Source organism: Shewanella sp. BC20, from assembly GCF_003129585.1.
In the GTDB taxonomy this organism is placed as follows: Bacteria; Pseudomonadota; Gammaproteobacteria; order Enterobacterales; family Shewanellaceae; genus Shewanella; species Shewanella seohaensis.
In genome coordinates this window covers 1-209,793 of record NZ_NHRI01000005.1, presented here as the reverse complement: position 1 = coordinate 209,793, position 209,793 = coordinate 1, and the positions used below count along the sequence as shown (strand labels likewise).

At 48.1% G+C, this 209,793-nt stretch carries 176 protein-coding genes, 1 other RNA gene, 2 pseudogenes and 2 riboswitches; of the genes and pseudogenes, 90 read left to right on the top strand and 89 right to left on the bottom strand.

Translation table 11 applies throughout. The features are described 5' to 3' along the window. Nucleotides 1–223, top strand: a 223-nt coding sequence (locus tag CBX96_RS21600; RefSeq protein WP_219930416.1) for a hypothetical protein, incomplete at its 5' end; no start/stop codon positions are given. Here CBX96_RS21600 and pepB read toward each other — a convergent pair. Next, a complete protein-coding gene (gene pepB / locus CBX96_RS07955; protein ID WP_109286313.1) occupies nucleotides 213–1,505 on the bottom strand; it encodes an aminopeptidase PepB in 1,293 nt (430 codons plus the stop codon). The two genes, CBX96_RS21600 and pepB, sit on opposite strands and share 11 nt — an antisense overlap. Nucleotides 1,506–1,735: 230 nt before the next feature. Between pepB and sfsA the strand changes: the two genes are divergently transcribed. From sfsA to CBX96_RS07915, 8 genes are all read left to right on the top strand, one after another. Beyond that, nucleotides 1,736–2,440, top strand: a complete 705-nt coding sequence (gene sfsA, locus CBX96_RS07950) for a DNA/RNA nuclease SfsA (RefSeq protein ID WP_089067024.1) — start codon at nucleotides 1,736–1,738, stop codon at nucleotides 2,438–2,440. A gap of 162 nt (nucleotides 2,441–2,602) precedes the next feature. Further along, nucleotides 2,603–3,046 (top strand): RNA polymerase-binding protein DksA, encoded by a 444-nt coding sequence (gene dksA, locus CBX96_RS07945; protein ID WP_011718198.1) that lies wholly within the window; start codon nucleotides 2,603–2,605, stop codon nucleotides 3,044–3,046. Nucleotides 3,047–3,185: 139 nt separating this feature from the next. Continuing rightward, a complete protein-coding gene (gluQRS, locus tag CBX96_RS07940; protein WP_109286319.1) occupies nucleotides 3,186–4,082 on the top strand; it encodes a tRNA glutamyl-Q(34) synthetase GluQRS in 897 nt (298 codons plus the stop codon). A 281-nt stretch (nucleotides 4,083–4,363) separates the two neighbouring features. Continuing rightward, a complete protein-coding gene (locus tag CBX96_RS07935; protein WP_258294297.1) occupies nucleotides 4,364–5,671 on the top strand; it encodes a polynucleotide adenylyltransferase PcnB in 1,308 nt (435 codons plus the stop codon). Further along, complete coding sequence (folK, locus tag CBX96_RS07930; protein WP_109286311.1) at nucleotides 5,671–6,159, top strand: 2-amino-4-hydroxy-6-hydroxymethyldihydropteridine diphosphokinase; 489 nt, start codon at nucleotides 5,671–5,673, stop codon at nucleotides 6,157–6,159. Before CBX96_RS07935 ends, folK begins: the two co-directional genes overlap by 1 nt. 56 nt (nucleotides 6,160–6,215) lie before the next feature. Next, nucleotides 6,216–7,010, top strand: a complete 795-nt coding sequence (panB, locus tag CBX96_RS07925) for a 3-methyl-2-oxobutanoate hydroxymethyltransferase (protein WP_011627154.1) — start codon at nucleotides 6,216–6,218, stop codon at nucleotides 7,008–7,010. Between the two features lie 51 nt (nucleotides 7,011–7,061). Beyond that, complete coding sequence (gene panC, locus CBX96_RS07920; RefSeq protein WP_109286310.1) at nucleotides 7,062–7,907, top strand: pantoate--beta-alanine ligase; 846 nt, start codon at nucleotides 7,062–7,064, stop codon at nucleotides 7,905–7,907. A gap of 289 nt (nucleotides 7,908–8,196) precedes the next feature. Continuing rightward, on the top strand, nucleotides 8,197–8,718 hold the full coding sequence (locus tag CBX96_RS07915; protein ID WP_109286309.1) for a hypothetical protein: 522 nt from the start codon (nucleotides 8,197–8,199) through the stop codon (nucleotides 8,716–8,718). A gap of 359 nt (nucleotides 8,719–9,077) precedes the next feature. Here CBX96_RS07915 and CBX96_RS07910 read toward each other — a convergent pair whose 3' ends face one another. Next, the gene (locus CBX96_RS07910; protein ID WP_109286308.1) at nucleotides 9,078–9,686 is read right to left on the bottom strand and encodes a DUF2238 domain-containing protein; all 609 of its coding nucleotides are present in this window, start codon (nucleotides 9,684–9,686) and stop codon (nucleotides 9,078–9,080) included. A 155-nt stretch (nucleotides 9,687–9,841) separates the two neighbouring features. Here CBX96_RS07910 and serA point away from each other — a divergent pair, with 155 nt between their 5' ends. Together serA and ygfZ are read left to right on the top strand one after the other, a co-directional pair. Then, a complete protein-coding gene (serA, locus tag CBX96_RS07905) occupies nucleotides 9,842–11,071 on the top strand; it encodes a phosphoglycerate dehydrogenase (protein WP_086903786.1) in 1,230 nt (409 codons plus the stop codon). Between the two features lie 137 nt (nucleotides 11,072–11,208). Then, a complete protein-coding gene (ygfZ, locus tag CBX96_RS07900; protein ID WP_109286307.1) occupies nucleotides 11,209–12,165 on the top strand; it encodes a tRNA-modifying protein YgfZ in 957 nt (318 codons plus the stop codon). Between the two features lie 59 nt (nucleotides 12,166–12,224). On the opposite strand, the gene CBX96_RS07895 is transcribed toward ygfZ, so the two are convergent. The 3 genes from CBX96_RS07895 to CBX96_RS07885 all read right to left on the bottom strand — a co-directional run bounded on the left by CBX96_RS07895 (nucleotide 12,225) and on the right by CBX96_RS07885 (nucleotide 20,097). Next, on the bottom strand, nucleotides 12,225–13,241 hold the full coding sequence (locus CBX96_RS07895) for a two-component system response regulator (protein ID WP_011718212.1): 1,017 nt from the start codon (nucleotides 13,239–13,241) through the stop codon (nucleotides 12,225–12,227). Nucleotides 13,242–13,305: 64 nt separating this feature from the next. Then, entirely contained in the window at nucleotides 13,306–18,609 is a 5,304-nt protein-coding gene (locus tag CBX96_RS07890) for a PAS domain S-box protein (RefSeq protein ID WP_109286306.1), read from the bottom strand. Nucleotides 18,610–18,738: 129 nt separating this feature from the next. Beyond that, nucleotides 18,739–20,097, bottom strand: a complete 1,359-nt coding sequence (locus tag CBX96_RS07885; RefSeq protein ID WP_109286305.1) for a sodium:alanine symporter family protein — start codon at nucleotides 20,095–20,097, stop codon at nucleotides 18,739–18,741. 151 nt (nucleotides 20,098–20,248) lie between these two features. Next, nucleotides 20,249–20,374, bottom strand: a riboswitch (glycine riboswitch). A gap of 376 nt (nucleotides 20,375–20,750) precedes the next feature. Between CBX96_RS07885 and CBX96_RS07880 the strand changes: the two are divergent. The 13 genes and pseudogenes from CBX96_RS07880 to napB form a co-directional block, all read left to right on the top strand. Then, nucleotides 20,751–21,272, top strand: a pseudogene (locus CBX96_RS07880) (ABC transporter ATP-binding protein); the annotation flags it as partial. A 154-nt stretch (nucleotides 21,273–21,426) separates the two neighbouring features. Continuing rightward, nucleotides 21,427–24,090, top strand: a complete 2,664-nt coding sequence (locus tag CBX96_RS07875; protein WP_109286304.1) for an ABC transporter permease — start codon at nucleotides 21,427–21,429, stop codon at nucleotides 24,088–24,090. Then, nucleotides 24,087–25,337: a lipocalin-like domain-containing protein gene (locus CBX96_RS07870; protein WP_109286303.1), complete on the top strand. Its 1,251-nt coding sequence runs from the start codon at nucleotides 24,087–24,089 to the stop codon at nucleotides 25,335–25,337. Before CBX96_RS07875 ends, CBX96_RS07870 begins: the two co-directional genes overlap by 4 nt. A gap of 230 nt (nucleotides 25,338–25,567) precedes the next feature. After that, a complete protein-coding gene (locus CBX96_RS07865; RefSeq protein ID WP_109286302.1) occupies nucleotides 25,568–25,939 on the top strand; it encodes a type IV pilin protein in 372 nt (123 codons plus the stop codon). A gap of 1 nt (nucleotide 25,940) precedes the next feature. After that, the gene (locus CBX96_RS07860) at nucleotides 25,941–26,375 is read left to right on the top strand and encodes a GspH/FimT family pseudopilin (protein WP_109286301.1); all 435 of its coding nucleotides are present in this window, start codon (nucleotides 25,941–25,943) and stop codon (nucleotides 26,373–26,375) included. Further along, nucleotides 26,366–26,773 carry a prepilin-type N-terminal cleavage/methylation domain-containing protein gene (locus tag CBX96_RS07855; RefSeq protein ID WP_086902833.1) on the top strand — a complete coding sequence of 136 codons (408 nt, stop codon included), beginning with the start codon at nucleotides 26,366–26,368 and terminating at the stop codon, nucleotides 26,771–26,773. Before CBX96_RS07860 ends, CBX96_RS07855 begins: the two co-directional genes overlap by 10 nt. 2 nt (nucleotides 26,774–26,775) lie before the next feature. Continuing rightward, nucleotides 26,776–27,318, top strand: coding sequence for a PilW family protein (locus CBX96_RS07850; RefSeq protein WP_109286300.1), 543 nt, complete (start codon nucleotides 26,776–26,778; stop codon nucleotides 27,316–27,318). A gap of 15 nt (nucleotides 27,319–27,333) precedes the next feature. Next, nucleotides 27,334–28,959, top strand: a complete 1,626-nt coding sequence (locus CBX96_RS07845; protein ID WP_109286299.1) for a collagen-binding domain-containing protein — start codon at nucleotides 27,334–27,336, stop codon at nucleotides 28,957–28,959. A gap of 242 nt (nucleotides 28,960–29,201) precedes the next feature. After that, nucleotides 29,202–29,486: a chaperone NapD gene (locus CBX96_RS07840; RefSeq protein ID WP_023266838.1), complete on the top strand. Its 285-nt coding sequence runs from the start codon at nucleotides 29,202–29,204 to the stop codon at nucleotides 29,484–29,486. After that, complete coding sequence (napA, locus tag CBX96_RS07835; protein ID WP_109286298.1) at nucleotides 29,483–31,963, top strand: nitrate reductase catalytic subunit NapA; 2,481 nt, start codon at nucleotides 29,483–29,485, stop codon at nucleotides 31,961–31,963. The genes CBX96_RS07840 and napA overlap by 4 nt, the downstream gene beginning before the upstream one ends. 51 nt (nucleotides 31,964–32,014) lie before the next feature. Continuing rightward, the gene (napG, locus tag CBX96_RS07830) at nucleotides 32,015–32,749 is read left to right on the top strand and encodes a ferredoxin-type protein NapG (protein ID WP_109286297.1); all 735 of its coding nucleotides are present in this window, start codon (nucleotides 32,015–32,017) and stop codon (nucleotides 32,747–32,749) included. Beyond that, entirely contained in the window at nucleotides 32,746–33,729 is a 984-nt protein-coding gene (napH, locus tag CBX96_RS07825) for a quinol dehydrogenase ferredoxin subunit NapH (protein WP_109286296.1), read from the top strand. The genes napG and napH overlap by 4 nt, the downstream gene beginning before the upstream one ends. Continuing rightward, a complete protein-coding gene (gene napB / locus CBX96_RS07820) occupies nucleotides 33,726–34,157 on the top strand; it encodes a nitrate reductase cytochrome c-type subunit NapB (protein ID WP_109286295.1) in 432 nt (143 codons plus the stop codon). The genes napH and napB overlap by 4 nt, the downstream gene beginning before the upstream one ends. Nucleotides 34,158–34,409: 252 nt before the next feature. Here the strand turns inward: napB and CBX96_RS07815 are convergent, their stop codons facing one another. Then, the gene (locus CBX96_RS07815) at nucleotides 34,410–34,562 is read right to left on the bottom strand and encodes a hypothetical protein (protein ID WP_011627178.1); all 153 of its coding nucleotides are present in this window, start codon (nucleotides 34,560–34,562) and stop codon (nucleotides 34,410–34,412) included. 94 nt (nucleotides 34,563–34,656) lie between these two features. On the opposite strand from CBX96_RS07815, the gene CBX96_RS07810 reads away from it, so the two are divergent. Beyond that, complete coding sequence (locus tag CBX96_RS07810; protein WP_011718228.1) at nucleotides 34,657–35,544, top strand: LysR family transcriptional regulator; 888 nt, start codon at nucleotides 34,657–34,659, stop codon at nucleotides 35,542–35,544. Nucleotides 35,545–35,705: 161 nt separating this feature from the next. Here the strand turns inward: CBX96_RS07810 and fusA are convergent, their stop codons facing one another. The 3 genes from fusA to CBX96_RS07795 all read right to left on the bottom strand — a co-directional run bounded on the left by fusA (nucleotide 35,706) and on the right by CBX96_RS07795 (nucleotide 44,430). Further along, on the bottom strand, nucleotides 35,706–37,799 hold the full coding sequence (fusA, locus tag CBX96_RS07805) for an elongation factor G (protein ID WP_109286294.1): 2,094 nt from the start codon (nucleotides 37,797–37,799) through the stop codon (nucleotides 35,706–35,708). A 440-nt stretch (nucleotides 37,800–38,239) separates the two neighbouring features. Then, entirely contained in the window at nucleotides 38,240–39,688 is a 1,449-nt protein-coding gene (locus CBX96_RS07800) for a diguanylate cyclase (RefSeq protein WP_109286293.1), read from the bottom strand. A gap of 188 nt (nucleotides 39,689–39,876) precedes the next feature. Then, nucleotides 39,877–44,430 carry a biotin carboxylase N-terminal domain-containing protein gene (locus CBX96_RS07795; protein ID WP_109286292.1) on the bottom strand — a complete coding sequence of 1,518 codons (4,554 nt, stop codon included), beginning with the start codon at nucleotides 44,428–44,430 and terminating at the stop codon, nucleotides 39,877–39,879. Between the two features lie 122 nt (nucleotides 44,431–44,552). On the opposite strand from CBX96_RS07795, the gene CBX96_RS07790 reads away from it, so the two are divergent. Next, nucleotides 44,553–45,464 carry a LysR family transcriptional regulator gene (locus CBX96_RS07790; RefSeq protein WP_011621492.1) on the top strand — a complete coding sequence of 304 codons (912 nt, stop codon included), beginning with the start codon at nucleotides 44,553–44,555 and terminating at the stop codon, nucleotides 45,462–45,464. A 302-nt stretch (nucleotides 45,465–45,766) separates the two neighbouring features. On the opposite strand, the gene CBX96_RS07785 is transcribed toward CBX96_RS07790, so the two are convergent. Then, complete coding sequence (locus CBX96_RS07785) at nucleotides 45,767–46,564, bottom strand: OXA-48 family carbapenem-hydrolyzing class D beta-lactamase OXA-436 (protein ID WP_058842180.1); 798 nt, start codon at nucleotides 46,562–46,564, stop codon at nucleotides 45,767–45,769. Between the two features lie 348 nt (nucleotides 46,565–46,912). Between CBX96_RS07785 and CBX96_RS07780 the strand changes: the two genes are divergently transcribed. The 12 genes from CBX96_RS07780 (at nucleotide 46,913) to CBX96_RS07725 (ending at nucleotide 60,936) form a co-directional block, all read left to right on the top strand. Next, on the top strand, nucleotides 46,913–48,067 hold the full coding sequence (locus CBX96_RS07780) for a hypothetical protein (RefSeq protein WP_109286291.1): 1,155 nt from the start codon (nucleotides 46,913–46,915) through the stop codon (nucleotides 48,065–48,067). 178 nt (nucleotides 48,068–48,245) lie between these two features. Further along, nucleotides 48,246–48,851, top strand: a complete 606-nt coding sequence (locus tag CBX96_RS07775; protein ID WP_109286290.1) for a SprT family zinc-dependent metalloprotease — start codon at nucleotides 48,246–48,248, stop codon at nucleotides 48,849–48,851. Between the two features lie 126 nt (nucleotides 48,852–48,977). Beyond that, a complete protein-coding gene (endA, locus tag CBX96_RS07770; protein WP_109286289.1) occupies nucleotides 48,978–49,754 on the top strand; it encodes an endonuclease EndA in 777 nt (258 codons plus the stop codon). Nucleotides 49,755–49,762: 8 nt separating this feature from the next. After that, on the top strand, nucleotides 49,763–50,494 hold the full coding sequence (gene rsmE / locus CBX96_RS07765) for a 16S rRNA (uracil(1498)-N(3))-methyltransferase (RefSeq protein WP_055648161.1): 732 nt from the start codon (nucleotides 49,763–49,765) through the stop codon (nucleotides 50,492–50,494). A 106-nt stretch (nucleotides 50,495–50,600) separates the two neighbouring features. Next, the gene (gshB, locus tag CBX96_RS07760) at nucleotides 50,601–51,548 is read left to right on the top strand and encodes a glutathione synthase (RefSeq protein ID WP_109286288.1); all 948 of its coding nucleotides are present in this window, start codon (nucleotides 50,601–50,603) and stop codon (nucleotides 51,546–51,548) included. Between the two features lie 73 nt (nucleotides 51,549–51,621). Beyond that, entirely contained in the window at nucleotides 51,622–53,016 is a 1,395-nt protein-coding gene (locus CBX96_RS07755) for an alkaline phosphatase (RefSeq protein WP_109286287.1), read from the top strand. A gap of 219 nt (nucleotides 53,017–53,235) precedes the next feature. Continuing rightward, a complete protein-coding gene (locus CBX96_RS07750) occupies nucleotides 53,236–54,264 on the top strand; it encodes a methyltransferase (protein WP_109286318.1) in 1,029 nt (342 codons plus the stop codon). A gap of 650 nt (nucleotides 54,265–54,914) precedes the next feature. Next, complete coding sequence (locus CBX96_RS07745; RefSeq protein ID WP_109286286.1) at nucleotides 54,915–56,204, top strand: hypothetical protein; 1,290 nt, start codon at nucleotides 54,915–54,917, stop codon at nucleotides 56,202–56,204. A 126-nt stretch (nucleotides 56,205–56,330) separates the two neighbouring features. Further along, a complete protein-coding gene (locus CBX96_RS07740; protein ID WP_109286285.1) occupies nucleotides 56,331–56,729 on the top strand; it encodes a hypothetical protein in 399 nt (132 codons plus the stop codon). 585 nt (nucleotides 56,730–57,314) lie between these two features. Beyond that, a complete protein-coding gene (locus tag CBX96_RS07735; RefSeq protein WP_109286284.1) occupies nucleotides 57,315–59,006 on the top strand; it encodes a DUF342 domain-containing protein in 1,692 nt (563 codons plus the stop codon). A gap of 238 nt (nucleotides 59,007–59,244) precedes the next feature. Next, nucleotides 59,245–59,622, top strand: coding sequence for a DUF4144 domain-containing protein (locus CBX96_RS07730; RefSeq protein WP_011718244.1), 378 nt, complete (start codon nucleotides 59,245–59,247; stop codon nucleotides 59,620–59,622). A gap of 189 nt (nucleotides 59,623–59,811) precedes the next feature. Further along, nucleotides 59,812–60,936 carry a site-2 protease family protein gene (locus CBX96_RS07725; RefSeq protein WP_086902809.1) on the top strand — a complete coding sequence of 375 codons (1,125 nt, stop codon included), beginning with the start codon at nucleotides 59,812–59,814 and terminating at the stop codon, nucleotides 60,934–60,936. Between the two features lie 85 nt (nucleotides 60,937–61,021). On the opposite strand, the gene CBX96_RS07720 is transcribed toward CBX96_RS07725, so the two are convergent. The 3 genes from CBX96_RS07720 to CBX96_RS07710 are packed head-to-tail and all read right to left on the bottom strand — an operon-like array spanning nucleotide 61,022 to nucleotide 65,644. Further along, nucleotides 61,022–62,455: an efflux transporter outer membrane subunit gene (locus tag CBX96_RS07720; protein WP_109286283.1), complete on the bottom strand. Its 1,434-nt coding sequence runs from the start codon at nucleotides 62,453–62,455 to the stop codon at nucleotides 61,022–61,024. A 4-nt stretch (nucleotides 62,456–62,459) separates the two neighbouring features. Further along, nucleotides 62,460–64,430 (bottom strand): MacB family efflux pump subunit, encoded by a 1,971-nt coding sequence (locus CBX96_RS07715; protein ID WP_109286282.1) that lies wholly within the window; start codon nucleotides 64,428–64,430, stop codon nucleotides 62,460–62,462. Nucleotides 64,431–64,432: 2 nt separating this feature from the next. Further along, nucleotides 64,433–65,644 (bottom strand): efflux RND transporter periplasmic adaptor subunit, encoded by a 1,212-nt coding sequence (locus CBX96_RS07710; RefSeq protein ID WP_109286317.1) that lies wholly within the window; start codon nucleotides 65,642–65,644, stop codon nucleotides 64,433–64,435. A gap of 351 nt (nucleotides 65,645–65,995) precedes the next feature. Between CBX96_RS07710 and CBX96_RS07705 the strand changes: the two genes are divergently transcribed. The 3 genes from CBX96_RS07705 to CBX96_RS07695 all read left to right on the top strand — a co-directional run bounded on the left by CBX96_RS07705 (nucleotide 65,996) and on the right by CBX96_RS07695 (nucleotide 70,193). Further along, a complete protein-coding gene (locus CBX96_RS07705; RefSeq protein WP_109286281.1) occupies nucleotides 65,996–66,922 on the top strand; it encodes a PHB depolymerase family esterase in 927 nt (308 codons plus the stop codon). A gap of 192 nt (nucleotides 66,923–67,114) precedes the next feature. Then, the gene (locus CBX96_RS07700; protein ID WP_109286280.1) at nucleotides 67,115–69,391 is read left to right on the top strand and encodes a TonB-dependent receptor; all 2,277 of its coding nucleotides are present in this window, start codon (nucleotides 67,115–67,117) and stop codon (nucleotides 69,389–69,391) included. A gap of 130 nt (nucleotides 69,392–69,521) precedes the next feature. Then, the gene (locus CBX96_RS07695; protein WP_109286279.1) at nucleotides 69,522–70,193 is read left to right on the top strand and encodes a response regulator transcription factor; all 672 of its coding nucleotides are present in this window, start codon (nucleotides 69,522–69,524) and stop codon (nucleotides 70,191–70,193) included. 102 nt (nucleotides 70,194–70,295) lie between these two features. Here CBX96_RS07695 and CBX96_RS07690 read toward each other — a convergent pair whose 3' ends face one another. Beyond that, nucleotides 70,296–73,802, bottom strand: a complete 3,507-nt coding sequence (locus CBX96_RS07690; RefSeq protein ID WP_109286278.1) for a PAS domain-containing hybrid sensor histidine kinase/response regulator — start codon at nucleotides 73,800–73,802, stop codon at nucleotides 70,296–70,298. Nucleotides 73,803–73,959: 157 nt separating this feature from the next. On the opposite strand from CBX96_RS07690, the gene CBX96_RS07685 reads away from it, so the two are divergent. Then, the gene (locus CBX96_RS07685) at nucleotides 73,960–75,135 is read left to right on the top strand and encodes a CynX/NimT family MFS transporter (RefSeq protein WP_109286277.1); all 1,176 of its coding nucleotides are present in this window, start codon (nucleotides 73,960–73,962) and stop codon (nucleotides 75,133–75,135) included. A gap of 2 nt (nucleotides 75,136–75,137) precedes the next feature. Beyond that, the gene (locus CBX96_RS07680) at nucleotides 75,138–76,127 is read left to right on the top strand and encodes an alpha/beta hydrolase (protein ID WP_109286276.1); all 990 of its coding nucleotides are present in this window, start codon (nucleotides 75,138–75,140) and stop codon (nucleotides 76,125–76,127) included. 178 nt (nucleotides 76,128–76,305) lie between these two features. Here CBX96_RS07680 and CBX96_RS07675 read toward each other — a convergent pair whose 3' ends face one another. The 4 genes from CBX96_RS07675 to CBX96_RS21555 all read right to left on the bottom strand — a co-directional run bounded on the left by CBX96_RS07675 (nucleotide 76,306) and on the right by CBX96_RS21555 (nucleotide 80,589). Next, nucleotides 76,306–78,012, bottom strand: a complete 1,707-nt coding sequence (locus CBX96_RS07675; RefSeq protein WP_109286316.1) for an amidase — start codon at nucleotides 78,010–78,012, stop codon at nucleotides 76,306–76,308. 77 nt (nucleotides 78,013–78,089) lie between these two features. Beyond that, nucleotides 78,090–79,202 carry an agmatine deiminase gene (aguA, locus tag CBX96_RS07670; protein WP_109286275.1) on the bottom strand — a complete coding sequence of 371 codons (1,113 nt, stop codon included), beginning with the start codon at nucleotides 79,200–79,202 and terminating at the stop codon, nucleotides 78,090–78,092. Nucleotides 79,203–79,598: 396 nt separating this feature from the next. Next, a complete protein-coding gene (locus CBX96_RS07665; protein ID WP_109286274.1) occupies nucleotides 79,599–80,477 on the bottom strand; it encodes a 3-hydroxybutyrate dehydrogenase in 879 nt (292 codons plus the stop codon). Beyond that, nucleotides 80,431–80,589: a hypothetical protein gene (locus tag CBX96_RS21555; RefSeq protein WP_181382162.1), complete on the bottom strand. Its 159-nt coding sequence runs from the start codon at nucleotides 80,587–80,589 to the stop codon at nucleotides 80,431–80,433. The genes CBX96_RS07665 and CBX96_RS21555 overlap by 47 nt, the downstream gene beginning before the upstream one ends. Nucleotides 80,590–80,617: 28 nt before the next feature. Between CBX96_RS21555 and CBX96_RS07660 the strand changes: the two genes are divergently transcribed. Then, nucleotides 80,618–81,325, top strand: coding sequence for a CoA transferase subunit A (locus CBX96_RS07660; protein WP_011624026.1), 708 nt, complete (start codon nucleotides 80,618–80,620; stop codon nucleotides 81,323–81,325). Between the two features lie 9 nt (nucleotides 81,326–81,334). Next, entirely contained in the window at nucleotides 81,335–81,994 is a 660-nt protein-coding gene (locus CBX96_RS07655) for a 3-oxoacid CoA-transferase subunit B (RefSeq protein ID WP_109286273.1), read from the top strand. 194 nt (nucleotides 81,995–82,188) lie between these two features. On the opposite strand, the gene CBX96_RS07650 is transcribed toward CBX96_RS07655, so the two are convergent. The 4 genes from CBX96_RS07650 to CBX96_RS07635 form a co-directional block, all read right to left on the bottom strand. Beyond that, a complete protein-coding gene (locus CBX96_RS07650) occupies nucleotides 82,189–82,623 on the bottom strand; it encodes a hypothetical protein (RefSeq protein WP_109286272.1) in 435 nt (144 codons plus the stop codon). 9 nt (nucleotides 82,624–82,632) lie between these two features. Next, nucleotides 82,633–83,040, bottom strand: a complete 408-nt coding sequence (locus tag CBX96_RS07645) for a hypothetical protein (RefSeq protein WP_011624029.1) — start codon at nucleotides 83,038–83,040, stop codon at nucleotides 82,633–82,635. Nucleotides 83,041–83,570: 530 nt separating this feature from the next. Then, nucleotides 83,571–84,281 carry a hypothetical protein gene (locus CBX96_RS07640; RefSeq protein ID WP_109286271.1) on the bottom strand — a complete coding sequence of 237 codons (711 nt, stop codon included), beginning with the start codon at nucleotides 84,279–84,281 and terminating at the stop codon, nucleotides 83,571–83,573. A gap of 157 nt (nucleotides 84,282–84,438) precedes the next feature. Then, nucleotides 84,439–84,960: a type II secretion system protein gene (locus CBX96_RS07635; protein ID WP_109286270.1), complete on the bottom strand. Its 522-nt coding sequence runs from the start codon at nucleotides 84,958–84,960 to the stop codon at nucleotides 84,439–84,441. A gap of 326 nt (nucleotides 84,961–85,286) precedes the next feature. On the opposite strand from CBX96_RS07635, the gene CBX96_RS07630 reads away from it, so the two are divergent. Continuing rightward, nucleotides 85,287–86,138 carry a hypothetical protein gene (locus CBX96_RS07630; protein ID WP_109286269.1) on the top strand — a complete coding sequence of 284 codons (852 nt, stop codon included), beginning with the start codon at nucleotides 85,287–85,289 and terminating at the stop codon, nucleotides 86,136–86,138. A 58-nt stretch (nucleotides 86,139–86,196) separates the two neighbouring features. Then, nucleotides 86,197–86,913, top strand: coding sequence for a CPBP family intramembrane glutamic endopeptidase (locus tag CBX96_RS07625; protein WP_181382161.1), 717 nt, complete (start codon nucleotides 86,197–86,199; stop codon nucleotides 86,911–86,913). A 99-nt stretch (nucleotides 86,914–87,012) separates the two neighbouring features. On the opposite strand, the gene metE is transcribed toward CBX96_RS07625, so the two are convergent. Beyond that, entirely contained in the window at nucleotides 87,013–89,295 is a 2,283-nt protein-coding gene (metE, locus tag CBX96_RS07620) for a 5-methyltetrahydropteroyltriglutamate--homocysteine S-methyltransferase (RefSeq protein ID WP_109286267.1), read from the bottom strand. A gap of 200 nt (nucleotides 89,296–89,495) precedes the next feature. Here metE and CBX96_RS07615 point away from each other — a divergent pair, with 200 nt between their 5' ends. Beyond that, entirely contained in the window at nucleotides 89,496–90,401 is a 906-nt protein-coding gene (locus CBX96_RS07615; protein ID WP_011624035.1) for a LysR family transcriptional regulator, read from the top strand. Nucleotides 90,402–90,461: 60 nt separating this feature from the next. On the opposite strand, the gene CBX96_RS07610 is transcribed toward CBX96_RS07615, so the two are convergent. The 5 genes from CBX96_RS07610 to CBX96_RS07590 all read right to left on the bottom strand — a co-directional run bounded on the left by CBX96_RS07610 (nucleotide 90,462) and on the right by CBX96_RS07590 (nucleotide 97,616). Continuing rightward, nucleotides 90,462–91,190: an HDOD domain-containing protein gene (locus CBX96_RS07610; protein ID WP_011624036.1), complete on the bottom strand. Its 729-nt coding sequence runs from the start codon at nucleotides 91,188–91,190 to the stop codon at nucleotides 90,462–90,464. Nucleotides 91,191–91,470: 280 nt separating this feature from the next. After that, nucleotides 91,471–93,432, bottom strand: a complete 1,962-nt coding sequence (locus CBX96_RS07605) for a TonB-dependent receptor (RefSeq protein ID WP_109286266.1) — start codon at nucleotides 93,430–93,432, stop codon at nucleotides 91,471–91,473. A gap of 108 nt (nucleotides 93,433–93,540) precedes the next feature. Then, nucleotides 93,541–93,775, bottom strand: a riboswitch (cobalamin riboswitch). A gap of 125 nt (nucleotides 93,776–93,900) precedes the next feature. Then, on the bottom strand, nucleotides 93,901–94,569 hold the full coding sequence (locus CBX96_RS07600) for a hypothetical protein (RefSeq protein ID WP_258294280.1): 669 nt from the start codon (nucleotides 94,567–94,569) through the stop codon (nucleotides 93,901–93,903). 245 nt (nucleotides 94,570–94,814) lie between these two features. Continuing rightward, complete coding sequence (locus CBX96_RS07595) at nucleotides 94,815–96,251, bottom strand: hypothetical protein (RefSeq protein ID WP_109286264.1); 1,437 nt, start codon at nucleotides 96,249–96,251, stop codon at nucleotides 94,815–94,817. Nucleotides 96,252–96,254: 3 nt separating this feature from the next. Further along, nucleotides 96,255–97,616, bottom strand: coding sequence for a hypothetical protein (locus tag CBX96_RS07590; protein ID WP_258294296.1), 1,362 nt, complete (start codon nucleotides 97,614–97,616; stop codon nucleotides 96,255–96,257). 207 nt (nucleotides 97,617–97,823) lie between these two features. Here CBX96_RS07590 and rihA point away from each other — a divergent pair, with 207 nt between their 5' ends. The 3 genes from rihA to azu all read left to right on the top strand — a co-directional run bounded on the left by rihA (nucleotide 97,824) and on the right by azu (nucleotide 100,358). Beyond that, nucleotides 97,824–98,780, top strand: a complete 957-nt coding sequence (gene rihA / locus CBX96_RS07585; RefSeq protein ID WP_109286262.1) for a pyrimidine-specific ribonucleoside hydrolase RihA — start codon at nucleotides 97,824–97,826, stop codon at nucleotides 98,778–98,780. 18 nt (nucleotides 98,781–98,798) lie between these two features. Beyond that, nucleotides 98,799–99,710, top strand: a complete 912-nt coding sequence (rbsK, locus tag CBX96_RS07580) for a ribokinase (protein ID WP_109286261.1) — start codon at nucleotides 98,799–98,801, stop codon at nucleotides 99,708–99,710. Nucleotides 99,711–99,881: 171 nt separating this feature from the next. After that, the gene (azu, locus tag CBX96_RS07575) at nucleotides 99,882–100,358 is read left to right on the top strand and encodes an azurin (RefSeq protein ID WP_109286260.1); all 477 of its coding nucleotides are present in this window, start codon (nucleotides 99,882–99,884) and stop codon (nucleotides 100,356–100,358) included. Between the two features lie 148 nt (nucleotides 100,359–100,506). Here azu and CBX96_RS07570 read toward each other — a convergent pair whose 3' ends face one another. Continuing rightward, nucleotides 100,507–100,812, bottom strand: a complete 306-nt coding sequence (locus CBX96_RS07570; protein ID WP_011625141.1) for a DUF3622 domain-containing protein — start codon at nucleotides 100,810–100,812, stop codon at nucleotides 100,507–100,509. A gap of 352 nt (nucleotides 100,813–101,164) precedes the next feature. On the opposite strand from CBX96_RS07570, the gene CBX96_RS07565 reads away from it, so the two are divergent. Further along, a complete protein-coding gene (locus tag CBX96_RS07565; protein ID WP_109286259.1) occupies nucleotides 101,165–102,433 on the top strand; it encodes a glycerophosphodiester phosphodiesterase family protein in 1,269 nt (422 codons plus the stop codon). 86 nt (nucleotides 102,434–102,519) lie between these two features. On the opposite strand, the gene CBX96_RS07560 is transcribed toward CBX96_RS07565, so the two are convergent. Both CBX96_RS07560 and CBX96_RS07555 read right to left on the bottom strand, forming a co-directional pair. Beyond that, nucleotides 102,520–103,086, bottom strand: coding sequence for a phosphoribosyltransferase (locus tag CBX96_RS07560; RefSeq protein ID WP_011624046.1), 567 nt, complete (start codon nucleotides 103,084–103,086; stop codon nucleotides 102,520–102,522). A gap of 346 nt (nucleotides 103,087–103,432) precedes the next feature. Continuing rightward, on the bottom strand, nucleotides 103,433–105,199 hold the full coding sequence (locus tag CBX96_RS07555; RefSeq protein WP_109286258.1) for an alkaline phosphatase: 1,767 nt from the start codon (nucleotides 105,197–105,199) through the stop codon (nucleotides 103,433–103,435). A gap of 270 nt (nucleotides 105,200–105,469) precedes the next feature. Between CBX96_RS07555 and CBX96_RS07550 the strand changes: the two genes are divergently transcribed. After that, entirely contained in the window at nucleotides 105,470–105,895 is a 426-nt protein-coding gene (locus CBX96_RS07550; protein ID WP_011624048.1) for an HPP family protein, read from the top strand. Between the two features lie 83 nt (nucleotides 105,896–105,978). Beyond that, nucleotides 105,979–106,584, top strand: coding sequence for a DUF4274 domain-containing protein (locus tag CBX96_RS07545; protein ID WP_109286257.1), 606 nt, complete (start codon nucleotides 105,979–105,981; stop codon nucleotides 106,582–106,584). 41 nt (nucleotides 106,585–106,625) lie between these two features. Here the strand turns inward: CBX96_RS07545 and CBX96_RS07540 are convergent, their stop codons facing one another. Further along, on the bottom strand, nucleotides 106,626–107,996 hold the full coding sequence (locus CBX96_RS07540) for an MATE family efflux transporter (RefSeq protein WP_109286256.1): 1,371 nt from the start codon (nucleotides 107,994–107,996) through the stop codon (nucleotides 106,626–106,628). Between the two features lie 304 nt (nucleotides 107,997–108,300). On the opposite strand from CBX96_RS07540, the gene CBX96_RS07535 reads away from it, so the two are divergent. Beyond that, nucleotides 108,301–109,215 carry an alpha/beta hydrolase gene (locus CBX96_RS07535; protein WP_109286255.1) on the top strand — a complete coding sequence of 305 codons (915 nt, stop codon included), beginning with the start codon at nucleotides 108,301–108,303 and terminating at the stop codon, nucleotides 109,213–109,215. A gap of 94 nt (nucleotides 109,216–109,309) precedes the next feature. On the opposite strand, the gene CBX96_RS07530 is transcribed toward CBX96_RS07535, so the two are convergent. After that, nucleotides 109,310–109,792, bottom strand: coding sequence for a cupin domain-containing protein (locus CBX96_RS07530; protein WP_109286254.1), 483 nt, complete (start codon nucleotides 109,790–109,792; stop codon nucleotides 109,310–109,312). A gap of 144 nt (nucleotides 109,793–109,936) precedes the next feature. Here CBX96_RS07530 and CBX96_RS07525 point away from each other — a divergent pair, with 144 nt between their 5' ends. From CBX96_RS07525 to CBX96_RS07515, 3 genes are all read left to right on the top strand, one after another. Further along, the gene (locus CBX96_RS07525; RefSeq protein ID WP_109286253.1) at nucleotides 109,937–112,099 is read left to right on the top strand and encodes a TonB-dependent siderophore receptor; all 2,163 of its coding nucleotides are present in this window, start codon (nucleotides 109,937–109,939) and stop codon (nucleotides 112,097–112,099) included. Next, entirely contained in the window at nucleotides 112,099–112,560 is a 462-nt protein-coding gene (locus CBX96_RS07520; protein WP_109286252.1) for a thioredoxin family protein, read from the top strand. Before CBX96_RS07525 ends, CBX96_RS07520 begins: the two co-directional genes overlap by 1 nt. 290 nt (nucleotides 112,561–112,850) lie before the next feature. Continuing rightward, complete coding sequence (locus CBX96_RS07515) at nucleotides 112,851–113,759, top strand: GGDEF domain-containing protein (protein ID WP_109286251.1); 909 nt, start codon at nucleotides 112,851–112,853, stop codon at nucleotides 113,757–113,759. Between the two features lie 83 nt (nucleotides 113,760–113,842). On the opposite strand, the gene CBX96_RS07510 is transcribed toward CBX96_RS07515, so the two are convergent. Both CBX96_RS07510 and CBX96_RS07505 read right to left on the bottom strand, forming a co-directional pair. Then, nucleotides 113,843–116,029: an OsmC domain/YcaO domain-containing protein gene (locus CBX96_RS07510; RefSeq protein ID WP_109286250.1), complete on the bottom strand. Its 2,187-nt coding sequence runs from the start codon at nucleotides 116,027–116,029 to the stop codon at nucleotides 113,843–113,845. A 217-nt stretch (nucleotides 116,030–116,246) separates the two neighbouring features. After that, the gene (locus CBX96_RS07505; protein WP_109286249.1) at nucleotides 116,247–116,444 is read right to left on the bottom strand and encodes a hypothetical protein; all 198 of its coding nucleotides are present in this window, start codon (nucleotides 116,442–116,444) and stop codon (nucleotides 116,247–116,249) included. Between the two features lie 601 nt (nucleotides 116,445–117,045). Between CBX96_RS07505 and CBX96_RS07495 the strand changes: the two genes are divergently transcribed. Then, nucleotides 117,046–118,710, top strand: a complete 1,665-nt coding sequence (locus CBX96_RS07495; RefSeq protein ID WP_011624057.1) for a methyl-accepting chemotaxis protein — start codon at nucleotides 117,046–117,048, stop codon at nucleotides 118,708–118,710. Nucleotides 118,711–118,934: 224 nt separating this feature from the next. On the opposite strand, the gene CBX96_RS07490 is transcribed toward CBX96_RS07495, so the two are convergent. Continuing rightward, nucleotides 118,935–119,324 carry a ribosome recycling factor family protein gene (locus tag CBX96_RS07490; RefSeq protein ID WP_109286248.1) on the bottom strand — a complete coding sequence of 130 codons (390 nt, stop codon included), beginning with the start codon at nucleotides 119,322–119,324 and terminating at the stop codon, nucleotides 118,935–118,937. Between the two features lie 323 nt (nucleotides 119,325–119,647). Here CBX96_RS07490 and CBX96_RS07485 point away from each other — a divergent pair, with 323 nt between their 5' ends. The 3 genes from CBX96_RS07485 to CBX96_RS07475 all read left to right on the top strand — a co-directional run bounded on the left by CBX96_RS07485 (nucleotide 119,648) and on the right by CBX96_RS07475 (nucleotide 122,212). Then, nucleotides 119,648–119,893: a DUF3297 family protein gene (locus CBX96_RS07485; RefSeq protein ID WP_011624059.1), complete on the top strand. Its 246-nt coding sequence runs from the start codon at nucleotides 119,648–119,650 to the stop codon at nucleotides 119,891–119,893. A gap of 359 nt (nucleotides 119,894–120,252) precedes the next feature. Continuing rightward, nucleotides 120,253–121,185, top strand: coding sequence for a nuclease-related domain-containing protein (locus CBX96_RS21550; protein ID WP_181382160.1), 933 nt, complete (start codon nucleotides 120,253–120,255; stop codon nucleotides 121,183–121,185). 106 nt (nucleotides 121,186–121,291) lie between these two features. Next, a complete protein-coding gene (locus tag CBX96_RS07475) occupies nucleotides 121,292–122,212 on the top strand; it encodes a hypothetical protein (RefSeq protein ID WP_109286247.1) in 921 nt (306 codons plus the stop codon). A gap of 249 nt (nucleotides 122,213–122,461) precedes the next feature. On the opposite strand, the gene CBX96_RS07470 is transcribed toward CBX96_RS07475, so the two are convergent. The 9 genes from CBX96_RS07470 to CBX96_RS07430 form a co-directional block, all read right to left on the bottom strand. After that, nucleotides 122,462–123,094 (bottom strand): response regulator, encoded by a 633-nt coding sequence (locus tag CBX96_RS07470; protein WP_109286246.1) that lies wholly within the window; start codon nucleotides 123,092–123,094, stop codon nucleotides 122,462–122,464. Further along, entirely contained in the window at nucleotides 123,091–123,552 is a 462-nt protein-coding gene (locus tag CBX96_RS07465; RefSeq protein WP_109286245.1) for a response regulator, read from the bottom strand. Before CBX96_RS07465 ends, CBX96_RS07470 begins: the two co-directional genes overlap by 4 nt. Beyond that, nucleotides 123,549–126,983 carry a hypothetical protein gene (locus tag CBX96_RS07460; protein ID WP_109286244.1) on the bottom strand — a complete coding sequence of 1,145 codons (3,435 nt, stop codon included), beginning with the start codon at nucleotides 126,981–126,983 and terminating at the stop codon, nucleotides 123,549–123,551. The genes CBX96_RS07465 and CBX96_RS07460 overlap by 4 nt, the downstream gene beginning before the upstream one ends. Before the next feature lie 562 nt (nucleotides 126,984–127,545). Then, entirely contained in the window at nucleotides 127,546–130,434 is a 2,889-nt protein-coding gene (gene gcvP, locus CBX96_RS07455) for an aminomethyl-transferring glycine dehydrogenase (protein WP_011718287.1), read from the bottom strand. Between the two features lie 122 nt (nucleotides 130,435–130,556). Then, nucleotides 130,557–130,946 carry a glycine cleavage system protein GcvH gene (gcvH, locus tag CBX96_RS07450; protein WP_011071083.1) on the bottom strand — a complete coding sequence of 130 codons (390 nt, stop codon included), beginning with the start codon at nucleotides 130,944–130,946 and terminating at the stop codon, nucleotides 130,557–130,559. A gap of 25 nt (nucleotides 130,947–130,971) precedes the next feature. Continuing rightward, nucleotides 130,972–132,066, bottom strand: coding sequence for a glycine cleavage system aminomethyltransferase GcvT (gcvT, locus tag CBX96_RS07445; protein WP_088210157.1), 1,095 nt, complete (start codon nucleotides 132,064–132,066; stop codon nucleotides 130,972–130,974). Nucleotides 132,067–132,465: 399 nt separating this feature from the next. Continuing rightward, the gene (locus tag CBX96_RS07440; protein WP_109286243.1) at nucleotides 132,466–133,689 is read right to left on the bottom strand and encodes an FAD-dependent oxidoreductase; all 1,224 of its coding nucleotides are present in this window, start codon (nucleotides 133,687–133,689) and stop codon (nucleotides 132,466–132,468) included. A gap of 36 nt (nucleotides 133,690–133,725) precedes the next feature. After that, nucleotides 133,726–134,949 (bottom strand): 2-octaprenyl-6-methoxyphenyl hydroxylase, encoded by a 1,224-nt coding sequence (gene ubiH / locus CBX96_RS07435; protein ID WP_109286242.1) that lies wholly within the window; start codon nucleotides 134,947–134,949, stop codon nucleotides 133,726–133,728. 122 nt (nucleotides 134,950–135,071) lie between these two features. Next, nucleotides 135,072–135,647 (bottom strand): UPF0149 family protein, encoded by a 576-nt coding sequence (locus CBX96_RS07430; protein WP_089066962.1) that lies wholly within the window; start codon nucleotides 135,645–135,647, stop codon nucleotides 135,072–135,074. Nucleotides 135,648–135,872: 225 nt separating this feature from the next. On the opposite strand from CBX96_RS07430, the gene CBX96_RS07425 reads away from it, so the two are divergent. The 3 genes from CBX96_RS07425 (at nucleotide 135,873) to CBX96_RS07415 (ending at nucleotide 137,183) form a co-directional block, all read left to right on the top strand. Then, nucleotides 135,873–136,175 (top strand): cell division protein ZapA, encoded by a 303-nt coding sequence (locus tag CBX96_RS07425; protein ID WP_089066961.1) that lies wholly within the window; start codon nucleotides 135,873–135,875, stop codon nucleotides 136,173–136,175. A 115-nt stretch (nucleotides 136,176–136,290) separates the two neighbouring features. Continuing rightward, nucleotides 136,291–136,471, top strand: a non-coding RNA gene (gene ssrS / locus CBX96_RS07420) — 6S RNA. Nucleotides 136,472–136,478: 7 nt separating this feature from the next. Further along, nucleotides 136,479–137,183: a 5-formyltetrahydrofolate cyclo-ligase gene (locus tag CBX96_RS07415; RefSeq protein ID WP_086902766.1), complete on the top strand. Its 705-nt coding sequence runs from the start codon at nucleotides 136,479–136,481 to the stop codon at nucleotides 137,181–137,183. A 146-nt stretch (nucleotides 137,184–137,329) separates the two neighbouring features. On the opposite strand, the gene folM is transcribed toward CBX96_RS07415, so the two are convergent. Next, a complete protein-coding gene (gene folM, locus CBX96_RS07410; RefSeq protein WP_086902765.1) occupies nucleotides 137,330–138,049 on the bottom strand; it encodes a dihydromonapterin reductase in 720 nt (239 codons plus the stop codon). Between the two features lie 210 nt (nucleotides 138,050–138,259). Here folM and CBX96_RS07405 point away from each other — a divergent pair, with 210 nt between their 5' ends. Beyond that, nucleotides 138,260–138,649, top strand: a complete 390-nt coding sequence (locus CBX96_RS07405) for a thiol-disulfide oxidoreductase DCC family protein (RefSeq protein WP_109286241.1) — start codon at nucleotides 138,260–138,262, stop codon at nucleotides 138,647–138,649. Between the two features lie 79 nt (nucleotides 138,650–138,728). Here CBX96_RS07405 and mdh read toward each other — a convergent pair whose 3' ends face one another. Further along, a complete protein-coding gene (gene mdh / locus CBX96_RS07400) occupies nucleotides 138,729–139,664 on the bottom strand; it encodes a malate dehydrogenase (protein WP_011718296.1) in 936 nt (311 codons plus the stop codon). A gap of 290 nt (nucleotides 139,665–139,954) precedes the next feature. Here mdh and argR point away from each other — a divergent pair, with 290 nt between their 5' ends. Then, complete coding sequence (gene argR / locus CBX96_RS07395) at nucleotides 139,955–140,425, top strand: transcriptional regulator ArgR (RefSeq protein WP_011624073.1); 471 nt, start codon at nucleotides 139,955–139,957, stop codon at nucleotides 140,423–140,425. A gap of 239 nt (nucleotides 140,426–140,664) precedes the next feature. On the opposite strand, the gene CBX96_RS07390 is transcribed toward argR, so the two are convergent. Further along, entirely contained in the window at nucleotides 140,665–141,297 is a 633-nt protein-coding gene (locus CBX96_RS07390) for an NAD(P)-dependent oxidoreductase (protein WP_109286240.1), read from the bottom strand. Nucleotides 141,298–141,400: 103 nt separating this feature from the next. On the opposite strand from CBX96_RS07390, the gene CBX96_RS07385 reads away from it, so the two are divergent. Continuing rightward, nucleotides 141,401–142,303 carry a LysR family transcriptional regulator gene (locus CBX96_RS07385; protein ID WP_109286239.1) on the top strand — a complete coding sequence of 301 codons (903 nt, stop codon included), beginning with the start codon at nucleotides 141,401–141,403 and terminating at the stop codon, nucleotides 142,301–142,303. A 64-nt stretch (nucleotides 142,304–142,367) separates the two neighbouring features. On the opposite strand, the gene CBX96_RS07380 is transcribed toward CBX96_RS07385, so the two are convergent. The 5 genes from CBX96_RS07380 to CBX96_RS07360 form a co-directional block, all read right to left on the bottom strand. Next, complete coding sequence (locus CBX96_RS07380; RefSeq protein WP_109286238.1) at nucleotides 142,368–143,309, bottom strand: Dyp-type peroxidase; 942 nt, start codon at nucleotides 143,307–143,309, stop codon at nucleotides 142,368–142,370. Between the two features lie 206 nt (nucleotides 143,310–143,515). Further along, nucleotides 143,516–145,228, bottom strand: a complete 1,713-nt coding sequence (ggt, locus tag CBX96_RS07375; RefSeq protein WP_011624077.1) for a gamma-glutamyltransferase — start codon at nucleotides 145,226–145,228, stop codon at nucleotides 143,516–143,518. 139 nt (nucleotides 145,229–145,367) lie between these two features. Next, a complete protein-coding gene (locus CBX96_RS07370) occupies nucleotides 145,368–146,417 on the bottom strand; it encodes an ABC transporter ATP-binding protein (protein ID WP_109286237.1) in 1,050 nt (349 codons plus the stop codon). Beyond that, entirely contained in the window at nucleotides 146,414–148,048 is a 1,635-nt protein-coding gene (locus CBX96_RS07365; protein WP_109286236.1) for an iron ABC transporter permease, read from the bottom strand. The genes CBX96_RS07370 and CBX96_RS07365 overlap by 4 nt, the downstream gene beginning before the upstream one ends. A gap of 77 nt (nucleotides 148,049–148,125) precedes the next feature. Continuing rightward, nucleotides 148,126–149,133 (bottom strand): Fe(3+) ABC transporter substrate-binding protein, encoded by a 1,008-nt coding sequence (locus CBX96_RS07360; RefSeq protein ID WP_109286235.1) that lies wholly within the window; start codon nucleotides 149,131–149,133, stop codon nucleotides 148,126–148,128. A gap of 218 nt (nucleotides 149,134–149,351) precedes the next feature. Here CBX96_RS07360 and CBX96_RS07355 point away from each other — a divergent pair, with 218 nt between their 5' ends. Then, a complete protein-coding gene (locus CBX96_RS07355) occupies nucleotides 149,352–149,774 on the top strand; it encodes a hypothetical protein (RefSeq protein ID WP_109286234.1) in 423 nt (140 codons plus the stop codon). A 7-nt stretch (nucleotides 149,775–149,781) separates the two neighbouring features. On the opposite strand, the gene CBX96_RS07350 is transcribed toward CBX96_RS07355, so the two are convergent. The 3 genes from CBX96_RS07350 to CBX96_RS07340 all read right to left on the bottom strand — a co-directional run bounded on the left by CBX96_RS07350 (nucleotide 149,782) and on the right by CBX96_RS07340 (nucleotide 151,936). Next, a complete protein-coding gene (locus tag CBX96_RS07350) occupies nucleotides 149,782–150,378 on the bottom strand; it encodes a glutathione S-transferase (protein WP_011718305.1) in 597 nt (198 codons plus the stop codon). A 70-nt stretch (nucleotides 150,379–150,448) separates the two neighbouring features. Continuing rightward, nucleotides 150,449–151,198, bottom strand: a complete 750-nt coding sequence (locus tag CBX96_RS07345) for a ferredoxin--NADP reductase (RefSeq protein ID WP_109286233.1) — start codon at nucleotides 151,196–151,198, stop codon at nucleotides 150,449–150,451. Between the two features lie 129 nt (nucleotides 151,199–151,327). Beyond that, a complete protein-coding gene (locus CBX96_RS07340; protein ID WP_109286232.1) occupies nucleotides 151,328–151,936 on the bottom strand; it encodes a DUF5610 domain-containing protein in 609 nt (202 codons plus the stop codon). Nucleotides 151,937–152,105: 169 nt separating this feature from the next. On the opposite strand from CBX96_RS07340, the gene CBX96_RS07335 reads away from it, so the two are divergent. The 3 genes from CBX96_RS07335 (at nucleotide 152,106) to CBX96_RS07325 (ending at nucleotide 154,552) form a co-directional block, all read left to right on the top strand. Further along, entirely contained in the window at nucleotides 152,106–152,699 is a 594-nt protein-coding gene (locus CBX96_RS07335; protein WP_109286231.1) for a phosphoglycerate mutase family protein, read from the top strand. An 11-nt stretch (nucleotides 152,700–152,710) separates the two neighbouring features. After that, the gene (locus tag CBX96_RS07330; protein ID WP_109286230.1) at nucleotides 152,711–154,201 is read left to right on the top strand and encodes an FMN-binding glutamate synthase family protein; all 1,491 of its coding nucleotides are present in this window, start codon (nucleotides 152,711–152,713) and stop codon (nucleotides 154,199–154,201) included. Nucleotides 154,202–154,345: 144 nt separating this feature from the next. Next, nucleotides 154,346–154,552 (top strand): hypothetical protein, encoded by a 207-nt coding sequence (locus CBX96_RS07325; RefSeq protein WP_086902751.1) that lies wholly within the window; start codon nucleotides 154,346–154,348, stop codon nucleotides 154,550–154,552. A 40-nt stretch (nucleotides 154,553–154,592) separates the two neighbouring features. On the opposite strand, the gene CBX96_RS07320 is transcribed toward CBX96_RS07325, so the two are convergent. Beyond that, complete coding sequence (locus tag CBX96_RS07320) at nucleotides 154,593–154,850, bottom strand: hypothetical protein (RefSeq protein ID WP_109286229.1); 258 nt, start codon at nucleotides 154,848–154,850, stop codon at nucleotides 154,593–154,595. A 110-nt stretch (nucleotides 154,851–154,960) separates the two neighbouring features. Then, nucleotides 154,961–156,751, bottom strand: a complete 1,791-nt coding sequence (locus CBX96_RS07315) for an ABC transporter ATP-binding protein/permease (protein WP_109286228.1) — start codon at nucleotides 156,749–156,751, stop codon at nucleotides 154,961–154,963. 448 nt (nucleotides 156,752–157,199) lie between these two features. On the opposite strand from CBX96_RS07315, the gene CBX96_RS07310 reads away from it, so the two are divergent. Together CBX96_RS07310 and CBX96_RS07305 are read left to right on the top strand one after the other, a co-directional pair. Beyond that, complete coding sequence (locus CBX96_RS07310; protein ID WP_011624090.1) at nucleotides 157,200–157,376, top strand: hypothetical protein; 177 nt, start codon at nucleotides 157,200–157,202, stop codon at nucleotides 157,374–157,376. A gap of 93 nt (nucleotides 157,377–157,469) precedes the next feature. After that, a protein-coding gene (locus CBX96_RS07305) for an IS3 family transposase (RefSeq protein ID WP_109286227.1) occupies nucleotides 157,470–158,686 on the top strand; the annotation gives its coding sequence in 2 pieces (ribosomal slippage) (nucleotides 157,470–157,818 and nucleotides 157,818–158,686; 1,218 coding nt in all). Between the two features lie 47 nt (nucleotides 158,687–158,733). On the opposite strand, the gene aroG is transcribed toward CBX96_RS07305, so the two are convergent. From aroG to CBX96_RS07280, 5 genes are all read right to left on the bottom strand, one after another. After that, the gene (aroG, locus tag CBX96_RS07300) at nucleotides 158,734–159,792 is read right to left on the bottom strand and encodes a 3-deoxy-7-phosphoheptulonate synthase AroG (protein WP_109286226.1); all 1,059 of its coding nucleotides are present in this window, start codon (nucleotides 159,790–159,792) and stop codon (nucleotides 158,734–158,736) included. Nucleotides 159,793–160,099: 307 nt separating this feature from the next. Beyond that, the gene (locus CBX96_RS07295; RefSeq protein WP_109286225.1) at nucleotides 160,100–161,287 is read right to left on the bottom strand and encodes a lipopolysaccharide assembly protein LapB; all 1,188 of its coding nucleotides are present in this window, start codon (nucleotides 161,285–161,287) and stop codon (nucleotides 160,100–160,102) included. Between the two features lie 118 nt (nucleotides 161,288–161,405). Next, entirely contained in the window at nucleotides 161,406–161,753 is a 348-nt protein-coding gene (locus CBX96_RS07290; protein WP_109286224.1) for a hypothetical protein, read from the bottom strand. A gap of 116 nt (nucleotides 161,754–161,869) precedes the next feature. Further along, nucleotides 161,870–163,120, bottom strand: coding sequence for an ammonium transporter (locus CBX96_RS07285; RefSeq protein ID WP_011624094.1), 1,251 nt, complete (start codon nucleotides 163,118–163,120; stop codon nucleotides 161,870–161,872). Nucleotides 163,121–163,130: 10 nt separating this feature from the next. Continuing rightward, a complete protein-coding gene (locus CBX96_RS07280; protein WP_011624095.1) occupies nucleotides 163,131–163,469 on the bottom strand; it encodes a P-II family nitrogen regulator in 339 nt (112 codons plus the stop codon). A 324-nt stretch (nucleotides 163,470–163,793) separates the two neighbouring features. Between CBX96_RS07280 and CBX96_RS07275 the strand changes: the two genes are divergently transcribed. Then, nucleotides 163,794–164,336, top strand: coding sequence for a hydrolase (locus CBX96_RS07275; protein ID WP_011624096.1), 543 nt, complete (start codon nucleotides 163,794–163,796; stop codon nucleotides 164,334–164,336). A 50-nt stretch (nucleotides 164,337–164,386) separates the two neighbouring features. Here CBX96_RS07275 and CBX96_RS07270 read toward each other — a convergent pair whose 3' ends face one another. The 8 genes from CBX96_RS07270 to CBX96_RS07235 all read right to left on the bottom strand — a co-directional run bounded on the left by CBX96_RS07270 (nucleotide 164,387) and on the right by CBX96_RS07235 (nucleotide 174,276). Continuing rightward, nucleotides 164,387–165,121 (bottom strand): DUF1566 domain-containing protein, encoded by a 735-nt coding sequence (locus CBX96_RS07270; protein ID WP_109286223.1) that lies wholly within the window; start codon nucleotides 165,119–165,121, stop codon nucleotides 164,387–164,389. 99 nt (nucleotides 165,122–165,220) lie between these two features. Continuing rightward, nucleotides 165,221–166,030, bottom strand: a complete 810-nt coding sequence (locus CBX96_RS07265; protein ID WP_109286222.1) for a hypothetical protein — start codon at nucleotides 166,028–166,030, stop codon at nucleotides 165,221–165,223. 133 nt (nucleotides 166,031–166,163) lie between these two features. Next, nucleotides 166,164–166,868 (bottom strand): LysE family translocator, encoded by a 705-nt coding sequence (locus CBX96_RS07260; RefSeq protein WP_109286221.1) that lies wholly within the window; start codon nucleotides 166,866–166,868, stop codon nucleotides 166,164–166,166. A gap of 90 nt (nucleotides 166,869–166,958) precedes the next feature. Beyond that, a complete protein-coding gene (locus CBX96_RS07255) occupies nucleotides 166,959–167,789 on the bottom strand; it encodes an AraC family transcriptional regulator (RefSeq protein WP_109286220.1) in 831 nt (276 codons plus the stop codon). 152 nt (nucleotides 167,790–167,941) lie between these two features. Next, entirely contained in the window at nucleotides 167,942–168,688 is a 747-nt protein-coding gene (locus CBX96_RS07250; protein ID WP_109286219.1) for a hypothetical protein, read from the bottom strand. A 108-nt stretch (nucleotides 168,689–168,796) separates the two neighbouring features. Further along, nucleotides 168,797–170,437: an alkaline phosphatase gene (locus CBX96_RS07245; protein ID WP_011624102.1), complete on the bottom strand. Its 1,641-nt coding sequence runs from the start codon at nucleotides 170,435–170,437 to the stop codon at nucleotides 168,797–168,799. Nucleotides 170,438–170,479: 42 nt separating this feature from the next. After that, a complete protein-coding gene (locus CBX96_RS07240) occupies nucleotides 170,480–171,976 on the bottom strand; it encodes an alkaline phosphatase (protein WP_086902838.1) in 1,497 nt (498 codons plus the stop codon). Between the two features lie 221 nt (nucleotides 171,977–172,197). Next, entirely contained in the window at nucleotides 172,198–174,276 is a 2,079-nt protein-coding gene (locus tag CBX96_RS07235) for a TonB-dependent receptor (RefSeq protein WP_109286218.1), read from the bottom strand. A gap of 292 nt (nucleotides 174,277–174,568) precedes the next feature. Here CBX96_RS07235 and CBX96_RS07230 point away from each other — a divergent pair, with 292 nt between their 5' ends. The 7 genes from CBX96_RS07230 (at nucleotide 174,569) to CBX96_RS07195 (ending at nucleotide 181,438) form a co-directional block, all read left to right on the top strand. Further along, nucleotides 174,569–175,417 carry a hypothetical protein gene (locus tag CBX96_RS07230; protein ID WP_109286217.1) on the top strand — a complete coding sequence of 283 codons (849 nt, stop codon included), beginning with the start codon at nucleotides 174,569–174,571 and terminating at the stop codon, nucleotides 175,415–175,417. Between the two features lie 241 nt (nucleotides 175,418–175,658). After that, nucleotides 175,659–177,650, top strand: coding sequence for a diguanylate cyclase domain-containing protein (locus CBX96_RS07225; RefSeq protein WP_086902738.1), 1,992 nt, complete (start codon nucleotides 175,659–175,661; stop codon nucleotides 177,648–177,650). A 73-nt stretch (nucleotides 177,651–177,723) separates the two neighbouring features. Then, nucleotides 177,724–178,290 (top strand): excalibur calcium-binding domain-containing protein, encoded by a 567-nt coding sequence (locus tag CBX96_RS07220; RefSeq protein WP_086902737.1) that lies wholly within the window; start codon nucleotides 177,724–177,726, stop codon nucleotides 178,288–178,290. Nucleotides 178,291–178,475: 185 nt separating this feature from the next. Then, a complete protein-coding gene (locus CBX96_RS07215; RefSeq protein ID WP_086902736.1) occupies nucleotides 178,476–178,823 on the top strand; it encodes a co-chaperone YbbN in 348 nt (115 codons plus the stop codon). Nucleotides 178,824–179,908: 1,085 nt separating this feature from the next. After that, nucleotides 179,909–180,430, top strand: a complete 522-nt coding sequence (locus CBX96_RS07205; protein ID WP_181382159.1) for a hypothetical protein — start codon at nucleotides 179,909–179,911, stop codon at nucleotides 180,428–180,430. A gap of 151 nt (nucleotides 180,431–180,581) precedes the next feature. Continuing rightward, entirely contained in the window at nucleotides 180,582–181,052 is a 471-nt protein-coding gene (locus CBX96_RS07200; RefSeq protein ID WP_181382158.1) for a DUF3916 domain-containing protein, read from the top strand. 98 nt (nucleotides 181,053–181,150) lie between these two features. After that, on the top strand, nucleotides 181,151–181,438 hold the full coding sequence (locus tag CBX96_RS07195) for a hypothetical protein (RefSeq protein ID WP_069535322.1): 288 nt from the start codon (nucleotides 181,151–181,153) through the stop codon (nucleotides 181,436–181,438). Nucleotides 181,439–181,727: 289 nt separating this feature from the next. On the opposite strand, the gene CBX96_RS21545 is transcribed toward CBX96_RS07195, so the two are convergent. The 6 genes from CBX96_RS21545 to katG form a co-directional block, all read right to left on the bottom strand. Further along, a complete protein-coding gene (locus tag CBX96_RS21545; RefSeq protein WP_181382157.1) occupies nucleotides 181,728–181,886 on the bottom strand; it encodes a hypothetical protein in 159 nt (52 codons plus the stop codon). Nucleotides 181,887–182,075: 189 nt separating this feature from the next. Then, complete coding sequence (locus CBX96_RS07185) at nucleotides 182,076–182,579, bottom strand: NifB/NifX family molybdenum-iron cluster-binding protein (RefSeq protein WP_109286213.1); 504 nt, start codon at nucleotides 182,577–182,579, stop codon at nucleotides 182,076–182,078. Next, nucleotides 182,576–182,872 (bottom strand): DUF134 domain-containing protein, encoded by a 297-nt coding sequence (locus tag CBX96_RS07180; protein ID WP_109286212.1) that lies wholly within the window; start codon nucleotides 182,870–182,872, stop codon nucleotides 182,576–182,578. The genes CBX96_RS07185 and CBX96_RS07180 overlap by 4 nt, the downstream gene beginning before the upstream one ends. A gap of 176 nt (nucleotides 182,873–183,048) precedes the next feature. Next, entirely contained in the window at nucleotides 183,049–184,539 is a 1,491-nt protein-coding gene (locus CBX96_RS07175) for an ATP-binding cassette domain-containing protein (RefSeq protein ID WP_109286211.1), read from the bottom strand. Between the two features lie 96 nt (nucleotides 184,540–184,635). Next, the gene (locus tag CBX96_RS07170; protein WP_109286210.1) at nucleotides 184,636–185,376 is read right to left on the bottom strand and encodes an arginine N-succinyltransferase; all 741 of its coding nucleotides are present in this window, start codon (nucleotides 185,374–185,376) and stop codon (nucleotides 184,636–184,638) included. A 205-nt stretch (nucleotides 185,377–185,581) separates the two neighbouring features. After that, a complete protein-coding gene (katG, locus tag CBX96_RS07165) occupies nucleotides 185,582–187,801 on the bottom strand; it encodes a catalase/peroxidase HPI (RefSeq protein WP_109286209.1) in 2,220 nt (739 codons plus the stop codon). Nucleotides 187,802–188,169: 368 nt separating this feature from the next. On the opposite strand from katG, the gene CBX96_RS07160 reads away from it, so the two are divergent. Both CBX96_RS07160 and CBX96_RS07155 read left to right on the top strand, forming a co-directional pair. Beyond that, nucleotides 188,170–188,421 carry a DUF2999 family protein gene (locus CBX96_RS07160; protein ID WP_007650566.1) on the top strand — a complete coding sequence of 84 codons (252 nt, stop codon included), beginning with the start codon at nucleotides 188,170–188,172 and terminating at the stop codon, nucleotides 188,419–188,421. Nucleotides 188,422–188,576: 155 nt separating this feature from the next. Beyond that, nucleotides 188,577–189,110: a hypothetical protein gene (locus tag CBX96_RS07155; protein WP_109286208.1), complete on the top strand. Its 534-nt coding sequence runs from the start codon at nucleotides 188,577–188,579 to the stop codon at nucleotides 189,108–189,110. A 198-nt stretch (nucleotides 189,111–189,308) separates the two neighbouring features. On the opposite strand, the gene CBX96_RS07150 is transcribed toward CBX96_RS07155, so the two are convergent. Next, nucleotides 189,309–189,713 (bottom strand): carboxymuconolactone decarboxylase family protein, encoded by a 405-nt coding sequence (locus tag CBX96_RS07150; RefSeq protein WP_089066927.1) that lies wholly within the window; start codon nucleotides 189,711–189,713, stop codon nucleotides 189,309–189,311. Nucleotides 189,714–190,094: 381 nt separating this feature from the next. Here CBX96_RS07150 and fliB point away from each other — a divergent pair, with 381 nt between their 5' ends. Then, a complete protein-coding gene (gene fliB, locus CBX96_RS07145) occupies nucleotides 190,095–191,375 on the top strand; it encodes a flagellin lysine-N-methylase (protein WP_109286207.1) in 1,281 nt (426 codons plus the stop codon). A gap of 379 nt (nucleotides 191,376–191,754) precedes the next feature. Here fliB and CBX96_RS07140 read toward each other — a convergent pair whose 3' ends face one another. From CBX96_RS07140 to CBX96_RS07100, 9 genes are all read right to left on the bottom strand, one after another. Then, the gene (locus tag CBX96_RS07140) at nucleotides 191,755–192,738 is read right to left on the bottom strand and encodes an HAD family phosphatase (protein WP_109286206.1); all 984 of its coding nucleotides are present in this window, start codon (nucleotides 192,736–192,738) and stop codon (nucleotides 191,755–191,757) included. A 34-nt stretch (nucleotides 192,739–192,772) separates the two neighbouring features. Continuing rightward, nucleotides 192,773–194,197: a BatD family protein gene (locus CBX96_RS07135; protein WP_109286205.1), complete on the bottom strand. Its 1,425-nt coding sequence runs from the start codon at nucleotides 194,195–194,197 to the stop codon at nucleotides 192,773–192,775. Then, nucleotides 194,194–195,915: a VWA domain-containing protein gene (locus tag CBX96_RS07130; protein WP_109286204.1), complete on the bottom strand. Its 1,722-nt coding sequence runs from the start codon at nucleotides 195,913–195,915 to the stop codon at nucleotides 194,194–194,196. The genes CBX96_RS07135 and CBX96_RS07130 overlap by 4 nt, the downstream gene beginning before the upstream one ends. After that, complete coding sequence (locus CBX96_RS07125; protein ID WP_109286203.1) at nucleotides 195,908–196,915, bottom strand: VWA domain-containing protein; 1,008 nt, start codon at nucleotides 196,913–196,915, stop codon at nucleotides 195,908–195,910. Before CBX96_RS07125 ends, CBX96_RS07130 begins: the two co-directional genes overlap by 8 nt. After that, complete coding sequence (locus tag CBX96_RS07120; RefSeq protein ID WP_109286202.1) at nucleotides 196,902–197,420, bottom strand: DUF4381 domain-containing protein; 519 nt, start codon at nucleotides 197,418–197,420, stop codon at nucleotides 196,902–196,904. Before CBX96_RS07120 ends, CBX96_RS07125 begins: the two co-directional genes overlap by 14 nt. Next, nucleotides 197,417–198,409: a DUF58 domain-containing protein gene (locus tag CBX96_RS07115; protein WP_109286201.1), complete on the bottom strand. Its 993-nt coding sequence runs from the start codon at nucleotides 198,407–198,409 to the stop codon at nucleotides 197,417–197,419. The genes CBX96_RS07120 and CBX96_RS07115 overlap by 4 nt, the downstream gene beginning before the upstream one ends. A 5-nt stretch (nucleotides 198,410–198,414) precedes the next feature. Next, on the bottom strand, nucleotides 198,415–199,416 hold the full coding sequence (locus tag CBX96_RS07110; RefSeq protein ID WP_109286200.1) for a MoxR family ATPase: 1,002 nt from the start codon (nucleotides 199,414–199,416) through the stop codon (nucleotides 198,415–198,417). Further along, nucleotides 199,400–200,707 carry an anaerobic sulfatase maturase gene (locus CBX96_RS07105; protein ID WP_011624122.1) on the bottom strand — a complete coding sequence of 436 codons (1,308 nt, stop codon included), beginning with the start codon at nucleotides 200,705–200,707 and terminating at the stop codon, nucleotides 199,400–199,402. The genes CBX96_RS07110 and CBX96_RS07105 overlap by 17 nt, the downstream gene beginning before the upstream one ends. Nucleotides 200,708–200,775: 68 nt before the next feature. Beyond that, entirely contained in the window at nucleotides 200,776–202,293 is a 1,518-nt protein-coding gene (locus CBX96_RS07100; RefSeq protein ID WP_109286199.1) for an arylsulfatase, read from the bottom strand. A 154-nt stretch (nucleotides 202,294–202,447) separates the two neighbouring features. Here CBX96_RS07100 and CBX96_RS07095 point away from each other — a divergent pair, with 154 nt between their 5' ends. From CBX96_RS07095 to CBX96_RS21665, 5 genes and pseudogenes are all read left to right on the top strand, one after another. Then, nucleotides 202,448–203,293, top strand: coding sequence for a LysR family transcriptional regulator (locus CBX96_RS07095; RefSeq protein WP_109286198.1), 846 nt, complete (start codon nucleotides 202,448–202,450; stop codon nucleotides 203,291–203,293). Nucleotides 203,294–203,635: 342 nt separating this feature from the next. Then, entirely contained in the window at nucleotides 203,636–204,922 is a 1,287-nt protein-coding gene (locus CBX96_RS07090) for a hypothetical protein (protein WP_086904756.1), read from the top strand. Between the two features lie 584 nt (nucleotides 204,923–205,506). Further along, entirely contained in the window at nucleotides 205,507–206,313 is an 807-nt protein-coding gene (locus CBX96_RS07085; RefSeq protein ID WP_109286197.1) for an NYN domain-containing protein, read from the top strand. Between the two features lie 150 nt (nucleotides 206,314–206,463). Continuing rightward, nucleotides 206,464–206,697 (top strand): annotated as a pseudogene (locus CBX96_RS21670) (DUF1289 domain-containing protein); the annotation flags it as partial. A 123-nt stretch (nucleotides 206,698–206,820) separates the two neighbouring features. Next, nucleotides 206,821–207,183: an SH3 domain-containing protein gene (locus tag CBX96_RS21665; RefSeq protein ID WP_258294295.1), complete on the top strand. Its 363-nt coding sequence runs from the start codon at nucleotides 206,821–206,823 to the stop codon at nucleotides 207,181–207,183. Between the two features lie 287 nt (nucleotides 207,184–207,470). Here CBX96_RS21665 and CBX96_RS07075 read toward each other — a convergent pair whose 3' ends face one another. Continuing rightward, a complete protein-coding gene (locus CBX96_RS07075; protein WP_109286195.1) occupies nucleotides 207,471–208,412 on the bottom strand; it encodes a sce7725 family protein in 942 nt (313 codons plus the stop codon). A gap of 21 nt (nucleotides 208,413–208,433) precedes the next feature. Beyond that, nucleotides 208,434–209,303: a sce7726 family protein gene (locus tag CBX96_RS07070; RefSeq protein WP_181382156.1), complete on the bottom strand. Its 870-nt coding sequence runs from the start codon at nucleotides 209,301–209,303 to the stop codon at nucleotides 208,434–208,436. Between the last annotated feature and the right edge of the window lie 490 nt (nucleotides 209,304–209,793).

The following is a 209,793-nucleotide window of genomic DNA, read 5'->3' as shown; positions in this document are numbered from 1 at the left end:
CCATGTTTCTCGTTTCCTCTTACTTGTGGTGAATAAGAAGGTCTCTTTTAACATGGGCGTTATTCAGGCTATAGCCTTAAGGGACAATCACCACCGCCAGAGGCGGTGGTTTTGGGATGACAATAAAAAACCGCCCGAAGGCGGTTTTAATACAATAAGAAGCGCTACTCGTAAGCTAAGCCAACTGCCAAGCTGCAGTCGCAAAGGCAAACTTAGCCTTTAATCAGCTCACTGATGGTCAGCACGCCATGGGTGGTCGCGCCAGCACCCCAGAGTGCAGAAGCCGAATCTTCGAAGGCCGCCGCTAAATCCACGTGTAACCACTTGGCTTCTGGCGAAACGAAACGCCACAGGAAGCCCGCCGCATTAGAAGCGCCGCCAGCACCACCGCCTTTTACAGGGCGGCTGTTTGCGGTGTCAGCATAGGCCGATGGACACATGTCTTTGTGCCAAGGGTCCAGTGGCAATGGCCATACACGCTCGGCCACTGTCGAGGCTTTTTGCTGCGCCAGTTGTAACACTTCGGTCTGTGGCGAGAAAATCGCGTTGTAGTTAGAGCCCACCGCCATCACAGCTGCGCCAGTTAAGGTTGCCGCGTCGATAATAAAAGGAGCACCCGTCGCAGAAGCCGCTTGCAGGCCATCGGCCAGCACTAAGCGTCCTTCGGCATCGGTGTTAACCACTTCAACTGTCACGCCATTTTTGTAGGTGAGGATATCCCCCAGCTTATAGGCACGGCCGCTGATCAGGTTTTCAGCGCAGCAGAGGAATAACTTAACGCGTTTGTTCAGACCCGATTTAATCGCTAAACCTAAAGCGGCCGTCACGGTGGCGGCGCCGCCCATATCGCACTTCATACCCAGCATGCCTTCAGAGGCTTTAATGCTGTAACCGCCAGAGTCGAAGGTAATCCCTTTACCCACTAAGGCAACAGATACAGGGGCATCGGCTGACAGCGGGTTAAAGTCTAGCTCTAACATCGCTGGTGGACGCTCACTGCCACGGCCTACGGCATGGATCCCAATCCACTGCTCTTCTAATAATGCTTCGCCTTCAATAATACGGTAGCTCACCTTAGCGCCACCGAGTTCGGCTAACCATTTGGCTGCTTGCTGCGCCAGTTTCACCGGAGACAGATTTTCAGGAGTATCGTTGATCAGTTGGCGGGCAAATGTCGCCACTTCTAAACGACGTTGTAACTCGGCTTGTACAGCTTCATCGCCGCACCATTGGATCTTGTAACCGGGTTTGGCTGTGGCAAAACCTTGGGCGAATACCCATTGGCTATTCAGATCCCAAAGAGATCCAGCTAAGGCAACAGTGCTGATCCCTTGATTACGTAACTTACGCGCCGCCATTTGAATTTGGCGCAGCTCGTCACCACCACCTAAGTGGACTAATGCGCCTTCGGCATTGAAGGTCACATCGGCTTTGCCCCAATGGGCGGCAGGGGTATCTTTGGTTAACTCAACTCTCATCACTTCAGTCACTTTAAGTTCACTCATGAGGGGTCCTTATTTTAATTTGTTCTTGCGCTTATACCCATGCAACTTGAGGTGAGAGGTCCTGCATCCTCAGGCTTTTGGAGTATACAAAGTACAACGGGGTTGGCGGCAGTTTACTGCCAGCGGCCAAGGACTGAAAGCCATCGGCGTAAGTTACCGAGGTAAAATCTGTAAACATTTGCGAAATTTGTTAGTCTTGGGCGCAAAAATCACTCGCTACAGGTTATAGCATGCACTTTAGTCCAGCACTGAAATCGGGAAAATTGCTCCAGCGCTACAAACGTTTTCTCGCCGATGTTCAACTCGAAGACGGCACTGAAATCACCCTGCATTGCCCCAATACTGGTTCAATGCGTAACTGCCTGTTCCCCGGTGAAACCGTATGGTTTTCGACTTCTAACAATCCTAAACGTAAATATGCCCATACATGGGAGTTAATGACCACGCCAACGGGTGGCCTTATCGGCATTCATTCGGGGAATGCCAACGCCCTAGTCGAGGAGGCGCTTAATAAAGGTGTCATCACCGAACTCACAGGCTACGACAGCTTAAGCCGCGAAGTGAAGTACGGCGATGAAAACAGCCGCATCGATATCTTGCTTCAGGCAGCTCAAAAACCCGCCTGTTATATTGAAGTCAAAAGTTGTACTTTGCTTGAGGATGGCCAAGGTTATTTCCCCGATGCTGTGAGTCTTCGCGGCCAAAAACATCTGCGGGAATTAATGCACATGGCCAGCCTTGGCCATAGAGCCGTCTTGCTATTTGTGGTGCAACACACAGACATCCACAGCGTGGCCCCCGCGGCACATATCGACCCAGAATATGCTAACCTGTTGAAAAAGGCTGTTTTATCAGGAGTAGAAGTCTTAGCTTATCGCTGTGAGATTTCTGCGAGTGAGATACATCTAGCCCACGCTTGTCCAGTCCGAGTATGATGTTAAGATTCAGTAAAATGCATTTTCATTTCAATTAGCGAAGGCAATCAAAAAATTCTGCCAAGGTGAAATGAAAAATTTGCCTCAATGTGAAGATTCTGATATAGATAGCGGCCGTTCTTAAGGACGCCCTACAACGCAAATGATGACAGGAGATGCGTTATGCCTGAAGGCACCAAAAAACTTGGCGTACTCGCTATCGCAGGTGTAAGTCCCTACCAGGAAAAGCCGGGTGAGGAGTATATGAACGCTAAGCAACTGGGTCACTTCAAGATCATTCTTGAAGCTTGGCGCAATCAGTTGCGTGAGGAAGTCGACCGTACTCTGAGTCACATGCAGGACGAAGCAGCAAACTTTCCTGATCCTGTAGACCGTGCAGCGCAAGAGGAAGAGTTCAGTCTCGAACTGCGTGCCCGTGACAGAGAACGTAAACTGATCAAGAAGATCGAGAAAACCCTACAAAAAATCGAAGAAGACGATTTTGGCTTCTGTGAAACCTGCGGTATCGAAATCGGTATTCGCCGTCTCGAAGCGCGTCCAACGGCCGATCAATGTATCGACTGTAAAACGCTTGCAGAGATCAAAGAGAAGCAAATGGCGGGTTAATCGGCCATCTCGGGCGGGGATTTCCCCGCCTACTTGTTTGTGCGTCTTGCATTAACATCCTCTCGTTTCACTTCGCTTTTTTGTTCGTATCCCCCTAAAATACAGCCACTTTGACTGGTTATTCCTGCACATTCCTATGATGGCGACTCACTCTTCCAACACTTCTGCTTTGCAACCCTATGTTGGCCGTTTTGCCCCTTCGCCCTCGGGCGCGCTGCATTTTGGCTCACTGATCGCCGCCCTTGGCAGTTATCTGCGGGCGCGCTCATTAGGGGGAAAGTGGTTAATTCGCGTTGAAGATATTGATCCACCGCGGGAAGTTGCGGGCGCAGCCGATGATATTTTACGTACCTTAGAAGCCTACGGTTTCGAATGGGATAACACTGTGCTGTACCAGAGTGCGCGCACCGAGGCCTATCAAGCCAAGCTCGACGAGTTACTCGCCGAAGATAATGCCTACTTTTGCCAGTGTAGTCGTAAACAGATCCAAGCCATGGGCGGGATTTACGATGGTCGCTGCCATCAGTTAGCCACACCACATCAATCGGGTGCAATCCGCATTGTCAATCGACAACAAGTCGCCGAATTTAGCGATAACCTGATGGGAAAAGTCGTCGTGGACCATGCCTTTGCCGCCGAAGATTTTATTATCAAACGCAGCGATGGCCTGTACGCCTATCAACTGGCCGTGGTGTTGGATGATGCCTATCAAGGCATTACCGAAGTGGTACGGGGCTATGATTTAATCGAAGCAAGTTGTCGCCAATTGAGCCTGTATCAAACCTTTGGCCTAAGCGCGCCGCTGTGGTTGCACTTACCCTTAGCCTGTTTGACACCGGGATTTAAGCTGTCGAAACAAAACCATGCGCAGGCTATCGATAAACAGCATCCACAGGCGAGCCTTAATGCCGCCCTCACCTTTTTAGGCCAAGCGCCAGTGGAGCCGACAACGGCGCCGCAAATGCTGGCCCAAGCGGTGGCGCAGTTTCAACTGTCGGCCATTCCGAAGCAGCGGGAAATCTTGATAGCACCTTAACCCCGTGGGGCGAGTTGCGGCCAAAAAGCATCATTTTAGCAGTGCTAAGTCGTGGCATAGCTCAAAAATCGCGATATACCCATCGGTGCTCAATTGGTATATCATAGCCGCCAGATTTTTAATCACATAACAGATACATTCCGAGGTGTCCCATTTTTCGCCGTATCAGCCAATTCTGCAAGCAGCTATTTGAAGACGCGCCTAAAACGACCGCTCCGACTCCAGCTCAGATTGAACCCCAAACGCCAGAACTCACTTCAGGCGGCTTAAGCTTGTCGCTCGTGCCTCGGGATGCGCATTCGATTTCCCGTAAGCAGATCAGCGAAAACGCACTTAAAGTATTATACCGATTGAATAAATCAGGTTTTCAGGCCTATTTAGTCGGTGGGGGCGTACGGGATTTACTCCTCGGACTCGAACCGAAAGATTTCGACGTTGTGACCAATGCGACGCCGGAAGAAATTAAAAAGCTGTTTCGCAATTGCCGCGTAGTCGGACGCCGGTTCCGCCTCGCCCATATTGTGTTTGGCCGCGATGTGATTGAAGTTGCCACCTTCCGTGGCCACCACGGCGACAGCAATGAAAAGATTTCCAAAGCCAATGCCGAAGGGCGTTTGCTCAGGGATAACGTGTATGGCGAAATCGATGAAGACGCAGAGCGCCGCGATTTTACCGTCAACGCCCTTTACTACGATATCAGCGACTACTCTATCCGCAGCTATGGCGGCGGTATGGAAGATCTTAAGGCTGGCACCTTAAGGCTGATTGGCGATCCCGAAACCCGTTACCGTGAAGATCCAGTGCGTATGCTCAGGGCTGTGCGTTTTGCCACTAAGCTCAGCATGGCGATTGATGAAGTGACCGCTAAACCTATCAAACAGTTAGCGCCACTGCTCAAGGATATTCCAGCCGCCCGCATGTATGAAGAAGTGCTCAAACTCTTCTTCGCCGGCAAAGCCATGGCCAACTTTGAGATGATGCAGGAATATAAGCTGTTCGCGCCGCTCTTCCCGCAAGTCGATGCCCAATTAAAAGATGCGCCTAAGGGCCCTGCGATGAAGATGGTGCAAGCCATCATGAAGAGCACGGACGCGCGTGTGAACGAAGATAAACCTGTTACCCCGTCCTTCTTCTATGCGGCGATCCTCTGGTATCCACTGCGCCAACGCGCCGAAGATATCGCGGTCGAGAGCGGCCTGACCTTATACGATGCGTTTTTTGCCGCCATGGGTGATGTGATTGAGCAGCAATGCCAAACTATCAGCATTCCGCGTCGGTTTAGCACGCCTGCCAAAGACATTTGGCAATTGCAATTACGTTTCGATCGCAGCCAAGGCACTCGCGCCTTTAAACTACTAGAGCACCCTAAATTTAGAGCGGCCTACGACTTGCTGTTACTGCGCGGTGAAGTCGAAGGTGGCAATGTCGCCAAGAGTGCTGCTTGGTGGCAACAATTTGTTGAAGCGGATGAGACCGAGCGTTTGAATATCGCCCGCAGTGGTAACAAAGCGGCGGGTAACCGTAACCGCAATTCACCACAGCGCCGTCGCCGTCGCCCGAGTGCCGCGAAAGCCAAAGCCGCCGAATAATGACTCAGGTTTTTGTCGCCCTCGGGGCTAATCTTGAAGATCCTAAAGCTCAGTTGGACAATGCCGTTGCGGCCTTGTCCGCCTTGGCTGAAAATCAAAGTCTTAAGTTATCGCCCTATTACGGCTCCGCCCCCATGGGGGACGTAGTGCAACCCGACTATATCAATGCCGTTGCCAGCTTTGAGACCTCTCTGGCGCCCATCGCCCTGTTAGATGCACTGCAAGAGATTGAAAACACTCAGGGCCGCGTCCGTAAAGAACGTTGGGGCCCCAGAACCTTAGATCTCGACTTACTCTTATATGGCGATACCATTATCGATGAGCCCAGACTCAAAGTGCCGCACTACGGCATGAAGGAGCGTAGTTTTGTGCTAGTGCCCTTGGCAGCCATTGCACCCGATTTAGTGTTGCCCTGTAAAACGCCGCTACGCAGCCTTATCAGTGAAAAATTCTTGGCCGAGTTACAACTACTGGGCAATGATCATTGAAGTCAGTCCCCAGTTAGCTTATAACACCACTTCCATTTGGTTTGAAGATCACCCATATGTCTAAAGTTACTAGCTCAACCCTGTTGAAATACAAACAGGAAGGTAGAAAATTCACCGCTCTGACAGCCTATGATGCCAGCTTTGCCAGTGCGTTCGACGGCGAAGGCATCGATGTGCTACTGGTCGGCGATTCTTTGGGAATGGTTCTGCAAGGCCACGATGATACGCTGCCTGTCACGACAGCCGAAATCGCCTACCACACCCGTTGTGTGCGTCGCGGTATCGAGCGTTCACTGCTGATCGCCGACATGCCATTTATGAGTTACGCCACGCCAGAACAAGCCATGGAAAACGCCACTGCACTGATGCAGGCGGGTGCCAATATGGTGAAGCTGGAAGGCGGTCACTGGTTACTCGAAACCGTGACTAAACTGACCGAGCGCGGTATTCCTGTCTGCGCCCACTTGGGCCTTACCCCGCAATCGGTACACGTTTTTGGTGGCTTTAAAGTACAAGGCCGCGATGCTGAAAATGCCCAGCGCATTCTCGATGAAGCCAAAGCCTTAGAAGCCGCTGGCGCACAACTCTTAGTGGTTGAATGTATTCCGGAATCTCTCGCCACCGCCATCACTCAAGCATTAACTATCCCAGTGATCGGCATCGGCGCTGGCGCCACCACAGATGGTCAGATCCTAGTGATGCACGATGTGCTCGGTATTTCGAGTGGTTATATTCCACGTTTTTCAAAGAACTACCTCAAGCAAACGGGTGAAATCCGCTCGGCGGTACGTGCTTATATTGAAGAAGTGGCCAATGGCACCTTCCCAAGTTCAGAGCACACATTTAGCTAAGAGTCAGAGCACAGGTTCAACTAATTTCAAGTTTTAGCAAGGTAAGAGTTAATGATCACTAGCGCCCATATCGATGATATTCGTACTCAAGTGCGGGCATGGCGTGCCCAGGGCGAGACCGTCGCCTTTGTGCCGACCATGGGCAATCTCCATCAGGGACACATCACCTTAGTGAAAGAAGCAGCGAAGAAGTGCGACCATGTGGTCGTATCAATCTTCGTGAATCCCATGCAGTTTGGACAGAACGAAGATCTCGATGCCTACCCGCGCACCTTAGAGGCCGATAGCCAAGCGCTGACCGCTGCGGGTGCCGAGCTGCTGTTCACCCCAACGCCAGCGATTATTTATCCCAAAGGCTTGGCGCAGCAAACCTATGTCGAAGTACCGGGAATTTCCGATGTACTCTGCGGCGCCAGTCGTCCCGGTCATTTCCGCGGCGTGGCAACTATCGTCTGCAAACTGTTCAACATAGTGCAGCCCGATGTCGCTTTCTTTGGTAATAAGGATTATCAACAACTGTTAGTGATCCGCACTATGGTTGAAGACTTGTCACTGCCGATTGAAATTATTGGTGTAGATACCATTCGTGAAGCCTCGGGCTTAGCCATGAGTTCACGCAATGGCTACCTGACGGCGGAAGAAAAAGCTGCTGCGCCGGCGTTGAAAAAAGCCATCGATGCCATGGCGCAAGGCATCAAACAAGGCGTGAGTATCGAACAAGTCACAGAGGAAGCCAAAGCGAGCCTTATCGCCGCAGGCTTCACGCCTGATTACTTGGAAGTTCGTCATGCAACCACACTGGCGAATGCCGAGCCACAGGATCAAGCACTAGTTATTTTGGCCGCCGCTTACTTAGGTAAGGCGCGTCTTATTGATAATCTACGCTTCGATCGCTAAGGGTTTTAAGCATGAGAAAAAGGAGCTTAGGCTCCTTTTTTGTTTGTGCGGTTCTGCGCAGACGCGTCTCAATCTATTGAGTGTCAAAAAAATTCCATCGTCAAAAAACTGGTTTTATTCTTTGAGTTACGCCATAGTATTCACGGTTGTTAATGCTAAGTAACAAGTATTTCTACCCCTCGGATATATAGCTGCTAGAGTTTAAAGAGCACGCAGACTCGGCTTTAATCTGGCACAGTAGCAATACGTATTTTATTCATCATCGCGGATACAAAGGATCTGTCGTCGAATGACAAGACTCATAGTGACTCTTATTTGCGTGCTACTTCCTACAACTGCACTTGCAAATACCGTCTATAAATGTCGCAAGGACGATAAGGTCGTCTTTAGCCAAACCGCCTGCCCGCAGGAATATAGCCAACATAAGATTGAGTATCAGCTAGGGATCACCACGGAAACCGATTCAGACAAACGTGAGACGCCTGTCGACCCGCTGCAATCCTTGCTCAATAGCCAAACGATTTCTAAGGAAAAATTGCTGCAACTGCTCGATGCCGAGCTTTATAGGCTAAAGCAGGAAAACAGCTATTTCGAAATCCTAAGGGCCAGTGAATTACAAAAACTAGAGCGGCAGCGTTACTGGCAACATAAGGAAAAGGATGACCCTGAATACATCAGCCAGCTCAATAAAATTAACGACCATTTTAATGGCTTAACCTCAAATAACACTCAGGCAATACAACAGTTATCCGACAGGAAAACACAAATTTCCGCCGAAACCGAACCTGAGGAAGCGAAAGAAAAACCTTAGCTTTCGAGTCTAGAGAGAACAGAAACAACCTTAATCCCCAAGCATCATATAATCGCTTTCACTTTCAGCTCTAGGAATGACAATTGACATATAACAAGCGACCAAGGCTTAACAGATAAGATGTGAATTCCTTTATTGTTAAAGTACTGCCTTTCTAAAAACTTCACAAAATAGTGTCATTCTCTGAGTTTCCCAATCTCTTAAACATAATAAACATAGCTGTTTCAATTAGATAAACACATTCAGCAATCACTAAATAGCCTGATACACCAATATAGAAGATGACAGTTTAAGGAATAAAAAATCCCTCCTAAGGCAGTCTTAGGAGGGATTTATCTGTGAGCAGAGAACTATCGCGCTTAAGCCTGGCCGGTAAGTTTCGCGATTTGCTTATCCTGCACACGGGATAAACTGATTAGCGCGACAATGGCACCTATCAAGGCTAAAAACATATCCGATTGGGTATCCCACACATAACCTTGAGTGCCTAAGAAAGCCTCGGCGCCTTCGCCCGTCGCGGCGGCCACCCACCATTCAATCAGTTCGTAGAAGGCACTAAAGGCCAACACAAAGCAGGTGACTAAAAAGGCACACCATGCACCAGGTTTAACGGCTTGATTACGTAGCATAATTTCACGAGCTAACATGGCAGGAATAAAACCTTGGGCGAAATGCCCGACCTTGTCGTAGTTGTTACGTTCTGTGCCCATCCACTGGGCAATCGTATCGAACAGTGGCACTTCGGCATAGGTATAGTGCGCGCCAACAAACAACACACAGCAATGCACCAGCACCAAAAAATACACTAAGGGCGTCAGCGGAAAACCCTTACGGGTAAAAAAGAGCAAGGGCACGGCCACTAATGCGGGCAAGGCTTCGAGCCACCAAGTAAATGGATCTGCGGGTTTTATCGCCGACCATATTAAAACTGAGAGGTAAATACCGCACCAAATGATTTTGTTATTCAATGTTCCTTCCTCTTATGCGATATTGTTCTAATTCTAGAATATTAACTTTAGCCATCTAGCCCTCCACAGTGAGCAAAAAAAGTGCTACTTTGGAAGGCCAAGGCTGTCAGCATATCACACAGAACTATTTCAATTAATTAGAGGGTACCCATATCATGGCGAAACATTCGCTGGACAAGGATAAGATCAAGATCCTGTTGTTGGAAGGCGTCCACCAATCTGCGGTCGATGTATTTGAACGTGCTGGATACACCAATATCGAGTATCACAAAGCCTCCTTAGGTGATGAAGCCCTGCTCGAGTCCATCAAAGATGCTCACTTTGTTGGTATTCGTTCCCGTACCCAATTAACGGCTGATGTATTGAAGCGTGCCGAAAAACTGATTGCGATTGGTTGTTTCTGTATCGGTACTAACCAAGTGGATCTGGCGACTGCCGAATTACTCGGTATCCCCGTCTTTAACGCACCGTTTTCCAATACCCGCAGCGTGGCTGAACTGGTATTAGGCGAAATCATCATGCTGATGCGCGGCATTCCTGAACGTAATGCCATCGCCCACCGTGGTGGCTGGATGAAAACGGCCGCCGGCAGTTACGAAGTCCGTGGCAAAACCTTAGGTGTGATAGGTTATGGCCATATTGGTACTCAGCTCGGGATCCTGGCTGAAACCTTAGGCATGCGCGTGGTGTTTTTCGATATCGAAGACAAACTGCCATTAGGCAATGCCCAACAAATCCATTCGATGGAACAATTACTGGCACAATCCGATGTGATCAGTTTGCACGTCCCTGAGACAGCGCAAACCAAAGATATGATCAGCACCGCGGAATTTGCCGCCATGCGTAAAGGCAGTATCTTTATCAATGCCTCACGCGGCACTGTGGTTGATATCGATGCACTAACTGTTGCCCTTAAAGAACGTCACCTTGCAGGCGCGGCAATCGACGTATTCCCAGTCGAGCCACAATCGAATGATGATGAATTTATCAGCCCATTACGTGGCTTAGACAATGTGCTGTTGACCCCGCACGTGGGTGGCAGCACTGCCGAAGCCCAGGAAAACATCGGTATCGAAGTGGCTGGTAAGTTAGCCAAATACTCAGACAACGGTTCGACCGTTTCCGCGGTTAACTTCCCTGAAGTGTCGCTGCCAATGCACAAAGGCATTTCGCGCTTACTGCACATTCACCAAAACCGTCCTGGCGTGCTGATCAAAATCAACAAAGCTTTCTCTGAAAAAGGCATCAACATTGCCGCTCAGTATCTGCAAACCACAGCTGAAATCGGTTATGTGGTAATGGAAGTCGATACTCACCAAGCCGAGGAAGCACTGGTCGAACTTAAGGCCATTGAAGGCACACTGCGCACCCGCGTATTGTTCTAAGGCTTTACGCACTCAGCTTGAGTGTATTTATAAGGCGCACATTTCATTCAAGATATGTGCGCCTTATGCTTTTGAGCGCCGCTTAATTCCGCTACAATCTAGCCTCTTGCATCGTCTTCATTTTCAGGATCTCCGCTATGACTATTGCAGTTTCGACACCCACTTGGGATCTGGACGCCTCAATGCCTCCACTTATGCTCGCCAACCTATCCCACCTCGGCCTCATCAAAGTGGTCGGCGAACAGGGTCGCAGTTTTATCCATGGTCAAGTCACCACGGATATCAGCTCACTCGAAGCCAACCAATGGCGCTGGGGCGCACATTGCGATCCTAAGGGTAAGATGCTCGCCAGCTTCCGCACCTTCGCCATCCAAGATGCGCTGTTGATGCTGATGCCAAAGGACACCCTTGAGCTCGACCTGCCACAGCTGCAAAAATATGCCGTATTTAGCAAGGCAACCCTGACAAATGCGACGGCTGAGTGGACATTACTCGGTGTGGCGGGCGAACAGGCAGTACCGTTTGTGACGCAACACTTCGGTGAAATCACTGAAGAACTCACACTGGTTGAACATGGCGCCATCCTAAAGGATGCGGACCGTTTTATTCTGGTGCTGCAGCCAGAAGCGGCAACGGCCTTAGTGGGCGAGCACACAGTGTTTGATGCAAGCGCTTGGCAAGCCTTAGAAATCGCAGCGGGCTACCCTAATCTAGCCCCAAGCCATGCTAACCAATATGTGCCGCAGATGTGTAACCTGCAGGCCATTAATGGCATTAGCTTCAACAAGGGCTGCTATATGGGCCAAGAAACCGTTGCCCGCACTAAATACCGTGGTGGTAACAAGCGCGCACTCTATATTCTTCAGGGCACCACAGCATTAACGATTAATTTAGAAAGCGTTATCGAGATTGCATTAGAAGATGGCTACCGCAAGGGCGGACAAATTATTGAGTTCGTGCAGCGTGGCAATCAAGTGTTACTGACCGCCGTTCTCGCTAACGATACCGCAAATGATGCCAAGCTGCGTTTCGCTGATGACGAGCAATCCAGCTTAGGGATCCAAGCTCTGCCCTACTCGCTCGAAGAGGAATAGTTGGCCGCGAGCTAACAAAGAGTTGCTATTGAAAAAGGCGCCCTAGGCGCCTTTTTTGTTTAATGCTCGATGTAAGTATCTCGAATAGCCACGACTTCCGGCAGAATTTGCTTAAACTCCTCCACCAGCTTAGGGTCAAAGTGTTTTCCCGCTTGGCTTTCGAGCAACTCGACCGTGGCTTCAATTGTCCACGGCTCCTTGTAAGGACGGCGCGAAGTCAAGGCATCGAAGACGTCCGCTATCGCCACAATTCGGCCTTCAATCGGAATATTTTCCCCAGACAAACCATTAGGATAACCCGAACCATCCCACTTTTCGTGGTGAGTTAAGGCGATGCGCCGCGCCATTTGCAGCAGTGGATCGCCATGTTCGCCAATGATCTCAGCGCCAATGGCGGCATGTTGTTGCATGATTTCCCACTCATCGGCATCAAGCTTACCGGGCTTTTTCAGCACCGCATCGGGAGTGCCGATTTTCCCGATGTCGTGCATCGGCGCAGCGTTATATAACAGCTCGCAGAAGGTGCTAGGCAAGCCTAGTTTCACGGCCAACATCCGTGCATAGTGGCTCATACGCACAACATGCAGGCCTGTCTCGTTGTCTTTGTATTCGGCGGCGCGGCCTAAGCGGCGGATAATTTCGAAGCGGGTTTCTTCTAACTCTTGGGTACGCTCTTTAACCTGTTGCTCTAGTAGGCGCTTTTGATCGTACAGCGCTAGATGGGTTCGCACCCGCGCTTTTACCACGGGGGCACTCACAGGCTTAGTAATGTAATCGACGGCGCCTAACTCAAACCCTTGGGTCTCGTCGGCCACCTCAGACAAGGCGGTCACAAAAATCACTGGAATATGGCAAGTTAGGGGTTCCTGCTTAAGCAACTTACACACTTCATAGCCATTCATGCCGGGCATCATTACGTCGAGTAAAATCAAATCTGGCAGGGTTTTGGCAACAAGGGCGAGTGCTCTTGGCCCATCAATCGCCACCTTGACCTTATAATCCTCACCGAGGATACCCACTAAAATATCAATATTCTCCGGTGTATCATCGACGACCAATATCGTTGCCTTATCCATCAACACTTTCACCTTATCCTGTGGCTTTATTTATGGTCAACTACCGCACCTCATTGACCGGTTGTCACGCTAATTCCGCAAGCACGTCATCTATCAAATCCACGGCTTCATCAAATTGGTATTGATTAATCATAGTCAGCGCAGGACTGAGCTGCTGCCATAACTTGCTACTCACTTGGGGTTTTAATGCATCAATTTGTGTCACCGCATCGGAATCGGCATCCTCCAAGCTTTGACGCAATTGGTTTAAGGCACTCACCAGCGCCTCCTGGGACAGATGCTCCGCTGTCGAGGGCGCGGATTCCTCAAACTGTGGTTTGACTCGCTCAATGGCATCACAAATCGACGCCACTAAGGTTTGGATTTGGTCTAACTCAGTTTGATATTCGCTCTTCTCACTAAGATGCAGTTCTAGTTGACGCGCTAATTCCACCAGCTTGCTAGAACTTAAGTTCCCCGCGAGTCCCTTCAAGGTATGCGCCATCCGCACGGCATCGTCACGCTTGTCGTTGGCGAGCGCTTTATTAATCAACTCAACCACATTACGTTGACTGGTCACAAAACGATCGAATATCCGCTGATAGAGGCGGGTTGAGTTTTGAACTAACTGTAACCCCCTATCGATATCTAATTCTGGATGTTCAGGCCATTTTACGACGGACTTTGAATCCAGATTGATAGGTTTAACGGGGATTTCAACCAATTGATTAAGAGAAACATCTTCGGTCGGTAGCACACCGCCACCTAAGTATTTAAGCAGGGTTTGATACAGCAAGTTGACCTCTATCGGCTTAGCGATATGGTCATTCATCCCTGCTTTTAAACACATTTCCTTATCACCCGCCATCGCATTAGCCGTCATCGCAATCACGGGTAACTCGTTAAGTTCTGGCCGTTTTCTAATCGCCTGAGTGGCCTGATAACCGTCCATCACTGGCATCTGGCAATCCATCAATACCAAATCGAAACTCTGCTGCGCCAGCTTATCGAGCGCTATCTGACCGTTAGTCGCGATGGATAAGATAATCCCCACTTGCTCTAAAAACTCAGTGGCTACCTCAAGGTTCATCTCATTATCCTCCACCAAGAGGATACGTTTGCCCTTAAGCGGCTGAAGGAGTTTAGGATCTATGCTCTCACTATTACGTCTGACAGGCAGAACGCCAGCTCGGCCAAGGGAATTCATAATGCCATCGAGTAACCGCGAGGCGCTGATGGGTTTACTGATATAGCCCGCTAAGCCCAACGCTTCGATTTGGCTTAAGAACTCTTGGGTCGCATGGGCCGACACCATCAAGATCCGCGGCGCCTTCTTCGCCTGTTGTTTGATTTGCTTAGCCGTTTCGAGCCCATCGAGATTCGGCATCTTCCAGTCTATCAGGGCGACGGCATATTCCTGCTGGCTACAACGCGTTACAGCCTCTTCACCGGAGCGCACCGTATCCACCCTAAAGCCCATGCTCTCTAATGTGGTGCGCATAATGTCACGGGCGGTGGCATTATCATCGGCAACCAGAATTGACATACCTTCTAGTTCTTGCGCAACCATCAGCTTTTGACCGCTAGAAATCTGCAACTTAACGGTAAAGTAGAAGGTACTACCGTGGCCGAATTGACTCTCAACCCCAATGGTGCCACCCATCAGCTCGACTAACTGCTTACAAATCGCCAGCCCTAAGCCTGTGCCGCCATATTTACGGGTTGTCGAGGTGTCGGCCTGACTGAAGGATTTAAACAGTTTGGCCTGCTGCTCGGCGGTTAAGCCGATGCCGCTGTCGCGCACACTAAAGCGCAGCACCACATCATCATTTTGCTGCTCAACCAAGTTAAGCGATAACAACACTTCGCCCCGCTCAGTAAACTTAATCGCGTTGTTCATCAAGTTGATAAGCACTTGTCCTAGGCGCAGCGAATCACCAAATAAGTGCCTAGGCACATTCGGCGCTACCGCAAACAGCAGTTCAAGCTGTTTATGGGCCGCCTTCTCGGAGAACATATCGCTGAGATCTTCCAGCATGGTATCGAGCTGGAAGGGAACCGATTCGATATCTAACTTACCGGCTTCAATTTTGGAGAAGTCGAGGATGTCGTTAATGATGGAGAGCAAGGATTTTGAGGCGCGCTCAATTTTCTCCACATAATTTTTCTGCTTCTTATCGAGCTCGGTCTGCAAACAAAGCTGCGACATACCGATAATCGCATTCATAGGTGTACGGATTTCGTGGGACATGTTGGCCAAGAAGTCACCCTTAGCTTTACTCGCCGCATCGGCCTCCTCTTTAGCGACTAACAGCTCGTTAGATAAGAGTTTTAACTCGGTCATATCGACCATACTGACCACGGCCGATTCGAACTGTTTCTGGCTATTGAACAGCGCCGACACATTGACCGTCATCCACAGCGGCTCACCATTGGGGCGAATAAAGCTGCGCTCGCCACGATAATGGTCGACTCGACCTTCGGCTAACTCCTTAAATTGCGCCTTAGCCGCTTCTTTATCCTGTAGGCTTAAGACCTCGAAAATCGACATGCCACAGAGGGACTCACGGGATTGGCCCATGTCTTCACAATATTGGTCGTTACAGTCGAGGATCACCCCTTTGGCATCGACGTTCACAATACCTATGGTAGAACCATCGAATAGCGCCTTAAAGTGCGCTTCGCTGACCGCAAGCTCTTCTTCCATGGCTTTGCGTTCAGTAATATCCATCACATAGCCATTCCAGATAATGGCACCGTCGTCGCCGATATGGCCGCTCGCCCCGGCCTCCATCCAACGAACGCTGCCATTAGGGTGGCGATAACGGAACTCGCGTACCCATTGCAATTTGTCCTCACTCTTGCCCGCTAAGGCGCGCACAACTTCGGGGCGTTCTTCTTCAAAAATCCGCTCGGCGATAATATTAAAGTCGTTCAGTAAGTCTTCGCGGTGTAGCCCTAACATATGGAACGCTGCGCCGGAGAGGAAGGTAAAAGTGCGATCCGCAGGGGAAACCCAACGTAATTGGTACACGGTACAAGGGATGGATTCGGTGATGTTGGTTAGCTGCTGACGCGAACTCTCCAACTCAACCAATGCCAGCTTGCTCTCGGTAATATCATCGATACTGCCGTCGAACCACAGTGGGAAGCCCTCATCGGTGTAACTCGCCTTACCCTTTTCATGTACCCAGCGCACGCTGCCATCGCGGTGGCGAATGCGGTATTCCACCTCAAAGGTTTCCTGCTGCGCCAGCGCCCTATCGATATGCTGATGGCAGAGCTCACGATCTTCTTCCAAGATCAGCGAGGCGAAGGTTCGTTGGCGGCTCTCAATAAACTGGCTTGCGGCATAACCTGTAATCTCGGCAATATTTTCACTGATATATTCCATCACCCACACATCGCCGATGCGAGTACGGTAGACGGCGCCGGGAATATTGGTCACCAGGCCGCGGAACCTTAATTCGCTGTCACGGATTTTTTGCTCCACCGCTAACTTCTGGGTCATATCCCGAATCGATGCAGCCACTTGGCGGCGGCCTTCATGATCGGCAGGTAAAATACTTAAGGCGATTTCAGCGACAAACTCCCCGCCATCGGCTTTGAGCGCCCTCACATGTCGCGCATTGGCCATAGGGCGATCGCGGCCTTCGCGTAAAAATTGCAGGCGGTCGCGGGCATGGTTGCTGCGCATAGTTTCGGGCAAAAGCGACTCAACCTGTAACCCCAACATGCTGTTAGCATCGTAACCAAAGAGGAGCTGACAACGAGTGTTACTGAAGACAATAACTCCCATTTGATCCACGATTAACATGGCCTCAGGCGCCGCTTCGAGCACAGCATTAGACCAAGCGGCGGCGGAGAACTGCTCCGTCACATCGGTAAATAACATCTCCACCGACATCAGCTCGCCCGTTTCCGAAACCAAGGGTTGCATAAAGAGATCGAGCATACGTGGATGGCCATTGGCATCCTGCAATTCCACTTGGTGGGAGGGAACGTTTTGTCCCTTCAGGGCCAAGTCTGTGTATTCCCAATTCTTTTCATTTAAGGGATTGGCGGTAAAGAGTCGTTGGTACTTACGCTTGAGCAGCTCGGGCGACATACCTAAGACCTTAGTAACGCCCTCACTCACCTGCGCCAATTGCCCTGAAGGGGCGAGCGAGCAGTAGAAGGACTTATCGCTCATGCCATCAATCAGCCGAGCGAAGCGGTTACCCCGGGAGTCTAAAATCGCCTGTTCACGCTCGGCGAGGAGTTCCGCCATCTGATTAAAGGTGCTGCTTAAGGTGACTATTTCACTGACGGCTCCGTTAGGGATCGCTAACTGTTGGGCCTTCCCCTGACCGAAGGCCAAAATGCCCGATTCCAACGCCTCAAGCGGCCGAGTCAAACGTTTAGCGGCGATATAACAGGTCAATATCAATAACAGCGTGAGCAAGCTGAGGTTAAGTACCACGGCAGCCACATCATCTAATAGCGTCGTAAACAGTTGATGCTCGGGCACCATGACAATGACGCGCCATTTGAGCTTAGCGACCGAAGCCACACTGGCGAGGTAGACAATATTCTTGTCATCCACAAACCGGGCTTGGCCATTCACACCCTTATCCAATAGCGCCCAAAAGTCACTATTGCGGCGGGTGTTTCTATCGAGCCATTCGGCTGAGGTCACGGCGAGCACTTTCTCTTTATCGTTATGGAAAATAAGCCGCCCTTGATCATCCAGCACCACTAACTCACTTGGCTGAACCCCTAATTGCTCGGGCAACTTATCGAGGGCTAAGTCGACCGTCGCCACGCCAAAGTAATCGTTTTCAGGACCAAAAGGGACGGAATAGGTCACCATCAAGGTGTTACCCGCACCTTCGTCAAAGTAGGCTTTAGACCAATAGCCCCCCGGTTGATTAATGGCCTTAGACCACCAATCCCAAGAGCCGTCAGTGTAGTCATAACCTTCGGCGCCAATATCTAGATAATGGAAACTGTCACCATCGCGGTAAACATAGGGGGAAAAGAGTTTTTTATCGGGGAAGGTATAAGGTTTAAAGGCGACGGCGGAGCCGTAGAAATCGGGGTTACGTTCGAGGCGATTAGTGAGCACTCGTTTGATTTTCTCACTATTATTGATGCCCTCCTTATTGGAGATGAAACCAATAAAATCCGCAACACCTTGTGTATTGGCCTGCGCGTGCTCAAGCAGTAGCTGTAAGCGATAGGCGGAATGATTCGACTCCTGTGCTAAGGAGTCGTATAGCTTGCGTTCGGCAGACAGGTAATTAAACCAAGAATTAATGCCATAAACGGCTGCCATGATTAAGATCAGTGGCAGTGCGATATGGGATAGGATCTTGCTGCGAAAGGTGCGGAGTTTACTTCTGTCCATGGCGTCGCCTCAAAGTTCTCGTCTCAATGTGCTATTTTTTCGAACAGCATCTATTAAAGTAAACGAAGAACCCTGCGGCGACAATCTCAAAGTTAAAATAATGTGAAGTAATATATTGTTTTCACAACATTAATAAATTGGGTCTAATGTACGGTTTGCGAATGTCCGAACAAAATAGCTTTGGGTTTCGGCAATAATGACGTGCCTTAATCCAATAATCGCAATCAGGTTAGGTATCGCCATTAAACCGTTTACCGTATCGGCCAATAACCAGATCACATCCAGCTTGATAAAAGCCCCCACGGCAATCAAACCTAAAAATAGCACTTGGTAAGCTCGCAGCCCACGCTCGCCCACTAAGTAATACCAGCAGCGCTCGCCATAGTAGTGCCAGCCTAAAATCGTGGTAAACGCAAAGCAGACTAAGGCGATGGTCACTAAATACTGACCAACGACCGCCGAGCCGCCTAGGCTGAAGGCCGCGCTGGTCATGGCAGCGCCAGCTGTATCACCGCTCCAAACGCCAGTGATAATCAGTACCAGCCCTGTCATAGTGCAGATGATGATGGTATCGAAAAAAGTGCCCGTCATGCTGACTAAGCCCTGCTCGACCGGCTCATTGGTTTTCGCCGCCGCGGCAGCGATGGGCGCGCTACCGAGGCCAGATTCGTTGGAAAACACCCCGCGGGCAATCCCCATTTGAATCGCCTGCGCTACAGTTGCGCCTAAGAATCCCCCCACCGCCGAGACAGGCGTAAAGGCCGACTCCACCACTAATTGCAAGGCGGGTAAAATCGATTCGGCAAAACTCACTAAAATCCATACACAAGCCAGCACATAACCAATCGACATCGCAGGTACTAACTTTTGCGCCACGTTGGAAATCCGCTTCACCCCACCTAAGGTCACCGCCGCGACTAACAGGGTAAGCACCAATGCCGTGGCCCAAGTGGGCACCTCAAAGGCAATGGTCAGGGCATCGCTAATCGCATTCACTTGGGCGAAAGTACCAATCCCGAAAAACGCCACTCCCACACCAAACAGGGCAAACAACTTTGCCATCCAATGCATGCCCAAACCCCGCTCGATGTAATACATAGGGCCGCCCGCAATTTGTCCGCGCGCATCGGTAGTGCGGTATTTTACCGCCAACATACATTCGGCATATTTGGTCGCCATGCCAAAGAAGGCCGCCAGCCACATCCAAAATAATGCCCCAGGGCCGCCCATCTTAATCGCGGTTGCCACCCCGACAATATTGCCCGTACCAATGGTGGCGGAGAGTGCCGTGCACAGGGCGGCGAAGGAAGAAAGATCCCCATGCCCTTTGGCGGGTTTAAATAATAAGCCGAGGGCCATTGGCAGACGAAACACTTGGATAAGCCGCAAACGCAAGGTGAGATAGATGCCCGTACCGACGAGTAAACACAGGGTAACGGGTCCCCAAACGATACCGTTCAGGCTGCTGAGTAAAGCTTGAAAACTCATGATATTCCTCAATTATTAAACAACTAAATTAATAAAGGAGGAGGAAAAGAAATGGCTGTGACACACCGCTGCCAGCCTAAAGAAAGACTATCACCCAACCAATAAAGGCAGGGAAAGAGTCCAAAAGACAAACGACAGGGACCGTGCAGTCATCCTCTCCTCTGTCCTTTTGCCTGAGCGTTTCGCAGAATGCATCCATCGACGCACCTACTTTCGCCTTCGGCGCCACCTATTATCGCGACTTAACGCAATCGGTAGTCTCTCCAGAGGCTCGTCCAGTAACAGTCCACGCCTTGCGGCACCTGAAAGAGTGCTTTGGTTCGGGAAAGATCCCAAAACAAAGTTGCCTCGTCGGTGTGGGGTTAATTCCCCACTCTCCTGCTACCTTCATCCGAACGGATTGTTAAATCGATAGTCCGCTATCGATTTAACAGGGCGCACAGCATGCAACAAACACAAAAATAGCTCAAGCCCATTTGCTCACAGAATGGGGTTCTAAAACCACAATTGCAGAAAATTTAAACAGCATAAAACCTAAGTCTGAATCCATGCAAAGTGAACCTTAAGGACCAAATAGCAGTATCTATCAGAAGATAAAATGTTTTATCTTTAGTCGGGCGTCTAGGTTGGGGAAATCCCTAGTGGAAGGATAAATGTCAGAAGTAGCCAAACTTATCCAAGTGAGTAAAAGTTTTCGCGACGGCGAGCAGCGCCATACCGTACTGCAAGCCGTCGATTTAACCTTGCATCGCGGTGAGACCATCGCACTCACGGGCCCCAGCGGCAGCGGTAAAAGCACACTGCTAAATTTGATCGCAGGCTTTGAAACGCCAGACAGCGGCCAGATAGTGTTGAATCATCAATCCACCCAAGATTGGCAAGACAAACACTGGAGCGAGTTCAGACGCAACCATTTGGGCGTGGTGTTTCAACAATTTAATCTGCTGACGCCGCTCAATGTGAGAAACAACATAGGTTTTTCACTCAACCTCAATGGCACCAGTTGGAATCCTTGGTGCGATTATCTCGTCGACAAATTGGGGCTGGCTTCGCTGCTCAATCGGCAGGTCGAGGCACTTTCAGGCGGGCAACAGCAAAGGGTCGCTATCGCCAGAGCCTTAGCCCACAACCCGAGTTTACTGCTTGCTGACGAACCCACGGGCAACCTCGATGATGAATCGGGTAAACAGGTGATGTCACTGCTGTGCGAACTGGCCAAAGAAAGCCAAACCAGCATATTAATGGTCACCCACAGTGAAGAATGCGCCGCTTTTATGCACAAACGCTGGCATCTTTCCCACGCCGCTGTGTCAATCTCCGGTTAACTAGATGATGAGTCCAGCATTAACCCCTAAGGCAAATCACAGCCAAACCAGAAACCGCCCATGGCTGCGGATCTATTGGGTATTAAAGGTCTTTCTCGCCCATTATCGCCACGCGCCGCTGCAAGCGGGCGCGATTTTGCTTGGGCTTGCCCTCGCCGTGACTTTACTTATCGGGGTTAAAGCCACCAATGATAATGCCATTCGTAGCTACAGTGAGGCCACAGAACTCTTGAGCCAGCGAGCCGATGTGCTCTTAAGCGCGCCGATTGGCCAAGAAACCCTAGACGAATCCGTGTATTTCAGCCTGCGCCAAGCGGGCATAAGCCAAAGCCTTGCGGTTGTCAGCGGTAGAGTGGCGGGCCTGAACGGCCAGTTCTGGCAAATTGAAGGCAGCGATATCGTCGCCGCACTGACAGCGAGCCTAAGCTCAAAAGAAGGGCAAAAGCACAACGCCAGCACAAAGCAAGCAGCCAATCCTAGAATGTCGATGGGAGCGCTGCCGCTCGCCGATTTAATGAGTGGTGAGCCGATAGTGGTTATGAGTCAGAGCCTTGCCAATAAGATCGCGCCCAATGGCCAACTCGCCCTCGCGCCCGCTTCTTATGCGCCAGACAAGCTTAAGGTCATCAGTATCGATGATAGCTGGGGGCTGGGCAGTGCGATTCTGACCGATATTTCCCTCGCCCAAACGTTACTCGGGATGCAAGGTAAACTCAGCTATATCGCCCTATTCAGTGAAAGAGATAAGCTCCCCGCCTTAAAGCAGCAGCTCGAAACCTTAGGTATTACGCCGCTTCGCGCCAGTTACAGTCAACAGGATCAAGGCCAAGCCTTGATGGCGCTTACCCGCAGTTTTCATTTAAACCTCAATGCGATGAGCATGTTAGCCTTTGTGGTCGGACTGTTTATTGCCTATAACGGTGTGCGTTACAGCCTGATGAAACGCCAACGTCTATTAATCCAATTACTGCAACAGGGCTTAGCACGGCGCGAAGTTATGCTTGCCCTGCTTGGCGAGTTACTGCTGTTGGTGGTGTTGGGCTCGTTAATGGGATTTATCTTAGGATTACAGCTGAGTCACTGGTTGCAACCTATGGTCGCTATGACCTTAGAGCAGCTCTACGGCGCCCACTTGTTGCCGGGGATTTGGCAATGGCGTTGGTTGGCCGAAGCGATAACCCTCACCTTAGTCGCCGCCCTAGCCGCCTGTTTACCCTTGTATTTTGACTTAACCCGCCAATCCCTTGCCCAAGGCGCTAATCGTTATCAACAAACGCAGGCCCACAACAAAACCCATGGCGGGCAGTTTATCTTAGCCTGCAGCCTGCTCGCGCTCGCCGCAATACTCATGCCCTTCAGCCAAAGCTATAACACCAGTTTGGTATTGTTGGGCATGGTTGCCGTTGCGATTCCATTGTTATTACCGCAAGTATTGCATTGGGGTGTTAGCTTACTTTTGCCATTGACTCGCCCCGGACTTAAGCACTATCTCCTCGCCGAAACCCGCGAGCTTATCGCACCATTGTCCCTCGCCATGATGGCGATACTGCTGGCACTGAGCGCCAATGTGTCGATGAATACCTTAGTCGGTAGCTTCGAGCAAACCTTAAGAAGCTGGTTAGAAACCCGCTTGCATGCCGATTTGTACCTGCGCCCCAGCGCCAACCATATGGCCGAAGTGCGTGATAAATTGAGCCAAGATCCTCGCCTGAGCGGCCTGTATCAGCAATGGCAAGTGGAGGCCGAAGTGTCACTCCAAGGGGCGGCGCAAACGATTCCCGTCAACCTGATTAGCCGCGATGATGCATCGATTCAACACACCAGTACACTCAAAGAAAGCTTGCCGGATCTCTGGCAAACCTACTTTGAAGGGCGCTACGTGTTAGTCAGCGAACCCATGGCTATTAAGTATCAGCTGCAACTCGGCGATAGTTTGGCGTTAAATGTGCTAGACAAAACCGCCAATAATCCCGTGGTGATCGCGGGGATTTATTATGACCATGGCAATACCCGTAATGAGCTCATCATCAGCCATGAGCTATGGCAACGGGCGCAGCTACCCGTGTTACCCATTAGCCTTGCGGCCAGTTTCCACTCTATCGAGCCAGAAGAGCAAACCACAGCGACTCAGCGCAAACTCAGCGAGGCTGAGCTAGATGAACTGCAAGGGCAATTGGCCGTCACATTGGGCTTAGCGCAGGCGCAAATTTACAGCCAAGCCAAGATCAAGGCTCAGGCCATTGCCATGTTTAAACGCACCTTCTCAATCACCTTAGTGCTCAATAGCTTAACTTTATTGGTGGCGGCCATAGGGCTATTTAGCGCCTGCTTGATGTTAACTCAATCTCGGCAAGCGCCATTGGCGAGGCTGTATTCCCTCGGGGTGAGTCGTAACAAATTGCGGACTATGGTGTTCAGCCAAATGCTGCTAGTCGTGGTCATCACTTGCCTGATGGCTATGCCCACAGGTGCGCTGCTCGGCTATTTATTGATTGATAAAATCACCCTGCAGGCCTTCGGCTGGACAATCAAGATGATCTGGGATTGGTTTGCCTATGGAAAAGCCATCCTCATTGCCCTAGTGACCTGCACCTTAGCCGTACTCTTACCGCTTTACTGGCAAACCCGCAGGCCCTTAATCGCCAGTTTGCAGCAGGAAACCCTATGAGCCCACGCGTACCTCAAACCAAGGCTTGGCACCTTAATTCATTAGCGTGTGCAACACGATTTAAGATCGGCACAACCGCAGGCTTTATTATGAAGAGTGCCATAGGTGGCTTACTGCTTGCGACAATAAGCGGCTGCGATAATGCGCCTTCAACGGCCGAACCTCAATCCATGGGGTCTTTACTGGGGCAAGCAAGCGCAGATAGCCAAAGCTTTGCCAAGGTGACGCCAGGAAACCACTTTCAATTTCCTCAAGATCACCTCGCCCATCAGGATTTTCGTCAGGAATGGTGGTATCTCACAGCTAATTTAACCACTGAGAATGGTGAGCAACTTGGCGCCCAATGGACGCAATTTAGAGTAGCGCTAAAACCTAAGCACACTGAACCGCAAAACGTGGAAGCGACGCCTAAGACAACTTGGGCGACGGAGCAGCTTTATTTTGCCCATAGCGCACTCACCTCCAGTACTTCTCACCTCGCCCATGAAAAATGGTCGCGGGCGCATCCATCACTTGCAGGGGTAAGCGCAGATCCCTACCAAATTCGCCTCGATAACTGGCAATGGCGCAGTCAATCGAATGAGTTATTCCCTGCAACCTTGAGCGTTGCAACCGACGACTTTAGTTATCAACTCGAGCTTAACAGCCAAGCGCCACTGCAATATCAAGGGGATAAGGGTTACAGCATTAAGAGTCGCGACGGCAAAGTCGCCTCTTACTACTACAGCCAACCCTTTATCACGATTCATGGCGAAATCACCCGCCATATCAAGATTAATGGCCAAGTGGAAAACCGCGCCGAGAAAGTCACAGGCCAAGGCTGGCTAGATAGAGAATGGAGCTCGCAGTTTTTAAATAAGAGCCAGCAGGGCTGGGATTGGTTTGCCCTTAGGTTAGATGATGGTTCGGCGTTGATGCTATTTCAGCTCAGGGAACAATCCTCCGATAAAGCGCAATCGGCCTTTTACAGCGCCAGACGAATGTTTGCCGATGGTACCGGACGCAACATCAATTCCCGCGACACCCCAGATGGGATAAAAATGACGCCACTCGAGTGGCAAACCACCAGCACGGGGAAATACCCGATCCGCTGGCAAGTACAAATCCCAAGCGAGCAAATCGACATCCGCATTTCCCCCTTAAATCCCAATAGTGCCATGGCGTTATCCACCTCCTATTGGGAAGGCCCAATTGAGCTTAAAGGCAGCCATAGCGGCACAGGTTATATGGAGCTGACGGGCTATTAATCTCCACAACAGACTTAGCTCAAATGTGATCTCCATATCAAATACAGCGACTTAACACGCATTATTCTCATACTATCGATTGCAAATGCTGTTGAATTTTCACTCAGTGATTGCATTTCGATGAAAATCCCAATAAATTAATATGACAACGTTGTCAAATAGTTAAAACAACAAGATAGCCATCGTAATCACGGACGATTCTATTCAGTTCAATAACACAGGGAGGGGGGATGAGCACTTTACGTAAAGGGTTTACCCTGATTGAACTGATGATCGCCGTCGCCATTATTGGCATTCTTGCCGCCATTGCGATTCCTTCGTTTAATGAGTACTTAAAACAAGGTCGACGCTTCGATGCGCAGCAATATCTCGTCAGTAGCGCCCAAGCGCTAGAGCGCCATTATTCCCGCAATGGTCTGTATCCCGCTTCGCAGAGTTTAACCAACAGTGCCTACTACAGTTTCAGCTACACGCCCACGGCGGATAAATTAGGTTTTAGCCTCAAGGCCGTCCCCACCAGTCGTCAGTCGGATTCCTGCGGCACCTTAAGCCTCGACCATAAAGGTGTACGCGCTCCCGCAACCCATTGCTGGACCCACTAAGATGGCAAAGCGCACTAAAGCTGGGTTCACCTTAGTCGAATTGCTGGTCGCTATTGCCATCATAGGCATCTTGGCGAGCATCGCCCTGCCTTCCTATCGGAATTTGATCGCCAGAGAAAGCCTCACCAGCACGGCGAATGAACTGATCTCCAGTTATAAATTCGCCCGTGGCGAAGCCATCAAGCGCAATCAGGCGGTGACACTCGAAGCGACAGAAGATGGACGCTGGCTAGTTATCAGCAATCAGGAACAACTTAAGGTCTTTAGCCCATCTAACCGCGGCGTCAGCATCGATGGCTTTAACACCCTCAATATCAATGCGACAGGCAACACCACTAAAACCCAGATGAGCCTCGAAAACACCCAAGGCGAAACGCTCAATCTATGCATATTGCCAAGCGGGCAAAGTTATTTACAGGAGGCGGTATGCGCATAAAGGTGCTGAGTGAGAAACAACAAGGATTTACCATGACCGAAGTGCTGATTTCGTTAGTGGTTTCGGTCACTTCGCTACTGGCGCTCGGCAAAGCTCAGCTATCTTCATTGCAGCATGCGACCAATAGCTTCCAGTATACGGTCGCCACCATTCAAGCGCAGAATGCCATTGAAAGGATCTGGCCGAGGATCTGCGATATTCAGCGCCAACCCGCACGCTTTGAGGATGTCAATTTTAGGGCCAGCCTCAGCCAAGATATGCCCAGCGGTTACACCTTAGTGTTACCGAACACTTATCAAGACACTATGCCCATCACTGTGACTTGGCAGGACGGCCGCATTGAGGACAATAACAGTGTGAGCCTCAACGCCAGCTTTCCGCACTTATGTCAGGTGTAGCTATGTCCTTAAGCACGAAAAAACAGCAAGCGGGCTTTAGCTTATCAGAGCTAATGATCGCTATGGTGCTTGGGCTGATTATTATGCTGGCCGTGGTCAACTTTTTCGCCCCGCTCAAGGCCACGGTTGAAGAAAGTAAACGCCTCGAAAACGCTGCCGATGCGCTGAGATACGCCACCCTTAGCCTCAGCAAGAGCGTCAAACGTGCATCAAATATCGTATCCCTCAGCGCGAATGAGTTAGTGCTCGCAGTTGCAGCATCCCCAGCCCAACCGAGTTTAACTTGCCTAGGAACCAGCAAAACCAGTGATTACAACGAAACCTACCGTTTTGACGCCCCCAATTTGAGCTGCGACGACGGCGATGGCGCTCAGGTGTTACTCACAGGGCTAGAATCGACCCGTTTTGCACTGAATGGCGAACTGGTGACTGTAGTACTCAAGCCCGAAAAACTCCCCGCGCAATATGGCCAAGGGATCCAGCTCGATATCGCCCTGCGTAAGCCCCTATGGCAACAAGCCCTCAACAGCCAACAGAACCCATAAAGCAAGGAAGCCATAATGGACAATCTAAGACCAGCTCTAGGCAATAAGGAACACGGTGCGGTACTGCTTATCGTCTTAGTCTTCAGTCTGTTAGCGAGTTTGCTGGTGGTCACGTCGCTCAGGGATAATCTCGTGCAAGAGCGACTGAGCGGTAACTTTCAAAAACAGGTCAATGCACAGCTACTCGCCGAACAGGGAATGCACGAGAGTTACAACCAACTTAAGACTCAGCTGCAGCGCGCGCCCAATCAAGGCCTGCAAACCCTTTATGAGCAACTCCCCGCCGAAGCCGATGGCAGTCTCGAAGGCAGCAGCTATGCCCTCGAAAACGGCCAAATCGCCGGGGCCGATCTTAGCCTCGACAGTCGTGGCAATCATCTAGAGGGTGAGGCCAAACTCAACGCCCAGTTCACACTGCAGGGCAGTCACGGAAATACGATTTTCAATGATGCGATTGTGTCCTGCGAAAGCTTAAACCTTACCGGCAGCAGTAGCATCGATGGCTACGATTCCCGCAAAGGCGCCTATGGCGACAGCATCAGTAATGGCCAAGGTGGCAGTGAGCTTAATCAACACGGCAAAGGCAATGTCACCACCATTGAGCCCAATGCCAATATTACGCTCACGGGCAACGCGCCAATTTACGGCGATGTTAGCGCCACGGGCAGCGTCACCCTCACCGGCTCGTCGGATATCCACGGCAGCATTCAAGCCAATAATGATGTCACCCTAGGCACAGGGACCATAAGCGGGAATGTCGCGGCGGGCAATAACTTTAACTTGGCCAATAGCGGCACGGTGGAAGGTTCGGTCAAAGCCAATAATAATGCCGCCACGGCGCCCAAAGCCCAAGTGAATGGCACACTGCAATATGGCGGCGACGGTAACTTTCATCAGGACAGCCAGATTGGCAACTTAGTCAACGCACGCCCTAATGTGCCGCCCGTGCCGACAAAATCCTGTGACCCATTAGATATTGGCGCTGTGATGGGCGGCTTTAAGATGCCAAATAACGGCGCGCGCAGAATTGATTCCAACGCTAATGTCACTATCACGCCATCGGGGTCGAGTAAGACCGAACTTGGCTGGAAAGGTGATTATTTCCCGAGCCTAACTCCCACGTCAGAAAACATCTTCGGCAGTGACACCCCGGTATTTAACCTCGACAGCTTAGTCATGAGTGCCGATGGGGTGCTCAATATCAGTGGCGGCGATGTCACCCTGATAGTCAAAGGTGACTTTAAGATGAGTGGCTCGAATCAGCTGAATATTGCCCCAGGTTCCAGCCTTACGCTGTTTGTGGGCGGTGAAGTCGCCTTTACGGCGGGGACAAACAACGGTAACAATATTAAGGGACAAACCCTAACCGACAGTAACAAGCCACCACTGTCTATTTTTTCTGGCTCGGATAAGGATGTCACCGTCAGCGGTAATGTGCCAATTTATGCCGCGCTCTACGCCCCCAAATCTAAGGTCCATCTCCCTGGCGGCCCTGAGATTTTCGGCTCGGTTAGGGGCAAATCCATCACAGCAACGGGTAATGGAAAAATCCACTATGACAACGCATTAGGTGCCGCCGACTTAGGTGAGGACAATGCTAAACCCGCGGTCATCCTGCTCAAACAATGGCAATATTTATAGGCTAAATCCCCCCGCAGAACTCACTTGCAGTCTCCCTCTCCAAAGGGATAGGAATTGTGTAAATTTCAAACTGAGAGTTAGATCACGCGCAAAACTTTGATCCCGATCGACTATCCCCTCCAATACCTCTTGTGAGGTATACCCACATTTTTTATCAGGTCTAGACTCGCAGTTATCCACATTTAGTTGTAGCGATTTGTTGCTGGAACAACTGAGTGAATCTCAAGATAAAGGTTACCGCTATGAGTCAGGAATACCATGTCACCAGCCTCGTGGTACATGCCGCCCCTAATGCCTTGCAACAGGTTGAGACCGATATTGCTGCGTTAAAAGGCTGCGATATCCACGCCATTTCACCCGAGGGCAAGTTTGTTATTACCCTCGAAGGGAATAGCCAAAAAGCCATTCTAGACAATGTTGAAGCCATCAATGCCCTGTCCGGCGTGTTATCCGCCAGTTTGATTTACCACCAAGTAGAACCCCTAGAACAAGAACTGTTAGAAAAAAAGAGTGAGGAAACACTATGAGCATTAGCCGCCGCGAGTTTCTCAAGGCTAACGCAGCGGTTGCCGCTGCCACGGCCGTTGGCGTCACGCTTCCCGTGAAAATGGTCGAAGCCGCCGAGTCAGATAGCATTAAGTGGGATAAAGCCCCCTGCCGTTTTTGCGGTGTGGGTTGTAGCGTATTAGTCGGTACCAAAGCCGGTAAAGTCGTCGCGACTAAGGGCGATCCCGAAAGCCCTGTTAACCGTGGTTTGAACTGTATTAAGGGTTACTTCCTGTCGAAAATCATGTACGGCAAGGACAGATTAACCACGCCGCTGCTGCGGATGAAAGACGGCAAATACCACAAAGAAGGCGAGTTTACCCCAGTAAGCTGGGATGTTGCCTTCGATACTATGGCCGCTAAGTGGAAAAACAGCATCGCCACTAAGGGCCCAACCGCAGTCGGTATGTTCGGTTCTGGCCAATGGACCATCTGGGAAGGTTATGCCGCCTCTAAATTACATAAGGCCGGATTCTTAACCAACAATATCGACCCTAACGCCCGCCACTGTATGGCATCGGCCGTAGGTGGCTTTATGCGTACCTTCGGTATCGACGAGCCTATGGGTTGTTACGATGACTTAGAAGCCGCCGACCAATTTGTGCTCTGGGGCGCTAACATGGCCGAGATGCACCCGATCCTGTGGGCACGCTTATCCGACCGTCGTTTAAGCCACAAAGACTGCCGCGTACATGTGCTATCCACCTTCGAGAACCGCAGTTTCGACTTAGCAGACAACCCTATGGTGTTCCGTCCACAGTCAGACTTAGTGATCCTCAACTTTATCGCGAACTACATCATCCAACACAAAGCCGTGAATACCGACTTTGTGACTAAACATACTAAGTTTGCCCTTGGTGTGGATGATATCGGTTATGGTCTGCGTCCAGATCATCCGTTAGAGAAGAAAGCCAAAAACCCAGGCAATGGTAAATCCAGCCCTATCAGCTTCGACGAATACGCTAAGTTCGTCAGCACTTATACGCTGGAATATGCGGCGAAAATGAGTGGTGTAGAGCCTGAAAAATTAGAAAACTTAGCTAAGGCCTATGCCGATCCTAAGGTCAAAGTCATGAGTCTGTGGACCATGGGGATCAACCAGCACGTACGTGGCGTATGGGCAAACAACATGCTCTACAACATCCACTTACTCACAGGCAAAATCGCCACCCCAGGTAACAGCCCATTCTCATTAACGGGTCAGCCATCGGCCTGTGGTACCGCCCGTGAAGTCGGCACCTTCGCCCATCGCTTACCCGCAGATATGGTAGTGGCCAACGATAAACACCGCGCCATCACAGAAAAAGTGTGGCAGGTACCAGAAGGCACCATTCCGCCAAAACCTGGCTTCCATGCCGTGCTGCAAAGCCGCATGCTCAAAGACGGTAAACTCAACTGCTATTGGACCATGTGTACCAACAATATGCAGGCGGGTCCGAATATCAACGATGAAATTTACCCCGGTTTCCGTAACCCAGAAAACTTTATCGTGGTATCCGATCCATACCCAACCGTTACCGCCATGGCCGCCGACTTAATTCTGCCCACCGCCATGTGGGTTGAAAAAGAAGGAGCCTATGGTAACGCCGAGCGCCGCACCCATATGTGGCATCAACAGGTCAAAGCGCCAGAAGGGGCTAAGTCAGATCTCTGGCAATTAGTCGAGTTCTCAAAACGCTTTAAAGTGTCTGAAGTGTGGCCTGCTGAGCTTATCGCCAAGCAACCTGAATACGCTGACAAAACGCTTTATGAAGTGCTGTTTGCCAACGGCGTCATCAACAAGTTCCCGACCACAGATTGTAAGGGCGACTTAAACGATGAAAGCGCGCACTTTGGCTTCTATCTACAGAAAGGCATTTTCGAAGAATACGCTGCCTTCGGTCGCGGCCATGGCCATGACTTAGCCGACTTCGACCGTTACCACGAAACCCGCGGCCTACGCTGGCCTGTGGTTGAGGGCAAAGAAACCCTGCGCCGCTTCGTTGAAGGTAGCGATCCTTATGTGAAGGCGGGTGAAGGCTATAAGTTCTACGGCAAACCCGATGGCAAAGCGGTGATTTTCGCCCTGCCCTACGAGCCTGCGGCAGAAGAGCCAAATGAAGAATACGATCTGTGGATGTCTACCGGCCGTGTACTCGAACACTGGCATACAGGTTCTATGACCGCCCGTGTACCTGAGCTGTACCGCGCTTACCCCGATGCACAAATCTTTATGCATCCTGAAGACGCTAAGGCCCGTGGTCTACAACGTGGTGATGAAGTGCTAGTCGCATCCCCCCGTGGTGAGGTCAAAACCCGTGTCGAAACCAAAGGCCGTAACAAACCGCCACGCGGCGTGGTGTTTATGCCCTTCTTCGATGCGCGTCAGTTAGTTAACAAGTTGATTCTGGATGCAACCGATCCACTGTCAAAAGAAACTGACTTTAAGAAGTGTCCCGTTAAAGTGATGAAGGCCTAAGCCTCATTTGATAGCGATAAGCGTATTTGAAAGCGATTAAGGAGTGCTAAGGTGAGCCAGCAAGTGAAGAGTCCATTCACAGTCAAGCAAGTCAACCGTCGTCAGTTTTTGGCAACGACGGCTAAGGCTGGCTGCGTGATGGGGCTCGTGGGATTAGGCTTGACGGCCACGGCAAAAAGCCAAGGCCAACTCGCCCCCCATGCTTGCAGACCGCCGGGCGCCCTTGAAGAAAGCGATTTTCTCTCCGCCTGTGTGCGTTGCGGTTTGTGTGTCGAGGCTTGTCCCTACGACACCCTATCACTGGCACGCTGGTTTGATGGCGCCGCCACTGGCACGCCATTCTTTACCGCAAGACGCATTCCCTGCGAAATGTGTGAGGATATTCCCTGCATCAAAGCCTGCCCTTCGGGCGCGCTTGATCCTCAACTTGAGCAAATTAGCGATGCTAAGATGGGTGTTGCGGTACTGATAGATGAGAAAAACTGCCTAAACTTTAAGGGATTACGTTGTGATGTTTGTTATCGGGTTTGTCCGTTAATCGACAATGCCATCACCTTAGAACGCCAACGCAATCAACATAGCGATCACCACGCCATGTTTTTACCCACAGTCAACAGCGATACCTGCACGGGTTGCGGTAAATGCGAGCATGCCTGCGTGCTCGACACGGCCGCGATTAAGGTGTTACCGACCGCTCTGGCGCTCGGTAAAGCGGCGGCGCATGACACTTATATCAACACCGAGGAAACCACCTTAGAGATGTTGAATAAGGGGCTAACGCTATGAGTAACAAGTCTATGAATAACCAGACAATGAACTCAAAAGCCCGCATGCAAGGCGAGCATGCCGCAGCCATTGCAGAACTCGGTTGGTTTGGCGCACACAAATATTTGCTACTACGCCGCGCGGTGCAATTCGGCTTATTAGGCTTATTTGCACTTGGGCCATTACTGGGAATTTGGCTATTTAAGGGTAATTTATCGGCCAGTTTACTGCTCGATACCATTCCCTTTGCCGATCCGCTCGTGAGCTTACAAATGCTCATTAGTGGGCATATTCCCGAACTTAGCCTACTGATAGGCGCCGCCTTGGTCATACTGTTTTATGCCCTCAGCGGTGGCCGGGTGTTTTGCAGTTGGGTGTGTCCGGTCAATCTGGTTACCGATGCAGCAAGCTGGCTCAGACGTAAATTGAACCTCCCTCGCACCAGCGAGTTACCGCGCAATTTACGTTATTACCTGCTGGCTCTCGTGCTGTTATTGCCACTGCTCACGGGCAACTTGATTTGGGAATGGGTTAACCCTGTGCCCTTAGTCTATCGCGCCGTGTTATTTGGCAGTCTCAGTGGTTTATGGATCTTAGCGGCGATATTTCTGCTGGATCTGTTTATCGCCGAGCGCGCTTGGTGTGGTCACCTGTGTCCAACAGGCGCCCTGTTTGGCTTAATCGGCAAATGGAGCCCGGTCAAGATCGTTGCCAGCAAAGCCAGTGCCTGTGATAACTGCATGGACTGCTTTAGTGTTTGCCCTGAACGCCAAGTATTAAAGCCGGCGTTAAAAGGGCAAAACCCGGTGATCACTAGCCCAGACTGCACCCAATGCGGCCGCTGTATCGATGTCTGCGCACAACGCGTATTTCGCTATCAAACACGCTTTACGGCCACTCAGGCTCAACTTAGTAAAGGCGATTCGACCGATTGTCAGTCGCCATCAACCACTTCACCAATTCGTCAACACATTGCCCCCAAGGCGGAGAATGACCAATGAAAAAAATACTCACCTTAGCTGCGATTGTATTAGCCATCGGCGGCTGCTCAGGCCAACAAGCAGACACACAAACCACACCCGTAAGCATTAAATCCCTTGCTGGCGATAGCACGGTAACGGATATTCGCCCAGCCGATGCAATGCCCGTCTACCCAAGCCGTGGCAAGGCGTTAGAGCGCAGCTTTACCGACCAACCGCCACTCATTCCCCATAAGGATGATTACAAAATCACCTTGGATAAGAATGGCTGTTTAACTTGCCACAGCTGGGATAAAGCCCCACGGATGAAGGCCACGCCAGTGGCGAAGTCCCACGTAATCGACGATAAAGGCACGCTCAATGGCCATAACTATTTCTGCACCCAGTGCCACGTTGCGCAGGCAGAAAACAAGGCGCCTTTAGTCGAGAACAAGTTCTCAAATCAATAACACAGCACTTCCCTGCCCACAAAAGCCACTGCTAACCCAGTGGCTTTTTTATTTTCAGCAATAAAATCTCAGCGCTAAGCTTTGCCCGTATTGTGTTCAAAGTACTGTGTTAATAGCGCAGCTCAGACTGAAGATTAAAACGCAGAGAATGAAAGACAGAGCGTTAAACGGCCGTGCACAATGAAGGTAGGAGAGCAGAGAAAGAAAACGGGTGGGAAGAGAGCGCAAACTATTGAAAAGTAAAAACCCAGCCTAGGCTGGGTTTACTTGTTGTTTTGCTTTATGCAAATCACCCGCTGGAGCTGTTAATCTGGTTTGCACCGCTTTAGCTGTTTGCACATTCTTTGCTTCAGGCATAGCCGCCTGCCACAAAGCACCGACCCATAAACTTGATGTGGATTTCATTGGTTATTCCCCTGTTCTGTTAACGAGCTCAAAGTAATACTTAGGCCATCATCAGTAAAATGAATTAACGCCATACAATGGATTCCATTTAAGCATGAACATCCCAATCAAGACCTTGCAATGTTTTCTGACCTTAGTCGAAACGGAAAACTTCACCCGTGCCGCGGAAAAATGCTTTATCACCCAGCCCACGCTGAGCAAGATCATCCAAAGGCTCGAAGAGAGTTTAGGCGAGACGCTGCTTATCCGTAACAATCAGAAGGTCGAGCTGACCCAAGCAGGGCAACTGTTTGAACACAGCGCGCGGGAAATACTCGGGCAATGGCATAGATTGCAGGAGGACATGAGCAACTTAAGCGGACTTAAAACAGGACGGTTAAGATTAGGTGTCTGCCCTATGATGAGCAGTCTAATTATCGGGCTACTGACCAGTTACCGAAAACGTTATCCCGGCGTTGAGCTGCAAATGTATGAATACGGCGGATTTGGTTGTGAACAGGCACTGCTGAATAACAGCTTAGACATCGCCTTTACCGCACTGCCAACCACCCATGAGACCGAGCTGGTGAATCAACCGCTCACTAAGTATCCCCTGCTAGCTTGCTTACCCGATGGGCATCCGCTCGCCAGTCAATCTCACCTCAGCTGGCAGGATTTTGAACCCTATCCCTTTATTCTCTATAACGAAGATTTTTCCTTGGCGAAGCTAATCAATCGCCTGAGTCGTAAGGCGGGAGTGCAACTGAATATCGCGTTTCGAAGCGGCCAATGGGATTTTCTCGCCGCCATGGTCGAGGCCGATATGGGCCTAGCGATTTTACCCGAACCTATTTGCCAAAAACTCAGCACCAGCAAGCTAGTGTTTAGACCTATGCAACCGGCGATGACCTGGGATTTAGCCCTCATCTGGCGGCAAAATCTACCTTTAACCCCTGCGGCCAATGCGTTACTGGAACTGAGTAAACAGAAAGCACTGCGTTAAACAGCTCCTTCAAGGCTTGGGCTTAGACTAAGCCTTAGACTGGGCTTGAACTAAGCCTTAGGCTGCAACACTCAAGCTATGTGTATCCTTAAATTTCACCCATAAAAAAACCGCTGCAAGCCTTGGCTTAGCAGCGGTTTCTATTTAGAGGAAGTTAAGAATTACTTCTTAGCTTCAGCAGCTTTACGCTCTTTAACTTGCTCAACAACTTTGTCCGCAACGCTGTTTGGACATGGGCTGTAGTGTGAGAACTCCATAGAGAACTGACCACGGCCTGAAGTCATTGTACGCAGAGTACCGATGTAACCGAACATTTCTGATAACGGAACGTCAGCCTTAACGCGAACACCAGTTACACCAGCAACTTGGTCTTTGATCATACCGCGACGACGGTTTAAGTCACCGATTACGTCACCTACGTTGTCTTCTGGGCTGAACACGTCAACTTTCATGATTGGCTCAAGCAGTTGTGGTTTAGCTTTAGCAATAGACTGACGGAATGCCGCTTTAGCAGCGATTTCGAACGCGATTGCTGAAGAGTCAACTGCGTGGTAAGCACCGTCAGTCAGTTCGAACTCAACGTCTAACACTGGGAAGCCAGCGATAGTACCAGTGTTCATCATGCTCGCGAAGCCTTTCTCAACTGCTGGCCAGTATTCCTTAGGAACGTTACCACCAACAACTGAAGACTTGAACACGAAGCCAGAGTTTGGCTCACCTGGGCGGATGATGTATTCGATCTTACCGAATTGACCAGAACCACCAGATTGTTTCTTGTGGGTGTATTGGTCTTCAACCATTTGAGTAATGGTTTCACGGTATGCTACTTGTGGTTCACCCACGATCAGCTCAACACCGTAAGTACGCTTCAGGATGTCCACTTTAATGTCTAAGTGCAGTTCACCCATACCTTTAAGGATGGTTTCACCTGAATCTTCGTCAGTTTCTACGCGGAATGATGGATCTTCTGCGATCATCTTACCGATAGCGATAGCCATCTTCTCGCTGCCGCCTTTATCTTTTGGCGCTACTGCGATAGAGATAACTGGCTCTGGGAACACCATGGCTTCCAGAGTACATGGGTGTTTAACATCACACAGAGTGTGACCAGTTTGTACGTTCTTCATACCCACGATAGCGATAATGTCACCAGCTTCTGCTGATTCAATTTCGATACGATCGTTTGCATACATTTCGCACATACGGCCGATACGCTCAGTCTTACCAGTTGCACTGTTAAGAATGGTGTCACCTTTCTTCAGGCGGCCAGCATAGATACGTACGAAAGTCAGGGCGCCGAAACGGTCGTCCATGATCTTGAACGCTAATGCTTTTAATGACTCGTCAGCAGAAACGATAGCGTATTCGCCAGTTTCGTTACCTTCTTCGTCAGTTAAAGGTTGTGGATCAACTTCGTCTGGTGCTGGCAAGTAGTCAACAACAGCGTCTAGAACCAGTTGCATACCTTTGTTCTTGAACGCAGAACCACAGAATGTTGGGAAGAATGCCATAGTACGAGTACCCTTACGGATACAACGCTTCAGGTCTTCAATAGATGGCTCTTCGCCTTCCATGTAAGCTTCTAACAGGTCGTCATCTTGCTCAACAGCAGATTCGATCAGCATTTCACGGTATTCTTCAACTTGGTCAACCATGTCTGCTGGAACGTCAGTTACAGTGAAGTTTTCTGGAATACCAGAATCATCCCACACGTAAGCTTTACGAGTTAACAGGTCAACAACACCAGTGAACTCATCTTCGATACCGATTGGCAGAACCATAACCAGTGGGTTAGCAGCTAAAACGTCTTTAGTTTGCTTAACAACACGTAAGAAGTCAGCACCCATACGGTCTAACTTGTTTACGAAGATGATACGAGCAACTTCAGATTCGTTAGCATAACGCCAGTTAGTTTCTGATTGAGGCTCAACACCACCAGAACCACAGAATACAGCGATACCGCCGTCAAGAACCTTCAGAGAACGGTAAACTTCAACTGTGAAGTCAACGTGTCCTGGGGTGTCAATAACGTTGAAACGGTGGTCTTTCCAGAAACAGCTTACAGCAGCTGATTGAATGGTAATACCGCGCTCAGCTTCCTGAACCATGAAGTCTGTTGTTGATTCACCGTCGTGAACTTCACCTAACTTATGGATTTTACCGGTTAGCTTAAGAATACGCTCGGTGGTCGTGGTTTTACCCGCGTCAACGTGAGCGAAGATACCAATGTTTCTGTATTTGGATAATTCGGTCATGATTCAACTTTAATGATTAGTTTAAGAAGTAGACGGAGTATGCGACAAACCACCGACACACCGCACATCAGATTATTTTAGGCGCATATTGTAAATTGGAACCCCGCTGCGCGCAAATGGCTCTTGCAATTTTTCACGATAAAGTCGCGGAAAAAATTAAAAAAAAATCAGAAAAATATGTGAAAACAATTAAATAAAAATTTTTAGTTCGTTTATCAATCAATTACTAAAAACCTTAAAAATAAGCGTGTTTTTACTGATATTGATGTTTTTCCATGCTTTAACGGTTCATTAATCGCAAAAACCCAACCCTCAGACGGTGCGCCTATGGGCAATACTCCCGTTAAAATCGGTTCGATGACGCAGGTTTTCTAGGATAAATAGCCGATTTCTGAATAAAATCCGCTATGTACTGAGGAATACCGTCTATTCGGCACGCACTAGAGGTGCGTCTCATCCACACAAATTTGGTCCCGTCCCAACGCTTTTGCCTGATATAGCGCCTTATCTGCCCGTTCAAAACATGACTGCATGGGCTCATTGACCGCAAGTTTGGCAATCCCAAAACTACAGGTAAGCCGCACATCACCACTGAAATGATAATCTTTGATGGCGTGAGCTATCCGCTGACACAATGATTTAACGGCATCGAGCGATGTTTGATGGCAGAGGATCACAAACTCTTCCCCGCCCCAGCGCGCCACCACATCGCTTTCGCGCACGCAGTGCTGCAACACCGAGGACAACTCCATCAAAATTTTATCCCCAATCGCATGGCCTAAGGTGTCATTGATCTCTTTAAAAAAATCGATATCTAACATCACCAAGCAAATAGCGCCATCCATGGAGACAGCGGCGCGATGTTCGTGAACAAACTGGCGGTTAAAATAATGTCGATTATAAAGTTTAGTCAGCGGATCATGGGTGGATAAAAACTCAAGCTCGGCATTACTCTGCTCTAATTGCAAACGTAAAACCTCAAGTTGCTGGTTTTTATCGGTTAAACGGCGGTTGTAACGACTGATAGTATAAGTACGGATTGCAAGTAAGAAGATCACCAACAAGGTTGCAGCAATCACTTGATAAATAAGTAAATAATTCGTCTCATCTATGATCGCAATATTATTCCATTTTTGATAAATCCTAATCCGCTCAAGCTCGTCAACATTATCTAGGACTTGATTAATAATCGGCAGCAGCCCCTCATGACCTAAGCCCACCCCCACACGCAGTTCATCTTCTGGCCCGCCCCATCCCGCAATTTTAAGATGGTTAAATCCCGTTTGCTGAATATAGGCGTTTACCGAAAACATTGACCCAACAAAAAGATCGACTCTTTTATCTAAAACGGCTTCAAGTCCTGCAGGCTCACTCGCAACCGTTATGGTGCGGACGCTGGGGTAGTAATGCTGAATATATTCTGCCAAACGATACCCCTTAGGCACAGCGAGTGTGCGCGAGCCTATATTTTCAAATCCTTGTAAAAAGGGTTGATCCTTAAGGGAAACGAGTACATTGGGAGAGCGAAAATATACATGACTAAAATGCAGGAACTGCTCCCGGGAAACCGTTTTATTCAGTAATGGAGTTAAATCACAACGCCCTGATTGCAAAAAACTTAGGGTTTCGGTCCATGAGGAGGTAGGAACCAAACTGAATTTTAGTGATGAATGTGATTCAAGATAACGAATATAGTCCGATGAAATCCCAACATGCTTCCCTTCACGGATGGCTTCATAGGGTAGCCAATTGGGATCGACGCAATAGCGAACTAATTGAGTACTATTAAGTGAATCATCGGCTTTTAAATTACTTGCGGCCAAACGATTTGCACTCACAGATAAAGGTGAGCATATACAGAGGAAAATAATCCAGAATCTGTAACCCATGTAACGTCTCAAAGACCCGCAGTCATTTGCCTAGTTAAGGTAAAAAAATTGTATACGTGATATTAAGATAATACCAATACACCAAACTTATACGTGTAAATAATCCAAGACTCGAACTTTGGCTCTAGGGCGCAAAAAAATACCCGCCGATTGGCGGGTATTTCGATTCTGTTATCGCTTAAGCAAGATTAATCTTCAACTGGCGACACCACGAAGAGTAAGTCACCTTGCGATACTTGCTGACCATTGCTGTTCAGAATACGCTCGATGCGGTACTTCTTATCTTCAGGGTACAACACAGCGCCTTGACGGTTGAAGCCGGCTAAGTTGACCTGAGAGAACATCTTCATCGCTTCAGTTAACGCAAGCGTCTGGTCTGCAGTCACAATATCGCCTTCTTTCACGAAGTCAGGTTCGCCAGGGGCTGGAGAGGTATAGAAGATACCTGCGCCTTGGGCTAATACTTTCAGTTCATTACTTTCACCGACACGCAGTGACTCAGTCTCTACACCCACGGTTTCGGCAGCGGCTTCCATTTCAGCGATCAGTGCTGGAATGTCGAGCTCAGCCATGAAACGTGGCAGGTAGTTAGTGTCGTATACGCCTTCTTTGAAGGTGCCATCGCTTAGGATCAGTTTCAGCAATGGAATGTTAGTCGCGATACCTTTAAGCACTACGCTGTCTAAGTAAGCGTGCAGTTTCGCGATAACGTCTTCACGGTTTTCACCGCGCATAATCACCTGAGCGATCAAGCTGTCGTAGTATGGCGATACTTCTTTACCCGCTGCGGCAATCGAGATGATTTCCACATCTGGATGATCTGGGAATACACATTCGGTGATCTTGCCAGGATTTGGGATCAGTTGGAGTACACCATGGCTGTCCAGTGCTGCTTTTTCTGCAGTCACACGCACTTCCATCGCATAACCGATTTCTTTCGGCTCTAGGTTCTCGATTGAACGGCCCGCAGCAATATCAAACTGCGCGCTCACAATATCGATACCAGAAGTCGCTTCAGTTACTGGATGCTCAACCTGCAGACGGGTGTTCATTTCCATGAAGTACACTTCGTTCGCATCTAGGTTATAGATGAACTCAACTGTACCTGCGCCCATGTAATCGGTCGCATCACCTAAAGCACGGGTGTAATCCAGCACTTGTTTCTTCAGTTCTTCTGGCAGCATAGTTGAGCCAGACTCTTCAACCACTTTTTGGTTGTTACGTTGTACAGAACAGTCGCGTAAACCCAGAACCTTAGCGTTGCCAAACTTGTCACGCAGTAACTGCACTTCGATGTGACGTAGTGATGTTACATATTTCTCTAAGTACAAGTCGCCGTTACCAAAGGCCGCAGCCGCTTCGGTAGAGGTCTTTTGGAATAAACCAATCATATCTTCAGGACGTTTAACGACCTGGATACCTTTACCGCCACCACCTTGTACCGCTTTGAGCAGCACTGGGTAACCAATTTCATTGGCCACGTTCACCGCTTGCTCAGCGTTCGTCAAAATACCGTGAGAACCTGGTACTACTGGTACGTTTTGGCTTTGTGACGTCTTAATCGCGTTCGACTTGTTACCCATAGTCGTCATTGAATGCACACTAGGACCAACGAAGTTAACCCCATTGTTCACACACAATGCCGCAAATTGTGGGCTTTCAGACAGGAAGCCGATACCTGGGTGCAGTGCATCAACTTGCTCGTATTCGGCCACTTTGAGTACTGAGTAAGCATTCAGGTAACTTTCGTCAGAGGTGTTACCCCCTAAGCAGACTAACTTGTCTGAGTCTTTCAGCATATCCGCAGGTACGGCGGTCATGTCAGGATCTGACGCCACTAATACTACGTTGATATCGTTATCGTGGGCCTTACGGATCAACTTAACAGCGGTACAACCACGGGCATGAACCAATACTTTGTTAATTGGTTTCATTAACTTACGTGGATCGTTTTGGACAATCACTTCTTCTTCAACAGGCGCTTCAACAACCAGTGTTGATAGGGCGTTGATGATCACGTCATTGATCTTCGCCGTTGGCATTGGCATCAGCGGATCGATGCTCGCCAATTGGTTATCTAAGGTTTCGCTGAATGGGTTGTGGACTAAGCCCGCCATTGCACCTGGTACTTTCGACAAGTAGTTAGACAGTGTCGAAGTCGAAGGCAAGTAAGCTGGAACCACCATTTGACCTGCGAATGGCATGTTAGTACCAGACAGGTAATAGGTTTGCACTAATGGGTGAGTCACGAAACTCGCCTGCGCACCACCGGTACAGTCACCAAAACCGAACATCAGTACTGGCAATTCGTTATCACGGATGAAACGAGTGATACGGTCGTTCACAACAGCCATAGAGAACAGTGCCGCAGCACCTTCTTTAGTCTGCATACCGCCTGAGCTGATAAAGCAAACAACAGGTAGCTTACGCTTAGCACACTCGATCAGCAGCGCAGAGAATTTCTCAGCACTCGCCATATCGAAGGCACCCGCTTGGAATGCAGTGTTAGACACAGCCACACCCACACGGACTTTTTGACCTTTTTCTTTAAAGTCAGCAATACCTGTGATCAGACCGCAAGGACGAATGCCTTTGTCTAACGCATCTTCGATTGAGAGACGGAAACCAGGGAAGTTAAGCAAGTTGGCCGACATTTTGTCGCCATTGATCTCTTCAAAATGAGTGAAGAATTGCTTAATCACATTTTCCCACGTCATCTTGCCGGTACGTTTTTCGTCACGTAATACTTTTTGGATCAGTAAGTCCTGATAACCCATGGTCAAGCGGTTCCAGAAGTCCTTACGACGACCGATACGCACAGGGTTAATCGCGCCAGTGTACTTGCTGTTATCGCTTTCACTGTCGAAGTATTCAGGCAGTAAACGCTCGAAGAAGTAAGTCAGGATAACGAATAAACTGTCGTTAAGTTGTGGGAAGCCCACACTCTTCCACTGCTCTACACGCACCAATAAGTCAGCACGGTTAGATTGGCCCATAAAGTACTTAAGCCACTTGTAGAATTTCGCCTTGTCGTTAGCGGTATCCTGAGTCGACAGCGCATGGTCAATTGACTTGTGCAGCAGGTTGTTCACTGAGTTACGCGACAGGCTCTTAGACATCATGGCTTCTTTCGCGATAGACGCTAAGCTGCCCACAACGTTGTCGTACAGTGAGTTAAAGATCAGGATGTTATGACATTGCCAAATGAAGTCTTCACGCAGTTCGTCGTTCACAACCACATCGAGCACAGTCAGTTGATTCAGTTCAGGCCACTTGGCTTGAGTCACTGATTTTGGCAGATTTTCAAGGTGCTGGATTAAGCCCTTGAAGTTGTTTGCCGCGTTGCTCTTCCAGCGGTGATATAAAGACCAACCGATGTTAAATAACAACGCCTTACGTGCTTTTTTGTAGTTCTCTTTTGGTTCACCCAAAATCAAACGAGTCAGCATGTTACGCTCGGTAGACACTTCATCACGCTTAGCAATAAAGTTCGCCCACAACTTGTTTAGATCTTCATCGTAAACCAGCTTATCAGGGCTTGATAACCAAGCTTGGAATACACGGTCTTGCTCTTGCTGGATACGAGCTAACAAGTCACCTTCAGGCACGCTAACACGTGACAAACGTCCGTATTGCTCCTGAGAGATTGAATGAATGCGGCTACGCAGCGTTAAATAACGCAGGTAACGGTAGGCACTACCAAACAGGTTGTGATGGTTGGTCGGGCTAGTTGCCACGGCCAACTCGGCGTTTAACTCTAACGCCATCAGGTTTTTAGATGGGTTAAGGAAACGCGCTAAACTGCGGTCATAGTGCTCACGTAAATCTTTAGATTCACGCACAAAGTTGATCGCTGCACGTTCAACAGCTTCGATACTGCTGATGATAGCGCGGCGTAAATTGTGCTGACGCTCGTCACGGTCACCAGGAGAGAAATCGATAATGCCATCGATACAACCCGCGGTGTAAAGCTCTTCTGGAGACACGCCCACAGACTTAGCACATTCCTGCCATGACAGGTTGTACTTACGCGCAATACTCTGCAGACCTTGCGGCTGAATCGTGTTGAAAATACCATCGCGCAGCGATAACAGAATGTTGGCCGCCGCTAATGGAATCGCGCCACCCGAGTAACCCGCACCGATAACGATACCGACTGTTGGCACGTCAACGTTGGCACTCTCAGCGATCGCCTTAGAAATAGAATGGGCTTGATTTTGGCTGTTGGCCACTTCGCCCGCATCGGCCCCTGGGGTGTCGATGAGGTAAACGATAGGCATAGACAATTCGGCGAAATGACGAATCGCTTTACAGGCCGCATAGTGATGCTCAGGCATCCACGCGCCGTTAGCCGTAGTACGCTCTTGGGCAATAAAACCGATACGACGAGTGCGTGAACCGAAATTCAGCTCGACCTCAGCGCTGTAGAAAGAACCCAAGTGAGTTTCGGTAATCAAGCGACCTTTTAGGTCAGCAATGATACGTTTTGCACCAGGACGACCTTTATCTTGGGTCGGCTGGATCACTTTTGCGACGTAACCATCGACATCTAACGATGCCAAGTCTTTTAAATTTGCCTGAATGGCGTCATCGTTTAAAAGACCTTTAATTTCATCTGATAAGCTCTGTTTACTGTGTTTAGGAAACAGAGAAAAATCTTTTGCCAAATGCTCGGCTTGTAAAAAAAGCGGATCGGGCGTTTGGGCTTGAGTCATGTGTGTGGGCTGATTATTGCTGGTCATCAAAAGATCCTCTGCTTTAGCCTCTGAAAATTTTTAGCCAATAAATATAACTTTGTTATCCCGCCAAATGCCATTAAACTGCATAAGACGCTATGTTCCAAATATGAGACAGTGGGAAAAACATGCCAGATTTAAACGGTATGATGCTATTTGCAGCCGTAGTTAGAGCGAAGGGATTCTCCCAAGCTGCACGTGAAACCGGCCACCCAAAATCCACCATAAGTCGCAAAATCGCGCAGCTCGAAGAAGAACTTGGCGTGCGATTATTACAACGCGACACCCGCAACTTAAGCCTTACTCAAGTCGGGGCCCTCTTTTATCAACACTGTGATTCCATTCGCAATGAGGTGGAAGCGGCCAAGGCTGTTATCGAGAGTACCCATGATGATGTGTCAGGATCATTACGGATAGCTATTCCAGTCTCTTTTAGCCAAGAATTAATCGCTAACCTCTGTAGCGGATTCATGCGTTTATATCCCAATGTGGAATTAGATGTCCAGTTTACCGACAACGATATCGGTTTAGTGGGTGAAGGATATGACATAGCTATCAAATATGGGCCACTACAATCCTCTGATCTTGTTGCAAGATTACTGTTCGAGCGCCAGCCCATTCTCGTGGCAAGCCCAGCCTATTTAAAAGCCCGAGGCACGCCTGCTACACCCAAGGAATTAAGTGAACACAGTGGTATCTTACTCGGGACATCACGTTCAGCGCCCATTTGGCCCCTCGGTAAAGGCGCGCGTAAGACCATGGTGAATTTTCAACGTAAGGTTAGGGTTAATAGCCCTATTATGGTCAAGCAGTTAGCCCTCGATGACTTTGGCATTGCCATGCTATCCAACTCCGCATGCAAAACGGAATTAGCGAATGGTCAACTAGTTCCCATACTACAAGAATGGCCAATCGAACCCTTTAAGGTCTATGGGGTGTATTCCAGTCGTCGCCAATTAGCCACCAATATCAGTGCCTTCTTGGACTTTTTCGTCAAACGCTTTAGTAGCCAAGAAAGCCTGCAATCCTTGATGGGCTAAGCACTTTATCGCAGCGATATTCCCCTTTGCCTATATCGCCACTCCTTGATTCACATCCCTACGTTGAGTGACCATGCCGTTGAGATAACAAAAAAGCCTAGCGAATTGACTAGGCTTTTTGCGTTTAGGAATAAGGTACGACTGCTCAGACTAACTGGTAGCGCACTGAGTATAAGTCTATTGTGTCTGACCGAATTAAACATGAGCCATTAGCGATAAGCGCATCGACTATAAGTATTTTGTCCATATAACTTTACAGCTTATATGACGGCTATTTTACACAAATGCGCCGCTAACCACTTCTAAGGAATAATTTTTTCCTGTTTCAGCACTGCTTTCGTAATGGTTTGACGCAACCCTAAGCCCTCAGCGGTGGGCATATCCATATTTGTCGCGAAGAACCACACATTGTCATCCAGTTCGATCCAGCCAACCCACCAACCGATTTTCGGTTCAATTCTGACCGAATAGCCAGTTTTCGCCCGGATAATATAGTCGGCATTTGCCTCGGTCAGCATGGCTTGTTTCACGATGCGCTGACTACGCTCAGAAACGTGCAGCTTGTTGTGGTACAGCTTGCGTAAAAAAGCGATTTGCTGGGTAGCCGAAATGCGAATACCACCATCGAGCCAAAAGCTGTCTAAATTGCCCGAGATATCCTCATTGCCATAATCGAAGGCGTGCAGCATTTTACTCATACGTGCCTCACCAATTTGGCGGGCAAATTCTTGATAAACAGGCACAACCGAGTACTTCATCGCGGTGATTAAATCATGGTCACGATTCCACGCGGCGATATCTCGCGTCTGTCCATCCCATTTAAAGACTTGATGCTCATCCTTAACCACACCTAAGTCCAAGGCAATTAAACTGTTTGGGATCTTAAAAGTCGATGCCGGTAAAAATGCTTGGTTTGCCCGTTTAAGATCGTTGGTAAACCCCTGCTGTGTATTCTCGTTCCAGAGCACAACCACGCCTTGGGTTTTATGTTCGCTAAAGTGAGCATTCCAGCTCTTGTTCTCTTGCCACTCCTTTGCCACCGCAGGCATGCCAATCATCGTTGTCACCATCAACACAGCCGATAAGGCTAACGCACGCATAATGTCCCCTTGCCTAATGCAATAAATCCATAAAAATGAGGCGCTAAGAGTAGCACCGTCTTGGCGGGCTTTCCCTAGCAAACTGCTGACCAATTGTGGCAAAAATAAGGCAGGCGCTTATGCCGCGTTTCTCGCCACTCAACGCTGATTAACGCCCGCGCACCGACCTCAATATGCAAAACAGGAATAAGATCCTCGAATCACTCTAGGTAAACTCTTATACTCAAAACAATCATTGTGACTTTTTGGCATAAGTTACATCCTCTATAGGATGAAGCAAACCCAAACGCCTTAGGAACATCGCCCTTTTCCAGCAAAATAAGTGATTAAAATAAAAAGGAAACGCCAATGTTAAAGCCCAGCCTCGTTTTTATCCTCGCCAGCACAGTGGCGCAAACCGCAGGTGCAGTACAACTCCTAGGAGATGTGGAAGTGTCCCGCATTCCCACTGCAGAAAAAACCATGGCAGAAGTGGTCAACCGCTATCAAGCCTTGGACGAAGGCTTGGCGACTCAGCTTTCCGCACAGAAGAATGAACGCGATGCAACCCAACTTGCCGCTCGTCAGGGGCATAGACTGTGGCAACAGGCGGTGCGTGATGTGCAGTCAGGGCACTTTGACGACAGATCCCTCTACTGGGCTCGGCTCTCAATGTTAAATAGCATCAAGAGCAATAGCGCCAATTTCAAAATGGCCGATTGGCAACAAAATATTTTAGCCAGCGCCGTCGAAAAGGCATCACGCGGTTTTAGCGATATCCAATACGGCGACGATGTGCAGATAAAAATCTTCCTAACGGGATTCGACCCTTTCTTCCTCGATAAAGACATCAGCCAGAGCAATCCTTCAGGCTTGGTCGCCCTCGCCCTCGATGGTTTTAGGTTTGATATCAACGGCAAAAAAGCCCAAATCGAAACCGCGATGATCCCAGTGCGCTTCGAGGATTTTGACCAAGGCATTATCGAATCCTTACTCAGCCCGATTTATCGCGATCCTAAAACCCAGTTTGTCTTTACCGTCAGCATGGGCCGCAGCGACTTTGATATTGAACGCTTCCCAGGCCGTAACCGTAGTGCAGCAGCGCCCGATAACCAAAATCTATACACAGGCGGAAGCAAAACCGCGCCTGTCGCCCCCAAACTCAATGGTAAAGACTTTATCGGCCCTGAGTTTGTTGAGTTTTCACTGCCCGTCGCCGCCATGCAGGTCAAAGACGGCCAATGGAAAGTCAACGACAACCATACAGTGACCACACTAGCGCGCGGCGAATTTAATGCCAGCTCCCTAAGCGAGCTGCAAAATGAAACCTCGGTCGAAGGTTCTGGCGGTGGGTATCTCTCAAACGAGATTTCTTATCGCGCCATTGTGTTACAGCAAAAGTTCAACAGCCCTGCCAAGGTCGGCCATATCCACACTCCAAGGGTGAAGGGCTACGACAATGCCACTGAACAAGCCATCGTCGAGCAAGTGCGTACTATGGTGATGCAGGCAGCGAGCCTGTAACAGTCGCAATACTGGCATTGTCGGCAAGCGTTCGTTATGATGCGAACGCTTGCCAAAACGCTTGTCGAGCCACCTTGAATAAGGGTTTTGGACTCGTGAAATTCTAATAGATGCCTTGCGATAGTTAGAGATATTGTTTAATTGATGCTTTGCAAAATAAGAGTTAACGCCTAAGTCTATGTTTAACCCGAGATCCCTACTCAATAGCCTGCGCCGTAAAGCCATCTCATCCACGAGTATCACCTCAGCAACGGCGGCTAACTCGGCCACGTCACAACGCCAGCCAAAGCCGCTGACACCTCTGCAGCAACAAATCTTGGTACGCATCGAAGACTGTTACCAGCAGGCGGAAATCTACTTCAAGCGTCCATTTGCGCGGCCGCTAACCCAATTTACCCTGCGGGGACGGAGTGCGGGCACAGCCCATTTGCAACAGAATCGCCTGCGCTTTAATCCCGTATTGCTCAGGGAAAATAGCGAAGCCTTTTTAGCTGAAGTGGTGCCCCACGAAATAAGCCATTTGCTCTGTTTCCAACTCTTTGGCAAAACCAAGCCCCATGGCCGCGAGTGGCAATCCATCATGCTCAAGCTGTTTAAGGTGAGCCCCAATACCACCCACAGTTTCGATACTCAGTCGGTTAAAGGGAAAGACTTTGAGTACCGCTGTGCCTGCGGTCCGGTTAGGCTGAGCATCCGTCGCCATAATAAAGTATTGCGTGGTGAAACCCGTTATCTATGCAAACGCTGCCATACCCACCTCACCTTTATCGAAGCCGCCGAATAATCCGCCATACACCAAATCCTCCGCCCAAAGTACGAGCGATTTGCATAAGGCGCGGTATTTCCCTTACCATTCAGGCATAAGAGACGAGCCATAGGCTCGCGTAGTACAGATTACTTTTTGGGATAAATATTGAACAACACCAAGATAGCCTTAAGGTCTCGGCAAGCCTTGCTGTGCCTATTCAGTTGGCTGGCGGTTTCGACCTCAGTCCATGCCTCTCCTTCACACCCCAATAGTTTTAGTCAAGCCAAGGTCTTGTCCCAATCTTTATATCAAGGCAGCCGTCAGGGCACCTTGCCAGCGGTCAGTTTTTATTGTGGCTGTGATATCCAAATAAAGGGCAAATCCTGGAAGCCAGATCTCAACAGCTGCGGCTATCAAGTGCGTAAACAAGAGACCCGCGCCAACCGCATCGAATGGGAGCATATAGTCCCTGCATGGGAATTTGGCCATCAATTACAATGCTGGCAAAAGGGCGGCCGTAAAAACTGCGCCGATAACAGTCAAGAATTCAATAAAATGGAAGCGGACATGCACAATCTGGTGCCCGCGATTGGTGAAGTGAACGGCGATCGCAGCAACTTCCGTTTTAGCCAATGGAACGGTAAGGCCGACCAATATGGTCAATGCACTATGGTCATCGACTTTAAGAATCGCCAAGCCCAGCCGCCCGTCAATGCGCGTGGCAAGATTGCCCGTACTTACCTGTATATGCAGCAAACCTACGGCCTTAAAATCGCCTCGCAGCAATTAAAATTGTTCAAAGCATGGGATAAAAGCTATCCAGTTGATACTATTGAATGCAAACGCGATAACGCCATAGCGCAGATCCAAGGTAATCATAATCCCTTTGTGCAGAATGCCTGCAATGCGCCGCCACTGCGCCAACAATTAGCCGAATAAGGTCGACAATGAGAGTTCCAAGAATTTATCAACCTCAACCATTAGCCGTAAATCAACAGCTGAATTTAGATGAGGATGGCGCAGCCCATATTGGCAAAGTGTTGCGTATGGGCAGTGGCGAACACATTAGCCTGTTTAATGGCGATGGTCATGATTATCTTGCCGAAATTGTCGATGCGGGAAAAAAATCGGTCACGGTAAAAGTGCTCTCCAGTGAGGCTAATCCATCGGAATCGCCCCTCAACCTGCATTTAGGCCAAGTGATTTCCCGTGGCGATCGGATGGAGTTCACCATTCAAAAATCCGTTGAGCTAGGGGTGAATACCATTACACCACTGTTTTCTGACCGCTGCGGCGTCAAGCTCACGGGTGAGCGTCTCGAAAAGAAAATCCAGCAGTGGCAAAAGATTGTGATCAGCGCCTGTGAGCAATCTGGCCGTAGCCAAGTGCCCATCGTTCGCCCCGCCATGGAATTACAGGAATGGTGCAGCGAACCGACCAGCGCACTCAAACTCAACTTGCACCCAAGGGCGGCACACGGTATCAATGGCTTAGACTTATCCCATACCCGTGTACGCCTGCTGATCGGCCCCGAAGGGGGATTATCGGCGGAAGAAATCGCCATGACGGAAACCTACCAGTTTACCGATGTGTTACTCGGCCCCCGAGTGCTGCGCACCGAAACCGCCTCACTCACGGCGATTACCGCGCTGCAACTTAGATTTGGTGACTTAGGTTAAATCTAAAACGGTTAAACGTCAGCGGGTAACACTGGCTGGCGAATCGATTACTGGCTAATCCATAAATGCTTTTTGCCTGCGACGGCAATCAATAAGGAACAGATTAATGATAAAACTCGGCATAGTGATGGACCCCATCAGTGAGATCAACATTAAGAAAGACTCCAGTTTTGCCATGCTAATGGCGGCGCAGGAAAGGGGTTACCAACTGTTTTATATGGAAATGGCCGACCTCGCTATGGTCAACGGTGTTGCCATGGGCAATATGCGTCCATTAACGGTTATCAACGATGCCAATAAATGGTTCGAACTGGGCGAGGCCAAAGACACGCCGCTGAGCGAGCTGAACGTGGTGTTAATGCGTAAAGACCCGCCGTTCGATACCGAATTTATCTACGCCACTTACATGCTAGAGCGCGCCGAAGAGCAAGGCGTACTGATTGTGAATAAACCGCAAAGCTTGCGCGATGCCAACGAAAAACTATTCACCGCATGGTTTAGCGAATTTACGCCAGAAACCATAGTGACCCGCGATGCCAATCGCATCCGCGCGTTCCACCAAGCTAAGGGCGATATCATCCTCAAGCCATTAGACGGGATGGGTGGCACCTCGATTTTCCGCGTGAAGCAGGACGACCCTAACCTTGGGGTGATCATCGAAACCTTGACCCAATATGGCAACCAATACGCCATGGCGCAGGCTTTTATTCCTGAAATCACCAAGGGCGACAAGCGTATTCTGGTGGTGGACGGTGAGCCCGTGCCCTACGCCTTAGCGCGTATTCCGAAAAAAGGCGAAACCCGCGGTAACTTGGCCGCAGGCGGCAGCGGTGTTGCCCAGCCGTTATCGGACTCAGATTGGAAAATCGCCCGTGCCATTGGCCCTGAGCTGAAAAAACGCGGCCTGATTTTTGTGGGTCTGGATGTGATTGGTGACAAGCTGACCGAGATTAACGTCACTAGCCCAACCTGTATCCGTGAAATCCAAGCGGCATTCGATGTGGACATTACTGGCATGCTGTTCGATGCCATCGAAGCCCGTCTTGCCCAGTAAGCTTGTACACCTACAAGATAATATTATTCATTGAAGGCGCCCACAGAGCGCCTACGACTTCTAGGGATCTGATATGAGTTTCACCAAAGCGCCACTGTTATTGCTTGGTATGAGTTTATGGCTCTCCACCTCCGCACTGGCAGTTGAAGCAGGAGCGAATGAGACTGGCCCAGTAAAAGCCCCCTCACGCCCGAAAAATATTGTGATCATGATTGGCGACGGCATGGGGCCTTCCTATACCAGTGCCTATCGTTATTACAAGGACAATCCAGATACCGAAGAAGTCGAACAAACCGTCTTCGACCGTTTATTGGTTGGCATGGCGAGCACTTATCCCGCCAGCGTCAGTGGTTATGTCACCGACTCGGCCGCCGCCGCGACTGCCCTCGCGACAGGAGTCAAATCCTATAACGGCGCCATTTCGGTCGATACACAAAAACAGCCACTGCCTACCATTTTTGAAAAGGCCAAAACCTTAGGCTTGAGCACGGGTGTGGCGGTCACGTCGCAAATCAACCATGCCACGCCAGCGGCCTTTTTATCCCATAACGAGAGCCGTAAAAACTACGACGCACTGGCATTAAGTTATCTCGAAACCAACGCCGATGTGTTTTTAGGTGGCGGGCAAAAGTACTTTCCTCCAGAGCTGTTAGCCCAGTTCACCGCCAAGGGTTATCAACACATTGCCCGCTTTGACGATCTGGCCAGCATTACCCAGCCTAAGGTCTTAGGTTTGTTTGCCGAGGTGCAACTGCCCTGGGCGATTGATGAAAAAGATGCTAAAAAACTCAGCACCTTGACTCAAAAAGCCCTGAGTTTACTGTCGCAAAATGAGCAAGGCTTTGTGCTGCTGGTCGAAGGTAGCCTTATCGACTGGGCTGGACACAACAATGATATCGCCGCCGCCATGGGCGAAATGGATGAATTTGCCAATGCAATTGAAGTCGTCGAACAATTCGTACGCCAAAATCCCGATACCTTAATGGTGATCACCGCCGACCATAATACTGGCGGGTTATCGATTGGCGCCGATGGTAACTACAACTGGAATCCCGAGATCCTACGTAATATCTCGGCAAGCTCAGATACCTTAGCCCAAGCCGCTCTTGGCGGTGACACTTGGCAAGCAGACCTATCCCGCGGTTTAGGCTTTGAATTGACCGAAGAAGAAGTGACTAAGTTAAATGTTGCCAGAATGCAGGGCTTAGAAACCATGGCCGTTGCGATTCGCCATGTGATTGATAAACGTACCGATACGGGTTGGACGACCGGCGGCCACACAGGGACTGACGTGCAAGTCTTTGCCGCAGGCCCAGCCTCTGAGTTGTTTAACGGTCATCAAGACAACACAGATATCGCCAATAAGATTTTTAGCCTGTTACCTAAGCCTAAAAAGCCAAAAGCCACCGCACAGGTATCGACTCCAGCTCCAGCACCAGAACTAGCACCAGTGCAGTCTCAGGGCTAATTTGATGCTATTTACAAAAAATAGCCTAAGCGAATATCGCGCCGGCTAACAGATAAAAGGCAACCGTGTTAACACAGTTGCCTTTTTTATTGGCTTTCATTCCACACCGTTTCGAGTGAGCGCTGTTTTGCTGCATCCCTTAAGTCGGCGGCTTGCAGGCTGGCTCGTAGCCGAATAAGGGGTATAATGCCCGCACTTATTTTTTACGGTAGCCATGCAGTGTTAACAAATCCATCGCAAGTCATTATCCGCAATCAGGAAACCCTGAGCCAACATAAAGTCTTAGTGCTAAACCATGAGGCAGACTCTCTGCCCAAAGCACTGCTCGATGTCGCCCAGTCCGTCGATGCCCTCGCCTTGGATTACCACCATTACCTGCATTTAGCGCCGCAGGCTAATGCCAAACTGCGCTGCTATTTTGGCCATCACCTGCCCCACCAGGATAAGTACGACACTGTGGTTGTGTACTTTCCTAAGGCTAAGCCGTTAGCGCCCTACTTGTTTAATCTGGCCGCTCAGCATTTAGTGGCAGATGGTCAACTCTTAGTCGTGGGTGAGAACAAAGGCGGGGTTAAATCCTTAGTCAAACTGCTGCCGAAATACTTTGCCACTGGCGTCAAACTCGATAACGCGCGCCATTGCCTACTCTTTGGCAGCAGCCTAATCGATACCGCCCCCGAGATTAAACTCAGCGATTGGACTAGCCAGTATCAACTCGCCACCCCGCAGGGCAATATCACCATCTGCAACTTAGTCGGTGTGTTCAGCGAGAAGCATTTAGACCAAGGCACAGAGCTATTGCTGTCGCATCTGCCAACGCTCTCTGGGCGAGTACTGGATTTTGGCTGCGGCGCCGGTGTGATTGCCGCTGCACTGTTAAAGGCACAACCGACACTGTCGCTAGAATGTATTGATATCAATGCCATGGCACTGGCGTCTTGCGAACTTACGCTGGCAGCAAACGGCATGACGGCCAAGGTCTATCCCTCCGATGGATTGGCGCAAACCAGTGGAAAATTCGACGGTATTATCTCCAATCCCCCGTTCCACGATGGCCTTGCCAGCACGACCAGCATTGCCCAAGGTTTTGTCGCCGATAGTGCCAAGCAATTACAATCTAAAGGCATTTGGCAAATTGTCGCTAACCGCCACCTACCCTATTCGGACACCATCGCCGCCGAGTTCGGCCAATTAACCGTGCCAGCAGAGAACAACAAGTACAAACTCTATTCCTTCCAACAGGCCTAATCTTTCGCCCCGCTCGCTTGTGAGTGGGGCATCCTTAATTTGACTCTAGGATGCACCAAGGAATAAAGGCTCGTTAAGAATGACGAAGATAACGCCGTCCCTATCAAATACGCCCATTTTGAAATCAAAAATACCCCAACAAATAAGTTAACGCAGCCATCTCTTAAATAGCATTTATTACCATTGAACGGTTCATCTGACTAAAAAGCTAATGCTCCATTCCGTGCTTCGGCTCGTTAGCTCAATCGAAAATTCTCACTCCTGTTGCGATACAATTCTTTTCTATTTGCCTATGTTTGGCCCTGCGATAAATCGACTGACAATGTATGGGTATATTCATATTTAAATTGAGGTATTTTTGAATAATTTGAAGACAATATCAGTGCGCATTAACCCCATTCGCAACAAATAAAACGTTATAAAATCAATTGACTATAGTAGCTGGCTTTTAGTTAATAGGTTTGGAAAACGCGCATGCGCGTTTTTCCAGATGGATTACTTATATGAAAAGCGGCAGAAAGCTGATAAGTTCTTTTCATACAGATAGTTAACTGTGCGCGCTTTCACTGGTCCAACGAGGTAAACGCGCATGCGCATGAATAAAATGTTATGCATTCAATTAACCATATGAGCAATTTTAAGGAATTATTATGTGGAGCGAATTAGGGTTTAGAGACAATCCGTATAGCCCTCGTCCTATACAGGCCAATGAGGAAGGTGTAGAGCTGCTTGTTGGTCGAGAATCAGAACTGCGCAGGTTGATGACTTATATCCGATCATCAGACACTCATCCTACTCTAGAAGGCCCTAATGGGGTTGGTAAAACAAGTTTGGTTTCTGTCGCAGGTTATAAACTCTTTAGGGAATTCGTCGATAAAAATGGGCCTGCGTTCATACCTATCGAACCGCCTTTTCAGCTTACAAGTGAAGATAATCTTAAAAATTTTAAGCAAAAAGTTCTTTTTTCCGTTGCTCAAAACTTTGTGACTCACAATCAAATTCTCAAAGAAAAAGGGTATGAGATTCCACATGTTGACGATATCAATCGGTGGTTGAACTCTCCTCTATTTCATTTAAATGGCGGTGGTGCAAGTATTGCTGGATTTGGAGGAAATGTGACCCATTCTACAACACCAAACAGCGGAACGGGGTTTACTGAATCAGGATTCGTAGCAACTATTCAGGCATGGTTAAAATCATGCTTTCCATCAAACACGTCAGGCGGTTTCATTTGTTTAATTGACAATCTTGAGCTATTGGAAACATCTAAAGGAGCAAGAGAATTATTAGAGGCTATGCGGGACGAGTTGTTGAATATTGTTGGGTTACGATGGGTGCTCTGTGGCGCAAGAGGAATAATAAGAAGCTCTGCCTCTTCTCCGAGGCTACAGGGATTATTATCTGATCCTATTGATGTTAACCCAATTAATGATGTTAATGCTGAACTAGCATTACAGAAGCGTTTGGAAATATTTTCAATTAAAGAGGCAAATGCACCAGTGGAGTCCGATGGTTTTAGTCATATTTATAAAATAGGTAACAGAAACTTAAGAAATTCGCTCAAGTACTGCGAAGACTTTGCGTTTTGGGCTTATCTCTCAAATAGCATACCTACAAACTCAAAAGATAAGCTTGATCTTATTGAGGTGTGGATGGCAGAAATAGCTGATAAATATGAAAAAGATACAAGTGGAGTTGGCAACAGAGCGTGGAAAGTATTCGATGATCTAATAGCTGAGGGCGGTAGTGCATCTCCAAGTGATTATGAAAATTTCGGTTACGATTCGCAGCAGTCGATGAGGCCACAATTAAAACTGCTAGAAGATGCGCATTTAATTGAAAGTGCCATTGATGAAACAGATAAGCGCAGGCGAACTATTGTTGTTACATCACGAGGATGGATTGTGCATTACAAAAGATCTGGGTTCGTAACTGCATAACAAAAAGCTACACGCGGAAACATTTTACTACGTTCATTTTTGTGAATTCAGCTTCGCTTCATTTTTCCACAAAAACGCTCTTCGTAAAATGTTCCGGTGAGCTTGGTGTTAACCTCTAAGGCAAGTATGAAGCATATTATTAGTAAAAATATCGACATTGAAGAATTTAAAAAGAGATTCTCAGAAATCAGAGAATCCTTTCTGGATTCATTAACAGCAGCTAGCGAAGGTTATGAGAACGTAAGATACCTTGCTTGTGATGAAGATGGAGCACCTATCCACTGGGTGTGGGACGACGAAACCTTCAGCCATAACAAGGAAGAAGGCTCTCTTGAAGAGGCGATTCAATTTGCCAATAACATGATAAATAGCGGCATGTGTTTTTCCTACATGGGGTGTTTATCAGGCTCCGGTGAGCTTGAAGTTTGGCTGACAACTTTTGAGTCCCCCATAGAAAAACCGACATGGCCAAGCAATAAAGCCCCCCTATTTGAACTGACTCATGGGGGTGTAACGCAAGAATAAAAAAGGGGGAGTCAAATGTTACACCATAGAGTTTTGAATCCTAACCCTGCGATTTAATCCTAACCCACGAATGGAAGCAAAGCACCTAGCTCACTTTTGCCTCTAAGTTAGATTACTCGAAGATTTTAACGCGCCGCCCCATCTGGATAGAAACCTTCCCCCTTAAGAACACCCTCAATAAAGTCGTGCTCCCAAGCCGAGCACTAGCGGCTATATAGATAAGATTTTTATGGTTTTGTGAACGCTATCAAATGCAGTAAGCGCTAAATTATCGAGGGTTTTACCCCTGTGGTGTTGTCCCTAACATACGGGGCAGCGTTGTAAAGTTTAATTTTTTGTTACATACAAAAATTACGCAGCTTTAGGCTCATGCTGGCGCACAGGCAAAAAACCAAAGATAACACTAAGTTACCGTCCATAACTCCGATAAAAATCTATTTAAAAATCAACACATAGACTATAAGCAACAAAACGCCAACATTTACATCTTTTCGTGCCGAAAAGGCTTCTTTGAGCAAAGTTTCTACTGTTATACTCAGGTTAGCTACTAAAACAAAAATAAAACAAATGGATAGGAAGTGCTCTATGTTGGCCCCTGAACTTCTTGAGCTAAGCAGCGATAAAACCAAGGCGGAATTACGCTTAATTCCGAATGAACACGGTCCCATTACCCGTGATGATGTGATGCGTTTATTGTCCGTGCCTGAGTTCGCCACCCTATTCCCCCTCGAGCCTGCGATAGATAAAGTTATCGCGCAAACCAATTCCCTATGCCATCAAGAAGATGGTAAATACGAGCTATTTGCCGTATTGGCAGAGCGCCGCGATGGCAGCGTAAAAATTGAGCTCAGCCAAGATAAAATGCAAGCCACCATGATCTTAACCGCCCCTTGGGGAGGTAAAGCCGTCGATTTACCCGAAATCCTCACGCAGCTTAAAAAAGACAATGTTTGCATGGGCTTAAGTAAGCTTAAGATCCAAACCTTGCTGCAAAAAATGACCAAGTTAAAACCGGGTGAAAGCTGCCAGAGTGAAATCGCTCAAGGTAAGGCCGCGATCAATGGTCAAAATGCGGTGCTGGAGCGTAAAGTTTCCCTCGCCCGTGAACGCCTATTGCAGCCGCAGGAGCGGGAAGACGGCACTGTGGATATGCGTAATCTCGGGGCGATGATCATGGTCAAGCCCAACGATCTGCTAATGATTAAGCATCCCGCGACCGAAGGTTCTCCCGGCTATAACATTAAAGGCGAAGTCCTTAAGCAAAAACCGGGGAAAGATCTGGTGCTACAACCCGGTACTGGTACTGACTTCCACCCAAAAGATCCCAACAAACTCATCGCCACAGTGGCAGGCCAACCCGTTGAAACCCGTACTGGCATGAATGTCGACGATGTGTTGCAGCTTAAAGATGTGGATATCAGTACCGGCCATATCAACTTTAAAGGCAGTATTTTAATCACGGGCGATGTGCACGAAGGCATGATGGTTAAAAGCTCAGGCGATATTACCGTGATGGGCTTTGTCGATTCGGCGACCCTTGAGGCCGATGGCGATATTACGGTGAGCAAGGGCGTGATTGGCCGCCAAGTCAGAGTGAATGAGTTCTCCACCAATATCACGGCTCAGGGGCAGATCAGCGCCCAATTTGTGCAATATTCCCAGTTAACAGCCAAGGGTAATATTCTGATCACTAAGCAATTACTCCACAGTAATACCAAAACCGCTGGCACGCTCACAGTAAGCGATCAAAGCGGCCGCCGTGGTGACTTAGTGGGTGGTGTCGTGCATGCCGAAAAAGGCCTCACCGCCGTCGTGATTGGCGCAACCGCAGGCACCAAAACCGAAGTGTACTGCGCCATGGAACAGGGCGAACTCAAGCAAAACCTCAAGCAGTTGGAGGAGAGCGTGCATGCAATGGTGGTAGCGACGCTGGATATCGAGGCTCGCCTGAAAAAACTGCCGCCAAAATCCGAATGGCAGAGCGACCCTATCATGATCGAACAGATCAAGATGATGCTCGATGAGAAGAATCGCATCTTAGCTGAACGTTCCCGCGAAGAATTAGAGTTCGATAGCCTCAAGCAAGAAGTCGAAACCTATTACGATAAGTACCGTATCGATGTGATTAAGCACGTATTCCTCAATGCCGAGTTCCATATTGGTCAAGCCAATCACAGAACCACCCGCGAACACGGTACTTGCTCAATCACCAATCTGAATCAAGAGATTAACTTCGATTACAACGCCAAACCTAAGGCGCAAGCAGCAAGCCATTAACGGGGCAATCATCAACACCCGCTAAGGGTTCATTCCATTGAGTGAACTCTTAGCGTGAATGCTTAGCCTGAATGCTTAGCCACTCGCCGTGGCCCCCATTTACGCAGACTTGTCAGAGAAAATCCCCCAACGCCTTTCATCTTCGCCTAGGTCGGTGGCATACTGACCTCAATACGCCCTTTAGCGCAGACTCTGTCGGCTAAAAGGCTAAGCACATAAAAAGCCTACGGGATTGCGCATGACTCAAGTGAAAATGGCAGACATTGAATGGCCTGCGGTAGTCAAACTCACTCAAAATGACGAACTACTCTACCTCGCCCATCAACGGGATTGGTTAGAACTTGCCTGCCTGTATCAGCATCAATTTGTCGACACGGATTTATTACTCGACAGTCTCGGTAACCAATATTTGATCCGCGCCACTCCAAGCACCATTCATGAAGATCCCATAGGCGAGCTGCCTAAGCTCCTCAAACAAGAGCAAAAATTGCCGCTTACCGACTTTATCAAATGGGTACAAAAGCACGCCAATGCCATAGGCCAGTGCTGCGTCGCCAAGTTAGCCTTCACCACCTTGGCCCAAGGGATGGAAATCGTTCGCAGCTTAGATGACTAACCCAACTCAAAGAAATCGCGAGCGATCACAATAAAAATTAAGATGATCCTAAAAGCTAATATCCTCAGTCACATTTCACAGGCATAATTTGTCATACACGGCTCAGGCCGTTTTGCCCAAAGCGATTGATATTTATATGCCAAATTATCGCTGGGCATCATTCGGATACACATACAAACGGACCCTAAATTGGAACTACTTAAGATTGACTGCTTAGGCAAATCGCTGCGTTTGGAAGGCTCACTCGCAGGTTGGCAACAACTCTTTTGGGACAACACCTTAGTCTCACAAAAAGCCGCATCGGTCGAAAATGGCGGCCTCAAAGTCCATGAATTTGAACTCACCCAGCACCAGAGCCAATTGGCCAGCGATACCGGCGAAACACAGGTTTTAGAACACAAAATCCAAGTACGCCTCGAGACCGATGTGGTTTGGCAGCCGTTTCGATTCGATTACCGCCTGCTGGTCGATGAGGAAGTGATTGCTCAAGGCACTCGCACCGAGAAAGATATCGAGCGTCAAACCCCAGAAGTCCCCGTGACTAATCCACAAAAAATCAGTTTTGTCGGCTTAGCCTCCCTCGGCTTTAAGCTGCTCAAGAGTGCCAAAGTGATTAAAGTGGTGCTCGCGGGCGCGAGTGTGGCGGCCTATTCTTGGCTGTTTTCCTTCCAATTTGCCTTGGCGCTTATCGCCTGTTTGGTCTTCCACGAATACGGCCATATCCGCGCGATGAAGTATTTTGGGATGAAAACCAAAGGGATATATCTCATCCCCTTTATGGGCGGACTCGCGCTGAGCGATGAAAAAATTAACACCCGCTGGCAGGATGTGGTCATCTCGATTATGGGGCCAACCTTTGGCCTATTGATGTCGGTAGGCTCGCTTATCGCTTACCACATGACGGACAATGTCTTCTTTGCGGGGCTTGCGGCCTTTAACGCGCTACTTAACCTGTTTAATTTATTGCCGATTTTACCCCTCGATGGCGGCCATATTTTAAAGAGTATTAGCTTCTCGATGAACAGCATCATGGGCTTAATCGCCTGTGTGATTGGCGCCGCCTTTGGGGTCTATATCAGTTATACCTTGGGACTTGCCCTGCTCGGTTTCCTATTGCTTATCGGTAGCTTAGAGATAGTGTTCGAGTGGCGTACCCGCCATCAAAGCCACCTATTGCCGCTAGACAGATATGGGCAGATTTTCTCAACCATTTGGTATCTGGTCACTGTTGCCGCCCTAGTCGGCATTATCTGGCACTTAGCGGGCACGGGCGATGATATGTTAAGCCTGCCACTGCATATTCTGCGCAGCTAATCACGACTCGCATTAAGATAAAAGCGAGATAATAAAAAACCGCGAGAGCCTTAGGCATCGCGGTTTTTATTTATTAACTATTCAATTAGTTATCCGCTAATGGCGGCGCGATATCGCTCCCCCCCAAGGCTTGGTAGAGTGTCGCTTGGGCCGTTAATTGGTTATAGCGATTCTCCAGCAATGCGGCTTCGGCGCTACGGCGATTCTCCTGCGCATCGATCCAATTTTGAATGCCGATAGCACCGTGTCGATATTGGCTCTCATAAATGGCTTCGGCCTGGGCGGCGGCGCTAAATTGCTGCTCAAGCTTCTCACCTTGGTAGGCATATTGCTGTTTGGCCGAGATGGCGTTATCGACATCCTCGAAGGCGCTGTAGAGGGTTTTACGATAGCTCACTATGGCCGATTGATAGTCGATATCGGCAATATCATTGTTGATTTGCATTTGATTCCATTGCAAAAAAGGCAGCACTAAGCCAGCGCCTAAACTCCCCACGGGATTGCGCAATAACTCTTTTAGCTCTGAGGTCGACTCCCCTACGCTGCCAGTCAAACTCAAGCTTGGGAAGTAACTGGCATAGGTCGCATCCTTACTGGCCAGCGCCGAGCGCAATTGATACAGGGCCGCCTTCACATCGGGACGACGGCCGACTAAGTCGGCGGGAATGCCGACGCCAACCTCAGGCACCGCACTGTCCGGCAATTGCTTGATCTCAACCGCCACTTGCCCCGGGGCGCGATTGAGTAAGATCGCAAGCGCATTTTCGGCCTCAACCAACTGTTGCAGCAATTGACTGTGGGAGGCCTCTTGCCCCGCTAAACTGCGTTGGGATTCGAGCATATTCAGCTCAGTCACGGCGCCCGAGACAAATTGGCGCTGGGTTAACGCCAGCGTTTGCCGACTGTGTTCAATACTCTTATTGCTCAGTTCAATCCGTTGATGCAAATAGCCAATTTGCCAATAGAGCGACGCCGTCGTCGCGACGAGACTCTGCGCCGTGCTCTCCCTATCTTCGAGACTTGCCAGCGCCGTCCATTGGGCTTGGTCGATATTGGCCGACACTTTGCCCCAGAGATCCACCTCATAGCTTACCGACAGGTTCGCCTGAAATGCCTTGCTCGAACTGCCGCCCTCCAGCGGTTTATTCACAGACGCCGTATTATTGGAGCTGAGCTGTGGATACAGAGCATCCCGCGCTAACCCCGCCTGTAAACGCGCCTTTTGCAAGGTTAAGGTGGCGAGCGTCAGGTCATTATTGCTGCTGAGCACTTGGCTAATCAGCTGATTCAATTCGGGTTGATTAAACTTCTGCCACCAAGGGTCTAGGCTGACCTGACCATTCACTTGGGTGTGCTGCCACTGCTCAGGCACCTGTAAAGCAGGCGGCTCAAAGTCGGAGCGCATTAGCGCGCCACACCCCGAGAGCAGCGCAATGCTGATGGCAATCACGCTGAGCTTGAGCGTTGAACCGACACGGCGGCTTAATTCGTTTTGATGCGTTAAAACTCGATTATTCATTCAGTTACTCTCTCGCTAGGGCATCAACAGGGTCTAAACGCGCCGCATTACGAGCGGGCAGGAAGCCAAACAACACCCCGATTAAGGTAGAGCAGGCGAAGGCGGCAACAATAGAAGTCGTCGAATAAATCATCTGGAAACTGCCTCCCGCTTGGGCAAACACCACGCCAATCAGATAGGCCAAGGCCACCCCAAGCGCGCCGCCACACAGGCAAACCAGCACGGCCTCAATTAAAAACTGCCGCAGAATATCGCTCTGGCGCGCCCCGACCGCCATGCGAACCCCAATCTCGCGGGTGCGCTCGGTCACCGACACTAGCATAATATTCATAACCCCAATGCCGCCCACTACGAGGGATATCACCGCAATCGCCGAGATTAATAGCGTCATGGTCGCGGTGGTTTTTTCGATATTCTGGCGAATGGTATCCGTGTTAATGGTGAAGAAATCCTGGGTGCCGTGGCGCATCTTCAGCAGACTAATAATGCCCTGCTCCGCCGCATTGCTCGGCACGGACTCATCGAGCCGCACGGTAATGCCATCTAAGTATTTTTTGCCCACCATACGGCCAGAAACCGTCGTGTATGGCACCCACACATTGAGGGCATCACTATTACCAAAGGCGCTTTCCTTAGGCTGAGTCACACCAATAATCCGCACCGGTAAATCCCCGAGGAAGATGACTTCCCCGATGGCAGAGCCCATGGCGCCGCTACTGTTAGGGAACAACTGTTTACGGGTGTTCTCGTCGATCACCGCATCTTGGGCTAACGCATTAACACTGTCATCGTCCCAAAACTGTCCTTGGGCAAGCTCATAGCCTCGAACGCGGAAGAACTCAGTCCCTACGCCATTCACAGTCGCCGTGACCGCCTTATTGCCATAACGCACAGTCGCACTCGAGCCAATGCTCGGGGTGACGCTATCGACATAAGGCAAGTTTTTCAGTGCATTAGCATCGCTTGCGGTCAAAGTTCGCACCCTTGCCGAGCGCCTATCACCAAAGCCTGATCCGGGGCGAATGTCTATGGTATTGGTGCCCATCGAACTAATGCTCTTTAAGATCTCCCGCTGCGAGCCTTCACCCAGCGCCACCACTGACACCACGGAGGCGATACCGATAATAATCCCGAGCATAGTTAAAAAGGTGCGCAATCTATGGGTCGACATCGCCAGCAGCGCCATTTTCAGGGCTTCGGCATATCTGTCCCATGCCGCCACGCGAGCACGAGCCTTAGCCTTGGCGGGGATCACTTCGGTCTTAGGCACTAGCGCAATATTGGAGGCGGGATTAGGCTCATCGCTGATAATCACCCCGTCCTTAATCTCAATAATGCGGTCGGCATGCTGGGCCACATGCATATCGTGGGTCACGATAATGATGGTCTGGCCCTCGCGGTGCAGTTCCTGCAACAGCCGCATCATTTCTTCGCCGCTGTGACTATCTAAGGCGCCCGTCGGTTCGTCGGCGAGGATCACATCGCCGCCATTCATCAGCGCCCGCGCCACACTCACCCTTTGCTGCTGGCCGCCGCTGAGCTGATTCGGCTTATGGTCGAGGCGCTCACCTAAACCCAAGCGCGATAACAAACTTTCCGCCCGCTCGCGACGCTCGAGACGATCTTTACCCGCATACACGGCAGGCACCTCGACGTTACCCACGGCATTAAGATCGCCAAGCAAATGATATCGCTGGAAAATAAAGCCAAAATGCTCGCGCCTCAGCTTTGCCAGTTCATCCACATCCATCTGCGAGGTATCTTGGCCATCGATAAAGTACGAGCCCTTTGAGGGTTTATCTAAACAGCCCAAGATATTCATCAGGGTCGACTTACCCGAACCCGAGGCACCGACAATCGCCACCATCTCACCGCGGGCGATGGAAAGATTAATATCTTTGAGTACAGTCAGTTGTTGCTCACCCGCCTGAAAACTGCGGTAGCAAGCTGACACTTCCAGTAATGGCTTACTCACGCTTAAAACCTCATTGGTGGGCCACGGAACTTCATGGTCGAACCGTCGGCGGGCATTCCGAGCACCACTTGGTCGCCTTCGTTCAGGCCAGACAGGATTTCGGCGTTGATTTTGTTATTAATACCAACAGTCACGTCCACATATTGCACTTGGTTATTTACCAGCACTGGCACTTGATATTGCGGCCCGCGGGATTGGCGATCGCTTGCCGATGCCGCTTTATTCCGCGGTTTAGCTCGCAGCACCTGCGATGGCACTAACAGCGCATCATCGGCTTTGGCGAGCACAATCGAGATCTGCGCCGTCATGCCAATACGTAGGGTACGGTCGGGGTTTTCGACATCGAATAAGCCGTGGTAGTAGATGGCGTCCGAATCGCTGGAACTCATATTACTATCGTCACCATCCATGGAGGTGGGGCCGGGTTCAATCGCCCTGAGGGTGCCGCGATAAGGATGGTTGGGACGACCGAGAATCGTAAAGTACACCGCCTGCCCCGGATGCACATTGACTATATCCGCCTCGGAGATCTGTGCCTTGACTGTCATGGTATCGAGCTGTGCCATCTCGACTATGGTTGGCGTAGTTTGATTGGCGTTAACGGTTTGGCCCACTTCAACCGCAGAGTAAACGACTGTGCCATCCATGGGCGCGGTGATCTTGGTATAACCTAAATCGATTCTGGCACTGTCGACATTAATCTCAGCCTGTTGTTTTTGCGCCTGTAACTGCTCAAGCTCAGCTTGATAAACCGTCAGCGTAGCTTCGGCGGCTTCAAAGTCTGCGCGGGAGCTGGCTTTGTCGGCGAGCATTTCCTGCTGACGGGTATATTCGAGTTTTGCCTGACGAATTTGCGCCTGCTTAGCGCGGTACTGGGCATTGATGCTTTTTAGGGAAGCCAGCGCATTTTGCAGGTTGTTTTGCTGGGCAAGGCTGTCGATTTGCGCGATAAGGTCGCCCTTCTTCACCTCTTGGCCAAGATCCACAGGCAGACTCTGAATTTGCCCCGAGACTTGCGCGCCCACACTCACCAACTTGGAAGCCTGTAACATACCGTTGGCAAGCACCGAGTTTTCAATGTCGCCGCGCTTAACGGGCTCAGTCACATAGCTTGGGGCCGCCTCGGGTTTATGCAGCAGAAAATAAGCGCCCCCCCCGAGGAGGACTAAGCCGCTTAAGATCAATATCAGTTTACGCTTTGAGGATTTTTTCATCTGAATCTGGGTGTCCATCAATGCCAATGGGCGCAAGCGTGTATCTTGCGGGAGGAAAAATAGTGCAGTCAGTATATAGAGTTAGCTCAGCGCAGTAGACGAAGGAAATGTCGATATCAGGTAAAGATTTGCAAATATCTGTGTAGAAGTTTGAAACAGAGATCACGGCCGTAACAATTCCCGCAAACGAGTCCTGATTAGTTTGCGATGGGTTATTGCCTCAACCTTATTGGCATTCGCCATAACACGCTAATGAACGCAGGGCAGCATCAGGCTCTGGAACTAAAGTGCCATTGTCAGGCGCCGCAAAATTCAGCAAGTTCTCACTATCATGAACTTGGAAGCACTCCTATGCGCAAATTGACACTCATCGCCACTTGCCTCAGCGCACTGTTATTCACCCCCGCCTATGCCCAGAGTGAGTATCAGGCATTTAGCGAATTTGGCGCCAATCCCGGTGAGTTAACCGCCTCCTATTTATCGCCCGAAGGCCCAGGCCAAGATGCGCTCGTAGTGCTGCTGCACGGCTGTGTGCAGGATGGGGTCGAACTGGCCAACAATAGCGGTTTAACCGCCCTCGCCCAAGAGAAAAAGTTTAGCTTACTGGTGCCACAACAGAGTTTTGAGAACAATGTAAAGCGTTGTTATAACTGGTTTTCAGCGCAGGATACTCAGGTGGATAGCGGCGAGATGCTATCGCTGAAAAACATGATAGCCAAAGCCCAATCCCAATCCGGCGCAAAGCGAGTTTATGTGATTGGCCTGTCCGCCGGTGGCGCTATGGCCAGCGCCGCACTGGTTAACTATCCCGATTTATTCACCGCAGGCGCGGTGATCGCAGGCCTGCCTTACCCCTGCGCCGATAACCTGACCAAAGCCATTTCCTGCATGAAAAAGGGTCCAGCAGAGTCTGTTGAAGAATTAGTGAGTTTCGCCAAACAGGTGCATCCGAACCAACAACACTGGCCCGCCTTAACCGTGTGGACCGGGCAAAATGATGTGGTGGTGAATCCTGAAAATGCCAAACAACTCTCGGCACAGTGGGTCGCACTGACCCAAGCGAATAAAACACCAAGAGTCGAGCAATATGCCGACTATAGTGTTAGCACTTGGTCCGATACGAGTGGCAATAACCTTATTTCGTTAGTCGAAATAAATAATATGGGCCATGGCATTGCCGTTAATCCGGAAATTAAAAACGGCGGCAACACGGGAGACTTTTTACTAAAAGCACCTATCAGCAGCATGCCAGAAATAATCAATCTTTGGGGAATATAGGGTTTAATAATAAATAAACCCTGAGTATCGATATTCAACGTATCGGTATAAAAATAAAAACAATGAGTTAAAAACACATACTACTATAGTACCGATTTAAATTTTAAATAATTACTATAGAGTCAATGTGAATCAGAAAAATAGTAGTAAGTACCAACCTTTAAAAAATAAATACTACAACGGGAAATCTGTATGAAACAGAATACTATCAAAATGAGTTGCATTGCTTTAGCTATCTCATCTGCATTGGCAGCACAATATGCTGTTGCCGAGGATGAAAATAGCACCGGGGAGAAGCAAGCCACCTTAGAACGCATTGAAGTCACCGCCCGTAAGTCCATTGAGAGCCTGCAAAACGTACCAGTCGCAGTGACCTCGGTCAGTGCTGACGATTTGGCGGAAAATGGCATCAGCGTGATGACTGAAATCCAGCAATTTTCACCCAACACGACGCTGCAAACCAGTCGCGGAACTAACTCTACCCTCACGGCCTTTATTCGCGGTGTCGGCCAAGAAGATCCACTCTGGGGCTATGAGCCCGGCGTCGGTATCTATATCGACGATGTGTATATCGCCCGCCCACAGGGCGCGGTGCTCGATATCCTCGATGTGCAACGCATCGAAGTACTGCGTGGTCCACAGGGCACCCTCTATGGTAAAAATACCATCGGCGGCGCAGTCAAATACGTGACCAAGAAGATGAGCGGTGACGCTGAGTTAAACCTCAATGCCACCATCGGCAGCTACAACCAGCAAGACTACAAAATAGCAGGTCAATTACCTTTAATTGATAACAAGCTGTATATTGGCGGCGCCTTCGCAAGCTTAAATCGCGATGGTTATGGTGACTTCATTACCTCTGCATTGCCAGACCAAGATACTGAAAACTATAACAAAGATGTTATGGCGGGCCGTGTGAGCTTAGAATACACGCCAACCGACGATCTGTTTATGCGCCTCAACTACGACAAAACCACAGATGAGTCGAATTCAAAGGGGGGCTACCGTATGCTCCCCAGTGTCCTGACCGATGCCCCAGTACCAGACAGCAAATACGACTCTTACACCAGTATGCCAACCTGGAACAAAGTAGAAACCGAAGGTTGGGGGCTAACCATAGAATACGGCTTGAACGATGATTGGACACTGAAATCCGTGACCTCATCCCGCGAGAGCTATTCGCCCACCAACATCGACTTTGACAACACCAGTATGCGTATTTTGGACGTTCCAGCCATCTACGATGACGAGCAATTCAGCCAAGAATTCCAAGCTAACTACGACGGCGATAATTTGAAACTCGTCTCAGGCCTTTATTACTTTAAAGGCGATTCCTGCGGGATGTTCGATTCCATCCTGTATGAATATTACAAAGCTTACGGTGGTCTCACTCGTGAAGTTCGTGGTTGCAACAACAGTGAAAGCTATGCCGCCTACGCTCAGGGCTCTTACGACATCACTGATAAATTGTCGATGACCGCCGGTTTGCGTTATACCCGCGAAACGAAGGATGCCACTGTCTATAACGGCATCATGTTTACGACGCTTTATCCCGAAACAGGTTGGATCCCAGGATATGTTCGCGATGAAGATGCCATCAACGCCAGTATTCCTAAGGTGTTAGATGATGAAGAAACCTGGTCGAAACTCAATCCACGCTTAGGTTTAGAGTACCAACTCAGCGACGATATGATGCTCTTTACCAGCTATTCACAGGGCTTCAAGTCGGGCACCTTTAACCCAAGGGCAACGGGTCCAGAACCCGCAGTAGACCCAGAAGTCGTTGATTCCTATGAGCTGGGTATGAAGAGTGAATGGTTTGACAGGCTGCGAGTTAACGCAACCGCCTTCTACTTAGACCATAAAGACAGACAGTTCGTGACCGTATTACCCGGTGAAAACGCGTCCGATCTTAACCAACGTCTAGGCAACATTGGTAAATCGACGGCCACGGGTCTAGAACTCGAAGTGGAATACGCCGCGACTGAGTCATTGAATCTGTTCGCGACTCTGGGCTTAATCGATGCCAGCTTCGAGGAAGTAATCTCCTACGATAGCGATGGAAACCGCATCGATATCAGCGACACTTACACTATCACCAACACCCCAGATACCACGGCAAACGTTGGATTTAGCTACAATATCGATACGGATATCGGCAGCTTTGTGGCCAATGGTAACTACTACTATCGCAGCGACTACGACTTAGCCGTAGTAAATAACCTGTTGAGCCAAGACGGTTATGGCCTGCTAAACCTCGGCTTGAACTGGTACAGCAACGACGGTCACTGGCAAGCGGGTCTGCATTGGAAAAACGTTACTAACGAAGAATATCTGGTCGGTAACTACGCCTTCGTCACCCCTGATGGTAATGGCGGATATATTCCAGGTTTAGGCGGTGACAATACATTAATTGGTTATTATGGCGATCCAGAGACTATCTCTCTCACCGTTGGCTATAATTTCTAGAATATAATGTTATTGACGCATAATAATAACCGACTCCCATGAGTCGGTTATTAATTTAACGGCTTTAAATATTATCTAGCATTAATTTCCAATAGGATTAAACTGGGTTAAAAAATAAAGGGAACGGATTATGTCTCAGATAAAAGTCGCCATTGCTGATGATCATCCATTATTTCGTACAGCCTTAACGCAAGCTGTTCTCAAGAATGTGAATACAGCGGAAGTATTGGAAGCGGAAAACTTTCAAGAATTAATTACGCTCGTTGAGAATAATCCTGATATTGAACTGATCTTTCTCGATTTACATATGCCCGGTAATGAGGGCTTTACCGGCTTAACCCTGCTACAGAATCATTTTCCCGATATCGCAGTGATCATGGTGTCCTCCGATGATCAGCCCGAGATTATCCGTAAGGCCATTAACTTTGGCGCCAGTGCGTTTATCCCCAAATCCGCCAGCTTAACCCAGATCTCCACCGCGATTGCTACTGTGTTCGAAGGGGAAGTCTGGCTACCGGAACACACGGATATCAATGTCGATCAGCAAACCGCAGCCGAACATCAACGTTTAGCGAAGCAACTGGCGCAATTAACCCCGCAGCAATACACAGTGCTGGCCAGCATTGCCAATGGACGCTTAAACAAGCAGATCGCCTATGATCTTGATATTAAAGAGACCACAGTTAAGAAACACGTGTCGGCGATACTGGTTAAACTCGAAGTCTACAACCGCACTCAGGCGGGCTTAGTCTTCCAACAGTTGATGATAACCAGCAACGATAAACCGCCGATCAGCGCCTAACTAACCTAGGCTCCAGAATTCAAACCTAAAGAAAAACAGTGGCACTAAGCCACTGTTTTTTTTATCCGCATTTATTAATGCCAGAACCACGATAGTGCAGAGTTAAGACAATTGCTTAATCAATCGTTTTAAGGCGGTGGCTTTAACGGGTTTACGCACAAAACTGAACTGTGCACTGCTGGTATGTTGTCGCACGGATTCAGACGGATCTGCCGAGCAGATAATGCAGGTCGGACGCTGACTACTAAACACAGGATGGGTGAGTAAGCTTTGCACCAGATCGACACCGTTTTGGTCATCATCCAAGTGGTAATCGGCAATGATAAGCTTCGGCAACACCTGCTGCGTCAGTTGCAGCTCGGCGCTGGCTTTATCCCGTGCAGTGAGTACATGGCAGCCCCAACCTAACAGCAATGAGGAGATGGCCTTTAGCATTAACTCATCGTTATCTATGACTAAAACGCTGATATTAAAGCTATCGTTTACGCCTTCCTCTTCGCTGCGTAGCTTTACCACATTACAGGGTTTGGTCTGGGCAAATACGCGCGGTACTTCAACACTAAAACAGGTGCCCTTACCCACCTCTGAGTACAAGCTAATCTTAAGTCCGAGTAACTTCGCGATGCGATCGCAAATCGCCAGTCCAAGCCCAAGCCCTGGGATCTCCCGCGTTTGTTCGAGGCGCTCAAACTCGCCGAAAATCGCCAGCTGTTTATCTTGAGGAATGCCCGGGCCATTGTCCCACACTTGGATAAGCAGGCTGTGTTCGAGTCGCCTCACTCCCAACAACACCTTAGGCACAAAATCGGCTTGTGATAGCTTAGGCAGAGCCGCGCTGGCATTGAGCGACAACGGCGTTTGCCGATTCACCGCGCCAGCTGGGGAATAATGGAATGCATTGGAGAGGAAGTTTTGAATAATCCGTCGCAGCAAACGTTGGTCGCTCTGCACTAGGCAAGAGGAAAACTGATAGGAAAAATCGATGCCCTGCTCGGCAGAAAGCACTTTAAACTCATTCACTAAGGTCAAGAGTAAGTCATTGAGCGCAAACTGGCTCTGCTCAGTTTTAAGGCTGCTGCTATCGAGGCGAGAGATTTCCACCAGATCGGATAACAGGCTCTCCACCACATTTAAGGAAGCTTCAATATGGGTGGCGAGATCCTTGAGTTCGGTCGACGTCACCCGCTGTTTGAGCATCTCGGTAAACAGGGTGAGCGCGTTAAAGGGCTGCATTAAATCGTGGCTCGCCGCCGCTAAAAAACGTGTCTTACTGCTATTGGCCGCCTCGGCTTCGGCCTTGGCTTTCGCGAGTTCCCTTGTGCGGCTTTCGACCCGCTTTTCGAGGGTTTCGTTAGCCAGTTGCAGGGCTTTTTCGGCCTGAATATGGGCGGTAATGTCGGTAAAGGTACTGACAAAGCCGCCCCCCGGCATGGCTTGACCACGGATCTCCAGCACCTTGCCATCGAGCATAGTGCGCTGAAAATGGTGTGGGCTACCGCTACGCATATGGGCGAGGCGTTTTTCCACCAGCTCATGGGCTTCATCGCCCACAATAATGCCGCGCTCGATATTAAACCTAAGCAGCGTCTCTATCGGTATGCCTGCTTTGACGTAATCTTTAGGATAATCAAGCAATTCAATATAGCGTTTGTTCCATGCAACTAGGCGCATATCGGCATCGACCACGCTGATCCCCTGCTCGATGTTTTCGACCCCAGATTGCAGCAACTCGCGGTTAAACTCGAAGATCTGGTTAGCCTCATCAACTATGCTGACCACATCCTCCAGCGGCACTTGCTGGGAGCGTGAGGCGGCATTCATCACCATCCGCGTCGAGGCAGACCCTAGCACTCCCGACAGCTTAAGGCGGGTGTAATCCACCAGCTCCTCGCGCCGTGTGGCTAATTGCAATTCCGAACCAAGTACTTTCGCCCTAGCCTGCAGGGCATCGGCTTCTTCCTTATTGATAAAGCGGTGTAGTAGGCTCGCCAGATCCTCAACCGAGAGGTGCCTTTCCAGCGCCACCTGTTTACGGTTTACAAACACATCGGCTTGAAGCACTTCCCCCACACTCTGCTCTTTCAGTAACGAAATCAGCACAAAACAACCGACGTTCGCGAGCAAACTATACAGTAGGCCGTGGCTGATATTATCCAGCCCCGTCAGGCCAAATAGCGCGGTTGGAGTTAACCATGGAATATTCAACAAGCCTTGGGTGACCCAGAGTGCATCGGGAAAGGTCGCGGGCAACAGCAAGGTATAGAGCCAGACTAAACTGCCCATCAACATGCCCCAAAAGGCACCTTGGGTGGTGGCGCGGCGCCAATAGAGCGCGCCCACGGCGGCGGGGAAAAACTGCGACAACAGCACAAAGGATAACAAGCCGATACTAGCCAAGTGATTCTGCTGGTCGATATAACGCTCGAAGGCAAAGGCCGATAACAGAATCGCCGCTATTGATATCCGCCGTAAATTGAGCAATATCCCCGCGAGCTGCGGCGTCTGCTGCGAGCTAAACTTCGGTAATCTCAGCAGCAATGGAGTCAAAATCTCGGTCGAAATCATGGTGCTGAGTACAATCGCCGCCACAATGACCATGGCCGTTGCCGCCGCAAGGCCGCCAATATACACCAAGATCCCAAGCCAAGCTTGCTGATAGAAAAGTGGTAAGGTCAGCACATAGGTGTCGGCATCGACACTGCCACCGGGGAAGCTAATCTGCCCCGCAAGCGCGATAGGCAATACAAAGGCATTAATCAGCAGCAGATACAGTGGCACCATCCAACGGGCGGCTTTTAACTCTTTGGCATGATGATTTTCAATCATCATCATGTGGAATTCCTGTGGCAGCGCATAGATGGTAATGGCGCCCAGCAGAATTTGTGACAGCACAAAATAGAGTGAATTCCCCTCAGAGCTCGGCGGTAAATGCTGACCTCGAGCGAGCAAATCACTGAAACCATCAAACACATAGAAAGTAGCGAACAACCCAACCGTGGTGAGCGCAAACAGCTTAACGATTGAGCTAAAGGCAATCGCCAGTACCAAACCTTGATTTTGTTTACTGGCCGAAAGCTGCCGTGTACCAAATAAGATACTAAAGATAATCAACACGATAGTAACGATAAACGCCGTGCTGATCCCTGACTGAAAGGTGCCAGTTAAGAGGTCGAAACTGGTGCTTATCGCCCTCAGTTGCAGCGCGATATAGGGAATAGTGCCAAAGAGGGACACCATGGCAACGCTGGCGGCAATTTTAGGCGAGCGGTCGAAGCGGCAGGCGATAAAGTCAGCAATCGAGGTCAGGTTTTGGCTTTTGATGATCTGCAATGTGCGCATCAACATAGGCCACGCCAGCACTAGGCAGATTATCGAACCTATGTAGATGGGCGCTAACCAAGCGCCCGTGGTAGCCGCTTGCCCAACCGTGCCGTAAAACGCCCACGAAGTGCAACATACTCCCAAGGATAAACTGTACACCCAAGGCCGTTTACGCCATTGATCTATCGCCTGATTTTGCCCCCACTGGGCGACAATAAACAGCACAGCCAAATAGGCAATCGATATAACGCTGATCCACCAAGTATCAACAGACAACCACGCCAGCAAGATATTCCCCAATCAACCTGTATACACCCAGCCAAACTACACTAGACAAACAAATTGTTAAACACTTGATAACAGCACGGTGCACTAAGGTAGTACTTATTTATCCCCCCCCATCGGCTAACCTACGGCCAATATTGACTCGAGGTTTTAAACAACTATGCCGATAAAAATTACCCATAAATATCTCGTAGAAGGCTTGGTTTTTACCAGTTACGTCTTATTTGCAATGGCATGGGTCGGCGGCACCGCGAGTATGAATAACATCATGGCCTCGATGCATATCGAGAGTTATGCCTCCGCCAGTTTACTGAGCGGCGCTGTCACCTTAGCCAAAATTGTCGGCACCTTTGCTGCGGCCTATCTCACCCTCAAATTTGGGGTGAAGTATGCGTTTTTAGTCGCTGCATTATTGATAGTCACGGGCATCATGACACCCTTCGCCCCAAACTATGAGTTACTGCTGGTGAGCCGCTTTTTAATGGGACTGGGCGGCGCCTTTATGATTGTCTATTTCAACCCGATTGTGATGCACTGGTTCGCCCCGGAAGAACGCCCTGTGATCAATGGATTAAACGCAGTGGCCTTTAATGTGGGCACGGCTATCGTGCTTTGGGGTATGCCGAGCATCAACGCCATCAGCGGCGGTTGGCAACAAAGCCTGTTGGTGTTTTCCATTGCCAGTCTGGTACTGGCGCTACTGTGGTTATTGGTGAAGTTCGAACAAGCCCCTAGCCATCAAGCCCATGCACAACAAGACGACACTCACTCATACTCCTATCTCGATGGCTTAAAAGACGGCTTTAACTGGGCCTATGCCCTCACCTACTCGGGATTATTATCCTTTTATATTTGCCTATTCACCTTTTATCCGCAGGCGGGCATCAGCCAGAGTAAGTGGGTGATTGGCTTTGGGATTGTCGGCACCATAGCGGGGATACTCTACAGCCGTAAACAGCCCCTGCGCTTGCCAATTATTCGCCTCAGCGGCCTGCTTATTTTCTTAACCGTGTTAGGGCTCTCCTTTGGCTCGGCGCCTTGGCTGCAAACCCTGTGCGCCATCGTCTTAGGCTTTTGCATCTTTTTACCCGTCACCGCTTTAGTCTCGATTCCCCACGAGCTACCTAAGATGACCAGTCAAAAAATCACGGTGATTTTTAGCCTGTTTTGGTCCATCAGCTATCTGATTTCGACCTTAGTGCTATGGCTGTTTGGCAAGCTCGTGGATATCAACCAAGGCAGTTACTTCGCCTCGTTTGTGCTGATCACCCTATTAAGCGCAACAGTGTTTATTGGCAGCTATTTTCTCCCCGAAACCGGACAAGCTAAGGAGTAAGCATGCAAGTTTCCCCACGCGGTACCGCTTCAGCAAAGCTGACGGATTTTCTTGAGTTAGCGAACCAGAATATCGCCCTCGCGAAACAGCAAAATATTCAATACAGCCCACAGCTGCTGCGGGAAAACTTGAACAAACTCGCGGCCCTGATGAGTGCTAAGCCTGAGGTGAGTTATATCGCCGATAAGGCATGGCAAGTTAAGGATGCGCAGCATGGCGACAGGGAAATTGGTTGCCGAGTTTATAGCCCTGCGCCCAACAAAGCGCTGCCCGTGGTATTACATTTTCACGGCGGCGGCCATATGTGCGGCAGTGTGGAGCTGTACGACCCTATCTGTCGTCACCTGGCCAGTATCGCTCAATGTGTGGTGATCAGTGTTGAGTATCGCCTCGCGCCCGAATATCCCTATCCGGCGGGACTTGAAGACTGCGAATACGCCCTGCGCCACTATCAAAGCGTGCTGACTGAGGTGCAATACCAACAAGGTGTTAGCATCATGGGTGACAGTGCCGGTGGCGCGCTATGCACTAGCCTTAGCCAACGCAGCCTCAGCGACAGCACACTTAACATCGCCAAACAGATCTTGGTGTATCCCAGCGTGGATTACACTATGGCGAGCGCTTCCTATCAGAGTAATGGTGCAGGTTTCTTGCTCGAAACCCCGAGGGTTCAATGGTACTTCGAGCAATATTTTCAGGAAGTGGCTAAGGATGCCGAGCGAGTCAAACAAGCTTCCCCCTTACATGGCGAGTTCAACGCCAAACTGCCCAGCACCTTGATATTTACCGCGGGCTGCGACCCTCTGCGAGATGAAGGCATTGCCTATGCAAACGCCTTAACAGCAGCTGGCGTGCAGGTGCAACACCATCAATTTGAAGACATGATCCACGCCTATATGCTGCTGCAGGATTTGGTTTCGCAAGAATGCCTTGCGACCTACCGCATGATTGCCGCATTTTTAGCAGAGCCCGTAACCGCAGCCACTCGCTAGCTCGCCTATTCAAACTCTCCCTCGAAGCACCTACACCCAAGATATGCTTGTAGGTGCTTATTTTTTAAGTCGGTAATGATGAAAGAAGCGATTTAAAATAATGGAGTCACACAATAAAAAACGGGATGGGTATTGTTACCCATCCCGTTTTGTATTTCTCAGTCTTACGGCTTAGAGCTTATTGACTCAGCGGCGGTGTACGCGGCGGAACCATACGCTTATTGCCCGTCGACTCGAACGCGCTAGCAAACTTCAGCAGGTTGTTATCATCGTAGGCACGGCCCGCAAAGGTTAATCCTACAGGCATGCCAATATCGGCCATTACGCCCATAGGCACAGTCACAGTCGGTACGCCTAAATGGCGAATCGCAAGGTTACCGTTTGCCACCCAAACCCCGTTGCTCCAAGCGATATCGGCTGAGGCCGGATTCACATGGGCATCGGCGGGGCCGACATCGGCCACAGTCGGGAACAGCACGGCATCCAGCTTAAGTCCGTCCATCCAGTCTTCGAGATCCAGCTTACGGGTCTTCTCTAAACCACGCAGACCATCGGGAATACTGTCGATCTGGTCATAGGATTTCAGGCCGCGTTTGGCCATGTTGACATACTCTTCCATGCCCGCCGCTAAATCACCCTCACGGTTTGGCAAGGTGCCGAGGTCATGGGGGAATATCAAATGTCCCACCACATCTTCAAGCTTGTTGAGTTTAGGGTCGTTGTTCGCCCGCAGGAATTCATCGAACGCCCAACCCGAAAGCTCCCATAATTCATCATGGAGGAATTGGGGCGTCACTATGCCACGGTTAAACACGGTCGGCGCACCTGGGCGGTCGCCTTCGCAGTTAGACACCAGCGGAAAATCGACTTCAATCACTTCCGCACCAGCGGCTTCTAGGGCTTTACGCGCCGCTTCCCACAAATCGATAACCGATTGGCGAGTATGGATACGTTGTCCCGTTGGCCCACCGATACCTGGGTTTTCGCTGGTACCTGCTAGTTCATCTTTGTTGATGTACATGCGTGGTACGCCAAAACGCTTCCCCTTCAGGGTGTCGGCGCTAGCGGCGAGCGCCAGATAGGATTCTGGGCGAACGCTAGAAGCTTTAGGGATTTGAACCCAAGGTTGCAGGCGCCAGAGATCGCCACGGGTGATTGGGTCATCGGCCACAATCACATCCAGCACTTCGAGCATATCCGCCATAGTGCGGGTATAAGGCACGACCACGTCCATGGTTGGGGTTAATGGCCAGTTGCCGCGCACCGAAATCACCCCGCGAGACGGCGTATAGGCACACAAACCGTTGTTGGACGCAGGGCCACGGCCACTCGACCATGTCTCTTCGGCAAGACCGAACGCCGAGTAGCTTGCCGCCGTTCCGGTGCCCGCACCGTTGGAAGAACCCGAAGCAAAGGGCGCCGTCAGATAGTTCGCATTGTAGGGGCTTTCGGCGCGGCCATAGTGACCACGCTGCATGCCGCCATTCGCCATCGGTGGCATATTGGTTTTGCCTAAGCAAATAGCACCCGCGGCACGAAGACGCTCCACCGCGAAGGCATCGTACTGGGCCACTAAATCTTTAAATGCTGGGCTACCAGACGCCGCCGTCAGTCCCTTCACTAAATAGCTGTCCTTAGCGGTGTAAGGAATACCATCGAGCGGGCTTAAGGTTTCGCCACGGGCACGGCGCGCATCGGAAGCCTCGGCTTCTTTGAGCGCATCGGGATTGTGCACCACTAACGCATTCAACTTAGTCTCAGTGGCAGGACCATCGTAAGCCGCCACTCGAGCCAAATAGGATTTCACCAACTCAACCGCAGTTGTGCGGCCAGATTCGAGCGCTTCACGCAGCTCGGCAATGGAAACTTCAGTCACTTCAAACATTTTACGCCCTCCCGCAGAAAGCCAATTGTGGTGCAATAACAGTGACATCAAGCGTCATACTGTTCTCCTTGGTGTACTTACTTTCCAGAAGGGATCTGCTGAGTAATACAATGGATATTGCCGCCACCTAATAAAATCTCCCGCGCAGGCACACCCACAATCTTGTGCTCAGGGAAAATCTCCTGCAGTTTTTGCGCAGCGATATCGTCGGTGGCAGGGTCAAGCAGTGGGAATACGATACGATCGTTAGTGATTAAAAAGTTCACATAAGAGCCGGCTAAGCGCTCGCCCGCAGTGCGTGGTACGCCAGTGCCTTCTGTTACGCCTTTTGATTCTTCTTCGGTGCAATACAGAGGACCCGGTTGTGGCAGCAGGTGAATTTTTAACTTGCGACCTTGGGCGTCAACTGTGTTTTGCAACACATCCAGCGCGGCCTTCGAGCGTGGATATTGTGGATCGGTTTCATCGTCGGTCCAGTGCAAGATCACTTCACCTGGGCGGGCGAAACAGCACATGTTATCGATATGGCCGTCGGTTTCGTCCATATAAACGCCCTCTTCCAACCAGATAAACTGTTTAACATTTAAATAGTCGCGCAGTAAGGCTTCGATCTGCTCTTTCGTCAGGTCTGGGTTACGGTTGGCGTTCAGTAAACATTCGGCCGTGGTCATACAGGTGCCTTCACCATCGACATGGATGGAGCCACCTTCGAGGATCAAGGGTGCACTATAACGGGCAAAACCATGTTGCTTGAGCATTTGTGCGGCAACCTGTTCGTCTTTATCCCATGGGAAATACAGACCACCGTTGTGACCACCCCAAGCATTGAAGCCCCAATCCACACCACGGCATTCGCCCTCGGCATTAACCACCACAGTAGGTCCTGTATCGCGAGCCCAGCAGTCGTTGCTGTCGATTTCGACTAGAGTCACGTGTGAAGGCATCACTTTTTGGGCTTCTGCTAAAAAGGCCTGAGGTACACCCATATAAACGGGAGTTGCCCCACCAATGGCATCGGCCACCTTAGCAAAGGTCGCTTGAGCATAAGCACCTGCAGAACGCCAGTTATCAGGACGATATGGCCAAATCATCCATACGGCTTGCTGCGCCGCCCATTCGGCGGGCATATAAAAACCATCTTGTGATGGCTTAGTCGTTAACTGCGTGGCATCCACATTTGCGTTTGTCATGAGTTTTGTCTCCAGTAATGCTCAAATCTATAAGGGTGTACGCCCCGTTTAGGACGACATAATAGAAATACACCTAACATAATCAAATAAATAAATCGAATAACCGCATTCTTCACGCGGCGCGTTAGGTCAAAATTGCCACGTCTTCACTAGGTGAGTTTTCACCTCATAAAAATTCTGGCGCCTATCTTATCATTTAAGACGGCTTTCGCTGAATAGTGCTATGCAGGGCATTGGTGAGAATTTACTGGATAATGCGCTATTTGCTGTCAGTATCCGCGCCCGCCATCCCACCCAAGCCAATGCAAAAAGGCGAACCATAAGGTTCGCCTTTGTTATTAACGTCTTAACAAGCAAGTGAAAATGAATGTTGGACTGTCGCAGTCAATACCAAACCTATTGCGCGGTCCAGGCGCCGTCCATGGCCAGCGATGCGCCGGTAATCCCCCGCGCCGCGCTGCTACATAAAAACAGTACAAACTCACCAATCTGACGCGGGTCGAGCATCTCTGGCAGGGGTTGTTTTGCCGTGACGAGTTGATACTTAGCCTCGTCGTAACTTAAGCCCTTATTGCTAGCGATAGCCTCAATCTGCTTGTTGATCAGCGGTGTATCCACCCAGCCAGGGCAAATCGCATTGACGGTAATCCCCTGCTCGGCGCACTCGATGGCCACGACTTTGGTTAGGCCGACAATCCCGTGTTTAGCCGCACAATAGGCCGCCTTATTGACCGAGGCCACTAAACCATGCACAGAGGCGATATTGATAATGCGACCCCAACGCTTTTCGGCCATCGCAGGCACGACTTGTTGAATGGTATGAAAGGCCGAGGACAGGTTAATGGCGATAATGTCATTCCATTTATCAATCGGGAAATGAGCAACATTTTCAGTGTGTTGAATACCGGCGTTATTCACCAAAATATCAATACTGCCCAGAGCATTAACGCCTGCATCCATAAAGGCATGAATGCTCTCGGGATCCCGCAGATCGGCGTTACTGAAGAAAGTATTAATGTGATATTGCTCGGCAAAATCCGCCGCCAAGCGTTGCCCCTCGGCTTCGGGCATTAAGCCGTGCAGGATAAGATGACAACCTTGCTCCGCCAGCACATGGGCCGTTGCTAAACCAATTCCACTGGTGGAGCCGGTGATCAGCCCTACCTTACCCTTTAAGCTTGAGTGTTCAACCGCCATATTGCTTGTCTCCCGATGCTTTAAAATCCAGTCACAGTCCTTTATCCATGCCTTGAACACCGGCATGGCGGGGCGCATATCCCCAACGCCCCAGACTCAATGCCATTAGAATATGGCAATTGGCCGCGGTTTTATTTGGCACCTTAGTACCATAGGAGCGCTCGAAAAATTGGGTAATAGTAAGCGCCACACTTTCAGCAAGCGTAAGAGAGCACTCCATGTCTGGATTGAATAAGGTGGTTACCAGCTACAGCGATGCGTTAGCGGGACTCGAAGATGGGATGACGGTGATAGCAGGCGGCTTTGGCCTTTGCGGTATTCCTGAAAATCTAATCAAAGAAATCAAACACAAGGGCACCAAAAACCTGACCGTCGTCTCCAATAACTGCGGCACTACGGAATACGGACTTGGGATCTTATTGCTCGATAAACAGATCAAAAAAATGATCGCCTCCTATGTGGGCGAAAATGCCAACTTCGAGGCGCAGATGATGTCTGGCGAACTGGAAGTTGAACTCACGCCGCAGGGCACGCTGGCGGAAAAAATGCGTGCGGCGGGCGCGGGCATTCCGGCTTTTTATACCGCAACCGGCTATGGCACTGACGTGGCAATAGGTAAAGAAGTCAAAGAATTCAATGGTCGCCATTACATTCTTGAAGAATCGATTACAGGCGACTTTGCCATAGTCAAAGCCTGGAAGGCCGACACCTTCGGCAATTTAGTCTTTCGCAAAACTGCCCGTAACTTCAATCCCCTTGCTGCCACCGCGGGCAAGATAACCGTGGTGGAGGTGGAGGAAATTGTCGAACCGGGTCAATTAGATCCCGATGAAATCCATACGCCCGGCATCTATGTAGATAGGCTTATCCAAGGCAGCTTCGAGAAACGTATCGAGCAACTGACTACCCGCCCCTCCAGCAAATAGGATTTGGTTATGGCACTTTCAAGAGAACAACTCGCCCAGCGCGTCGCCCAAGAACTCAAAGATGGCTATTACGTGAATCTTGGCATTGGTATCCCCACACTGGTAGCCAACTATATTCCCGAAGGCATTGAAGTGATGCTGCAATCCGAAAACGGCCTGTTAGGGATGGGGCCTTTTCCAACCATGGAAGAAGTCGATGCCGACTTAATCAATGCCGGCAAGCAAACAGTGACTATGGCAAGGGGCGCCGCCATCTTCGACTCGGCCGAGTCCTTTGCGATGATCCGCGGCGGCCATGTGGATCTCACCGTATTAGGCGCCTTTGAGGTCGATACTCAGGGTAATATCGCCTCCTATATGATCCCGGGCAAATTAATTAAGGGCATGGGCGGCGCTATGGATCTTGTCGCCGGCGCCGACAATATTATTGTGACCATGACCCACGCCTCAAAGCACGGTGAGTCTAAGCTATTAACCGAGTGTAGCCTGCCGCTAACGGGTAAGGGCTGCATCAAAAAAGTACTGACAGACTTGGCCTTTATCGAAATAAAAGAAGGCAAGTTTCATCTACTCGAACGCGCCCCCGGCGTGAGTGTCGAGGAGATTATTAAGCTCACTGCTGGTGAACTTATAGTGCCAGAGCATGTCCCCGAAATGATGTTTAACTAACCATCTTCGAATAAGGTATGTTACAGAAGAGGAAGACAGAAGGTTAATGGGAGTGAACACGGATTCCTTAACCATTAAATCTGTCACTGCTTGCATATGAAGCGGTCAAAGTAGAGAGGGAAATTGCTTAGCGATGTCCATCTCTACAATCTTCATCATTACAATTAGATTACCTCGAGAATCTCTAGCCATAACTAACTCCGATTTACGGGCAAAAATTGTTTGTGTGTCTTAATGGCTAAGTCCCAACATGTACTATTAATATTTGATTTAATATCTTGATAAAACATCTTGAGCAATAACTCCTCAGATGTACGAGCAGAGATATCTGCACCGACTTTAATGGCCCCTTGGATCGTCTCTTTATAGTACTGGTTATCATTGTATGACTGGGTTAATGTCCGACCCGTTTCAAAGTAGTAGTGTAGATAGACCAACTCACCCACCATAACGCCATAAGAGTCTGATTCTGTTTGATCATCTATCTCCATTCCCAAAGCCGCAGCTAAGAGAATGCATTCTCCGATCTCTTTTGATGGTTCAGGCTCCTGAGCATTGACTATAAATGAGCCAACAAACGAACAAGCGATAGCTAAGCCGACAGCGAGGCTTTTGATTGATGTTTTCATAATGGTTTTCTATTTGTTGATAAACCGAGCGACATAACTCTCACAAGTCATGTTAGTTGCTGCTCTAGTTACATCTTGGAAATAACGGGTTAATTGCTCTTTGGTATAGGCTTTCTCATCAAATAGAGCATTCTCATTAATAAGTCTCTCGGCTGTTACATTGATATAACTAGCTGATTTAAATCCAAACTGCCTGACTCTTGCCTGCTCAGCAAGTACAACTCGTGCTTCAGCATAAAACTCACTCTCATCTCCTACAGACAAGTCACGGATTGACTGAGCTAAAGCCGCACAAGTGTTGAGGAAGTTCGTAGTGTCATCCGATGGCTCAACCTCCGCCCTTACCGATAGTTGGATAAAGCCTAGGAGGAATGCTATTGCGACTATACGTAGCAAAATGATTCTTACCGATATCATTAGTTATCTCCTCATCAGAAAAGCTTTAGCGCTACCCAAGCGAACACAACGGCATATCCGAGAATGAGGAATAAGTTAGCTAATTCAAGTAATGCAAATTTAGTTTTATGTTTCATGGATGGTTAACTCTCTATTGGTTGTTCGTATTGGCCAGGCTATCTCTGGTTATCATTCTGGAGAATGATTGGGGTTAGCCGGCCGAAAATCGCTTAGTGGTGGCTTCCTATTTGGTTTAAATTGATGCATCTTGCAGCCCCTGAACGAGGAATGGTTTGCCACTGAGAATCCTAACTTCTTCATGGAAGTCAGCTTCATATCCGGCTAACAAGTGACTGATTAACGGTGAAAATGCACTACATATCGAAAAAATGGTTTTGTTATCTAGCTTGAATTTAACGTTTAAAGACATGGCCGATAGGATTGGGTCCAGCTAACCACCTAGATACTGTCTTTAGATTGTCCCCCCTCAATATCAGCCACCGGTGAATTGGGGATAACAATAGATTAGCGTCACGCGAAAACTGGGTGAGTTAAGTCTTTTGGAACTCAAACTTCTCGTCGAACTTCTCTGTTTGCTGGCCATCTTTTAGATTGATGATCCGGCCGTATAATTCACTGACTTGTGGAATCTCATCACCCGTGAGAATAATTCCGCCTAAATCAACGGTGAAGACAACCTGGGAGTGGTCTTCAAGGGTGTCAGCAACCCACTCAATGTCTGTCACAAATTGAAAGTCTTGCACAATTTGAGCGCCTTCTATTGAGGCCCAGATTTTCCCCCACTGACCATCGACAACTAACCGACCAATATCGTTATCTTTACTGTCTAGGCAGGTGATGATGTTACTGCCGTCCCCCCAATCTTCAATCACTCGCGCACATGGCAACTCCACTCCAGTTAGCGCTTTGATGCCATTTGTGTTGTAAATGACTGGAGGCTTTAAACCACGGTCATAGGGAGCTTGATCTAGAATCGCTTTACCATTGTGCTCTTTGATTGATGGACCAAATGCAGCATAGAGTGATAAACCTATGTTGATACGCTTGGCCAACTCTTGAGGTGCACTCAGAGCCGCCTCTCCAACTGTCCATACATCCCCCACATTTTGGGCTACACCAGCAACAACATATGCAACTTTCTGTAATGCTGGCTTAACGGTGCCAGCGTCTGCTTCACTTCCACATCCTCCTAATAAGATGCCAATGGATATCAGTAGGATAGATAAATACTGTGTTTTCATTTAGAACCCCAAATGCGGAATAACATCCCATAGTTAACTCATTTCCATCCCTCGAAATTGCCGAAATGACCATCAACAAACTGACTTCCACTAAAGGCTTCACCAAACACGTCAATTTGCATAAACATTCAAACAAACTTTTAACAACGGTAAGATATTAACAACCGCTATCCACTGTCGAATACTGAGGTAAAGTGGTTGCAGTTGCAGCCTCATAGACTAAATAACAAGCATTAGATGCCGTGCTATCTGCAGTTTTTCCCTTTGGAACCAGTTTAAAACTCGTCCCGTTAATAATGCGGATCCCCCAATCTTCAGAGGACACTGAAGTGGTATCATCACTTAACTCCTGCAAGCTCACTTCTAATATGTCCTTTAAGTCTTCTGCAACAATTCCAACAGAAGTATTGCTCGTCATGTAACCATAATCGGCGATGACAATAACCCCAGGCTCCAATGTCACGATCTGGGCTTTAGCCTTTTCGAGCCCCGCTATTACTGCTTTTGAATACACTAATGAATTTGCTCCTTGCAATGCTCCCTTCATCCCTTGAAGTGTCGATTCCCTCGCATCGGATTGTAGATTTATAAACTTTGGTGCAGCCGTAACAGCTAAGATCCCAAGAATAATGATCACAACGACCAACTCTATCAGGGTAAATCCAGTTTGTTTTTGCATGATAAATTACCTTCATTGAATAGCTAACCAAACAAACCATACGTACACTTTTTAAACTGCTCAAGCCAAATTGTTTCAAAATTACACAAATCAGTTCAAATTGTGAACAAACGCTGATTTTTGTGAAATTAAACTACAAAAAAGTTTTTTAAGGACTAAAGTTATTTGGTAATTAATCGATAATTACGCATAGATATTCAATCAAACTGACTAACCCTGATATTTTTGAAAACTCATATACCAGTGAGCACAAAAGCAAAGGTTTTCCGCCGTAGGCTAGTACATCAGTTTTCACAAAATATTTTGGAATGACATAGGACCAGAAAATGAAACATTTTAAGAACATAGGCTTCGGTGGTTTATTCTTACTCTCACTCGGAGCTCAAGCAGCTTCAACCTCACACTTAAATGATCTTATCGATATGAGAGCAAGCAGTGGTGAGCATCAGCTAGAAGAGCGAGGCTATACCTATAAAAACACGGTAAAAATCTCGAGCAGCTCTATTACTTATTGGTGGAGTGCAGACAGGGAACAGTGTATTGCAGTCACCACAAAGGAGGGACGTTATAGTGCCATTATGAATCAACCGTCAGAGGTATGTGGTCATTCATCATCTAATAACCACAGTCGTGATAATAAGCACGATCACGATAATAGACATGAACAGGATAAGCATGAACACAACAGGCACTCAAATAGCTTGGATAGCATTGTTGGCCTGCGTGCTAGTTCGGGAGAGAGTGAACTCCAAGACCTAGGCTATTTCCACCGCAGCACCAAAACGCTTAATCACAGTAAAGTCAGCTATTGGTGGAATCCAAATAAGCAAAACTGTATTGCTGTCACCACCAAGGATGGAAAATACGCCTCCTATGCGAATCATCAAAACAATAAGTTTTGTGATGATGAGAATACTGATGAAGCAAGACATCACAGTGAGCGTCATAACGCTAACAACTCAAATGATATTCAAAATCTTGTGGGAGGAAGGGCTAGCGGAGGTGAAAGAGTACTGGAAAGCCATGGCTATGAGTTCATCAAATCTCAAAAAGGTCCAGATCGTATCTGGGGATTTTGGTGGAATAAGTCACAGCATAAATGTCTCACTGTAGTCACTTTTGACGGTAAATATGAAGCAATTACGGATTCACCTGCTTTCGATTGTGGCCGTAAATAGTGATAACAGCAGCAATAATGGGTAACAAATGATATTAACTGGCAAGCAAGAGCAAAGTATGAGAGCGATGACTGACTTCCCATTTTATAATGGCAAGCCGATAAGCTTAACCGCTGGTCAGTGGGCGCTGTTAATCTTAGGGGCGATACTAGGCTTTATTAGCTTGGTATCTCCTTACCCTTTTGGAGCATATCCAGGACGAGATTGGGTAAGTACCATTCTCTTTCCTGGTATTCCGCTCTGTATGTTTTACCTTATTGTTGGTGAGCATTGGCGATTAATTTTTGACAAGCTTGACTTAAAAGCGGTTGGGTGGATGTTTTTGGTTGCCCTTCTCAACATAGTGGTCACTTTAGTCATCGGTAAGATGGTAATAGACACTGTGGGCGCAACAGCCAATCCCGCCTTCGAAATGCTCCGTCATCAGGACATATGGGAAAAGCTACTGTTCTTTTTACGAACGATTCCACAACTGTTTGGTGAAGAGCTCATCACAGTCATTCCATTTTTAGCCTTGATGTGGCTGCTTCATTCTCATTTTGGTGTCCAACGCAGAACCGCCATTATTATCGCTTGGATAGGATCAGCTATATTGTTTGGCATGGCACACTTACCTACGTATCAATGGAATTGGGTTCAATGCCTAATAGTGATAGGTGCAGCAAGAATGGTGCTGTTACTCGCCTACTTGAAAACAAAAAATATCTTAATATCCACAGGTGCCCACATCATCAACGATTGGACAATGTTAAGTGTTGTACTGCTTATCGGTTAATGCATCCAAGCTCATTACTTAAGAAAAACAGGGATACCTAAGGTATCCCTGTTTTTTTACGCTATGCCAAAGAGGCATAAATTGCAGATTTTACAGCGCTTAGCCGAGGCGGCGACGCAGTTCACGGGTCGCATCCACCATGTTCTTTAGCGCGGGTTCTACTTCATCCCAAGTGCGGGTTTTAAGGCCGCAATCGGGGTTAACCCACAGTTGGCGCACAGGCACTTTTTGCGCCGCTTTTTCGATAAGGTGCACCATGGCCTCAACACTTGGGGGATTTGGCGAGTGAATATCGTAAACGCCTGGGCCAATTTCATTAGGATATTCAAAATCTTCAAAGGCGTTGAGCAGTTCCATGCGTGAACGCGAGGTCTCGATGGTGATGACGTCCGCATCCATGGCGGCAATGGCCGCAATCGTATCGTTAAACTCGCTGTAGCACATATGGGTGTGGATTTGGGTTTCATCCACAACACCCGCCGCACTGAGTTTAAAAGCATTCACCGCCCAATCTAAGTAAGCTTGCCACTCGCTTTGCTTTAATGGCAGACCTTCGCGAAAGGCTGGCTCATCAATTTGAATAATGCCAATGCCTGCATTTTGTAAATCCACCACTTCATCACGAATCGCCAGCGCCAATTGGGTGGCAATGGTATCGCGGCTGATATCTTCACGGGCAAACGACCAATGCAGAATCGTCACAGGACCCGTTAGCATGCCTTTGACAGGTTTGTCCGTCAGGCTTTGGGCGAATTCGGCCCACTCCACCGTCATGGCCTTAGGGCGGCTCACATCACCATAAATCAACGGCGGCTTAACGCAGCGAGAACCATAACTCTGTACCCAACCATTTTTGGTAAAGCCCACGCCTTCGAGCTGCTCGCCGAAGTATTCCACCATGTCATTACGCTCGGCCTCACCATGAACTAGCACATCGATACCGAGTTTGAGCTGACGGTCTATGGTATCGCGGGTCACTTGCTGCAACTGCTCGGTATATTGGGCATCGCTTAGCTCCCCTTTGCGCCAGCGGCTACGTAAGCCACGGATAGCTGGCGTTTGTGGGAATGAGCCAATCGTGGTCGTTGGCAGCAATGGCAAACGATACTTGCGCTGCTGCACCGCTTGGCGCTCAGTAAATTCGCTCACACGTTCATAGTCGGCTTGAGTCAGCGCATCCACTCGGGCGATCACTTTAGCATCCGCCGCCTGTGCCTTAGCCTCACGGCGTGCCAAACAGGTGTTAACTATCTCTTTGGCGGCGACAGACTCAGGGGCCAGCAGCAATTGGCGCACATTCGCCAGTTCTAACAGCTTTTGCTTAGCAAACGCGAGCTGCTGACGTAGCGTCGGCGTGAGCGTTGTCTCCACCTCTAAATCTACAGGGCTGTGAAGCAGTGAGCATGAGGTGCCAATCCATAGGCGCGCACCGTCTTGTGAGCATAAGTCTCTGGCAACACTGCCGATACGCTCGACAATCAGGTCAACCTCTGCCGCCCACACGTTACGGCCATTAACTACACCCGCCGACAGAATTTGATCTGGTCTTAAGGCATTGGCAAACAAGGCCAATTGCTCGGGGGCAGTCACTAAATCGAGGTGCAAACCGGCAACAGGCAGCGCGGAAACCAGCGCCTGATGATGACTGATGCTGCCATAGTAGCTGGTGAGCAAAATCTTCACTTGAGCCGTTTTAAGCGCTTGATAAGCTTCGCTAATCGCCGCTTGCCAATCGGCGGCTAATTCGAGCGCCAGAATCGGCTCCTCAAGTTGCACCCAAGTCACGCCCTGCACGGAAAAACGCGCCAGAATGTCGGCATAGGCCTTTAACAGATTTGGCAATAGGCTGAGTTTATCGAAATCCTGACCCACGGTTTTTGCCAGATACAAGTAACTCACAGGGCCTAACAGTACGGGCTTGGCTTGATAACCCAGCGCCTGCGCCTCGGCGACTTCATCAAAAAACTGCTCATAGGCGATAGAGAAAACTTGGTCTTGCTTAAGCTCTGGCACTAAGTAGTGATAGTTAGTGTTGAAATACTTAGTCATTTCCGAGGCTGGCGCATCGGTGCCAGTTGGCGCACGACCACGGGCTACGCGGAATAAGGTATCAAGATCGATAGCGCCCTCGCCACGGTGACGATCTGGAATGGCGTTAAGGGTCGCACTCAGGGTTAACACTTGATCGTAAAAGGCAAAATCACCTACAGGCACTTGCTCAATCCCAGCGGCGACTTGCCATTGCCAATGGGTGCGGCGTAACTCCTTGGCCACCTCATGCAGTTCAGCTTGAGTGCTCTCACCACGCCAGTATTTTTCGAGGGCAAATTTCAGTTCACGACGACGCCCGATACGGGGAAAACCAAGACTGTTTAATTGCATACCATATCTTCCTTTATTTGAGATAAGCCATATTCGGCACTTGCACCCAGCTGATGGTGTTTTCTTGGCAATTTTTCGCATTTAAGCCTTGATAAATCACAGCGGGCGTCTGGACGTCTAGAAGTTTATTGTGATAGTCTCTATGCCAGCAACCGAATTGATTTCAAGCACAACATGAGCGAAATTCACTTGGAGTGATCATGATCGAACTAAGACATCTGCGAACCTTAATGGCACTGAAGGAAAGTGGCAGCTTGGCGGGCGCAGCCAAAAAACGTTTTGTCACTCAATCGGCTCTCTCCCACCAAATTAAGGAGTTAGAGCAACGAATTAATTCGCCCATTTTTGTGCGTAAAAGCAAACCCCTGTCCTTTACTCAGGAAGGCGCCCGCCTGTTGCACCTCGCCGAAGAGATCCTGCCTAAGGTGTTAGAAACAGAAACGGATCTGAAAAATGGCCTAGAGACAGAGACCAATCAACTCAGAGTGGGAATTGAATGCCACAGCTGTTTTCGCTGGTTAATGCCAGTGATGGAGCAATTTAGGCAAGATCATCCGCAGGCCGAGTTAGATCTCTCAAGCCGTCATCTATTCGACTCGCTCAATGCCTTGGAGATGGGCGAACTCGATATAGTGCTGACCTCAGATCCCGTACCGGGACACTCGCTCGCCTATCAGCATTTGTTTGATTTTGAAGTGAAGTTAGTGGTTGCCAAGGATCATCCCTTAGCGAAAGAAGCCTATGTTACGCCTAAGCAATTGGCCCGCTTACCCATTATCAGCTACCCAGTGCCACTGGCGCGTTTAGATATTTACCGCCACTTTTTAGAACCCGCAGGCGTTGAAGCTGGCGAGCAAAAGACCTGCGATTTGACCATGATGTTATTACAACGCATCGCCTGTAAGGACGGTATCGCCGCCCTGCCCAACTGGTCAATCAATGAGGGACATGGCTTGAGTTTAGCTTCAGTCAAACTTGGCCAAGAAGGCTTAAAGCGCCCACTATTCGGGGCCTATCGCCGCCACAGCGCGAACTCGGCCTTAGTGCAAAACTGGCTGCAACTGGTGGCAAGCGAAGGCTTAGCGCGTCAGCAAAAATCCAATTAGTGCCGCAAAAACAGCAATAAAAAAGCCTGCAATTGCAGGCTTTGTTTTTATGAGCAGCTCTTAGAGCGGGTTGAGTAACATGCCGCGCATCGAGAGCACACGGCGCAGAATCAACCCTGGAGAATTTTGATTACGGGTCTGGCGCAGGTTATGGGCGATCATAAACTCTTGACGCAGATCCTGATCGAGATCTAAGGCCTCAAAGGCTTCGATGGTTAAGGTCTGCTGCTGATTATCAATCAATGACTTAATCACGCTTAACGGGAAAGATTGCTCAGAGCTGGCATTTAAGTAAGCAAAGGCCGTTAAGGCAATGATTTGCCCGAACACACTAAACAGCGCCAAGGTTTGTACTTCATCGGGGTCGACATCGACATCCGGCATATCGACTAGGCTGTCGACCGCATCGGTAGCGATATTTTCCGTGAGTTTCCAATAACCTTGTACCAACTTCTTATAGGGTTGGGGTAATTCATCGAGGCGTTCTTTCAAATAGAAGGTGAAGGCATAACGATAAATATTGACCTGACCTAAACGGATTAGGGCGTCTTTTAAGGAGCGAGATTTAGGATTTACTACACCTGAAGCCTGCGCCGAATTACTGCGCATCAACATGTGGGCAGCTAATGCGGGATCGCTCGAAATAATATCGATCACATTACGAATGTCGCCTTCGGCAAGGATCGCTTTTTTGAGTGGAATTAAGATCCCACGGCGACCGATCACTTGCTCTTCATTCGCTATGATGGCTCTCACTTGAGTAAAAACCTGTTGCTCAAGATCTGTCATAAGACACTTTACACCTGTTAATTAGCTATAAGATGATTCGAATACCGCTCACATCATACCCAAACTACTGAGAATTTCAGCCCTAAGTCGCAGAATAATTGTGACTATGCTTTAGATGAAGTGATCTATAGCACAAGCAACGACTTAGGCTATCTCAAAATAGGCTGAACTTATAAAGAATACACCGAGAAAATGGATTTTTCTCTGCGCATAGCCAAACAACAGAAATAATAAAGCCAGACTGAGTCTGGCTTTATTCGGTTAAGCATTTATTTCAAGCTTAGAAGCGGTAACCCACAGTCAAGCGAATATCACGGCCTCGACCAGAGTAATAGCTATCACCCCAAATGCCACCGTAGTAACCCGAGCTAACATACTCTTTATCAAACAGGTTATCGATACGCAGGCTCGCTAACCAAGCATCACGGGTATAGTTAAGGGCTAGATTACCTAAAACATAGCTAGATAATTTATCGCCTTCGTTGCCGTTATCGCCTTCGATAAAACGATCGCCCGTGTAAATCGCCTCGGCAAACACTTGGAAATGCTCGGCAAAATCCATACTGACATAACCGCGTCCCGTATGCTCCGCAACCCAAGACAATTGCTTGCCATCATTCACCCCGTCGGTAAATTCGGCATCAATATAGTTATATTCCAAGCCTAAGGTGAGGGCATGAGTAACCTGCCAATCCCAATCGGCACTCGCGCCATAGCGGCGTGATGCATCGGCATTGACGTTGGCACCTTGGAAGCTGCCGCCAACAGGTTTTTCAGCACTTGGGTCGAAGACAATTTCATCTTCTAAATCGAGGCGATATAGGCTAACGCGTAGGCTTTGGCTGGCCACAGTCCAATCCCAACCCGCCTCATAGGAGCGGCCTGTCTGTGGCTTTAAGCCATAGACATCTTTCGGGGTATAAGCTTGCTCATCGACCTTAGCAAAGCGGAAGTTTTCATCGCCACGTAGATAGAATCTGTGCTCGGCGCTCGGACGGTAATTTAAACCGAACTCGAATGCGGTCGCATCTTCATCTAAATCGATGCCGTTTGGATACACATTGCCATCGACCAGATCGTCGGTCACCCGCGCATAACGGCCACCCACTACATAGCTTAAGGTGTGGCTTAATGGCACTGTGGCTTGCAGGTAAGCACTTTGCATTTCCTGCACGTTGCTGCGCGCCATAGAGTCAAACTCGGCCTTACCGCGGCTGATGTCTAAACCAGTGACTAGGTTTAGCTCACCTTGACGGGTGCTGTAATTAGCAAGTGCTTTAGGGCTAAACATCAGCAGCGAGCGAGTATTTTGGCTACCCGCCCCCCAGTTTAATGAGGTCACTAAGGTATCGCTGTAATCCAGATCCGCCGCTAAGGCCCAGTTTTGGTTAAGCTGATGCTGATAACCACTGCGTGCCGCCGTGGTCATCTCATGAACATATTCGCTGCTATTAGAAGACTGGCGTGGATTTTCTTTGAACTGTTCTACCGTCAACGAGCCTGGATTTTCGCGGTCATCATCGTAATAGCTGGTTTCAACAAAGAAAGAATCTGTGGCGGTTTTATATTGAATACGCCCAAGGATAGAACCCGTTTCATTGGCATTGTGCTTGCGATAGTTATCGCCTTGGTTGTAGCTACCAGTCAGGAAATAGTGCCAATTTTTATTGATGGCGCCCGACACATCGCCGCGACCTTCGTAGGTATTAAAGCTGCCGCCGGATAATTGCACGCTGCCGCCCGTATTCTCAGGCGACTTAGTCACAATGTTGATCACCCCGCCGACCGCTTGGTCGCCATAAAGCACGCCCGCACTGCCCGATAAAATTTCGACACGCTCAATTAAATTGAGTGGAATTGCATTCAGGCTAGGCGCAGCGATATCGATGTTATTTAAGCGACGACCATCGAGCAAAATCAAAGTGTTGTTAACGGCGGTGCTGGCGCTAAAGCCGCGCATCGCGAAGCTAGTACCAATGTTATTGTCGGACAGCTGAATACCACTTTGACCACGTAACACTTCGGTCAAGCTGGTTGCGCCACTCTGCTCAATCGCTGCGGCATCAATCACATTCACATTGGCGGCAATATTTAAGGGGGTCTTGTCTGAACGGCCAATCACGACGATATGCTCATCGACTTTGGCCACGCTGGCATCATCGGCCGCCACGGCGGGGGCGATAACAGAAAAGCTGCAAAGGCTGCCGATCAGCAGCGCGATTTTAGTTGGATGTGTTCCCATTTTACCTTTAACTCCTGCAAGGAAAACGGGGCATTGGCGCCACGATACCGTTGATTCAGTAACAAATACTGACAGTCACTATCGCATTTTGAGATCTGCCCACCGAAATCTCAAAAACACCTTTAGGGCCGGTCTCCGGACTTAGGCTATGTTAATCCAAGCAATAGAAGGACTAACGCGAAACTGACCTTTGCACACTCGATTCTCTGGCTCACCTTGAGCTACCTAGCGAATGCGGTCGTTTCTCACCTTTTACCGTTGCGGGGGCAGTGCCAGAATTTCACTGGCTTCCCGATTATCTCGCGACGAATGCATCGCAAGCACCACAGAAGGTTGACTAAAAATAGGTTCAGAGGGCGAAAAACCAGTTAACGCCCAATAAGGCTCGTGGCATATCAAGCCTGAGCGCGCGCATTATAGACGTCTATACGGATGAAAGTCCATGCTCATCCGTCTCTCGACTGACAACTACTTTAATGAATAGGGCGCTAAGCCTGAAATAAAGTCAGCACTGTTAGCCGCCTGTAAGGGAGGTTTATCGGCAGAAAACACGTCGCCACGCATCGATTTATGCAGTAAATACAAGTCCTTGTTACCACTTACTACGGTATAGTAACCAATTTCGCCCTGGGGATGAGAGGTAAAAGCACTGGGATTAAACTGAGTCGCGCTATGGACATTCGGCATTGTGGTACAACCGAGAATGGCATGGAAACCTTCGTGACCGTCTACTTGGGTATCCCCTAGCTTTTGATACACCACGTCACCGTCACAGGCGGCTTGGTAAGTTTCAGCCATCGCATCTAAAAACTGCTCGGGGCTCACACTTTCGGCCATGTCCTTAAAGCCTTGCACACAAAACAGTGCACTCCATTGATTGAGCGCCTCCTGCTCAGGCACAAATTCCGCCATAAACATGCCCGCACGTTCCTCATGGTAGGCTTGACGCCAACCCTTTGGCAGATTAAATCCTAATTGCTGACTAAAGACAGGCAACACATGGGTATGCGACGCGCCACTTTCGCTGCGAGGCATATCCAATTTCGCCTCGACGGATTCAGAGCCGATTAGGCTGCACAGCATTAATACGCTCGCGCCCTGACATAACCTCATCTGCATATGGGGTATACATTTCATTATTATCATCCTTGTATCGCATTGTTATGGGTTAATACGACATATGAAATTGCATAGAAAACATCCAGCATTCTAGCGAAGATGTAAATAAGATAACAGTTAAAAAGCTAAACAAGATGACACTGTTACAGTCACAACAACTGTAAAATAGCAAATAGCAGCCAAAGATAGGGGGGTGATGGATTAAAAAAGCTGGTGAATGAACTTTCGCCAGCTGAGAAATGCCCTACATGCCCAACAATGAGTTAGTCAAATGACCAATTGATTTTACGCTGCGGCCTTGCCTGGCTCAAAATTGCCTGCCGTTGCTCTGGGGTCTCACATTGGGCAGCAGGGGTAAATTCCAGCGGCTTAACCACCAAGGAATCGGCAGGTTGTACCGGCGGTTTATCAAACATTCCGAGATTCATCGACCAAGAGACCCATTCTCCCTTTTCACTGATCCCCACAAAACCATCATTTGCCGGCGCTAGCCAAGTGAGGCGTGGAATGCGTTCAATCAGTTGCTCGACATTTTTAAGGTCTGCCCGATAACCGACGGGTACCACTTTGCCGTCGGGGCGCGTAAAGGCAAACGAGGACTTACCTAGGGTAATTTTGCTGCCTTGCTGCCAATATTTGTCGAGGATCGCTTGAGCATGATGAAAGCCAAACAGATAGGCGTAATCCGTATCGTCGGCGAGAATTTGCGGCGTAGCGTTGTCACGCAGTAGCAAGAATCCCGGGCCAACGCTGATAATCTCCTTCACGCCTGTGATATCGGTTTTCTTGATCCAATCGACGCCACAGTTAATGCCATCGCCCCAGAAATGGGCACCCCCCGTTGGACTTAACACCGCAAACGCACAACTGTTTGCCGTGAGACTCGCCACATCCTCAAGGGCGCGGCGGATCGGATAAGCATCACTGCGCCAGCCCCAACTCACCACTGAGCCATCTTTTTTCAAAGCGGCATAGGTATTTTGAAAATATTCGATATGTTTAATATCCGTCAGCTGCGACTGCAACTTCTTCATATTGGTCGAACTTTCAACCTCACCCCACACTACGGCGCTGGCGTCTTTTTTCAGGGCAATAAAACTGCGCCCTTTAGCAAAGATATCGACCACATCGACTAACTCATCCTGCACCTGCAAACTATTGCCGCCGTAAGGCCCGTAGCCCCAAGTATGCACCTTACCATTGGCGTCGAGCGCGGCTAGGGCCTCTCGGTTGGCAAATAGCTTAGTGATATTGGTCATGCGCGCTTGCAATGCCTTGTCCAGACTTAATTTTCCCGCATTGCCCCAATAGACCACAGTGCCATCTTGTCGCAGCGCGGCAAACCCATCTTTAACAGGGACAATTTGCTTCACTTGCTTAAGTTGTTCTGTCACCTCACGGCTATCGCCACCAGCAAAACTGTCACCCCAAGTGATCACCTCACCCGACTGAGTTAATGCGGCAAAGGCTGTGCTGTTGGTCACCACTGTCTCAACTGCGGGTAAATCGCAGGGAATATGGCGATAGTTCGGGTTCGCCTTTTCCTGAAACTGGATAAGCTTGCCATTATCAAATTGCAGCAAGGATTCCTTTTCATTTTCGACGACGGCAACGGGTTTAGGTTGGCTACAGGCGGTTAATTGTAACGCCACTAAGGCGGCCACCAATGCCAAGGGGCGTGAGATAGGATAAGACTGCATTACTTATTTCCCTGTATTTGCTGAAACTTTGGTTGCTGAAATTTGGGCTACTGACAACGCGGGTTGCTGATTGGGTTGTGCTAATTTGCCTAATATCGACTCGAGTAGCGGCTTGAGTTGGTATTCAAAGCCCGGACGCGAATCGATACGGGTTAGGATAACTTGAATTTGTTTATCCAGCGCCTGCGCACTGTTTTGGCTTAGGGTGTCGAACGCCTTCGCCTGCGTTAAGGCTGTTAAGAGCAGCCGTTGAACTGGGCCGATAGCCTGCCCCGCTTGACGGTTCAGTGCGGTATTGTCGAGCACTAATGTCACCAAGCAGAGTAAATAATCGAGGTGCACCGCAAAATCGACGGGGCATTGCTTTTCATCTGCCAAGCCGAACCTTAGTACTTTGGCCTCGCACAGCGCCTTCAATGCCGCTAACTTTTCTGCGGTTAATTCCAATGCAAAGGGCAACTGCTTAGTGCGCGTCATCAACACAAAGCTGGCTAAGGTTTTAACCGACAATGCCTGTTTACTACGGGCGAGCATCGCCAGCGCTAAGTCGTGAAATCCTAATGAACTCAAACGATAAAAGCTTATCATCACAATAGATTCATCTACCGATTCCAGCTTTTTTTTGCTAGGTGAAGTTTGCATTTGCTCGAATAAATCGACCAAACGCGGATAGTGCTCAGGGCTATGACCTAAATGCTCTGCCGCCTCCCAGACCAAAATATTCGCGGCGGGATGCTGCCGATAGGTTTCAAGCAAACGGATAACCCCAGTGTAATCCTGTTGCTGTCCTAAACGCTTGAGTATTGGCACATAACGGAACTCGGCCCAGCGGATCCTTAATAGCGTCAAACAGAAATAACCGACAAGCAAACAGCCTAATATGCCTGCGATGCCAAAGCCGAAGTCCAGTTTGGCGCGATCGCGGGTTAACTCAAGATCGGCGCTCGCCCGTGTTGGTGCCTCGGGAAGATAATGCACAAAACTTTGCCCGTAGCTGGGCACTAATGCGCCAGGAGTGTCGCCCTGCGGCGGCCGTAATTGATAGGTCGCTTGGCAATTCACGCCATCGAGCTCCCATTGGCGAACCAGGTTGCCCTCTGCGGTGCGATACTCCACCAAGCAAATCAATCTTTGGTTATATACGCCCGTCGAACTGCGCTCACTGCGATAGGCGGTCTCAACCACTCGACCAATGGCTACATCGCCACGCTCTAGCAACTGATTGACCAGAAACCACTTTTGCGCCCCTTCCCAGAGAAACAGCGCGGCAACACCAACCAAAAAGAGAGGGACACAGGTCAAGAGTATTTCTAACCAACCCCAAAAACGCGCGGGTGCACTCGAGGTTAATTGACTGCGATTCATCAACACGCCAGAACTTCCTTATCATTCCATGATCGGTAAGGCATAAGAGAACTTGATTCTGCCTAAAGCGGGGCGCTATTGTAGCAGCTTATTGATAGAAATCAGAAAAAGCTCACAGTTTGCCTTAAAGACTCGGCCACATCCTAGCCTGCAAACGTGGGCGTGCTATTCTTAGCCTCCATTCCCGCTGTTTAAAGGAGTAACAGTATGAGTCGCCCAATTATTTTGGATTGCGATCCCGGCCATGACGATGCCATCGCACTCATTTTAGCCCTCGCCCATCCCGAGCTAAACCCACTGGCCGTGACCACCAGCGCCGGTAACCAAACCCCGGACAAAACCCTCAATAATGCCCTGCGGATTTTAACCCTGCTCAATCGCAGCGATATTCCAGTCGCGGGCGGCGCGGTTAAACCCTTAAGCCGTGAGTTGATGATTGCCGATAACGTTCACGGTGAAACGGGACTCGATGGTCCAGCTCTGCCTGCACCGAGTTTTCAACCTCAAGCCGTAAATGCGGTCGAGTTGATGGCCGAGAAAATCCGCCAAAGCGATAAGCCAGTAACCTTGGTGCCAACGGGGCCGCTCACCAATATCGCGCTACTACTCGCCAGCCACGGCGAATTGCACGCCAAAATTGAGCGCATTGTATTGATGGGCGGCGCTGCAGGAGTGGGTAACTGGACGCCAGCGGCCGAGTTTAATATTTTTGTCGACCCCGAGGCGGCCGATATCGTCTTTAAATCCGGCATTCCCATTACCATGTGCGGCCTCGATGTTACCCATCAGGCACAAATTATGGATGAAGATATCGAGCGCATTCGCGCCATTCCTAATCCCGTGGCTAAGTGCGTCGCCGAATTGCTAGATTTCTTTATGATTTACCATAGAGATCCCAAGTGGGGATTTGTCGGCGCGCCGCTGCACGACCCTTGCACTATCGCTTGGTTACTCAACCCCGCATTGTTTGATGCCCAAGACTGCTGGGTCGGCATTGAAACCCAAAGCGCACTCACACTGGGGATGACGGTAGTCGATCGTTATCAACTGACGGGTAAACCCGCGAATGCCACAGTGCTATTCGGGATTGATAGACAGGGCTTTGTTGACTTGTTAGTTGACAGTTTAGCGGTCTACACACCAACCTATCTCAATCGCAGATGAACTTAAGGTAACGCTTCCATGAGTCACATACTCGTTATAGGCAGTGCCAACGCCGACCATGTTATGAATTTTGAGTATTTGCCCGCACCGGGGCAGACCTTAGTGAGTCAAAGCTACCGACTAGAGCATGGTGGTAAAGGAGCGAATCAGGCGGTGGCCTGCGCCCGCTTATGTCAGGCCGATTCGCGAGTGGATTTTATTTGTCACTTAGGTCAAGACAGCGCTGGAAACGAGATGCGCGCCAATTGGCTCAAGGATGGGATAAAAGCCGATGGCATCATGCAAGTCGCCAATATGAGTACGGGCACGGCGATGATTTTTGTCGCCGACAATGGCGAAAATTCCATCGGCATTGCCGCTGGCGCCAATGCCCATCTAACCCCTCTTGAGATAGACAAACATTATGCTCTGTTTGCCAATGCCCAGTTTATGCTTATCCAACAGGAAACCCCTATGGATACGGTGAGCCATGCATTGCAAACCGCCAGACGCTTAGGCATTACCACAGTGCTGAATCCCGCGCCTGCCGTGAGTTCGGAGCAGGATTACCTCAAGTGGGTCGACATTATTACCCCAAATGAAACTGAGGCCGAAGCGTTAACGGGCATTGAGGTCAATAGTGAAGAAGATGCCAACTTAGCCGCCCAACTGCTGCATCAACAAGGGGTGACGACTGTGGTAATTACCTTAGGCAGTAAAGGTGCATTTATCAGTAGCGCAGGCTTTACCGGGTTAATTCCGGCACTTGAAGTACAAGCCATAGATACGGTTGCCGCTGGCGATACCTTCAATGGCGCCCTAGTGGTGGGCTTAAGTGAGGGCATGTCGATTGCCGCTGCCGTCGGCTTTGCCAACGCCGCATCCGCGATCACTGTGACCCGTGCTGGCGCTCAGCGTGCCATTCCCTACCGACACGAACTGCCGCGCTAACTCCCCATGAGTGCGGCAAATTGTCGCACTCAGCCTATTTCACCCTAAAGTTGTATATACATAATTTACATATCGAATTCATTCCCATTTAATGAATTAAGCCTATGCTGGCAAGCGAATACTCGAGTCACATCGGCTCGATCCACCTTGTTCAGAATAAGGAAGTACCAGATGAAAGCGAAAAGCACCACTTTCCGTAATATGACTAGCGCTAGCTTACTTGGCCTAGGATTATTAGTCGCCAGCCAAGCGAGTGCTAACGAATGTGAACTCAAGATTGCTGCGACTGACGCTATGCAATTTGACACTAAAGAGCTGTCTGTTCCCGCTACTTGTAAAGAAGTGACCCTGACGCTAACGCACACTGGCACACTGCCAAAAGCGGCGATGGGCCACAACTGGGTGTTAACTAAAGCCGCTGATATGTCTGCCGTTGCGACCGATGGTATGAGCGCTGGCGCCGATGCTGCTTACGTTAAAGCCGGTGATACCCGTGTTATCGCTCACACTTCGTTAGTGGGTGGCGGTGAATCAACTTCTGTAAAATTTAGCACTGCGGGCATGAGCACGACTGAAGCTTACCAGTTCTTCTGCAGCTTCCCAGGCCACTGGGCGATTATGCAAGGTAGCTTTAAGATCCAAGGCTAATTCCATTGCCTAATGCTCACTTTAGGGAATACCTTAAGTGAGACAACAAAAAAGCGGACCTCGGGTCCGCTTTTTTGTTGAATGCTGATTGGCTCACAAGCCAGTTTGCCTTCGAGGATTTTGTTTCGAGATATCTTCTTCGAGCGAGTTATTCTTCGCCGAACTCGTCTTCATCATCAAAATCATCGGCATCGGTTGCCGCTTCAGCCGCTAAAGCCGCCGCTAATTTGGCCTTAGCCTGTTTCTCTGAGCGACGCTTGTTGCGCTCAGCCAGCGTGCCTAAAAACACTTGCAGCTCGGCTTGCCCCCAAGCTTGTGCCTCGGCCTCGGTCGCAAAACCGTCATGGCTTTTCGACACTACCGTCTTAGTCGACGTCATACGACGGGTGATTTCCGTCTTCCAACCATTTTCAGCTTGAGTGACGCGAAAATCGTATTTTTTACCCTTGCTCATTCTGCTCTATTTCCTAAATGATGCTTGCCACGTTTGTCTTATCAAGCGATACAAACGCCATCATAAAACAAAAGGAGCGCAGTTTACTTGATTTCGGCAAAGAAAGATCGCTTACGAGAAAATTTTCATGCTCAGCTGGCTCAGTGAGTCGAGGCATCCCAATATAACCCCGCCTGCCAGATGATTTTTCGCCCTAATCTTAGTCCTAAGCTCAGTATCAAGCTAGCGCAAAAGCGGCTGGCGGACGGTATCTTTTCTTGTTTTGGTCATAAAAATAAGTAAATTTAGTCATATAGCAATTTTAGAGTGTGAGGGACCCTATTAATAAGTCATTCATAATTTAGGATAGATGATGAATACCTCCTCAGTAACACTCTGCATGCTGTTGGCAAGCACGGCCCTGCTAGCAGGCTGTAACAGCGATAACAAAGATAGCGAGACTACACCGCCACCAGCGAAAATGGTGCCCGCCCAAGTCGGTGAGCGACCACTGTTTTTAGTGCGTCAAATGCATGACAGCAGCCTAAAGACCCGCTTAGCCCAGTGCGAAACCGATCATTTCTACCGTAGTGATTTTTCCATTGGTCACCGCGGCGCGGCGATGCAATTCCCTGAACACACAAAAGAATCCTACCAAGCCGCCATCGACTCTGGTGCGGGTATTGTCGAGTGTGATGTGACTTTTACCGCCGATAAAGCCTTAGTCTGTCGCCACTCCCAGTGCGATCTCGCCAGCACGACCAATATTTTGGCCATACCCGAACTTGCCAACAAATGCTCAGTCCCCTTTACCCCCGCCGATGCGGCCAATGGCGTCGTCGCCACTGCAACTTGCTGCACCAGCGATATCACCCTCGCCGAATTTAAAATGTTAAAGGGCAAGATGGAGGGCGAGAATCCTAAGGCGACCACTGCCGAGGAATTTATCAATGCCACGCCTAAGTGGCGCACCGATCTCTATGCGGGCAACGGTACCCTGATGACCCACGCAGAGAGTATTGAGATGTTTAAAAAGGCAGGCGTTAAAATGACGCCCGAGCTAAAAGCCGCCAGCGTGGCTATGCCCTTCGACGGTTTTACTCAGCAGGAGTATGCCCAGAAGATGCTCGATGAATATACCGCAGCGGGTGTCGATGCCTCGCAGGTCTTCCCCCAATCCTTTAATTTAGAAGATGTAAAATACTGGATTGCTAACGCCCCCGAGTTTGGCAAACAAGCGGTATATCTTGATGATAGATATGATATTTACACGGGCTTTGACCCACAGGACTCCTCCAGCTGGTCGCCCTCAATGGCGGAACTTAAAGCCCAAGGCGTAGAGATTGTCGCGCCGCCACTCTGGGTGCTGGTGACTTTAGATGCGGATAAAAAAATCATTCCATCGGAATATGCCAAAGCCGCGAAAGCAGCGGGGCTTAAGATCATCACTTGGAGCTTAGAGCGCTCAGGATTATTGAAAGATGGCGGCGGTTGGTATTATCAAAGCATCACAGATGCCATTGATAATGAAGGCGATACCTACGAACTACTCGATGTGCTCGCCAAAGATGTCGGCGTGATTGGCGTGTTTTCGGACTGGCCGGCGACTGTCACTTACTATGCCAACTGCATGGATTTATAGGCCAAACAAATAGGCTGTATTTCAAATACCGAGAAACAAAAAAGCGTTAGCAAAAACTGCTAACGCTTTTTATTAACAGATTCTTTTTACTTAAAAAGATGCTGAATATTTTTTAAATCGCCCTTACCTTCGGCAATTTCTTCCGGCGTTAAACCTGTCACTTCGTGTGGGAACACTAACCAGTCTTCAGAGGCATGGATATAGTAATCAGGCTTTAAAGGCACTGCGGTATTTTTTGGCTTGTAATAAGGACAAGCGATACGAATATCCTGCGGCATGTTTAAGCGCATCAGTTGGCTTAACTTTTCCTTCAGCGCGTGGATACTGCGGCCAGAGTCAAACACATCGTCCACAATCAGTAAGCTGTCGCTAGCATTCGCATTTTCAACAATGTAATGCAGGCCATGGACTTTGATTTCTTTGCTTTGCTTGTCGGTACCAATACCGTAGTAAGACGAGGTACGCACGGCGATATGGTCGGTTTCAACCTTCTTAAAGTCGAAAAACTCTTGTACCGCGATCCCGATTGGAGCACCGCCACGCCAAATACCCACGATAAACTGCGGACGGAATCCACTCTCATAAACCTGTGAAGCTAATAGAAATGAATCTTCGAGCAGTTGTTGTGCGGTAACGAAATATTTTTCTGACATGACACCGATCCCCATCTTAATTATTGATTTTAGGTGTTAAAGCGCGAGCTTTTACCCTGTAAGGTCTGTTCGGCGTCCAAAACACGAGAACAGCAATCTCTTCATAAGAGTCCTAGCAAGTGTAGGCAGCCGCCGAATTTTGGGAGCGAATTTTATACCAAAAAAAACCGCCGTGCTGCAGTTATAGTCATAAGTTGCAGGTGAACGGCCGTTTATTTTGCATTTTTAGGACGGAACTAACAAAAAGCGAACAAAAAAGGCCACCCAAAGGTGGCCAACAAGGAACGAGCACAGGCTCAAAGCAAAGTGTGACTCTTAAGTTTGACGCTTAAGTTTGACGCTTAAGTTAGCTCACAGGGTTGATAATAGGCTCACCGACCTTAGTCATGGCGCTGTAGCTGCGGCTACTCGACTCTTCAAACTCCTTCGCCAGAATTGTGCTGACATAATGCCAGTCGCTACGCACGGCTTCCTTGGTGAAGGTTAAAGTCATAAAGCCGCGGTCTTTAAGGTTGGTGTATTTAAGATCTGGCACCAAGTCGACGATCGCCGCCTCGGTCGCGGGGATCTGTTCCGCAGGGAGATTTAAGTAATATTCCAAACCAGGTGATGATACTGAGCTTGTGGCAAACTCCACCCCAACAGTATCGCCGTTGACATCTTTAAGCTCATTCGCCCAGGCATTATGGGTGTCACCAGCAATCACCACTAGGTTGTGATTTTTCGATTTAGCCGTGCCTAAGATCACTTCCCTTTCATAGGCATAACCATCCCATGCATCCAAGTTATAGGGAATGGATGGCAGTTGCAGCAGGGCAATCACCTCTGGCGTTAACAGGGCTTGATTAGCCTGCAAGTACTGTAATTCTGCCGCCGTTAGGGTTGGATCATTTGCCGCAGCTCGGGCGGCTAACTTCGCCAGCGCCCCAAGCATGGCATATTGTGGAATGCTCATTTGCTGGGTAGCAATCGCCGCAGGTAGAGACATTTTGCCCATGAGGATCTGTTGTCCTAATACCTGCCAAGTACCCGTGGCTTGCAATAAGGTACCCTGTAACCAGAGTAACTGGGTCAGCCCTAACATAGTGCGCGAAGTCGATGTCACATCGGCGCGGAAACGCTCGCCATCGAAGGCGCCCGTACTGGCATCCATATAATCGGCATAATCGAGCTGCTTATCGCGGGCTAACACGCGCGTATCCAGCATATGTAAGTCAACTAAGTTGCCGTAACTGAAGCTGCGATAAATCTCCTCATGGTTACCCTCGCGCCATGGACGGATTGGCAGCCACTCGAAGTAAGCCTGCAGTGCGGCTTCTTTGCGAACCGCAAAATCCCCTTCGCCTTCGTTGTGGTTCTCGGCGCCATCACGCCAAGTATCGTTTGCCACTTCGTGGTCGTCCCATACCGTAATAAAAGGCACTTTCGCGTGCAATTTTTGCAGGCTGGCATCGGTATGATATTGGGCGTAACGGGTACGATAATCGCTGAGGGTCAGCAGTTCGTTGGCGGGTAACACTTCACGGCCAAGCTCTGCCGCATGTTCGCTGGCATAGCCGCCGCGAGCATATTCGTAGATATAGTCACCCAGATGCACCACGGCATCGAGGTCATCCTGCGCCGCAGCCAGTTCATACACGTTAAAATAGCCGGCTGGAAAGTTAGCGCATGACATAACGGCAAGTTTTACCGAACTCACATCACCCTCGGGTAGAGTGCGGGTCTTACCCACCTCAGAGGTTTTTCCGCCCGTCATAAAGCGGTAGAAGTAGGTTTGTCCCGCACGTAAACCACGGGCATCGATTTTGACCGTGTAATCACGGTTAGCGTTGGTGACCATCTCCCCTGTGGTGACTAATTGTGAGAATGCCGCATCACTGGCCACTTGCCAGCTGACTTTAACATCCCCAGCAGAATCTGGCGTCACACGGGTCCAGAGGATCACCGCGTCTTGCGCAGGGTCACCACTGGCTACCCCATGTAAAAACTGCGCAGGAACAGATTTATCATCATCACTGTCACTACACCCCATTAGGCCGTAGGAGATCACTGCTGCACCAATGCCTTTGGCCGACATGGCTAAAAAATCACGACGAGTCACGGTTCGTTTCATTATTATTATTCCCTTATAAGATGAGGTTTCACTGGTATGAGGTCTAATGAGGCCCCGATTGTGAGACATCACTGTTACACATTTGTGACATCTTTGTCAGCCTTTTATGATTTCTTTTAATTCATAAGCTTATACTGGATGACGTACTTTATTTGTACAGCACTGGCACAAGCTATGAGTAAGCTGCTAACATCGGATCAGTGGCAAATCGCTCAGATTTTGGCTCGTCGAGCATCAAACCTGAGCCTTGTTAAAAAAGGAATTTATAGGATGAAAGTCAGCGATATTATGAGCACTGAGGTCATCTGCATCAGCGATGGTGCTAGCCTGAAAGATGCCCACCATTTAATGCAAACCCGCGGCGTGCGCCATTTACCTGTGATATCTGAAACCGACGGCACCTTAGTCGGCGTACTCACCCATAAGAAGATGATCGCCAGCGTATTGTCTATGTTGAACAAATACGGCCAAGGCGCATTGGATCGCAAGGAACGCTACACTCCCATAGCGACTGTGATGGACAAAGACTGCCAGCACTTAACCGCCGATGAGCCCTTAAGCGTGGTAGTGGAATATTTTATCGACAACAAACTCGGCTGCTTACCCGTAGTAGATAACGATAAGAAAGTATTAGGGATTGTCACCTCTTCCGACTTTATTAAGCTCTGTCGCACCCTGCTGCAACAGCAAGCTTAACGCCTAACATCCTCACGCTTTCTCGCTGGCCCTCAGTTATCAGGGCTGGCGAGTGTCATTATTTAAAAACTCCAAGGACGCCCGTGGCCAAGTTATTAACCCAAGAACAATTTATCCGCGCCTATGAATGCGCCGAATTAGGCTGTATCACCAACCATGATCGCCTCGCCCAATTGCTCGCCGATCCCGATTATGACGCTTTACATGAATACAGCGCCTACTTTGGCAAAGCGGCGACACAAATCATCTGTATCAGTGACTTACAAAGTATGGAGGAATTGCATTTTGTCGCGGGTAACTTGAATTGGGATGACCATGATCCCGATATGGTGAGGGCGATTATCGAACACCCACTCTGCGATGCGGGTACCGCTTTATTGCTTTACTGGTACGGACAAGGCTTTTATTATTCCACGCCACAGAGGCTCGACACGCCTTTTGGACTGCTATTCAAAACCATCACAGAACGCTTTGTTGCGCGCGACTATGCCAGTTATAGAATCCATTTTGATCCGTTTAAAGAATGTTTTATGCCCTCATTAGAGGACGTCCTCACGAATGGATGCCAAATTCCAGGGGCTATTTTTGCCCCCTACAGCACCATGGAAATCGAAACCGATGCAGGGCATTCAAGGTATCTACAATTTAAAAATGAGCAGCTCAAATCGGGCAAATGGGGCCAGCAATAAGCCCCGTTCTGTCTTTAATTAGAGCGCTTAAAGCCAAGCTATTAACGTGATGAAACAGGCGTTGCTGGCGGAATACGGGTAAAACGCTGCCAGCGACCCGAGCGCCAACGGTGCACCATAATCAAGCCTCGCACCCATTCATCGGCGGCAACGGCAAGCCAAGCGGCCAGCACGCCATAACCTAAATGCAGCCCAAAGAACCAAGCCAATAGCACGCCAATTCCCCACATACTAAACAGGCCCACGCGCACCGGAAACGCCACATCCCCCGCGCCTTTTAATGCCGAAATAATCACCAGATTAAAGACTCGGCCAGTTTCGAGCGCAATCGAGCCCAATAACAAAAGTGCGGTAAGTTGAATGACCTCAGGGTTTTCACTCAGCCAGCCCACTATGGTAAAGCGCTGCCAATAAAAGGCTAACACTATGGCGAGGGAAGCAATAAAGCCCACCAGGCAATATTTTTGCACCCGCACAGTAATCTCATCGAACCATTGTTTACCGACGTAGTAACCGGTTTGAATTTGCGATGCCTGCCCAAGCGCCACCGCAAAACAGTAAATAAAGCGGCTGATATTCAAGCCATAGGTATAGGCCGTCAGCGAGAGTGTGCCCATCTGGCTGATAAAATAGATGATGGTCATCTGCGCCACGTTGTAGGAGAGCATTTCACCCGCATTGAGCAAACCTATGCGCATCACACTCCAATAGGTGCTGCGCGGCAATAACTTCAACCTTGGCATCGGCAGCGGGATACCTTTACGGTGGATCACCGCCAGCATAATCAAGGCACCGATAATCTGGCTGGTCACAGTCGAAATCGCCACGCCAGTCACCCCATAAACTGGCAACCCAAAGGGAGAATAGAGGGCAATATAGTTACCGAGCACGTTCATCAATCCCGTACTGGAGGTGACTAACATGGCCGAGCGGGTAAAACCGTAGCTACGTAAGATGGCGGCAAAGGCGATGTTCATCACCAGCCCAATACTTAAACTGCCGCAGATCAGCAGATAGTCATAACCATAGCCTGCAACCTCAGGCTCTAGCGCAAACAAACCGATAATGCCGTGGGCACCGAAAAACATCGATGCGCCCATCATCACGGCTAAGCCTAAACTTAAGGCCACACTGGCGACACCAATATCGGTTGCTTGCTGCGTCTGCCCGGCACCATTATTTTGGCTGATCAGAATGCTGGCGCCCGTGCTGACCATCATGGACATCACCATCATAAAAAACATCAATTGGGTGGTGAGCCCCACTGCGGCGACGGCATTATCGGAATAATGGCTCAGCATAAAAATATCGCTGATCCCGAGTAAGGACTGCAGCAAGGTTTCGATAAAAATCGGCCAAGTGAGGGCGACAATGCCCATGCGTTGTTGCAGGGTTTTAGCTGATTTGGCCACGTTCTATCCTTACCGCTGGAAGACAAGTGAAATAGCAATAACACGCCAAGGCTGGCGAACGGTAATTTTCTTACATTTTTAGATTGTGCTCAATCTTTCATTACAACCAAACCGACCGCTGCAACCGTATTCATTCGCGACGCCTCCATCAACAAGTTTTATCAACAAGCGCTAATCAACTGAAATAGATGGAGTTAATAGCAAATCAGCCAATACACACTACCCTTTTCAATATTGAGCCGATACACTTTGCCGACCACAAGGGGCGATCAACGCTCACCGAATATATTCAGGGAAACTGCACATGAGCCAACTCTATTTAGAAGACGGAATTAAACAATTGGTGAGCGAGTTTATCGCCGCAGGTTGCCCTTCGGTGCGCGAGCAAAGCCTTGAGGAACGTCGCCAAGGGTATATCGCCAGCACGGTATTGGCTGGCGAGCCGGAAGCGGTGTTTGAGGTCAAAACCTTATCCCTTGAGGGCATCGAATTAACCCTATTTAAGCCCTCGGCGGACAACAACTTACCCGTAGTCATTTACTATCACGGCGGTTGTTTTGTCAGTGGCGGCATCGCCACCCATAACCAACAACTGCGTAAAATCGCCAATGATTCTGGCGCGTTAGTGGTGGCGGTCAGCTATCGCCTCGCCCCTGAGCACGTGTACCCCGCCGCCCATGACGATGCCTTCAATGCCGCCAATCTCGTGCAGCAACATTGCCAGCAATGGGGCGGCGATAACACCAATATCACCCTGATGGGCGACAGCGCCGGTGGCCATTTAGCCTTAGTCACTTGCCTGCGATTAAAGGCAAAGGGGGAATGGTTACCTAAAAAACAAGTGCTTATCTATCCTATGTTGGATGCGACCGCCAAAAGCCAGAGCTATATCGACAATGGCGATAAGTACATCATCACCCGCGACACCCTGCTCACGGGCTTTGATATGTACCTCGATTGGCACCCCAGAACCGACGTTGAAGCCAGCCCTCTGCGCAGTCAAGAGTTAGCAGGCCTGCCCGAAACCCATATTATTACCGCCGAGTTCGATCCCTTGCTAGATGAGGGTGAACAGCTATTCCGTAACCTGTTAGATGCGGGCGTCAATGCCCATTGCCGCCGCTATTTAGGGGTGATCCACGGCTTCTTCCAACTCAGTGGAGTCAGTCAATCGGCGCGGGATGCCATGGTGCAGGTAACCCATATTATTCGCGCTTAACCTGATTAAGCCGCATGCCTTAATGCGTGGCATGCGGCTACTGAATCTATGCAACGAGCAACTCATTACATGATAACGCAATGATTTAACGACGCTATTTCGCCTCTGGTCGACTCAGTTGGTGGATCACATCTTGATGCTGCGGATACATGGCCTGCAAAGCTTCTTGGCTAAACAACTCAAAGTCATCGAAGGTAAAACCCGGTGACACCATACAGCCCACCAGCGAAAAACCCGGTTGATTCATGGCCGAGCCAAAAATACAGCCCTTAGGCACTAAAAACTGTGGCCTTTCGCCCGCAGCTAAATCCAGCCCCAACTGCGCCGTGGTCAGCTCGCCCTCGGGGGAAATCATATAAATTGTCAGGGATTGACCCGCATGGAAATACCACATCTCATCGGCCGTGAGTCGATGAAAATGCGACACTTCACCGGTTCGCAGTAAGAAATAAATGCTGCTCCACAGCTGACGACTCGGATCAAAAGCCGATTCTGAGCGATAGGAAGAACGGTAATATCCGCCTTCAACATGCTGCTCAAGTTCTAAATACTGAATAAAATCATCTGCATTCTGCATCTTTACTACTCCATTCATTTTTTCGCACCTGTATCTTGGCTAATACCTTTTTTAAGAAGATGTTAGAACCATGACCGAAATCAAATAATAATTATTCTCATTTACATATAATGCTGCCACTTGTAATTTTACGGAGAAATGAGAGTGAAGCCTACTTACCTTGCCATCCTGTTAGCAGCCCTACTACATCCCCCCTTGGCCAGCGCAGACGAAGTGAACCAACCTGAGCTGGAAAAAATCGAGCGCGTGAGTGTTGTCGGCGTAAGACAACGATTAGAGCAAGCCGGAACCTTGGCTAACACTATCATGAAAACCGAAGTCATCGACGCCAGCGTGATTGAGAACAAAAATGCCGTCAACCTCTCCGAGGCGATTGATAATTCCCCCGGCGTCAAAGTCTCCAACGAATGCTCCATGTGTGGCGTGAAGCGCATTATGCTCAACGGCATGAAAGGCGAGCAAACCACGATTCTGGTCGATGGTTTACCCGTACACACCATGATTTCGGGCTATTATGCGGTCGATGCGATCCCAACAACTGGAGTCGAGCGCATCGAAGTCGCCCGTGGTGCAGGCGCCTCCTTAATCGCCCCCGAAGCGATTGGCGGCACCATTAATATTGTTAGCTACGAGCCCACTGAAAACGGCGCTGAGTTGGATTTGTCCGCCGGTGAAAATGGCTACCGTAAACTGGGTTTTCTCGGTAAAGGTGTGACCCAAGATGGCCGCACCCGCGCGACACTCGTTGCACAATATGACGATAGAGATCAAGCCGATGCGGACAATAACAAAGTCAACGAAGCACCGATGCAGGAAAACCGTAGCCTGACCGCTCGAGTCTCCCACGATGTGACCGATGCCGATAACCTAGTGATGCGCGTCGCCAATATTCAATCGGAAATTTTCGGCGGCCCTATGATAGGCAGCACCTTCGCCGATGGCGTAGCGTCTAGCACGGGGAACGTGTTATCCGGCTACGATGGCCAACCGAGCGAGCCACAACAGCTGTTTGAAGATGGTGATGTACGTATGCGCTACACAGGAAAAGCCTGGGAAACCACCGAATGGATTAAGACCGAACGTAATGAAGCCTCACTCGCTTGGCTGAGGGAATTTAACGACGACTGGAACATGCACCTTGCTGCCAGCTACGCCGATCATAAACAGGACTCCTTCTACGAAGGCTTCGATTACAGCGCCGATGATAAGATGTGGTTCTTCGATGCACGCTTTAATTATCTGTTGAGCGAGAGCCAACTACTCACCTTCGGCGCCGACTTACGCACAGAGGAAATGCGCTCCCATTCCCGCTCTGGCAGTGCCAACCCAGATTATGTTTCCGACTCCTTTGACTATGATGTTAAAGGTCTTTATCTACAGGACACTTGGCAAGCCACTGAGTCGTTAGAAGTCGCAATGGCGCTGCGTTACGATACTATCAGCGCCGATTTTACCGACCCCAACAAACCCGGCACTGAACTCGATGAGTCGATTCTGTCTCCTAGGGTTGATATTCGCTTACGCCATAATGATGAATGGACCTCGCGCCTATCCGCAGGCCGCGGCTATCGTGCACCTTTATCCTTCTTTGAAACCGACCACGGGATTTTAGACGGCTCACTCGGCTTTGATATTGATATCGACGAGCTAGAACGTTCCAACTCAGTTAACTACGCCCTGAGTTACGAGGGTGAACGTCTCACCTCCACCGCCTCAATAGCCTGGACCGAAGTCGAACATTTAGCAGCATTAACCACTAACGACCATGGCATTCCATTACTCACTCAATTGGATGAAAAAGCGCGGGTTATCACCAGCGATATCGCCTTAGGTTATCGCTTAACCGATGATATGAGCCTTAGCCTGACTGCCGAGCATTTTGATTATGACTCGGTATTCAAATCCTCCTATGCCATTGCGCCAGTTGAAAAACGCGTCACGCTCAGTATGGATTGGGATGTGAATGACTGGGAAATTTTTGCCAACCTAGTGTGGATTGGTAGCCGCGATCTCGCTGAATTTGGCTACGAAGGCTATAACCGTTTAGACGCCAATGGCCAAGTGGACCCAAGCTCGAAAAAGACCACAGACGCACCCGCTTATGTCACTGTCGATCTTAAGGTCAGTTATCAGCTTAACGATACCTTGTCACTCTACACTGGGGTCAGCAATCTATTTGACTACACTCAAGCAGGAGATGAAGACACACCGCTATTTTACGATGCAGAGGGCGCTTTCGACGTAGGCTATATCTATGGCCCACTGCGTGGCAGAGAAATCTATGCCGGCATCAAGTTTAGCTTCTAATGCGCTACATTTTTCTCCTTACACTGTTGTGCTGCGCCCTGCCGTTATCGGCGGCGCAGCTCACCCGTGACTATCAGTTTCAAGCTTTGCGGAGCCAACAAGTAACAGATTTGTCGCATCTCGAAGGGCATGTCTCAGCATTGATGTTCTTCGAGCCGGAGTGCCCTTGGTGTATTAAGCAGGCAAACGTACTCAAACAACTGCATCAAAACTGCAATCAACCGATTCAGCCAGTAGCCTTGGGCGTCAATGGGGATAATCTAGCCTTAAAACGCGCCCTGTTTAGGCTCAATTTCCCCTTTGAAGCCTACCGCGCTCCGCCAGCTTTACTAAAGGAGATGGGCGGCATTCCCGCCACGCCAATCTTACTGCTGTTAAATGCCAAGGGAGAGCTAATCAAAGGTTATCGCGGTTTTACCAATGAAGCAGAGCTGAAGGCTCAACTCTGCCGCTCGAGTTAATATCAGCATAATTTAATCTATTGTTTTCAATCAGAGTGTTGTTTGATGCCATTAAATGGCACACCATTCCGATTGAGAACAATAGGTTTTTGCCAATAAAACCTACATTAATCTACACTGTTCAACGCCAACATCAGATACACTTAGAGTGTTACTCCGACATGCCCTTGCCTAAGTTTGAAAAAGCCACATGGGCTAGCGATAGTGAGTAATGGGTGTAATAGCAGACAAGGAGCCAACTAAGAGTGCTTCAATCTATTAGACCCTTTAACGTATAGGGAGCTTGTTTGATGGTCAGTGTTGAGCAAATGGCTTTAGTGCTGGACGCGCTACCCGATCCGGCGTTTATCCTGTCCCAAAGCGGCCGCTATGTTGCTGTGTTTGGTGGTAAAGATGCGCGTTATTACCACGACGGCAGTGGATTAGTTGGCCTTTACCTGAGCGATGTACTCAACGACGAAAAGACCACTTACTACCTCAAGATTATTCAGCAAGCCTTAGATAGCCGTAAATTACTGATTGAGGAATATGAACTCAGTAATAAGGATGTCAAAGGCTTATCCGATCAAGGTCCTTCAGAACCCATCTGGTTTGAGGGGCGCATTCAGGCGTTAGATTTTCTAGTGGATAACGAACCCGTCGTCCTCTGGGTCGCCAGTAATATTTCCAAGCGCCATAAGCTAGAAATACAACTGCGGCAATTAAGCGATACCGACCAACTGACTGGACTCTATAACCGCCGTCGTTTAGACCGTGATTTACAACTACTCTTCGACACCTTTAGCCGACATCACATTCCCGCCTCGATCTTAGTCTTAGATCTGGACCACTTAAAACGGATCAACGATCAACTCGGCCACCAAGCAGGGGATCGGGTGATCATAGCCGTCGCCGAAACCTGCCAACAACAATTTAGAAAGACCGACAGCGCTTACCGTTTTGGTGGCGATGAGTTTGTGATTGCCCTGCCTGGGGTTGAGCATGACCAAGCCATAGTGTTTGCCGAATATCTCTGTGACTGTTGCTTCAAGGCATTGCAGCAACTCTCGGTAAAGGGATTATTTGCCACCGTCAGCATTGGTGTCGCCAGCATAGAGGCGGGCGATAAATCCTATGAATACACCCTAAAACGCGCCGATGCCGCGCTCTATCAAGCCAAGCGAGATGGCAAAAACCGCGTTATCGCCAATAGTGCTTGATGCTGTATCAACCTGATAAAGCACCAATAAAAAAGCGAACCTAGGTTCGCTTTTTTATGTACATCACACGCTTCACGTCGAGATTATTGTGCCGCTTTGGCCTTACGGGCGGCGTGCAGTTTCTTATAGCTCTCGATTAAGCGTAAATGTGGCTCAATCCCTTCGAGCTGCATGCTTGTCTTAGTTAAACCGCTGAAACGGACTTTACCCGTAACACTACCGACCACTTGTTCCATCACTTCCGCGCCAAACATGCGAGTAAAGTTATGGCTAAAGTCTTCGAGTTCAAGGTCTTCATCCAGCGTCACTTCCAGTACCGCGCTCATTGCTTGGAAGAACAGATTACGCTTCACGGTATTGTCGTTAAATTGCAGGAACTCACCGACTAATTCCAGCGCCTCTTCATGCGCGCCAAGTGCCAGATAAATCAGGATCTTAAGTTCGATAATCGTCAACTTACCCCACACGGTATTTTCATCGAAGACGATACCAATCAGAGTACGAATATCGGTGTAGTTATCGAGCTGACTTTCTTCTAAACGATTGACTAGGTTAACCAATTGCTTAGTGCTTAAAGAATGCAGATTCAGAATATCTTCACGGTAATCCAGCGCCTTGTTGGTGTTATCCCAAATCAGGTCTTCTACTGGATAAACTTCTGAGTAATCAGGCACTAAAATACGACAAGCCGATACGCCTAATTCGGTAAACTCGGCGACATACACCTCTTTACCTAGCTCTTCTAAAATGCCGAATAAGCGGTCCGCTTCCTCTTGGTTAGTGCCAGAGAAATCCCATTCGCAGAACTCATAGTCATGCTTGCTGCTAAAGAAGCGCCAGGAGATCACCCCCGTTGAGTCGATAAAGTGCTCAACAAAGTTTTCAGGCTCGCTCACCGCCATGCTGTTAAAGGTCGGTTTTGGTACATCGTTTAAGCCTTCAAAACTGCGACCTTGGAGTAATTCGGTCAGGCTGCGCTCCAATGCCACTTCAAAGCTTGGATGGGCACCGAAGGAGGCGAATACCCCGCCGGTTTTCGGGTTCATCAGCGTCACGCACATGACTGGGAACTGGCCACCTAAGGAAGCGTCTTTCACCACCACAGGGAAGCCTTGTTCTTCTAAGCCCTTAATGCCCGCAAGAATGCTTGGGTATTTTTCTAATACCGACATAGGCACGTCTGGCAGGACGATTTCTTGCTCGATAATTTGGCGTTTCACCGCGCGCTCGAAGATTTCAGATAGACACTGTACTTCGGCTTCTTTGATGTTGTTACCCGCGCTCATGCCATTGCTTAAGAACAGGTTTTCAATCAGATTCGATGGGAAGTACACAGTCTCGCCATCGGATTTACGCTTGTACGGAATCGCACAAATACCGCGTTCACGATTGCCCGAGTTAGTGTCGATAAGATGCGAGCCGCACAGCTCCTCATCGGGGTTATAAATCTCTAGGCAGTAGTCGTCTAACAGGCCCGCTGGCAGGGCGTCGTCTTCCTCGAGGGCAAACCATTTTTCGTTGGGATAATGCACAAACTCGCTGTTAGCGATTTCAACCCCAAAGAATTGGTCGTTATAGAAGAAGTTATTGTTTAAACGCTCGATAAACTCGCCAAGGGCCGAGCACAATGCGCTCTCTTTGGTTGCGCCTTTACCATTGGTAAAACACATGGGTGATGCGGCGTCACGGATATGCAGTGACCACACATTGGGCACAATGTTACGCCATGAGGAGATCTCAATCTTCATCCCCAGCTCAGCCAAAATGCCAGTCATATTGGCAATGGTCTGCTCTAGCGGTAAGTCTTTACCCAAAATATAGGTGCTGCTGTCGTCGCCTGGGTGGCCCATCAACATGGCATTGGCGTCGGCATCGAGGTTTTCAACGGTTTCGATTCTAAATTCTGGGCCAGTCTGCACGACTTTTTTCACTGTGCAGCGGTCGATGGAGCGCAAAATACCTTCGCGATCTTTATCCGAAATATCATCGGGTAATTCGACATTGATCTGGAAAATCTGGTTGTAGCGATCTTCTGGGTCGACAATATTGTTTTGCGACAGGCGGATATTGTCCGTCGGAATATCGCGGGATTTACAATATACCTTCACAAAGTAGGCGGCGCACAATGCCGAAGAAGCTAAGAAGTAGTCGAAGGGACTCGGCGCCGAGCCGTCGCCCTTATAACGGATGGGCTGATCGGCCGTTACCGTAAAATCGTCGAACTTGGCTTCGAGTCTCAGGTTGTCGAGAAAATTAACTTTGATTTCCATTAGAATTTTTCCACTCAATATGCTCAAACGCGATAATCACATTCGTTACCGCACAGCATTGCCCTTGGGCGCTATCGTCTGGGGGGAATTATCGGTGTTTTTCGCCCATTAGTCTTGGGTTAATTATGTTAAAAAAACACCAGCGGGATTTTTATGCCTTGGGTAGCACGCAGCAGAGTAGGATTTATTGCAGCATCCACTGTGGTTTAGCCAAGGCTTAATGCTCAGCATTGCCTTGCTTATCCGCCTCGCGTTTGACCAGTAAAAAGGTGAGATACATCTTTGTCGGCAGGGATAACGCCATGCCAACGGCAACGCAAACGGCGCTGATAATAATTCCCTTAACGCCCATGGCTTCGACGGACTCATTAGGGCGTGTTGACGTTTCGAGATTAAATTTTGTTCGCTCTGGCAAGCTCGTGCTCGCGAAACGAGGAATGATGTGTAGTTATTCTACTCAAATGACGAGTGACAAAGAGCAAGGGCTTGCCAGACGAACCCTTCGGGCAGCATTTGGCTGACGTTTCTGCTGCGTTATCGTCCGTTTATGTAGAATAACTACACAGCACGGACTTTGCCTTGCATAAAAGCCAGCCAAATTGCTGCAAAAATAACCCTGAAACGTCAACACGCCCTACATTATGCAGATAAATCCCAAGCATAATCAGGCACAGCCCAAGGCCAATGCAGATTTTTAACAGCGTGCTCAGCCTTTGATTAGTCACAGTCCTGCCTTTAGTTGCGCGCCTTGGTTATGCTTGCATCCAATGCTTAGCCACTCAAACAAGCGCCGCCTATGCATAAAGATTAGCTAATATAATGAGCGCATTGGCTTATTTAGGCTTTGATTAAGATCAACGAAGTGACTCAGTCTGTCGCCCTCATCCTTAAGTCAAATACCACTTTGCAATTTTGTCGGTTACATTAGATTTTTGTTAACTTAAGCACTTAAGAATATTGGGGATTCGTTATACTGCCCTGCAATAATAAAGCGGCTTATTCCGGAGTTGTTGAACATGTCTAATTTCAGTTTACGTAACAAATTGCTCCTACTCGCACTGTTCCCGTTGATTCTGACCCTCATAGTGCTGATGACAGTTTCCTACCATGTCGAGCAATCGGCACTTGCCGATGAAGTCACTACATTTAGAGAAAAGTTAATCGGTGAGCGTAAAACCCAAATCAAAGAAGCCACCCAAATCGCCGCAGGCATAGTGCAATACCAGCTATCGTTAAAAGAACAGGGCAATGTTAACCAAGCCCTACGTGATATTCGCTTTGGCAGTTCGGGCTACTTCTTTATTTACGATTCCCAAGGTAAAAACCTATTCCATGCGGTCATGCCCAACCTCGAGGGGCAGAATAAAATCGATATGACCGACCCCCGCGGCACCAAGATCATTGTCGGCCTGCTCAATGCCGCCAAAAACGGTGACGGTAATTTCTCGTTCTATTTCCAAAAACCCAATACCAACGAGCAAATCGAAAAAATCGGCTACTCCATGATGATCCCAGGCACAGATTGGATGCTCGGCACCGGCGCCTATATCGACGATATCGATGCCGTGGTTGAGGATTACCGCACCACAGTGACCGAGCAGATGATCGATAAGTCCTACGCGATTTTATTGATTGCACTGTTATTAGCAGCCATTACCGCCGCCGTGATCTTAGTGACCGCCCAGCGCATGGTCACACCGATTAAAAACATGGCCGATAACTTAAACGATATCGCCAAAGGCGAAGGCGATTTAACCAAGCGCCTTGCGGTGAAGGGCGACGATGAAATCGCTCAACTTGGCCGCTCATTCAACCTGTTTGTCGATAAACTACAAACCATTATCGGCGATGTGGCCCATGCCACCGCTAAGGTCAAAACCGCAGCCAATGCGATTCATGACCAAACCAAGGTGATGTCGCGCCAGCTTATCAGCCATAACAATGAGACAGATCAAGTGGTTACCGCCATTACTGAGATGTCTGCCACCGCGAGTGAAGTGGCGCAAAACACCACCCAAGTGGCCGAAGCGACCCACGCCGCCACGGGCGATGTGGCCAATGCCCAGCGCTGCGTCGATGCCTCGTTAGAGGAGATTTCGGCGCTGATGGCGCAAATCAATAATGCCGCCAGCAACATTCAATCCTTGAGTGAACAATCGCAAAAAATTAATAGCGTGCTCTCGGTGATCGGCGGTATTGCCGAGCAAACCAACCTGTTGGCATTAAATGCCGCGATTGAAGCGGCCCGCGCTGGCGAGCAGGGTCGCGGCTTTGCCGTGGTGGCCGATGAGGTGCGTAACTTAGCCAGCCGTACTCAATCAAGCACATTAGAAATCAACGAGATGCTATCTGAACTGCATAAGCTGGTGAGCTTAGCGGTTAAAACCATGGAAGAGAGTCAGCAGAGTTGTATACGCTCGGTGGATTCGTCCCGCGCCATCTCCGAAAGCTTAGGCTCAGTGACCTCGGCAGTCACCGCCATCAATGATATGAGTACCCAAATTGCCACGGCGGCGACCGAGCAAAGCTCAGTGACCGAAGAAATCAACCGCAATGTGTTTGCTATTCAAGAGATTGTGAATGAGCTGCTGCATTCCAGCGAAGAGGCGGCGAGCGTGAGCCAAACCGTGTCGCAGGAAGGACTTAACCTCGGCAAACTCGTCGGCCAATTTAAGATTTAACGCCTCAGGCGTGATATCGGCGGTCGCTGTTAGTCGATTAGGTGTTCATCACCTCGGCGTACGTCGATTCAGTGATAATCTATTCGGTATAAATCGCTATCTTTAACCACTTAAGGCCTCAAGCAATTGAGGCCTTTTTCTTGGTGGCTGCTTGCTAATAACCCAACATACGCTCAGGCTCGGCATGAGAACTCAGCCTCAAAGCTCTGCATCGACGCTCGGCATCAAAGCTCGGCCTCGAAGCGGGCAAGACGCGCCTCGCTCATCGTGCATTGGGTTTGTTGCATCAGTTCGCCCAAGGTAATGGCGGGGTTTTGGTTGATCAGGCGAACCAATTTTGCGCCGAGTGGTTCCAGCTTATCGGCGTGTTGTAATAAGCCGCTGTCGATCTTTTTGATCATAAAGGCAAATTCGGCAATATCACTCAGCGCTTTTAACTCGACACAACAGCTTTGAATCGCGATAGCCTGCCCAGTGATGATCCAATTACGGGAGCGGCGCACCCGCTTAAGCTCGCAGCCCTTTTGCACAGCAATCGCCTGCGCCCGCTTAACCGCCTCGCGGCCGATGCGATGGATAAGGGATGGCAAGGGAATACTAATATCATCGTGCATGGCAAGTTAACTATTGGCCTTGGGTCGAATATGGATGAATAATGGCTCGCGGCGATAAGTTGTAAGCACTAAGCCTTAAGCGTAACGCCTTATGCGCGATGCCTTAAGCGCGAAACTATAGCCAACGCCGCCAGAGTTTACCCTGCGGCGGGTGCGAACAAAAGACGATACAGACTCATGCAACAACTCACGCATCAACTCACGCTAAGCGCCGCTCGCCCAAGATAGCGGCTCAGGCGTCACAGACTGACAACAACAGTCCTTGAGCAAGGCGGCGGGATTGCCTACAATAACGCACTTTTTGTTCACTACAGATAACGACCATGACTGACACAACTTCACAACCCGCATTACCGGATCGTCTTTCGGTTAACCCACGCAGCCGCCACCATGTAGCTGAAGTCTTCCAATACGATGTGGGTATCCGCGTGAACGGTAAAGAACGTTTCGATGTCGAAGAATACTGCATCAGCGAAGGCTGGGTTAAAGTACCAAGCAAATCTTTAGACCGTCGCGGTCAACCTCTGCTGTTAACCATCAAAGGCACAGTAGAAGCATTTTACCGTTAAGCACCCGCAGCTTAATGGATAATAACAACGGCCAATTCAATTGGCCGTTTTTATTTGTCTTGTATCCCCCAAAACGCCCACCAATTCATCTCCCCAAGTATTCACAAGTTGTTATTTAAAATAAGCTTTTGTGATAAAACGCATTGATTAAACCGCATAGCGCGGGTTAAAGTGTGACCACTAAGGGAAATGCAGAGCCACACTCGAACACCCATATCGAGCACGCTATTTAGGGATGAAGCAGCAACTCAGTTATCCGCCTCCCCCCTCTTAAAGCCACCTCTGTCACCAAGGTATAAAGCACATTCGTTATATGTGCGTTATGGAATAAAGAAAACCTTTTTACTTCAAGGATGTAAATGGCGGATTTTACTAACGGCCTGTTATCTTACGGGATACTTCTCTCTGGCTTTATTATCACTATTGGTGTGATGTATGCGTTACTAAAACACCGTGATGCCACGGTCACCCTGCCCGTGGATCGTGAGCAGTTAACCCGCATTCCCGCCTATGGCTTACAAAAGCAAATCCATGATCTGCAATTAGATTTAATGGGCTGTGTGATGATGGGAATACTGGTTGTATGCCTTCCATTTGCGGCCAACAGTGTCCATGCCTATATCACAGTCGGAAAATTCCCTTGGGCTTACGCGCTAATGGGTTTAGTAGGTGCCTCTTACTTTGGATTTAAAACGTGGAAACTCTTTTCCAAACTCACCAAATTACGCCTAGGGCATACGGCAGAGATCGCCACCGCTAATGAACTAATCGGCCTACAAGCCTTGGGTTATCAAGTCTTTCACGATGTGCAAGCAGACGGCTTTAATATCGACCATCTCGTCATCGGCAAAAATGGCGTATTCGCGATTGAAACCAAAGGCCGCCATAAGCGCAATAAAGACCTACGCCAAACCAATGGCAATGGCGGAGGCTCTGGCTCTAGTTCTGGTAAGAAAGGCTATGAAGTATTTTACAAAGACGGGCGCTTAAACTTCCCCTCGTGGACAGAAACCAAGCCCATAGAACAGGCCGAACGTCAGGCCAAGTGGGTTAGCCAATGGTTAACCAAAGCCACAGGCTCCCCCGTCGCCGCTACCCCAGCCCTAGTATTCCCCGGCTGGTATGTCACAAGTCAATCGAAACCACCGTTTCCGATCCTAAATCACAAACAATTAGTCGGCACGATCCCGAAACTGAAAATCCAAGATCTTACCCAGCAACAAGTCGACACCATCATCTACCAAGTCGCCCAAAGATGCCTAAGTAAAAGCGGGGTTGGAAAGAAATCTTAATGATTTGTGTATTTATGGTCTATTTATTGAAAGGAAATAAATTTAATCCACCACTCGCGCTTATGAAAGTTAAAATTTTCGCCAAAATACTATAGGAGTTGACTTTATGAATAAGAAATACATCTCTGCCTTAGCAAAGAGCTTTGAAGAGAAATGGTTTAATAATAAAAGCTATGAAATATTTAACCTATATAACCAAGTTATTGAATATCTAATCACTCAATATGAAGGAGAGAATCACAGAGCTATAAAAGGTAATGGTTCCACTCCGAAGTATAAATTTAACAATAGAAATAGAAATATAAAAACAGAAATTTCAACTATAAATGTAACACCTAAAACAAAGTATATTGAAGTGCGTTTCCTACCTAAATCCACTAATAATATTACGTTAAAAAAGAATATAAAAAACAACAACACAAGACTTAGAAGCAAAAAAAATCGCTCAGGCAAGGATATTATTGGTCTAGAGGTAAAAATATTTAATCCTAGTGATATAAACCTCCTCAAAGAGGTACTGATTAACTATTCAGTTAGTAATTTCACAACTACAGTTGGTGACTATATCCCTAATTCATCAAAAGAAGTACATGAATCCACCATATATAAAAGAACTATTGTAGGAAAAGAAATAACTGCGACTCAAAATGAGTTAGAACTTTCTTTAAGATTTATTGATTGGATAAAGAGTATCGGTGCAAGCTATATTAGTCCAGAACAATATTGCAATGAGTATGACAGGATTGATGTAGCTTTCAAACTTAATAATGAAAAAATTATTTCAGAATTAAAATCACTTTCGAGTTACAACTATTCGACCAAAAGAGCAATACGAGCCGCACTTGGCCAATTACTTGATTACCAATACTTTGATAAAAACAATAAGAAGTTTAAATTATGGATAGTCATTGATGGCTCTATATCTCAGAAGGAAAAACTCTTTATTTCCAGAATAAATACAAACCACAACTTATCTATTTCAGTAATATACGAAACTTCTAAAAACAAATTCATCAAATTTCCATAATAAATTTATAATACCAAAGGATTTAAAGGAAAAATAAATACCAAGCTAACAAAGTGAGAAAATATATCTTTTAAAATTTACAAGCTTCGTAATTTTCAATTTACTCAGAACATAAAATAATTACTCCACTACAAATCAATAAGATGAAATTTTTAATTACTTAAGTATGTACAGGTTAACATTACTTAACCAATTGAAATCAAAATTCAATTTCATCTTTAAATATGACTTGCTTTAATAAAGCCAAAATCATGGCTTTATTTTTGTATTTTCTAGATTAGTAGTATTCAATTTAAATATTTGCTTAACAAAATCGAACTCACTTGCTTTTATTCCAGAGACGAAAACTATAAATATTATTGATACAGCAGCAATCCAATGCTTGACCTCAACATGATTTATCAACCATTTCATAGTAACTTTTTCATCGGAAATTTTAGAACTGTATCTATCAGAGGTATTTTTTTCCTTTAAAGAATGATAATAAGCAATTTTTCTTTTTATAATATTAATTAAAGTATCGCTTTCGCTTATTAAAATAAGAGGAATACCAAACTCCTCAAGTTTAACTTTATTTTTATCATAAGCATCTATATGACTTGTAACTCCTAAAATAGAATATGGTTTATTCAACCTATCATTACTAAACAAAGTACAAATAAAATCGCAACCTGCATCGATTTTTGGAGGTTCTCCTATTAAATTTGGTACATTCATATCAACAATTAATAGATCAAAAAAATCCTCTCTTAATTTTAGCAAAGCATCTTTAATAGTACTAACGCATTCAACTCTACAATCTAAGGAATTGTTAGCAACCCTACCCACTAACTCTACTTTCTCATAGTTATCATCAACAATGAGAATTGAAAATTGACTCATAAAATTTCCGCCTCCTTAAGAATATCTAACAATGGTTTCTCCCAATCTTTATCAGCAGAACTATAGTAAATTGCACCTAAATAATTATTACCATATTCGCTTAATAAAAATGTATCAATACTGCTTAAGTCAATTTTACCTTGATCAAATGTTCGATACTGAGTAATAACTATTATTGGAAAATACAACCTTCTTAATTTTAACTGAGAAATAAACTCAAGACCGGCAAAACTTTCAGGACTCCCTCCTAAAGGATCATCAACACTTGGGTCAAAATTTGGCATACTCATATCGAGAAAAATAAGTCCATAATCTTGAGATGCAAAGACAGACTTCAGCCCTCCCCTAAGTGATTTTTCTATATCAACTCGGCCTAAACTTTCTATATTAGACTCACAAAAAAGTCTAATTTTATCACTTTTCTCCTCTTGATCTTCTACTATCAAAATGTTGATCATACTCCATCCCTCAATTCAATATTTAGGTTAACAAAGAAAGATTTAGAAGCATCAAAACCAAAATCTATCCGATGATTCAACCCTAAATCTCTTTCAATAATTTTCCAAATTTTGAAAAAACCAGTTCCTCCTTCACTTTGAATCGCATCCTTAGTTAATTCCTCGTCACCATAAGCATCTTTATAAAACTTGAGCTCTAAATTCTTTTTTTCGACATCTACTATTTCTCTTGTGTTATTTGAGCAGGTTATAGATATTGAATTATCTCCAGCCTTTAGAATTAGTAGTTTGACATTTAAATCTTCTCTTTCAAGTTGAGATTTTGATATCGCATTTTCAAAAAGAATAAAGAAAACATCAACCCAGTATGATACATTTCGCTGCGGCATTTTGAAAACAAGATCCTCTCGATATTCTATATTAATGCTTAAAGATCTTTTTGCAATCTCAATAGCAGTACCAATGTCAAATTCACCATCACCATCAGAATCTACATGTTCAAACCATGATTTTATAGTTTCAAGGTCAGAGGAAATTGCCGCCTTTGCTCTACTAACAGAGTTAGCAAAATAACGTTTTACAGGAGGTGAAAGTTCGGAACTTTGTATTTCAGAAATAAAATCTTCAAATTTCTCACTTAATGAGGAATTGAATTCAGTTTTAATATAATTTTTTACTTCATCTAAAATATAATCTGTCCTAATCCACAACCAATCTGTAATAACCTTAACGAAATCCTCGTAAGAAGGAGAAACGGGTAATTCAAGCTGCAGTGCATAAGTTTCCAAAGGAGAAATTGAATAATTGAAAATAGCTTCTGATGACTTTGACTTATCAAGAGGACTTTCTAGAGTATAAATCTGTAATTTTCTATCATTAAAAACTGATATCAATTCTTCCAAACTTCTTGTAAATTTTTTAGCCATTTTTAAAAAAATATCAAGCTCTGAGTCGCTAACATGAAGCATGTTATCTAACCTTGTCGACTCTCTATAACTATCTACATTTACGCCAGCAGAAACATGAATACCTTCCAAAATTGATGACCTTCTGATTGCTGTAGGTAAAACACCATGCCTTATTCTAGTACTCAGATAATTATTAATACCTCGCTCACCATAAGTAAATTCTTGCCTCATTAACTTTGCCAAACTTAGGAAAGTTGCAGTTTTCGGACTAAGTTTAGTCTCTGGCAAAAAAACGACAGAGGTAGACTTCCAAAATACTTTTTCATTAATTTCTTTAGTTGGTAAAACAGCTAGAACTTTCTTAAAATTATACTCATCCTCTTCATCACCTTGGCTATTTGAACTCAATTCAACATATCGTTCAAACAGAAGTTTATAGGGAGTAGAGTTTCTCCCTTTAAATATGTTTGAATCAACATAAATTCTGCTATTTTCAACATGCTGAACAGCTTGCCTAATAATTAAATTTTTACTTATATTTTTAATCTCATATTGAAGATCATCAACATTTTTATTATCAGAAATTTCTAAAAGATAATTGCATATCTCTAGCCTACACTCTTCCAACTCTCTAGAATTATTAAATTCCAAATACAACTTCATATTTTCCGTAGTACACACCCATCTAAGGAAAAATTTAACTTTTTCATCACCAAAATTAATTCCTTTTCCAAATAGTTCGTTAGGAAAAACAAAACCATTAAGATTCAAAAATTTCTCGAAAGAAAACTTTAAATTAGAATCGAACTCTGAATTAACATACTGTGAATGCAACGAATATAAAATTGGCAATTCTATTTTATTTGAAGAGAAGAAACTTAAACCTATTGATTTCAAAATAAGATCAGTATCGAAAATAGAAAAAATATCCGGATTAGCTAGTGAATTATCTACAACCAAGATTAGCAACTCATCATAAAGCTCCATCTTTATCAACAAGTTACTATAAATCTTTAAACACTCTATCTTTAGCAAACTATCATTACTATTAATAATTGATTCAAGAGTCAGCTTTGCTTCGTTAAACTTCCCATCCTTTATTAAGGATAATGATAGATACTTTTTAAACCTTTCTGTATCAACATCCAATTCAATTTCTGATAAATATTTAAAATCATTGTTACAAAGTAAAATAGTAGCTAATGAATTTGGATATGACGCTTTAACTTTATCAACATGACTTTTTAGCTCTGGAAATACAATAGATCTCTTAGGAGATAAAACCTTTGAAAATAAATACATTCCCCTTTCACATCTTAAATAATGAGAATAAGATTTATTTTTCGACTCTCGCTCAGTAAAGTAGCCCAGCTGCCGAAACCACTCAATAGTTCTAAATGCATTACTAAGACAAGAAAGGTAAGATAAAGATGTTTCATATCGAGTATTGCGCAATAACACATCAACCATTGCCAGTATGATTTTAGAGATAAATCCATCTTCAATAACTAAATGCTTACGAGTTAAAGACTTTGCGGTTAGTTCGGCAAATGAAAAATCCAAAGAAACAAAAGATTTATCAAGACAAGTTCTTATTACATAAGAATAATTACCTTTGGTATAATTATCTAGAATATTAAACTCTTCCTCATAACCATCAATATTATAATCAGCACCTAAAGCTATACTAAAACACCGCTCATAATTATACCCAGTTAACTTAAGGGCTTTGATAAAATATGAATATTTATATGAAAATTTATTTTCGAATGAATACCCACCAACAATTACGTATTCCAAGCAAAAAGTTAACAATTGATAAATATCAATTATAGAAGAATTCTTCTCAACATCAATAATATATTCAAAATCAAGTTCATGATTAGAGTCCAAACGAAAAAATCTATACATGAAGAAATCAACTAACTCACTAGGAGCCGATCTACGAATATCATTTGCATGAGTGTTTTTTGAGGTTAAATAAATTTCAGGGTCATTAAAGTAACCTGACGAATAAAATGAAATGTATTGTAAAAAAGGATTACCCTCTGTATTAACATTCTCAAACAAATTAATACTTTTAGCATCACCATCTGGCTTAACAAAGCTTTCTATTGCATTCCTTGTTATTTGAGACCATATTGAAACTCCACAGACCTCATCAATTTTATCAATTTTTTTATATGCAGAATCCCAATCACCATTAAGAATAGATAAATCGATATCAACTCTTAATGACTGATAAAACTTTAAAGATTTTGCATGATACTCAACTAATGAAACTAACCAAGAAATATTTTTTTCAATTGACTGCTTTACTGTTCTAGTTTTATAGAAATTTCGTAAAGGTACTTTTTTTGAAAGATTTATCGAATCATAAAAAAAGGGATGATTTGTTACAAACTGGAAACACTGATAAATTTCTTGCGCAGTCAGTTTATTGAAAAACATATATTGCGCAGAAGCCTCATTTTGTGAGCGAGCTATTATTCCTTTAACTTTTTGATTATCATTTTTTTTCATAAAACATCTTCTCACGAGGAACAGTCTATCCATTACTTGTTGTTAACGAGCAATATACACTAAACGAATGTCAGAACGTAACATTTAACAACAGATCGATTAAAGATTTGCAGATCACTTTCATGAGAGTGAAAAACAGGACAAGCATGACTAATCACTCTACGAGTACACCAAATACAGCATTGTTGCACCAGTGACCTTCTAAAACATGGATGTTTTAGCAGAGCTTACAGGGATGTATTTACAGCGAGTCACTGGTGTAACAGTGCGAGAGCCTGCGGCAGGCAATTAGCAGCACAGTGCTATCCGCAACTTAAAAATTGATTAGCGCCTTATGACAATCCGCAACAAGATTTTAGGTAATAAAAAAGCGACCTTTCGGTCGCTTTTTAATGCTTCAAATTCGCTGAAGCCAACTACACCATAATTGCGTTGCTGGCGAAGCTAATGCAAGGATGATTGAAAGCTTTCGCGCGGAGTTGACTCCTGTCAAACTCTCAATTTCGAGCTATGCGAAAGCCTCATTCAACGCCGCAGTAGCGAGCCTAAGCAGCAATTATCCTTATTCATAGTCTGATAACGGCACACAAGCACAGAACAAATTACGGTCGCCGTAAACGTCATCAATACGGTTCACGGTTGGCCAGAACTTGTTAGTACGCACTGCGGCACTTGGGAACACGGCAACTTCACGGCTGTATGGGCGTGAATCGAACGCTGGGTCCATAATATCGGCCATAGTGTGTGGCGCGTTGTGCAGCGGGTTGTTGTCCGCTGGCCACTCGCCCGCTTCAACCTTAGCGATTTCAGCGCGGATTGACACCATAGCGTCGATAAAGCGGTCCAGTTCAACCTTAGACTCAGATTCGGTTGGCTCAATCATCAGCGTGCCCGCTACTGGGAAGCTCATGGTTGGTGCGTGGAAACCGTAGTCGTTCAGACGCTTAGCGATATCCATTTCGGTCACGCCAGAGGCTTCTTTGATTGGACGCAGGTCGATAATACATTCGTGCGCGACGCGATCGTTACGGCCACGGAACAGTACTGGGTAGTGTTCAGACAGCTTCTTCATCACGTAGTTAGCGTTTAACAGCGCGGTTTGAGTCGACTTTTTCAGGCCGTTTGAACCGAGCAGCTTAATGTACATCCAGCTGATTGGCAGAATGCCAGCACTGCCGTATGGTGCTGCTGATACCGCACCGTTGTTATCGCTTTCACGGCCTGGTTTCACCACAACGTGACCCGCGACGAACGGCGCTAAGTGCGCTTTCACGCCGATTGGGCCCATACCTGGACCACCGCCGCCGTGTGGAATTGCGAAGGTTTTGTGCAGGTTAAGGTGCGATACGTCGGCACCGATAAAGCCTGGTGAGGTTAAGCCAACTTGGGCGTTCATGTTGGCGCCGTCCAAGTACACTTGACCACCGTGCTGGTGCACTATGTTGCAGATTTCGCGGATAGATTCTTCGTACACACCGTGGGTCGATGGGTAAGTGATCATGATACATGACAGGTTTTCTGCCACTTCAGCAGCTTTGGCCTTCAGATCTTCTAAATCCACGTTACCTTGCTTGTCACAGGCAGTCACAACCACTTGCATACCGGCTAATTGCGCCGATGCTGGGTTAGTGCCGTGGGCAGATTGTGGGATTAAACAGATGTTTCTGTGGGCTTCGCCACGAGACTCGTGGTATTTACGAATCGCCAGCAGACCCGCGTATTCACCCTGTGCGCCAGAGTTAGGTTGGATACACACGGCATCGTAACCTGTGACATTCACTAACCATGAAGACAGTTCTTCAATCAGTTGAGTGTAACCCTTGGCTTGATCCAGTGGGCAGAATGGGTGCATGTTAGCAAATTCTGGCCAGCTGACTGGGATCATTTCAACCGCAGCGTTTAACTTCATGGTGCATGAACCCAATGAAATCATTGAGTAGTTCAGTGCTAAGTCTTTGCTTTCGAGACGCTTGATATAACGCATCATCTCGGTTTCGCTTTGGTAGCGATTGAAGGTTGGGTGGCTCAGGATGGCATCTTGACGCACTAAAGACGCTGGAATCGATTGGCTACCTTGCGCCACGATTTGCGCATCTAATGCGGCAACGTCTAAGCCATGGCCAGCACCTAAAATCACATCGAACAGGGCTTCGATATCGGTGCGGATAGTGGTTTCATCTAAGCTCACGCCGACGATGCCGTCAGCATCGAAACGCAGGTTCATTTCAGCGGCCAGCGCACGAGCATTGACTGCAGCAACGTCTAAGCCTTTGATGCTGATGGTATCGAACCAAGTGTTGTTCACTAAGCTCACGCCTTTAGCTTGTAAGCCAGCGGCTAAGATATCGGTGAAGCGGTTGATGCGTGATGCGATGGTTTTCAGGCCTTGTGGGCCGTGGAATACGGCGTAGAAAGACGCCATGTTCGCTAACAGAATTTGCGCGGTACAAATGTTTGAGTTGGCTTTTTCGCGGCGGATATGTTGCTCACGAGTTTGCATCGCCATACGCAGTGCGCGGTTACCACGGGTGTCCTTTGACACACCGATGATACGGCCAGGCATAGAGCGTTTGTGCTCGTCACGGGCCACGAAGAAGGCCGCGTGTGGACCACCAAAGCCCATCGGCACACCGAAACGCTGCGCGCTACCGAAGACCACATCGGCGCCCATGGCACCCGGTGACTTGAGTAACACTAATGCCATGATGTCGGCAGCCACAGTCACAATCACGTTCTTCGCACGTAATTCGGCGAATAAGTCAGTGAAGTCAGTGATTTGACCGAAACGGTTGGAATACTGGAACAGGGCACCAAACAGTTCGTGGTTTACTGCTTCATGGGCAGGACCTACCACCACTTCAAAACCAAAACACTCAGCGCGAGTCTTCACTACGTCTAAGGTTTGTGGGAATACGTCATCGGCTACGAAGAAAATGTTGGCTTTTTTGGCTTTAGACACACGCTTAGCCAGCGCCATCGCTTCGGCAGCGGCAGTCGCTTCGTCCAACAGTGAAGCCGAGGCTAAATCTAAACCGGTTAAATCCATAGACACTTGTTGGAAGTTTAGAATGGCTTCTAAACGGCCTTGAGCGATCTCTGGCTGATAGGGCGTGTACGCCGTGTACCAACCTGGATTTTCGAAGACGTTACGTAAAATCACATTAGGTACTTGGGTACCGTAGTAACCCATACCAATGTAGCTTTTGAAGACTTGGTTTTGTTTGGCTAAACCACGAATGTAAGCAATGCCTTCGGCTTCGCCGCAGGAATCACCAATGCTCAACTCTTGGCTTAAACGGATCGACTCAGGCACGATTTGCGCAGTCAGATCGTCCAGAGACTCAGCACCAACGTAGTTCAACATTTCTTGTTGTTGGCTGCTATCCGGGCCGATATGGCGACGTAAGAATAAATCGTGCTGTTCTAACTGAGTGAGGGTTTGCTTGGTCATGATAAACCTTGTTCCAGATTTGCCGTAGCTCAGAACTGTAGGGTACTGATAAACGGGCTATTGTTATGTCAAACTTGCGCTAAAACAAACGAAGCCCCTTGGGGCTTCGTTAGCGTCGACGATTATTCCTCGTCGATGACAGCTTGGTAACCTTCTGCATCGAGCAGAGCGTCAACTTCAGATTCATCTGAAGGCATAACGCGGAAGAACCAGCCTTCGCCGTAAGCGTCGCTGTTTACGAGCTCTGGAGAATCTTCCAGTGCTTCGTTGACGGCAATCACTTCACCAGAGATTGGCGCGTAGATGTCAGAAGCCGCTTTCACTGATTCTGCCACTGCACAGTCGTCGCCTGCAGTCACAGTGTCGCCCACTTCTGGCAGCTCAACGAAAACCATGTCACCTAACAGCTCTTGAGCATGCTCAGTGATACCCACAGTGTAGCTACCGTCTTCTTCCTTGCGGATCCATTCGTGTGAAGAGGCGTATTTCAGTTCTGTCGGAATATTGCTCATTGTTCTTGTTCCTTGTTCCGTTTTTTTAAAATGCTTGTTTACCGTTGCGCACAAAGTTTGGCGCTACTACTCTAACAGCCACGCGCTTTTTACGCATTTCGACTTCCGCCGTATCCCCAATCGAGTTAGGAACACGCGCCATCGCAATAGAATAGCCCAATGTTGGCGAGAAAGTACCGCTAGTGATCACGCCTTGCTGCTCAACACCCGCTGCATCGGTGAAAAATACTGGCATATCATGGCGTAACACGCCTTTTTCTTCCATCACCAGACCGACTAATTTGTCGGTACCCGCATCGCGCAGGGCTTCAAGTGCCTTACGACCGATAAAGTCACGGTCAGTTGGCTCCCATGCGATGGTCCAGCCCATGTTGGCGGCCAGCGGGTTGATGGTTTCGTCCATATCTAAGCCATAGAGGTTCATACCGGCTTCGAGACGTAATGTATCGCGAGCGCCTAAACCACATGGTTTAACGCCTTGATCTAACAGAGCTTGCCACAGGGCTTCGGCTTCAGTTTCTGGCACGATGATCTCGTAACCCACTTCACCTGTGTAACCTGTGGTGGCAATAAACAGAGAACCGGTTTGCTTACCGAAGAAAGGTTTCATGCCTTCGATGGCGGCATTTTGCTCGCTACTGAACACGGCGGCGGCTTTGGCCTTAGCGTTAGGACCTTGAACGGCGATCATCGCCAGCTCAGGACGCTCAGTCACAGTGACATCAAAACCTTGGGATTGTTTGGCGATCCACGCTAAGTCTTTTTCGCGGGTCGCGCTGTTGACGACAACACGGTAGAAAGTGTCGGTCAGGTAGTAAGTGATCAGGTCGTCGATGATGCCGGCATTGTCATCTAACATGCCGCCGTATAAGGCTTTACCAGGAACTTTAAGTTTGGCCACATCGTTTGCCAGCAACTTACGGAGGAATGCACAAGCGTCGGTTCCGGTCACATCAACCACAGTCATGTGGGACACGTCGAACATACCTGCGTCTTGACGCACGGCGTGGTGTTCTTCGATTTGTGAACCATAGTTGAGGGGCATATCCCAACCGTGGAAGTCGACCATCTTAGCGTTTGATTCTAAGTGCTTGTTAAACAGAACAGTTTTATTAGCCATTGTTATCCCTTTTTTGCGGCCTTTTTCAGGTCTCTGCCTAGCGTAGGGTGATACGAATCCGGCTAAATATCTGGCTAATCGGCATTTCACTTCCACGATGCATCAATTTGAAAGGTGATTCTTTCTGTATCAATGCGTCTGTCACTGCAACGCCTGATTTGCTCTGAATTAATCAGATATTTATCGTGATTGGTATAAGTACTAGGGTCTAAAATGCGGCGAAATTATACCTTGCGTCACAAATTTGTATACAGGAGATTTTTCTAATCCGAAGCCAGTGTCATTAGATTTTCTCATCTTTAACATGTAATTTTTTTACATACGAAAGCGAGATTTGCGCAGCCTGCAATCAAATCGCTGATATTATCAGCAATTATGATTACATTAGCGCAACCGAGGCTAGCGACATAACTTGGGGAGTGAGGACTTATTGCCCATGGCCTGTTGCATGAACACTGTTTTCAGCCCAGCGACATTATCAACGAGGTTGAGTCCCAGATCGCGAATGGCTTTTTTAAGGGGATTGCTCCCCTCGAATAGGCGCTTAAAGCCTTCCATCGCCGCAATCATCTCCATCGCATCGGCCTTGCGCCAACGCTCAAGGGCGCGCAGCTGAGCATAATCACCGATATCCTTACCCGCATCGTGTAGCTCACCGATGACTTCGATAATGCTGGCAGCATCGAGGAAGCCTAGGTTTACCCCTTGGCCAGCTAATGGATGAATAGTGTGGGCCGCATCCCCCGCTAGCACTAAACGGTGGCGGGCAAAATGGCGGGCGTAGCGCATCCGCAATGGGAAGGCTTGGCGTTCACTCTCAAGCTTACAAATGCCGAGGCGGCCATCGAAGGCGGCGGTAAGATTGCGCTCGAACTGCTCTGGCGCCATCTCGAGTAACTCGGTGGCGCGCTCTGGCGGCACTGACCAGACGATGGAGCAGAGGTTGTCTTCATATAAGGGCAAGAAGGCCAGCGGGCCGTCCTGCAAAAAGACTTGGCGGGCGGTGGCAAGGTGCGGCATTTCGCTGCGAATGGTCGCCACGATCGCGTGATGGCCATAATCCCAGAAGGTTAACGGGATCTTACATTGTTCACGCACCCAAGAATTGGCACCATCGGCGGCAATCACCAGTGCGGCGCTGACGCTCTCGATGTCAGCATCGGCACCATTGGCTAAGGTCAACCAAGCTTCGCGCTCACCAAAGGCGATACGCTCTATGCGTTGGTTTTCGATATGGGTGATATTGTCAAATTCACTGGCACGCTTGGCGAGGGCGTAGCTGATGGCATCATTTTCGATAATGGCGCCAAGGCTAGGTTCACTGATGCTGCTGGCATCGAAGGCAATTTTACCAAAGCCGTCTTTATCCCATACCGCCATTTTTTGATAGGGCGTCGCGCGGCTGGCATCGACATAGTGCCAAGCGCCGAGGTGCTCGAGCAAACGTTGACTCGCCTTGTTGATGGCGCTGACCCTAAGCCTTGGCTCACCGCTCACGGCTTGGGTGCTTTGAGCATCGATCACGACGACATTCAAGTTGGCCTGCGCCAATCCTATCGCGGTGGCGAGTCCCACCATGCCGCCACCCACAATGGCAATGTCATAGGCTTGTGAACTTAACATGGGTACATCCTTTTCGCGTTGCGATACCAGTAATGATTATTTCCAGCCCATCGCCTTCTGCGCGACGGGGGGTTTCAGTGGCGGGAACCAAGATAACAGACGTAATCCCAGATTACGCCCAAGGGCCAAAGGCCAGTATTGGTTAGAGAAGCCACGGACTAAAAATTCAATATTGCGAATAGTGCTGTTTCTATCCGCCTCACGGGCCTGCAAATAGCCATGGGTAACGGCGACACCGCCGATATCCTCACCCTGCGCCAGCGCACGTTGCAGCACATCGAGCAGGCTGACGACATCCCGAAGACCCAAGTTAAACCCCTGCCCCGCAATCGGGTGCAGAGTCTGCGCCGCATTGCCGATAAACACGCATCTATGGTGAATCGGCCTTGGCATGTAGGACAGGTTTAACGGATAAGCATGGCGCTCGCTAACGTCGATAAACTGCCCTGCGCGATAGCCAAAGGCTTGCTGCAACGCAGCTAAAAACTCGGCTTTGGGCGCGGTGAGCATCGCTTGGGCGCGGTTATCGTCGAGTGCCCATACGAGGGATAAACGCGGCTGTCCTTGGCTATCTGCCATCGGCAATAACGCCAATGGGCCAGTCTCGGTAAAGCGTTCATAAGCCCAGTGCTGATGCGGCTTATCGGTTTGCAGATTAGCGATAATCGCGGTTTGCTCAAACGCCACTTGGGTGATGGGCAGATTAAAACTGCTGCGCACCTTGGACTGCAAGCCATCGGCCGCGACCACCAGCTTGGCGCAAATCCGCTCGCCGGAATCGAGCACTAGGGTGTGACTCTCGTTAGCCGGAATTAACTCTGACAGTTTGGCAGGGCAAAAGAGCTTAACCTGAGTTTTATGAAGCTCGCTAAAGAGCACTTGGCCGACTCTTTCCAGCTCGACGACTTGGCCCAGCGCATCTAAGTGAAACTGACTGGCGTTGAGTTCCGTCATCCCAAAATGGCCGCGATCGGATACGTGGATATCCCTAATCGCCGTGCCTAAATGCGCCAGTTTCGGCCATAAACCTAAACGGGATAACTCGAAGATGGAACCATGGGCAATGGCGATGGAGCGGGCGTCAAAGCCGGGATGGCTATTATAGGGAAGATGCGCCTCGATTAAGGCAATAGATAAAGGTTTTTCAGTGCCAGACAAACGCGCTAAGGCCAGCGCGAGGGTCGCCCCCGCCATGGCGCCACCAACAATGGCAATATCGACATTTTGAACTGAATTATCCATGTGCTCTGCTACCGTCATGGGGTTCTCATTCAAGCTATGGCATGGCTAAAAGCGTTTCGCCATCAGGATGTTAGATTTGAAACTCATTAAAGGCGGAATCGTTCCGCCTTTCTCTTTCTACGACCTTTCTCTTTCTACGATTAGTGGATCACCGCAGGATCGTCGCCCTCTCCGTGGCTCGGCTCTGGGCCAAACTCGGAGTAACACAAAATGGCGGCAATGCGGACAAACTCCAGCAACTCTGTGTAAGCCGTTTCCGATTCTTCATCTTCGGTCACGTCAAACTCAACCTGAGCAATCTCCGCCAGATCTTTGATCACTTCACGCACTTCGGCCGAGGCTTTATTCAGCTTTGGCTGGATAATCGCGATGCCGGTTAAGAAGCTTTGTGTCCACAGTGATAAGGCTTCAACGCGTTGACTTAACGGCTCTTCCTCTTCGGGAAGCAGTGGCATAAAGCCAAACTCAAAGTCGCCTAAACGGGCAACCGAGTCTTGGAATAGCTCACACACCAATTGATGCAGAGGCGCTGGTAAAGGTTGACCATCATTCATCAGGTCAAATAAAGGTTTAATCCACAGATCGCCAGTTTGATCTACGCCACCGCAGATTAACCCCACAAGGGCACCGTGCACTTCCACGGGATGCTGACCAATTTCAGCCGCATCGAGGGCGATTTTCAAGCTGTCGATACGTAACGAAGGAGGGGTCGCCATATCAGGTTCCAATCAGAATTTTCCAGCAGCAATGCTAGCAGAGATAAAGATTTGAACCAACTCTGATCCGGCATTCTTGGGGGCGAAGATAAAAATTCCGGCAACTGCTCACACAAGCAGCAAACAAAACGGCGAATGTGCAATCCATCGGCGGCTCACCTTGCACTTTTAATATCAGCCCTATATAGTCCGCCCTATCGATGCCAACGAAAGGATCATCTTCGAATGAGTAATAGTGCAGTTGAAATCACCCTACTGGGACGCACCTACTCTATCGCCTGCCCGAAAGGTCAGGAAGATGCCCTACGCGTTGTGGCGCAAGGTGTTGAGCAACAGCTCATCTCGATGAAAAATCGCACCAACAGCTTAAGCCGCGAAGAAATTGCCATTATGGCGGCGCTGAATATTGGACACGAGTTGTACCAAGAAAAGCAAAAGAATAAGCACTATATGAAACAAATGGATGACCGCATCAGCCTGTTGCAGTCAACCTTGGAAAACGCCTTAGTTGAGCGTTCAACCAAATAGATTTAGACTGTGCCACTCGGTGCCAAGCACCATCTATCTGAGAAGAGTTGCACAGTGAATGGCTAAACTGGCCTATACTTTTTAAGCCAAACGATTAGCGATTCAATACCGTTTTTGCTCCCTGGGGTGCAGGCCAACTGGTAATGTCCCTGTGCCGATAATTTTGATCTCAGGGTGAATGCTTTACTGACATTGAGCATGCTCGGCTCGTACCGAGAAGCCTTAGGAGGTAATCATTTACCCGCCTTGAACCTACGGTTCAAGGGCTACACCGGTAGCGGCATTCTGGGGAGCATCTTATTTATGTCTATCACTTCACCTGTCTCGAACACTTCAGCCCCAACAGTCAAGGGGCCACACGGCAATCAGTCTGCAATTGATACCCAGTCGCTAAGCCCAACTCTAAGCCCAACGCTAAGCCTAAGCCCAAATCTAAGCCGCGCCGAATTGCGTAAACAGATCCGCTTAGCTCGCCGCTCGCTTTCGACAGAGCAGCAGGCAGAGGCAAGCCTTGCCGCAGGTCAGCGAATGCTCGAAAAACTTAGCACGCTGAAGGCCCAGCATGTCGCACTTTACCTCACCCACGATGGTGAACTGGCAACCGCTCCGCTTATCGAAGCGCTTTGGCAACAGGGGATTCACACCTATCTGCCACGGCTCCACCCCTTTAATGCAGGGCAATTATTGTTTTTGCATTACCACGCCGACTCGCCAATGCTGCCGAATCAATTTGGCATTTTAGAGCCTAAGTTGGATGTGCGCGCCGTGATGCCGATTGAACGGCTCGATGTGGTGATCACCCCACTGGTTGCCTTTGATATCAAAGGTAATCGCATGGGCATGGGCGGCGGCTATTACGACAGAACGCTTGCCAATTGGCACGCCAAAGGTAAACCTCTGCCTATGGGTTACGCCCATGATTGCCAGCAAGTCACGACCCTGCCCTGCGAGCATTGGGATGTGCCCTTGCCCAGTATCATCACCCCAAGTCGAGTACTAACGTTTTGAAAAGCAGGTGCAAGAAACTAGAAGCTAGAGCGCTTCGCTGCTAGAAAAAGCAGAGCATCGCTCCATAACGACTTCTTCTTGATTGAATCTAGATTCTAGAGCCATGCAATGGCATTCTAGAGGCCGCAGGCCGTTCTAGATTCTTTTTACTTTAAATGCCGCCCACCATCGACATTGTGGCTACGCCCTGTGACGTAGCGGCTCGCCAATAGATAATCCACTAAGGCGATAATCTCCTGATTTCCAGCTTCTTTTGGCAAGATGGCCTTAGCCAAGGTCTTTTGCCGATAGGCTTCATCATCGCTTGGATTAAAGAGGATCATCGCAGGAGCAATCGCATTCACTTTGACCTCAGGTGCCAATTGCGCCGCAAAGGATAAGGTTAAGTTATCCAGTGCCGCCTTGCTGGCCGCGTAAGCCATGTGCTTGGCGCTGCCCTTTTCGGCCACATAATCGGTGAAATGGATAATATCGCTGGCGCCAATCTCGCCCTCGGCTCCCGCTCGCAGCTGCGAGGCTAAGGCCAAGTTCATTTGATAGGGCACGCTCACATGCACCTGCATCATGCGCTGCATGACTTCATGGGCGGCAAGGCTTGGGCTGTTATCTGGCAGCCAGTCAGAGGCGTTATGGATAATGGCGCGGATTTTGGGATATTGGCTCAATTGCTCAATCAGGGTTTGCAGCTGCGCATTATCGTAAAAATCGCATTGGATTAAGGTCGCGCCCAAAGACTGCAACTCATCGATGCTGGGATAATGGCTGCGATAGGTGCCAATCACCTTGTGCCCTTGGGCGATCAAGTGTTTCGCAAGGGCGTAGCCAATGCGTTTACCCACACCAGTGATAATAATGGGAGCTGTCATATTCATCCTGTTATTTGCCGAGTACGGGCTTATGTGTTCAATGTAGGGCAAATCTAGTTAGCCAAATCATCAATAAAACAGTGTAATACGCAGAATGTTACTGTCTTTATCATCCTGCGCCTAATCATTAAGGCATTAAAGGCTGCATGATTTAGATCTAAAATGATGGCGCCCGCGTATACTCAAGGCCAGCTTAATCGAGGAAGCCCTATGGAACTGCGGATTTTTTACGACGGCAATTGCCCTTTATGTAGCGCCGAAATGCGTCAGCTTAAAGCGCGCGATACCGATGATCGCATCGAACTTGTGGATCTTAATGCTGACAATTTCAGCTCTCGATTCAGCTATATCGATAAAGAGTACGCCAATACCATTCTGCATGGTGAAACGGCGTCGGGGGAGATTTTGCTTGGGCTCGATGTCACCTGCAAAGCTTGGGGATTAACGGGTACACGCCCTTGGGTGCAGATGCTACGGCTGCCTCTCATTAAACCCGTTGCGGACTGGTGCTACCTGAGATTTGCCAAGCACAGATACCGCATCTCTTATTTACTGACAGGCAAGTCGCGCTGCGACAATCAATGCCAACTGCCTAAGTAACTAGCCTCAAGTAAAGACTCAAATTCTGCCCATAAAAAAAACGGAGCCATTAGGCTCCGTTTTTGATAATCCAGATAGATTACTTAACGAAATCAACGCCTAGTTTGATATCGCCTTTCAGCGTATCTAACATAGAATCACGGGCGTTCGCTTCGAATGCGCTCACTTCACCGTAAGGCAGTACTTTTTCGATACCGTTTTTGCCTAACAGCACTGGTTGAGCGAAGAATTCAGCGTGCTCGCTGCCGCCGTCAACGTAAGCACATTCAACGATGTTAGCTTCGCCTTGCAGACCACGAACCAGAGACATACCGAAACGGCAAGCCGCTTGACCCATAGACAGAGTCGCGCTTCCGCCACCGGCTTTAGCTTCAACCACTTCAGTACCCGCGTTTTGGATACGCTTGGTCAGAGAAGCCACTTCTTCATCAGAGAAAGTCACGCCTTCAACTTGAGACAGTAATGGCAGAATAGTCACACCGCTGTGGCCGCCGATAACGTTCACTTTAACGTCAGCAACGTTTAAGCCTTTTAATTCAGCGATGAAAGTTTCAGAACGGATAACGTCCAGAGTAGTCACACCGAACAGACGGTTCTTGTCGTAAACACCCGCTTTCTTCAACACTTCAGCCGCGATAGCAACAGTAGTGTTTACTGGGTTAGTGATGATACCCACTAACGCTTTAGGGCAAGTCACAGCCACTTTTTCGATCAGGTTACGAACGATACCTGCGTTGATGTTGAACAGATCTGAACGATCCATACCAGGCTTACGCGCAACACCAGCAGAAATTAGAACAACGTCAGCACCTTCCAGTGCAGGCGTTGGATCTTCACCAGCAAAACCTTTGATTTCTACCGCAGTAGGGATATGGCTCAAGTCAACCGCAACACCCGGAGTAACCGGTGCGATATCGTATAGAGACAGTTTAGAACCCGCAGGTAATTGAGTTTTTAACAGTAGGGCGAGAGCCTGGCCGATACCACCAGCAGCACCAAGTACAGCAACTTTCATAGTTATCTCCGTTATTTCTCGGATATGTGTGACATGGATCTAATTTCCGTTGGCGTCACATTACTGGAATGTCACGTTAATTTCAATTATCCCTTAGTCGTGGAGACAAAGTTTTAGCGAAACTGAGCATTCCAATGTTGAATATTTACTCTAGTTCAATATCAATACCGACAATACGGCTATCTAGCCATCCATAAATTGCATTTTTATTCAGTCATAATGGTTATTTGTTGACACTTTGACCAAAACTATTCAAAATACGCCTGTTTTTTTGAATAAAGAATAAGACTATGCAAACGACCAAGAATCAGGATGACCTTGTTAGAATTTTTAAGGCGATTTTAAAAGAGGAGCGCTTTGGCTCCCAGAGTGAAATTGTCGCCGCTTTACAAGCAGAAGGCTTCAGCAATATTAACCAATCGAAAGTGTCTCGGATGCTCAGCAAGTTCGGTGCAGTGCGCACCCGTAACGCTAAGCAGGAGATGGTTTATTGCTTACCCGCCGAACTCGGCGTGCCTACCGCTGGCAGCCCGTTAAAGAACTTAGTACTCGATGTTGACCATAACCAAGCCATGATTGTCGTTCGCACCAGCCCTGGCGCCGCGCAATTAATTGCCCGTTTATTGGATTCCATCGGTAAGCCAGAAGGGATTTTGGGGACCATTGCCGGAGACGACACTATCTTTATCTGTCCATCCAGCATCCAAGATATCGCCGATACCTTGGAAACCATCAAATCTTTATTCAATTACGCAGAATAAAAAAACAGGTCAGCTTGCTGACCTGTTCTGTTTTATCTGTACGCTTTTCAGTCCAACATTGCCCTTGTTTCAGGGCTGGTGTCCCGATTACGTTACAGCACAAGACCTATCTGTTGGCTTGGATGACGCGTACTTGGAAAAAAGACTCGTCACCCCAAGCTTACAAACCTGAGCTCACAAACCTAAGCTCACAGACCTTAGTTCGTCGACTTTAGCCCGTAGCTCTAAGCTCATCAGCCTTAGTAGGCCACACTGATCCTTTGATTAAGATGCGCCGCTTTTTCTGCTTCATCCAGCATCGCTTTGGCGTAGTCGGCTACTGAAATCTTGCTCTGGCCATTCGCATCGGTAAAGAAGCTATCGCCACCTAAACGGTATGGGCCTTCGCTGGCGCCAGGGTAGATTTCTGCCGCTGGGCTGACAAAAGTCCAGTTAACAATGGTGTTAGCGGCGCGAAATGCCTTCAAAGCTTCACCTTGAGCCAAGGCTTCATCCTTATAGGCGGGCGGGAAATCTGGCGTAGACACTAAGGTCACTCCCGGCGCGACTTCTAAACTACCTGCACCACCGACCCAAAGTAGGCGAGGCACTTTTGCCTGTGGCAACACGGCTAACAGATTATTGACCGTCTTCGCGACTATGCCATGGTTCTGCTCGGCGCGCGCACCCACTGCGGCGATCACTACATCGACACCTGCAAATGTGTCGGCTTTCAATGGCTGAGTCAGGTCGACACTACGCACTTCTGCCGCTGTTTCGCCAAGCTTGCTTGGGTCACGCACTAAGGCAACGACGTCATGACCACGGCTCTGCGCCTCGTTAAAAATGGTTCCGCCAATCCAACCTGATGCACCTAATACTGCAATTTTCATTTGATAAGTCTCGCTACTGATTTAAATTGAGACCAGTTTACTTGCGACACTTCACGTGATAAATATCGATAAATGAGCATGATTGTTTCAGATTGAGATACTAATGGATAAAATCGCCGCCATGCGTAGCTTTATCGAAGTGGCCAACTGTGGCAGCTTTACTAAGGCCGCAGAACACCTCGATCTGAGTCGCCTACAGGTTTCACGTCATATTCAAGAAATTGAGCAGTGGCTGAGTTTACGTTTACTGCACCGCACGACCCGCAGCGTGAGCCTCACTCTACAGGGTGAAGAAGCCCTGCAATATTGTCAGCGAGTGCTGAGCGAAGTCGCCGCAATGGAAAGCCGCGCCCATAGTCATAACACCGAATTAGTAGGTAGTATTCGTATTGCCACGCCCGTCGGACTTGGGCAACACAGTCTATTTGATGTGGTCGATCGCTTTATAAAATTACACCCTAAGGTCAATATTCAGCTGTTAATGTCGGACAGTTTTGCTCAATTGGTGGATGAGCGGGTGGACGTGGCACTGCGCTATACCGAGCAACCCGATGAGAATTTGATTGCCCGCAAACTGATGAGCATAGATGCCGTGCTGTGCGCCGCGCCCAGTTACTTGGCTCAAGCCGAGCCGCTAACCGCCCCTAAAGACCTGCTCAGCCATAATTGCCTTATCCATAGTTCGCAGCAACATTGGCAGCTCCTCAAGGAGCAACAGAGTGAGCTGATTAAACCTATGGGGAATCTGATGGCGAATGAAATGGGAGTGCTTGTCAGCGCCGCATTGCGCGGGCATGGCATTGCCTACTTGCCCTGCGACTTAGCCAATCCCTATCTGGCCAGCGGCCAACTACAAGAAGTGCTCCCCGAATACACGGCGCCAGGGCAAACCCTTTGGGCTGTGTATCTCTCCCGCAGTTATCAACAAGCGCTGGTGCGCGCCTTTATCGATTTTACCGCCCAGCAGTGGCAGCAGGATCTCAGTAAGTGGACGGCATCGAGTTAAGCCTACAAACAAAAACGCACTGAGGCTTTAAGGCTCAGTGCGTTTAGTTGCGGTTTGCGAAGACTTAATTATCGAATTGCATCAAAAAATCTAAGCTTGGGGCGAAGAAAGAAGAGCCCGTCAATGCGCTGGTGAAGTGCATCAAATGGTCGTGATTACCCGCACCATCGCCAAACACCATGCTGTGGAGCATCTTTTCGAAGTGATCTGGTGTGCGGCAGGTTGAAATAAACATCAGCCCTTGCTCCTTGAGCGAGCCGTAAGGCATGCTCTGGCGCAAAATCTCAATCGACTTGCCGTTGTCATCCTTGAGGTTTACCCGCTTGATATGGCTGGTTAATGGCTTATCTTCCGACTCGTATTCGATGTTGTCTTGCTTGGTGCGACCGATAATGTCTTCTTGCTTTTTAAGCGGTAATCTATGCCACTTACTCAAGTTGTGGGCGTACTTTTGCACGTGAATGTAGCTGCCGCCCTTAAATTCAGGATCTTCATCCCCGACTAAAGCGACCTCTTGACGATGACGTCCTTTAGGGTTTTCAGTGCCATCGACAAAGCCCGTTAAATCGCGACTATCCATAAATCTAAAGCCGCGTTCCTCTTCGACTAACTCGACTAAGTCTTCGAACATTTGGCTGATTTCGTTGGCGACTAAATGCAAAATGTCGTAGCGGTCGCAGCGAATATGCACAAACAAATCGTATTCGATCGCAGGCGCCTCACGGTTACCCGCTTGCATCGCTGGGAATGGTTTGAGCATTTCGGGGCGAGCATCGGGATAGAGGCTGTCCCAATAGTTGGCGCCTATGCCCACAAAACCATTGAATGCGCTGTCGGAATATTGATCCGTCAACTCATAAATATACTGCGCAACGTTGGCAATACAGGGACGCAATTGCGATTCAACGTTATCGTTGTCGCTCGCATTAAACATCAAATAGACGCTATGTAAGTTTCCCTCTGCACACACACCCAACTGTTCACGCGGCATATTTTGAATATCCATCTGGTTATCACCCTTTTGTCGATTCATTTTCGGCAATATTATCCGCAACTTTACCTGAAAATGACATTAAGTAACGCACAGTTTGTCCGTCTTTGTAATGTAAACACGTTTGTAGACTGCAATATAAAAATTGACGAGGCCATTACGCCTCGTCAATCAGTCTTACGCAAGCTTCGGCGCTCATTACACCGCAAGCAAATTATGCCTTAGTAACCTGCGGCATAACCGTCTTTACGGCTTTCGGAGGCGCCGCGGTAAACGCCCGTTTCCGCATTAAAACCAATGGCTTGATATCCGCCAAAATCACCAAGCCCATCGCGGAGTACATGGCCTTTCTTAATCAGCTCACGGCGAGTTTCAACGGGGAAGCCTGATTCCAAGCTCACATAACCACCGTCATTCATCACCTCGCCCGTAGGCTCGGTCGAACCTGTGTGCAAAATTCTGGGGGCATCGCCCGCTTCTTGCAAGTTCATTTTAAAATCAATCAGATTAACAATGATCTGCGCGTGCATTTGCGGCTGCGTTGCACCGCCCATCACCCCAAAACTTAGCCAAGGTTTACCGTCTTTGGTTACAAAGGCGGGAATAATGGTATGGAAGGGACGCTTACCCGGCGCGTAGGTGTTGAAACGACCTTCGGTGAGATCGAACATCTGCCCGCGATCCTGCAGTACAAAACCGAGATCCGGTGGCGTCATACCTGAGCCCATGCCGCGGTAGTTACTCTGGATCAGCGACACCATATTGCCGTCTTTATCCGCGGTAGTGAGATACACAGTATCCCCATGTTGCAGCGCAGGATTACCCGCATCGACACTCTTAGCCGCCTTGTTTAAGTCGATGAGCTTGGCGCGATCGTAATTATATTGCTGCGAAATCAGATCTTTAACTGGCACTTTATTAAAGGCCATATCGGCATAGAATTTCGCGCGGTCGGCAAAGGCAAGTTTTTTGGCCTCTACGAATAAATGCACATATTCAGGGCTGTTAAAGCCCATGGCCGCGACATCGAAGGGCTCCATGGTTTTTAAGATCTGTAGTGCAGCAATCCCCTGCCCATTGGGCGGCAATTCCCACACATCGTAGCCACGGTAGTTAGCCGATACGGGTTCAACCCAGTCGCTAGTATGGCTGGCTAGGTCTTCATAACTGAGGTAACCGCCTTGAGCCTTAATGTATTTATCTATGCTCTTGGCAATGTCGCCCTTATAGAATGCGTCGCGACCGCCCTTGGCAATTTTCTCGTAGGTGTTTGCTAATGCAGGATTTTTAAAGATTTCCCCTACCGCAGGCATTTTGCCATTGGGCATATAGGTTTCCTTAAAACCGGGGAATTGACCGAGTTTTTTACCACTGCCATTAAGATAATAAGCAATCAGCTCAGAAACGGGAAAGCCTTCGCGGGCATAACGAATCGCTGGCGCTAAATTATCGGCCATCGGCAGTTTGCCGAACTTATCGTGCAACTCGAACCATCCATCCACCGCGCCGGGAACCGACACGGGCAGCGGCCCAAAGGGCGGTAAATAATCTAAGCCGAGGGATTTAAGCTTCTCTAGGGTTAAGGATTTGGGGCTACGACCCGAGGCATTGAGGCCATAGAGCTTCTTATCTTTAGCGCTCCAGACAATGGCAAATAAATCGCCGCCAACCCCGGCACCAGTAGGCTCGACTAAGCCCAGCATGGCATTGGCCGCAATCGCCGCATCCACGGCACTGCCGCCCTGTTTTAATACATCAATCGCCACCTGTGTCGCCAGCGGTTGGCTCGTCGCAGCCATCCCATGGGTGGCATACACTTCTGAGCGCGTCGCAAAGGCTTTACCCGTTATCCTATCCATGGCCAATACTCCCGATGACGACATTGCTGTCGCCACTGTGACTAAGGTACAAATTGATTTTATTGTTTTTATCATAATTCCTCCCACTCTGGAGGAATTAAGGTAACAAGGAAGGCTGAAAATATCAGCAATCTAGCGTTTTTTTGCCCAAGTTAAACGTAAGCAAAAATGTCATACTTTATGCTGATACAGTGACATATCCTCTGCGGCCTGCTTAAGACTCAAATAGCACCAGAGAATGTGGCTCAGTGCTTAATCCCACTCGCTGGCCAACATTCAACTGCATGATTTGACTGCGCACTTCAACATAATGGGCGTGGGACGCCGCCTCGACTTTCACCCAATAATGGCAAAATGCCCCGAGGAAGCGCCGCTCGGTAATGGTCCCCACCCCCGCATCATCGGCGCTAAGCGCCAATTGCTGTGGCCGCAAAAACACTTGGCCATTGAAAGCATGGGATTGCGACAAGGGCGTCAGGCTGCGCAGCTCACCAATCGGGGTGGCAACACTATGGCCATCGAGCACTTCGGCGGGTAAGTAGTTACCACTGCCAAGAAAATCCGCCACATAGCGGCTATTGGGCGCGGCATATAAGTCCTCGGCGCGGCCATGCTGCACTATCACGCCTTGGTTGAAAATAGCCAAGGTATCGGCAAAGACGAAGGCCTCGTCCTTACTGTGGGTTACAAAAACCGCGCTGACATTACGCTGTTTGAGAATGCTGCGGATCTCCGCCATCATGCTGTGGCGCACTTGGGCATCGATATTCGAAAAAGGCTCATCGAGTAACAGCAATTGCGGCTCATAGGCTAGTGCGCGCGCAATCGACACCCGCTGCTGCTGCCCACCGGATAGCTCATGGGGATAGCGTTTGGCTAACCCTTCGAGTTTCACTAGGGCGAGCATGTCATCTAACCGCGCCTTGCGCTGCGCTGGTGTTAATTTTGCCACACCAAAGAGAATATTTTCGGCGACGGTCAAATGGGGGAACAAGGCATAGTCTTGGAAAATCATCCCTATGCCCCGTTGCTCACTCGGCACAAATTGCCCTGCGCCGCTAACCGTCTTGCCATTAATTTGGATTTCACCTTGGCTGATGGCCTGCAATCCTGCAACCGCCCTGAGCAAAGTGGTTTTGCCGCAGCCACTTGGGCCTAACAGCGCAAGGATTTCCCCTTGAGCTAGGGTTAAATCCAAGCCTTTGAGTACCTGTTGGCCCTGATAATCGCTATGAACTTGATGAAGATTGAGGGTACTGGTCATCGGCTATCTTGCTCCAAGGAACGGTTTAAATAAATCAGCGGGACTAAACCCACGAGTACAATCACAATGGCGGGCAAGGCGCCATGTTCAAGCTTTTCGTCTGAGACAAACTGGAATACATAGGTGGCGAGATTCTCAAACCCTATGGGCCGCAGCAACAATGCCGCCGGTAATTCTTTCATGCTTTCGATAAACACCAGCAATGCCCCGGCAAATAACCCCTTAGTGAGCAGCGGCAGATGCACTCTTTGCAATAGTCGTCTTGGGCTCTGTCCTAGGGTTAGGCTCACCATGTCCAGTGACGGCGAAATGCGTTTATAGCTAGTCTCCACGCTGCCGATGGCGATAGCCACAAAGCGCACACAAAAAGCAAAAACCAGCGCGGCCGCACTGCCCGTAAACAGAAGCCCAGGGCCTGTCATTCCCAACCAATCGGCTAAGTCGTTGATCGCAAAATCGAGCAGGGTTAATGGCACCAGTACGCCAATGGCGAGCACTGTGCCAGGCAAGGCATAGCCAGTCGATGCCAAGCGTGATGGCAGCGCATCGCTCGATCTCGGGCTCACGCGGCGAATAAACATCAATATCAATGCAATCGTGCAGCACACTAGGCTAGTGATGAGTGCGAGGCTCAAACTATTCACGCTCAATTGCCAGAAAATCGGATCCCAGCTCTGCGCAAAATAATCAATGGCATAGGAGAGTAAAATCCCGCTTGGCAGCACAAAGGCTAGCACTAACAAGGTGATGCAATAGCCGAGAGCACATAGGGTTTGCAGCGGTGAGAGTCGATATAAATCGCTCGCTTGAATACGGGACTGCTTTTGGAATAACTGCTGTTTACGGCGAGCAAAACGTTCCATTCCAATCAGACTAAACACTACCAAGAGGATAATGGCCGAGAGCTTAGCCGCCGCAGTCAAATTGCCATAACCTAGCCAAGTGTCGTACACGGCGGTGGTCAGGGTTGGTACGGCAAAGTAGTTGACCGTGGCAAAATCCGCCGCGGTCTCCATCGCCACTAAAGCCACGCCCACGGCTAAGGCGGGCCTTGCCATAGGTAAAGATAAACGCCAAAAACTCTGCCACGGCGAGCAGCCCATAATCCTCGAGGCGTGGGCCAAGCTTAGGGATTGCTCCATAAACGCGGTGCGCGCCAACAGATAAATATAGGGAAAGAGCACCAGCGACAACACACACGCCGCACCGCCTAAGGTACGAATATCGGGGAAAAAGTAATCCTGCGGTGAATTCCAACCAAACACAGAACGAAGCCCAGTTTGTACTGGGCCGGCGTAATCGAGCAAATCGGTATATACGTAGGCAACAATGTAGGCTGGCATGGCCAAGGGGAGCAATAAGGCCCATTGCAGATAACGCCTAGCAACAAACTCACAGCGCGCCATTAACCAAGCGCAGGGCAGTGCCAACAAGAGTGAGCCAATACTCACCCACAGGATCAACCATAGGCTGTTGGAGATATAAGTAGGTAATACGGTGGAGAGCAGGTGACCAAAAACAGCCTCATCGGGCTGCGCCGCCTGAAGAATTAACGCAAAGAGGGGTAACACCAGTAGCGCGGCTATGGCATAACCAGTAAGCGACCAGCTTCTGGCTAATCCTAAAATCATGTGGATCCTTTAACCTAAGTGCGCCAATCAAGGCGCACTTTTTACTTTTACTATTTCTAGTCGTTATAACCGCTCAACTAGAGATCGAACTGAACTTCATCTAACAATTTCACCGCCGCTTGATGGTATTCCGCCAGTTTGAAAATCGGTAATTGGTCGGATTTAAACTCGCCCCAAGAGGCGACCAAGGTTGAAGGCGCGACATCGGCTTTGACCGGATATTCCATGTTTACTTCGGCATAGGCTTTTTGTGCCACATCCGCAGACAGGAACTCCATCAACTTGATTGCATTGTCTTTATTCGGCGCATGGCGAGTGAGCACCATACCAGAAACGTTCACATGGGCACCGCGATCGGCTTGGTTCGGAAAGTTAATCACCACAGCCTCTGCCCAGCTCTTTTGCTCTGGATCTTGCAGCATATTGCCGTAGTAGTAGCTGTTACCGATGGCGATATCACACAAGCCCTCTTTAACCGCCTTCACCTGCGCTCTATCGTTACCTTGAGGCTTGCGTGCTAAGTTGGTTTTCACACCTTGCAACCAAGTCTTAGTCTCGGCCTCACCGTGGTGGGCGATCATAGACGCCACTAAGGCGATGTTATAAGGATGCTTGCCACTGCGCGTACAGATCTTGCCTTTGTACTTAGGATCGGCCAACTCTTCGTAGCTGATCGCTTGTGGGCCGAGACGATCTTTTGCCGTATAGAGATTACGCACACGCATCGTTAAGGCATACCATTGTCCATCGGGATCGCGGTATTGCGCGGGGATATTGCTATCGAGCTGCTCACTTTTCACGGGAGCCGTCAGGTCTTTGTCGACCAATTCAACCAAGCGAGAGAAATCTGAAGTTAACACTAAATCCGCAGGGGATAAATGGCCTTCACGGGCGATACGCTCGGCAATACCATCTTTCGCAAAGACAAAATTTACCCCAATGCCCGTTTCCTCCGTAAAGCGCTTCAGAATAGGCTCAACCAGAAACGGCTGACGGTAGGAGTAAACGGTTAATGTCTCATCAGCGCTAGCCGAATTCGCAACCGACATTAACCCAAGTAAAGCGGCACAAGTTACCCATTTCATTCGCGATTTCTCCCCAAAATGATGACAGCAAGCGTGAGTCAATTCTTAAGACTATTAATGATAATAGTTATCAGTTGCGCAAGAGTAATAGATCAAGTGAAGCAGGGCAATAGGTTGATTAACTTTTTGTTTTTAATGAAATAAAACTTAAAACTGGTGATTATCTCAAACCAAACTAAACTGAACCTTAATTCGCTTAAAATACATGAGGAGGCGGTATGTTGGGCGTTTTACTACTGCTGGTCATCGCGGTAGCGCTACTCGCATTGCTGACACTCAAGCGAGGCCCTAAAAAGCGCAAGCACTTTGTCAAACTCATGGAAACCGCAAAAAATAAAAATCAACGACATGCAGAGCAAGATCGCCGCTTCCACTGTGTCAGTATCGAAAATGACGGTAGTTGTTGTGATCAGGTAGATGAGCTCAAAGGGAAACGTTTTCTATCAAAGGAAGCCCCTGAGCTTCCCATGGAAGAATGCACTATGGCCAATTGCCAGTGCCGCTATCAACACTATGATGATAGACGCCAAACCGGTAATGATCGTAGGGTCGATTACGGCATAACGAAGGATCTCTACGGCGCGTTTGGTGAACATAATCGCCGTGAGACCCATAGAGGCCGCCGCTCGACAGACCATTAAACGCCTTTTACGCTGGGCGAGTTTCCACAAACGCTGGGAGATCGCGCATTTCACTAAACCAGAGCGAGGTCGCGGGAGCCACTTTACGCCAATCGAGTTCTGGATGTCTGAAATCCACATAATCTAATAAGCAAATTAAGGCTAATTGTGGCGCCTGAATCGTTGCCTGAGTGATCACACTCTGGTGTTCCATTTGCATCAAACCCCGCAGCAGCGCTTGCTCAAAACGCGATGTCCAAAAGGCCGATCTCACCCCTTCCTCTTCACGCATTTGTTCTTGGCGCAATTTTACTGCGCTATCAATCAGACCTTTGATCATCGAATATTGGCACTGTAATACCCAATTATTCACTTGGCCACCGAACATCTGCTGTTCACCTAATTCGGCGTCTAAATAGCGCATAATCACCTCGCTATCGAAGATAGGCACACCATCGTTGGTGATGAGGCAAGGGATCTGCCCAAGCGGGTTAACATCGAGCAGCTCGGCGGTGTTTTCCATCGGATTGACTAAGACTTCTTCGATATCCTTAATCCCTAAATAACGAATTAATGTGCGAACACAACGAGCATAGGGTGAAGCGAGGGAGCAGAGCAACTTCATCAAAAAATCCTTCTATATGACTGACATTAAAACGATTAAGACTAATTATTTGTCATTAACACTCAACCGATTACCAATACTTCTCGACGGTAATTTGTCCCGGAGCGCGGCGTAAATTCTTCGCGAGTCCCTTGTCGAGCAACGCGGCCTGCGCGCCACTGATCATCCCCGGATTACCACAAATCATCACCTGTGAATCCGCCGCGCTGAGCGCTAAACCGACTTTAGCCTCAATCTCCCCCGAGACTAAGCCATCGGGGATACGACATTGCAGTGCATCGTCAAGCTTTTCACGGGTGACGGTTAAACACAGGATAAACTGATCAGGATATTGCACCGAATAAGCCTTTAATTTATCGAGGTAAGCTAAATCTTTAGCTTCGCGGACACCATAGACAAGTACGACTTTTTCGAAACGCTGCCAAGGCTCGGCCGTATCGAGCATAGATAAGAATGGCCCCACGGCCGTGCCCGTGGCTAACAACCATAAGTGACGGCCTTGCCCTTCCCCCTTAGGGATCTCATCTAAAGTCATAAAGCCTGTGGCTGTCGGGGTGATCTCGATTTCATCCCCGATGGCAAGATTTTGTAATTGTGGGGATAACTGGCCATCTTCTACGGCGACAGCCAAGATTTCGGCATAGGGTTTATCGGGAGAATTAACCAGGGAATAGGCTCTAGCGACACGCTTATCATCTTGCAGCTGACTGAGTTTAATAAATTGACCCGGAATAAAGGGCGCCAGTTCGGCCGCTATCCGCAGCGAAAATAATTTATCACTCCAATCAATACGTTCAATAACACGTCCCCTAGTCCACATAACTCGCCCTCAAGCAAAACGTTAAATAGACCCCTAGCATAGACTGTTCTCTGCGCAACAAAAACCCCTTATTGCAAGGGGCTTAAGACAAGGGAAATGGCAACAACATTGAGTGCTAAGCGCGGGACATTATGCGCTAGCCGTTTGTGTCTCATCTGGTTTCTTATTGAAGCTATCTCGGAAGGCCTGCAATCCCTCTTGCACTAATCCATAGGTTTTATCGACGCCATCAGCAATATCCCCTTGCAGCACTTTAAGGCCGGACAAAATATCCCGCGCCTCCTTAAAGCCATTATCGATAGCGCCACCTATGATGCTCATAAAACTGTCAAGCTGATCATTTAGACTCATATTCGAATTTTGCTGTTGGTGAATGCTAAAAAATTGCGTCGCAAAACTCACAATCCTATCGGCCGTCGCCTCGGGAGAATAATCGACCTGATTGTCATAGTTAGTTTGAGTAGCATTTGGCCCCATCGAAGGCGCTAATTCTTTATCTATCGCTTCAATTGCCGCGCGATAAAGTAACGCCATGGATTGATCACCGGATTTTAGACTCACTTCTTCCTGTGCCGACAAAATAGCCTGGTTCATTAGCTGCTTACTGGTTTGGTATGCAGTCTGTTTGCCGCGCGCTTCCACATTTTTCGTCTTTTCACTATTAGCAGCGGCATTGTCAGCATACTTCTTATGGGGCGTAGAAGGAGTCTGTACCTGTGCAGGGTTGTTGATTTCCATGATGCTAATCCATTCAATTTGGGATGACTTTATTATCGACCAAAAATTGAGCAACTTTAGTAATTTTATAAATTGCAGTACCATCACAACCTAAGGCAATGATACCCATGATGAATCTACTCGCCTCAGTGTCACACTTGCATACGCCCATTAGATAAGGATATACGGCATGGCAATTTCCCAATGGTTAACAGTGGTCAGCCACTCCTTGCGCATCACCTGCTTCAATGCCCCTCGGCTATTGCACACTCTGCTGTTAGGCTTGTTACTCTTTACCAGCATTGGACTCTGCCCCATCAATCAAGCTTTTGCCGATAATCGCTTGATTATTTTGGTGAGACACGCCGAAAAAGCCGACGCTCCAGCGGGCGATCCTACACTTTCAGATGATGGCCATGCACGTGCCCTCGCGCTGGTTAGCGCCTTGCAAAGGACGCAGATCTCGCAACTGATCGCGACCCAATATCAAAGAACCCAGCAAACCTTGTTGCCTATGTCTTCGGAGCGGCATTTACCCATTACCGTGGTCGCTGCAGAAAAACCACTCGAAGCCCATATTCAGCAGATTGTTGAACAAGTACATGCCGTTAAAGGTAATAGCTTAATCGCGGGGCATTCCAATACCGTCCCACTGATCATCAAGGCCCTTGGCGGCCCTGAAATCCCCACCATCGCAGAAGATGATTACAGTCAGCTGTTTTTACTCTCCATCCATGATGGACAGCCAGCGAGCCTTATCTCCACCCGTTATGGACACGAATAGAGGATAACAAGATGCAAGAACTCAATTGGTTTATGTGGGGACTGGATCTCTTCTCAGGACTCTTTTTAATTCTCATTGGCTTAGGCGCCCTCGCTGTCGTCTATATGTACATCGCCGACAAGCTACAAACCAAACAGGCCGTACGCTACAACTACCCTGTGATAGGTCGCTTTCGGTATTTATTTGAGAAACAAGGCGAGTTTTTTAGACAATACTTTTTCGCACAAGACAGGGAAGAATTGCCCTTTAACCGCGCTGAGCGGAGTTGGGTATATCGCGCCGCGAAAAACGTCGACAGAACCATCGCCTTTGGCTCGACACGCCCGCTAGACAGCACGGGCGCAATCATGTTTATGAATACCGCCTTTCCTACTCAAGATGAAGATATCACTCCAATTCTGCCTCAAACCATTGGCCCCCATTGCCGTGAGCCCTACACCACTAAGGCCATTTGCCATATTTCCGCCATGAGCTTCGGCGCCCTATCACGCCCTGCTGTCACCGCCTTATCCCACGGCGCAGCGCAGGCGGGATGTTGGTTAAATACCGGTGAAGGTGGCTTAAGCCCTTACCATTTAAAAGGCGGCTGCGACTTAGTCTTTCAAATTGGTACCGCTAAATATGGTGTACGTAATGAGCACGGCCATTTAGACGATGACAAGCTCAAAGAGATCGCCGCACACCCTGAAGTTAAAATGTTTGAAATCAAAATGAGCCAAGGCGCCAAACCAGGCAAGGGCGGTATCTTGCCGGGAGTCAAAGTCACCGAGGAGATCGCCAAAATTCGCGGTATCCCGCAGGGGCATGATTCCATAAGCCCCAATGGTCATATCGAGTTTAAAAATGTAGCTGACATTCTGGATATGATTGCCAGAGTGCGTGAGGTCACGGGTAAACCCACCGGCATTAAGGCAGTACTTGGGGACGTGCAGTGGTTTGAAGATTTTTGCGATGAAATTGAGCGCCGTGGCGAAGCATCTGCCCCGGACTTTTTTACCTTAGACAGTGCCGATGGCGGCACGGGCGCCGCCCCTCAACCCTTAATGGATTATGTGGGACTGCCACTCAAGGAAAGCCTGCCCATACTGGTGAATATCTTAATTCAGCGTGGGCTACGTAAACGCATTAAAGTAATCGCCTCGGGCAAACTCATAGTGCCATCGAGAGTGGCTTGGGCGCTCGCCTTAGGTGCGGACTTTATCGCCTCAGCCCGTGGCAATATGTTTGCCCTCGGATGTATTCAAGCGCTGCAATGCAACAAAGATACCTGTCCAACGGGTATCACGACTCACAATAAGAAACTCCAGCAAGGTCTTGATCCTAGAGATAAGTCGACGCGTGTTGCCAACTATAACCATAACCTGCACCACGATTTAGCCTTGATAGCCCACTCCTGCGGGGTGACAGAGCCAAGACAACTCAAGCCATCCCATGTGAGGATTGTGCTCGAGAGCGGTTTGTCGGTTTCATTGGATAAATACTATTCCCATATCAATCAATAAGTAACCTAACACTGTATGCATTTTGTACGACTTTCGTCTAAAGTTAATTTAGCAAGAGGTAATTTGAATGCGTATCACAAAAGGGGTAAGATCCGTGATGCACGCATGAGATTAAACAACTGCATATTAAGTTAAGGAAACACTGTGAAAGCAAGCTTTGTAAGCCATATGCCCGACAGTAAGACTGCCAGCACAAGCTGTAAGAGCTGTAATCGCTTGACCGAGATCGAAGGCGAACTAGTGTGTTTTCGTGAAGGCCAAGTCATTCGGCTCACGCGAATCGACGAATCGACCACCAAATTCAATCTGTTGTGTGAAGGTTGGAAGGCAGAAAAACCAAAGGGAATATAATTTCTTATATTCCCTTGTTTTGTTTCAGCAGTGATACTCTCTAATACCCACCACGAATATCTGCATTATATTCATTGGTTCTACGGATAATCCCAGCTAATTCAAGTTCTTGATTCAATTTTGCCAGAGTTAAACGTCTTGTGGTCACTTTAAGGCCTGCGTTTAACTCTGCGTGAATGCGTTGTAGCGAATCATAATCCACACCGCGTTTTTTAAGGGTTGCCATAATCGCAAACCAGTCTGTGCTTACTTTCTCTTCTCTGCCTTCAATATTGACTCTTAATGCCATATTTTCCATGCCAAGCACCTCTTATCATTATTTGCTTGGATTTGAGTATAGAGAGCCGAACCTGAATAAAAACTGAATTGTCCCAACGCTGTTACACTAACATCGAAAGCTTATGATATTTACACCGAAAGCTGTTGTTGCTCATTTTGTATGCGCCACAACTTAGCGTATAAACCATCCTGAGTCAGTAAAGACTGATGATTCCCCTGCTCGACAATTTCCCCTTGGCTTAAGACCACGATCTGATCGGCGTCGACTATAGTCGATAACCTATGCGCCACGACTAAGCTGGTATGCCCTTTCGCGACCTCACGCAGTGCCGACAGAATCGCCTGCTCCGAACGGCTATCGAGGGAGGATGTGGCCTCATCAAACACTAGCACAGGAGAGCCTTTTAAAATCGCCCGCGCAATGGCCACACGCTGTTTCTCCCCGCCCGAGAGCTTTAAGCCCCGCTCACCCACTTTGGTATCCCAACCTTGGGAGAGCGACGCGATAAAATGCTCTAAATGTGCGAGTTTAATGGCATTACGCACTTCTTCATCCGTCGCATCGGGGCGGCCATAACGAATGTTCTCCACTAAGGAATCATTAAATAACACAGTATCCTGCGGCACTATGGCAATAGCACGGCGCAGTGCATCTTGGGTTAAGTGACGAATATCTTGCCCGTCAATCAAAATGCGCCCTTGCTCCACATCGTAAAAACGGAACAGTAACTTGATGAGTGTTGATTTTCCGGCGCCGCTATCTCCAACGACGGCGACTTTTTTCCCCGCCGCCACCTTAAAGCTGACGTTGCGTAGTATGGGCCTGTCATCGTAGCTAAAACTCACATGTTCAAAACTAAGCTCACCGCGCTTAGGCTCAAAGTCTAAGGCATCAGGTTTATCCACTATACGAGGATGCTTATCGAGCAGACTGAACATCCGCTCGATATTGGCTAAGGCGCCGCGAATTTCACGGTAGACAAATCCCAAAAAGTTGAGCGGCATAAAGAGCTGCATCATAAAGGCATTGATCAATACAAAGTCACCTAAGGTCATCTCATTATTGGTCACTTTATAGGCGGCCAACGCCATCATCGCCGTCATCGCCAATGCGATAATCAGCGCCTGCCCACCGTTGAGGGCAAATAGCGATAAACGATTCTTACGTTTAGCCACTTCCCATTGGTCTAAGGCTTGGTCATATCGATCCGATTCATACTTTTCATTATTAAAATACTTCACGGTTTCATAGTTGAGCAGACTGTCGATGGCGCGGGTGTTTGAGAGTGAGTCGGCCTTGGCCGCATCGCGAACGTATTCGGTGCGCCACTCTGTCGCCACCACCGAAAACCAGATGTAGGCCATCACAGAGGTAAAAGTGATCGCGGCGAAGGCAATGCCATAATTAAAAAAGAAAATACCAATAACCATGGCGATTTCTAACAGGGTCGGCACTATGTTAAACACCATAAAGCGCATCAAGAAGCTCACGCCACTGGTGCCGCGCTCAATATCCCTCGACAAACCGCCCGTGCGCCGCTCTAAGTGAAAATCCAAATCGAGTCGATGTAGGTGATCGAACACCGCCAAACCTAAACGGCGAATGGCCCGCTCAGTGACACGGCCAAAGAGTGTGTCGCGGATTTCACCCGTGATCACAGTTAACAGTCGCACCGCGCCATAAGCCAAGACCAACCCGATGGGCACGCTCAAGGCCTGCGCGGTTTTATTAGCATCCAAAGTATCGACTAAATCTTTAAGAATAAAGGGCAAGCCCACGCTGGCAAGCTTAGCGACGATAAGACAAGACATAGCCAATGCCACTCGACCCTTGTACTCGAGCAAATAAGGCCAGAGCAACTTAACTACGTGCCAATTGAGCTTATCGATGGGACCTTCAAAATACAGTGTTGGGCGCATATGTCTAAACCTTTGCTAAAGTCGCTCAATTGTAGCAGCGTGGCACACGTTAAGGCGAAACCAAACAGGGAAAGTTTGAATAAAATCAATCAGATTTTTCTGACAGACAAAAAGTAGCTATCTTGGCAAAATCTCTCTGGCTTATCGAAATAAAAATGTCATGCTAACGACTTACGCTCAGAGAGTTCGCAACGCGAATATTAAGGTGAAAAAATTCTGAATCAAGCTTGGCTTTATCGGAACAGTAACCGTTAAAATAGGCCATAACATCAAGGGTTCTACTGTTGATTATTTTGTCGGTTTTACTCAAAATGCCCTATGGACTCAAGATAGCCAGCAGCAGGATTTGCAAATCTCTGGCCGCAGAACCGTGTGTAAATGCCGTGCTGCACTCGTTCTGCGATAACACTAACGATAATTCTAATAAATTAAGATCGAAGGATGCTTTATGTTGGATTCAGCTAAAGTTCAATACCCGCCATTACCACTGATCCAAACTTGGGTGTGGATGATGATCGAATCGGGGAATCCAGAAATTCAGGACAAAGGCAGAAATAACCTCATTGCAGCTTTTGGTAGCTTGGCCAAAGCTAACGAATACTTAGCCGAAATGAGCAAAAAATAATAAAAATAAAGGCGCCAGGATAGCGCCTTTATTTTTGAGCTTGACCCGTCCTAAATAGCGTTGACACTTTTCAAACTCATTTTGGAGAGTGTAATGACTTCAACAATTAAACGAACTCAACGCGATTATTCCCTCGCTTTTAAATTGGCGGTTGTCGACCAAGTGGAAAAAGGCGAGCTGACCTATAAGCAGGCGCAAGACAAGTACGGTTTTCAAGGTTGCTCCACCGTGTTAGTGTGGTTACGCAAGCATGGCAAACTGGATTGGTCCCTAGGGACGCCGCCAACATCAATGCGAGGACAGTTGATGACTGAACCCACCACGCTCACCCCCGAGCAAAAGATAAAAGCCCTCGAAGCCGAACTTGAAGATACCCGCATGAAAGCGGCGTTCTTCGAAGCCATTGTCGAAAAACTCAGAACTGACTACGGGATATCCGTCGTAAAAAAGCCACCCGCGAAACGCTCCAAGAAAAAACGGCCATAGGTTATCGCGTCACCCAATGCTGTCGTTACCTTGGCATCAGTCGCCAGGCGTATTATCAACAATGCCAGCGGCAAACAGAATGGGAGCAAAGGGAGCAACAGATGTTGCAAATGGTACAATATGAACGGTTATTTCAACCGCGAGTCGGTACGCGTAAGCTGCAGTATTTACTCAACAAAATGCATCAAATAGTGATAGGACGAGACCGGTTATTTCGCTGTCTTAGGGCGCATCGTTTGTTGGTCACGCCTAAGCGGGCGTACCATAAAACGACCCATAGCCATCATCGATTTAGGTGTCATCCCAACTTGCTTAAGCCCAGCGAGCAGCAAGTGGACATCAGCCGCTCAGAACAAGTCTGGGTGGCTGATATTACCTATCTACCACTGCAAGATAATGAAGCCTATTTAAGCTTGGTGACCGATGCTTGGTCACGAAAAATCGTGGGCTATCATGTCGATGATAATCTTAAAACAGACGGGGTGCTAACGGCCTACAAACGAGCACTGAAGCAGCGACAAGATAAAAGTAAACCGCTGATACACCACTCAGACCGAGGAATACAATACTGCTCAAACGCGTATCAAGCGGTTCACGCACAACATGGTGTGACATGCTCAATGACAGACGGATATGACTGCTATCAAAATGCCTTAGCAGAGCGAGTGAATGGCATCTTGAAGCAGGAGTTTTTAACACATAAACCCGCAACGCTGGAGGAGGCGCGACAAATGGTGGCAGAAGCGGTTGCCATCTATAATCAACGACGGCCACATTTGGCCTTAAAATACAAAACGCCCGATGAGGTTCATCGAGCGTTTTAGGTGGAAATAAGTGTCAACTTATTTCAGGACGAGACAGCTTTTCAGGACTAGACACGCTGGCGGCGTGCAATAACGCTCTGATTTAACACAGCTAACAGGCGCTCGGTATCATCCCAGCCAATACAGGCATCCGTAATACTCTGGCCATAACATAACGCCTGGCCTTCAATCAGATCTTGGCGACCTTCCACTAAGTGGCTTTCAACCATCACACCAAAAATCGCCTCATTACCTGCGGCCACTTGCTCGGCCACATCATTCGCGACGTCCATCTGGCGTTGATATTGTTTGCTGCTATTGGCATGGCTAAAGTCGATCATAATGTTATCGACAAGCTTGGCTTTTTTCAGTTGTTCGCTGATCTGCGCAACATGGTTGGCACTGTAATTTGGCTCACGGCCGCCACGCAAAATGATATGGCAATCAGGATTACCCTTGGTCGACACAATCGCCGAATGGCCAAATTTGGTCACCGATAAGAAGTGGTGCGGCGCATTCGCGGCGCCGATGGCATCAATCGCCACCTTGATCGTGCCGTCAGTGCCATTTTTAAAGCCTACAGGGCAAGATAACCCAGAAGCTAATTCACGATGCACCTGCGATTCTGTGGTGCGCGCACCAATCGCGCCCCAGCACATCATATCCGCCACATATTGCGGAGTGATCATATCGAGAAACTCACCTGCGGTCGGCATGCCAGAGTCATTCAAATCGACTAAAAGTTTACGCGCGGTACGTAAACCATCGTTCAGTTTGAAGCTGTTATCCATATAAGGATCGTTAATGAGCCCCTTCCAACCCACTGTAGTACGCGGCTTTTCAAAATAAACACGCATCACCACTTCGAGCTGATCTTGATAACGTTCTCTGAGCGCAACCAGTCGCTGGCCATATTCCAATGCGGCCTTAGGATCGTGAATTGAGCAAGGACCAATGACCACTAACAAACGATCATCTTGGCGGGCAAGAATGTTATGAATGCTTTGACGGGCGTTAAACACTGTTGCAGCAGCGTTTTCGGAGGCAGGAAATCGTTCTAGGATCGCAATTGGCGGAAGTAACTCTTTGACTTCATTAATGCGAACGTCATCATTTTGGTAATACATAATTTACTGCTCCAACTCTCGTGTTTAGGCTATTTTTATCGCTGCAATAGGGGATCTCAACTGCAATACTGAGTTCAATTTATCCAGTCTGCGCCGCTAATGCAACCAAGTTGTCTCCATTTCAAGAAATCAAATATAACGTATTGTTTTAACATATTTTTAAAAAATACAAATTCAAATATTTCAATGTGATATGCAAACTAAAGCCAAACGAGTGTTGGGGTTGGAAGCAAGCGGTGGTGAAAGCGGAAATAAAAAACCTCCTTTGCCAGTAGTTAAACGCAAACAAAGGAGGTTGAGTAAAGGATTAATGTTGCTGCATGGCCTGCAGTTTTGCCTGATAGCGATGTTTATCTGTGGCTTCGCGGCTGAGAGCCATGGCTTTTTCCATATTGAGTTTGGCGCGTTTTTCATCCCCCAGCGCCCAATAGGTGCGTGACAGGCCAAAGAAAAACTCATGGCGATAATCGGCTTTATCCACGGCCCTTTGATACCAAGCGAGCGCCTCGCTGTATTGATGCTCGTCATAGGCCTGTTCACCCATATCGTAGTAGTAATAAGGATTGCGAATACGCGCTAACTCCAGCACTTTATTAACCTGCGCCCACTCTTCCAAACGGCCTTGCTCACCTAAAATCACCGCCAAGTTATAAAGCGTCGTCATATCATCAGCATCATATTTGAGTGCATAGCGATAGACTTGCTCGGCCCGCTTTTCATCGCCCTTGTGGCGATAAATCACGGCTAAGGTGTTGAGCGCTGGAATAAAGTGTCCTGATTTTAAGCCCGCTTTAATCAGCGCATAGGCGCGATCTAAATCCCCTTCTACCAAGGATTCGGCGGCCATATTGTTATAAAACATGCTGGTTAAGGTCTGGCGATTGATTTGTACTTTGTTATAGCCTCGCAGAGCGCGCTCGGGCATAAAGTCGACCAGAATTGCATGGGCCGACACATACACAGTGTGCACGCTCTCGGCGGGTAGCAAGCGTAGATTGACATGGCCGTTGATCAGATAAAACTCGCCCTGTTTGTCCCATACGGGTTCAATCGCAATATCCTGAAACTCAGTGCCAATTTTAAACACATCCGCGAGTGCCGATGTCATCACCACCAGCGACATACAATTCCCCGCGCGCTGGGCGTAGGTTTCGCTGGCGGTTTGAGTCAAATTATCTTGATAGTGAAAATCGCTGTGACCACCGAGTTGATTGGCATTGATATAACTGGCTAACCATTCATGCACCGCGACGGGGTTTTTAGTCGATAAGCTGTAGCGGTCGTAGGCGCGCCGGACATCGGCTGCGACCGAGGGCGGAAGGCTGAAAATATCCTCGACGCTAGGAATATTGCTGACAGATTTAAATAACGAATCTGCAAATAGGGCATCTATCTCATCATCACTAGGTTTTGGGGCTATCGAGCTACACCCCCATAATAGTAAAAGTAATAATGAGCAGAATATACCGCTAGAGATGGTGCGCAGTTGTATCATAATACGTCCCCCAGACCATAAGGCTCCTATTTGAGCTTATTACACTTGGCCAAAAAGACGTCATAAAATGGTTACAAAAAATAATGGCCTGCCACAAAGGATTGCGGCAGCTTAAAGGTTAACGCTGCGCCGGAGGGTCAACCTTGATATACACATCCTGCTGCTGATAACGATAGGGGCGATAGTTATCCTGACCACAAGTGAAGTAAGGGTAAGGCTTTACCTGCGCGATACAACCGAGTGGCAAGGCCTGCAGAATTTGAATTTGCTCCTGTCTTCGCAAAGATTCCTGCCATTCATAGTCTTTCAACACTTGATCGCGCACGGCAAAAGCATCGAAAGGCTCATCCGAGCGAGTCACTACGACTTGCCCTGCAAAAGCGGGCAAGGTTATGAGTGCACTCAGAATGCCCCCAAGCAAACAGGTGCGTCTGAGTTGTCCAGTGGAATCAAAGAATAAGCGCATTGTTCACTCCTTGTGGTATCAGCATGGCAGTCGAAGACCCATAAAAAAAGCAGAGCACTTGGCTCTGCTTTACTATCCTCTTATCCCTTAGAGGCATCAAGTGATATCAATACCTGTTAGCCTGCACTTTTGACAGTCACAAACTCTGGGTAAGCGTCGATACCACAGTCAGATGCATCCATACCGTTATATTCTTCTTCCTCAGAAACACGGATGCCCATAGTCATCTTCAGTACAAACCACACCGCAAACGACGCGCTAAATACCCATGCGAAGATAATCGCTGCGCCAGTTAATTGCGCTGTGATAGTGGCATCGGCATTTGATAAGGGGACACACATCAAACCGAGGAAACCCGCAACGCCGTGCACAGAAATCGCGCCCACTGGGTCGTCGATCTTGATTCTGTCCAGACCCACGATAGAGAACACCACTAAACCACCAGCAACCACACCAATCACCCCTGCCATCAGCAGCGAAGGCGACAGCGGATCGGCAGTAATCGCCACTAAGCCTGCCAGAATGCCGTTTAAGATCATGGTTAAGTCCGCTTTACCCCAAATCATTTTGCACACAACTAGGGCAGAGATAGCACCAAAAGCGGCTGCGGTGTTGGTGTTCACGAAGACTTTAGCGACAGAGCTAGCGTTGGCTGCATCTGAAACCATTAATTGTGAGCCACCGTTGAAACCAAACCAGCCCATCCACAGGATAAACATCCCTAAGGTTGCCATTGGCAGGTTAGATCCAGGAATCGGATTCACTTGGCCGTTAGGGCCGTATTTGCCCTTACGAGCACCGAGCAGTAACACCCCAGCGATAGCCGCCGCTGCACCTGTCATATGCACAATACCGCTACCTGCAAAGTCCACAAAACCTAAGCTAGAGATAAAGCCTTTACCCCAAGTCCAGTAGCCTTCAACAGGATAGATAATGCCTGTCATCACCACGGAGAAGAACAGGAAGGCCCATAACTTCATCCGCTCCGCCACGGCGCCAGAGACAATCGACATCGCCGTTGCCACAAACACCACTTGGAAGAAGAAGTCAGATTCTAAGGCATGGTTTGCATCTTCGGCTTGTGAGCCAATCAGCGTACCGAGTGAAGGCAACCAACCGCCTTCGGCATTGTCGACGTACATAATGTTGTAACCAACCAATAGATACATCACACAGGCAATCGCGTATAACACCACGTTTTTAGTTAAAATTTCGGTGGTATTTTTAGAGCGCACTAGGCCGGCTTCGAGCATGGCAAAACCCGCCGCCATCCACATAACCAAAGCGCCTGAAATCAAAAAATAAAAGGTGTCGAGTGCAAAGCGCAGTTCAGAGACTGTCACGCCTAATTTTGTTAGTTCTTCCATCTTCCGCCCCCTATAGCGCTTCAGTGTCGAGTTCACCCGTACGAATACGGATGGCATGTTCTAAGTCGATAACGAAAATCTTTCCGTCACCAATTTTTCCCGTATGAGCCGCACTGGTAATCGCCTCAATTAGCATGTCGAGATTTTCTGCTTTAGTGGCAATTTCTAGTTTTACTTTTGGCAAAAAATCCACCTGATACTCGGCGCCACGATACAACTCCGTGTGCCCCTTTTGACGGCCAAAACCTTTAACCTCGGTCACCGTCATCCCCTCAATACCAATACCGGCGATAGCTTCACGGACATCATCCAATTTAAATGGCTTGATGATAGCGCTGACTAGTTTCATCCTGACCTCCAAAAAACGCGATTGTTATTAACTTGTAGCCAAGATAATTCAATCATCAGGCCAGAATTTTAATTTATTGATTTAAAAGAAATAACAAAGATTAACCAGGAATAGTTAGATTAAAAATGCACCAGAATTGTGCAAGCAGGAGAGCGACGCACTCTTTTAGTGAGCAATTTAAGTGCACGCCATATTCGACCTTTGCCCTATTGGTGAGGCAGCCCAATTAGGGTTTACTAACAGTGCAAAAAACACACAATTCACAAAATAAGCAGAGCAATCGCTAAACGATGCCTTTATCCACCCGCGCAGAAGGAACGCCCGATGTTAAAACCCGAAGAATGTGTACTCGTTATCGTCGATGTGCAGGGAAAGCTCGCTCAGATCATGGATAACTCAGCCAAGCTTCATCAGCAGTTGAGTACACTTATCCAAGGCGCACAGCTGTTTGAAATCCCCATCCTCTGGCTCGAGCAATTGCCCGCCAAACTTGGCTCGACCACCGAAGAGTTAAAAACCTTGCTCGAAAGAACTGGCTCGCCCATTGCCAAGCAACATTTTAGCGGTTGGTATTGTGATGAATTTGCCAATGCACTCACGAAATCTCGACGCAAACAGGTGTTGCTTGCGGGGATAGAAACCCATGTCTGCGTGTACCAAACTTGCCGCGATCTGCTCGACCAACACTACTCAGTGCATCTTGTCGCCGATGCGGTGTCTTCCCGCAGCGTTGACAATAAACAGCTGGGCATTCAAATGATGACCGCCAAGGGAGCCACTCTCACCAATGTGGAGTCACTGTTATTTGAACTGCAACACGAAGCCCAAGGCGACCGATTTAAGGCGCTGATTAAGTTGATTAAATAAGGCTGATTAAATGAGACGAGAAGAGAGCTTATTCAAGCTCTCTTTAGTATTCAAAACGCGGCGACACAAACGGCATAGTTGGCACTATTGGCATAACTGCGAAAACTATAGCCGCTGGGGGCGACCGAGATAATGCCGACCTCGAATTCGGTCTCATACACTGTGCGAGACCAAGAAGGGATTGTCGAACTCCACTGCGCACGTTGATAGGCTGCGCGACTCTCGCCGTACCCATAGAGAGTGTTTAACTCCTGCTCTGTTGGCCTGCGCCAATTGTCTTTACCGCCAAATTCGAGTGAAGCCAACTTTTGGCACCAGCGGTCAAACTGTCCATCGACACCAATCTTGGCCTCATTGCCCTTGGCCGCTTCGGTGCCGGGTAAGATAACGCCCTTACCGTCCTGACGAAACAGGGCGTATTCGCCTCGGCTCGGGCCAAATACAAACTCCTCCTGTACGTTAAACGTCATCGCATAGCTATCGCCACGGTTGTTGGCATCATCTTGTTCAAGATAACCCAAGGCATTCATCACGGCGATAGAGGGCGAACTGCTAAACCATTTCGTCTGGCGATCGCTTTTATCGTAAAGCGCTTTGATTTTTAAGCAGTTGGTTGATGCTAGAGTGCGGTCGTTATTATCGAGGCCGCCATCAAAGCTGGTATTGATTGGCGTCCCTTCGACGTGGCCACACAGGGGAATTTGCTCTTTTTGGCGACATTCTGTCAGTAAAAACAACAGCACTATGGCACTGCTGAATATGGCGATTTTAGTGGGATTAATCATGACAACAAACCTTAATCCTGTGTTGATAAAAAGACAGTTACAGACAAGCTTGATGGCATTCGCTTCAGGGAATTAGCCTTAAGCGAATGGCCAATTAAGCTATAACGCCTTAATCACAGGCTCCTGCACCAGTAATTGATCGTTTTTGTAAACATAAAGTCTACCCACTGGACTCTCTTCGGCGCTCAGCACAATCACATCGCAGACATAAAGATAGGGGCCGCTTTTAAACTGGAAGGAATGATTGCCGCCGTTACCATCGAGGACTAACTTCCCCTTTTTGAGGACTAAATCAGGTTTCTCGCTCAGGGATTTACCCTTTGACCAAGCGGCATAACGGTATTGCTGACGATCGAGGGCATCGACACGTATGATGAATCGCTCGGTTTCCCACGCCAGCTCAGGGCTAGCAAACTCGCGCACACTCTCGTGTAGCATCGCTTTTTGCTGGGCGATCAGTTCATCCCTTAACTTAGCTTCCTCTGGGCTTTGATAATTAATGCCCGAGATTTTGCCATCGAAATCCAACCAGACACTGCCGTGATCGAGCATAATGCCGCGCCAGCCCATAGTCTCCCAGTTGTTCTCTGTGGTCGAATTGGCGATTTGACTCAGCAACTTGCTATCAAAGACTTGCTGAAATCTCGTCAGCAATTGTTGTGGATTTTGCACATCGGGGAGCGGGTATTCCCGCTGGAGGGGATAAGAAATTTGCTCGGCAATCGCCTGACGATCACCCGCCTTGGCCGCATCAATCAAGGCTTGCACCTGTGGCACGTACTCCGCCTCTAGGGCGGCCTGAGCCTGTGGTACTGAGCTAAGACTCCCCAGCAACAAGCCCGTATAAAGCCCTAAACGCGAGAGTCGATTAACCGCTGAAAAACCTTGATAAAACGGGCGACTAGACATGATTTATTCCTTTAAAGTCAAAAACATCCAAATTAAGACTTGGCAAGGATACCATAGCTAAGGAGGGATAAACACACACAATCCCCCCAAGCTTATGTGCAGTAAGCCGCATCACAGCCTCACTATTACCCCGTTAGGCCAGCAGCAAATTAGACACTATTGCTACCGCCACCGACATAAAGATCAACCCAATCACCCCATCGATGATAGGTGTGAGTCGTTGCAGCTTTTGCTGTATCTTAGCTTTAGAGAGCATCAGCGCCAGAAAGCCAAACCAGAGCAGTGACAACACAAATAACATCAGCGCGGCGGCGAATTTCGTCACCGGAGTCACGCTCGGGGTGATCAGAGCAGAGAATAAGGTTAAGAAAAACACTAAGGCTTTAGGATTCAATAAATTGGTATAAAGCCCCCGCATAAACCCCTGTTTAGGTGATAAGGCGTTTACCGCGCCCGCCGTGGGCATATCAAGGCTGTTTTCCGAGGTAGATGTAAATCCAGTGGGCTCAGCGCCCTCGCCGTTCAATACGGTTTTGGGTTTACTGAAAAAGGCGACCGCAGCCTTAAGCGCGCCAAATCCCATCCACGCCAAATACGAAGCGCCTAGCAATTGCACTAACAGATACAAGCTATGGGAGCTTTTAATCACTAAGCTGACGCCAGTTAAACTCAAAATGGTATGGGCTAAAATCGCTACCGATATCCCAGCCGCCGTGGCAATTGCGGTGTTTCGCGGCTGCGAGGTAGCAATCTTCACCATAATGGCAAAATCCGGCCCGGGGCTGACTAAGGCTACGCAGTGAATAACGGCTAAGGTGACTAACAGGGATACATCCATCAATAGGGCTCCGCAAATACATGTAAGAACGCCAGTATGCCCAAGCCTTCAGCATCTGCATTGTAAGAAATTGCACGCGGCTAATTTACCTTAAAGCATGCGCCGCTGAAATTGGACTGGTGAGAGTAAAAAGGCCTGTTTAAACGCCTTATTTAGATGACTCTGGTCGAAAAAGCCTAACTGCTGCGCCACATCCGCCACTAAGGCGCCATGGGTTAAGGACTTTTTCGCTAACTCTAATCGCACTCGCTTCAGGTAGGCGTGGGGTGTCATCCCGGTCGCCAGTTTAAATTGGCGTAAAAACTGGAACTTACTCAGGTTAACCTCATCGGCCAACGCCTCAAGCTGAGTATTTTGCGACGGCTCATCGTGAATTTTCTGTTTGATGCGATTTAACTGCTGCCATGATAACCCCCTATCCTGCCGCAAATTCAGCATTCCCGTGGGGTGGCGCGTCAATAACAGCTGCATAAAGTTCAGCAGATGGGACTCGGCCGCAAGCTCAGAGCATTGACCTTGAATGAGTACATTATGCAACTGGATAAAGTATTGATATAACGCGGGGTCATCCACCATGGGCGCATTAAAGAAATGGGCCTTGAGCCCCATTTCTTGGCTAATGCTGTTCATATACTCCACGGGGATCGACATCACCTTAACCCGATATCCTTCGGCGTCGCGGCTTTGTCCATCGTGGGTTTCATCGGGATTAAGGGTCGATAGCCCATGTTGCCCGAGCTGATAACGACTGCCCTTATTGATAAATTGCTGCGCCCCTTGAGTCACAACCCCTAAGTGGTAATCCAGATGCACGTGTTTATCAAAACTGAAATGGGTAAATTCGGCCTGACTCAGTTCAATGCCTGAGAGGCTGGGATGGCGCCAGTAATTGATATTTTCAACGGGAGTCACACGGCTCATAGGGCAAGCTTAATCTCACAAGGCAAAGACAACTTTAGATACGACTCATTCTAGCCGCCGAGAACTTGGCTCGAATAGTAAAATATTGCGGCGTGCTCCCTAAAAAGCAAAACGCCCAAATGAGGGCGTTTACTGTTGACTCAAAAAGTCGCTTAGTGCGAATGACTGCCATGGCCGCCTTGCGCCTCAATGGCATGGCCTTCGCTGTTATAAAAACCACTGCTACCGTGCTCGATAAAGCCTTGGTTGATCATCTTGGCGATAAAGGGGTCAGACTCACTGTCGCCCACATCGGCAAAATCAATGTCTTGATAATTCTGGGTTAAAGCGGCAAACGCCTCGTGGCTGTAGGGCTCAACCTTGAGCAACTGGTAACTTAATACATCGCCTAAGTTAAATTGCTGTGGCAGTTCAATGCTGGCAATCCAGTCGAGCTGGCTATCCATACCATTGACCTTACCCGCAAAGCCTTGAGCCGCAAAACAAGGCAATTGTTTTAGCTCAGTTTTAGCCATATGGGCTGGCAATGCAGGAGACACCACATGGTACAACTGATCGCGGTCGTGCTGAATGTTTAGCGCCCTTAAGTCCCCCTTGCGATAGGTGACTGAGCGTTTTTCAACGGGGAAATAACGCACATATTCGCCATTGGGAGCCCATTGTTCGAAGGTGGTGTTATCCTGTTGAATAATAAAATCTTGTCCATCTCTTAGCAGGGTCATCTGCCAGCTTTGCCCCTTAGCATTGGTGACTTGGTACTGGGCTTTTAAATGGCTGGCCTCAAGTGTTGCGCATTGTGTATTGGCCTGATTGGCAGAAACAGCGCTAACGGGAGTGGCTAAAACCATCACAGGGGAGGCTAATGTAGATACCAGAGTGACTAAGAGGAGTTTGTTCATGTTATATCTCACTTACACGCTAATTTTATGACTCGCATTACTGACTAACGTCTTTAAAGACTGTTAGATAAAAGCCGATGGCAGGACAACCCACCATCGGCATTTGGCTTACTTCGCCGCCATTGCAGCTTCCGCTTTCGCGACTAAGTTCGCCGCACGGTTCATCACGTGGAAGATATGGTTTTGTTCAACCGTACCTTGAACCAGATCCGAGCTTGGGCCACGGGCAAAAATCGCCACGTCTTCACCCGCATGGGTTTCATCGCTTAATGGCACTAGGGCTTCTTGATGGAATCCAACGTCTTGGGTATCCACAAAGTTCAAGTCCTTACGGCCAGCATCCACAGGGAAGTTATAACGCTCATCGCCACCCGTTGCTAATGACGCATAACCCATACCGTTGGCATAACCTACTGTTGTGTAAGGCAAACCGTTAGCGTCGGTTGAGTTAGTCACTTCGGCGATACCGTTCGCATCGTTACTCTTCACCAGACCTAGGATTGGGTTACCACGGGTTGGATAACCTGCGATGGTGAACACATGGCTGTGGTCAGCCGTCACCATTAACAGAGTGTCGTTTGCCGAGGTTTTTTCCATCGCAACACGGACTGCTTCTGAAAGCGCAACTGTGTCGTACAGGGCACGAGCGGCGTTACCGGCATGGTGCGCATGGTCGATACGACCCGCTTCGACAATCAGCACATAGCCTTTGGTGTTTTTCTTCAGAATATCAATCGACTTGGCTGTCATCTCAGCAAGTGATGGCTCGCCCTTCACGCCCGCTTCGGTGCGGTCATAGTCGTATTCCATATGGGATGAGTTGAACAGGCCCAATAAATGGTCAGTGCTGGCAACATCCACATTGAGGAAACCATCTCTGTCCTGAACGTAGGCCGCATTAGTGTACTTAGCTAACCATTCGGCAGTCAGATCGCGACCATCATTACGCTTGCCCGCTTTACCTTCTGGATCAATTAAGGTTTTTGGAATAAAGCTGCGACGACCACCGCCCATCATCACGTTTAAGCCATTGCCATAGTTAAAGTCGAGCATTTGCGCGGCGATATCTTTACAGCCATTGGTCACGGCTTCGGCTGGCAAGTTTGAGTCGGCTTCCCAGTCACGCTCAGGCACGTGGGCATAGGTTGCCGCAGGCGTGGCGTGGGTTAAACGCGCTGTGGTGACCACACCAGTAGACATACCCGCCATGGCCGCCAGTTCCAGTGATGTCACTAAGTTTTGATCTTTAGTCGATGCGCAGTTAGCACGCACTACGCCTTCGGCCTGTGAAATCACGCCCACATCGGTTTTCACCCCTGTCATCATCGCCGACATAGTGCCCGCAGAGTCTGGTGTTTGACCATCGACGTTATAGGTCTTAGATAAACCGACGTAAGGCAAGGTTTCGAAAGATAAAGAGTTTTCTTCACCCGTCTTGCCCTTTAATTGGCCTTCTAAAATACGCGCCGCAGTGATAGTCGAGACGCCCATGCCATCGCCAACAAACAGGATCACGTTTTTCGCCGCGCCCACATCGTTGTTCACGCTCAGGCCATCGGCCTTAGTCACACGCGCTTGAGCATCGACATACCATTGGTTGACAGCGGTCCAGTCTTTACCGTCGCTGCCATTGGAACCGTTAGAACCATTCGAACCCGGCGTACCTGCCGCGCCGTTGTCACCATCGCTACCGCATGCGGCTAAACCCAGCATGGCAGAGATTGCGAGTACCAGTAATTTCTTATTCATTTTTAACTCCAAAAGTGAGAACTGTAAGTCGCAGACGACCTATTAGTACTTAGTGCCGCCAAGCTGCTGGGCTTGGTTGATAATGTGGAAGATCACGTTCTGCTCAATCACGCCCTGAACCAGATTCGAACCTGGGCCCATTGCGTGTAAGCTGATGTCTTCACCGGCGTGAGTCTCACTTTCCATTGGGATAAGTGCTTGTTGCATGAAGTCTTTGTCTTGAGTATCGACTGAGGTTAAGTCGTCACGCACGCCAACCACAGCGCCTGGGCCGTTAGTGTAGGCCAGCGTGGTGTAAGGCTTGCCGTCGTTAGCGAGGGCTAACGAACCATCCACATCGTGGACTAAACCTAAAATCGGGTTACCGCGTTTGGGGTAGCCTGCAATGGTAAATACATGGCTGTGGTCAGCTGTGACCATGATCAGGGTGTCATCGCTGCTGGTCGCATCTACCGCGGCTTTCACTGCGTTAGATAACTCAACTGCGTCGGTCAAGGCGCGGTTAGCGTTGCCCGCATGATGACCATGGTCGATACGACCCGACTCCACGATCAGCAGGAAGCCTTTATCGTTTTTCTTTAAAATTTCGAGGGATTTCGCGGTCATTTCTGAAAGTGATGGCTCACCACCAACGTCATCGGCACGGTCCGCTTCGTATTCCATATGGGATGGGTTAAAGAGGCCGAGTAAGTGATCGGTATTGGCGACATCGATGGCATCGAAGCCTTTTTTGTCCCACACGTAAGCCGCTTTGCTAAAGTTTTCGACCCAAGCTTTGGTCAGATCTTTGCCGTCTTTACGTTTACCGGCTTTGTTCTCACCGTCTGTGACTTCTTTTGGTAAGAAATAGCTGCGACCGCCACCCAAGGCAACGCTAAGTGAGTTTGCTTCATCGCGCATCACCAGTTGGCTGGCGATATCGGTACAGCCGTTAGCAACAGCTTCGGCTGGCAGGTTAAAGTCGCCTTCCCAATCACGCTCTGGTGATTTTGCGTAAGTCGCCGCAGGCGTCGCGTGAGTTAAACGGGCGGTCGTGACTATCCCGGTCGATAAGCCTTTTGCATTGGCAAGGTCAACCAGAGAAACGAGTTCATTACCTTTAGAAGACAAACAGTTACCACGTAAACTGGTGTCAGAAATCGAGATGATACCGGCTTTGGTTTTTACCCCGGTCGCCATGGCAGTCATGGTACCTGCGGAGTCGGGCGTTTGCTGGTTAGTGTTATAGGTTTTCACTAACGCCGTGTGGGGAAACTGCTCGAAACTTAAGAAGTTTTCTTCACCGCCTTGGTTACCCGTTTGCTGCTGTCCTTGCAGAATTCGGGCGGCAGTTAAGGTTGAGATACTCATGCCGTCGCCGACAAAAAGAATTACGTTTTTAGCTGTTTTCTTGGTTTCAAGCTGCGCTTTAGCCGCAACATTGGCTGCACTGTCTTTAAACCACTGACTGTCAGTTTGGGTTGCGGGTAAGACTGCAGCGTGGGCTACAACCGTCATTAAACTGCAGGAGATAGCTGCAGCGATCCGTTTAATATTCATCACGTTCATCACCGATTTTATTATTGAGTGTATGAGGGTATTCCCTTAAGAGGCGCCCACATTTTCAATGCTATATATGACGAACTGGCGTGATTTTAATGGCGTTTTTATTGCAACTAGATGTCGGAATGATTGCAGTAAACAGAATAGAAAACGCTAAGTTTATCCTAGGTGCGAAACAAACTTAGCGTATCGATTGGCGCTAGCAATGGTCACTCAAATTAGAAACGATAACTAACACTCACCCGCACCATGCGCGGCTCAACAGGATGATAATGCAAGTCTTCCACGCCTTCAGCTGGCTCACCCGCTAGACGAGACTCGTAGAAATAATCGATATCGTGGTCTTTGCTATCAAATATATTCAATAGCTCGAGCTTAGTATCGAAGCCAGATAACTGATAACCCAAGGCAAGGTTCACTAAGGTAGTGTCATCGGCTTTATGCTCATCAAAACTATCGAGGATCCGCTCACCTAAATATCTCAGCCTGACACTGGTATACCAGCCATCGCCATCGGGACGGTAGGTAATGCCCGCGCTGCCAACAAAGGGCACTGCACCATCGACATATTTGCCTTCATCGAGTTCATTTTCGGTAAAACGGGCACGGGTCCAGGCCAGTTCCATATCCAAACTCAAATCATCGTTAAGCCAATAATAGGCTGTGACTTCAACGCCGTAACGCTCAGAGGCGCGGCTTGGTTCGGTATTGCCCGCATCGCCGACGAAGAGTAGTTCAGAGTCGAGCTCCAAATACCAAAGCGCCGCCGAAAAGTTAATAAAGTCGCGATCATAGTATTTGACGCCAAACTCGCCGCCATTGGAGCGGACTAACAAATCGACCTTTTCAACCGGATCGCTCGTAACAGGGTCGACCTTAATGGTTGCACCGCGGGCATCGTTAGAATGCAATCCCTGCCCCGCATTCATATAGAGTTCCAGATTATCGTTCACTAGGTAGGAAGCGCCCGCCTTTAAGCTCAACATGCCATCGGAAGCATCGCCGCTATTGAGGGGATTATCACTATCGACCTGCACATCGAAATAGTCGTATCTCAAGCCTAAATTCAAACGCCATTGATCAGCAGGCAACCACTCCAGCTTGCCAAATAATCCCGTGGAGAGTTCCTGCACTTCATCGAGCCTCACAGTGCTGAGACGTTCCCGTGCTTTAGTGTTGTATAAGCCTACGGCACCAATATCGTCGTAGCGCACATCGGCACCTAGGCTGTAATTGACTTGTGTCCCCGCCAGACTCATCTGCCAGTCGCGTTTAATATCGCCGCCCCAAATGGTGCGCTCATCGACCTGCTCAAATTCATCGCCATTGATGGGATCGTTTAAGAAGTAAGTAAAGTTTGAAAACAGATCCATGGTCGAGCGAATGGCATAGGCATTGGCCTGCCAGTTGCCAGCGTCATAATTCGCCGAAATGCTGTAACGACTGGCATCACCGCCCACATCGGTATCGAGTGAACCGTAAAAATCAATCAGCCCAGACTCCACCGCCCGCGCCGGAATTTGATCCGCCGAATTCCAGCTATTGTCGTAGGCCATCATAGTGAGGCTAAAGTCCCCGCCATTAAGCTTGGTAAGATAACGGCCTACCACATTGATCTTGCTGACATCTTCCTTAATATCACTCCAAGGGCCATCGTAAGCCTGTAATTCCGTTCCTAAAATAAATCGGCCGACCTCGGTCTTCATATCCTGAGTCGCCACCAGCCGTTGATAACCGTATTCCCCTATGGTCACCCCAACTTGGCGATAAGCGAGTTCATCGGCGAGCAGAATTTGCGCCGCACCCGCGCCAGAAAAGTCTGCCACTTCAGGATAATAAGCTCCTTTGGCGTAACGGATTTCCCCTAACAGCTCGGGGATTAAAAAATTAAGATCCGTATAACCTTGACCATGGCCGTGAGTCCGCATATTGACCGGCATACCTTCGACACGGGTATTAAAATCTGTGCCATGGTCTAAGTTAAAGCCACGTAGAAAATACTGATTCGCCTTACCCGAACCACTGTGCTGAGTGACTATCATCCCAGGGACAAACTCGAGGATCTCCCCCGTACGCAGTAGCGGGCGACTCTCGATTTCCGCCGCACCCACTATCCCTTCCGACGCCGAAGTACTATGACCTAAGGTATTGATTTGTCTGCCACGCACTTCTAAGCGTTCAATATTATCTGCGCTGTCGGCCAAGCTTACACCCGATAAACCATAGAGCGGCAATAACCAAACTCCAGATAAATAAGCCTTGGTTCGCCATCCTGCAACCGTATGGAATAACTTCATTTTTCCTTCCCGCATCAACGAATGAGTGACACGGATTTAACGCTGTCTTCACGGTTAAAAAGCGGATCAAGCTCAAACTCTGCTGAGGAAAAAATCACCAATGACAGTTATCTTTCTATTTTACGTGCTGTATCGCACGTTTTTATCCGCAAAAGGACAAATTGTCCTCCTCAAGATCACATTTTATTCCGCGATAAACAAACTAAGGCACTCACATTACCAACCTTAAAATCCCCCCCACCTTTGCGAGAGTGTCTATACTTTAAGCACTTAAAAAGGTTAAGGATACCCTATGCAAGCCCCCTGTCGTCCCAACGGAATAAAGGCTTTTTTCTTGAGCATCTGCTTAGGCTTACTATTTAATTCACTGTTATGCCAGACACTCAGCGCCAATCCCTCCCCCATATCCCCAACGCCCACTACCGCCGATATGTCCGTTATTTCGATGGCGTTTTATGAGGATCCTAAGGACAACCTGTATTTTCGATTGGGTGAGCTGATTTACACCGAGGCATTTGCTCGCCTTGGTTATCGATTTAGTTATCAAGTGGTTCCGCCGATGCGTGCCAGCCTAATGGCCGATTCGGGCAAAATCGATGGTGAACCGGCGCGGGTATTTTCCTATGGACTGAAATTTAAGAACTTAATCCGAATCGAAGAACCCGTGATCGAGACTAAACTCATCGCCTATGGTATCCATCCCGATATGCAGATTCAGGACTGGGCTTCACTGCTGAATCATCCATATCGTATTGAATATTATCGAGGGATTTTTTATATCGAACAAAAACTTGAAGGGCTAGTGCCTCAGGACCGTATCACCACCTCTTCTTCCCCCGTAAACTCCTTTCGCCGTATGCTGCGCGATAGGATTGATATCTACATAGATACCGAAGCCATTGGGGAACAAGTCCTTAAATACACTGAATTTCAACACAGTAAAATCCATCCCGTGGGCGAATTGGACGACCTCATTAGCTTCGGCTACCTGCATAAACGCCATAAAGCACTGGCGGCCAAACTCAGCACCACCCTTAAGCAAATGAAACAGGAAGGCTTATTCGAACAATACCGGCAGCAAGCCCATAGTGAACTCGACCCAAGCCTGTCCCCAAACGAACGGTCAGAGTCTAAGAACTGAAATCCGCTCTAATTGACGGTATTTCATTCGGTTAACTTGAAAGCACTTTAGCCTTTGCTACAGTCATACATACTTCCTAACCAACTTGGAGGCCGAGCACGCTCATTACAGAGGCATACATCGCGTATCACGACACATTTTCCAAGGAACAGATGAGAAACCCACAGGTTAACGACCTCATAGGCCAAACTGACTCGCCTTTACTCATCGGCACTCCCATGGCGTTAGGGAGGGAGGAAGGATGGGTAGTAAATTAAGGCAATTGATCAACATATTGCAGCAACAGTCCCGTTCAACCGTCGCTAAGGTACTGTTGATTATTGGCATGTTTATCACTATCTGTATCGTGCAGGTTGCCCTCGTCTATGTTCAGGGCAATATTTTCGATGGCGTTCGTACCTATGTTAGAGGTGAAGGACTGTGGGCGAAGGCGCAAAAGGATGCCACTTTTTATCTGATCCAATATTCCTACAATAAAAATGAAGTAGATTATCAACGCTACCTGGCGGCAACCGCCGTTATGCAGGGCGACAAACAAGCTCGCGAGGCTCTACTCTCCTCACCGATTAATCAGCGTAAAGCAAGGGAAGGCTTTATCCAGGGATTAAATGACGACAGGGATACAGAGTCCTTAATCTGGTTTTTCCGCCATTTTAACCGTACCCACTATATGCAGCAGGCCGTCAAGATTTGGAGCCTCGCCGACGATAAATTCAGTACCATGATGTCCCTCGCCAGCGCGATGCACCAAGAAATCAACCTGTCAGGGGACAACGCGGCAGACCTTAGTCAATATCGAGAACAAATCATCAAACTGAGCGAAGAGTTACTCAGTTTAGAGATTGAATTCTCCGCCGTACTCAGTGAGGGCGCCCGCTGGGTGAAACGAATCACTTGGTTAATCAGTCTAAGCGTGTTGCTGTTGTTTATCAGCATTGGCGTGTTGGCCAGTAGACAGATTATCCGCAACATTGCCAAATCAGAAAAACTCTTACTCATCAGTGAGTCACGATTTAATAGCCTGAAAGAGTCCGACACCATAGGCATTATTTCATGGCAACTTGATGGCACCATACACGATGCTAACGATCACTTTCTCAATATGTTGGGATTTGACCGTGAGGATCTCGCCTCAGGCCGAGTCAATTGGCGCTCGCTCACACCGCCTGAGTTTGAGGCCAGAGATCAAATCGCCATCGCCGAACTCATCGAATTAGGCCATTGCAATCAGTATGAAAAACAACTCATTAGTAAAACGGGCGAACATGTATCCGTGATGCTAGGCGCGAGCTTTTTAAATAGCAGCACCCATGAAGGGGTCGCCTACTTTATGGATTTAACCAGCAGCAAGCAGGCAGAAGATAAACTGCGGCTCGCCGCAACCGTGTTTAATGCCAGCACAGACGGCATTATCATTACCGATCCACTACTGAGTATTATCTCTATCAATCAAGCCTTTACCGATATCACTGGCTTAACCGAGCAGGATTTACATCAAGACGCCTCACGCTTTATCAATACTGGGCATCCGAGCGAAGATGCCTATCAAGCCATGCTCAATCTGCTCCAACAGGGAGAGCAATGGCAAGGAGAGCTGATTAAAGAAACCGCCTCGGGTTATCTGCCCCTTAGCGTGCGGATAAACACTGTGCGTAACCAAGATAACCGACTAACTCACTTCGTGATTGTCATCACCGATATTTCTGAGCGTAAAGCTGAAGAAGAACATTTACGCCACATAGCTCACCACGATGCCCTCACCAACCTTCCCAATCGGGTGCTATTCCATACCAAATTAGAGCAAGCTATCGTCCATGCGCAGCGTTCAGACGGGATCTTTGCCATTTTGTTTCTCGATTTGGACAACTTCAAACCGGTCAACGATGAATTTGGCCACGATGTCGGCGATAAGTTATTGCAGGAAGTCGCAAAACGACTCACGGGCAACATACGACAAATCGATACTATAACCCGCCTCGGCGGGGATGAATTTGTGATTTTGCTGGAACACTTACCCAACGAAGAAAGCGTGCCCGTGTTGACTCAAAAAATCACTCAAGCGGTCACCGCGCCTTATATTATCCATGAACACAAGTTGCGCATCGGAGTGAGTATTGGCTCGGCGATTTTCCCCTGCCACGGCACCGATGCTAAGACCCTGATCAACTATGCGGATCAAGCCATGTATGCGGTCAAAAAAGCCAACAAGTTGATGCAGTCATCCCAGTCATAATCCGATTAACGCCATTGACCTTAAGGTCAATCCCACATATAAAGAACATAAATTAAGCACTTAGAGCAAACTCATGGAAAGAGGCATTTTAGTTCGTTGGAACGATGAGAAAGGATTCGGGTTTATTCAACCAGAAGATTCAAAGGGTAAAGATGTTTTTATCCATATCACTGTGTTGAAGCACATGGCTAGAAAACCCCAAGTCGGCGATAGTATTTTGTATCGAACCGAAATACAAAACGATGGCAAAGTGAAAGCCATCAAGGCCTCTATCGAAGGCGTCGCTGTGTTAGCGAGCACAAGTAAAAACCCACGACGCAATGCGAATCCCCCGAGTCGCTCCCTATCAAATACCCTGCTACCGCTGTTGTTAATCTTGGGTATTGGGATATTTGGTTTTAAGAAATATACCGAGTTTAATGCCCCCCCCGTATTAACTAACGCTGACATTGAACAAATGCCATTGTATGAGACTTCTCAGGCTCAGTTTCGCTGCGAGGCTGGTAAAACCCATTGCAGCCATATGAGCTCTTGCGACGAAGCAACGTATTACATCAATCACTGTCCGAATACTCAAATGGATGGCGATGGTGACGGCATCCCCTGCGAGCGCCAGTGGTGTAGTAAGTCTTTGTTTTAAATGTTACACCATTCAATTTTGAATCGAACTCAAACGAAGCTAATACGCGATATTCTAGCGAACGACCAAGCGACGCTTATGCTTTACCAATCTGAACTAAGTACATTTAGCTTTGGTTATGTAGTAACCTTGGAACGATAGTTATCTTACCCAGTTTATTTGAGCCGCATTCCACAGGACGCGCCATGCCTAACGCCCAAATCCATACCATCGAAACGCCAGAGCAACTGGATGTCGTACTAAAGCAATTTCCAGCGGTATTACTCCTCTTTGGCGCACCAAGCTGTGGCGTGTGTCAGGCCCTTAAGCCTCAGATTGCGGATTTGTTGACGAGGGAGTTTCCCCAAATGGCGCTGGCATATATCGATTGTGAGGCCCAAGGCGAGATTGCCGCCAGCTACCAGGTCTTTAGTTTGCCAGTAGTCGAAACCGTGTTTTATGGCAAAACCTTTGGGCGTTTCTCGAAGGTGTTTTCCCTTGGCGATCTCAAAGAGGCGATTGCTCGCCCCTATGAATTACTGAATGCAGAATAACTGTCACCAAGTAATAAAGAATCATACTGAAAAGCCAGCGATCACATCTGTGTACAGCCTTTTCTAAAACATTTTTGCCCCCAAACGAGATAAGTTTGTCGTCAGGTGTGCAAGACGAATTGTCATTGTTTCCCCTGTGACACGCCACCTTTTTATTTCACAAGAAGCATCCCTGAGGGCTCGACGGCGGCATCTGCACATGGAAGTGTAAATGCCGCGTTCACATGGATGTGAAAGAGCGGCCATGCCGCCAACGGTCACAGTTGCAACAATGGCAATCTTTACGATCATTGAACTGTTCATTGGCTAAAAGCTTTTTGCCCCATTCCGAGTTTCGGCTCGTTAGCTCAACCGAAAACTCCCACTCCTGCTGACATACAAATTCTTATCTATTTACCTATGTTTGGCTTTACCAGAAATAGACATAACAATGTATGGGTATACAGTCATATTTAAATTTAGGTGTTTTGGTATGATTTTCAGACAAAATCAGTGCGCATTAATTCCATCCGAAATAAATAAAACTCTATAAAATCAGGTGAATATAGTAACTGAATTTTAGTTAATAGGTTTGGAAAACGCGCATGCGCGTTTTTCCAGATGGTGTATTTGGCAGAAAGCTGATAAGTTCTTTGCATACAGATAGTTAACCGTGCGCGTTTTCACTGGTCTAACGTGATAAACGCGCATGCGCACTAATAAAATGTTATAAGCCATTAGTTTTAAGTAAGTTTTTGCTCGGTTAAAACTTTCAAAATCAGTGTTATTCAGTGGTGTTTAATTGCAGTTTTGTGTGCAAACTCTCTGGTTTTTTAGTTTGGTTTTGTCGGCTAAATTTATCGTTGTTAACGTGCAAAAGTTTCAACTTTTTAATCGCTTGCACTAATTCTTTTGCCTTGTGTTGTTTGCCAGTATTTACTAAAGTTTAGGCAAATCGGCATTAAGTCAGGAGTTCCACTTAGCAAAAGTGTTGGCAGTTGGCTTATAACAAACAAATTAACGCGGACTAATAAAGCTTGGCTTAGTTCGCTGCGCTCACAATTATAGCCAAGCTTTATTAGCCCGTTATTAGGGCGTTATAAACCATGAGCGAGATGATCGGTAACTGGGAAGATTTACACCAAGATGAGTCAACGAGGTATTTCGACTTCGCTGATGCATACCTAGCTGCAAGTCTTGATGTCTGTGCACGGATGCAAAGCAATACTTCTGAAGATACTTGGCCAAATGCGAGTGTTGCGTTGATGTTGGCTGCTCACTCTGTGGAGCTTTTCCTCAAAGGTGCGTTAATTTCAAGGGGGAGCAAACACTCGCTAAGTCACAAGATTGACGACTTATTTGCTCAATACAGTGCTGTTTTCCCAGAGAATGAATTCAAATTTGATTGTCTTTTTGTGACGGAATATTTGGGTTACTCCGATGACGAAATTAGTAAAGCTAAGGAATTAAAATCACCACAAGCCAGTGTGATATTTCGTTATCCAGTTAATAAGCCAGGTTTAGAGTGGAAAGGGATTTATGGGTTAAACTCGAGCGATTTCACAAAAAAACTTGCAGTATTAGGCCAAAGCTATACAAGACTAAGGCAGAGTATTCATGGTTTATAACAAGCGCCTTAAACATCGCGGTCTGCGGCCGCTGGACTCGCAACAAGTTGCTCGCCGTTTAGGCGTGCGTTAACCGAATAAGATCATGCGACGAATTAGTATCAATCGACCTAAAGAAAAAGTACGCGGCGTGAAGAGAAGGCTTTGTGCCTTGGATAAGTGGGCAAACTCTTTTGAAGGTTACTTCCCTTCAGAATATGCCCAAGAAAAGTACTGGAATTGGAAGCTGCCTGTGCTTGACCGGTTGGTTGGGCCACCTACAACAACTAATGAGATACAAGCTCATTGCTCACAAGCCATATTGAGGGCAGCAAAGCATTTGCTTGATGCGAGACCAGAAAAATATAGCCATGCCGTTGTATCTGCCCTGATAACGTATCCGCAGATGTTCGGTAGTGAGATCTGCATATTCTTTGACAAAGATTACTTTGAATCATTCTTTGATCGAAATAGTGAATGGCAGTCTTTAACTCCTATTAACGGCAAAGAACTTTCAAAATTATTAAACTTTGATGTGCCGCATCCACTCATTCAATCAGGCTACATGCATACAACAAAAGACGAATGGGAAGGAGAGGTAACCACTTACGAAGAGGAATGGTGGTCTTTTCATGCTGAGTAAAACGGTTAACAAGTCAAGGCAGCATCGCCACTTCGTGGCTGGACGCGCTAACGCGTGCCGCTGCTTGAGGCGTTAGGCGAATCTAGGAAACAACTACGATGAAGATGATTTCATATTGGAAAAACATCGAAGAAATACACGAAGATGATGGTTTGGTTTTGATTGTAGGGTGGTACGATCATAAGCATGAATACAATGGTGGACAGAAAAGTTTAGGCGTCCATTGGGGAACATATCCTCAATCAAGAGGTATTTTGAGTCCTTGTGTTATTCCCAAAGAGACAAGCGATGCAATGTTATCTGGCTTATTGCATAAAGCTGTTACCGAGAATAACAAAGGTCTAATTCAAAATATTACTAAAGCTATTGAGTTTCTAAATAGTTAGTATTAGTCGGCCGGTAGTGTCTAAGTTCAGATAAACGTTGAAAGAATTTGCCTAACAAACGCTTTAAGACGGATTCGCAACGCGTGGCATTTTCATCATGCGTTAATTTTAGTGATTTAGGTGGTGTGCGGAAACACTGTATTGCGTTGCTCACCACTTAAGCGGGCGTTAACCCATAGATATTGTTATCCGAAACAGACGAATTAGAGTTAAGTCTTTAACTTGAAAATGTCCCAAAGCATGCTGTGCGTTTCTTTAAAACCTGCAAGCTACACCGATGCTAAAAGGGTTAGTTATGGTGATTAGCGAGACGACCGTCCGCACCATGGCCGCTCTTTGGCATCCATGCCATCGCGGCATTTGTGAATCCATTCACATCAGACGGGCGGTCGAGCATCCAAGGAAGGACTCGCTGCGCGTCGTTGAGCAAATACCGTGACTCATCCATCCATCAAATCCAGCGTTTAAGCTACAACGAGTATGATACTTTAAAACTCGGTTGTAGCTCGATTCGGACTGAGTTGTAGCAATTAGTATGAATCTTTATTTTTGGTCATGTTTAATATAAAGCGGTACTCGCAGGGGTAATTGATTGTTTAGTATGAGACTTTATTCCTCTCCTACAATTACGCCATGACTATTTTGATAATCTAAAACTACTGTATTGAATGGGCTTACTTAAGGTTAAGCTTGGCTGCGCTTGAGTCAGGCTCAACAAGGTTTGAGTTGTCTTTGCCTTACCACCGCAGCCACAACTTCCTTTAGCACCACAGCATCCGCCCTTGGCTAAATGTTTAAGGGATGCACGCCCCTGTGATGCAGCAGTTAGACGCAAGTTCAGATCCCGACTCTGGGCAAGCAGAGCCGCTATTGAGAGTTGATTATCCCCTCGACCCACACTAATCCCTGCATCGAGCAATTTACCTAACATTCGCTCCCCAATATGTTGCACCACCACAATGCTGGTGTTTTGGGCGCGAATGGCATCTAACAAGGCCTTTTTATCTTGGCAATTACCGCCAAGGGCGGGATTAGGGATAGAGAGTAAAAGCTGATGATTTTCATCGTAAAAGCTCACTTGCTGCGCCTTAGTAAAATGGCTGGCAAGCCGTCCACGACTAATAGGAAGGGCGATAATCATATTGGGTCCTTTTCGTTTGAAACAGGTAACTTCAGTACCAACCCTTGAGTGACAGCTGTTGCCACTTTTTTACGGGCACTAGCGAGTAAATAACCAAAAGTTTGCCGTGAGATCCCCATTTGCGCGGCAGCCTCAAGCTGACTCAAACGCTGGACATCACCAAGCTCTAAGGCTTCAAACTCATCAGCAGCTAAAAGGATCTGGGGTAAGTTAGCCGCAGGTATGCCATTGGGTTTAAATAAGCTACAGGGCACACAGCTCGATAATTGGCGGCACTTTTTGGGTCTTGGCATCTGTGATTGCACCTCAGGGGCAAATGTCGGTGCACAGAAAATAATATTCTGTTCACCTCAAATAGTTTCTGGCATACGCCAAAAACTATTATTGTCATTTAGAGCATCTAAACCGAGGGAGTCATCACAGTTTTGTTTATAGAAATGATAAGTTTTAGTTCGATATATGAAAGCGTTTATAAATCAGTAGCGTAACTCACCTCTACCGAATAACCTTCATCCTGCTTGATAAAATCGACAAAGTTTTTGATGGCGGGCAAGGCATCTTCCCTATGGTGGGAGACATACAGCAATTGGCTAAGATGGTGCTCGGCAATCATATCCAAAGCCCGCATCACTAAGGTGCGATTGATAAAGTCGAGCCCTTGATATGGCTCATCCAAAATCAATAATAACGGCTGTTTAATCAAGGCTCTGCCTATGAGCAATAGCCGCTGTTGACCGTAATCCAGTTTTTTAAAGCCCGTGCTAGCAAACTCACTCATGTGCAAAATCGCCAACCACTCCTTGGCCAGATCCAATTGGGGTTTAGTGGGCTTGTGATACAGGCCGATGGAATCATAAAAGCCAGACAGCAAGACATCGAGCGCCGAACAACTGACGCGATACTGTAAATGCAATGCCGACGATACTATGCCAATCCGTTGTTTAATCTGCCAAATACTCTCGCCGCTGCCACGGGGTCGGCCAAAGAGGGTAATGTCATTGCTGTAACACTGGGGATGGTCGCCCAAAATCAGTCCGAGCAGAGTACTCTTGCCACAACCATTGGGCCCTCGCACTTGCCAATGCTGGCCAGCACTAATCCGCCAATTCACCCCTTTAAAAATCAAGCCGCTCACATATTCGACCTTGCCGTTTTTAATGTCGACTATCGGGTCAAACGCCTCGGCATTGTGGCGTTGACGCTCCATCAATGCCAAGAGTTCTGCGCTGCGGCTGGCCGAAAGCGCATTAAGCTGCGCCATCACAGGATGTGTATGCCACTGCTCAATCGACATGGGCGCGCTTAGTTGATGCACATGCTGACCCGATTTGAGCATATCGCTATTAAACAACGCCACATGGCTAATACAGGGCGGTAATTCTTCTTGGCGTGAGGTAATGATTAGCAGCTGCGCATGTTCGGCAACCTCCACCAGCAACTGCGACAGGCTGAGTTGATGCTCGATATCCAGCCCTGCATAAGGGTCATCTAAAATCAGCAAGTTGGGCTCAGTTGCCAGCACCCGTGCTAACATCACCCGCCGGGTTTCACCGGTCGATAACTGCCTAAACCCGCGATGCTTTAAATGGGTTAATTCGACTTTCTGTAAAATGGCCGCCAAGTGTTCATCGTTTAGGCAGCATTCCTGCACCAATGACTCAACCGTCGAGCCGTAATCGAGTTCATCCTTTTCTAATTCCCGCTCCAGCAGCGCCTGTTGCAAACCGAGAGACACCCAACCAATTCGCGCGGGCAGCCCCGTAATTTGCCCCGCATCTGGCTCAACATCCCCCGCTAATATTCGCCCAAGCAGCGAGCCACTATAACTGTCGGTCGCAAAAATCGCCCAATGCTGCGCAGGCATTAGCTGCCAATCTTCAACCACTAACAGTTCATTACCGCGGCCGTAGCGTAATCCCTTAACGGCTATCGCCTGAGAGTCTGTGGTGTGATGTTGCATTGAGTACGTCCTTTGGGGTGATTTTTATCCAAGTCTAACAAGCTGTTATCGTTTTTGTCCCTTCGACTTTATGCAAAGGGCAGATACAAACAGGGATTAGGGGCGTAATTTGATATACAACTCGCCCTCGCGAATTTGAATATCTTCGACGCCGTCGGCAAAGGCATTCCAAAAGCCTCTGTCGCCGAACTCACTGACAAGATTGACATTCTTCATATTGCCTAGCCAAGCGTTAGGAATAGGCACGCCCATCAAGCTAACGCCCACTAAAGACACACTCGGGCGGCGATTAGCATCGAGATGGATATCGAGTCCGGCATTCACCCGTAAAATCTCCCCCGCCATCACAGGAAAGTCCCGAGGGATCGGCACTAGGATTTTGGCACTGGCTAAATTATCTGAAAAATCAATGGCAATACGCTGCGCAAAGTCGGGATTACGGCCAATGATGGCATTGACTTCGCGCTCGCTAAAACTCACTAGCCGATCTTCAGCGCGCTCGCGGTAGGGTTCGGGCTGCAAATCGTCACTCGAGGACGACTGAGCCGAATCCTTGGTATGAGTTGAGGCCTTGCGCTCTGGCTGCCAACCTAGCTGACTCAGTTTATCCTCAAGCTTTGCCTCTTCTTTGCTTGATAAACTCACAGGCGTCAAAGGCTTAGGGAAGATATAACTGCGAACCACAAAAAAGGTAATCCCCACGGTGAGCACTATGGTCACCAGTATCATCAACAGGACTTGAACACCGGTAAAACCCTGTTGCCGCAGCCCCACATTAAAGGGCTTACGTGAGCGGTACTGTGGCCTTGCCAAATGGGGGCGAAATGTTGAGAACATATTCGTTTCGCTGCAAAGAGATTTCCCCCGATACTACTTGGCAAAGCGGCATAAGGAAACGTCTAAGGCCAACAAGCGAGGTCTTAAGCGGAAACTCAATTCAAGTTAAGTGAAGATAGAAAGAGAAAAGTCCACCCATACACAGGGCACGGATGGACTTACGAGAGTTGAACTCACAGGTGATAAAACCCAGAGTCAATGCGGCTTAGATATCGAAGCGATCGGCGTTCATCACCTTATTCCAGGCTTTGATAAAGTCTTGCACGAATCTGTCTTGTCCATCTTGAGCGCCGTACACTTCAGACACGGCGCGCAATTCAGAGTGCGAACCGAAGACTAAATCGACGGGAGTCGCGGTCCATTTCAGTTTACCGCTCTTACGATCTTGCCCTTCGTAGATACCTTCTTGCTTCTCTGACTTGCTCCACTTGGTCGACATATCGAGCAAGTTAACGAAGAAGTCATTGCTTAAGGTGCCAGGTTTGTCAGTAAACACCCCGTGTTTCACGCCAGCACTGTTGGCATCTAAGGCACGCAAACCACCTACCAGCACGGTCATTTCTGGCACGGTCAGATTGAGCATGTTCGCACGTTCAATCAGCATCTCGGCGGGAGAATGGCTGCTATCCTTCGAGTAGTAGTTACGGAAACCATCCGCCGTTGGCTCAAGAACCGCAAAGGATGACACATCGGTTTGTGCCTGAGTCGCATCCATACGTCCTGGAGTAAATGGCACAGAGACAACCACACCCGCCTCTTTCGCAGCCTTTTCTACCGCCACGCTACCACCGAGCACAATCACATCGGCCAGCGAAACCTTCTTGCCACCTTTCAGTGAGCCGTTGAAGTCTTTTTGGACTTTTTCCAATTTAGCCAGCACCTTAGCTAACTCTTTAGGATTGTTCGCCTGCCAGTTCATCATAGGCTCTAAACGAATACGCGCGCCGTTTGCACCACCACGCATATCGGTACCCCGGAAGCTACTGGCCGAAGCCCATGCCGTTCTCACCAATTCGGGAACCGTTAAGCCAGAAGCCAAGATTTTGTTACCTAAGGCTTTGATATCGGCGTTATCGATAACAGGGTGGTCAAGGGCGGGAATTGGATCCTGCCAAATCAACATTTCCGCTGGCACATCGGCACCTAAGTATCTTGCCTTAGGTCCCATATCGCGGTGAGTTAACTTAAACCATGCCTTAGCGAAGGCCAGCTCAAACTCCTGTGGATTTTTAAGGAAACGGGTCGTGATCTCGCGGTAAATAGGATCTTCCTTCAACGCGATATCGCTGGTGAACATCATAGGTGCATGGCGCTTATCCGCAATATGCGCATCGGGGATCAGATTAGCGGCCTTACCGTCGGCAGGTATCCACTGGATATGGCCTGCTGGACTCTTGGTTTGTACCCAATCAAAGGTATACAGCCAAGTTAAGTATTCCATGGTCCATTTGGTTGGGTTGGATGACCAAGCTCCTTCTAAACCACTGGTAACAGTGTCTTCCGAGTGGCCTTTGCCGCATTTGTTTTTCCAGCCTAAACCTTGTGCCTCAACACCAGAGGCGGCGGGATCGGCACCGACACATTTAGAGGGGTCATGCGCGCCATGCGCCTTACCAAAGGTGTGGCCACCCGCGATCAGCGCAACGGTTTCTTCATCATTCATCGCCATACGACCAAAGGTGTCACGAATTTCCTTCGCCGAGGCTAATGGATCTGGCACACCATTCGGTCCTTCTGGGTTAACGTAAATTAAGCCCATTTGGGTCGCGCCCATCGGCTTAGCCAGTTCGCCCTTTTCGTTGCGGCGTTTGCTATCGAGCCAGGCTTTTTCAGAACCCCAGTTCACCTGTTCCGCTTCCCAGTCATCGACACGACCACCAGCGAAACCAAAGGTTTTAAAGCCCATAGACTCCAGCGCCACGTTACCCGTGAGCACCATTAAGTCGCCCCACGAAATCTTGCTGCCGTATTTTTGTTTGATAGGCCACAGCAGGCGACGCGCCTTATCTAAGTTCACGTTATCTGGCCAGCTGTTTAATGGCTCGAAACGTTGCTGACCACCGGCGGCACCACCACGGCCATCAAAAATCCGATACACACCCGCGCTGTGCCACGCCATACGAATAAAGAAAGGACCATAATGACCGTAGTCCGCTGGCCACCAATCCTGAGACTCAGTCATCAGGGCTTTGATGTCTTTTTTAACGGCGTCGAGATCTAAGGATTTAAAAGCTTCGGCGTAGTGGTAGTCGCTACCATAAGGATTTGATTCAACTGCATTTTGACGTAGTGGGCTTAAATTTAGCTGTTCAGGCCACCAAAATTGATTACCCGTGACTTGCTCTTGTGCGATAGCAGCCCCACCAAATGCCAACGACATCGTCAAGGTCAGCGCTGACAAGGTAGGAATAGTACTTTTCTTCATGATGATTACCTATTTCTTCTAGTAAGGACATATCTGCCTGCACAGATGTGTGTCGTTTGTTTGCTGCTCAACCCCATGTCTCGTTGTGTAATTCTCGGGTAATGCATGAAACCGTCACCACAATCGATGCCAGAAAGTGTAGTGATGCGAGCTAACTATATGAAATGATTAAAATCGATGATTGGAATCGCCAAAATAGATTAACGATTGTTAATTTATGAAAGGATTATCAAAATCCCGACTTACGGCAATCCATGCGGTATCGGGGTAAACAGCGATTAAGCCGTTACTTCACGGCCGTACCACCACTTAGGCGTAACTGTGATAAAATGGCCGCCGTTTTCTGTTAACTTCGACAAGGTATTGCAATGAATCCCATTATTGCCATCTTAAAAGAACACAATGTCACTGATGCAAAAATTAACGAGCTTTTTCAAGCATTAACCGATAATCCTCTCATGGCGATGGGCATTATTGGTCAGCTTGGGATCCCACCCGAAAAACTGCAGCAACTGATGGCGTTGGTAATGCAAAATCCGGCGTTAATCAAAGAAGCCGTACTCGAGTTAGGTCTTGATTTCGCTAAGGTTGAAGCCGCCAAGGCGCAGCTACAAAAGTAATGCTGCTCCAACCCATGGCTTAAAAAGGTAAAGCGACGTTCGCTTTACCTTTATCTCCTGTTCCACGCTGTTACATAAAGATATAAAAACCTTATCCCCCCTCGCGAATATTATTTGCTAGAGTGTTGTGACATCAGTAACAACAAGGAAGCAAGATGCGCCCACATACTCCCCTATTAGCACTACTATTGCCCGTATTGTTGTTGGGTTGTCAAGAGCAGACTCAAGCGCAAAATCCGTCGAATGTGGACAAACCCGCCGCGCAAAGCACCGTCAAAACGGACACAGCACAAACAAGCGCAGCTCAAACTGACACGCCCCCAAAAGAAACGAGCGAGGACAAAACGGTCACTGTGGATAAGCGCGACACTCCGCAGCTTCACACGTCGACTGATAAAGGTTTTATCAAGCCAAGTATTTCACCCCAAGGAGAAGGCGTAATGCTGCAAGGCACTGTGAGGTATATGAATTTAGAAGGTGGATTCTGGGGCATTATCGCCGACAACGGCCAAAAAATATTGCCTAAAAACCTGCCGCAGGATTACCGCAAAGACGGGCTGCGCTTGAGTTTCACCGCGCAGGAAATCACTGGCATGATGACGATTCAGCAGTGGGGGACACTCTCGAGTTTAAGTGACCTCACCGTTATCGGCCAAGTCGAGAGTCAATCGGCGGATCCGCGACTCTAACAAGCGTTGGCCTGAGTATGAGCCGCAGCTACAGGCAAAAACTCAGGCCACACTTATTGAACATCGAACATTGAACATTGAACATTGAACATCGAGCGAATAGCATCCCCTCGTTCTGGCAATATCCTAAGTACGCACACATCAGGTGATGGTTCGACACCCGATGACTCAAAGGATACATGCCACAGGGGTCAAACATTAAGACTGCCCCGACACTTTTGCCTGCTCAGCCTGCCACTCTTCAATCACTTCTTTTGCCGCCCTAAAGGCCTCAATGCCCGATGGCATGCCGCAATACATAGTTGAATGTAAAAGCACTTCTTGAATTTCTTCCACAGTGCAACCGTTACGCAACGCGCCGCGCACATGACCTTTTAATTCGGTCGATGCCTTTAATGCGGCAAGCGTCGCTATGGTCACAAGACTGCGAGTTTGCCGAGAAAGCCCCTCACGCACCCAAACCTCGCCCCAGCAGTTCGCCGTCACCAACTCCTGTAATGGACGCGTAAAATCCGTGGCACTGCTCAAGGCCTTATCGACAAAACTATCGCCCATCACGGCGCGGCGTACTTCCAGCCCCTTTTCGTATTGTTCATCATTCATCAAGGCGTCCTTATTTCGTATCATCAGAACTTATTACTACTATCACCATCACCATCACCATCACCATCACCAGCACAACATGGAATGGCATGGTTCACTCCAAAGAATTTAACGTGAATGCTCCGATTGTTAAATATGGATGAGTGAAACATCGATTATCAAGTGCAAAAAACACAAATCTGAATGTTGTCGTCCAATCTAAATATCTAACGCCATAGCCTTAACGCACAACTTGTTCGTAGGTATTTGAACTTCCTTTTGACAACCGTTCCTACACTTTCAATATGGCTTCATTATGCAACAATCACCGAATATTTTTCGATTGGGTATAAATTTATATGTTAATCTAAAACCAGTTTTATATAGGAGTTTACTAACATTATGAATCAACAAAAACTAGAAGTAATGATGCCAAAGTTTGTTAGTGACTTCGCATGCGTTGGTAGTGACTGCACTGCACACTGCTGCAATACCTGGGCTATTGAGGTCGATAAACAAACCTATAAAGCTTTAAAAAAACACGGTGATATTGAAATTCGCCAGCTAGCATCATCAACTTTCAAACTAACTAGGCAATCAGAAAAAAATTACGCTACTATCAAAATGTCTACCGATGGTGATTGCCCTCTTTTAGATGAAAACAATTTGTGTAATATCCACAAAAAATGTGGTCAAAACCTATTGCCTCACATTTGCCAAGACTATCCACGCACTCCCCGTTGGTTTGGCAAACATGTAGAGATGAGCATGGCTATATCATGTCCTGAAGTAGTTAAAAAGGTATTATATGATCCTGACGCTATGATGATATCAACCGCGATGCAATATCAACATGAGTTAAGTCATGGGAATATTAGGGGACTAACTTCTGCCAACTTACCTGCATATTTAGAATTTATACGAGATTTTTGTTTTAGCGTCGCATTAAATCCAGCACTTGATTTTGAACAACAGCTTTTTACTATTGGATTATACTTAAAACAGTCAGACAATTTTTTATATAGCTTACCTCGTTTATCAGAATTAGCTGATAATTTTAACACTATGATTTGTGATGGTACTTTACTGGAGACCTTTCAATCTATCCCATCAGCACCAGCAATAAAGTGGCACTTCTTTGCAAATCAAGATATAGCCCTTGTCACTAACATATATGAAAACAGAGATATTCCATTATCTAGTATTAAGAAGTTTGATGACTTTATAGAATGCCAATTAATGCTCATGAAATGTCTGAACAATGTCGAAAAAACTGATGATAATACTGTGGTTGTAGCCAATCCACAGCAAGAACATCATGCATATACTGATACCCTAGATGCTGCACAAAAAGCAATCAACGAACATTTGAGCGAACATCCACAACTTTTAATCAACTTCTTACTATATAGTATTTACAATGACCAATTCATGACGCATTTAGGTCAGCGACCAATCGAGTATTTTAAGTTTTTCATACTTGATGTATTAATGCTAAAAAGCTATTTGTCAGGAATAGCTATACAGCAAGAAAAATTAACTCAAGAATCTGTTATAAGATTATTTCAAAGTTACTTTAGACGTCGACAGCATTACCCTGGCATATTAAATTCCATGAGAAACATAATAAAAGAGGCTGAAAAACAAAGTGAATATATTATTTTCTCATTGTTGAAAAGTTAAAGACGTAAAAGTTGGCAGCATTTATAGTCATAATTGCACTTTGGGGATGACAGGTAACTAAGTTCATTTGTTCGGCCATATATAATTGAGCACATAGCAAATGCTAATATAAACCTTATAAATGAAAGTGATACCAGTTGATTGATAAATCGGATAACCATTAGATGTATCCGTTCGCAGTCAAAGATCATTTATTCAATCCCTGTGTTATCCAATCTCAGTTAGCCTACTCTAGGGAAGATAGCGCGCTCGCGCCATACTCCTTAGGTGGATGCTAGGACGCAAAAATAACAATGGGTTTATCCCGATTGGATAAACCCATTCACGACGAATTGTTTTCAGACGATGATCTTAAAAGCTCATCTGCCAATCTGAAGCCTTAGGGATAAATACGCTTCCAATCGGTTTTCATATCGACCATGGGCCAACCTTTGGCCGTTGCCTCATCTAAGCCTTTGTTTAGCTGACCGATATGGGAGTCACGATCATATTTCCACTCACGCTTATCATCGGTATGGTGAATGTACATAGGTAGACGTAGGCCGTCACCCGCCGCGGTCCATTGCAACATGGCCAAGTCGCCATCTGAATTACCAAAGGCGGCTATGGGTCTGCGGCCTATACGTTCATATATTTCCTGTACCTTCATTTCTTTATCATCGTTCACTAAGAAATTTGGCATACGTTTTAATGTCGGCTTACCGTCAACCAAGCTGAACTCGGTCTCAAAGGTGCTGCCTACCACTTGCTCTGGGGGAATATGGTAAACGCCTTCCACCCAAGCACGCATAAAACCCGTGCCACCGCCGGAGACGATAAAGGTCTTAAAGCCATTAGCACGCAGGTAATCCAGCAGCTCTAACATAGGTTGGAACACCATTTCGGTGTACTTTTTCCCTGTAGTGGGATGCTTGGCCGTGGTAATCCAATCCTTCACTATGGCATCGAACTCATCGGTGCTCATGCCGGAATGGGTCGCATAAATCACTTTCACTAAGTCTTCGGTATGCAGCTTGCTCACATCGCCCTTAAGCACGCTGGCGAAGGGTTCCTCGGTTTTCCATTCGGGATGGCTTGGAGCCAAGGTTTTGAGGCGGTCGAGGGCAAACAACACCTGAAAGTACATGGGCTGTTCAGACCATAGGGTGCCGTCGTTGTCGAAGGTCGCGATCCGCTCGGCTTCTGGCACAAAATATTGAGAATTCTTATCCGTCACTTGCTGCACAAACTGTGTAATGGCCGCCTTGGCCTTACCATCGTTCCAGGATGCCAAAGGGTCACTCTGGGCCGCGTAAGCTTGCCCCACCAGCAACATACTAACGAGTAACAACATCCAATTGCGGTATAGTCGTATGATTCTCACAGGGTATCTCCTTATTACGATCGGTAATGTCCCTCTATGACTCAGAGGCTTTGGGTTCGGATAACACTTTTCCAGCGGCTACTTTTTCGGTTAGTAAGGGTTGTTTCTCTAATGCGACGAGCGCCTTAGGTAAAGCCAACCCCATTCGGACTCGCTTAATACGCTTCCAGAGATAGATAAAATCCGCCCGAGGAGTCGAATGGGTTTGTAACCTCAGGGCAACAGCTTGCCAATCTGGCTCTGTGGATACCGCTGTCATCGACAGTAATTGTTTGCGCCGACGTAAGCGTCGGTACAAGAGTGCTCGACAGGTTTGCCATTCACCGCGACGCAGGGCGCGGTAAAACACTAACCACACGGGAATAGGATGGGTTTGGTAATACGCTTTCCCCCAGCGTATCAATAACCCCAATATCGCCGCGCTTAACAGCAGAGTGCACAGTGTCCATGCGTGGTACTTCAACCAAGAACTCAGGGTATGCTTGACCTTAATAGTCTTCCCTTCCAACACTATCTGCTCCAACTGGCCACTTTGAGTGTTCCACCACCAGAGTCGATACTCGGGCCAGCTCACATCGCCGCCATGTTGCAACACATAGGTTTGGCTATCGATTCGGCTCGACACATAACCTTCACGGCTTTGTTTATCCACAAGCTCGGGAGAACTGGGATACAGCTTCCAATCGGGAGAAGCTTGCGCCGACATAAGATTGGGCAGCAGCACCGAAAGGGAATCATTGGCCTCAATATTAATGGTGCGCACTAGGCTATCCCCCACCTTGAGCACCTCAGCCTCATTTGGGCTCCACTCCTGCTGCACTTTGACATCCGATGCCGCAAACCAAGCCTTTGTACTGGCAAGCTCGGCACTGGGCAGAGCCACCCGAAATCCCATAGCCGGGGTTGTAAGCGTGACAGCTTGCTTATTGCCATTGACGCCAGCCACCTGAGTGATGACTGTGGCTTCTGGTACGCTAAAGTCACCGCTGGTTTGTGGATAGAGGGCAATTTCCCAGCGCTGTCGCGACCAAGTCTGACCGTCTTCCCGCTCGGTATAGTTAACGGCAAAGGTATTGCGTTGCTTCACTAACACATTGGGGATTTCAATGCCCTTTATCTGAGTGCCCGAGGTAAACCAGCGGTTGGTCGACACCTCAATCTGCAACAATATCTGCTCCGTCGGCGCCCATAGCTTTTCAGTTCCATCGGGATTTGCATCCGGTTTTTCACCCAACCACGCCTTCACTTTGACCGCGGTGGCGGGCTCGGTTGGTAGGGCATCGCCCGCCTGCGCATGGGTTGCAAACAGCAAACCATTCAGCATCAAGATGATGAACATCAAAGCGATGACTCTTCTAGCCATCAATCTCGCACCGCCGATGACTGGCTTTATCGATACTCGCACTCTGCTGCCAGATAGCGTTTTGTCGCAGCTCTGCGCACTGATTGCATGACTCATGGCTGCAATCCTCCCTTGGCGTTATCAGTGCTCTGTGCGCCCTTAGGTTGCAGATTTTGCAGCTGAAACTTCGCCCGCAAAAATTGTTCGGGATTAGCCTCGACTCGCTTTAGCCAGACTTCGGCCAACTTAGGATCGCCTAACATCTGCTCCGCCGTCAGGTTTTGCGACTGCATTTTATCCTGTGAGGTTTGTTCATCGGCGCCTTCGGCGGTCTGCGGCTCGTCGTCCGGCAATTCGATAGAGGTTTCCTGATCGCCCATACTGTTGGCTTGGGAGGCGCTCGCTTGATTGATTTCATCAATAAGCCCTTGGATAACCTTTAGATTATGCTCGATATCGGCTTTTAGATCGGGAGCAATATCCTGCTTTTTCGCCAGCGTCCTCAATAGCTTACGCGCCGCGATATATTCCCGCTGCCGCGCTAATGCGCTGGCGGCGTAATAGGCACCAAGATCGGTTTGTACCTGCATAAAGGCCGAATGGGCGAGCTTATATTCGCCGCCATAGTAGTAGGCAATGCCCTTGTTGAGCACCGAATGGTAAGCCGCTGCCGCCTTGGCAAATTCGCCCCTATTAAACCAGAGTGCGCCTTGTTGATCCGGCGTTAGCCACAGATCCAACCACCATTGCCAACTCCGCTCGGCAAAGCTGACTTGTGTCACTTGGGTCTCGGTGCCCGCCTTAGAAACAGTGATTTCGGCATAGGCCTGTTGCGGCGCAATACTCGGTAGCGTTAACGCTAACACTAGGCTCCACTTCACCAACCAGCCCCGGCGAAACCACAGTAAACTGAGCAAGGCTAAGGGCCAGAGCAACCAATAGCCCTCATCTAACCAAGGCATGCTGGAGTCATTATTTAGCATGCTAAAGCGCTCAATTTTGCGCTCAAGAGCCTGAATATCCGCATCATCTATTGTCATGCGGTACAGACTGCCGCCCGTGCTATCGGCCAAGTTGGCTAGGGAGTCAACATCCACTGGCACCTGCGATTGAACATCGGGATCGCCGATCGCTAAGATCAACAATTGATAGGGAGGATGTTCAAACTGCTCGGTAAAATACCGCTCAAACGCATCGATAGTGAGTTGGTCAACGCCGTCGGTAAGCAGTAAGACACTGTTGCCCGCATTCGCGGGTAATTGCTCAGCGAGCTGACTCAGTGCGGTTTGCGCCGCCTTGCCCGATAACGGCATCACCTCAGGGCTTATCGCCTCAAGGTAAGGCTGTAACACCTTAGCATCGCTGGTAACAGGCATAGCCACATGGGCGCTGCCCGCAAACACCATTAACCCCGTCTTACCGCCGCTTCGCGCCGCGATTAAATCCAAGATCTTATGTTTAGCGCGGCTGAGTCTATCCGGCGCCACGTCTTGCTGTTTCATGCTCTCACTGCTGTCGAGCAACACCATCAGCGCGGCATCGTCCTCACCAAAGGGCGACGCTTCGCGCTCCCAGGTCGGTCCCGCGCAGATAATTACCGCCAATAACAGCAATAACATTAAGATTTTCAACGGTAACTGACTGCGCCAACCGCCTTGATTCAACGTGAGCGCACTGCGCAAATGGTTGGGAAAAAATACCAACCGCTGCTGCACATCATCCCGGCGCCAACGCAGCATCAGCACAATGGCGAGTGGAATGAGGGTCAATAACCAGAGTGGCCGAATAAAATGAAACTGCGCCAACATTTGCAGTTCTAAATGCCAATCACTCATTGGCCACCTCGGTGCGGCTGAACATTTGCCGCAGCGTCATCCAACTGAAAATCAACAAGTGTAAGGCGAGTACAATGGCAATCAGATAGAAATGCAGGGTAATTTTCGGGCGGAAACTGGCGCTGCTGTATTGCTGCGGTTCCAGCTTATCGATCAGCTGATACGCCTTATCCAATTCCCCTTGGTCGATAGCGATAAAGGCGCGCGCCTGAGTGAGCTGCGACACCCTTTGGACTACCTCCATATCCATTGGCTGCTCGCCCACATGGGTGGGATCGCCCATGGCAATAGTGTAAATCTTGATGCCTCTCGCAGCCGCAATCTTGGCGGCATCCACGGGTTCAACAAAGCTGCCAGTATCGTTACCATCGGTCAGCACTATCATCACCTGCTGCTCCGATGGCTGCGGATTTTGCTCGAACACTTTAATGCCAAGACCAATCGCATCGCCAAGATGGGTGCTCTGCCCCGCCATCCCCGTTTGCGCCTCCTCTAGCAAGCTTAACCACACCTGCTGATCGGCGGTAAATGGCGTTTGGATAAAGGCGGCATCCCCAAACAAGATCAGTCCAAAGCGATCGCTACTGCGTTTGGCGATAAAGGTTTTCAAGACGTTTTTCGCTGCGTTTAAGCGGGTTAAGGTACTGCCATCGGCGGTGGTAAAATCCGCCTCATCCATCGAACCAGACAAGTCCACCAACATAAGGACGTCACGCCCGAAGGCTTCGCGGGTTTGCACTTCACCTAAGATGCTAGGCTTAGCCAATGCGGTGACAATCAACAGCCAAGAGAGGATCAGCATGCCCCGCTGCCAATGTTTCGGGCTGAGCAGACCAGCGGCAACTTTGGGAGTCTCGTTCAATGCCCGAAGGATTTCGGTAAAGAACGGCACTTTGATCGCATCTTCGCGGCTACGATACGCGGGCACAAACCAGTACACCAGCACGGGCAGTGGCAACAGGATAAACGCCCAAGGATAGGCAAACTCAAGCTGATCCATGGCGAGCCTCCGGCAATTGATGCCCGCTTAACCACTGGCTTAGCCCTTGGCGCACAGCGCTAAAATCGGGGCGAGCGGCATTAGGATCTTCAAGGCATTTTAGCCACTGCTGAAACGATTCCTCGTTCGCGAGGTGAGCCTTTGAATGGTAACGCCCCATCTGCTCGAGCAAAGGAGCACCGTAGAGGGAGGCGTTTTTCGGCTCCAAGTAGACCATCACGATTTTAATAATCTTCATCATCTGCGTCGGCCAATGCGGATCCTCCGCCGACAGACTCAGCAAGGCCGTTATCGCCTCCTGGCGGTAACGGTTACGCCACCAGAAAATCCCCTTGAGATACAGGCGATAACCCAGATATAGCAGCAATACCAGCAGCAATATCTGCCAGCCCAGAGTCTGTGGCCACCAGCTCACAGGATCGGGCTGAGCCACGTCTTTTAACTCCCTCAGCATGTAGCTGCTAGGAGGAGACTGAGTTGCGCCAAGCAATAAGATTGCCGTCATTGGATATCACTCAGGGTACGAGCCAGTTGCAGCAGATGATCGCCTTGTGTGCCGATTTCAATAAAGGGCATACGCTGCATTGCCATCAGATTTTTGAGTTGGGTCTGTTTTTCAAGATATTGTTTTTGCAGCGCCTTATTCACCTCGGCCGTTTGTTGCCCCTTCTGTAATGCCAACTGATATTGGCCATCACCGACCACCCAAGTGCTGCTAACACTGTCTTCGGGCACATGGGTTTCCATCGGATCTGAGATAAAAATACACAGCACATCATTATGCTGCTGCAGGTACTTTAACTGTTTGAGGGATTGGTTATCGGCATCGGCAAAGTCGCTGACAATCACTAACGTTGCGGCTTTGAGGCTGCGCTGACTTAAAATTTGCATCCACTGGGCGAAGCTTACCCGTTTGCTATCTCGGCTCGCCGCGCTCAGGGAATGATTGGCTTGGATAAGCCTATCTAATCCCATTAAAAAATGCGCCGTACCACGCTTTGCCGAGCACCAATGCAGCTGCTGAGTCGCGGATATCAACAGCCCAACCCTGTCATTATTGGCCAGCGCCAGCCAGCCCATTAAGGCGGCAATCTCGGCGGCCACGACAGATTTCATATGGCTCACCGAGCCAAAATACATGGAGCTACGTTGGTCGACGGAGAGGATCACTTGGCGATCTTTCTCTTCGGTGTAACTGCGCACATGGGGCTTACCCGTGCGCTGGGTGACCTTCCAATCCATTTGGCGAATATCATCACCCAGTTGGTAGTGGCGCAGCTCTTCAAAGTTCAGCCCGCGCCCCCGTTGATACGATTGATAACGGCCAGAAAGGTGCGCCCGAGAGTAACGCAGGCTAAGCAGTTTGATTTGCGTCGTCTGTCCCTGCAATCGCACCAGTTGCGGTAAACTGGCATAGATACGGGGATCCTCTTGCTTAGCAGAGAATAGGGACGACTGAGATCGAGAGGATGCGGCCAGAGATGCGAGCGCCATAGCCGTTATCCAATACTGACCACATCGAGCAGTTCATGCACCAGATCGCGCTGATTGACTCCATCCGCTAATGCCTCGTAGGAGAGGCTCAACCTATGGCCCAACACTAAAATCGCCACCTCACGCACATCGTCCACCAGCACATGGTCACGACCATTTAGCCAAGCCAAGGCGCGGGCACATTTGTCCAACGCAATGGATGCCCGTGGGCTGGCGCCAATCATCAGCCAGCTGGCTAACTTAGATTGGGGATATTGCTCTGGCTGGCGCGTCGCCATCACTAAATCGATAATATAGTTCTCCACCATATCCGATAGCGTCACGGCCGCAATTTGCTGCCGCGCCTTGAGAAGGCTGGCGGGATCTATGGTGATAGTTTGCGGTTTTTCGGCGCTAAATACGCCGTTTTCCTCACTGCGGACGAGGCGCACTATGTCACGCTCGGCTTCTTTTGTAGGGTATTCCACCGAAGCTTTGATCAGAAAACGGTCCATCTGCGCCTCGGGCAGCGGATAGGTGCCTTCCTGCTCGATGGGGTTTTGTGTCGCCAGTACCATAAAGAGTTCGGGCAGAACATGGGTTTGCCCCGCCACGGTAATGGTGCCTTCGGCCATGGCCTCTAACAGCGCCGCCTGCACCTTGGCGGGGGCACGGTTAATTTCATCGGCCAGCACGATTTGGTTGAACACTGGCCCCGGCTGAAACCTGAGTGTCGATTTCCCCTCAGCCTCGTGAAGCACCTCAGTGCCCGTCACATCGGAGGGCAAGAGATCCGGTGTAAACTGGATCCGGCCAAAGGAAATCGCCAAGGCATTGGCCAAGGCCTTAACCGAGCGGGTTTTTGCCGTTCCGGGCAAACCTTCGAGCAGCACATGGCCGCTACACAGTAAGCCCAAAATCAGACTGCGGATCACTGTGCGTTGCCCTACGACTTGAGATTCAACCTGTTCAATTAAGGCGAGAATATCCCCGTGGGCACGCGTTTGTGTGTTAGCCATTGGTTCCATGTGGTTGTCCTAGCAATACGGCCAATCCCGTCAGAATTGGCAACGAATAATCGAAAAATGCTTTAATCCCTGGACACAGATAATTGAGCCCTTCTTCCCCATCTGGGGTTTTCAGCAGGCGATTTTTAGGGCATTCGCCCCAACAGAGTTTGAGATAAGGGCAGTCTTTACAGTATTGGGGTAACGAGTCGCGCTTCGCCATACCAAAGGTTAATTGCCGGGTCGAGAACGCCATTTCATTCAAGGGACGCTCACGCACATTGGCAATCTTATATTCGGGGTAAACATAATGGTCACAGCTAAAGACATCGCCATTATGCTCAATGGCTAAACCCTTACCGCAAAATTCAGCGGTAATACAAAGCTGCGCCGGTTTGCCCATCACTTGGGCGACCGCCGTCTCAAACAGGTTAACCAGTACTCGGCCAAGATCGTTGTTGATCCACTCTTCAAAGGTGACGATAAGGAACTTGCCCCAGTCATCGGCATCGACTGACCAATCCGTCACCACCGACATAGGATGCCCAGGCTTTGCCAGCTCGCTGCCAACCGTGGGTACCATGCTGCTGTTCCAAAACTGTGGCGCCGTTGTTTTAAAATCGCTAGGTTCGACCACAGGGTTAAACTGGATATAGGTCGCGCCCAACTCTTTGGTGACAAAGCGATAAACTTCGAGCGGGTACTTTACGTTGTGGCGGTTAACCGTCACTAAGGCGTTAAAACGCACCTTGTATTGTTTGAGCTTTTCGACCGCAGCCATCACTAAATGAAAGGTTGGCTTGCCACTGCGGGTCACACGATATTTGTTATGGAGTTCTTCGGGACCGTCGATGGATAAACCCACGAGGAAATTATGTTCGGCAAGAAACTGGCACCACTCATCGTTTAATAGAATGCCGTTGGTTTGCAGATCGTTTTCAATTTTAACGCCCACGGGCTGATATTTTTTCTGTAGCTGAACTACCTTGCGATAGTAGTCCACGCCTAACAGGGTCGGCTCGCCACCCTGCCATGAGAATACGATTTCGTCGCCATCTTGGCTTTCGATATAACCTTTAATAAAGGCTTCGAGGGTCGCATCATCCATCTCTGGTTGCTTAGGCTGATGCAATAAGCCTTCTTTGTGCAGATAAAAACAGTATTGGCAATCGATGTTACATTTCGCCCCACCGGGTTTAGCCATCACGTGGAAACGACGTTGGTAATCGGGATGCTCTCCAAGTGCTTTTGCAGCTGATTTTAACGGTACAACATCGAGTATCGTTGATGCTCGCATTGAAGTTTTCGCCATGCAGACTTCCTTGTATTGGCTGACGTTCAGATGAACGTCAGCCAATTTCTATTTAAAAAACAGCTTGTTTATCTAGGAACAAACGTACCAGCTTCCATCCGCGGTGGGAACTCTTTAAAGCTTTCCATCACTTCAGCAACCTTAGCCATGGCGGGGCCTAACAAGAATGCACGTTCGTACATCCAAGTGTTGTAGCCCATACCTTTGTCACCCTTCTCGAATGGATCGACACTGAGGTCGAAAATCAAAGGTACACGCAGCTTAGTGAATGGATATTGCCAAACCGCAAAGCCCGTTTCATGTTCTTGGATCATGAAGTGGAACTTGAATTGGTTGTAACGCAATGCCAATAAGTCACCGTCGTCACTCCAGTAGACGAACTCTTTACGAGCCGACTCTTGGGTCTTATCGGTGAAGTAAGGCAGTTGGTTGTAACCATCGAGGTGCACTTTGTAGGTTTGTTTACCGACCTTTTTACCCTTGAGTAATTCTTTCTCAACGCCTTCACCGCCTGCTGCGGCGACTAAGGTTGGGAAAAAGTCTTCCAAAGAGACCATACCGTTTTTAGTGGTTCCAGGCTTGATGTGTCCAGGCCATTTGATCATGCCTGGCACACGGAATGCACCTTCCCAGCCGGTGTTTTTCTCACTGCGGAAGGGCGTCATACCCGCATCAGGCCACATGTCGACCATTGGACCGTTATCCGAGGTGTAGATGATGATAGTGTTATCATCTACACCCAGATCTTTGATCTTCTTCAGTAATTTACCCACTTCATCGTCGTGCTGCTTCATACCATCGGCATAGAATCCGGCACCGGTTTTACCGGCATAGGAGTCAGGCACGTGGGTATAGTTGTGCATACGCGTGGTGTTAAACCAAGTGAAGAAGGGTTTGTCCGCCTTAACTTGCTTCTCGATAAAGGTTTCGGCCGCATCGAGGAACTCGCCATCGACGGTTTCCATACGCTTACGGGTTAGTGGACCTGTATCTTCGATTTTGCCATCGGCATAGGAATGGATGACGCCGCGTGGGCCAAACTTCTTACGGAAGGCAGGATCTTTAGGATAATCGACGTTTTCAGGCTCTTCTTCGGCATTGAGGTGGTACAAGTTACCAAAGAACTCGTCGAAACCATGGTTAGTCGGCAAATGCTCGTCGCGGTCGCCTAAGTGGTTTTTACCAAATTGACCCGTTGCATAACCTAAATTTTTTAACATAGTGGCAATGGTGGGATCTTTTTCGCTAATCCCTTCGGGGGCGCCTGGCATACCGACTTTAGATAGACCTGTACGCTTAGGCATCTGGCCAGTAATAAAGGCACTACGACCCGCGGTAGAACTCTGCTGAGCATAAAAGTTAGTAAACTTGGTTCCTTCTGCGGCAATACTGTCAATATTGGGCGTGCTATATGCCAACATTCCATTGTTGTAGGTACTTAAGTTCCAGTAACCCACATCATCACCAAAAATTACCAGAATATTTGGTTTATCTGCAGCATAGGCTGTCACTGACGCGGCGCCCAAGGCAAGTGTGCAGGCATTTAGCACAAACTTATTTGAGCGCGGTTTTTTTCCTGTACTCATAAAGACTCCATTTTTACGGTGGGGGGTTATCTCATCTCTCACAAAAAATAAACATCCCACTCAGGCTAGACCCAATTTGTACAAGAAACAATCACCAAAATGCTTTAAGATACATAAATCAAATTTATGAATTAAAGATTATGGGTTGAAATTTATGGATTTAAATTTAGTGCGCACCTTTTTAGTCGTGGCCGAATGCCAGTCCTACACTAAAGCCGCTGAACATTTACAATTAACGCAACCCGCAATCAGCGCCGCAATTAAACGCTTAGAAAATCGCTATGGAGAAAACCTTTTTATCAAGCAAGGGCGAGGAATAGAACTATCCAGTAAAGGGCAACAATTGATCCCCGCATTTCGCCAAGCCCTCAGCATCATCGAAAATGCGATGAACATGCGAACCCAATTTAATGTTTGCTGCAATGAGTCGCTGATAAGCGCTCTATTTCCAATTGAAAACATTAGCTTGCAAGAATCGCCACCAGAGAAAAACCTTCTATTTGAACACCTTCGCCACGAGAAAACCGACATCATAGTCGACAGTTTTCTGACCCGAGATAGCGCCTTTATGGTGGAGGAAATTTACTTAGAACCCTTAGTCGTTATTTGCCGTCGTGACCATCCACGAATTCAGCACAGCATTACTAAAGAGGCCTTTTATAACGAAGAACATGCACTTTATAGTGGCACCTGGGATAAAATTCGCGCCTTCGAACTCTTTGCCAATGAACCAATTGAAGAACGCAAAATTGCATTAATTTGTCACTCCATCGCCAGCATTGCGCTCAATATTGCTCAGAGTGATTCTATCGCCGTTATCGCGCGCACATTTGCCGAGCAATGGGCCGATAAATTAAATCTGCAAATATTAACCTGCCCCTTTAAGACCGACTTTATTCCCTATCATTTGGTCTATCACAAACGGGAAATTAAAAATCCCTACCACAAAAAAATCAGAGAAGAAATAAAAGCCAAGATAAAGGCATTGGATAGGCATTAGTCGCTAATCCGAACTTCAACAATGGGTATCAATGTAACCATTGCACCCGTAACTATTCCCAGAATACCGCCGCAATATCACCGTCACGGGTGAATCTATCACGCTACCGTTTACCTAAATTCAATCTCAAGTTTAACTTTTTGCTGTTACTTAGGTACTATGGGTTTGTTTATTATCAAGTTATGAATGGATTCTGCTGATAACGCCCCCGCACAATAGCCTCAGTTTCCACCTAGTCCCGGTCTTGATTGGGATGCGATTAACAAGATACGAACCATTTTTAACAACGCGACATTACACTCGCCGATACACAGTAAATTGGTAGAAATAAGGATGCTTTCTATGAACAAAGGACTGATTCTCACAGCCATACTCCTTGGCTGTTCTTCTCACTTGGCCCTCGCACAGACATGCGATGTCGAGATCAAAGGCGAAGTTCCGGCTCACATCAGCCTAGATAAACTGTTTGTCTCAGTCTATCAGCGGAATATTCCCGTAACTGCACATCAATTTAGTGTCTGTGCTACCAAGAAAGATCTCAATGTCACAGGCCAACATAACCCCAATAATAAGGTTTATCTGGTCGATAAGAGTACGGATACACCACTTTACCTTTATAGCAGCCTAGTGTTTGTGCAAACCAAGCAAATAGAGTTAGACAGCATTTCAACACTAGCTAACTATGCCTGCGATAGTCGCTGCGGTTACTACTCGCACCAAAGGATCCAAGATGATGCAGAGCTAATATCACTCGCTCAGCAATACAGCCAAATTGATGCTAAAGCCAAAGCCGAACGCTCCGCTTTCACCCTTAAACATCAAGCAGCGCTCGGCCAGCTGTATACCAAGGTGGCAGATATAAAAGCGCTCGATGCAAACCGCATGACCGAAATCAACAATCCAGATCTTTGGGTCGACCCTTATAGCGGCGCGGGATTATTCTTTGATAGTAAAGCCAACTTACAATCCACAGCCTTTATGGAAGGGATTGGTGACAAGATCCGCAACATCATGAATCAAAACCCCGATCTCAAACCACTAGTCACACCCCACAAGAAAGATTTAAGCGTAATTGGTGAAGGCGGCTTAAGCTGGGAGCAAAAAGGTGAGGCTATCAACGCGCTGGCCGCACAGTTTAAAACCTACAATCAGCCGAAACTCGACGAAATCAGCAAAATCCTTAAAGACAGCTACCGAAATGCATCCCCTCGCTTCCAAGATTATTTGTCAAACAAGGATAAAACTCCCTTTGCAGCGCTTAACCAAGCCGACACCACGTTTGAACTCGTGCTCGCCAACTGGACACTAGCCGCCTACAGTCATAGCCAAGATAAACAAAAGTTCTCCGCCCTTTTTACCGAGCGCTTTAAACAAGAACAGTTGCCAATACAAGATAAGGAACTGGATAGCGCCCTCTCTCGCCTTATCACACTCCCCAATCACTTAGGTCAGCAGAAATTGGCCGATGGTTATAAAAATATCCAAATTGAGTTTAAGGACAGACTCAGTCCTTCCAACGAGCGCTATGACTTTAAAGATGATCTACAGAGCCTAAGCTTTATTTATGAACAAGGCGCATGGCGACTGGACAACCTAAGCCAAGTACCAATGAATCACTATGAGCTATAGAAGCGAGTGTTAGTCATCATCTAGGGTAGGTGAACTTAAATCGTACGGTTTTGTTTATCAGTGGATATAAGCCTAAATTTATATCCACTTCAAATGCGAACACCGACACCTGAAACTTTCATAAGAGAAGTGATAACAGTCCCTCTTGAATCTCTCTTGCCGCTATTCACCACATGCTGTACGCTAGGTTAAATTTTGATTAATAAACAATAGTTAAGATGTTACTTAATCAAAATCGATTTAGTGTTAACGATAAATTTCGCTGATCAAAATAGCGATGAAATGAGTCAGGGAAGAGCAGCTCAGCAAAAATGAGCTATGCAAGGACAAGTTTTCAATACCCACCTTAACAATGCTCCCCTCTCAAACAATTGTGATTCTAGCTAAAGTTCATTCAACGATAAACTGATAGCTTTATGATTGTTTTTCTTAAAATTTATTGTGTGTATTTGCTGTCTGGTAGCAAGTGCCATGGGCGGTAGCGTGCTTACATACTTGGATAAAAGCACCGCCATTAACTTCAAAGCTAAAACCGACCTCCCTGCTTATGAACGAGTAAAACAACTACATTCGTTGGAACCCACATGCAGAATAAAGAAAAAATTGCGGTGTTTATTGATGCCGATAATGCGCCAGCCAGAAAGTTTGATGTGGTACTCGCTGAGCTTGCAAAACACGGTCTCATCAGTATTCGAAAAGCTTATGGTAACTGGAAAAGCCCGAACCTAAAGCCATGGGAAGATATCCTCCATGAATATGCCATTCAGCCTATTCAACAATTCGATTTAACCAAAGGTAAAAATGCCAGTGATATCGCTTTAGTTATTGATGTTATGGATATTCTTTACACAAAGGATATAGACATCATTTGCTTAATTTCTTCGGATTGCGACTTTACTCCCCTTGTGACCAGAGCCTTAGCCGACGGTAAAACCGTTTTTGGTTTCGGTGAACGTAAAGCACCAGCCGCTTTCGTAAATAGCTGCTCTCGCTTCCTCTACCTCGATGCTGAACCTGTAGTCGTCGCAGAAGAAATTGAGGTGATATCAGAAGTAACCCAGCCGCCACCAACGACACCAGACGCAGTCAGTAAAACCGAGCAAGCTCAGCCCAAAACCGCGATTCCACAAAAATGCAATTTAAAAAGTGACACCAAACTGATCAACCTTTTGCGCCAAGCCATAGAAGCAACCGAAGAGGAAGAAGGCTGGGCACAACTTGGTCACATTGGCTCGCATATATCCAATCACAGCTCATTCGATCAACGAAACTACGGTTTTAAAAAACTCAGCGATCTCTTTGCCGCAATCGATCTCTTCGAAATGCGTAAAACCCACGGCTCAGTGCTATGGGTAAGAGATATAAAAAGAGCAAAAAAGAATGGAAAGTAAATTCGTTTTCTAAACAAAACTTAAATCAACTTTACCAATTAAAGCTTTATGAGGATGACAATATTGTAACCACGATAATAGTCACCAAGGATGTTTCAAACTTTCAACATCACCATCAGATTCATAAAAATATTCAAAAGGTATAAGATATTGGAACAAATTGAATTTTTTGAGGTACCAAGTCCTTGCATAGGAGTCTGTCAAACTGATGCTAGAGGTTATTGTAAAGGCTGCTTAAGAAGTAGAGAAGAACGATTCAATTGGATTCATTATAGCAATTCAACCAAACAAGCAGTTATTACTACACTCATTTCTCGAAAAAGACGTAGGATGCTTGCACTTCTTAAAGCAAGAGATAGCCAGAAATTAAACACAAATGCTGCCAATGATTTTTTTGATAAAGATACTGAAAAATTAGTTCAATCTGTACTTGAACAACCAGCTTTAATAAAAACTCTTGATGAATACAGATTAAATCTGCTATGGGCATTTCTAAAATATTTTTTCATGCCATTATTGGTTGGTGCAATCCTAATAGTGTTCCAACAAAACTATGAACATATTACAGCCCATTTATCAAAAGCTAAGGATGTTGAGTCATTAAAAACATTAGTAACAAATGGAACTATATTATCAATCTCAGGTAATTGGGCCGTTGTTACAACTAATAGTCTTAACTTTAGAAAAGAAGCAGGGCTTTCATCTACAATATTAGCAAATCTAAAACTTGGTGAGCCAGTAGAGGTCATTGATGACATGGGGCAAGATTGGTTATATGTGAGAGCTATGATAGATGACGAACTTAAATCAGGCTGGATTCATAAGGATTATGTAGTATCAATCAAGCCCTCACCAAGAAAGTCGAATTAGACAGATTAATAAAAATAAAGATGGGGCAGGCAGAGCTCTTTTTGACTGACGCTATCTCGGCATCAATGCGTTGCACATGCAACGAACGTAAATGCCCTGTGGCAACTTCGAGAGGATGGTGAACTCCTTCAGCTTTTTTATTGTTTGCAAGTTATCTAAAGCAACCTGAATGATCTAGCATCTCTTTTAGAAAATTTAACAATGAGTGCCTCGTTAAATCAATGAAATCTCAAGCTGTCGAATATTGGAGGTTACATATCAACTATGTAACCTCCAACCAAAAATATCTAAACGATAATATTATTCATTAATTCAATATGATGACTTATAACTAATTTTTTAATATAAGCAAGATTAGTTTGGCAACCACCATTTTTAATCTCAACAAGCTCCTCGCATGATCTTGACCACTCTAGAATGCCTGGGTTTTCATCCAGAAAATCCACCAATTTATCAAGAGCTTCCTCTAATAAAATTGGAACTTCTTCTGGTACGGTGCGATGCTCTGAAAGAAAATGTCTAACATATATTTCCTCATCGTCTTTCTCATATGTAATATGAATTGCTGCTGTAATTGCTTGGCCACCACCTTCTGAAAAATAATTTCCTATAGTGAGGAAATCACCAAATCCTTGGAACCCCTGGTTAGCGTATCTGTATGGCAGTTCAGAGAAAAATTCTTCTACATGATCTTCATAGTCAGCATTTCTAGCTCGCCTGACAAACTCATCAGATATAAGAATTCTATTAGAAGATAAGAACAAATCCCTGTACCCCTGACTACTATTTTCAGAGATAAAAATATGTTTATTAAAGTTATCTAAAGATGAGAGAAACTCTAACAAACCTTCTGGATCGCAAAATCTGCCGGAATGCACAATACTGAAAATTTGATTTTCATATTTACCAATCAAATTAAGTATCTCTGCAAGACTTGTCCTTTCGTCAATAATATATGCTAGTTCGACCTCAGGGTCTATTTCAACAATTCTATCTATTACCCTTTCGGCAGCGAGTTGATTGCGCTCGAGTTCTCCACATTTTGGATTCGCAATAATAATATAGTCACAGCTATTTTCGGAAAGCATTTCAACACATTTAGCAATATCTCTAAATGATTCTCGAACAGGTTCAATAATTGGAGTCATCCCTGATTCGACAATTTTATCAACCACATTTCTAAGTGCTAACAGTTCAAACTGTTTTCCCCGCAGATATGGATGGTACATGGTATCTCCTTGTTTATTAACTTATATACAATGCTCCTCCATTATGCATGAATGAAATTTGTGCAACAATTTTTTGTTAAAATTTGCCGACAAGATCACAGAAGTCAATGAACTAGGTAGAGAAAGTATTACTTTCCTATCAAGTTCATCTAACTCTCTTTCTCTGAGTGTTTTAACAAATTCTAAATGAACTTCTTTCGGGCCTAATTCTTTAAACAGGGATAGACAATCTTGCTTTACTGTTTTTGGACTTATCGAAGGTATATAACCAAATCGTCTACGTGTAATATCCAAATACTCTTTAGGTCTTAGACAGTTAAGAACTGCATTCGTACAGATATTATCAGCATTAGATATCGCAATTTTCTTTTCCGAAATAGAGTATCTATTTGTTAGCTCTAATACTCCTACGTGAGGTGGCACTATTGAAACGGCCTTGTCAACATAGAGAGCAGGTACCATCACAAATACCCTATCAAAAACCAAACTATAAGAATTTAACTGAGATTCTAATCTTTCAAAAGAATCAAACTCTGTTTTAATTTCATATGCTGTCGATGTACCATTAAAAACAGCAACGTCAGCAATTGAATGGCCAACCCTAAACTCTGTCACATAACTAACATTAGCTAATTTATGTCGTCCTCTAACAATTTTCTCTGCTATTGCATTCTTATATACATATTCATTCCTATAATTATTTTTCAACTTCAAGTACAAATTATCAAATACTTCTTTAAAAGAATTCTTATCAAGTAGATCTCTAACTATAGATGATTCTTTAGCAATATTTTTTAATATTTCACTTTCATTGCTTTTAGCCAATTCTAAAATAACAGACTTGCTAAATGCTTTACTCAATAATTGATAATCTCGTTGTTCAGCCATCATTTTACTCATTGAAATTATCTGTAGCCGTTATTGCCCAAGTTTAGAGTGTTCTAGTCATGATAACAAGTTGCACGTTCTCCCCCCAAACACCTCACACCATAAGGCTAAAGAGGGATAGAATCGTTTTATTAGACCACTAATAATCTCGCCAATGTTGAAAGATAGGACATCCATAACTCTTTTCGGATTAACAGCCGACACTGAGTTAACGGGGAAAAAAGGACAGGCATAACTCTTTTGGATCTAACCGAAAGATGGGACATCCATAACTCTTTTGGGTTTAACAGCCAACGCCAAGGCTACAGAAGTTCACCCTCCCCTCGGAGTTGCCGCAGGGCATTTGCGTTCGTTGCGTGAGCGAGGCATGGATAATGGAATGGACCCATCCACTTTAAATCGGCCTCGCAATGGGCCACGATGTAGTCGCTAAAACTCATCAGAAAGAGGACGGGTCCACCTATGAAGATTACTACAATCGGTTTAGATATCG

What these genes read in the sequence shown, in the direction of transcription:
- CBX96_RS07095 (WP_109286198.1), top strand. Translation starts at nt 202,448, where the DNA reads ATGGATTTAAATTTAGTGCGCACCTTTTTAGTCGTGGCCGAATGCCAG.
- CBX96_RS07425 (WP_089066961.1), top strand. Translation starts at nt 135,873, where the DNA reads ATGAGTAATAGTGCAGTTGAAATCACCCTACTGGGACGCACCTACTCT.
- CBX96_RS07655 (WP_109286273.1), top strand. Translation starts at nt 81,335, where the DNA reads ATGGCACTTTCAAGAGAACAACTCGCCCAGCGCGTCGCCCAAGAACTC.
- CBX96_RS07230 (WP_109286217.1), top strand. Translation starts at nt 174,569, where the DNA reads ATGCAAGCCCCCTGTCGTCCCAACGGAATAAAGGCTTTTTTCTTGAGC.
- dksA (WP_011718198.1), top strand. Translation starts at nt 2,603, where the DNA reads ATGCCTGAAGGCACCAAAAAACTTGGCGTACTCGCTATCGCAGGTGTA.
- CBX96_RS07635 (WP_109286270.1), bottom strand. Translation starts at nt 84,960, where the DNA reads ATGCAAAAACAAACTGGATTTACCCTGATAGAGTTGGTCGTTGTGATC.
- CBX96_RS07895 (WP_011718212.1), bottom strand. Translation starts at nt 13,241, where the DNA reads ATGGATAAGGCAACGATATTGGTCGTCGATGATACACCGGAGAATATT.
- pepB (WP_109286313.1), bottom strand. Translation starts at nt 1,505, where the DNA reads ATGAGTGAACTTAAAGTGACTGAAGTGATGAGAGTTGAGTTAACCAAA.
- CBX96_RS07495 (WP_011624057.1), top strand. Translation starts at nt 117,046, where the DNA reads ATGTCTAATTTCAGTTTACGTAACAAATTGCTCCTACTCGCACTGTTC.
- CBX96_RS21545 (WP_181382157.1), bottom strand. Translation starts at nt 181,886, where the DNA reads ATGGATGAGTCACGGTATTTGCTCAACGACGCGCAGCGAGTCCTTCCT.
- CBX96_RS07605 (WP_109286266.1), bottom strand. Translation starts at nt 93,432, where the DNA reads ATGGGAACACATCCAACTAAAATCGCGCTGCTGATCGGCAGCCTTTGC.
- CBX96_RS07680 (WP_109286276.1), top strand. Translation starts at nt 75,138, where the DNA reads ATGCAAGTTTCCCCACGCGGTACCGCTTCAGCAAAGCTGACGGATTTT.
- CBX96_RS07430 (WP_089066962.1), bottom strand. Translation starts at nt 135,647, where the DNA reads ATGGCGACCCCTCCTTCGTTACGTATCGACAGCTTGAAAATCGCCCTC.
- CBX96_RS07155 (WP_109286208.1), top strand. Translation starts at nt 188,577, where the DNA reads ATGCGCCCACATACTCCCCTATTAGCACTACTATTGCCCGTATTGTTG.
- CBX96_RS07280 (WP_011624095.1), bottom strand. Translation starts at nt 163,469, where the DNA reads ATGAAACTAGTCAGCGCTATCATCAAGCCATTTAAATTGGATGATGTC.
- CBX96_RS07340 (WP_109286232.1), bottom strand. Translation starts at nt 151,936, where the DNA reads ATGGAAATCAACAACCCTGCACAGGTACAGACTCCTTCTACGCCCCAT.
- CBX96_RS07855 (WP_086902833.1), top strand. Translation starts at nt 26,366, where the DNA reads ATGCGCATAAAGGTGCTGAGTGAGAAACAACAAGGATTTACCATGACC.
- metE (WP_109286267.1), bottom strand. Translation starts at nt 89,295, where the DNA reads ATGCAATTAAACAGTCTTGGTTTTCCCCGTATCGGGCGTCGTCGTGAA.
- aroG (WP_109286226.1), bottom strand. Translation starts at nt 159,792, where the DNA reads ATGTATTACCAAAATGATGACGTTCGCATTAATGAAGTCAAAGAGTTA.
- CBX96_RS07595 (WP_109286264.1), bottom strand. Translation starts at nt 96,251, where the DNA reads ATGCAGTCTTATCCTATCTCACGCCCCTTGGCATTGGTGGCCGCCTTA.
- CBX96_RS07075 (WP_109286195.1), bottom strand. Translation starts at nt 208,412, where the DNA reads ATGTACCATCCATATCTGCGGGGAAAACAGTTTGAACTGTTAGCACTT.
- panB (WP_011627154.1), top strand. Translation starts at nt 6,216, where the DNA reads ATGTCTAAAGTTACTAGCTCAACCCTGTTGAAATACAAACAGGAAGGT.
- CBX96_RS07090 (WP_086904756.1), top strand. Translation starts at nt 203,636, where the DNA reads ATGAACAAAGGACTGATTCTCACAGCCATACTCCTTGGCTGTTCTTCT.
- CBX96_RS07310 (WP_011624090.1), top strand. Translation starts at nt 157,200, where the DNA reads ATGTTGGATTCAGCTAAAGTTCAATACCCGCCATTACCACTGATCCAA.
- ygfZ (WP_109286307.1), top strand. Translation starts at nt 11,209, where the DNA reads ATGACTATTGCAGTTTCGACACCCACTTGGGATCTGGACGCCTCAATG.
- CBX96_RS07285 (WP_011624094.1), bottom strand. Translation starts at nt 163,120, where the DNA reads ATGGAAGAACTAACAAAATTAGGCGTGACAGTCTCTGAACTGCGCTTT.
- CBX96_RS07115 (WP_109286201.1), bottom strand. Translation starts at nt 198,409, where the DNA reads ATGGCGCTCGCATCTCTGGCCGCATCCTCTCGATCTCAGTCGTCCCTA.
- CBX96_RS07255 (WP_109286220.1), bottom strand. Translation starts at nt 167,789, where the DNA reads ATGAGCCGTGTGACTCCCGTTGAAAATATCAATTACTGGCGCCATCCC.
- CBX96_RS07860 (WP_109286301.1), top strand. Translation starts at nt 25,941, where the DNA reads ATGGCAAAGCGCACTAAAGCTGGGTTCACCTTAGTCGAATTGCTGGTC.
- folM (WP_086902765.1), bottom strand. Translation starts at nt 138,049, where the DNA reads ATGACAGCTCCCATTATTATCACTGGTGTGGGTAAACGCATTGGCTAC.
- CBX96_RS07130 (WP_109286204.1), bottom strand. Translation starts at nt 195,915, where the DNA reads ATGAGTGATTGGCATTTAGAACTGCAAATGTTGGCGCAGTTTCATTTT.
- CBX96_RS07695 (WP_109286279.1), top strand. Translation starts at nt 69,522, where the DNA reads ATGTCTCAGATAAAAGTCGCCATTGCTGATGATCATCCATTATTTCGT.
- CBX96_RS07330 (WP_109286230.1), top strand. Translation starts at nt 152,711, where the DNA reads ATGCAAGAACTCAATTGGTTTATGTGGGGACTGGATCTCTTCTCAGGA.
- CBX96_RS07120 (WP_109286202.1), bottom strand. Translation starts at nt 197,420, where the DNA reads ATGACGGCAATCTTATTGCTTGGCGCAACTCAGTCTCCTCCTAGCAGC.
- ubiH (WP_109286242.1), bottom strand. Translation starts at nt 134,949, where the DNA reads ATGACGGTAGCAGAGCACATGGATAATTCAGTTCAAAATGTCGATATT.
- CBX96_RS07710 (WP_109286317.1), bottom strand. Translation starts at nt 65,644, where the DNA reads ATGAAAAAATCCTCAAAGCGTAAACTGATATTGATCTTAAGCGGCTTA.
- napH (WP_109286296.1), top strand. Translation starts at nt 32,746, where the DNA reads ATGAGTAACAAGTCTATGAATAACCAGACAATGAACTCAAAAGCCCGC.
- CBX96_RS07625 (WP_181382161.1), top strand. Translation starts at nt 86,197, where the DNA reads ATGAGAGCGATGACTGACTTCCCATTTTATAATGGCAAGCCGATAAGC.
- fusA (WP_109286294.1), bottom strand. Translation starts at nt 37,799, where the DNA reads ATGACCGAATTATCCAAATACAGAAACATTGGTATCTTCGCTCACGTT.
- CBX96_RS07195 (WP_069535322.1), top strand. Translation starts at nt 181,151, where the DNA reads ATGAAGATGATTTCATATTGGAAAAACATCGAAGAAATACACGAAGAT.
- gshB (WP_109286288.1), top strand. Translation starts at nt 50,601, where the DNA reads ATGATAAAACTCGGCATAGTGATGGACCCCATCAGTGAGATCAACATT.
- CBX96_RS07570 (WP_011625141.1), bottom strand. Translation starts at nt 100,812, where the DNA reads ATGAGCAAGGGTAAAAAATACGATTTTCGCGTCACTCAAGCTGAAAAT.
- panC (WP_109286310.1), top strand. Translation starts at nt 7,062, where the DNA reads ATGATCACTAGCGCCCATATCGATGATATTCGTACTCAAGTGCGGGCA.
- CBX96_RS07470 (WP_109286246.1), bottom strand. Translation starts at nt 123,094, where the DNA reads ATGAGTCAATTTTCAATTCTCATTGTTGATGATAACTATGAGAAAGTA.
- gluQRS (WP_109286319.1), top strand. Translation starts at nt 3,186, where the DNA reads ATGGCGACTCACTCTTCCAACACTTCTGCTTTGCAACCCTATGTTGGC.
- CBX96_RS07275 (WP_011624096.1), top strand. Translation starts at nt 163,794, where the DNA reads ATGTTAAAACCCGAAGAATGTGTACTCGTTATCGTCGATGTGCAGGGA.
- CBX96_RS07810 (WP_011718228.1), top strand. Translation starts at nt 34,657, where the DNA reads ATGAACATCCCAATCAAGACCTTGCAATGTTTTCTGACCTTAGTCGAA.
- CBX96_RS07740 (WP_109286285.1), top strand. Translation starts at nt 56,331, where the DNA reads ATGAAGCATATTATTAGTAAAAATATCGACATTGAAGAATTTAAAAAG.
- CBX96_RS07885 (WP_109286305.1), bottom strand. Translation starts at nt 20,097, where the DNA reads ATGAGTTTTCAAGCTTTACTCAGCAGCCTGAACGGTATCGTTTGGGGA.
- CBX96_RS07100 (WP_109286199.1), bottom strand. Translation starts at nt 202,293, where the DNA reads ATGAGTACAGGAAAAAAACCGCGCTCAAATAAGTTTGTGCTAAATGCC.
- CBX96_RS07510 (WP_109286250.1), bottom strand. Translation starts at nt 116,029, where the DNA reads ATGGAAATCAAAGTTAATTTTCTCGACAACCTGAGACTCGAAGCCAAG.
- CBX96_RS07775 (WP_109286290.1), top strand. Translation starts at nt 48,246, where the DNA reads ATGTTTAACCCGAGATCCCTACTCAATAGCCTGCGCCGTAAAGCCATC.
- CBX96_RS07475 (WP_109286247.1), top strand. Translation starts at nt 121,292, where the DNA reads ATGAATAAGAAATACATCTCTGCCTTAGCAAAGAGCTTTGAAGAGAAA.
- gcvP (WP_011718287.1), bottom strand. Translation starts at nt 130,434, where the DNA reads ATGACCAAGCAAACCCTCACTCAGTTAGAACAGCACGATTTATTCTTA.
- CBX96_RS07745 (WP_109286286.1), top strand. Translation starts at nt 54,915, where the DNA reads ATGTGGAGCGAATTAGGGTTTAGAGACAATCCGTATAGCCCTCGTCCT.
- CBX96_RS07355 (WP_109286234.1), top strand. Translation starts at nt 149,352, where the DNA reads ATGTTGGGCGTTTTACTACTGCTGGTCATCGCGGTAGCGCTACTCGCA.
- CBX96_RS07555 (WP_109286258.1), bottom strand. Translation starts at nt 105,199, where the DNA reads ATGAAACGAACCGTGACTCGTCGTGATTTTTTAGCCATGTCGGCCAAA.
- CBX96_RS07415 (WP_086902766.1), top strand. Translation starts at nt 136,479, where the DNA reads ATGTCTATCACTTCACCTGTCTCGAACACTTCAGCCCCAACAGTCAAG.
- CBX96_RS07440 (WP_109286243.1), bottom strand. Translation starts at nt 133,689, where the DNA reads ATGTTAAGTTCACAAGCCTATGACATTGCCATTGTGGGTGGCGGCATG.
- CBX96_RS07405 (WP_109286241.1), top strand. Translation starts at nt 138,260, where the DNA reads ATGGAACTGCGGATTTTTTACGACGGCAATTGCCCTTTATGTAGCGCC.
- CBX96_RS07205 (WP_181382159.1), top strand. Translation starts at nt 179,909, where the DNA reads ATGAGCGAGATGATCGGTAACTGGGAAGATTTACACCAAGATGAGTCA.
- CBX96_RS07385 (WP_109286239.1), top strand. Translation starts at nt 141,401, where the DNA reads ATGGATAAAATCGCCGCCATGCGTAGCTTTATCGAAGTGGCCAACTGT.
- katG (WP_109286209.1), bottom strand. Translation starts at nt 187,801, where the DNA reads ATGAAGAAAAGTACTATTCCTACCTTGTCAGCGCTGACCTTGACGATG.
- CBX96_RS07070 (WP_181382156.1), bottom strand. Translation starts at nt 209,303, where the DNA reads ATGATGGCTGAACAACGAGATTATCAATTATTGAGTAAAGCATTTAGC.
- CBX96_RS07235 (WP_109286218.1), bottom strand. Translation starts at nt 174,276, where the DNA reads ATGAAGTTATTCCATACGGTTGCAGGATGGCGAACCAAGGCTTATTTA.
- gcvT (WP_088210157.1), bottom strand. Translation starts at nt 132,066, where the DNA reads ATGGCTAATAAAACTGTTCTGTTTAACAAGCACTTAGAATCAAACGCT.
- CBX96_RS07815 (WP_011627178.1), bottom strand. Translation starts at nt 34,562, where the DNA reads ATGAAATCCACATCAAGTTTATGGGTCGGTGCTTTGTGGCAGGCGGCT.
- CBX96_RS07270 (WP_109286223.1), bottom strand. Translation starts at nt 165,121, where the DNA reads ATGATTAATCCCACTAAAATCGCCATATTCAGCAGTGCCATAGTGCTG.
- CBX96_RS07875 (WP_109286304.1), top strand. Translation starts at nt 21,427, where the DNA reads ATGATGAGTCCAGCATTAACCCCTAAGGCAAATCACAGCCAAACCAGA.
- CBX96_RS07720 (WP_109286283.1), bottom strand. Translation starts at nt 62,455, where the DNA reads ATGAATAATCGAGTTTTAACGCATCAAAACGAATTAAGCCGCCGTGTC.
- CBX96_RS07730 (WP_011718244.1), top strand. Translation starts at nt 59,245, where the DNA reads ATGACTCAAGTGAAAATGGCAGACATTGAATGGCCTGCGGTAGTCAAA.
- fliB (WP_109286207.1), top strand. Translation starts at nt 190,095, where the DNA reads ATGAATCAACAAAAACTAGAAGTAATGATGCCAAAGTTTGTTAGTGAC.
- CBX96_RS07615 (WP_011624035.1), top strand. Translation starts at nt 89,496, where the DNA reads ATGATCGAACTAAGACATCTGCGAACCTTAATGGCACTGAAGGAAAGT.
- CBX96_RS07590 (WP_258294296.1), bottom strand. Translation starts at nt 97,616, where the DNA reads ATGAATCGCAGTCAATTAACCTCGAGTGCACCCGCGCGTTTTTGGGGT.
- CBX96_RS07915 (WP_109286309.1), top strand. Translation starts at nt 8,197, where the DNA reads ATGACAAGACTCATAGTGACTCTTATTTGCGTGCTACTTCCTACAACT.
- CBX96_RS07365 (WP_109286236.1), bottom strand. Translation starts at nt 148,048, where the DNA reads ATGATTTTAGGATTAGCCAGAAGCTGGTCGCTTACTGGTTATGCCATA.
- CBX96_RS07335 (WP_109286231.1), top strand. Translation starts at nt 152,106, where the DNA reads ATGGCAATTTCCCAATGGTTAACAGTGGTCAGCCACTCCTTGCGCATC.
- CBX96_RS07520 (WP_109286252.1), top strand. Translation starts at nt 112,099, where the DNA reads ATGCGCTACATTTTTCTCCTTACACTGTTGTGCTGCGCCCTGCCGTTA.
- CBX96_RS07220 (WP_086902737.1), top strand. Translation starts at nt 177,724, where the DNA reads ATGGAAAGAGGCATTTTAGTTCGTTGGAACGATGAGAAAGGATTCGGG.
- CBX96_RS07260 (WP_109286221.1), bottom strand. Translation starts at nt 166,868, where the DNA reads ATGGATGTATCCCTGTTAGTCACCTTAGCCGTTATTCACTGCGTAGCC.
- CBX96_RS07675 (WP_109286316.1), bottom strand. Translation starts at nt 78,012, where the DNA reads ATGTTTGAAGTGACTGAAGTTTCCATTGCCGAGCTGCGTGAAGCGCTC.
- CBX96_RS07215 (WP_086902736.1), top strand. Translation starts at nt 178,476, where the DNA reads ATGCCTAACGCCCAAATCCATACCATCGAAACGCCAGAGCAACTGGAT.
- azu (WP_109286260.1), top strand. Translation starts at nt 99,882, where the DNA reads ATGAAAGCGAAAAGCACCACTTTCCGTAATATGACTAGCGCTAGCTTA.
- CBX96_RS07245 (WP_011624102.1), bottom strand. Translation starts at nt 170,437, where the DNA reads ATGAATAAGAAATTACTGGTACTCGCAATCTCTGCCATGCTGGGTTTA.
- CBX96_RS07700 (WP_109286280.1), top strand. Translation starts at nt 67,115, where the DNA reads ATGAAACAGAATACTATCAAAATGAGTTGCATTGCTTTAGCTATCTCA.
- CBX96_RS07370 (WP_109286237.1), bottom strand. Translation starts at nt 146,417, where the DNA reads ATGACCAGTACCCTCAATCTTCATCAAGTTCATAGCGATTATCAGGGC.
- CBX96_RS21665 (WP_258294295.1), top strand. Translation starts at nt 206,821, where the DNA reads ATGCCATTATTGGTTGGTGCAATCCTAATAGTGTTCCAACAAAACTAT.
- CBX96_RS07850 (WP_109286300.1), top strand. Translation starts at nt 26,776, where the DNA reads ATGTCCTTAAGCACGAAAAAACAGCAAGCGGGCTTTAGCTTATCAGAG.
- folK (WP_109286311.1), top strand. Translation starts at nt 5,671, where the DNA reads ATGACTCAGGTTTTTGTCGCCCTCGGGGCTAATCTTGAAGATCCTAAA.
- napB (WP_109286295.1), top strand. Translation starts at nt 33,726, where the DNA reads ATGAAAAAAATACTCACCTTAGCTGCGATTGTATTAGCCATCGGCGGC.
- CBX96_RS07800 (WP_109286293.1), bottom strand. Translation starts at nt 39,688, where the DNA reads ATGGGTTACAGATTCTGGATTATTTTCCTCTGTATATGCTCACCTTTA.
- aguA (WP_109286275.1), bottom strand. Translation starts at nt 79,202, where the DNA reads ATGACAAACGCAAATGTGGATGCCACGCAGTTAACGACTAAGCCATCA.
- CBX96_RS07650 (WP_109286272.1), bottom strand. Translation starts at nt 82,623, where the DNA reads ATGAAAACATCAATCAAAAGCCTCGCTGTCGGCTTAGCTATCGCTTGT.
- CBX96_RS07175 (WP_109286211.1), bottom strand. Translation starts at nt 184,539, where the DNA reads ATGCAACATCACACCACAGACTCTCAGGCGATAGCCGTTAAGGGATTA.
- rihA (WP_109286262.1), top strand. Translation starts at nt 97,824, where the DNA reads ATGAGTCGCCCAATTATTTTGGATTGCGATCCCGGCCATGACGATGCC.
- CBX96_RS07105 (WP_011624122.1), bottom strand. Translation starts at nt 200,707, where the DNA reads ATGGCGAAAACTTCAATGCGAGCATCAACGATACTCGATGTTGTACCG.
- CBX96_RS07085 (WP_109286197.1), top strand. Translation starts at nt 205,507, where the DNA reads ATGCAGAATAAAGAAAAAATTGCGGTGTTTATTGATGCCGATAATGCG.
- napA (WP_109286298.1), top strand. Translation starts at nt 29,483, where the DNA reads ATGAGCATTAGCCGCCGCGAGTTTCTCAAGGCTAACGCAGCGGTTGCC.
- CBX96_RS07780 (WP_109286291.1), top strand. Translation starts at nt 46,913, where the DNA reads ATGTTAAAGCCCAGCCTCGTTTTTATCCTCGCCAGCACAGTGGCGCAA.
- CBX96_RS07550 (WP_011624048.1), top strand. Translation starts at nt 105,470, where the DNA reads ATGAAAGTCAGCGATATTATGAGCACTGAGGTCATCTGCATCAGCGAT.
- CBX96_RS07150 (WP_089066927.1), bottom strand. Translation starts at nt 189,713, where the DNA reads ATGAATGATGAACAATACGAAAAGGGGCTGGAAGTACGCCGCGCCGTG.
- CBX96_RS07515 (WP_109286251.1), top strand. Translation starts at nt 112,851, where the DNA reads ATGGTCAGTGTTGAGCAAATGGCTTTAGTGCTGGACGCGCTACCCGAT.
- ggt (WP_011624077.1), bottom strand. Translation starts at nt 145,228, where the DNA reads ATGATAAAAACAATAAAATCAATTTGTACCTTAGTCACAGTGGCGACA.
- CBX96_RS07645 (WP_011624029.1), bottom strand. Translation starts at nt 83,040, where the DNA reads ATGATATCGGTAAGAATCATTTTGCTACGTATAGTCGCAATAGCATTC.
- CBX96_RS07135 (WP_109286205.1), bottom strand. Translation starts at nt 194,197, where the DNA reads ATGAGTCATGCAATCAGTGCGCAGAGCTGCGACAAAACGCTATCTGGC.
- CBX96_RS07735 (WP_109286284.1), top strand. Translation starts at nt 57,315, where the DNA reads ATGTTGGCCCCTGAACTTCTTGAGCTAAGCAGCGATAAAACCAAGGCG.
- CBX96_RS07665 (WP_109286274.1), bottom strand. Translation starts at nt 80,477, where the DNA reads ATGCGCCCCGCCATGCCGGTGTTCAAGGCATGGATAAAGGACTGTGAC.
- CBX96_RS07660 (WP_011624026.1), top strand. Translation starts at nt 80,618, where the DNA reads ATGTCTGGATTGAATAAGGTGGTTACCAGCTACAGCGATGCGTTAGCG.
- CBX96_RS07390 (WP_109286240.1), bottom strand. Translation starts at nt 141,297, where the DNA reads ATGAAAATTGCAGTATTAGGTGCATCAGGTTGGATTGGCGGAACCATT.
- CBX96_RS07685 (WP_109286277.1), top strand. Translation starts at nt 73,960, where the DNA reads ATGCCGATAAAAATTACCCATAAATATCTCGTAGAAGGCTTGGTTTTT.
- CBX96_RS07795 (WP_109286292.1), bottom strand. Translation starts at nt 44,430, where the DNA reads ATGACCAGCAATAATCAGCCCACACACATGACTCAAGCCCAAACGCCC.
- rsmE (WP_055648161.1), top strand. Translation starts at nt 49,763, where the DNA reads ATGAGAGTTCCAAGAATTTATCAACCTCAACCATTAGCCGTAAATCAA.
- CBX96_RS07600 (WP_258294280.1), bottom strand. Translation starts at nt 94,569, where the DNA reads ATGAAATGTATACCCCATATGCAGATGAGGTTATGTCAGGGCGCGAGC.
- CBX96_RS07185 (WP_109286213.1), bottom strand. Translation starts at nt 182,579, where the DNA reads ATGATTATCGCCCTTCCTATTAGTCGTGGACGGCTTGCCAGCCATTTT.
- CBX96_RS07465 (WP_109286245.1), bottom strand. Translation starts at nt 123,552, where the DNA reads ATGATCAACATTTTGATAGTAGAAGATCAAGAGGAGAAAAGTGATAAA.
- CBX96_RS07265 (WP_109286222.1), bottom strand. Translation starts at nt 166,030, where the DNA reads ATGTCTAGTCGCCCGTTTTATCAAGGTTTTTCAGCGGTTAATCGACTC.
- CBX96_RS07170 (WP_109286210.1), bottom strand. Translation starts at nt 185,376, where the DNA reads ATGTTCTCAACATTTCGCCCCCATTTGGCAAGGCCACAGTACCGCTCA.
- CBX96_RS07640 (WP_109286271.1), bottom strand. Translation starts at nt 84,281, where the DNA reads ATGAAAACACAGTATTTATCTATCCTACTGATATCCATTGGCATCTTA.
- gcvH (WP_011071083.1), bottom strand. Translation starts at nt 130,946, where the DNA reads ATGAGCAATATTCCGACAGAACTGAAATACGCCTCTTCACACGAATGG.
- CBX96_RS07610 (WP_011624036.1), bottom strand. Translation starts at nt 91,190, where the DNA reads ATGACAGATCTTGAGCAACAGGTTTTTACTCAAGTGAGAGCCATCATA.
- CBX96_RS07240 (WP_086902838.1), bottom strand. Translation starts at nt 171,976, where the DNA reads ATGAATATTAAACGGATCGCTGCAGCTATCTCCTGCAGTTTAATGACG.
- CBX96_RS07840 (WP_023266838.1), top strand. Translation starts at nt 29,202, where the DNA reads ATGAGTCAGGAATACCATGTCACCAGCCTCGTGGTACATGCCGCCCCT.
- CBX96_RS07845 (WP_109286299.1), top strand. Translation starts at nt 27,334, where the DNA reads ATGGACAATCTAAGACCAGCTCTAGGCAATAAGGAACACGGTGCGGTA.
- CBX96_RS07225 (WP_086902738.1), top strand. Translation starts at nt 175,659, where the DNA reads ATGGGTAGTAAATTAAGGCAATTGATCAACATATTGCAGCAACAGTCC.
- CBX96_RS07160 (WP_007650566.1), top strand. Translation starts at nt 188,170, where the DNA reads ATGAATCCCATTATTGCCATCTTAAAAGAACACAATGTCACTGATGCA.
- argR (WP_011624073.1), top strand. Translation starts at nt 139,955, where the DNA reads ATGCAAACGACCAAGAATCAGGATGACCTTGTTAGAATTTTTAAGGCG.
- sfsA (WP_089067024.1), top strand. Translation starts at nt 1,736, where the DNA reads ATGCACTTTAGTCCAGCACTGAAATCGGGAAAATTGCTCCAGCGCTAC.
- rbsK (WP_109286261.1), top strand. Translation starts at nt 98,799, where the DNA reads ATGAGTCACATACTCGTTATAGGCAGTGCCAACGCCGACCATGTTATG.
- CBX96_RS07755 (WP_109286287.1), top strand. Translation starts at nt 51,622, where the DNA reads ATGAGTTTCACCAAAGCGCCACTGTTATTGCTTGGTATGAGTTTATGG.
- CBX96_RS07535 (WP_109286255.1), top strand. Translation starts at nt 108,301, where the DNA reads ATGAGCCAACTCTATTTAGAAGACGGAATTAAACAATTGGTGAGCGAG.
- CBX96_RS07485 (WP_011624059.1), top strand. Translation starts at nt 119,648, where the DNA reads ATGACTGACACAACTTCACAACCCGCATTACCGGATCGTCTTTCGGTT.
- CBX96_RS07530 (WP_109286254.1), bottom strand. Translation starts at nt 109,792, where the DNA reads ATGCAGAATGCAGATGATTTTATTCAGTATTTAGAACTTGAGCAGCAT.
- CBX96_RS07785 (WP_058842180.1), bottom strand. Translation starts at nt 46,564, where the DNA reads ATGCGTGCGTTAGCCTTATCGGCTGTGTTGATGGTGACAACGATGATT.
- CBX96_RS07250 (WP_109286219.1), bottom strand. Translation starts at nt 168,688, where the DNA reads ATGAACAAACTCCTCTTAGTCACTCTGGTATCTACATTAGCCTCCCCT.
- CBX96_RS07180 (WP_109286212.1), bottom strand. Translation starts at nt 182,872, where the DNA reads ATGCCAAGACCCAAAAAGTGCCGCCAATTATCGAGCTGTGTGCCCTGT.
- CBX96_RS07380 (WP_109286238.1), bottom strand. Translation starts at nt 143,309, where the DNA reads ATGGATATTCAAAATATGCCGCGTGAACAGTTGGGTGTGTGTGCAGAG.
- CBX96_RS07560 (WP_011624046.1), bottom strand. Translation starts at nt 103,086, where the DNA reads ATGTCAGAAAAATATTTCGTTACCGCACAACAACTGCTCGAAGATTCA.
- CBX96_RS07705 (WP_109286281.1), top strand. Translation starts at nt 65,996, where the DNA reads ATGCGCAAATTGACACTCATCGCCACTTGCCTCAGCGCACTGTTATTC.
- CBX96_RS07890 (WP_109286306.1), bottom strand. Translation starts at nt 18,609, where the DNA reads ATGGACAGAAGTAAACTCCGCACCTTTCGCAGCAAGATCCTATCCCAT.
- CBX96_RS07630 (WP_109286269.1), top strand. Translation starts at nt 85,287, where the DNA reads ATGAAACATTTTAAGAACATAGGCTTCGGTGGTTTATTCTTACTCTCA.
- CBX96_RS07865 (WP_109286302.1), top strand. Translation starts at nt 25,568, where the DNA reads ATGAGCACTTTACGTAAAGGGTTTACCCTGATTGAACTGATGATCGCC.
- serA (WP_086903786.1), top strand. Translation starts at nt 9,842, where the DNA reads ATGGCGAAACATTCGCTGGACAAGGATAAGATCAAGATCCTGTTGTTG.
- CBX96_RS21550 (WP_181382160.1), top strand. Translation starts at nt 120,253, where the DNA reads ATGGCGGATTTTACTAACGGCCTGTTATCTTACGGGATACTTCTCTCT.
- CBX96_RS07460 (WP_109286244.1), bottom strand. Translation starts at nt 126,983, where the DNA reads ATGAAAAAAAATGATAATCAAAAAGTTAAAGGAATAATAGCTCGCTCA.
- mdh (WP_011718296.1), bottom strand. Translation starts at nt 139,664, where the DNA reads ATGAAAGTTGCTGTACTTGGTGCTGCTGGTGGTATCGGCCAGGCTCTC.
- CBX96_RS07290 (WP_109286224.1), bottom strand. Translation starts at nt 161,753, where the DNA reads ATGCGCTTATTCTTTGATTCCACTGGACAACTCAGACGCACCTGTTTG.
- CBX96_RS07360 (WP_109286235.1), bottom strand. Translation starts at nt 149,133, where the DNA reads ATGAAATGGGTAACTTGTGCCGCTTTACTTGGGTTAATGTCGGTTGCG.
- CBX96_RS07565 (WP_109286259.1), top strand. Translation starts at nt 101,165, where the DNA reads ATGAATACCTCCTCAGTAACACTCTGCATGCTGTTGGCAAGCACGGCC.
- CBX96_RS07295 (WP_109286225.1), bottom strand. Translation starts at nt 161,287, where the DNA reads ATGATACAACTGCGCACCATCTCTAGCGGTATATTCTGCTCATTATTA.
- CBX96_RS07490 (WP_109286248.1), bottom strand. Translation starts at nt 119,324, where the DNA reads ATGCACGATGATATTAGTATTCCCTTGCCATCCCTTATCCATCGCATC.
- CBX96_RS07125 (WP_109286203.1), bottom strand. Translation starts at nt 196,915, where the DNA reads ATGGATCAGCTTGAGTTTGCCTATCCTTGGGCGTTTATCCTGTTGCCA.
- CBX96_RS07320 (WP_109286229.1), bottom strand. Translation starts at nt 154,850, where the DNA reads ATGGAAAATATGGCATTAAGAGTCAATATTGAAGGCAGAGAAGAGAAA.
- CBX96_RS07790 (WP_011621492.1), top strand. Translation starts at nt 44,553, where the DNA reads ATGCCAGATTTAAACGGTATGATGCTATTTGCAGCCGTAGTTAGAGCG.
- CBX96_RS07350 (WP_011718305.1), bottom strand. Translation starts at nt 150,378, where the DNA reads ATGAAGTTGCTCTGCTCCCTCGCTTCACCCTATGCTCGTTGTGTTCGC.
- CBX96_RS07870 (WP_109286303.1), top strand. Translation starts at nt 24,087, where the DNA reads ATGAGCCCACGCGTACCTCAAACCAAGGCTTGGCACCTTAATTCATTA.
- CBX96_RS07345 (WP_109286233.1), bottom strand. Translation starts at nt 151,198, where the DNA reads ATGTGGACTAGGGGACGTGTTATTGAACGTATTGATTGGAGTGATAAA.
- CBX96_RS07110 (WP_109286200.1), bottom strand. Translation starts at nt 199,416, where the DNA reads ATGGAACCAATGGCTAACACACAAACGCGTGCCCACGGGGATATTCTC.
- CBX96_RS07315 (WP_109286228.1), bottom strand. Translation starts at nt 156,751, where the DNA reads ATGCGCCCAACACTGTATTTTGAAGGTCCCATCGATAAGCTCAATTGG.